The organism is Paraburkholderia sediminicola, from assembly GCF_046027355.1.
In the GTDB taxonomy this organism is placed as follows: Bacteria; Pseudomonadota; Gammaproteobacteria; order Burkholderiales; family Burkholderiaceae; genus Paraburkholderia; species Paraburkholderia sediminicola_B.
The window spans coordinates 57,373-288,058 of record NZ_JAQQEK010000001.1 but is presented as its reverse complement, the minus strand read 5'-3'; the positions used below and the strand labels follow the sequence as shown (position 1 = coordinate 288,058).

The following is a 230,686-nucleotide window of genomic DNA, read 5'->3' as shown; positions in this document are numbered from 1 at the left end:
ATTCGCCCTCCAGCGCCAGCCCGCCCCGCACTCCCGTTCACCACGCCGCCACGGCGCTGAAGTGGCAGGACGCCGTGTGGCTGGCTGCGATCGTCGCGATCGGCATCAATCTGCGCCCGCTGCTCACTTCGATCAGCCCTTTGATGACGACGATCCGCGACGCAACCGGCCTGAGTTTCTACGGCGCGTCGCTGCTGACCAGCCTGCCGGTCGTCGCGATGGGCATCGGCGCATTCGGCGCGGGCGCGCTGACCCGCACGATCGGCGAAACACGCGGTGTCGCGCTTGGTTTGCTGGCCATCGCGCTGGCCTGCGCGGCACGGTGGACGGCATCGAGCGGTGCGGCACTGCTCGCCACCGCGTTGCTCGCGGGCGTGGGCGTCGCGGCAATCCAGGCGCTGCTGCCCGCCGTGATGAAGCAGCGCTTTCATGCGCGCGTGCCGCTCGCGATGGGCGTGTTTTCCGCGTCCATCATGGGCGGCGGCGGGTTGGGCGCGAGTTTGAGTCCGTGGGTGAGTCGCGCGACGCAGTCGTGGCATGCGGGACTCGCGGTGTGGGCGATTCCGGCTTGCATCGCGCTGGTTTGCTGGTGGACATTGAACCGGCAGCCTTCCGGGAGCGGCGCCACGGCAAGGACGGCTCCCGTCAACGCCGTTACCCTTTCGCTGTGGCGCACGCGGCGCGCGTGGACGCTCGGGCTCTTCTTCGGCATCGTCAACGGCGGCTATACGAGTCTTGTCGCATGGTTGCCGGCGTTTTATCAGCAGCGCGGCGTGAGCGTCGCGGCAAGCGGTTCGCTGCTGGCAGGCATGACGGTGTTTCAGGCCACCGCGGCCCTGTTGCTGCCGCTCGCCGCGGCATCGTTTCGGGATCGTCGGCCGTGGCTCACGCTCGGCCTCGCGGCGCAACTGCTCGGTTTGCTCGGCTTGATCGTCTGGCCCGACGCCGCGCCCTTGCTGTGGGTCGGCGTGGCAGGCGCGGGACTGGGCGGCACTTTTTCGCTGACGCTCGTGACCGCCATGGATCATTCGGCCGATCATCGCGTGGCCGGCAAGCTCGTCGGGTTCACTCAGGGTGTCGGCTTCATCGTGGCGGCTATCGCACCGGTCGTGGCCGGCCTCGTGCGCGGCTGGAGCGGAAGCTTCGGCGTCGCGTGGATCATGTTGGCCGGCTGCGTCGTGGCGATGATCGCGGTAAGTTTTCTGTTCTCACCCCGCAGTTACAGCGAGTGGCGTCGATGAAGTAAGCGGCGCCGCCGTGCGCCGCTTCGGTGCATCGGCCTCGTGTGCCCCGCGCAGGTGCAGACGCGGCGGTCCATGCAGCCGCTAAGTCCGTGATTGCTTTCGTTTCACCTTCGCGCGCATCGCCTGGCATAGCCGTTGCTTTATACAAGGCTAGCCGTCGATAAAACCCCACTCCATGCTGCGCGTTCTCCTCGTAACCGACACCGATAAGCCCATCGGCGACCTCCGCGACGCCCTTGCCCGCCTCGGCTACGAGATGCTGGCGGGCACCGCCACGCCGCAAGCGCTGCATCGCGTGGTGCAGTGCGAGCGGCCGGACGTCATCATCATCGATACCGAATCGCCGTCGCGCGACACGCTCGAACAGCTCGCGGTGATGAACGCCACCGCGCCGCGCCCGGTGCTGATGTTCAGCCACGACGCCAACCAGCAGTTGATCCGCGACGCCGTCGGCGCGGGCGTCACGGCCTATCTCGTCGAAGGTCTCGCGACCGAGCGTCTCGCGCCGATCCTCGAAGTCGCGCTCGCGCGTTTCGCTCAGGAATCGCAGTTGCGCGAACGCCTCGCGCAAGTCGAAAACGAACTCGCCGAGCGCAAGTTGATCGATCGCGCCAAACGCATCCTGATGGATCAGCAGAAAATCACCGAACACGCCGCCTACGCCAACCTGCGCAAGCGCGCGATGAACCAGGGCGTCAAACTCGCCGAGGTCGCGCGCGCCATCATCGCGGCGGCTGACTCGCTCAAATGAAGCGCCGTCCATGAACTCTCCTACTTCACTCGCCACCACGTCCACCTCGGGGCAGCTCGAGAAGACCCATTTGCGGCTCGGCTTCGTGGCGCTCTCGGACGCCGCGCCGCTCGTCGCCGCCAAGCTGCTCGAATTCGGCCATGCGCATGGCCTGACGCTGGAGTTGTCGCGTCAGCCGTCATGGGCCGCCGTGCGCGACAAACTGCTGTCGGGCGATCTGGATGCGGCCCACGCGCTCTACGGACTCGTCTACGGCGTGCAACTGGGTCTCGGCGGACCGCAAACGGATATGGCCGTGTTGATGGTGCTCAACCGCAACGGCCAGGCGATCACACTGTCGAACCGCCTCGCCGCTTCGCTCGCCGAACACGGCACGCTGCCCAAGGCGCTGGCGACGCTCGGCCGCAAGCCGGTCTTCGCGCAGACCTTCCCGACCGGCACGCATGCAATGTGGCTGTACTACTGGCTCGCGTCGCAAGGCGTGGATCCGCTGCGCGAGATCGAGAGCGTGGCGATTCCGCCGCCGCAAATGGTCGCGGCGCTCGCCGAAGACAAACTCGACGGCCTGTGTGTCGGCGAGCCCTGGAACGCGCAGGCCGAAGCGCAAGGCGTCGGCAGAACGATCGCTTATACGAGCGACGTGTGGCCCGATCATCCCGACAAAGTGCTGGCGTGCCGGCGCGATTTTGTCAGCGCGAATCCGAATACCGCGCGCGCGCTCGTGCAGACCATGCTCGAAGCGTGCCGCTGGCTCGACGGCGCGGGACATCGCGAGGAAATCGCGCATTGGCTCGCGCGGCCCGAGTATGTCGGCATCGACGAAACGTTGATCGCGGCGCGCCTGGGCGACGAAATTGCCGCTTCCGCACCTGGCGGTCTACCCATGCGCTTCTTCGACAACGGCACGGTCAACTACCCGCAAGCGTTTGAAGGCGCGTGGTTTCTCACGCAGTTCGAACGCTGGGGCATGATCGACGCGCGTGCGGATTATGCGGACATGGCCGCGCGGATCAACCAGACGCAGTTGTATCGCGAGGCGGCCACCGCTGTGAACGTGGCGGTGCCGGAAGAAGGCGCTTCACAGGTTTTGATCGACGGCGAAACGTGGAACAACGGCACGTCACCCACCGCTTACGCACAGCGCTTTCCGATTCGCCGCTGAGTTGCTGAGTTGCTGAGTTGCTCGCCAACGTCACACCGTTTTCAACGGCGGAAACAACACGCTGACGACCAACCCGCCACCGAGCGCATCGGTGAGCGCGACCTGCGCGCCGTGCACGCGCGCGATTTCCCGCACGATCGATAAACCCAGGCCGCTACCCTCGACCGCCTGCGTCGCCTCGCTGCGATAGAAGCGTTCGAACACCGCGTCGCGTTCGCCGGCCGCAACGCCCGGCCCGTTGTCGATCACCTGCAGCAACGCTTGTTCTCCTTCGCGCGCGACCCGCACGGTAATCACCGCGCCGTCGCCGGCATAACGGATGGCGTTGTCGATCAGATTGCCAACCAGCTCCCCAAGCAGATCGATCTGGCCCATCACGTCGACACGCACGTCCTGTTCAAAACCGAGATCGATGCCGCGCGAGCGCGCCACCGGCGACCAGTCGAGCGTCACGCTGCGCGCCACCTTATGCAGGGGCGCCGCGGCATGCTTGACCGTATAGCCACTGTCCGCATCAAGCCGCGACAGCGACAGCAACTGCTGCACGATGCGCACCGCTTGCTGCACAGCGCGATTCAGCCGCCGCAAATGCACCCCTTGCCGGCGATTGCCACCCGCACTTTCCTCCACGACGTCGATATCGCGCAGCGCCAGTTCGGACTCCGCCTGAATCACCGCGAGCGGCGTTTTCAACTGATGCGCGGCGTCGTTAAAAAACCGCCGGCGCGACGACTGCATCAACTGCGTGCGGCCGATGTATTGATTGATCGAATCGACCAGTGGCGCCACTTCGCTCGGCAGACCGACGGTGTCGAGCGGCGTCGGATCGTCCTCGGCACGTGCCGCTACTTTGGCCGACAGGCGGTTCAACGGCCGCAACCCGCGTGCCACGCCCAACCAGACGATGCCGAGCGCGAGCACCACCAACAACCCTTCCTGTTGCAGCGACCCGGTCAGAATCTCGCGCGCCAACGCCTGACGCTGCTCGATCGTTTCGCCGACTCGCACCAGCACCACGCGCGTCTGCGCGCTCGGCACGTCGTGCACGGGCAGCCTGAGCATGGCGATGCGCAGTGGACGGCCGCGAAACACGTCGTCGTAAAACCGCACGCTGTAGGGCTCGCCCGGCACCTTTCCGGGGTCCGGCAAGTCGGGGTAGCCCGTCACGACGCGGCCACTTTCCTCGCGAATCTGATAGTAGATGTTGCCGCCGCCGTTCGATTCGAACATCTCCAGCGCGAGGTACGGCAGATCGACTTCGATCTCGCCGTCGCGCAAACGGATGCCGTCGCGGATCGAGCGCAGTGAAAATTCGAGCGTGCGGTCGAAGGCCGCGTGCGCCGCGTTCATGGCGCGCTGATACGTGAGCCATGCGTCCAATGCAAGCAGCAGAAGCAACGGCAGCAACAACCACAGCGCGATGCGTACGCGCAAATTCGGCCGCGTCATGCGCTTTTTGCTTCCAGCAGATAGCCGAGCCCGCGCAACGTCACGATGCCCACCGAACTGTGTTCGAGTTTCTTGCGCAAGCGGTGCACATAGATTTCGATGGCATCCGCGTTCACCGATTCGTCGAGCCCGAAGATCTTCTCTGACAGCGTGTCCTTGTTGATCGCACGGCCGTTACGCAGGATCAGCACTTCGAGCACCGAACGCTCGCGCGGCGTCAGTGCGAGCGCTTCGCCGTCGAGCGTGAAGCCGCGATCCACGCTGTCGTAAAGCAGCGTGCCGCATTGCGCATGCAACGGCTCCTGGCCATGACTGCGGCGCAAGAGCGCACGCGCGCGCGCTTCGAGTTCGGTGAGCGCGAACGGCTTGGCGAGGTAGTCGTCGGCGCCAAGATCGAGACCGCGCACGCGCTCTTCCACCGAACCGTGCGCGGTCAACATCAGCACCGGCACCGCGTTGCGGCGCGCGCGCAAACGGCGCAGCACTTCGAGGCCGTCGAGCTTCGGCAAGCCGATATCGAGAATCACCAGCGCGTAGTCCTGCGTGCGCAAGACGTGGTCGGCGGACTCGCCGTCGTGCATGCAATCGACGGTGAGTTTCGCGCTGGTCAGCGCGTCGGTCAGCGAGCGGGAAAGAATCGGATTGTCTTCGACGAGCAGCACACGCATAGAACGGAATCCCAGGGAAATCCATGAGGTGAATTCGACCATTGTGACGCATTTCCCTCGAAAACTGAAAGCGTTCAGAAAGCATCAATCTCTTACCATTCGCCTACACAAAACCAACACGAAGTTTTCTGGAGGAAGACGTGCAAAACACTTTGAAGGTTCTCGCAGCCGCTATCGCATTCGCCGCAAATTCAGCGTGGGCGGCCATTCCGGCCGGTTATCCCAGTGATTACCAGGCCACCGTCGACGGCGCGAAAAAGGAAGGCAAGCTGATCGTCTACTCGGTCACGGACACTGCACTGGTGCGCCCGCTCATCAAGGATTTTGAAAGCCTGTACGGCATCAAGGTCGAGTACAACGACATGAACAGCACCGAGCTGTACAACCGCTACATCAGCGAAAACGCGGCCAGCAGCACCAGCGCCGACGTGCTGTGGAGTTCGGCCATGGACCTGCAGGTCAAGCTCGTCAATGACGGCCTGATGGCCACTTACGAATCGCCCGAAGCGAAGCAGTTGCCGCAATGGGCGCAGTACCAGAAGCAGGCTTACGGCACCACCTACGAGCCGCTCGCGATCGTCTACAACAAGCGCCTCGTGCCGGCCGGCGACGTGCCACAAACCCGCGCCGATCTGATCAAACTGCTGCAAACCAAGCCCGATCAGTTCAAAGGCCGGGTCACCACTTACGACATCGAGAAGTCCGGCGTCGGCTTCAACTATCTAACCCAGGACGCGCGCGTCAATCCGCAGGTCACGTGGGATCTGGTCAAGGCCATGGGAGCCACCGGCCCGAAACTGCAGTCGAGCACGGGCGCAATGATGGAACGCATTTCCTCGGGTGAGAACCTGATCGGCTACAACATTCTCGGCTCGTACGCGCTGACCAAGGCGAAGAAAGATCCGTCGATCGGTTATGTCTATCCGAAGGACTACACGCTGGTGGTCAGCCGGCTCGTGACGATTTCGAAGAAGGCGCAAAGCCCGAACGCCGCGAAGCTGTGGGTCGACTACCTGCTCTCGCAACGTGGCCAGACGCTGCTGGCGAATCAGGCGAGCCTGTTCTCGATTCGCGCCGACGTGGAAGGTGAAACGTCGATGGCCGGCCTGACGAAGCAACTCGGCGATTCGCTCAAACCGATCCCGATCGGCGCGGGCCTGCTGGTCTACCTCGACCAGTCGAAGCGCCTCGAATTCCTCAAGCAATGGCAACAGTCGATCAAGCGCTAGCCCTTCGCGTTTGATACGCAAGCGGCCGCACTGACGCGCGCGGCCGCCGGCCCTTCTTTCCATACCTGTCGATATGCGGCCTGCGTGCCGCAGGGGGACACTCATGCTTTCCACTAGCGCAACCGGACGCCGCGCCGCGCCGCCGCACGCGACAGACGACGGCTCCATCGGCGCGCTGCCACGCGGCGGACTGCAGCCGTTCATGGGGTTGCTGCGCTGGCTCGTCATCGCGGTGCTGACCGTGGCGGTGGCGCTGCCGCTCGGCTTCATCCTGTTGCAGAGCGTGCTGAGCGCGCCGTTCTTCGACGCGAAGCGCACGTTCGGCCTCACCGGCTTCGAATTCATTTTCAGCGACCCGGACTTCTGGTCCGCGCTGAAAAATTCCTTTGTCATCGCAGCCGGGATGCTGTTCATCTCGATTCCACTCGGCGGCATTCTCGCGTTCCTGATGGTGCGCACCGACCTGCCCGGCCGCCGCTGGCTCGAACCGCTGCTGCTCACGCCCGTGTTCGTCTCGCCGATGGTGCTCGCCTTCGGCTACGTGGTCGCGGCCGGCCCGGTGGGTTTCTACTCAGTCTGGTGGATGGAACTGTTCGGTACCGCCGAAGCACCGTGGACCGTCTACTCGGTGTTCGCCATCACGGTGATCGTCGGCCTCACGCATGTGCCGCACGTGTACCTGTATTCGTCGGCGGCGCTGCGCAATCTCGGCTCGGACGTCGAAGAAGCGGCGCGTGTCGCCGGCGCGCGGCCGTTTCGCGTCGCGCTCGACGTCAGCCTGCCGATGACGCTGCCCGCGCTGCTGTTCGCCGGCGTGCTGGTGTTCTTCCTCGGCTTCGAAGTCTTCGGCCTGCCGCTCGTGCTCGGCGATCCCGAAGGACACCTCGTGCTGGCCACGTATCTCTACAAGCTCACCAACAAGCTCGGCGTGCCCTCGTATCACCTGATGGCCGCAGTCGCGATGTGCATCGTCGCGATCACGTTCCCGCTCGTGCTGCTGCAACGCCGACTGCTGAAGAGCGCGAACCGCTTCGTCACGGTCAAGGGCAAGGCGGGACGTCAGACCGTCCTGCCGCTCGGCGCGTGGCGCTGGGTCGCGCTTGCGATCGTCGCGCTGTGGCTGCTGCTGACGGTGTTCGTGCCGCTCTCCGGCATCACGTTGCGCGCATTCGTCACCAACTGGGGGCAAGGCGTGCATCTCGCCGAAGTCCTCACGCTTGCCAACTTCACCGAACTGTTCGAGCAGGACAACCTGGTGCGCGCGATTCTGAACACGCTCGGCATCGGCGTGATCGGCGGGGCGCTGGCGGTGGGCTTCTATTCGCTGGTGGCGTTCGCCGGCCATCGCCGCAACGACTGGGCCACGCGTCTGCTCGATTACCTCGTGCTGCTGCCGCGCGCGGTGCCGGGCCTGCTCGCCGGTCTCGCGTTCCTGTGGATCTTCCTCTTCGTACCCGGCCTGAAGGAACTGAAGAACTCCATGTGGAGCATCTGGATCGCGTACACGGTCGTGTGGCTCGCGTACGGCATGCGTCTGATTCAGAGCGCGCTGCTGCAAGTCGGCCCGGAACTCGAAGAAGCGGGACGCAGCGTCGGCGGCACGCGCGCACGCGTCAGCCTCGATGTGACGCTGCCGCTCGTGCGCTTCGGGTTGCTCGCGGCTTGGTTGCTGATCTTCATGATCTTCGAGCGCGAGTATTCCACCGCCGTCTATCTGCTTTCGCCCGGCACGGAAGTGATCGGCGCGCTGCTGGTGTCGCTGTGGGCGACCGGCGCGGTCGATCAGGTCGCCGCGCTTTCTGTCATCAACATCGCGATGGTCGGCGCCGGACTCGGCGTCGCGCTGCGCTTCGGAGTGAAATTGCATGGATAAGCTCTCGGTCGACAACCTCTTTCTCAGCTATGGCGACAACCCGATTCTCAAAGGCGTGTCGTTCGAACTGAATCCCGGTGAAGTGGTCTGCCTGCTAGGCGCGTCGGGCAGCGGCAAGACCACGCTGCTGCGCGCGGTGGCCGGTCTTGAACAGCCGTCGTCGGGCCGTATCGAACTGGACGGCAAGGCGTTTTTCGACGGCGCGAAACACGTCGATCTGCCGGTCGAGCAGCGCTCGCTCGGGCTCGTGTTCCAGTCGTATGCGCTGTGGCCACATCGCACGGTGGCCGATAACGTCGGCTATGGATTGAAGCTGCGGCGCGTCACCGCCGCCGAACAGAAAAAGCGTGTGCAGGCCGCGCTCGACCAGCTCGGCCTCGGCCACCTTGCCGCGCGTTATCCGTATCAGCTTTCCGGCGGCCAGCAACAGCGTGTGGCGATTGCACGCGCGCTCGTCTACAACCCGCCGGTGATTCTGCTCGACGAACCGCTCTCCAATCTCGACGCCAAGCTGCGCGAAGAAGCCCGCGCCTGGCTGCGCGAGCTCATCGTGTCATTGGGCCTCTCGGCGTTGTGCGTGACGCACGACCAGACCGAAGCGATGGCGATGTCCGACCGCATCCTGTTGCTGCGCAACGGCCGCATCGAACAGGAAGGCACGCCCGCCGAACTGTATGGCGCCCCCCGCTCGCTCTACACCGCCGAATTCATGGGCAGCAACAACCGCATCGAGGCGCGCGTGGCTGCGGTCGACGGCGAACGCGTGACGCTCGCCGGCGACGGCTGGCAGCTGCAGGCGCATGCACGCGAAGCGCTCACCGCCGGACAGCATGCGCAAGCCGTGATCCGCCTCGAACGCGTGCAGGTCGCCGACGGTCCCGGCACCAACCGGCTCGAAGCCGAGCTCGTCACGTCGATGTATCTCGGCGACCGCTGGGAATACCTGTTCCATTGCGGCGACCTGCGGCTGCGCGCCTTCGGCCACGTGCCGCGCGCGGCCGGCCGTCACTGGATCGAATTCCCTGCCAACGACTGCTGGGCCTTCGCTCAGGCGAGTTGAAGCACGGCACCGAATCCCCAACCGAAGCAAAAAAGACCAACCATAGGAGACTATTGATGAAGTGGAGCATGAAGAAGGCAACCGTAGGCGTGACTTGCGCCGGGCTCGCCGGGTTTGCAGCGGGCGCGCACGCGCAGTCGAGCGTGACCTTGTACGGCATCGTCGATGCGGGCATCGAATACGTGAACCATGCAAGCAAGGACGGCGGCGCCACGCGCCTCGTCTCGGGCGGCAAGAACACATCGCGCTGGGGATTGCGCGGTGTCGAGGATCTCGGCGGCGGACTGAAGGCGGTGTTCCAGTTGGAAAGCGGCATCAACATCGCCAACGGCCAGTTCGACGACGGCCCCGGCGCGATCTTCGACCGCCGCGCAACCATCGGCCTGAAAAACCGCTTCGGGCAAATCACGCTCGGCCGCAATTTCACGACCACCTACGACTACATGCTGCCGTTCGATCCGATGGGTTATGCGCCGAACTACTCGTGGGCGACGTCATCCACGGCTACAGGCGGACGGAAAGACGGGCTGTTCTCGCGCTCGGCCAATGCGGTGCGTTACGACGGCACCTATGCCGGCTTCAAGTTCGGCGCGATGTACGGCTTCGGCAATGTGCCCGGCAGCATGAAGTCGAGTTCGAAGTACGACTTCGGTCTCGGCTACGAGAACGGTCCGTTCGCGGCGGTCGCGACCTTCGACCGGCAGAACGGCGCGAACGACAGCGTCACGCCCGCCGATACCACCAACTACATTCAGGGCATTCACGCGGGCTTGAGTTACGACTTCGGCGCGGTGAAGGCGATGGCGGGCTATCGGAACTACCGGCGCACGTTCCACACCAGCACGCCGACGCTGCGCAGCGACATGTACTGGATCGGCGGTCAATACGACGTGACGCCGTTCATCTCGCTGCTCGCCGCGGTCTACCATCAGGACATCAAGGACGCGAGCGACGCCGATCCGACGCTGTTCTCGCTGCGCGCGCAGTACGCGCTGTCGAAGCGCACGGTACTGTATATGGCGGGCGGTTATGCGATGGCCAAACACGGCAACGCAGTGAGTCTGTCGCGCGATCTGACCGGCGCGGCGGATACGCAGGCGGGCGTCACTGCGGGTATTCAGCATCGGTTCTGAAGCGTCGGCGAGCCCCATGCGGCTACGGCTCAAAAAACACGAGGCGCGCGAGCAATGCATCGCCCACGCGCCTCGCGTTTCGCGCTTCACCGAAAACACCTCGCCGCGCAATGTAGCGCGGCGAGCGTTACCGGTTAGAAGTTGAAGTTGTCGATATTGCTCGAATCGAACGTAGTCGGCGGTCCGAGGATGATTTCGCCTTGCGGTCCGATGGTGCGTTTGCCGAGCTTGCCGGCGTCGAACGACTCGCCTTCCTTGCCACTGATCGTGCCCGACGACAGCGCAGCCGCGGCATACGCGGCCAGGTAGCCGAGTTGACCCGGATCCCACAACTGGAACGCCTTCACGGTGCCGTTCTTCACGAACGCGCGCATCTGGTTCGGCGTGCCCAGACCAGTGACCGCCACCTTGCCCTTGCTCGACGAGGTCGAGATATAGCGCGCGGCGGCGGCAATGCCGACCGTGGTCGGCGCGACAATCGCCTTCAGGTTCGGATATGCCTGCAACAAGCCCTGCGTTTCGGTGAACGATTTCTGATCATCGTCGTTACCGTAGGCGATCTTCACGAGCTTGATCTTCGAATACTCAGGCTTTTTCAGCTCCTCCTGCATCCACTTGATCCAGGTGTTCTGATTGGTCGCGTTGGGCGTGGCCGACAGCACCGCGAACTCACCCTCACCGCCCATCAGCTTCGCGACCAGTTGAACCTGGCCGCGCCCGATGCCTTCCGCGTTCGCCTGGTTGACGAACAGTTGCCGGCCCTCGGGCGCCGTGTCCGAGTCGAAGGTCACGACCTTGATGCCTTGCGACATCGCTTTCTTCAGATACGGCACGACCGCATTGGCGTCGTTGGCGGCGATCACGATCGCGTCCTGTCGCTGCGTGATCAGCGTGTTGATGTACTGCACCTGCGACGACGCGCCCGCGTCCGACGGTCCCACCGCTTTGCCCACGCCGCCGAATTCCTTGATCGCGGCCATGCCGCCTTCGTCGGCGATCACTTCGTAGGGGTTGTTGATCTGCTTCGGCACGAATGCGATTTTCAGCCCGTTTTTCAGGCCCGCGGCGGACGCGGCGCAACTGATCGCGATCAACGCGACGCAGAGCGCCGCGGTGCCGGTGTGACGTAGAGGTTTGAACATAGAGTGTCTCCTGCCTTGTTGTTGGACGTGGTGTTGTCCGGGTTATCGGTTGTGGACTTTCTCTTTTCAGACACAGGCATTGCCAAGGACGTTACAGGGAAGAAGCGGACTTCGCGATGAAACGCCGGTCGCGCGCCGCGCGCCAGCGGGCAACCAGATTCGGTATCAGCACCGATGCCAGCAGCAGCACGCCGGTGACGATGGTGAGCGTTTCGCTGGACACGTCGTCGAGCGTCAGCGCGTTTTTTAGCGCGCCGATGATCAGCAGCGACAGCAGCACGCCGATCATCGAACCGCGTCCGCCGAAAATACTCACGCCGCCGAACAGCACCGCCGCGATCACCGACAACTCGAAACCTTCGCCGTTGTCGCCGCGCGCGCTGGTAAAGCGCAGGGTATAGACGACGCCCGCCAGCGCGCTCATCGCGCCGGACAGCACGAACAGACGCAAGCGGATCTTCGCCACTTCGATGCCGGAGAACGCCGCGGCGGTCGGATTCGCGCCAATGGCGTAAAGACTGCGGCCGAACGCCGTGGATTGCAGCAGCACGGTGAACAGCACCGCGCCGACGATCACGATGACAAACGGCAACGGGATAAAACTCCCGCCTAGCGTGTCCATGCCGAACGCCGTATAAGCGGGCGGGAAATCCGCCACCGCCTGGTCGCCGAGCAATACGTAGGCGAGGCCGCGAAACAGCGCCAGCGTGCCGATCGTGACCGCGAGCGAAGGCAGATTGAGCTTGACGATCACGAGGCCGTTCAGCAAGCCGGCCAACGCGCCGGCAACCAGCACCAGCACGATCACGAGCGGCATCGGCAAGCCCATGTGCCACAGCACGCCCATCAACGCGCTGGATGCGCCCAGCACCGACGCCACCGACAGGTCGATTTCGGCGGCGACGATGATCAGCGTCATCGGCAGCGCCATCAGCGCGATCTCGGTCAGATCGGCCAGCACGTTGCTCAGATTCGCGCCGGTCAGAAACACCGGCGACAACAAACGTCCGAGCGCGAGCGAGAGAATCAGCACGATCACCAGCAGCACTTCCCATTGCAGCGGCGTTTCGCGTTTGCGCGTGAGCAGCGCGGAATCGGGTTTAGCCATGATCGCGTTTCCTCATCATGCGTTTGGCGACGGAGCGGGCCAGCAAGGTATCGGCGGTGATCGCGGCGACGATCAGCGCGCCTTCGATGGCTTGCTCCCAGAACGGCGACACGTGCAGCACCACCAGCGCGATGCTGATCACACCAAGCACGAGCGCGCCGAGCGTCGCGCCGAGAATCGTGCCGACGCCGCCGGTGATCGCGACGCTGCCCACCACGGCGGCGGCCACGACCTGCAGTTCGATGCCCTTCGCGGTACTCGCATCCACGGTGCCGAAGCGGGCCAGCCACAACGCGCCCGCAAAACCAGCGATCGCACCGGACAGCAGGAACCCCGCCATCACGCGACGCTCGACGTTCACACCGGCCAGACGCGCCGCCTCCGGATTCGAGCCGATCGCGTAGTGTTCGCGGCCGCCGCGAAACTGCTTCAGATACACGGCAAGACCGATAAGCACGACGATAGCGATCAGCGCGAGCGTCGGAATGCCGAGGAACGTGCCGGTGGCAAGACGCGAAAACGCATCGGGCAAGCTGGTGGCGTTGATCTGCCCGCCGTGCACCCACGCGTAGTCCGCGCCGCGAAAAATGTACAGCGTGGATAGCGTCGCGACGAGCGACGGCACGCGCCCTACCGCGACGAGGAGCGCATTGATGCTGCCCGCCACGAGACCGATGGCAAGCCCCGCCCCCAACGCGACGATCACCGGCATATGCGGAAACGCGACATACAGACTGCCGACCGCATACGCGCTGATGCCGACTGTCGATCCGACCGAGAGATCGATATGCCGCATCAGGATTACCACGGTCATGCCGGCTGTCAGCAAGCTGATAATCGACACATTCAGCAACACGTCGCGCAGATTCTGCAGATTCAGAAACTGCGGCTTCGCGAGCCCGGTGCCCACGATCAACAGAACCAGCACGACAAAGAGCGTCGTCTCGCGGCTCTTCGCAATGCTCGCGGCAAAGCCGCCCGGCGAACTCGCCACGCGTTTCGGGACCGGCGCCTGCACCGGCGCGGGATGGGTGGAAGAATGGCGCATCATGCGGCGTGTCCCAGCGGTGAAATCGGTTGGCCGAGCGCGGCGCCCATGATGCGTTCCTCGTCGGCATCGGCGCGCGCTATATCCGCGCTGATACGCCCCTCGTGCATCACCAGCACGCGGTCGGCCATGCCGAGGACTTCCGGCAATTCGCTCGAAATCATCAGCACCGCCATGCCGTCGCGCACCAGTTCGGCGAGCGCGCTATACACCTCGGCCTTGGCGCCGACATCGATGCCGCGCGTGGGTTCGTCGATGATCAGCACTTTCGGCCCGGTGGCCAGCCATTTGCCGAGCACGACCTTCTGCTGATTGCCGCCCGACAACGTGCCAACCGGCGCGTTGGGATCGCCTGCCTTGAGGCGCAGGCGCGTGCCCCATTGATTAGCAAGCTGCGTCTCGCTGCGCGTCGAGATGAGGCCGTGTTTGACGAGCCGTCCCAGCACCGTCATCGAGGCATTGCGCGCGATGCTCAATTCCAGCGCGAGTCCTTGCTGCCGGCGGTCCTCCGGCACCAGCGCGAGTCCGGCGCGCACCGCGGCGGCGGGCCGGCCTGCCGTCAGACGCTCGCCGGCGATCCAGATTTCGCCCGAATCGAGCGGATCGATGCCGAAGATCGCCCGCGCGACTTCGCTGCGTCCCGCGCCGACGAGTCCGGCCAGCGCCACGATCTCGCCCGCGCGCACGTCGAAGGAAATGTCCTTGAACACGCCGATGCGCGTAAGACCGCGCACCGACAGCCGCACTTCGCCGGGCGGCCGGTCGGCCTTGGGATAGAACGTTTCCAGATCGCGGCCGACCATTTTGGTGACGATCGCCTCGGTGTTGAGATCGGCGGTCAAACCGTCGAAGACTTTCGCGCCGTCGCGCATGATCGTGACGCGTTGTGTCAGCGCGAATACTTCGTCAAGACGGTGCGTGATGAACAGAATCGCCACGTCACGCTCGCGCAGCTTGCGCACGATGGCAAAAAGCCGTTCCACTTCGGGCAGCGACAACGCCGCCGTGGGCTCGTCCATGATCAGCACGTTGGCGTTCAGCGACAACGCCTTGGCAATTTCGATCACCTGCTGATCGGCAATCGACAAACCACGCACCAGTTGATCGGCGCGCAGATCGACGCCAAGCGACGCCAGCAAGCCATCCACCTCGCGGCGCATCGCGTCGTACTGAATCCGGCCGATGCGGTCGACCGGCTGCCGCCCCATGAAGATGTTCTCCGCGATCGACAGATCGAAGAACAACGTCGGTTCCTGATAGATGACCGCGAGGCCGGCGTCGCGTGCCTCGGCGGGTGTCGCGAAGCGGCGCGCCTCGCCGTCCACCAACAACTCGCCAGTGTCCGGCTGATGCACGCCCGCGAGAATCTTCACGACCGTCGATTTGCCCGCGCCGTTTTCGCCGAGCAAGGCATGCACCTCGCCCGGCCAGAGCGCGAGGTCGCCGTCGGATAGCGCGCGAACCCGCCCGAACGATTTACTCGCATGCCGTAATTCGAGCCTCGGCACAGCGGATGTGGGTTGCTGCACTGCGTGTCTCCTTCTTGTTCGTGTACCCAGATCTTTCAAATGCGGTAGCAACGTTCCGCGTTACGGCAAAACAGCGCTTCCTTTTCGGCGACACTCGCGCCCTCGACAATCGAAGCATACGCGTGCCACAAATCCGCGTAAGAGCCGAACAGGCGGTCGACCGGAAAGTTCGAGGCGAACATCGCGCGCTCGACGCCGAACGTATCGATCGTTTCGAGCACGTAAGGCCGCAGGCTTTCAACGGTCCACCGATGATCGAACATCGCGAGTCCGCTGATTTTCACGGCGACATTCGGGCAGCCTGCGAGCAAGCGCATGCCTTCGCGCCATGCACGATAACCGGCCACGCTGCTGCGGTCGACGAACATGCCCGCGTGATTGATCACGAACTGCGTGTCGCCATGCGCGCGCGCCAACGCCGCCGCCTCTTCCATCTGCGACGGATACAGTTGCAAGTCGAACGACATGTCGTAGCGGCGCAGCAACGCGAAGTGCTCGCGCCACTGCGGCTCGCGCATGAAATGACGGCCGACGTAATCGAACAGCTTGTTCTCGTGCACGTTCAAAATCTGCCGGATGCCACGCGTATTGGCGAACGACGCATGCGCTTCGAGCAAGGCCGGCGCATTCGGCGCGGACAAATCCACCGCGGCGACGATCGCGTTCGGCATGCCGCGCGATTCCTTTCGATCCGCAATGGACTGCAGCCAGCGCGTTTCTTCGACCGGATCGGCGGGATCGTGATTCGCTTCGACGTGCACGAGTTTCAGCACGTCGATGTCGCCCGCTTCGCCCAACAGATCGTCTAGCAGGTAATCGTGCTTCAGATCGCGCGCGTCCCCCACGAACGACACGCCCGGGTTTTCCAGCCACGGATAGCGATGCGTTTTCAGATCCCACAAATGGATATGCGAATCGACCACCTGCATGCGACATCCTCCGTCCGGTGAAGATCGTTTCGAGGTTTGAGATCCAGTCGGATCGGATCAACTCAGCGAAATCAAATGAAAGACCGGTTCGAGCGGCTGTTGCACCGGCGTGTGATCCGGGGCCGTCTGCATGATGTCGGCCATGTAATCCCACCATTTGCGCATCACGTCGAGTTGCGGCAGTTCGTCCATGGTGTGATGGGTGTTTCGCGTGAGCACGGCGAAAAGATGATCCGAGTCTGGATCGAAGAAAATCCGATAGTCGCGCACACCGGCGTTGTGCAAAGCATCAACCAGCTCAGGCCAGATTTGCGCATGACGTCGTTCGTATTCCTCGCGCATGCCGGGGTTGAGCACCATCCGGAAAGCGATTGTCTCCATTGCGGCCTGTCTCCCGTCGTATCCGGGCGCTTTTCCAGCGAAACGTGGAAGCGTCTGGAACGACTATAATTCCTGCGTCGATAGCATCTCAATCCGTTGTTGGGATTGGGCGATCCACAAACCGAATCGCACCCGCCCCATGAGCCAACACTCAGCAACCGTCGCACTCGTCAACCGGCTCAAGTTCAAGCACCTCGCGCTGCTCGTCGCACTCGACGACGCGCGCAATCTCCATCAGGCCGCCGAGGCCGTCAACGTGGCCCAGCCGAGCGCGAGCCGCATGCTCGGCGATATCGAAGAAGCGTTCGGCTTTCTGCTGTTCGAGCGCAACGCGCGCGGCATGACGCCCACGCCGCTCGGCGTCGTCACGCTGGCTTATGCGCGGCGCGCGCTGGCCGAACTGACCCGTTTCGCCGAAGACCTCGACGTGAAACGCCGCGGCGGTCACGGGCAACTGACGGTCGGCGCGATCATGGGCGCCGCGCCCGATCTGCTCGCCATGGCGGTCGCCGCGCTGAAAACCGAAAGCCCGCTGCTGAACGTGCGCATTCTCGGCGAAACCAGCGACCAGGTCGTGCAATTGCTGCATCGCCGCGAAGTTGACTTGGCGCTCGGGCGCCTCACGAGTCCGTTGCAACATAACGATTTCAGCTTCGAACCGCTCGCGCGCGAGACTTTGCTGCTGGTGGTGCGTTCGGTGCATCCGCTCGCGCAGCGCGCGCGCCTCACCCTGCGTGAGCTGATCGACTGGCCGTGGGTGGCGCAACCCGTCACCAGTCCGGCGCGCGTGCTGTTCGAAGAGGAACTTGCGCGTGCGGGGCTGGCCACGCCTGTGAACCTGACCGAATGCGCGTCGATATTCGCCACGCTGCAATTGCTCGAGAATTACGATGCGGTGGCGATGCTGCCCGAGTCGGTCGTGCGCGATCATTTGCGCGGCAAATTGCTCGTCGCATTGCCGCTCGAAATCGGCAAGTCTCTCTCCGGTTTCGGCATTCTCACGCGCAAGGAAGAACCGCTCGCCGAACCGGCGTTGCGTTTCATCGACCTGTTGCGCGGTTTCTCGCGCAAGCTCAAGCGCGACGACACCTCCGCGGCCGCTGCCGACTCCGTGATCTTGTCTTCGGCTCCCGTGAACTGAAATCGGCATCGCCGCGTTACTGCAGGTTGACGAAGAGACCGCCGTCCACCAGCAACGCCGCGCCCGTCACATAGCGCGCGCGGTCGGAAGCGAGGAACGTCACGCAATCGGCGACATCTTCCGGACGACCCAGTCTGCCCAAAGGAATGCGCTTTTCGAAGTACGCTTTCTTGGCCTCGTCGGCGAGGTCTTCCGCGTTCAGATCGGTTGCGATGGTGCCCGGCATCACCGAGTTGCAGCGAATGCCGTACGGTCCCAGCGCGACCGCGCAGGATTGCATCAGCGAATGCACGCCCGCCTTGGTCGGCGTGTAATGCGTTTGCATGCCGCCGCCCACCAACGCGCTAATCGAACTCGTCGCCACGATCGCGCCGCCCGTGCCTTGCAACTTCATCTGCTGCGCGGCGGCTTGCGTGACGTAGAACGCGCCGTTCAGATTGACGGCCACCGTCGACTCCAGCACTTCCGGCGGCATGTCGAGAAAGGCGTGGAACGGACAGATGCCGGCGTTGCTGGCGAGCACGTCGACTTTTCCAAAAGCTTCGACTGTATGGCGCACCAGTTGCTGACCGGTTTCGCGCGCGGCGACATTGCCCTCGATCGCAATCACGCGCCGCCCCAGCGCCTCGATTTCGCCGACCACTTCCGCGACGGCGGAGCGGCGTCCATACGATGCGTCGCTATCGCCCCAGTAGTTGATCGCCACGTCCGCGCCTTCGGTTGCACACGCAACCGCTATCGCGCGGCCGATGCCACGCGAGCCGCCGGTGACGATCACGACCTTGTCCTTGAGCAGCACGTCATTCTCCTTTTATGTTTCGACCTTGCGACGGGGTTACGCGCAATCACCGCGGATAAGGCCGCACCAACGCACATTCCGGATTCAGCCTCACGCCGAAACCCGGCGTGTCCGGCACCTTCATGCGTCCATTCACCGGCACCGGCTCATCGAGCAGCAGCGGCGTGAACATCGGCACGACCTCGTCGGCCTTGGGCGCCATCATCAGAAACTCGGCGAACGGCGAGTTGTGCCGCGTGACCACGAAGTGATAGCTATACACCGATGAACCGTGCGGCACCACCATCACATTGTGCGCATCGGCGAGCGCGGAGATCTTGATCAATTCGGTGATGCCGCCGCACCAGCCGACATCCGGCTGAATCAGATCGCAGCATTGCATCTCCAGCAGCATGCGAAAGCCCCAGCGCGTCGCTTCGTGTTCGCCGGTCGACACCATCATGCCGCGTGGCACGTTACGGCGCAGTTCGGCGTAGCCCCAGTAGTCGTCGGGCGGCAGGCATTCTTCGATCCATTTGAGGCCGTATTCGTGCGCCGCTTGCGCGAGCCGCGTCGCATACGGTACGTCGAGGCTCATCCAGCAGTCGTACATCAGCCAGAAGTCGTCGCCCACGCGGCTGCGCATGTCCGCGAGCTTTTCCAGGTTCTGCTTGAGGCCCGCCTCGCCTTCGGCCGGACCATGCTGCAACGGCAGCTTGCCGCCGATGAAACCCATCTCCTTCGCAAGATCAGGCCGCGCGCCGGTTGCGTAGAACACGAGTTCGTCGCGCACCGGACCGCCCAATAGCTGGTACACCGGCTCCTTGCGCACTTTCGCGAGCAGATCCCACAACGCGAGATCAACGCCCGAAATCGTATTCAGCACCACGCCTTTGCGGCCGTAGTACAAAGTGGAGAAGTACATCTGATCCCACATCTTCTCGATGTCGGTCACGAGTTGGCCTTCGAGAAAACGCGCCAGATGTTTCTCGACGATGAACGCGCCGATCTCGCCGCCCGTGGTCACCGCGAAACCGACAGTGCCGTCGCTCGCTTCGATCTCCACGACCAGCGTGCCGAGCACATTGATGCCGAACGACTGGCGGCTCTGGCGATACTCGGGATAACGCGCCATCGGCGTGGAGATGTGATCGTCGATCCAGTGTCCGCCGGGTTGGTCGTGATAGTCCGCACCGCCGCCGCGGACGATGAAGGCACGCACGTGCCGGATGGTAGGCATGGCCATGAATGGGGCTCCGTTATGAGTGCGTCGAGCGAGCGCCTAGCGGGCGCGATGCAGTAAGGTTTCGAAAGTCGTGTGCGGCTGGGCGGGATCGCGGCGCAACAGCGTGCCGATCAGCAGCGCGGCGAGCAGACTCGACACGCCCAGCACAACCAGTCCCGCCGACGTCGACGAAAATGCACGTTCCGCCGCGGTGCGCAAGCTCGGCGCAATGAAGCCGCCGAGTCCGCCGAGCGAATTGATCAACGCGATGCCGCCCGCCGCGGCGGCTCCCGTGAGGTAACGCGTGGGAAAGGTCCAGAAGAGCGGCTGCGCCGCGATGAAACCGCTCGCCGCGCAACACAGCGCGAGCAGGCCGAGCAACGGGCTATGCACGAGTCCCGACACACCGATCCCGAGTCCCGCGACAATCAGCAACGCCACCGCCCAACGCCGATGCTCACCAGTGCGATCCGCGCGCAGCGGCACATACCAGGTCACGGCCAATGCGCACAACCACGGCAACGCGGCGACGAGTCCCACACGCAAACCGACCGTCGTGCCAAGGAATGCGGCCACCTGTTGCGGCAAATAGAAGATCACGCCGTACACGCTCATCTGGATCAACAGATAGATCGCCGACAGCAGCAACACGCGACGATCCACCAGCGCCGCGAGAATGCGATGCGGGCCGTGCGCGGACGCAAGCAGCGCGTCGTCGTCGAGAGCCGCGCGCAAGCTGGCACGCTCTTGCGGTTCGAGCCAACGCGCGTCTTCGGGACGATTGTCGAGATACCAGAAGGCCCACACGCCCACCACCGAAGCCAGCGCGCCCTCCACCAGAAAGAGCCATTGCCAGCCGGTCAGGCCAAGTGCACCGTGCAATTCGAGTAGCGAGCCCGACAACGGGCTGCCGAAAATAAACGCCAGCGGCGCGCCGAAATAGAACACGCCCACCGCGCGCGCCCGGAACGATTGCGGAAACCAGTGCGTGAGGTAATAGATCACGCCGGGAAAGAAACCGGCCTCCGCGACGCCGAGCAGAAACCGCAGCGTGTAGAACGCCGTCGGCGTATGAGCGAGGCACATGGCCGCCGATACAAGCCCCCACGTCACCATGATCCGGCACATCCACACGCGCGCGCCGACCCGATGCAACAGAAGATTGCTCGGCACCTCGAACAACGCATAGCCGACGAAAAACACGCCCGCACCGAAGGCAAACGCTGCATTGGACAAACCCGTGTCGTGCTGCAAGGCCTTCTGCGCGAACCCGATATTGGCGCGATCGAGAAACGCCAGCACGTACATCAACAGCAGAAACGGCAGCAGCCGGCGCATTACCTTGCTGTTGATCGCTTCGAGTGAAACGGGCGCATGCGCTTCCATATCGTCTCCTTCACAGAGCGCGCGCGTGGCGGCTCTGCGTTTTCTTGTGTTCCGCTACCGAGGTCAGGCATCGCGTGATGCCGCGGCGCCTCAGTACGTTGCGCGACCGCCTGACAAGTCGAATACCGACCCGGTGCTGAACGCGCAGTCCTCGGACGAGAGCCACAGAATCAGCGACGCCGCTTCTTCCGGCAACAGGAAACGGTTCATGGGAATCTTCGAGAGCATGTAGTCGATGTGTTGCTGCGACATCGAATCGAAGATCTCGGTTTTGGCTGCGGCCGGCGTGACGGCGTTGACGAGAATGTTCTTCGTCGCGAGCTCTTTACCGAGCGATTTGGTCAAGCCGATGAGCCCTGCCTTGGAGGCGCTGTAGTGCGAGGCGTTCGGGTTGCCTTCCTTGCCGGCCACCGACGCGATATTGACGATCCGGCCATAGCCCTGCTTGAGCATTTGCGGCACGACCGCGCGGCAGGTGAGATATGGGCCGATCAGGTTCACGTCGATCACGCGGCGCCAGACGTCGGGCTCCAGTTCCCACGTGGCGCCGTTGCCGCCAGTGATGCCGGCGCAATTGATCAGCACGTCGATCGCGCCGTGATCGGCGACGGTTTGCGCCACGGCCTGCGCGACGGCGGCTTCCTGCGTGAGTTCGACGGTGACGGCCGTGACTTTGCCCAGTTCGCTGAGCTCGCGCTGGCTGCGCGCGAGGCGGTCCGCGTCCACGTCCCATAGCGCGACCGAGGCGCCCGAGTTCAGCGCCCGTTGCGCCACCGCGTAGCCGATGCCACGCGCGCCGCCGGTAATGGCGACTACGCGCCCCTCCAGATCGATTCGATTCATCGCTTTGCTCCTGTGGCAGGCCTGAGCGGCGTGCCTTTGTGTTGTTGTATGCCGGCTGGTTGTGCTGTCAGTGCTGCTGGTGCTGCTTGTGCTGACGGTTCAGCCAATATACGAGCGCTGCGATGCGCTAACAATTCGAGTATTGGAGGGGGTGATAACAAAAGTGGATCGAGGAGCGCGAGGCAAACCCTGGTAGTAAACCGCCCCTCCCCGTCATTGAAACTTCACATATTGACGCGACAATCGCGCCACTGAGAGAGAGCGGGCTGTTGTTGCCCAAAAAAATCGAATGCAAATCCAGCTGAATATACCGGCCAGCAGAGTCAGTTTTCATCGGGGATTCGGTCTGCGTGCGAGTACGACGCCTACAGGCGATGGTTTGCACTCGGCGGACCTGGTCATCGAAGAACCCGGACGCCCTCCGCAAGCGTTCAACTCGCTGGACTTCTTCTACGACCACGAACAGGCAATCAGCTATGCAACCGTTTGGGGGCGTATCTGGGTCGACTCGAAGATGTAGATCGCTTCATCAAGCGTCTGTGCCTCCGTCACCGTTGCCAGGGCGACGCCCTATTCCTGCGGCAGCGCATGCACGCCCACTAGTCCATGCTAGTGCAGCGCAATCGCGCTTAAACCTCGGAAGGACGGGCCAATCCAACCCCTTTTTCTTTATTTTTTTGCACTTGCACAACCGCTCCATCGGGCCGGATACTGATTCGGCCCGCGATGTCTCCGGGTGCATCAGTCTTCGCCCGCCACACGCGGGCTTATTTCGAATGATGGATGCGAACGTCAGGAGGCGCCATGGAAGTCTGCGATGGATGCTCCGACATCGACGGCCTGCCAGTCGATGTGCAACGGCAGGACAACCTCACGCTCATCGGTGTCGCGGAGTGCAACGGCACGCTCGTCCTCGAGCACTATCGCTGCGATAAATGCCGGGCCGTGATCGCCAGACAATTCACGGGCGACTCGGACGAACGGATCTGGAGCGTAATCGAAGCCTCTCAGTAGGCAAGCGACGCCGCCATTCGCCACCTCGGTGCAATTCACGGTGAACGCCTACAATCAGCAAGGCATGCCGCGGCACACACACGCCGCAGCGCTTCCCTGTTGATTCCGGAGGAACCATGAGTCGAACCGAGACTGCATTGATTGTCGGCGCGGGCAAGGGCCTGAGCGCCTCCCTCGCACGCCTGCTTTCGGCGGAGGGCATGCAGGTCGCGCTCGCCGCCCGCGATACCAGCAAACTGACGGACCTGGTCGATGAGACGGGCGCCCTGCCCGTGAGTTGCGACGCCAGTCAAGCGGACCAGGTCACAGCACTCTTTGAACGTGTGGAAAAAGCATTCGGCGTCCCCGATCTCGTGGTCTACAACGCAAGCGGCCGCTATCGCGCGCCAGTTGAAGCCATCGAACCACAGAAGCTCGAAGACGCCTTCAAGGTGACCGCCTTCGGCGGCTTTCTTGTCGCCCAGGCCGCGGCGGTGCGCATGCTGGCGCGCCGCCACGGCACGGTACTGCTGACCGGCGCAACGGCCAGCGTGAAAGGACTGCCCGGCTCGACGCCCTTCGCCATGGGTAAATTCGCGCTACGAGGCATGGCCCAAAGCATGGCGCGCGAGCTTGCGCCGAAGAACATTCACGTTGCGCATTTCGTGATCGACGGCGGCATCGCCAGTAGCGCGAGAGGTCCGGAAGACGGCGACGCGGACGACAAATGGCTGGACCCCGATGCGATTGCAAGGGAATACCTTCACATTCATCGCCAGCATCGCAGCGCGTGGACGTGGGAAGTCGAACTGCGACCGTGGGTCGAGCGGTTCTAGGCTTCGTTGTTCGTCGGAACTATCGAACCAGGAATCCGTAGGTGAGCGGATCCCGTTCATCGACAATCCAGGTCGCGAAGCCGCAGACAAAAGCGTTGCCTTCGACTTCCGGAATGACGGCCTTGAAATCACCCACCGTCGTCTCGCTCAGAACGCGCCCTTTGAACACGGTGCCAATAATGGACTCGTTCACCAGGGTGTCGTCCTTGCCCAGCTTCCCTCGCAAATAAAGCTGCGCGACCCGGCCTCCGGTTCCGGAGCCGGTCGGTGAACGGTCCACCTCACGGTCGGCGAACACACAACAGTTCGCTTGCGTCGAATCCGCATGCCGCGGCGCATTCGCAATGATGGTGCCGTAGATGTGGTTGATCTCGGGGATGTAGGGATGCTCGACAGGAAACGCCTTGTTGGCCGCCTGCTTGACTTCAGCACCGAAGCGGATGAGTTCTTCCACCGACGACTCCCGCACCGCGAGACCATGCGGCTCGCCATCGGTGTAAAAGTAGAACGCGCCGCCGAACGCGATATCGCCCGTCACCGAACCGAACGACGGCGTCTCGACGGTCACGTCCTGCTTCCAGATAAACGACGGCACGTTGACGAAGCGAACGTTGCCGGCGTGCTCGCCATCCCACTTCACGAATGCTTCGATGAACCCGCACGGCGCGTCGATACCCACGCGCGTTTCGGGTATCTCACGCTGAACCCAACCCAGTTCGACCGCCGCCGTCGACAACGCGATGACACCGTGGCCGCAATGGTCGCTATACCCTTCATTGTGAAGGAAGATGATGCCGAAGTCGGCATTGGGGCTGACCGGTTCCGTCAGATACCCGCCGTACATATCGGCATGCCCACGCGGTTCGAACATCAAAGCCCGGCGGATATCGTCGGCGTTTTCCTTCAGCCATGCGCGCCGCTTGACGATCGTGTCGCCGGGCAGACGCGGCAAACCGCTGGTGACAATGCGGAATGCCTCGCCGCCGGTGTGAACTTCAACAGTCTGGATAGTGCGTGAAATTTTCATGTTTGCTTCATGAAGTCAATGGGTCGCTTGCCGTTACTGTCCGTAAGGGGCCGGCAAGCCGTTCTTGATGATGTACACGGTCGTCGGCGCGCCCTTCAGGTCGCCGAACTCGTCGAACGAATAGGTGCCCGCGACGCCCTTATAGTTTTCCTTCGCGAGTTGCGCGGTCAGCTTGGCTTTGTCTGTTGTCGTTCCCGCCTTTACCATCGCGTCGGCTAGCAACTTGACGCCGTCGTAATAGCTCACGGCATAGACCTGCGTATCGATGTTGTAGGCTGCCTTGTACTTTTGCAGGAATTCGCGGCCGGCCGCTGTCTTCTCCAGCGCAATGCCGCCCTGCGCGCAATAGACGATCGATGCCGCGTCGCCCGCGACCTTGCCCATGTCAGCCGAGCAGATGCCGTCGCCGCCGAGCAGCTTCGCCCTGAGTCCGCGTTGGCGCATCTGTTTGGCCATCGGCGCCCCCTGCGACGCGTACCCGCCGAAGAAAATCACGTCGGGATTTTTGGCCTTGATGGTGGTCAGAATACCGAGGAAGTCGGTCGCCGACGAACTGGTGAACTCCTGAGCCACGATCTGAATCCCGTTCGCCTTGGCGACCTTCACGAACTGCTCGGCGACACCTTGACCGTACGCGGTGCGATCGTCGATGACAGCGGCCGTTTTGGCCTTCAACGTCTTCGCGGCGAACTGCCCCATCGTGCCGCCCAGCTGCTCGTCGCTCGCGCCGATCCGGAAGATGTTCTTGAAGCCCTGCTTCGTCAGCGCCGGGTTCGATGCGACCGGCAGCATCGGCACATTTCCAGTGTTGTAGACGCGCGAGGCGGGAATCGCCACGCCCGAGTTATACGGTCCGACCACGGCGACCACGCCGCTGTCCACCAGCTTCTGCGCAACCTGCACGCCGATTTTCGGGTCCGCCTGATCGTCTTGCGAGTCCAGTTTAAAGGTGACCTTCTGACCCGCGACGGTGACGCCCGCCTTGTTCAGCTCGTCGATGGCGAGCCGCGCTCCGTTCTCGTTGTCCTTGCCGTTCGGCGCCTGCGGACCGGTGAGGGGTGCCGAATGACCGATGGTGACGGCAAGCTGGGCACTCGCGGACAAGGTGAAACCAGCGGCCATCAATGCGGCCGCAGTCATTGCAAGACATCGCATACCGGACTCCGATTGGACTTGGGAGCAGTCACCTTATGCTCAATTGGGTTCCAGTTCAATCGAGCGGTACGCCAGGCTCCGGCTCTGCGGATGACCCGCGACATCGCGTACGGGCTCGAAAATCGTCAAAGCCGTAGTAGTTCGTTTTTCATCCACTCGTGGACCGCGTGACTCAATTCCTGCTGCGTCATGTCCTGCGGAGACAACGGCGGTCCGACCACCACGCGAATGTGCCCGCGGCCATCGGGCCAGCCTTTGGTCGGCCAGACCTTGCCCGCGTTCAACACCACGGGCACAGCCGGCACGCCGGTCGCGCACGCCAATCGAACGCCGCCCGACGTCATCCGCAACGGCGCATCGTGCGCCACCCGGGTGCCCTCCGGGAAAATCACGACGACATCGCCCTTGGCCAGCCTCTCCGCGCTTTCCTTCGTCACAGCCTGGTGAGCCTGTCGGGCGGAGCCACGGTTCAGGCTGACCATATCGAGACCACGCAACACCCAGCCGAAGAACGGGATGCGCAGTAGATCTTCCTTGAACACGAAACTGATGCGGCGCGGAAACAGCGCGAGAAACGCGAGGGTTTCCCAAGTGGATTCGTGACGGCAAAGGATGATCGCAGGACCGTCCGGAAGGTTGTCGAGCCCGTCCACCGAACATGAAACGCCGGGTAGCCAACGCATGATGAAAACCAGCGCACGACACCACTGCTTGGCGAGCCAGTATCGCCCAGCGCGTCCGACGAACGGAAAGAGAAGCAGGATGAGAATTGAATACAGCGTGCCGCTACCGAGAAGGTAGACGATAAAAAGCCATTTGGTGAAAGTTGAGCGCATCGGGACCTGAATCGGATGATAAGCGGCGGAAGGATTTCATGGTAACGCGTTGAGACTCCGACGTGAGTGATACGTTCGGTCGCGCGCGCGGAAACGCGCGCCGGACGCTCCCGCTGCTCACTGATGGATTGAATTCGAGTCGCCTTCGCAGCTCTTTATCCCGCATCCGTTTCTGGGAGACGCCCGGCGCACTCAGAACGGCCCACGGCTCGCGAGTCTGGCATATTCGTCATTGAGCGTCCCAATGCGCCGCCGGTATGCATCGAGCAGACACGACTGCTTACCGCCACATGCCTTTCTGGACTTCAGCCACGCCTGCTGCTCGTCCTGCATATTGCCCCGCGCGCCCATGGCAACCAGGCCCGTCAGCATCTGGTAGCGCACGGACATTTCGACGTCCATCTCGCTCAGTTGCCGTGATGCGCAGACAGCCTTTTCGTCCGGCAATCGTGCCCGGCCGCAGTCGAAGCTGGCAGCGAATGCGGAAGCGGAACTGAGCGTGGCCAATGCCAACAGCACCCATTGCAAGTGTCGTTTGATGCCTTGATCGCGTTGTCGATTCATCACTCTTTCGCGTTCGAGTTGAATTATCGTGAGCATGGTCCGAACTGCTGGACCGATACCCAACAATTATTCCGTACACGCCGGGCAAGCCACCGCTTCAGCGGCGACCTTCTGCTCGCTGCGGCCGAAGCTCGCCAGCGCGGCGAGCCCCAGCAACGCGAGGCCGCTACCGAGCAGAAAGTCGGCGGAAATCCCCACATGGTCGACCACCACACCGCCCACCAGCGACCCCAACGCAATTGCCACCTGAATGATGCTCACGAACAGTGCCGAGCCGGCCTCGGGCGAATCCGGCGTGGCGCGCTGAATCCAGATGCTGAAACACAGCGGCAACGCGCCGAAGGAAATGCCCCACGCAAGCACCAACGCCACGACGCCGAGCGTCGAATGCTGCAGCAGCGGCAGCAACACCAGTGCGAACATCAACAGCGAAACCATCGCGCCGACCGACACTTTCAGGTTGCGCGTCACCGTCGATGAAACCGCGAAGTTCGAGAAGAACCCGATAATGCCGAAGCCAAGCAGCAGCCACGTGATGGTCGACATGTCCAGATTCGCGTTGTGCAGCAGGAAAGGCGTGATGTACGTGTACGAGGAAAAATGCGCGCCGAAAACGAGCGCCACCATCAGCATGCTTCGGCGCGGATGCGGCCGGCGCAGCAGTGCCACCAGATCACGCAGACGCAGCGCGGCGGTCGACGGCAAGGACGGCACGAAGAAGAACTGCGCGACCAGCGCGACCGCCACCAGCACGCCGGTCGCCATGAACGACACGCGCCACGATGCGAAGCTCGCGATGAACGTGCCGAGGGGCACGCCGATCACCGTGGCGCACGTCACGCCGGTGAGGATCGTCGCCATGGCGCGCGCCGAATCCTTTGGCTTCACGAGACGTCCCGAGGCCGCCGTGGCCAAGGTCCAGAACCCGCCCAGCGCGGCGCCGAGCAGCGCGCGCCCGAGCAGCATGCAGAGAAAATTCGGCGCAAACGCGGAAATCAGATTCGACGCCAGCAGCAAAGCCGTCAGCAAAAGAAAGACCCGCCGGCGATCCATGCGCCCCGCCACCAGCATCAGACCCGGCGCAGAAATGGCCGCGATGACGCCGGGGACGGTGACCATCAGGCCGGCCGTGCCGGGCAACACGCCCAGATCCGCGGCGACGCGCGGCAACAGTCCGACCGGCAAAAACTCCGTCGTCACGAAAGCGAAAGCGCCGATGGCGACAGCCATGACAGCCAACCAGGAACGCAGGGACGACGACGCGCCATCGTCCAGCGAGGCCGTGCTCGCGGGCAGATTGTCTTCGATCAACATAATATTGTTTGCGAGTCTCTTAACAACGGGTGGGATTGGAGCGGCCGCACCGCGCTAATCCATTCGCAGACCGCCCGGCACGATTAAAAAAGCAGGCCATATTGGCCTGCTTGCCGGAAGTAACGCGATTGCAGTCTGGACAATCAGCGGGTGAAAACCCGAATGGACCACACCATAACATCGTATTAAATCGCTCGCTGACGACTCCGGAAAATTGCAGTCAAGCGTGGGGTTATTGGCATGGATTGCGCGCCTGGCTCCCTGCGCGGGAATGACGCGGCAGGGCGTAGCGAAGCGTGAGCGTCACTTGATGGGTCGTTTCGCCGAGCGCACCGATCATCCGCTACATTCCATGGCGCTCGCATAACGGCGGCTGACGGGAAGCGGTGCTCGCAATCGCGCACCGCATTCCCAAAGACAGATCGGTCATTGACCAAAATAGATTCTGCATTGCGGCCCGGAAGACATGCAGGGCTGGCTTTGCCGGCCTCCCGCTTCCGATTGCCCCGTGGCCACGCCTCCGTAGGACACGTTCCGCACCGGCTGGGCGCCGGGCATGCCCTGTCCCGATTCGCTGAACGACATGTCGGTCGTCGCTTGTGCCGATTCGTTCGCGTTCTGTTGCATCAGCGCGCGGCCCGACATGCCGGCGCCCTGCTGGCCCTCAATGTCCAGCGCGGCCGCTGTTTTCGGCGCCAGTAGGAGCACGGCGCTGGCCAGCGCCATCCATAATCGTAGTTTCATGTCCAGACTCCTTGAATCCGGCGCAGCAGTTCTCGTCCTCCAAAGAATTGATCCGCGAAAAAAAGCCAGGTTGCCCAATGGGCAGACGGACGAGTCGATGCCGATGCCAACTGCCGCGGCGAGTCATCGAACTAAACGAGTAATGAGTTGCCAGACCTGCAACCGATGTCGGACGCGTTCTCGCGGCTGGCCGGAATCAGTCGCCGCAGGCTGGAAGCACGGATTTTGGCTCCGCTGTTTTCTTTATAGCTCGGCCACTCAGGAATTCAATCGCGGAACACCCGGTCCGGTCTGCCGCAGCCGGAGTAGTTCGATAGAAGGGTTTTGCACAAAATCATCCAAACCGGTACGTGCGTTGGCCGCACAGTGCGTTATGATGCTGACATAACGTCAATAATCGGCCCCGCGCGAAGTACCGGCGAGAGACGGAGCGTGGAGATGAAACCGGCCTGCCGCAATCAGTGCATCGTCAATACCGTTTTTTCCCTTGTGGGCATGAGGCTTAGCGTCAGTCGTACGCTGCCTTCCTTGCCGCGCGGCGAAGCGCTTGAATATTCACTGATCGACATCCCTGAATTTGATAGGCGGCCGGGTCGGCTAATTGCTGCGCCGCGATAAATGGTGCGATGTTTTTAAATGCTGCCTTTGGAATTTCCTTCAATCGATAACCACACCGCGGGCCGTCCCCATTTATATGGGTCGATGCTTTCGCGGATTTCCCTTGCAATCTGTAATTGACAGAACGCCAGACGTTTTAGAAGGACGAATATCTTATGGACGAAAGGAAGCGAGATAGCATGATTGCGTATCTCCGCCATCGCATGGAAGAGTTTGGCATCAAACCAGAAGACCTTGCTGCAGTGCTGGCATCCGAGCCGGCCGCGCAAAAGGCTGAACGCTACCGTAGCGCAACTGGAGATAGCTGGGACGGCAAGGGCGAGATGCCCCAGTGGCTGAAACAGGCAATCAGCGCAGGTCAATCCATTGACCACTTTGAATTGTCGGCCACGCCGGCGCCTGCTCCGCAGCCGAAAAAACGCGTGGACTGGCAGAACGACCCGTTCGCCGGAAGTCCGCTCGCACGTTCGAACAACCGATAGACCGCCGCAACATTCACCCGCTAGCGTAAGGAAATCACCCCGCACTTCCTCCTTGGGAAATCGCCTGTTCGGCAGATTCGCAAGCACGCATGTACCCGTGCCACGCACGCATGTGATGCGCTGTCGCGTGCGCTTGACCCGCCTTGCCCCCCTTTGTCATTTACATCCAGACGCCTGTGCCCTCTGTATATCCCGACAAAGCAGCGCAATTGCGCGCGCAGTGACTTTTGCCGGCGTTTCGCCTCAGGCCCGACTGAGATTGAGACTGAGGCAGCGCCTGCGCCAGGTGTTCAAGCGTCACACGTCGTGACGCGCTGCGGCGAGGCGCTCAAAGCGGGGATCGCGGCCGCCGTCGCCGCAGCGCTGGCCGGCGTCGCATATTGCGGGAGTTCGATAAACGCGCTCATCTGCCGCACGATTTGCCAGAACACCTTTTCGAATAGACGCGCGCGCTCGGAGTCGGCGATGTCGTCGGAGAGCGGATCGGCGAAGCTCCAGGCGCACGACGCTGGCTCGCCAGGAAACGCGGGCGCGTGGTGTGCGTCGGCGGATTCGTCCAGCGCGACGACGAGGTCCATGCGCGGCGCCCATTCGCCGGTGAATTCCAGCCAGCTTTTTGGGCTGAGAATGCCGAGGTCCGAGATGCCGGGCCGCAATTGCGCGACCGCGCATGGATGGACTCGCGCGGCCGGTTCCGGCCCCGCGCTGAACGCGTCGAACCGGTGTCCCGCCAGTTCCCGCAACAAAGCTTCGGCAATGATGCTACGTGCTGAATTCTCTCGACAGAGAAACAGCACCTTATATTTTCTGGTCACGCTTACCCCGTACCCGTGTTTTTTTGTTTGATTCTGTGTGCAATTCTGCCGGCTCAGTCTTGCGCCCTCGTGACACTACGATGTTCAAATTTGTTGCGCCACGAGAATTTGTACCAGGGGTCGCTCGCTCGCGGGCAACGGGCATCGGGCAACGGGCGTCGCGCTTGCGCGGAAGTCTACCAGCGCAAGCGTCGAGCTTTCATTCAGCCTTCAGCAGAGGGCAAGCCGGAATCGAGCGCTTCAGACAGAAGCGTCACTCTCGCGCCGGTCGGAGAGGATCCGGTTGGCCGCGTCGCTTCCGTTGGACGCCGCTGCCGGCGAAGTATCGAACATCATGGCCGCGGGCGGCGTGTTGATCGCCTTGACGCCATTGGCAATGCCGGGTGCCGCGACGTACGGAACAAACGCCGCCACCGCAACTACAACGATGAAAGTGAACATGGCCGTCGTGCCTCTCGGGATTGACTGCGTGAAAGTCAAACGAAGCAGGACCGCGTGGCAATGAGCAGGCGTCGCTCTTCACGGCGGCGTTCGAGCGACCACTGTCGCGGACGTGTCATTGATTCTAGAAGTGCAAATTCGAACGCTAAAGGCCACTCTCTATATCAATTCGGTCTACCTCTATCGTCTACCGGCCAGGGCGTCATTCGTCACACGGCTGCCGATTCGGTGGTCTCGCATTGCGGCTCGCCGCCAGGCCATGCGGCGTGTGCGCCCGCCGATTGTGCTGCTGACAGCGACGCACTATTTCCCCCAGACGGATTTATCGCGGCCAGTCCCGCCTTCATACTGAGCTTGAGAGTTTTTGCGCGTACGTCATGCCGACCGGACGAGCGACGCGCCACGCCACACCACGACGGAAATCACGGGATGCTGAACAGAAACGCCATTAGCTCGGGCGCCTACCTCGAAAGTTTTGAGTCGCTGCCCAAGGAAATGCTGTGGACGCAGGCGCAGATCGACGCGTCGCTCGCGCACACCATGCAGCAGCGTCCGGACACCGGCGATGTCTGGGTCTTCGCCTACGGCTCGCTGATGTGGAATCCGATCTCGGACTTCGACAGCCGCCGCATCGCGACCCTGCACGGCTGGCATCGCAGCTTCTGCATCCGCATGATCGCCGGACGCGGCACGCCGCAGCAGCCAGGCCGCATGCTTTCGCTCGAACAAGGCGGCAGCACGCAAGGCGTCGCGTTGCGCCTGTGCGGCGAGACGCTCGAAGAAGAACTGCGCATTCTCTGGATTCGCGAGATGGTGACCGGTGCCTATCGTCCGACGTGGGCGCCGCTCACGCTCGAGGACGGCACCGAACTATTCGCTATCGCCTTCGTGGCGGACCACGGGAATTCACAATACGAAGGCGACGCGCGAGCGCCGCTGATCGCACCGTTGATGGCCGTGGCGACCGGGCTGTTCGGCACGAACGCGGAGTACGTGTTCAAGCTGCAGAGCGCGCTCGCGGACTGCGGCCTGAACGACCCTTATATCGACGAACTCGCCTCGGAACTGACGCGAATCGCCGGCCAGCCGGCGTGATGCGTCAAAACCGCAAGCCGTTGAGAAACTGAAACCACAAACCTTCCAGGACGCCGGCCGGATGGGTCTCGGCAGCGGGTTCTTCCCGGTTGCCCGAATGGGCGCGGCTGGCCTGCGAACCCTGCCTGGCGGTGTCCTGTTTCACTGAGCTTGCCTCGGACCGGGTTGAAGCATCGGACACCTCAGACGCCTCTGCGGCATCGGCCTCCGCCTTCGCCGCTTCGCGGCGCGAGGCCTGCAACGCCGACACGCTGTCCGCGATCTGCGCGGCTCGCCGTGCCTCGCATTGACGCCCAAGCAGCACGCCAAAGAGCACATCGCGATTGTGACCGTCGTCGGCGAAACGCATGGCGAGCGAGACCATCTCCGCATACGCGGCTTCGTCGGCAGCGCGCGCCGCCGCTTCGCGCTCGGCTTGCGCCTTCTGCTGGCGTGCGTGCTGCGCTTCCCAACTACGCATCTGCTCGGCGTAGACCGCGTCGTACACCTTGCGCTGTGCGGCGTCCGAGAGGATCGCGTACGCGTCCTTGATTTCCTGGAAGGTGGCGCGCGCCACTTCTTCAGCGCCGCTATTGCGGTCGGGATGCCACTTCATCGCGGCCTTGCGGTAGGCTCGCTTGATTTCTTCGTCCGTGGCGTGCGTGGGCACGCCGAGGGTGTCATAAAGGGTTGCCATTGCTTGTTCGACCTCGCCGTGATTGGCTTCGCGGACGATCGTAACATGCGGAAAACGGCTTAATCGTGAAGTGGCCCGGTCGCGGGCCTCTCAGTCCGCGGATAAAAAAAGGCCCCGCCACTGGCGTGGCGGGGCCGAGTCCCATGTCAAGGAGGTGTCATGGAGGAGACGATTCGATCATAGCCGCATGTCATCGCGCCCCCAAACAATGCTTCGCCATATGCTTATCCGGCGCGGTCTCAAGTGCATTGCAGCGTACGCGGCATGAGCGCCACGACGCCGACGGTGGGCGCGCCGCGGCGCCGGCAACACGCCGCGCGGTTATATCGTTAGAACAAAAAGTCGCTTCGTGCGGCGCCCGGCGCTGATTAAGATGACACTTCAAAGTCCGGTTCGCCCCGGTCCGCTGCGCGCAGCCCCGCGCCGGCGCATCGTGAGCCGCTACCGAAGGAGCATTTCGTTGACCAGTTTCGATCATCATCGCCGGCCGCTCGTCATCGGCATTGGCGGCACGACACGCGCCGCCTCGTCGACTGAACGCGCGCTCGGCTTCGCGTTGCGCGGCGCCCAAGCGGCCGGCGCGAACACCCGCCTGTTCGGCGGCACTTTCCTGCATAGCCTGCCCCACTACGCCCCGGAACAGGCTCACCGCACGGACGAACAACTCGAGCTGATCGAGGCGGTGCGCCACGCGGACGCGCTGATCATCGCCACGCCCGGCTATCACGGCGGCGTGTCCGGTCTCGTCAAGAACGCGCTCGACACGCTCGAGGAACTACGCGCCGACGAGCGCCCATATCTGGATGGCCGCGCGGTTGGCTGTATCGTCACGGCGTATGGCTGGCAGGCCGCGGGTTCGGTGCTGACGTCGTTGCGCTCGATCGTCCACGCGTTGCGCGGCTGGCCGACCCCGTTCGGCGCCGGCATCAACACGCTGGAAACGCGCTTCGACACCGTCGACACCTGCTCCGACGCAAAGGTCGTCGATCAGCTCGCCACGGTCGGCCAGCAGGCCGCGCAATTCGCGCTGGCGTTCAACGCGCACCGCACGCCGGACGCCGCGCCGCTCGCCGGCAACGCGCTCAAGGAAGCACAACCCGCGCGCCTCCTGCACGCGGTTTAAATCCCCGCTTTACATCCCCTTTCCGCCACAAGACTCACGACTCCGTGGACCCGCCTGGGCGGCCCACGGCGCGGTCGTTCGCGCGAACCGTGCGGCACATAACAGACCCGTGATCCGCAACGCCGGATAGTGTGTTTGAACACAGCGAATATGATCCGATCGGGGCTCCTGTACACCTCCCTCCTGATTTGCTTACGACGAAAGATTGGTTCACCCGCTGCGCAGCGCGGCCTAGGCTTGATCCTGCCCGCTGATTTACCGGCCGCGTGACGCTACGGGTTGCGTCCGACGTGCCGGCCTTTTCGCAACGCATGCGGGGCATAACGACTGCCAAAAAATCATGAACGCACATATTCGCTACAAGGGTTACGAAGTTGCACCGGCCGCACAACAACTGCCCAACGGCCTGTTCGCCGCCAACCTGACCATCGAGAAAACTTCCGCGAATCACGACCAGCATTATTCATTCGACGCGCTCGATTACTTCTTCGACGAAGAGCACGCGCTGGCTTACGCATTCCGCTGGGGACGCATGTGGATCGATAACCACCAGTAAAATCACCGATCGCGTCATTTGCATCATTTTGCGTTGGGAGCGGCGCCGGCCAGCTTGCGCCGCTCGGCATCGGAATTTGAACGGTTGTGCCAGAATAGGCGACACTTCGAGTTCGCCCTCTGTACGCCTGCCATGTCCGACACACTGACAGATGTTGCCGAAGACCGCACCTTACGCCATTGGACATTCCGCGGCCCCGCCCGCGTGAAGATCGGTTCCGAGGCGCACCAGCAGATGTTTTGCCGGATGCTGCTTGAAACCCACAACCCTTATAAGCCCGCCGTGATCGAATGGCCGGCCTTGCCGCCGGATGCACTTGGGCGGCTGTGTTCGCTGCCGATCTGGGATATCGCGGTGCAGACCGAAGGCCGCGCGTCGATCGCCGTCGATACCTATGCCGCGCAGTTGAGCGATCCGCTGCTGCGCGAAGCCATCACCATGGACGGCGACGAAGAAGCGCGTCACAAGCATGTGCTTTCCAAGCTGATCGCCGCGTACGGCATCGAGATCGCGCCCGAGCCAGACTATCCGCCGCCGCGCGACGCCGAACGGGAATGGATGCGCACGGGCTATAGCGAATGCATCGACAGTTTCTTTGCGTTCGGACTATTCCGCTCGGCGCAGCAGTCGGGATTTTTTCCGGAGGCGCTGGTCGAGACTTTCGAGCCGGTGATTCAGGAAGAAGCGCGCCATATTCTGTTTTTCATCAACTGGGTCGCGTTGTATCGGCGCACCATGCCACTTTGGCGCAGACCGTGGCATTCGCTGCGCGTGGCCGCGATCTGGGTGGTGCTGGTCTGGCAGCGCCTCGCGATCGCGCGAGGTATCGACGCTAAAGGCATGGCACACGATTCGAATTTTCTGCCCGCGAGCAGCGGCGTCATTGGCGAAGCCATGAACGCGCGCGACCTGTTCGCGCTCTGCCTCGCGGAAAACGACCGGCGCATGAGCGGTTACGATACGAGACTGCTGCGGCCCAGGCTGGTGCCCACGCTGGCCCGCCTCGCACTGCGCTTCATCAAACCCTCGCGCCGGGAAACCCCATCAGGACAAGGAGACGCCGGCCATGACATGGACCGTCGATGAACAACTCGCGTTGACCGCTACAGAAGCCGTCGCCGCGATCCAGTCCGGCCGGCTGAACGCCGCCGACTACGTGGCCACCTTGCTCGCGCGCGCGGCGGCGCTCTCGAGTCTCAATGCGCTCACCACGCTCGACCTCGACGGTGCGCTCGCCGCCGCGCGGCGCATCGACGCCTTGCCCGTGGCCGACAGGGCCCGCTTGCCGCTCGCCGGTTTGCCTATCGTCGTGAAGGACAACATCAACACGGCGGGCATGCAGACTTCGGCGGGCACACCGGCGCTCGAAGGCTTTGTGCCGAAGACCAATGCGCCCTCGGTGCAGCGCCTCATCGACGCTGGCGCGATCGTGCTCGGCAAGGCGAATATGCACGAACTGGCATTCGGCATCACCAGTACGAACCTCGCCACGCATGCCGGCCCGGTGCGCAATCCCTACGATCCCTCGCTGATTCCGGGTGGCTCGTCGGGCGGCACCGCGGCGGCGATTGCCGCGCGCATCGTACCCGCGGGTCTGGGCACCGACACCGGCGGCTCGACCCGTATTCCGGCCGCGTTGACGGGCACGGCGGGGTTTCGTCCCTCGGTCGGCAACGGCGGCGCCGAACGACGCTATCACGATCCGAACGCCGTGGTGCCGATCAGCCATACGCGCGACACCGTCGGGCCGATGGCGCGCACCGTCGCCGATATCGCGCTGCTCGACGGCGTGATCACCGGCGCCGGTGCATTGCCGGCCGTGGCGTTGAACGGTTTGCGCATCGGCTTGCCCGCGCCGCTCTGGGAAGGACTCGAGCGCCAGGTGGAAGACGTCGCGCGGGCCGCGTTGAAGCAGCTCGAAGCGGCTGGTGTGGTGTTCGTGCCGGTGGCGATGAGCGAGCTGGACGAGCTGAACGGCATGGTGGGCAGCCCGATCGCGATCCATGAGCCGCTCGAGGACGTGCTGACCTGGCTCGTCGCCAACGACGCGCCCGTCAAAACCGTCGTCGAATTGGCGGCGCGCATTGCCAGCCCGGACGTGCGCGCAATCTACGACGGCGTGCTCGGCGATGTCCTCGGCGACCGCTACGAGGCCGCGTTGAATCATTGGCGACCGCGCTTGCAGCAGTACATGGCCGCGACGTTCGCCGATGAGCGCCTCGACGCGCTGCTGTTTCCGACCACGCGCCTCGCCGCCGTGCCGATCGACGACATCAACGGCTCGTCCGTGGTCTCGATCGACGGTTCGGCAGCGATCGACACCATGGACGCCTTTCTACGCAACACCGATCCGGCCAGCACCTCGGGCATTCCGGGGCTCTCGCTGCCGGCGGGCATGACGGCAAGCGGCTTGCCAGTGGGACTCGAACTGGACGGCCCGCTCGGCGAAGACCGACGTCTTCTTGCGATTGGCGTTGTGTTCGAACAGCTGCTTGGCACGTTGCCGGCACCGGTGCTGTGATACGGCGACGACTTTCACAACGCCCCTAAAAAACTCGACTAAAACACCGATGAAAACACCAATGCCCGCTCTCCCGCGGCGGGCCCTCTTGCGCCACGGCGCGCGAATCGCCGCGGCGTTAGCCATCGCGTTGGCCGCCAGCGCATGCGCGCGGCTCACCACCGTCGACTCGAATGCGCTGTGGAAAATCGTCGATCTGCGCTGCGTGCCGTCGCAGCAGGCAACCGGCACGCCGGGCCAATGCACGTTCGTCGATCTGAACAAACGCTACGCTATCCTGAAGGATATTGTCGGACGCTCGCAGCATCTGTTGATTCCGACCGACCGCATCACCGGGATCGAAAGCCCGCTCGTGCTCGCGCCGCATGCGCAGGACTACTGGGTCGACGCCTGGCATGCGCGGACCTACGTCGAGAAGTCGCTCAAGCGCTCGCTGCCCGACAATCAACTCAGCCTCGAAATCAACTCGCAATATCGCCGCACGCAAAACCAGTTGCATATCCATATCGATTGCATGCGCGGCGACATCAGCGAGGCGCTCGCGCGTCACGCGAAGGACTCGCCTGACGAATGGCGCTGGGAGACGCTCGACGGTAATCGCTACCGCATCATGCGCGTGACCTCGCTTGAGGGGGCCGACAACCCGTTTCGCATCGTCGCGCGGGACAATCAGGGCGCTGCGGCGATGGCCGGGCAAACCATCCTCGTGACGGGCGCGGGGCCGTCCGCGGAAAAGGACGGCTGGCTGGTCGTGAACAGCGGGCTCGACGTGAACAACGGCAGCGGTTCGGCCGAAGGTCTTCAGGATCACGCCTGCCGCGTGGCGGATACGCCGTGAGCGCCTGATCGGCAAGGCTGGAAGGCGCACCGGCATCCAGGCTGGCCCGCCTATGCACGTTTGAGCAGATGCATTGCTGAACAAATTGGTTCTGGCAACGCGCGTGGGTCCGTAGGATCGGTCTGAACCTGCATTCCGACCGATCCCGTCCATGGCGATTTATCTCGACGATACACAACGCAACACACTCGCCCGCCTGGCGACAAGCTGGACCTGGCGCACGCAATGGCCGACCTGGGCGCTGATCGTGACGATCTATGGAGGATGGTTCGGCGTGGCGACGCATGCGCGCGAACTCGGCTTGCCGCTCACCGCGCTTCTGCTCGCCGTGCTCGGCACGTGGTACATGTCCTTGCAACATGAACTGCTGCACGGCCACCCCACACGTTCGCCGTTCGTCAACGCATTGCTTGGGTTCGCGCCGCTCGCGGTGTGGTTTCCCTATGGCATCTATCGCGACTCACATCTTCAGCATCACGACGATCCGCATCTGACGCATTCCGAGCGCGACCCCGAGAGCTACTTCGTCAGCGCGCTCGTGTGGCGACGCGCGGGTTGGGCGATTCGCGCACTGCTGACCTTCCGCAATACGTTTATCGGCCGCTTGCTGGTCGGGCCGGCGTTCGCCATTGCCGCAACGGGTATGGATGCGCTGCGTCGAATCAGACGCGGCGATTGGCGCGATGTCCCGGTGTGGCTCGCGCACTTCGCCGCACTCGCCGCGCTCACGGCCTGGCTGCAACATGGGTGCGGGATTCCGGTGTGGATCTTTGTCGTCGGCGCGGGTTATGGAGCGCTGTCGTTGGGTTCGATCCGCTCGTTTCAGGAACATCGCGCGGCGCAGGCACACGAGCATCGCAGCGTTATCAACGAAGCAGCGTGGTTCTGGCGGTTGCTGTTTCTGAACAATAACTACCATCTGGTTCATCACGACTTGCCTCATGTGCCGTGGTTTGCACTTCGGGATGTCTATGAGACGTCCCGCCAGCAATACATAGAGCGCTCAGGGGGCTTTCTGGTAAAAGGTTACAGCGAATGGTTGAACCTTTACGCGTTCTCTCCGGTTGCAAGTCCGGTTTATGGGGATCTATCTGACTTGATCCAGAGTAATCCGCCTGCTCCGGACAGTTTTGCGGGTAAATTGCGCGTGAAATTCATGGTCGTTGTCCGTCGAGGAAAACTCCATGAAGCTGATCTACCCGCTACTGTTGAACGCCAAACCGCAAGGCAAGCCCTATAAGATCCGTGACCGCGACTCCATGTATCTGCGGGTGTCGGTCTCGGGTTCGAAGGTATGGAAATTTGACTACCGGCTGGATGGCAAGGATTGCAGCTACACGCTTGGGCGATTCCCTGACCTGTCTATAAGTGACGCCCGCCAACGTCGCAACGACGCGGCCAGGCCCGTGGCGTCCGGCATCCATCCCAAGGCCCATGAGCAGCAGTTGCAACTGCAGACGATCACACACAACAAGAACTTCAGAGATAACGTTCAACATGTTGTCTGGGTCGTCGCTGACATAGCTGGATTGCTCGTACTCGTGGCAGTCAAATTGCCCCATTGGGCCGATGATTGCCGGTATCCACGCAACACACAAGCACCTCCGCATCGTCCTTGCTGAGACTCAAATAGACATGCCCCACCGAACTGTCGAAATACAGGCTGTCGCCGGGCATCAGTTTGAACGACTTGCTGTTTTCGAAGCGCAATTCCAGTTTGCCGCTCAACAGGAACACGAATTCTTCGCCTGAATGCCGGATGTACTCAGGAAAGTCCGACACGGCGCGCGCGTGAATGTGCGCGCGCATCGGCATCATGCGCTTGCCGGTCAGATTGTTGGCGAGCATGCCGTACTCGTAATTCGGCGTGTCGTAAATCTCCTGCTTGCCGGATGGCGTAAACGACGGTTTCAACGCGCCGGCGGCCTGCTTTCGGCGCCGACCGAAAATGGCATCGAACTCCAGATCGAGCGAGTGCGCAAGCGCCGCGAACTTGTCGTAGGTCAGCGCGATATCGCCGCGCTCGGCCTTCGAGATCGTCGACACCGCAATGCCGGAACGCTCCGACAGTTCCGTCAGCGTCAGTCCGCGCGCCTTGCGTGCCTGTCGCAAATGCCCGCCCACCAGTTTGTGGTCAAGCGCGGGCGGCGCCTCGCGCGTGTCCCCGACTTGATCTTCCACCACGGCTTTGGCCATCTCACTCACTTCCACAGAAAATTTTCTCATATACGAGAATTTATTTTTTCTCGTATATGATAACTCACGTCGATTCCACCCTTCCTGTGGGAACCCTATCGTGTCTACCCTTGCTCTGAGTAAGTCCGGTCTGACGAAAACCCACGTTATCACCGCCACGACGATCGGCACGGCGCTCGAATTCTACGACTTCACGATCTACAGTTTCTTCGCGATCCAGATCGGGCAGTTGTTCTTTCCGGGCGCTTCGCCGGTCAATCAGTTCCTGCTGTCGATCGGCGTATTCGGCGTAGGTTTCGTGGTGCGGCCCCTGGGTGGCATCGTGATCGGCGCTTACGCGGACCGCGCGGGCCGCAAGAAAGCGATGGTCCTCACCATCATGTTGATGGCGCTGAGTTGCGCGATGATCGCTTGTGCGCCGACCTACGCCGTTGCAGGACTCGCCGCGCCGTTGATCGTGCTGAGCGCGCGCCTCATCCAGGGCTTCGCCGCAGGCGGCGAGTTTGGCCCAGGCACCACCCTGCTGGTCGAATATGCGACCGACAACACGCGCGCCTTCTTCGCCAGCTGGAACTTCGCGGCCACTGCCGCCGGTCTCGTGCTCGGCGCGCTCGTGGCCACGCTAATCAACGCCACGCTGCCCAAACAGGCGATCCTCGAATGGGGCTGGCGTATTCCCTTCCTGCTCGGCATCGTCGCCGCTCCGGCCGGCATGCTGATCCGCAAGCGGCTCGAAGAAACGCTCGCCGAGCGCAAGCCCGGCGAAGCGCCGCCGCGCGGCGCGTTGAAAGCGGCGCTGACCACGCATCTGAATCTGACCGTACTCGGCACGTTCGCCGAACTGGGCGGCTCCGTGTCCGTCTACATCACAGCGTTTTTCCTGCCGAGCCACGCGGTGCGCACCTTGCATCTCTCCTCCACCGCTGCTGTCACGTCGGGCATTGTCAGCTCGCTCGTGTTGTTCGCTGCGGCGCCGCTGGCGGGCATGCTCGCGGACCGCTTCAGCCGCAAGCGCGTGCTGATTATTTCGCGCGTCGTGATGCTGCTGCTCGTCTATCCGGCCTTCGCCTTCCTCAGCGCGCATCCGTCAATGACCGCGCTGTGCATCGTATCGGCCGTGCTCGCCGTGTTTGTCGCGGGACAGATCGTGCCGGTGCTCGTGATGATCCCGGAACTCTTTCCAAAGCATGTCCGCGCAACCGGTATTGCGTTGACCTACGTAGTGAGCGCATCGTTCTTTGGCGGCTTCTCGCCGTTCATCGCAAGCTGGCTGGTCGCGCAAACCGGCAACCCGCTCGCGCCGGCCTGGTATGTGGCCACCGCGTGCGCCATCTCGCTGGTGCCGGTAATCTGGCTGAAGGACCGTACGGGCGAAGCGCTCGCCTGATGAATCGAGGATGCAATGAGTCACGACAATGAACTGGTTGGACGCAGCGCCGTTGAGCTGCGCCGGATGATCGGTGCGAAAGAGATTTCGCCGGTCGAACTGCTCGACGCCTGCATTGCGCGTATCGAGGCGATCAATCCCGCAGTCAACGCAGTGACCGCGACGGACTTCCCGGCCGCGCGAGAAGCCGCGAAGCGCGCCGAAAAGCAGGTACTCGACGGCGAAGCGCTCGGCTTGCTGCACGGCTTGCCGGTCGGTGTCAAAGACCTCGAAAATACAGCAGGTCTGCTGACGACTTATGGCTCGCCCATGTCGCGCGGCAACGTTCCCACGCAAGACGTGGTGCTGGTGGAGCGCCTGCGCGCCGCCGGCGCGATCGTCACCGCGAAGACCAACGTGCCGGAGCTCGGCGCGGGCGCCAATACGCGCAATCCGGTATGGGGCGCAACGGGCAATCCATTCAACACCACGCTGAACGCCGGCGGCTCGTCTGGCGGTTCGGCCGCCGCGCTCGCGTGCGACATGCTGCCGGTCTGCACCGGCTCCGATACCGGCGGGTCCTTGCGGATTCCGGCTTCGAAATGCGGCGTGGTGGGCTTTCGACCGACGCCGGGCCTCGTGCCGAATTCGCGCAAACTGGTCGGCTGGACGCCGATCTCGGTGGTCGGGCCGTTGGGCCGCACCGTCGCCGAGGCCTGCCTGCAGCTCGCCGCGACCGCGGGCATCTCCGCGGGCGATCCACTCAGCTTCGCCGTCGATCCGCTGAGCTTCGCGCGGCCCGACGAGATCGACCTCGGCACGCTGCGAGTCGGTTGGACTGAAGACTTCGGCAGTTGCGACGTCGACGACGACATCCGCAAGGTGTTCCGCGAACGCATCGCGCTGATCGCGCCGTCGTTCCGTTCGTGCGAGCAGGTGAACTTCGATCTCGGCGACGTGCACCGCTGCTTCGATGTCATTCGCGCCGAGAGCTTCGTCGCCGGTCTGCACGATGCCTATACGCGCGACCCGAACCAGCTCGGTCCGAACACGCGCGCAAACTACGAACTGGGCGCGAGCATGAGTCTCGCCGACAGCGCCTGGGCACAGGCCGAGCAGACCCGCATCTTCAAACGCTTTCAGAGCGCGTTCGAACAGTACGACGTGATTCTCTCGCCGACCACGCCGGTTTCGCCGTTTCCCTGGCAGCAGTTATACGCGGCGCAGATCAGCGGGCACGAACAGGACAACTACTATCGCTGGCTCGCGCTGACCTACGTCGTCACGCTCACGACGCATCCCGCCGTGTCGCTGCCCTGCGGTGTCGATCATGCGGGCATGCCGTTCGGCTTGCAGATCGTCGGCCCGTTTCATGGCGATCGCAAGACGCTCGCCGTCGCGCACGCCATGGAACAGGTCTTCGATCAATCGCCGGTCTTGCGCCGGCCGCGTCCCGATCTGTCGAAGCTCACGCAGGCTGATCCGTCGCTGAAGTCGATCGTGACGGCACCGCCTCTCTTCAACGAGTCCGGCCCGAATGGTACCGGCATTTCAACGGTCTAAACACATGTCAAACCCAATCAAACGCCTGCGAACGAATGCGCGCATGAGCCAGGTGGTGATCGCCAACGGCGTGGTGCATCTGGCCGGTCAGGTGCCCGACACGGTCAACGCCTCCGTGACGGAACAGACCAACCAAGTCCTCGCGCGTATTGACACACTGCTCGAAGCCGCAGGCGTTGACCGTACGCGGCTGCTGTCGGCGAATATCTGGCTGAGCGATCCGAAGCACTTCGCCGAATTCAACGCGGTGTGGGACGCCTGGGTGCCTGCAGGCCATGCGCCGACCCGCGCCTGCGTCCAGGCGCTGCTGATGAAACCGGGTTGCGATGTCGAAGTCGCGGTGACGGCACTGTCGGCGTAATCGTCAGTCTGTGAGCTCATGAGCATGATGAAATTCGATACCGTCGTACTTGGCGCGGGCATCGTCGGCGTGTGCATCGCCGTCCATCTTCAGAAGCGCGGCCACCGGGTTGCGCTGGTCGACCGCAAGCTGCCTGGCAACGAGACATCGTTTGGCAACGCCGGGCTGATCCAGCGCGAGGGCGTGTATCCGTATGCGTTTCCGCGCGAACTCGGCACGTTGATGCGATACGCGCGCAACCGGTCGCCGGAGGTTCGATATCACGCCAACGCCATGCTCAAGGCCGCACCGTTCCTGTGGCAATACTGGCGCAATTCTCATCCGGTGAAGCATGCGGCGATCGCGAGGTCCTATTCGACGCTGATCGAACATTGCGTGAGCGAGCACCGCGCGTTAGCCACCGATGCCGGCGCGAGCGCATTATTGCGTCCGATCGGCTGGATGAAGGTGTTCCGCACCGAAGCGGTTCGCGACAGTGAAACGCGGCTTGCTGAGCAGTGGCATCGCGAATACGGCGTCGAATTCGAATCGCTCGACGCGGCGAATCTGCAACAGATGGAGCCCCATCTCGACCGCAGCCTGATCGGCGCGTTGCGCTACACGGCATCCGATTCCGTCAGTGACCCGAACGCGCTCGTCACAGCTTACGCAAAATACTTCCAGCGGATTGGCGGGCGTTGTTTCATCGGCGATGCGAATACGTTGCGCGACCATTGGCAGGTGGATACAGCGGCGGGCACCATCGTGGCATCGTCGGCGGTGGTCGCGTTGGGCCCGTGGTCGGATCAACTAAGTTCGCGGCTGGGCTATCGCCTGCCGCTCGGTACCAAGCGCGGGTATCACATGCATTATGGCGCGCAGCCAGGCGCGCGTCTGAATCATCCGGTCCTCGATGTCGAACGCGGTTACCTGCTGGCGCCGATGGCCAAAGGTATCCGATTGACGACAGGCGCCGAAATCGCGCGGCACGACGCACCGAAGACGCCCACCCAGCTTGCCGCCGTCGAGCCCACCGCTCGCACGCTGTTCCCGCTGGCCGGGCGTCTGGACGCCGAACCGTGGATGGGCCGCCGCCCATGTACGCCCGACATGATGCCGATCATCGGAGCAGCAGTTGACCACAAGGATTTGTGGTTCGCGTTTGGTCATGCCCATCACGGGCTGACGCTCGGTCCCGTGACAGGACGGCTGATCGCGGAGATGATGACCGGCGAGGAGACCCTTGTGGATACCCGGCCCTTCAGGGTGGACCGGTTTTAGCGGCCGTCGCTGCGTTGATTTCAGAGGACTCCGGACGGCGTTGTCAGGTCGGGTGACCCGTCGGATAAGATGGCGCGATGAAGAAATCGAAATCGCTCTATCACGGTTACCGTTTCCCGGCTGGTGTCATCAACTGCGCTGTTCGATGGTAATTCCGCTTCCAGTTGAGCCTGCGCGACATCGAGGAACTGCTTTTCGAGCGCGGCGTGATCGTGACCTACGAGACGATCCGATGCTGGTGCGATAAGTTGGCGCAGGCTTTGCTCGTCGGGTGAAAGCGGCGCGTCGCAAGGCAGGCGGCACATGGCACCTTGACGAGATGTTCGTGACGTTGCGGGGCTAGCCTTACCTGCTATGGCGCGCAGTGGACGAGCACGGCACCGAACTCGACATCCTGCTGCAAAAGCGGCGCGATAAGGCCGCGGCCAAGCGCTTCTTCAAGCGTGTGCTGCGCTCGTGCCCAGTGCCCCGCGAGATCATCACCGATCAGCTGCGCAGCTATCCGGCCGCCAAAGCTGAGATTCCAGAGCTGGCGAGCATAAAGCACGTGTTTGTCAAAGCGGCAGCCCGACTGAACAACCGGCAGAAAACAGAGTCACCAGCCGACACGCGAACGCGAGCGGTGCTTGCGCGGATTTCGCGACCCCAAGCGCATCCAGGCGTTTCTCCCGAGCTTCGGACCGATCCGGCAACACTTCGCGCTCAAGCGACATTTGCTGCGCGCGTCTCTCTATCGCAAACAGCTCTTCAGCGTCTTGACGCGTGGCATCGTTTCACCGAAATCACCCAAGGTCGGTCTGCTTTCTGAAAAGCTGTCGGGGTTTCACGTTAGCGCGTCGCACCTCGTCCAACGTGACAATGCCTACGTGGACTCTAACCCAGTTCCCCAAAAAAACGTTCAACCAGATCGGATTTGTCTAGTTGCGTTATCCACCATTCCAAAGCACGCCCTATTTTGTCTTCGCGCCAGGCCACGTAGCAATTTGTGTATTCACGCACGCCCACAACGCGTCGCACCACGAGTTTCCCTTCGCGTATCGGCCCTTCCGCTATGCGATCGGGCAGCATTCCGACAGCGATACCTTCGCACAATGCTTCAACCTTGGCCCCCAGTGTCGGGACGACAATTACGATCTGTCCGTCATGTTTGGCCACGGATTGAGGTTGCAATTGGCGAGAAGTGTCACTTATAACAACACCCCGGTATCTTGCGATCGCCCCGCTATCCAACGGCTCTGGGAAATCGGCGAGTGGATGGTCTGGTGCAACGACGAACACGTGACGGAGCGTGCCGATTGGCCGAGCTGCGATATTGGATGCATGCGGCGGCTCGCCAAATGCGCCCACGGCCAGGTCGGCGCGCTGGGTAACCAGCGCGTCCCATACCCCCCCAAGCACCTCGGTGGAAAGGCGCAACTGGGTAACCATCTCAAGATCGTAGAAGGCACGGACATGCGGCCACAACGATGCGGAAGGCAAGATCGCATCCAGGCATATTCGCAGCTCAGATTCCCAGCCGTCCTGTATCCCCTTCGTTTTGACTTCCAGATGTCGGGCGGCCTGCAGAAGCTGACGCCCTTCATTGACAAGAAAGCGACCAGCCTGCGTGAGTTTTGCTCGTCTGCCGCTGCGATCAAAAAGCTCGACATCCATGTCGCCTTCCAGTTTCTGCACGAGATACGTGAGCGACGAAGGGACGCGATGCAACGACTCGGCAGCTTCAGCGAATGTGCCGCTGCGGTCGATCGCGTCCAAAACCTCAAGAACTTCAAACGAAAGGCTTATCGCCATGGGGGCTCACGTCCTCAAGGTATTGCTAACGATTTACAGCGGCGCTTTCGCACTCTTAAGCATGCATCAGTTCGATCGGGTGCTGTTCAGGACAGAACTGATGCAGTCTTGGCAGCAAATATTCTTGGCTGCAAAGCCTCTGTCCATTGAATCGGCAAGGCCGGCAAAGCTGCGTGAGTCTAAGCCAATTTGCCACCGTTTGGATGCTGTTGCGGGAGTGCCGCTCACGGTACTCGACTGCTTCCATAAAGATCGGGTTCCCGTGCGATTGATGCTTGAAAGACCTTGCAATTCCAAGGTCCTCTTCTTCGCGATCCCCGGTGCCCATGCAAGGGAAATCGGCGATTTGCGACGCAAACGTCGTCTGCGGGCGGTCTAGCGCTTGCCGAGGAAATCAGCGACTGTGATCCGGACGGGCTGATGCGGCCGCGCCCGCATTTTTCTTTCCGCGACCGCAATAATGCGTTCGCGGCCATCTGCAAATGTTTTGAGCATGCGGACTTCGTCGGCACCCGGCGGCAGCCAGAAATGCTCTTCAAGTGCCTCACGTGAGATTACACACTTAGCAAAGCCGGTCCGTTCGGACAACGGGAAGGCAATTTTACTTCCGTCCGGGGACACGGTTGGCGCGAAATCAGAAGCTTCCATTCCATTCCTCGTGATTTCACCGGTGGACTTTTGGGTTGCTGTCGCTCGCTTGCAAATTTACCAGAACACGCGTGGCAGCCAGCTGCGATTGTCACCGCAGACTGCGGACTAAGGTGCGCGCTTGTGGTCACGAGCCCCGGGCTTTTATAGACTTGGCGTTGACGTTTGTGGATTATGAGTTTTTTCTTGACAGTTCATGTCGATCGAATGAAATTCAAAGTAGCGGCGCTCGGACACCGCACTGCCTTGCGCGCCGTGGTGGTATAAGACCGCATTCGAACTCAAGCACTCAGACGAGCGAATGCCGCTCGACCCAAATATCTCACCTCAGGGCAAAATCGCCATTTTGCGCAGATGCCCGGTTCAACGCATCGTAAACCGCAGCGGGCGACGGCCGACGCACGTTGCGAGATTCGGATTCAAGCTGGTTTTCACCACCCCGTGATGGCAGGTAAATAATGTTGCGTTCATATCGCATGGTGATCGTCTCCACTTCGCCTTCGTCGCAAAGCTTCTGCAGCGCATACGCGCGTGTGGATTCGTACAGCCAGTACAGAACGCGCGGCCCCTCCATTTGGACATTCAGAAGAGAGTTCGCGACAAGCGCGTCGATTCCCGCGATCGCACTGCCCAGGGAAAGCGTCGCGTCACATGCAACGGCGCCGAGCGCGTCTAGCGTAAAGAGACGATCGAATACCGCAATGCGCCTGAACAGAGTCCGTTCGCTATGACCGAGCAACGCATGGCTCCAGTCAAAGGTCGCACGCAGGCTCTGGTGGCGCAGCTGGGCAGTACGATATCCGCCGGTGAGAAACGCCATGCGGTCATCCAGACAACGCCGTGCGCCGTCGAGACCAAGGTCAGCAACGCGGGCAGCCGCCAGTTCAATCGCGAGCGGTATGCCATCCAGCCGTCGGCAAATTTCGCCGACAAGCTGAAGCTGCTGGCCGTCGGCGTCCACGGTCACCTGCATGGCGTTTGCACGCTGCAGGAACAGCCTGACCGCGGAATGCGCAAGGATATCGACTTGTGCGGCACTCGCCGGTGGCGTATCGAGCGGATCGACTTTGAATGTATGCTCGGGCGATATGCGCAACCGTTCCCTGCTGGTCACGACGACGCGCACGTGGTTATTTGCAGCGAGCAAGGCATCGACTATCTCCGCCACGTGCGCGATCAGATGTTCAGCATTATCGATAAGTAGCAGCCCGCGCAGATTCGAAAGCGCGCACGCGACGTCTTCCTTTGGGACCCCAGCGTCTCCAGTCGGCCGACCGCAGCCTGTCATAATGGCTTCGAGCATTCCGTCCCGCGTCGTCAGGCCCGATAGGTCGACGAAGTACGCGGGTTCGGCCGAGTCTTGTTCAGTTCGACGAGCGACCTCGAGCGAAAGCCGCGTCTTGCCGATCCCCCCGGTGCCCACGAGCGTTACCAGGCGCGAACTTTCGAGCATCGCGAGAATCCGCTGAACTGCCCTCTCCCGCCCGACCAACGCGATGTTCAACGGCGGTGGCAACCGGTGCGCGTCTCGCATCGACCCGCCCAGCCAGGAAGTGGGGGCCACGTCCGGTTTTCGCACGCAAAGCTGATACCCGCGCCCTGGCACTGTGAGGACAAGATTCCGGTCGGGACCGAGAATTTTGCGCAAGGCCGACAGCTGGACCTGGAGGTTGTTTTCTTCGACGATCGTTTGCGGCCACACCACGCTCAATAACTCGTCTTTGGTGACAAGACGGCCGCCAGCCGAAACAAGCACGGCCAGGATATCGAAGGCACGGGACCCAACGGGTATTGCGACGCCGTCTCGGCGCAGCTCCCGCGTTCCGAGGTCGACCTGAAACCGGCCCAGTTCCATCACGCCGGTAGCGAGGTTTAAAGTGCGATCGAAGGCTGCCATGTGAATGCTCGCGTGGGTCGAGGTGAAACGGAGTCTGTCGATCACAATCGCGCTTGACGTAGGCGAGTGCAGGAGTTGGCGTATGTCGCACCTGCCCAACCGTCACCGTGCGGCCGGGACCGAATATCGCGGCCTGCCGTCGTTGCCGCTCTCCTCGCGAGGATCGCCCGATCAAGTGCACTTACAATGTTGTGCCGAGTGTGCTCGCTTTATCTTTTTCGAAAAACTGGTCCATCAACGAAAGTATTTTGAAAAAAACTCAACAATGAAAGTCACCTTGGACGAGCTTCAGGCCTTTTCAGCCGTCGTAGATACGGGTTCGATGACAACGGCCGCGCGCCATCTAAACCTGACGGTGTCGGCCGTAAGTCGATTGCTGGGGCGCCTTGAGGAAAAGTTGAAAACGACACTGCTGCGCCGAAACACGCGCAAACTCGAGTTGACGGAGGAGGGACGGGTATTTCTTCAGCATGCCCGAGCGATCATCGACTCCGTCGAAAATGCAGAGGAACTGATGGTCGCGCAGCGCGAAATGCCTTCGGGGCGGCTGCGGATCGACGCCGCGGCACCATTCATGCTGCATGTGATCGTGCCACTTGTGCAGGGCTACCGGGAACGCTATCCGCATGTCACCCTGGAGCTCAACACCAACGACCGCATCATTGATCTGCTCGAAAGTCGTACCGATGTAGCGATCAGAATCGCTCGACTCAAGGATTCGACCCTGCACAGCAGGCTCGTAGGAAATAGCCGGATGCGCATTCTCGCGAGTCGCGGCTACCTCGAAAAGCATGGCCAGCCGCGCAACGCGGAAGAGCTGGGCAAGCATGTACTTCTGGGCTTCAATCAGCCAGAGTCGCTCAATGTCTGGCCGCTGTGTGGCGCTGATGGTGAGCCTTATCGTATCGAACCGGCCGCTTATTCCTCGAGCGGCGAGACGCTTCGGCAACTGGCGCTTCAGGGCGTTGGCATAGTCTGTCTATCGGACTTCATGACCGCGCAGGACCGTGAGTCCGGACGGCTCGTCCAGATTCTCACCCGGCAGACGAGCGATGTTCGCCAAACGATCCATGCTGTCTATTACCGCAATACGGCCCTGTCTTCGCGGATCGTTTCCTTCGTTGATTACCTGGTTGACGCCGTAGGTGTTGGTACACAGTCCCGGAACACGGTGTCGTGGGCGCAATGAGAGTAAAGCCAGCTCGAGTGTGCGCTGTTCGAATCGCGGCACGATTCGTACGATTCGTCGGCACCTGCGAATGGTGCGATTTTTCTGTTAGGCCTCTCGCCGTTGCAACAATCGCGAGCGCGGTCGTGCCCTGCAATTTCGGTGATTTGATAAAACGAACGGATCGCCGATTTAGTGACAGCAGAGCAGTTGCACGTCCGCTCACGATAGCTTACAGCCGTACGACACTGCGGCTGATGCAGTCTCCGGCAAGACGCGCCATGCCACCTGCGAAACGACATCGGCGAGCGGCGCGCTAGGCAATTGCCCGGTTGTTACCGGCGCGCCTCGCGGTCTCTACCTCGCGGACGGTGGGATCCGGCGTACCACACAGCGATGGCCCACTAGCAGATGCGACGCGATGACGCTGCGCAGCATCATCAACAGCAGCGTAGACAGCGCTGGTGGTAGAACACACCGCATGAGATCGTTTGGGCCATGCTGCGGGGTTTGCAATCACCGCACTGCAGCCGCTTCGCGCGCCCACGCCTCCAATCACGCCGCCATTCCTGACTTCAGGATAAAAAACTTGTGCCGGTTCACCGGTTTATCGCGTCTCCTCCAAAAACGATACTTCGCCTGAAGCTAGCCCATGGCTAGAAAAATATGGAGTGACGTCGATATGAACAGGAATTTCCCGACCAGGCGGATCGCCATGACGGCTGCGCTTGCCGCCTTGCCGACGGTCGCGCTCTTGCTGATGTCCGGCTGCAAGTCCGGCTGCAAGGCGCCCCCGGCGCCGCCCGCCGTGGTCATAAGCAAAGCCCGTGATGGAAGACGTCAAGGACGTCGACACCCATACCGGCCGTTTCGAAGCGGTCGACTCCGTCGAGATTCGCGCCCGCGTCAGCGGCTACCTCGAAACAATCGCGTTTCGCGACGGCGCAATCGTCAAGAAGAGCGATCTGCTATTCGTCATCGATCCACGTCCGTTCCAGGCATCGGTCACGCAGGCCGAGGGCGCGCTCGACAGAGCCCGCTCGCAACTGAAGCTGAGCCAGCAGGAGTTCGAACGCGCGAGCGTCCTGATCAAGACGGATACGATCGCGCAGAGCCTGTTCGATCAGCGCAGGCAGGCGGTGTAGAGCGCGCAGGCGGAAGTCACGAGCGCCGAGGGCGCGTTGGCGCGAGCGAAGCTGGATTTGTCATTCACGCGTATTAGCGCACCGATGTCGGGCAGAATCAGCCGCAAGCTCGTCAGCGAAGGCAAGTTGGTCAACGGCGGTGACAGCTGGACACGCGGCTGCATCTGTCGAAGGAAGTGCTGAGCGGCTCATGGGACGCACTATTGACTCGTCGCGCGGACCTGATCGTCGGTGCCGCGGGCGATCCAGCGTCCATTCCGCATCTGGTTGCGAACCCGATCGGCTCGCTGCGACATGTCTTCGTGGTGGCGCCGCATCATCCTCTCGCTTCGATCCCGGAACCGCTGACGTTTGATATCGTCGCGCGCCATCGTGTGGTGGCGATCGGCGATACGTCCCGCAAGCTGGCGCCCCGCACGATTGCGATCGGCGCCAATCAGGAAGTGCTGACCGTACCGACGCTCGAAGCCAAGCTCGCCGCACAGATCAAGGGCCTGGCCGCGGGCATCATTCCGGAATGTCTTGCAGCCGAGCCGTTGAGCCAGGGTGAGCTGGTGAGAAAAGAAGTACTCGGCATGCGCGACGTCACGCATTTCTATCTCGCCTGGCGCGACGATGAAACAGGAAAAGCCCTGCGTTGGTGGGTCGACCAGTTGGACCGGCCGGATCTGATCGACGAGGTTGCGCAACAGAGGATGTTGCACGGATGACTCTCGTCTAGCCGCGTTCCCTGAATGCTTCGGCGGCCGGGTCGTCGAACGCGGTTGCCGCAGCAGTCCGCCCGGCAACAGCGTCGTCACAAAAGTCAGGCGGGGTTTCTGCCGGGACGTCCGCCGGCTTGCCTGCTGCGGCCGCGATTTTCAGCAAATGGGTTGCGGCTTTGAAGTCGTCCCAATCGAGACCTTCGGTGAGCGTCGAGCATGCGGATTTCAACAGATCCGCGGCTTCCGCGCTTCGTCCTTGCGCGTGCCAGCACCGGCCGAGGCTGGTCGCGGCGCGCAATTGCAGCGAGCGGCAGCCTTGCATCAGGGATTCTTCGAGCGCCGCGCTCAGGCACGCCTCCCCGTCCCTCGCATCACCGGCGGATGGTGCATAGCCAGCATGCTCCATCAACAGCAGTTCGCCGTGCATGCGCCTGAGTTCGCCGGCATACCAATGGTCGCCGGCTTCGTCACACTGCGCCAGCACACGCACGATGGCGGCGATGCCCTCTTCCCGCTGTCCCGATCGGCCAAGCGCGAGGCTATATTGTCCGGCGAGCATGGCGCGCGGCGCACCGAACTCGAGCGAATCCAGCTCGTTCAACGCCGCGCGGAAAGCATGCAAACGTTCCAGCACCGCCTCGTCCAGCGAGCGCAGATATTCATCGAAGCAGCGGCAACACGCCTGCGACACACTCAGGCCGGCGCGCGCCGACACCTCCTGCAACACTGCGATCGCCTGGGCCGCCTGTTCCCGCTTGCCGGAGAGCAGCGTGAGCGGAACCAGCGCCTCGACCAGCACGTAACATGTGACGACGGCCTGCTCCTGATTGCACGCATCGACCACGCAATCCTCCGCGAGTTTCAGCGCCTGATCGCGGAAACCTTGCAGCCACAGCACGCGCGCGAGCGTGGCGCGGCCGACGATGCGCTGATCGACGGACTGTCCCAGGGGCAACCAGTGCTGCAGGCTATCGCTGTCCTGCAGCAGTTTTTCGAGCGACAACCGTGCCTGCTTCTGATCGCCTGCGTAGTGCGACGCGATTCCCAGCAACCGGTATCCGAGGGTCGCGCCGCTCGTGTCGCCCGTCTCCGAAGCGAGCGATGCAAAGCGCCTCGCGAACGCCAACGCGTTACGCGCCGCGCCGGACGATTGACAGACGTTCCACATGCCCCACAACGCACGGGCTTCAAACGCCGGGTCGCCAAGCGCGATCGCCGACGCGAGAATTTCGGACCAGATACCGATGGTTTCCCGGTTCGGTCCATTGACAAAGATCCGTGCGGCCCCGAGTGCCGCCAGCAGTTGCATACGCACGCGCAAATGCCGGGTCGAGTGCGAATCCTGATGGGTCGCGGCCACGGTATCGAGCACTCGTCGTGCCCATGCGCAACACTCGTCGACCAGCGATAATTCATAGAGAAGAAACACGACCTTCACGGCAAGCGTTTCGCCGAGCGCGGGGTCACCCTTCGGCGATAGAGCCCAACCCAGCGCCGCGCGCAAGTCGTCGAGCAACTCGCGCATGCGGTGATGCCATCGATCAGAGAGAGCGCCCACAGAGTCCGCACCGTTTGACGAATCGCGGTCGAGCAGGCTGGAGAAATACCACGCGTGATTGAGCGTGACGAGGCGCCGCTCGCCGTTATCCTCGAGCTTCTGCATCGCGTACGCACGCGTCGTTTCCAGCAGGCGGTAGCTGGCTATGCCACGCTCCACTCGCGTCACCACCAGCGATTTTTCGACCAGCCCGGATACCGCCGCGATCACATCGGGCTCGCGCAATGCGCCGTCGCCGGCAACAGCGATCGCTGCCTCCATCGTGAAGCTGTTGAAGAAGATGCCAAGCCTGCGCAACGTCGCCCGCTCAGCGTCGTCAAGCAGCGCGTGGCTCCAGTCAAGCGTCGCCTTCAAAGTCTGATGGCGCGGCAATGCGGTGCGATTGCCGCCGCTCAGCATATTGAAGCGGTCGTCCAGATGGTTTGCCAGCGTCTCGATGCCGAGTATCGCCGCACGCGCCGCCGCCAGTTCGATTGCCAGCGGTATGCCGTCGAGCCGGCGACATACCGTACCGGTCAGATACACGCTTCTTTCATCCGATGAAAAACGTGCATCGATTGCGCGCGCGCGTGACAGGAACAACTGCACGGCGCTGCATTGCAGTACGTCCTGGCACTGATCCTCTTGCACGGGCACCTGCAACGGGGCGACCCAATAGAGGCGTTCATCCACGACGCGCAGCGGCTCCCGGCTGGTCGCGAGAACACGTATAGCCGCACTCACGCCCAATAGCGTTTCTGCGAGCTCGGCGGCGGGCCCAAGAACATGTTCGCAATTGTCGAATATGAACAACGCGCACCGCTCGCTGAGTTCCTTGCTGACACGCGCGAGCGTATGCGGTCCGGATGCCGGATTCACGCCGAAGCTGGCCGCGAACATCGCGAGGACGCTGCTCGCATCACTGGCCGAAGCGAGCGATATCAGATAGACACCGTCCGGGAAGCGCGCCTGCACGCCGCGCGCGACCTCGATCGCCAGCCGGGTCTTGCCGATACCACCGGAGCCGATCAGCGTCACGAGACGGACCGAAGCCAGCGCCAGCGCGACGTCTTCCATCGCTTTGTCCCGTCCAATCAGCGCCGACGAATTGGACGGCAGGTTGTTGCAGACGATCCGGTCCTGCATGCAGTCATTGACGTTGTCGAGTTCATCGTCACGATCGGCCATGTTCTCGCTGGAAGGGGCCGTTGAGGGACTCGACTGTACGAGCCGGTAGCCTCGTCCAGACACGGTCTGGATCAGTCCGCGACTTTCCCCTAGCACCTTGCGAAGTGCGGACATATGCACCTGAAGGTTGTTCTCTTCAACGATCGTGTCCGGCCAGACGCGTTTGAGTAGTTCGTTTTTCGATACCAGCGCGCCGTTTGAAGCAATTAGCACTGCGAGCATGTCGAATGCGCGACTTCCAAGCCGCACAGTCTGGCCGTCGAGAAACAACTCCCGACGGGAGAGGTCCACCTGAAGCGGGCCAATGCGAATCATTTTCCTGAGTATCCAAGACGCAGCGGGTATAGGAAAAACTGAGGACTGACCGCTCAGTGTTGCGTTCTCAAAGTCTAGAACAACGGCGAAATGGCATGCGCGGAAAAAACTGAACGTACGGTTCAAAAAATTTGAACTAAGCATGCGCTCGAATCGATCTCGCACGTCCGGCGCCGTTAAGAAGGTTTCATGTTTTGCTAAAGACTTAATGCGCACCAGTCAATAGACTTTGCCGTCGCGATAGAGGTGGCCTCCGCCGATTGCGACATTCAACGGCGCCCGACCGGGACGCCATCATGCGAGCAACGACAGATGATTCACGAGATCGCTTACGCGCTGGTGCCGTTCTTCTTTTCGATGGCAACGGGCTATCTGGCGGGCAAGCTCACTCGGGGCGCCATGCCGTTGTCGTCGATCAACACCATGCTGGTCGACTACGCGCTGCCGTTCGCGCTGTTCCTGTACACAGCGAAGATGCAGCGCTCGAGCCTCGACAGCCACCTCGTGCTGATCCTTCTGCTGGTGGCGGTGATGCTGGTGCCGTACTTCGTGTCGCTCGCGTTGTCGCGTTTTCTTTTCAAGGCAGCACCGTCGAACGCGGCCGTCCGCGCGGTCACCATTGGTATGCCGAACTTTGCCGCGGTCGGTCTTCCACTTTTGCATAGCGTCTACGGTGAAGCGAGCGACTTGACCGTCGCGCTTGCAATCACGACCGCCTCGGTTGTGATGTCGCCGGCCGGGTTGATACTGCTCGAACGTGCAAAGACTCGCGATGGCGACGGCCCGCACTCGAATCTACTGGCAAAGGCGTTGATCACGACGTTCGTGAAGCCGATCGTGATCGCACCGCTTCTCGGCGTGCTGGTTTCGCTTGCGGGTTGGCAGTTGCCGGGGCTCATGGTGCAGTCGCTCAATATCATTGGAAGCACGACAGCGGGTCTGGCGTTGTTTTCGACCGGGTTGATACTGGCGTCACAACCCTTCCGGCTAGATAAGGAAGTATGGGTCGGCGTGGCGCTCAGCAATGTGATTCAACCGCTGATCGCATTTTTGCTGGTCGTGGTGTTCGCGCTGCCAAAGCCGATTTCCGGTCAGGCCATTTTGCTTTCGGCGATTCCATGTGGTTCGTTCGGCATTCTGTTCGGCCTGTCGTACGGCGTACAGGACACCCCATCGGGCACGACGCTGGTCGTCTCGAGCGTATTGTCGATTGTCACGCTGACTGGGACGATCTTCCTGCTCGGCTATCTTTGACTCGCGTTGCCAATGTTTTGCGGCCAGACGCCCTTGTCTGACTCGTCTTCCACTGCCGTCGGATCAAAAAAATCTGATTCTCGGCGGCAATGCGGCAAAACTCCTGAAGATCTAGCGCGAACCGCCCTTCATGCCATGGAGGGCATTCGCGCGATCACGGAAGCCAGAATCATCGCGTTGGCGTTCGCTGGAATCGCGCTGCGCACCCTCGGCTTATAGATGAAATCGTCGCGGTGGATGACCGCCCCGCTCAGCGCACAGCGCCCTTTTTTCCGGGCGCGGCAACTGATCCACACCTGGTCGGCGTAGCGGCAGCGTGTTGCATCCTGCCAGAGAACCGCGACCGACGTGACAGACAAACGCTCGATCACTTCGACCTGTATGTGCGGCGACGGCGCATACGCAGCGATGCCACGCACCGACCGCGTGAGGTACGCTTCACCCGCACCTTGATCGTGAAAGCCGGCCAGAAGCGCTTCGATCACATGATCCCACACGGGAGCACGGCTGCCGTTCATCACCGCAGCCACTTGCTCGCGCGGAGCGCAACACGATTCACGCCGGACTCGCGCGTCTTCCCAAGCAGCCTCAGCGCGTTGCTTCAGTTGGGTTTGGCTATGCATCATGCTTCTCCCGATCAACTGGCCGCGGATGACGCACCGCGACCTAAAACGTCACCCATCATGCGGCCGTAGCCTCAGAGCGTCTGACGGCCAATCAACTCCCAGTCCAGCCCTGCAGGAAATCCACCAGCAGTTCGTTGACCCGTTCCGGCTGCTCCTCCTGGGGCAAATGTCCGCAATGCGAGATCGGTTCGGCACGCAGATTGTTTGCCATGCCTTCCCAGACAGCCTTCATGTCGAACATGCCGCCCACCGCATAGAAGTCTTCACCCCACAGCGCCATAGTCGGGCACGCAATCTTCACGTCCGCGTCGACCAGATCCTGCGCGACGTCCTCCGAATTCGCGCGATAATCCGACATTGCGCCTCGCACTGCGCCAGGCCGCTTGTACGCTTTCACGTACGTATCGAAGTCCGCGCCTTCGATCGTGTGCGGGTTGTAGCACCAGTCGGCGAAGAAGTGATGCAGCCATGCGTCTTCCTTACCCGCGATCAGCGTTTCCGGCAGGTCCGCGACCAGATGGAACAGAAAAAACCAGTACGCACGCGCTGTTTGCGGATTCATATTTTGTGCGACCACCCGCGTCGGCACGTTATCCATCACGACGAGACGATCGACCCGTTCAGGATGATCCTTGGTCAGCCGCGTCGCCACGCGCGCGCCGCGGTCGTGCCCGACGAGGGCGACCTTGCCGATCCCTAGTTCGTCGAGCAGCCTGATGATATCCATCGCCATGTTCCGCTTGTCGTAGCCGGAACCGGGCTTGTCGGTTTCGCCATAGCCCCGCAGGTCCGGCGCGATGACCCGATAGTGCTGGGCCAGCACCGGAATCTGATAACGCCAGGCAAAGCTCGTCTCGGGGAAGCCGTGCAGGAGCACGACGACCGGGCCCTTACCGGCATCGAGGAAATGCTGCCGGATGCCGTTTGCACGCAGCGTGTGGTGAGTGATCACCGTCGCTTCAGTTGCCATTTTTCGTTCCCTGGAAGTGGTGAAAGGTGAAGTTGATGCCGGGGTCATTGACCGGGCGCGGCTTCGTAATTGACCGGCACCCAGTCATAGGTGGTGCCGTTCGCCCTGATGTGTCCCAGTCCCGGAAAAGCGATATGCGCTGCGCCGACGAGATAATGTTTTTTCGCCGCAAGCTCGAATGCGTAGTGGCGCGAGCGCTGCGCCGCGGCCGCGTCGGTGTCGTATTCGACCGATGCCCTCGGGTTCTGCAACTGGATCGACGCCACATGAACGATGTCGCCCCACACCAGCAGATCCTGCGACTCGCTCTCCACGAGAAACCCGGTGTGACCCGGCGTATGACCGGGCAATGCGATCGTGCGAATGCCCGGATCGAGTTCGACATCGCCGCTGAACGGCTTGAACCGGCCGGCCGCGACGTAGGGCGCGACGGATGCGATTGCAGCGTCGAAGAATGTGCTGAGGAAGGCGGGTGCCTTCGACTTGTTGGCCGGATTCAACCAGTAGTCGGCTTCAATCTGGCTTGTCCGTACGACCGCGTTCGGGAACGTCATGGCGCCGTTCGAAATGACGCCACCGACGTGATCCTTGTGCAGATGCGTCAGCAACACCTCATCGACCTGCTCGGGTTGATAGCCCGCCGAGCGCAAGTTCGCGAGCAGTTTTCCGCAACAGTCTCCATAGAGCACGCCTGCGCCGGTGTCGATAAGAATCAGCTTCGAACCGGTGTTGATCAGAAACGCGTTGATCGAGCCTTGAACGGGCGTTTGCAGAAAATCGCGCTGCAGGTCACGCACGATTTCAGCCTTCGGTACATCTTCAACCACGGTATCGATCGGAAACGGGTGCGTGCCGTCGAGCAGCGCTGTCACTTCAAAGCCGCCGAGCATGATCCGGTAAAAACCCGGCCCCTGCGTTTTGACCTGAGGCGCAGCGGCAAGCGCTGTGTCAGACCACACACACGCAAAGATACTCAAGACAACTACACACCATGCGTTGACATGGACTGCCCATTTGCTCTGACTCCGTTTCATCGTTCGTTCCCCGTCATTTGCCGTTTATATGCAAAAAAGCATAGCGTCGACACGTTCCACGCAGTTGCTAATTTTTATTAAACATCGTGAGCCGACGTTGTTGTCAGCTGGCTCAGGTAAGCATGGATCTGGCTCACAACCGCCGCACCGTCTCCCACAGCCGAGGCCACCCGTTTCGCGGATTCCGAGCGCACGTCGCCGACGGCAAACATGCCGGGCACGCTGGTTTCGAGCGGGTATCGCTCGCTTGTATCGGACAGACCCTGCACGCTGCGTGCGAACCCGGTGACGACAAAACCCCTGTTGTCGAGCTCCACGCCACTCGAAGCGAGCCAATCCGTCTTCGGGTCCGCGCCGATGAAGAGGAACAGATGACGCGACGCCACCACTTCGTCCCAATCATCGTCTTCACGGCGAATATGAACATGCGTGAGTCCGGCTTCGTCGCCGTCGAGGGATCGCAATGTGCAACCGGTGCAAAGCGTGACGTTGGGTAACGAGCCGATCCGGTCGATCAGATATTTCGACATGCTTGTGCACAGGTCCTTGCCGCGAATCAGCACGCGGATGCTGCGCGCGAAATTGGCGAGAAATACGACCGCCTGTCCGGCGGAGTTGCCCCCGCCTATCAGCACGATGTCCTGCCCTTTCACGAGCCTGGCTTCGATCGTCGACGCCCAGTAGTACGTGCCACGTCCTTCAAAACGCTCGAAACCCGGCACCGTCGGTCTCCGATAAGCGGCGCCACTGGCGACCACGACCGTCCGGGCACTGATCCGTTGTCCATCAAGAAGCGCCAACAGAAAGATTCCGTCCTGACGGCTCACGTCCTTGACCATACCGGGAATGGCCAGATGGGCGCCGAATTTCAACGCCTGCTGAAATGCCCGGGCGGCGAGTGCCTGGCCCGAAATGCCAGTGGGAAAACCCAGATAGTTTTCGATCCGCGAGCTGGCGCCGGCCTGACCGCCGGGGGCGCGCTGGTCGAAAACGGCGACCGACAAACCTTCCGTGGCCGCATAGACGGACGCAGCGAGCCCGGCCGGTCCGGCGCCGACGATAGCGACGTCATAAATATGCGATTGCTCGAATGTCGGCACCAGTCCGAGGCACGACGCGAGCTGCGCTTCGTCCGGCGCGCGCAGCACGTAACCGTTCGGGCAGAAGACAAGCGGAAAATCGTCGGGGCCGGTCGTCATCCCGCCCAGCAGCGTGATCGCTTCAGGATCGCTACGCGCGTCGATCACCATTGCGGGGTATGCGTTGCGGCGCAGGAACCCCTGAAGCCTGACAAGCCGCGCGTCATCGCCATTGCCGACAATGATCGGCCCCAGTCCTTGCTCGATCAATCCAAGCCGCCGTAGGATCAGCGCGCGCATGATGTGCTCGCCCAACTGAGCATCGGCGACGATCAGTGCCCGCAACCGTTCCGGCTCGAGCACGAGCGTCTCGGCATCCGTCAACGCCACGCCGTCGATTAACGCGGGCTTGCCGGACAGTTGCGCCATTTCGGCCATGAAATGGCCGTCATCATGCTCAGTAACGAGCGTCGATCGCCCGAAACTGTCACGCGAATAGATCCGCACGCGCCCATGCAACAAAACGAACAGACCCAGCGCCACCTGACCTGTTTCGAAGATCAGTTCGCCGGCCTTGAACAACATCGGCTTGGCGAAGCGTCGCAGGCTTCGAATCTCCGCAGCCGAAAGACGGGGGAACATCTGGTGCTGACGATATTCCAGCGAAGAAAACGGAATCTCGAGTTCCGACGGCGTGACGGCGTCGTCAGAAAAATCCGGGGTGCTCATACTTTCGACCTCATCCAAGACGTCAAGCTGATGACGGCACGCGAATACCGTGTCTACCAGCTGAATTTCATTTCAGCGCCAACGTAGTCGGCGTTGCGGGCGCCCAAATCACGCAGCGACGGTCCGACCTGGAAATGCACGGCTTCGAGCGCCGCAGCGAGATTGGCGGTGACCGCCCAGTCGGCGCGAAGCTGCGTATAGAAACCTGTCCAGGAACTGCCGTGCCCCGCCGTTCCCGGCACGACCGCGGCACCTTGCCCATACACGGCGTCCGCAGTGGTCTCGCGCCACTGAAGGCCCACGCCGGCCAACAGTGTCAGCTTGCTGTTTGGCTTGAGGATGAGCGTGGGCTTGATGTGGATCAGGTTCGTGTAGCCGGTATAGCCGGCCAGTGCGAAGTAGTAGCCATTCGGAAATAACGCATTGAATGTACCGATGCGGCCATCTCCTGGATGGCTGTCGCCAGATGCCGCATCCACCTGGATGCCAATACGCGGCGTCCACGGCACTGACGCCAGCGTGTACCCGGCGAGCGAACCCACCGCCCATGCACCGATCGTCTTGCTGCCGACATGGCCCGACTGATACATCGCCTCGACATCCCAGTCAATGTGATCGACATTGCCGGCATAGCGGGCATCGAATACGTCACGGTGCTCGTTGCCGGTCGCGTCGAGAAAATGCGCGTTGTTGCGGTTGTAGCGGGAGTAGTACGCGGACACATCGCCCGGCCCGACATCTTTGCGCTCCACGCGCACGCCACTGAAGGTCAGGTCGCGATTGGAGACATCATCGAAATCTGTGTTGTCACGATACTGAACCGGCTGTGTCGCGTAGGCGATCCAACGCCACGGACCTGTTTCATAGTCGGCCCAGATTGCGTCGAATGCCTGACGCACATTCGGGCCATCACGAACCGAGATGAATCGTTGCAAGTCGAATGCCATCTCCTGCCGCCCAACCCGGAACTTGAAGGTGCCGGGCCCAAGTGGCTCGGTGATAGCCACAAATGCCTGGCGCAAATCGAGCGGATTCTTATCGACAGGCGTAACACTATCCTTGCCGTAGGGGCGCGCGTCCTCAAGTTGCGTAAAGATTTGCACGTGGGGGCCGAGGTGGACGTCAGCGTGAACTTCCAGCCGTTGCAGCAGGTACGTGTCGTCGTGCCCCGAGCCGAGACCGAACAGCGGCGCATCGTTCATTTCCAGCCGCTCGCGCAGGACCATGCCCAGTGAGATATACGCGTCGGGATTGCCGAACAGCGGAATGTACTTCAGCGAATCGAAAGGCCGTTTCGGTACGCACGGATTGGCCAGCGCCGACCAGTTTTCCTGCCAGCGGTTGAACATCACCGCGGGACGCGCGCACGAAGCACTCGCGTCGGCTGCCGGAGCCGACGCAGCGACTGCGCCGCCCGTGGAGGAGGTATCGTCGGCACCGCCGATCGCGGTATCCGCCGCCGCAGCGGGCAGCGCGGCTGCCAGGCCGGTGCTGAGCAGCAAAGCACGAGCGGCCCGCAGCGCCGCGCACCGCCGCGGGTGCCTACGTACCTGCAGCGGCGTCAGTGCGGTCTCTTTACTGGCCATCGTGCACTTCGGCGATGTACCCGCCTGGGAATTCAACCATGCCCGTCTTGCCTGATCCGCTGCTGTACGGCTCATACAGCACGTTCGCGCCAGCCGCTTGTGCGCGCTGGAGCGTCTGGGCTACATCGTCAACGCCATAGCCAGTCGTTTCACGCCCGAACGGGAACGGCAGCTTGCCGTCCGTGACAAACACCACCATCCGGCCAAACCCCGAGTCGATGCGGATCTCCCGGATCGTTTCGCCCGGCCGGCCAATCACGCCCGCGTCCGCGCGCGGATTGTCCGAGACCACCTTGCCATGCGAAAAGTGCAGCCACCGGCGCACGAAGTTGTTTGCTTCATAGCGCGACACGTACACACGGTTGTCCGGCACGCTATGCAACGGTGCGTAGTTAGGCGCCTTCGTGTGCCAATACAATTGCATCGTCAAGCCGCCCGGCCATTGAATAACCGCGTCCTTGCCGATTGGATCATCGAACGAATCGACGAGAACGTCCGCACCCGAAGCTCGCGCAGCCTTCACCGCCTGATCGATATCGGTGACCAGATAGCCGGTTCGTTCATTGCCGAACGGGTACGGAATCGGCGTTTCGAAGCCGAACACCGAAAGCATGCCGACCGGAGTCTGCACATACTGCGACGCAGTCTTGCTCGGCGTGGGCGTGACCGTGAAAACAGCGCGCGGGGACGCTTTGCCACCGACCGTGGCAAGGAAGCTGGTGACGAACGCATCTAGATCGGCCGAGGCGACATACACGTGCGTGGTGTCGTACTGCGGACCAACCGATACGTTGGGCCCTTTCGCGGAGAGCGCGGTTTTTCCGGTCGGCACTTCCGGCGGGCCCGCATCGGCGAAGGCGGACGAAACAGAAGTCAATCCAATCAGTAGCGCGGCGGAGAGAATTGCGACTGGACAGAACCGATGAAGCGACTTGAACATTTGATTATCCATGAGTGTTAGCAATGTTTGAACGACCAACCTCTGTTCGAGGCCATGTCTGGTGTCTGGCGGGTGCCTTCGAAGCGATGTATTCGCGGCAAGCTATCCGCTTAAGTCCGCCATCGCCCTTCTCTTCCAGGCAAGAAACAGCAAAACGGCTACCGGCAATGCAATCGCGAGAAACGAAAAATTGACGTATGCCAGCGCGCCGCCGATCGCGCCGACGGCAAAGCCGCACATTGCCGCCAACGTCGAGTTGAGGCGCCCTCGAACCTGTTGCCCATGCCCGCCAGCGGCGCCCCTATGTATCAGTTCGATCACGTCGAGCACGATCTGCGTCACGTTTCCGGTCATCACCGTGTTCGGCAATCCCGTTACTTGCAGCAACCTGCCACGCGCGTTCTGCACGCCCATCGCCATTGTTCCCAGTACGCCGCACACCAGCACCATCGATGCATTCGGTGCCTCGATTGGTGTCGCGATCAAGCCTGTTACAAGGAAGGAAACGAGCAGCATTGCCTGAAGCAGATACAAGGCGCTCGCAGCGTCCGCCGAATGATTCCGCTCCAGAAACTTGAAAATCACGCTACTCAGCGCGATGCCGACTACAAAAGACGGAAACGCGAGCAGCTTTAGCAGCACACCCTGCCCCACGCCGGCAACTCCCGCGCCGATCAGTACGAAGTTGCCCGTCACATGCGCGGTGAAGAGTCCGAACAACGCAACGAACCCGACGGTGTCAACGTAGCCCGCTATCAGCGCAAGAATCGTGTCTTCGTGTTTATTCACGAACCATCCCCCGAAAGCAAAAGGCACGCGCCGGCGACATCAGCCGCCCTCTTTCGTCGCGCCCGGCGTCATCGGCTTTTGCGCCGCGGTACTCTTCATAGGCCCGGCGACCTCGACCGTCCGCGTCTGCGCGAAAAGCTGCGCCTTGACGACCGGTATGGCGTGCTCACCCAACACCATGCCGAGCAGCCCGGCCAGTGCGATCAGCGGTGGCGCCGGCGACTGCACCTTGAGTAGCCAATAGAGGAGCCCGACTGCGAAGCCGACTCCCAATGAAATGATGTAGCCCATGCTGATTGTCCTTTTGATAACTGCTACTTCGTCGCGCACGCCGTTAGCATCTGCTATTCGTACCCACCGCAAAGGCAGGCGCCAGTACTTCACGTCACCCCAGTTCAATTCGGCCAGTCCGATCCAAGCACCAGGCCGCAGAAATTCAACCTGCGATAGTTCGGGTCCCACCGATCCAGCACATCAGCGTTCACCGTGCCGAACGTCGTCTCCGGACGATGCACCATGCCGCGCGCATAGGCTTCGATCATCTTCTTCTTGAAACCGGATTCGCGGGGATAGGCTTGCACGATTTCGTCGCGCTGTTGTGCAGTGAATTCGTCGAAGCGGGCGCCGCGTACATCCATCTGCACCCCGGCGCAGATCAGCGCGACGAGCGGCGACATATGCTCAGGAATACCCGGCGTCGTATGTAGCGCGATCGCCTCCCATACCTGACCTATCGCGGACTCAGTGGCACCATGTTGGCGCAGGAATTCACGCGCTGCATTCGCGCCATCCACCTCAAACCGGTACGGAGAGCTCCAGTGCTGCACGTTCAAACCAACGTTGTGAAACATCGTGCCGACGTAAAGCAGCTCGGCGTCGAAAGTCAGCTTGCCGCGATACCCAGTCAGCGCGCCGAACAGAAAAGCCCTTAGCGCATGATGGAACATCAACTCACACTCCGTGCCCCGGATCTGATCGGTTGCTGCCCGGGCCATCACACTGTCGGGAATCTCGACTCCCGCAATGATTTTCTTCATGTCACTCCTCCGTGTCAGACATCCCCGTCCGGCAAGCATCAACCCGGGTGCCGGACGGGCATCGCAACCGGGCGACGCCTAAGCCTGTGCGAAGTCCAGGAGATCCTGGTTGAGCCGGTCTTTGTGCGAGAAGTAAAGCGCATGCGGTGCGCCCTCATAGACCAGCAGCTTCGCGTCCTTGATCAGCGCGGCAGCTGCCTTTCCGGTTACGTCGAAGTTCACGACTGCGTCCCCGTCACCGTGCACCACCAACGTGGGTACATCGAATTTCGCAAGGTCCGGCCTGAAGTCGGTCTCGGAGAAAGCTGCCACGCAGTCGTAGGTTCCTTTCAGGCCGCCCTGAAGCCCCAGCGACAAAGTCCAGTCGAGCATCTGCTTCGTTACGTTCGAGCCTTCCTGATCGCTGCCCATGAAGAGCGGGCCGAAGTCGTCGAGGAATTTGGGCCGGTCGTTCAGCAGTCCCGCACGAATGCCGTCGAAGATGGCCGGGTCCATTCCTTCCGGATGATCCTCCCGGCGAATCATCAAAGGCGTCACGGCGCTGAGCAGAATTGCCTTCGCGATGCGCCGCGTGCCGAAGCGGCCGATATAACGTGCCACTTCGCCACCACCCATCGAAAACCCGCCGAGAATCACGTCCCTGAGATCGAGCGCCTCGATCAACTCATTGACGTCGGCGGCAAACGTGTCGTAGTCATATCCCGACCACGGCTGCGCGGAACGTCCAAAGCCGCGGCGATCATAGGCGATGACACGAAAACCGTTGTCGGCGAGAAACTTCATCTGGTATTCCCACATGTCGGCGTTCAACGGCCAACCATGGCTCAGAACAATCGGCTGGCCCGTGCCCCAGTCCTTGTAGTAAAGCTGGGTGCCGTCGGATGTGGTGAAAGTACTCACGTGAGACTCCATGGTCAATGGTGTTGGATCGATTCGGCGGAACGCTTAGCAACTGTTCGAAACAGCGTAGCGAATAAATCAATTAAAGACTTTGTCGGATTCTTAAAAACCCTTAAGAAGCGCCGCGGTCCTGTGTGTCGGCTCAAATCGTGAGTTCATGGAATCGCCGTACGCCGTCGCGAATCCATTGCAGCAAACCGCCTGACGTCTCGTCCACATTCGCCGGCGATTCAAGCAGCATTTTTTCGGTTGCGTGATGTTCCGAAAGCAAACGGCACATCTCCGTGGCCACTTCGGGGCGTCGCGCGAGAATCGGCGTCAATGCGACCTTGTCCAGCCGGAAAACGGTGGCGCGAGTCAGCGCTCGAACGATCACATCCGTCCTGACGCCGGCCAGAATGCCTGACTGTCCTATCGAATCGCCAGGCACCAGCCTCCGCAGTTCGATCTCACCGCCATCCTTCGGTACGCTCACTTTTGCGACGCCTTGCGCGAGAATATGAAGCTCGTGGCCGTTCTCATCGGCCGCGGCGTAAATGGTCTCGGCTACATCGAATTCGTGCTGCGTCAGCTTCGCGTTAAGCTCCAGTACTTCGTCGTCCTCGAGTGTCTTGAAGATCATGACGTTGCGAAGCAATCGGTGCCTCTGATCTGCCGCGTCGGTAGCCGGCTCGGGTACGGACAAGGGATACAACACGACTCCACGCGAGACCAGATGCCGGTACGCGAGATCGAACAGTTCGTTGCGCACATCGGTCTTTTTGCTCAGTGCGTCGACGTAGCAGACGATCTCGTACTCGATCGAGTCGCTCGTGGCACGGCGCACACTCACGAGCGGCTTAGGCTCGCTCAAGACATTTTCTGAGCTGGCGGCAGCGTTGGCGAGCGCCTCCAGCACGATTGCCGGCCGGATCGATGGTTTGACCGGTAGCACCACACTGATACCGTGTGTATGCGCCGGTTTATTCGCGTTGACGATATTGGTGCGCGCCGCCACGCTATTGGGGATCACGACGATGTTGCCCCGCCCGTTCAGCAGACTGGTCGCGCGCCAGTTGCTCTCAATGACTTTCCCTTCGACATCGCCGATCGTGACCCAATCTCCAATGTGAAAGGGCTGAGTAGCGTTCAGGACCACACCGGAAAACACGTCGTTGAGCGTGCTCTGAATCGCAAGGCCCAGCACGACCGCGAGCGCCCCGGAGGTTGCGAGCAGGCCGCGCACAGGCAGTTGCAACACAAAAGCAATAGCTCCGACCGCTGCAGCCAGAAAGACAAGCGCGCCGAGCACATCCTGAAACAGACGCTCCTTGTGCCACGTCTCGGGTAGCACGGCACGATCCAGCATGACGGTCACGAGGCGCGCGCCCTGTAGCCACCACACCACCTCCAGCACTTGCGCGAGCAGATGGCGCAGCGGCTCGGATTCCCAGGGCGCCGCGCGCAGCGGATTCATGCCAGAACTGAACAGCACGTAGGTCGACAAACCAAACAGGAGCGCCCGGAACGCCAGACGCACCTGCTCGCTCGTGCGGTCCATGAAACGCCAGGCGAGGAAATCGAGAACCAGTATGCCTATGCCAAACAACACTCCGTCAGTCAGGGTCGGCATGGTGGTCCTCGCTGGTCTGGTGGCACCAACCTATGGATGTCAGAACGCGAAACAGCTACAACCCAACGCGCCCCAGAAGCCGTTGGAATCGCTGACAGGCACGTTTTTACGCCATGCCCAACCATGCGCATGAGCATGCACGCCGCACAGATTCACACAGCCATCCACGCACGCCACCGCCGTCGGTTTGTAACGGCTATAGCCGCCGAATTCCGCGACCGGCGACCACGACGGGCTGACCGGCAGGTCAGGCGGCGCGAGCGGCGCGAATTCGTCATCGGCATACACGACCTTGCCGCCCACCACCGTCATCGCCGAGGTCAGGAACTTGATGCGGCTCTCGTCGACGGTAAAGTAGTCTTCGCTGAGCACCGCAAAATCCGCGAACTGGCCCGGAACCAGCGCGCCTTTACGGTCATCCTCGTTCGAGAACCATGCGCTGCCCACCGTGTAGCGGCGAAGCGCTTCCATCCGGTCCAGACGGTTCTCGCTGGAATACATCGCGGTGCCGCCGACCGTCTTGCCTGACACCATCCAGTACAGCGAGACGAACGGGTTGAAGCTCGCGACGCGCGTCGCGTCCGTCCCCGCGCCAACGGGCAGCCCGGCATCCAGCATGTGACGAATGGGCGGGGTGCGTTTCACGGCCTCTTCACCATATTGCTGGATGAAGTACTCGCCCTGAAAGGCCATCCGGTGCTGGATCGCAATGCCGCCGCCGAGCGCGCGCACCCGGTCGATATTCTGTTGCGTGATGGTCTCGCAGTGATCGAAGAACCAGCGCAGCCCGTTGAACGGAATGTCGGCGTTCACGCGTTCGAATACATTCAGGAAGCGCTCGATCGATTCGTTGTAGGTCGCATGCAGACGGAACGGCCAGCGGTTTGCCACCAGCAGCCGGACGACGGCTTCCAGTTCCTCTTCGAGCGTGTCCGGCAGATCCGGCCGCGGCTCGAGAAAGTCTTCGAAGTCGGCGGCCGAAAACACCAACATTTCGCCGGCGCCGTTCACGCGCAGGAAATCGTCACCTTCGCCGGGCTTCGTCACCTTCACCCACTTCGCGAAATCCTCGATTTCCTTTTTTGCATTCTGCGTGAACAGGTTGTACGCAATACGCACGGTCAGTTCACTATGCTTCGCCAGATCCATAATGACGGCGTAGTCGTCCGGATAGGCCTGGTAACCGCCGCCTGCGTCGATCGCGCTCGTCACACCGAGCCGGTTCAGCTCACGCATGAAGTGGCGCGTGGAATTGCGCTGATCCTCCAGCGCAAGCTTCGGACCTTTCGCCAGCGTGGCGTACAGGAGCCCGGCGTTCGGACGTGCAATGAGCATGCCCGTCGGATTGCCGCGCTTATCGCGCTGGATCTCGCCGCCCGGAGGATTGGGCGTGTCTTTCGTATAGCCGACCGCGCGCAATGCCGCTGCATTCAGAAGCGCGCTGTCGTACAGATGCAGGATGAACACCGGCGTATCCGGCGCGATCGCGTTGATTTCTTCGAGCGTCGGTCCGCGGCGCTCGGCGAACTGGAATTCGTTCCAGCCGCCCACCACGCGGACCCATTGCGGCGCCGGCGTGCGTGCCACCTGCTTTTTCAGCATGTCCAGTGCGTCCGCCAGCGAGGGCACACCGTCCCAGCGCAACTCCATATTGAAGTTCAACCCGCCGCGGATGATGTGCAGGTGGGAGTCGTTCAGACCGGGAATGACCGTGCGGCCTTTCAGATCGACCTGCCGCGTGTTGTCGTTCACGTGCCGCATCACGGCGTCGCGAGATCCCGACGCGATAATGCGGCCGTTCGCGACGGCGAGCGCATCGGCAAAAGAGCGCTTGTCGTCCTGGGTGGCAATCTTGCCATTAAAGAAGACAACTTCGGCCGGCGTCGGCGCGGAAGTATTGGAAGTCATGGCGATCCTCATAGGGAGCGCTCCGCTTTTCACGCGCGGAGCTATTCATGGGAAACGGGCGCTCGTCGCGACTGTTTACTTCTTTGCGGGCACCGGTGCCAGAACCTCGTGCGTCCCCGCCGCGCGCTGGGGAGCCTTGTGCACCATCGTGTAGGCATAGTCCACGCCCATCCCGTACGCCCCCGAATGCTCTTTGGCAATCGCCATGACTTCGTTGTAGGTCTCTTTGTGCGCCCAATCGCGCTGCCATTCGAGCAGCACCTGTTGCCAGGTCATCGGAACCACGCCGGCCTGAATCATTCGCTGCATTGCATAGTCATGCGCGTCCTTCGAGGTGCCACCCGACGCGTCGGCGACCATATAGATTTCGTACTCACCTTCGGCCATGGCGCATAGCGCGAAAGTGTTGTTGCAAACCTCAGTCCACAGACCTGCCACCACCACCTTTTTTCGGCCGTTCGCAGCAAGCGAGTCCCGAACCTTCTGGTCGTCCCACGAATTCATGGACGAGCGCTCGAGCACTTTGTGCTCCGGAAATACGTCCAGCAACTCCGGGTACGTATAGCCAGAAAAACTTTCGGATTCCACTGTCGTAATAGTGGTGGGAATGTTAAACACCCGCGCTGCCTTCGCGAGTCCTACTACGTTGTTCTTAAGTACCTGACGGTCGATGGACTGCACCCCAAAAGCCATTTGCGGCTGTTGGTCGATGAAGATGATCTGCGAGTTTGCAGGCGTGAGGACTTCAAGTTTCGGATTTGCCATGGCTTTGTACTTCCTAAAAGTTTGGTGAACATGGGAGGACAGGCCGCACTCGCTTGAAGTGCGAGAAAACTGAGGCCCAGTCTAGCCACTGGCTGTTCGCCGAGTCCTTGGCAAAACCCTTAATAGTTCTTAAATAAAACTTTCGGGAAGAGATCCTCGACTGATCGCGACGCGGGCATCTTTATTCCCGGTTCAGAACATTTCATGTTTTTTGCAGGACTTTACGTATCCCGCGTTCCTACAATGCGAGCTGCCGGATTCAGGAACTCACACGTTGTATCTATCGACACGTCAAAGGACTCGCTATGAAAGAAGCAATTACCGCAGCAGCCCATCGCGCGGCCCCGCTTAAAACGCCAACCCGCCTGACCGAAGAGGCGACCCGCGACATTGCCGCCGCTTTGACGACCTTGCTAGCCGACGTGTTCGCGGTGTATCTGAAGACGAAGAACTTCCACTGGCATATGTCGGGGCCGTACTTCCGCGACTATCACCTGCTGCTCGACGAGCAGTCCGAGCAGATCTTCGCAACGACGGACCCGATAGCGGAACGAGCACGCAAACTCGGAGGCAAAACGCTGCACTCCACCGGGCAGATCACAAAGCTGCAGCGGATTCTCGACAACGATGCGGACTTCGTGACGCCCAGCGACATGCTGGCCGAATTGCGCGAGGACAATCTGGCGCTCGCCGGCTACATGCGCGAGACGCATTCGCTGTGCGGCGAGTACAACGATGTCGCGACGGCGAGCCTGCTCGAAAACTGGATCGACGAAGCAGAACAGCGCGTGTGGTTCCTGTTCGAATCGGGACGTCACGCATAACGGTGTGTGATGCGAAGACGCTTGCAAGGCGTGAGCACGCCGTGGCTCAACCTTCCAGCGAAGTGTGAACCCGCGATTCGAGAAACTGAACGAGTGCGCGCACTTTGCTGGAATGGCGGCGATTGGGCAGATACGCTGCGTAGACGACTGCGTCGCCATTATGAGGACTCGCCTCGAAGTTCTGAAACAGGCGCATCAGGCGTCCCGCGCGAATTTCGGCGGCGACCAGCCATTCAGGCAGCAACGCGATGCCACGCCCCGCCAGCACGGCGTCAAGCAGGATGTCGAGACTGTTCGACAGCAGATGGCCGCGCACTTCAACGCGAACCTCGACTCGCTCCTCCACGGTTTCGCGGCGGAAGGTCCAGACCTGGCGTGTTCGATAGCCGCCGCCGTATGCCACGCGAAGGCACTCGTGTGCATCGAGTGCCTGTGGCGTTTGCGGCATGCCGCTGCGTTCGAGGTAGTCATGGCTGGCAACGACATAGCGCGGATTGTCCGCCAGCTTTCTGACAACCAGGTTGGCGTCGCGGTTGGGCAGGCCGATCCGTATCGCAACGTCGATTCTGTCGAGCGCGAGATCGGCGTAGTGATCGGCCACGACGACGTCGAGGAACACGCGAGGATAGTCGGACAGGAAAGCCGCGAGATGCGGAGCGAGCCGCAGCCGGCTGTAGGTGGAGGGCACCGCGATGCGAAGCGCGCCGACGGGCGAAGCGCCGCTGTCGAATACGCTCTCGTCCGCTTCGGCCAGATCGTCCAGCACCTTGCCGACCTGCTCGACGTATGCAATGCCGGCGTCCGTGAGACTGACCTTTCTCGGTGTGCGGGTCAGAAGCGCGGTACCCAGCGCGGCCTCCAACGAATCCATCAGGCGCGTGACCGACGAGGTGGCCACGCCCAGACGCCGGGCAGCCTTTGAAAAGCCGCCAGCGTCGGCCACTTCCAGCAACGTATTCAGGGCGAGGAACTTGTCCATAAACGGCCTTAACGATGGTTTGGTTGCGCTATATGCAACGTTGGATTGCATTTTAGACCCATTCAGCAAACTTCTCGCAACGATTAAGCTGCCTGCGTTACCTAGTGAGAGGTGCAACATGCAAGCCATTCAGGTCGAGGTCAATTACGACTTCATTTGTCCGTGGTGCTGGATCGGCCAACGGAATCTCGTTGCGGCACTCGACGAATCCGGTGTCGGCTCGAGCGTTTCGATCCGCTATGTGCCGTTCGAGTTGAATCCGTCGATGCCAGTCGAAGGCACGGACCGACGCAGCTATCGAACCCGCAAATTCGGCAGCTGGGCGCGTTCGCAAAACATGGACGCGCAGGTCGCGGCCGCGGGTCTGACGGCGGGCGCCCAGTTCAACTACAACCAGGTGCTGCGTACGCCGAACACGCGTCTCGCGCACCGGCTGATGCAGTTCGCCCAGGACCGAAATGAAGCGCAGAAAACTGCCGCGCTTTATCACGGCATCTACGCCGCTTATTTCGCTGAAGGGCGCGACATCGGTTCACTCGACACGCTGGTTACCATCGCCGCCGACCACGCTTTCGACGCGGACCAGGTTCGCGCGTACCTGCAGTCCGCCGCCGGCAATCAGGAAATCGACGCGGCGCGCAACCGCGCAGACAAGCTCGGCGTTCAGGCTGTGCCCACCATCGTGATTGCGGGCGAACTCATCAGCGGTGCACAGCCGCCCGCCATCTTCGCCAATGCGCTGCGTTCGGCTGTGCAGCGGAGCGCAGCATGAGATCACTCCCGAAACCGCGTGCCGTTGTGATCGGCGGCTCGCTCGGCGGACTGTTCTCGGCCACCACATTGCGGGCGGCCGGTTGGGATGTCGACGTGTTCGAGACGTCGGCAAATCAACTCGACAGCCGCGGCGGCGGCATCGTGCTCCAGCCGGATGTTCTGGATGCCCTCCACTTCGCCGGTGTGGTATTGCCCGATCCTCCGGGCGTGGCGTCGGGCGAGCGTATCTATCTGGACCGCGACGACAATCGCGTCGAGCAACTGTTCATGCCGCAAATGCAGACCTCATGGAGCCTGCTGTACCGGGCGATGAGAGATGCGTTGCCTGCCCTATCGCTCCATACGGGCGAGACGTTTGCCGACTTCCGCACGGAGGGCGAGCAGATCGTTGCGCAGTTCGAAAGCGGGCGCAGCGAGCGGGCCGATCTGCTGATCGGCGCCGATGGCATTCGCTCGACACTGAGACGGCGCCTGCTGCCCGAGGTGGTTCCGGTTTACGCGGGTTATGTGGCATGGCGCGGGCTCGTTGCGGAGCCCGATCTGCCGCTCTTCGCGGCGGATACGCTGCGCGACCGTTTTACGTTTCAGCACGGCGATGAGCACTCGGCACTCGCCTATCTGATTCCGGGTGAGAACGACTCGACTGTGGTCGGCGAGCGCCGCTGGAACTGGGTGTGGTACCGCAAATACAGCCGCGAAGAACTCGACAGGCTTCTGATCGACCGTCGCGGCGCCGCGCGCCCATTCTCGTTGCCGCCGGGCACGACCAAAAACGCCGACATCGAGCAGCTTCGAGATGACGCCAAGGCGCTGCTTGCGCCGACGTTTCGCGCGCTCGTCGATGCGACAGAAGAACCGTTCATGCAACCGATCGTCGACCTGCGCGCGCCGCAGATGGTGTTCGGCCGGGTCGTACTACTCGGCGACGCCGCCTCGGTTCCACGGCCGCACACGGCCGGCAGCACCGCGAAGGCCGCCGCCAATGCCCATGCGCTCGCGCTTGCATTGGCGGCGACGTGGCAGGCCGGGGCGACCATCGATTCGGTACTCAAGCGCTGGGAAAACCAGCAGTTGCAACGCGGCAGGCTGATGACCGATCTAGGCATATCGCTCGGCGACCGGGCAATGAACATCGCTCGCTGAGCGAGCATCTGAGCTTACTTACGAATTCACGTCTATCCATTTTCTGATTTCACGGAGTTGTCATGTCAACCCAGGCATCCCCCACTGCTGGCAACGCAAGCGCAGTCAAGCTGACACGCGGCCTGATCGCGCTGTTCGCGTTCTGCTGCGGCGCGATCGTCGCGAATCTCTACTACGCACAACCGATCACCGAACTGATCGCGCCGGACATCCACATGTCCAGCGGCATGGCCAGCCTGATCGTTTCGTTGACGCAGATCGGCTACGCATTCGGGCTGTTCTTTCTCGTACCGCTGGGCGACCTGCTGGAGAACCGCAAGCTGATGATCACCACTGCGCTGGTGTCGATCGCAAGCCTTGGCGCGGCAGCCTTCACTCATCAGCCGGGCTGGTTCCTCGCGATCTCGTTGCTGGTCGGCTTCAGCTCCGTCGCCGTGCAGATTCTGATTCCGCTCGCGGCTCACCTCGCGCCGGACGAGACGCGCGGCAAAGTCGTCGGCACCATCATGAGCGGGCTGTTGCTCGGCATTCTGCTGGCCCGGCCGATTTCCAGCGTGATCGCCGGGCACTTCGGCTGGCGCGCAGTGTTCGGTACCGCGTCCGTCGTCATGGCGATCGTCACGAGCGTGCTCGCGCTGACCATTCCGCGCCGCCAGCCGGACCACAAGGCCACCTATTTCCAGTTGATCGGCTCGCTCGGTCATCTGGTCCGCACCATGCCGGTTCTGCGTCACCGGTCGTTGTATCAGGCGTTGATGTTCGCTTCGTTCAGCCTGTTCTGGACCGCAATCCCGGTCGAGTTAACCCGGCAGTTCGGGCTCTCGCAAACCGCCATCGGCATCTTCGCGCTGGTCGGTGCGATCGGCGCGACCTCCGCACCGGTTGCGGGGCGCCTGGCCGACGCAGGGCATACCGTGCGCGCGACGTTGATCGCGCTCGTCGTGGGCGCGCTCGCCTACACACCGGCCTTGATCCATCCGGCGTGGGGCGTAGTGGGACTCGTCGCGACCGGCATCGTCCTCGATTTTGCCGTGCAGATGAACATGGTGCTGGGACAACGCGAAATCTATGCATTGCATGCCGCGAGCAGAAACCGTCTGAACGCGCTGTATATGACCAGCATCTTTGTAGGCGGCGCCTTCGGCTCGGCGCTGGCCAGCCCGCTCTATGAGCACGGCGGCTGGCCGCTGGTCGCCGGCGTCGCCACCGCCTTCCCGCTCGTCGCACTCGTTCACTATCTGGCGATCGGCCGTCCGCACGCCGCCCGCCAGGCCTAACGCAATAGGTTTATTCAGGAAGCCGGACAGAAACTCTCCGGTTTCACAAAAATTCAGCGTGGCTTCAGGAGTTCTTGTGCCGTCATCGATACGCTGCTCAGTACTGTCACGCTTCTGAACGACGCTCAATCGTTCGCAAAAAGGAACAATCATGTCACCTCTTCTTAGCGCTCACGACCTGCATGGGCTGCGCTTACCGAATCGCGTCGTGATGGCCCCGATGACACGCTCGCGCGCACCGCAGCGCGGCCGCCCGACGGACATGATGGCGCAGTACTATGCGCAGCGCGCGTCGGCGGGACTGATCATCACCGAGGCGACCAATGTCAGTTCGGCGTCGGCCGCCTTCGAGCTCACACCTGGCATCATCACAGCCGAGCAGATCGCCGGCTGGCGCAACATTACGAGTCAGGTGCATGCCGCCGGCGGCCGTATTTTCATGCAACTGTGGCACGGCGGACGGGTTGGTTCGTTCGCGTTGCTCGACGGCGATGCGCCGTTGTCGCCCTCGGGCCTGAACGACGATCTCGAGCAGTTGCAGGTGTGGGCGCAGTTGCAAAACGGCCAGTACACCAAGATCCACGCAACACCCTCGCGCGCGATGTCGACCGACGAAGTGAAGCTCGCCATAGCGGAGTTCAGGCAAGGCGCGGCCAACGCGATCGAAGCCGGATTCGACGGTGTCGAAGTGCACGCGGCAAACGGCTATCTGCCGCATCAATTCCTCTCGTCGACCACCAACAGGCGGGATGACCGATACGGCGGCTCGTTGGCGAACCGCGCCAACTTCCTTCGCGACACGCTCACGGAGATCGGTTCAGTGGTCCCCCTCGATCGCGTCGGCGTCCGCATTTCGCCGTATGCGCACTACAACAATGTGCGCGACGCGGATCCGGACGGCACCTATGACTACGTCGGCAAGATGCTCGGCGAATTCGGCGTCGCCTACCTTCACGCGGCGGATACGAACGGCTGGAGCGGCGCACCGGATTTGCCGCGCATCATCGAACGCATGCGCAAGGTTTTCTCCGGCACCCTGATGCTCAACGGCGGCATCTCCATCGACCAGGCTGATGCATTGATCCGTGATGGCGAAGCCGACCTGGTCGCATTTGCTCGCGCGTATATCGCCAATCCCGATCTGGTCGAACGCATTGCCACCCATGCACCGCTGGCGACGCCGAAGCCCGTCGGCTGGTATGGCGGCGACCACTCCGGCTATATCGACTACCCGTTCCATAGCAGCGGCGCTCAGGCATGACGGAGGCATCCCGTCGGCCGCGCACACAGCGCGGTGTGCAGACTCGATTCAAGACTTCTGTGACAGGTGGGTGAATGACTCGAAAGCCTAAATTGCTGGCGGTGGGAGGCGTAGTCATCCTGGCGGCGCTGATCGTCGCCACGCTGCTGATGTGGAAGCCCGCCATCGCCCCCATACAGCCTCCGCCGGCTTCGTCGTTCGATGCGCGGACGAAGCTCGCCGGCGCGAGAGTCGTGGCGCTGGGCGACTGCATCGTCTGTCATACCGCCAAGGGCGGCAAGCCGTTCGCCGGCGGCTTGCCGCTTGCGACGCCGTTTGGGACGATCTACGCGACCAACATCACGCCCGACGCCGAGACGGGCATCGGCAACTGGTCGCTGGAAGCGTTCACGCGAGCGGTGCGTCACGGCGTCTCCCGCGATGGTCACCTGCTCTATCCCGCGTTTCCTTATATTCACTTCACGCGCATGTCCGATAGCGACATCTCGGCGGCCTACGCGTATCTGATGACGCGTGAGCCGGTCAACGCGAACGCGCCCACGAACGAACTGATCTTCCCGCTCAATTTCCGTCCCTTGCTAGCCTTCTGGAACGTGCTGTTCCTTCACGCCGGCGAGCAGGCCGCGGATGTCTCGAAAGATGCCGAGTGGAATCGCGGAAAGCTGCTGGTCGACGGCCTCGGACACTGCGCTTCATGCCATTCGCCGCTCAATGCGATTGGCGGTGAAAAATCGGGACATGCATTCGACGGCGGCATCGTCGACGGCTGGGAAGCTCCCCCACTGAACGCACTGGGCTCGGCGCCGAAACCGTGGACCAAGGAACAGCTCGTCATGTATCTGCGCAGCGGTCGTGCAAGCGAACACGGTGCCGCGGCCGGTCCCATGCTGCCCGTCACGCGCGACCTCGCCACCGTGCCTGAGGAGGACGTGAACGCGATTGCCGCGTACATCCTGTCAATACAGAAAGCGCAGCCGGCCGTTGCGAATGCGTCTGCCGACGTTGCAGCACATGGCGAACCATCGCCTGCGGCGCAACGCGGCGCATTCCTGTTCGCCGCGTCGTGCGCGCAATGCCACGGCCCCGCCGCGCCGATGCAATCGATCGGCGAGCGCCCCACGCTCGCTTTCAGCACTGCCGTCAATGCCCCGACGCCACGTAACACCGCTCAGATGATCCTGAGCGGTAACGGTTGGCACGGCGAGGACAGCATGAACTATATGCCGGCCTTCAGCGAGGTCTATGACGATCAGCAAATCGCCGATCTGGCGTCCTACATTCGCGCGACCTATTCACAGCGCGGCCCGTGGAACGACGTCGAAGCCACCGTGGCAAAAATCCGAGAGGAGAACAAGGCGCGATGATCAACCTTACCGTCAATGGCGTGCAGCACACGCTGGATATCGATCCGTCGACGCCACTGCTCTATGCGCTGCGCAATGATTTGCACCTGCACGGCGCGAAGTTCGGCTGCGGGCTCGGACAATGTGGCGCATGCACGGTGATCGTGGGCGATCGGGCGGTCTTTTCCTGCCTGATTCCCGTGTCGTCGATAGGCAGCCGCGCTGTTCGCACGATCGAAAGTCTCGGCACGGCCGACCGTCCCGGTCCGCTGCAGAAGTCCTTCATCGAGCACCAGGCCGCACAGTGCGGCTATTGCATCGCCGGCATGATCATGCGCGCGCAGGCGCTGCTCGACCGCAATCCGCAGCCGACCGAGCGCGAACTGCGCGAGCATATGGAGCCGAACCTGTGCCGTTGCGGGACCCATATGCGTATCCTCGCCGCGATCCGCGAAGTCGCGCACCTGCCCGGACCAGGCGCTGCGCCCACGCCGCCTCACGGCGCGGCGAGCCACGGAGGCACGCAATGAGCGTCAAGGAAGACGATATCAACGAAGGACGCCGCCGCTTCATGATGTCCGGCGCGCTCGTGGTGAGCTTCAGTCTGTTCCCCGTCGTCAAGGCCATGGCGCAAGAAGTGATCGCGGACGAAGGCGCCGCCGTGCACGTTGCCAAAGCGACCGAGACGCTCGCGGGCAGCCTGAAGACCAACCCCTTTCTCGACGCGTGGATCAAGATCGACGCAGCGGGCAAAGTCACCGTCTACACCGGCAAGGTCGAACTCGGCACCGGCGTGCGCACCGCGCTGTTGCAGATCGCGGCAGAAGAGCTCGACATGGCGCCCTCGCTGATCACGTTTCTGACCGCCGACACGGGCGCCTCACCGGACGAAGGACTCACGGCGGGAAGTCACACCATCGCCGACAGCGGCAGCGCATTGTTGAACGCCGCAGCCCAGGTGCGGGGGCTGCTGGTCGACGCAGCGGCCAAACGCTTCGGTGTCAGCAGCGGCGTGCTGAAAGCCCACAACGCGATCATCACAGCGCCAGATGGCCGGACGATGACCTATGGCGAAGCGGTCGGCGCCGCCGGTCTGCATCGCATGGCCTCGCCTGAGTCGCCGTTGAAAGACCCCGCAACGTTCGCGGTGATCGGCACGTCATTGCCGCGGCTGGACATTCCCGGCAAGGTGACCGGCGGCCCGAGTTATGTTCAGGACATGTTCATGCCGGACATGCTGCATGCGCGTGTAGTGCTGCCACCGGTTTACGACGCGAAGCTGCTGCGGACCAACACACCCGACATTCTGAAGATGCCGGGTGTGGTCAACGTCATCAGAAACGGCAGCATGCTCGCGGTGGTCGCCAAAGGCGAATGGCAGGCCGTGCAGGCACAACGTGCGCTGGCAGCGGGAAGCCAGTGGAGCGCAGGGCGCGCCCTGCCCGACCCAGCCACTGTGCACCGTGATCTGAAGCAGATCGCCACCGAACACATCGAGATCGCGAACACCCAGGGCGCGGCCGGAACGGCTGCGAAAACGCTGAGCGCAAAGTACACCAAGCGCTATATGTTGCACGGTTCGATCGGCCCTTCCTGCTCGGTCGCGCAATTCAAGGACGGCAACATGACCGTCTGGACTCACTCGCAAGGCGTCTATCCGCTGCGCGATGGCCTGGCGGAAATGCTGTCGCTGCCCAAGGAGAACGTACGCTGCATTCACGTCGAAGGATCGGGATGCTACGGCCACAACGGCGCGGACGACGTAGCCGCACACGCCGCGTTGATCGCCCGCGAAATGGCCGGCCGGCCGGTTCGCGTGCAATGGATGCGCGAACAGGAGCACACGTGGGACCACTTCACGCCCGCCATGATCACCGAAGTGACCGCTTCGCTCGACGCGAGCGGAAACATCGTGGGCTGGAACTATGCGTTGTGGAGCAGCTCGCATAACGAGCGGATCGTGAATGCGGGCCGGCTCGTTCCGGCGACCATGCTGGAGAAACCGTTCGTGTCGGCGCCGTCTGTGCCGATGGTGCAGCCCGAGGGCGGCGGCGACCGCAACGCGATTCCGCTGTACACGTTCCCGAACCTGCATGTGATGAACAACTTCTCGCCGACCATGCCGTTGCATACGTCGGCGATGCGCTCACTCGGCGCGCACATGAACGTCTTCACGATCGAGACATTCATGGATGAGTTGAGCGCCGCTGCCGGCGCCGATCCGGTCGCGTTCCGGCTCAAGCATATGCAGGACCCGCGCGCACGCGCGGTCATTCAGCTCGCCGCTGCAAAATTCGGCTGGCCGCGCGCGCCGCGTAAGCCGAATCACGGCGTCGGCTTCGCCTTCGGTAAATACAAGAACCTGATGGCTTATGTGGCCATGGCCGTTGAGATTTCCGTCGTGCCCGAGACGGGTCAGGTGATTCTCGAACGCGCCGAGGTCGCGGTAGACTCCGGGCAGATCGTCAACCCCGACGGCATCCGCAACCAGATCGAGGGCGGCGTGATTCAATCGGCAAGCTGGACGCTTTACGAAGAGTTGAAGTTCGATACCGAGAGAATCAGAAGCTTCGACTGGAGCAGTTACCCGATCCTCCGCTTCTCCGCCGTTCCGCGCAGTTTGAACGTCCATCTCATCAATCGTCCTGGTGCGCCGTTTCTCGGTGCAGCGGAAGCGTCGATGGGACCGACCGCCGGCGCGCTCGGCAACGCACTATTCGATGCAACCGGAAAACGTCTGCGCGACATGCCTTTGGGTGGTGACAGCTTGCGCCGGCAAATAGACGTATAGAGGATCGACATGGCGTCGCTAACAGCATGAAAATTGCAATCGCGGGCGGTTCAATCGCAGGGCTCGCATGCGCTTTGACGCTGACATGCACGGGTCACGACGTGCATGTCTACGAGCGCTCCGCAGGGCCGCTGCGGGGCCGCGGCGGCGGAGTCGTGGTGTTGCGGCAGATGCTGCGGTTTCTCGAACAGCACGGCCATCGAACCCGCGCGATGCTTGCGGTGCCGACGCACCGACGGCGTTGGATCGATATCGACGGCAATGTGACACGCGACGATCCCGAGCTGCTGCCGTTTTCATCGTGGGACGCCGTCTACCGGTCGCTGTGCAGCATGTTGCCACCCGGTGCGCTTCACTACGGGCGCAACGTAACGAGTGTTGCCGAAGACGCGGACGGCGTCGAAATCCGTTTCGACGACGGCGCGGCGCCGGTTCGCGCAGACATGCTGATCGCCGCCGACGGCACCGGCTCGCGGCTTCGTTCCATGCTGTTTCCCGGTAACGCTTCGTCGTACGCGGGTTACATTGCGTGGCGCGGGGTGGTGAGTGAAAGCGCTTTCAACCGCGTCGATGTCGTGGATCTGATCGAGAACATGACGCTCTACCGTTCAGATGCCGCACTGTTCATGACGTTTCTGATTCCTGCGCTGAACGGCTCGCTCGAGTCCGGCACGCGCCGGTTCAATTGGCTCTGGTACAGAAATGAACCGGACGAGTCATCGATCGGCGCGTTCCTGACCGGACGCGACGGTCACCGGCACCACGTATCAGTCTCGCCCGGCGAGCTGTCGGAGCAGTCGCTTGCGTATCTGCATCGAGCGGCGCTCGATGGGCTGCCGCGCACGTTGTCGCAACTGGTGGCCGCGACGGACACGCCATTCCTGCAAGCCATCTCCGACGCCCTGAGCCCCTCGTTCGCCAAAGGGCGCATCGCGCTGGTGGGCGACGCCGCGTGCACGCTGCGGCCCCACACGGGCTCGGGCACCTCGAAATCCGCCGACGACGCCGTGAGCCTCGCCGAAGCGCTCGCTACGCGTCAAACGGACCTCGTGCAGCGCCTCCACGATTGGGCCACCGCGCGGCGGAGCGCTGTCGAGCCCCTGCTTCAGAAGGGTCCGCGGCTTGCCCAATCGTTCGGGCTCGGCTATCCGTCACAGTGATCGCATTAGCGCCGCCCACGCATCCGGTGGCCGCACGCTTACTGAGCGCCTTCTTCCTCGACGATCACACATGCGCTTCAAGTTAATAAGATTTAAGGATTCTGAAGTTCGAAAAAAACTACCGAATCCGTACGATTGAACCCCGTGATGTCCCGTCACGCATCGTCACGACGACACATCCACCAACATCACAAGACTGGAGAAAAAATGACTAATCAATCGGGAATTCCATCGGCGAATCGTCGGCAGATGCTTGTGGCGGGCGCAGGAGCAGCCGGCGCGGCGATCGCTGCAATGGCCGTACCGACCGTCGCGATGGCCGCTGCGTCCGCCAGCGGCAGTGCACACGCGGGCAATTCATCCAACCCACAGCATGGAGAGCGTCATACGATGAACACGGTAACGACTAAAGACGGTACGCGCATTTTCTTCAAGGATTGGGGCAGCGGCAAGCCGGTCGTCTTCTCGCACGGCTGGCCGCTCGATGCCGACGCGTGGGATCCACAGATGCTGTTCCTGGTGCAGAAAGGCTACCGGGTCATTGCCCACGACCGCCGCGGCCATGGCCGTTCCGACCAGCCGTCTCACGGCAACGACATGGACACCTACGCCGACGATCTGGCTGCGGTGATCAACGCGCTCGACCTGAAGGGCGCCATGCTCGTCGGCCATTCGACGGGCGGCGGCGAGATCGCACACTACATCGGCCGCCACGGCACCTCGCGTGTTGCCAAGGTCGTGCTGATCGGCGCAGTGCCGCCGATCATGGTCAAGACCGAAAGCAATCCGAACGGCCTGCCGATGTCTGTGTTCGACGGCATTCGTGCGAGTGTCGCAAGCAACCGTTCGCAGTTCTATAAGGACCTCGCTGTGCCGTTCTTCGGCTTCAATCGGCCCAACGCGAAAATCTCGCAAGGCACGATCGACGAGTTCTGGCGCGAAGGCATGCTCGGCTCGGTTCAAGGCCAGTACGAATGTATCAAGCAGTTCTCGGAGGTCGACTACACCGCTGATCTAAAGAAAATCGACGTGCCGACGCTGGTCCTTCACGGCGACGACGACCAGATCGTCCCGATCGACCAGGCCGGCCGCATGTCGGCGAAAATCGTGAAGAACGCCACATTGAAGGTCTATGCGGGTGCGCCTCATGGCATGTGCACAACCGAAGCGGACAAGGTCAATGCCGATCTGCTAGAGTTCCTGCAGAGCTAAAGCGCATTAGCGCGCTGCGCTTGCAGCGTTAAACGCGGCACTCCCCGCAGATGCGCGGGGCCTTGGCTGTTTAGCGCAGCCGAGGCCCGCAACCGCGCGATCCTGCTTCCCGATACACATGTCCACGCAAGGTGGACTGCAAGTCGCCTTCCTCGTACCGACGCACTCGCGCCCTCGGACGATCTCCTGCGTCAGTCACGTGTACACCGGACCCCGATACTGCTTTGCACAGCGATCGGCTATTCCCGGCATTTCTGCTTCAAAGCCCCCACGCCCTTGTCGTTTCCCAGTCACGTCATATGTCGAGACCAAAATAGAAACGGTGGCACATTGACGACGCTTTCGTTGAGAAAAATTCAATCCGCAGATTGCGGATCGACTGCTGGCAAGCGATTATGCAGAGGAAACACCTCTTAATATCGGCGCATTTAAAAAAATTTAACCCATATTTTGTATTTTTATAGCCAAATACGCCACAATGATAGGACTCTTACACTCCTTAATTTTCGGTTAAATTACCCTGGAGTAAGACTGCAACGCGACGAGCCGAGGTTACGAATCATGTTTAAAGATACACAAACTTCCACCGCCACAGCAGTACGACCGAAGGACTCGCTAGGATGCCTGTCGAGTCAGCTACACAAGGACCTCGAACTCGACATGGGTGAGTTCAAGTTTCTGCGCAAGTGCACGCGCGACGACAAGACGAGTGCGATCGACATGCCTGCCTCAGATCGCGGCTTTCTTATCGGTGTGTCACTGGAGGCCGGCCATCGCCGGCGCCTTTTTTCTGGGCACAGGTGGACGACACACGACTTCGACACGGGTTCGGTCTATATTCGCGACTTCGCAGAAGACTATAGAGCCGAGTTGCAGGGCGGGTTCGATTTCCTTCTGGTGGAACTCTCACGCGCTTTCATCACGAACACTTGCTACGAGCGATTCGGATCGAACACACCAGGTCTTTCATCGGTGGCCGGCCGCAAAGATCCCATCCTCGCCCACCTCGCGCAGGTATTGGCGCTCACACTCGATAGCCAGAGCGAGGCAAGCCCACTCTTTGTCGAGCAACTGGGCGTCACAATCGGGACGCATTTGCTCGATCGATATGGCAACGCGCCCTCTCGATCGAATCAGAAAAACCGGCGACTTTCCGGATTACATGAAGCTCGAGCCAAAGACATGCTGCTCGCGAAGGCGCAGGAGAATGTTTCGATCGAAGAGATCGCAAACGCATGCAATCTGTCACGCAGCTACTTCATCCGCGCGTTTCGTGAAACCACAGATCGCACACCGCATCAATGGCTGCTCGAGCGTCGTATCGATCGCGCGCGCGACCTGCTCAAACACTCGGACTCATCTCTGTCGGAAATCGCCGTCGCGTGCGGCTTCTCCGATCAAAGCCACTTCACGCGAACCTTTTCGCAAATGGTTGGCACTCCGCCGGGATCGTGGCGTCGGCAGGTACGCCGCTGAGCAATGCGCACTTCGCTTCGATCAAACGTTGGCACGATAGATCGATCAGCGGTCCTGGTGCGTACCGATAGACTTTCATACAAAGCATCGCACTAACAGACAAGACGCGCCCTTTTAGCCAAGGTACCTTTCGATCAGGTCAATGATGACCGTTCGAGCGTGCCGCGGCGTATCCCGTCGTTCTGTATCGGCGAATAGTTCAACAAAGTCGCAGGAGGGCAGTAAGGCAAAGACTCGCAGCGAGGTGCACGCCCATGCGAATGCTCACACGCGTGCTCCGTCAGCACCTCACTTCATTTCCCTATCACGCTCATTGTTCCTGCACCTGAAACTGACATGATCGAACTCGGCCGCTTTCAAATCGATCTGGAGATGCGCACTTTGTGGCAAGGCGGCGAAGTCGTGCGCCTCGGGTCCCGCGCTTTCGACATTCTCGCCGTGGTCACATCAGCGGCCGGACGTCTCGTCACGAAAGACGAGTTGATGAATGCAGTCTGGCCGGAGACCATAGTCGAAGAGAACAACATCCATGTCCACCTTTCTGCGCTGCGAAAAATACTCGGCCCGGACCGGGGTCTGATCCTCACCGTCCCCGGTCGCGGGTATCAGCTTCTACAAGCGCCAAAAAAATCTCCGCCAGAAGGAGACGACTCACATACGTCCTGCGGGCGCCGTCTGCCGTCGCCCAAAACCGACTTCGTGGGGCGCGATAGAGCGGTCAGCGAGATCCGCGCGATGCTGGACCAAACCCATGTGTTGACGCTGGTCGGCGCCGGCGGCATCGGCAAAACCAGTCTCGCGATCGAAGCGGCACGCCATGCCGCGCCGGACTTTCCCGAACCTGTGTGTCTAGTCGAACTGGCCACGTTGAACACACACGAGGCCGTCCTCGCCGCAATTGTCGAAGGGTGCGGGCTGCCCATGTCTGGCCAGCAGCCCGATATTGAGCAGGTCGCGACAGCGCTGGGCAAAAACCGCAGGCTCCTTCTGCTAGATAACGCGGAGCATGTTATCGGCTATGTGGCGGAGACCGTGGAGTCACTGATTGCAGCGAACGCTTTACTGCGTGTGCTCGTCACGAGCAGAGAACCGCTTCGTATCGTGCCCGAGACGGTGTTTCGGGTCGATCCGCTAGATGTTCCACCGCCCCATTCCACCGACGCCGAGATTTTGCAGCGTTCGGCGGTGAATCTGTTTCTGATGCGGGCCAATTCGTTGCAGGGACAAGGGGACGCGGAAAGCCTGGATATCCAGCTCGTCGGCGAGATCTGCCGCCGCCTGGACGGCATCCCACTGGCCATCGAGCTGGCAGCTGCGCGCATCGTCTCGCTCGGCCTGGAAGGCGTGTATCGGCGGCTGGATGACCGCATGGCGATTCTGGCGGGCGGTTATCGGACCGCGCTACCGCGCCATCAAACCTTACGCGAAACGTTCGACTGGAGCTTCGCGCTACTCGACCCAAGCACCAAGTCTCTATTCCGCCGTCTCGCGGTATTCGGTGGCAATTTCACTTTCGAGGCGATGTGCGCGGTCGTGTGCGACGCGGAATTGACGATAGGAAGCGTGATCTGCGGCATCAGTGAACTCGCGGCCAAATCGCTCGTCAATGTCGAGTTCGATGGTCCCGTGGCGAAATATCGCTTGTCCGAATCGACCCGCGCGTATGCGTTGGAGAAACTACAGGCTGAAGGCGAAAAGCAGGAAATCACTTCGCGTAGTGCCCGCTATCTCTCCAGTTGCTTCCAGGCCCGCTCGAACGAGACGATTCTGTGTGGCACAGACAATTCACCGGATCTTCGACAGACGCTCGACGACGCGCGCAGTGCCTTCGATTGGGCGTTTTCACCCGACGGCGATCCGCTTCTCGGCGTCGAACTCGCGTCGAATCTGGTCGGCACGTTGCTCGATTGCGGCATGATTGAAGAGTGCTGCACGCGCGCTGCGCAAGCAGTCGATGCGCTAGAAACCCTTCCCGCCAGATCGGTCGATGTCGCAAGTGAAATGCGCGTGCGCGCCGCCTTGGCGTCGGCACGGCCTTATGTTCGTGGACCCGTCTCGAAGTCGGCCGAACTTTGACGGCATATATTCACGCTCGCGACCGAATGCACCGACTAGGAGCGAGTTCATATGCGTGGACTAAAGCTGCACCCCGCAGAAATCGGCGCCCCCTGCTTGCCGCATACGACAGCTTGCCGGTGGGTCGACGTATAGGGCCCGTGGCGTGCCCTATCGTTCGGGTATGGGTATGCGCGGCACTGTTCGGGCGAGCCGCCGAAGCATCCGGCGGCCCACTAATTACTGGCCGCCGCCTTCTTCCTCAACGATCACACGGTTGTCGACGGCCGCCACATGCGGAACACGTTTGGCAACATCGCCCGCTACCTGAATCTGTGCTGCATCAGGTACCGTCCCTACCAGAGAAACGGTTCCGTTTTTGACGAGCACCGCAATGTTGCTGGCGTTCAACCCTTTGGTCGAATACAGCGCGTGACGAACAGCCTTCGACAATTGCCGGTTCTGCAAACGGATCGACGCCTTCGTCATTCCTGCGGCGGGTTGCGATGCCACGGCGTCATTACTCGATTGTGCAATGGCTGCGTTTGAGACGAGCGCGACGACGGCAGCGCAAGTCGCGACAAGTGCTGAAATTCGCATGATGGTTTCCTGTTGACTGGATTGAATTGAGATCGGCCGCAAAGGCCATGTCAGCGCGGGTGAGCTCGCTCCCGTTGCAACCGCTTCATCTTAATCAGCTCCGCTGCCCCGGGGTTAGTGAAACGTTATTAACACTTGTTAACCGAATGGGCCAAGTAAGACACCGATATTCACAAGCCGAATTAATGACTTTTTAATCAGGCTTAAGGACGAGCAACCCACACAGCCTTAGCATGGTGACGGCGCCGACATGCGCCGAGAGAATGCCTCGATGAACTATCCTGCAGGAGCGGTCCCGCTTTTGCCTCATGCGGCCCTTCGACAACACGCTTTAGTCCGCGTCAATACACGTGTATAGCAAGAAGGCGAACTCCTGGTCGTGCCGGGTGAGTCGGGCATACCGGCAGACGCATGCGTTTGCCATGTCCGGATAACACGTTTGTTTGAAGAACTTGGAGAAACTCATGATTAAAGTTACCGGTGAAATGTCGATCGGCCGTGTATCGCGCTTCGGAACGGCAGGCAATATCAAGGCTTTCGACCCACGCCTCGGCACCGAAATCGAACCGTCCTTCGGCATCGCGACGCTGAACGATGTGGATGAAGCCTGCACGCTCGCGTTACAAGCGTTCGAGTCATATCGGCACACTTCACCCGAAACTCGCGGCGCGTTCCTGATACGCGCGGCCGACAATCTGCTTGCGCTCGGCGATAGACTCTACGAACGCGCAGTAAGTGAAACGGGTTTAACCGTTGAGCGTATCAAGGGCGAGACCGCGCGCACGGCTGCGCAGATGAAAATGTTCGCCGACGTGGTACGCCACGGCCGCTGGCGTCACGCGACGATCGATTCCTCTGATCCCGCGCGTCGGCCTGTGCCTAAAGCCGATCTGCGCATGCAGAAGATACCGCTCGGCCCCGTCGCCGTATTCGGTGCAAGCAATTTTCCGATCCTATATTCGGTGGCGGGCGGCGATACGGCATCGGCGCTCGCGGCGGGCTGCCCCGTCGTCGTCAAGGCACACGGCTCACACCTCGGCACATCAGAACTGGTCGGCAAGGCGATACAGGCTGCCGTCGAGGAATGCAACCTGCACGAAGGCGTGTTCTCACTGCTGATCGGACACGGCAACGCGGTCGGCGAGGCACTTGTGGATCATCCGGCTATTCGGGCTGTTGGCTTCACCGGCTCGGAAAGTGGCGGCATGGCACTCGTCCGCCGTGGTGCGGCGCGTCCGGTGCCAATTCCCGTCTTCGCCGAAATGACAAGTGTGAATCCCAACTTCGTTCTACCAGGCGCATTGCGCACCCGCGCGCCAGACATTGCTGCGCACTTCGTCGAACGTATGACGGCGGGCGTTGGCCAGATGTGCCTGAAGCCAGGCATGATCGTCGCGATTGATGGCGTGGGATTCGAGCAGTTGCGTGGCGCATTGGCGGGAACATTGTCGGCGGTACGTGCGGAAACAATGCTCAGCCGCGGAATTTACGACAACTTCAACCGTGAAGCGAAACGTAGTCGAGAAGGCAAAACGAGTGTCAGCATCGCGAAAGGAACCGCGCCAAAAGGCCGTTTAGAAGGGCAGTCAGAAATCTTCGAAGTTGACGCCGCTGAAGTACTCGCCGCGCCCGAGCTTGCCGGCGAGATGTTCGGTCCAGCGGCCGTCCTCATCCGTTGCGAGAGCGAGGATCAATTGATCGAACTGACAGCCAGTCTGCGCGGCCAACTGACCATGGCGTTGCATATGGAATCAACCGATCTCGACTTGGCCCGACGCCTGATCCCAGTGCTCGAAAGCAAGACAAATCGTATCCTCGCAAACAAATTCTCTAACACGGTCGAGATTGGTTACGCGACGGTACACGGAGGACCGTATCCGGCGACCTCCGACAGTCGCTTTACGTCCGTCGGAGCGACCGCAATCGAACGCTTCTTGCGGCCGATTTGCTATGAAAATCTACCGCCGGAATTGCTACCTCCTGCGCTACAGGACAACAATCCGTTGTCTCTATGGCGCGTGCGCGATGGCGAATTGGAGCGGCGTTAGCGTTCAACTCGCCAAAAAACGGAACGCCCGCTTCAGACGCGCCGCTTCATCGCCCGATATTCACGCGAAGCCATCCGATAAGACGTCTTGAGCGCGCGACCGTGATGCCAATTTGTCATGACGCGCGCCAGTCCACGCGTACGTCAGGCCGATTTCCGCGAAGTCGTCTTATCATTGTCACTTCTCCGGCGCCGCTCGCTGTCCATGGATATCGATCGCCCGTACATCATCGAACCAGTACAGTCCACAGCGCGGATTCGAAACCAACTTGCCGAAAGCGCGGTTTCAGGCCGCGGAGTCCGTCGCGTGACATTGCATGATCAAGAAACCGAACTCCGGCAGAATTCGAACACGAATCTCGGTCGCCTCACCCTCCTGCCTGACACCAATATTATCAAGCTGCCCAGCATCAGCGCCTCCGTCCATTAGCTGGTCGGCGCGATCAAGGAACTGCATGTCAGACTCTTCAGCTTGCTCATCGCGGGCTCTCAAATCGGTCGGGCCGACACTCTAACCGATTCGTTGATCGCTATTTGCACCACAACCCAAAATCGCACGGCTTCACATCATCTCGGGCCGGATGAGTTTCGTACCTTTCCTGAACCGGTTCAAACTGAACGGCGTGATGTCCGAATATGGCGTCTTGTGCAAGACTATTTCCGACACAAGCAGCCCTGCTCCCGGCCCCAGACCAAAACCATGCCCGCTGAACCCGGACGCCACGACCAGGCCGGACAGACCGTCTACCGTTGAAATGACCGGCACCAGATCGGGCGTGGTATCGATCAGTCCCGCCCAGGCCTGCAAAATCCGCACGCCCTTCATTTCGGGAAAGCACTCCGTGAGATTGATCACCGCCTGGGCCACCCATTCTTCGTCGATCGCGGGGTCGAGCACTCGCATGCGTTCGAACGGCGATATCTCATCGAACGCCCAACTGCCCGCCGCCTCGGGGCCGTTGAAGAAACTGCTCCCTATCCGGATCTTCAGTTTCTTCGTCAGTTCGGCGCGATACGTCTGATAGAACTTCAGCGCATAGCGCATGCCTTGCGGTGCCAGTTCCATGCGACCGTACCCCGGAACCGCAACGGTATAGCCACCGTCCAGCCGACGCCGCAGAGCGAAACCCGGACCATTGAACGTCCCGCCCGGCAACTCTGGAACCGGCGACGTTCGCATGGCCGTACCAACGACATTCGCCACAGGCAACTCGATCCCGTGGCGTCGCAACAAGCGGGAACTCCACGCGCCACCGGCGCACACGACCGTGGACGCCCGAATCAGACCACGCTCGGTCCATACACCTGATATACGGCCAGCACTGATATCCAAACCCCGCGCCGCGCAGGTTTGTAACACGTACACGCCGAGTTTTTTTGCCCCTTCGGCAATCGCGGGGGTGGCCATGCTCGGCTCGGCCAACCCGTCGGTCGGCGACCAAAGACCACCGACCCACGGGGCTGTGCTATTCGGAATGCGCGATTTTATTTCCGCTGCCGACAAGATATCGAACGAGTAGCCGATTTCCTTTGCGCGGACGGCCCACTGTTCCCACTTGGCGACATCCGCCTCGCTCGTTGTTCCATAAAGACTGCCTTGACGTCGAAACCCAAGGTCGCGACCAATCTCATCACCGATTTCAGACCAGCGCTTGAGGCTGCGCATCGCCATGACCAACTCGTCATGCCTGCGGTTCTGCTGGCGGACCCAGCCCCAATTGCGCCCCGATTGCTCGGCGCCAATGAACCCCTTTTCAACCAGGGCAACGGATACGCCCTGACGCGCCAATTCGTAGGCTGTGGTTGTCCCGATAATGCCGCCGCCAATGATGACGACATCCACCTCAGCAGGAACAACCGGACTATCTGCGATTTCGTCGACTCGCAACATGTAGGATCTGGAAAAGATGAAACTTCGGTCGTTGGCAAGAACGTCTTGCGGTGTGCGGGCTACTGGCTGATGTCTCGAAGTTACCGGGCCAATTCGAAAGCTTGCAAGACGCCTCACAGGAGGTCCTGGGTTCTCCAAAAGAGCAACGGCTACAAAGCAAATCAGACGTAACCCAGGATAGCTTTGGTCTCGAGGTACTCTTCGAACCCGTATATGCCATATTCGCGACCATTGCCCGAACGTTTGTAACCGCCGAATGGCGCCTGAGGATCCCAGGCCGGATGGTTGATATGGACTTGACCCGACCGGATGCGCGATGCCACAGCGCGTGCACTATCGAGGTCCTGACTCTGGACGTGCGCGCCCAGGCCATACTTCGTGTCGTTCGCGATGACGATGGCATCGTCGACGGTGTCATAAGGCATGATGCTCAAGACAGGACCAAAGATCTCTTCTTGTGCGATTCGCATATCGCTTGTGACGTCGGAGAAAACGGTCGGGCGCACGAAGTAGCCCTCGGTGAGGCCTTCCACACGTCCTGGCCCGCCACATATCAGCCTGGCGCCACCGGCGATGCCTGCCTCGATCAACGCTTGTACGCGGTGAAATTGCGCTTCATTGGCGATCGGTCCAAGAACAGTCTTCTCAGAACGAGGGTCACCCACCACGATGGCATTGACGATGGCTGCAACAAGGGGCTCCACTTCTGCAAGCCGATGGCGCGGGACAATCATCCGGGTGGGGGCGCTACAGGATTGCCCCACATTACGAAAGGCAGACATGACGCCCAGCGGGACCACTCTCGCGAAGTCCGCATCAGGCAACAGGACGTTCGGGGACTTCCCTCCCAATTCCTGGGTCACGCGCTTTACCGAGACTGCCGCCGCCTGCGCCACCAACGCGCCGGCCCGGTTGGAGCCCGTAATCGAAATCATGTCGATATCGTCATGCGTGGCGAGCGCTTCACCCACTTCCGGGCCGCTGCCCTGGATGAGGTTGAAAACCCCGGCGGGGACGCCAGCGTCGTGCACGATCTGCGCAAAGAGTTCGGCGCTCAATGGCGATAACTCACTGGGCTTCAGGATGACCGTGCACCCCGCGCCGAGTGCCGGTCCAACCTTCGCCGTAATCTGGTACAGCGGCCAGTTCCAGGGCGTGATCAAGGCGCACACACCGATCGGCTCACGGACGATGGCTGTATGTCCTTCAACCTTGAGAAAGGGATAGCTCGACGCCAGGTCCCGCGCCACGCGAATATGCTCGGCTGCAAGAGGCACCTGAGAGGCGCGCGCGAACGATATCGCTGCGCCCATTTCCGTCATGATCGCCTGCGCCAGCAGTTCCTTGCGCTCGAGAATGAGGTGGTAGATCTTGTCGAGCATCGCGACACGCGCGGCGACCGGAGTGACGGACCACGCGGAAAACGCCGCTCGTGCTGCCCGCACCGCACGCTCGACATCCTCACTCGCGCCAACCGCGATATCGCCAATTGACTTCCCGACCGCGGGGTTGACGACGGGAACGGTTCGGGAGCGTACCGGTGCCGTCCAGGCACCGTCAATATAGAGACTTTTGGGTATGGCCGCGGTGATACTGTCGTTACTCGAAGCAGTGGAAGTCATTGCATCCCATCCCGTAGACAGAAAAAGCCTTTCATTTACGAACGAACCGGCAGAAATTTTTCTGCCATCTTCACCCAGTAAGTCGCGCCGACCGACAGCAGCGCATCGTTGAAGTCGTAGCTGGCGTTATGGAGCGTACACGGTCCCATCCCGTGCCCCGCATCGCGATGCGCGCCGTCGCCATTGCCGAGAAACGCGTAGCATCCGGGCCTCTCGATCAACATGAACGAGAAATCCTCGCCGGTCATGGTCGGTTCGACCGACGCGTCGACGTTCTGTTTGCCGACCACCTCCTCCATGACGGAAACGGCAAATCGCGTCTGCTCCGCATCATTGACAGTCGGTGGATACTTCCGTTGAAACTCGACAAGCACCTCGCACCCGTGCGCTGCACCGGTCGCGTCTGCAATGGCGTTCATCCGCCGTTCGATCAGATCCAGGGTGTCGACTGTAAACGTGCGCACCGTGCCGCCGAGCCATACCTCGTTCGGAACCACGTTGACGGCGTCGCCACCGTGAATTTGCGTGATCGACAACACGGCTGTGTCGAGCGGCTTCTTGTTGCGCGTGATGATCGCCTGCAATCCGTTCGCAATCTGGACCGCGGCGAAGACCGGATCGCTGCCAATGTGCGGCATCGCGGCGTGCGATCCAACACCTTTCACGGTGATGCGAAATTCGTTGCTGGAGGCCATCAGTGGGCCTGCGCGCACGCCAAAATGTCCTTCCGGCATGCCCGGCCAGTTGTGAATGCCAAACACGGCATCGACCGGAAACTGTTCGAACAAGCCATCGTCGATCATCGCTTTCGCCCCGGCGCCGCCTTCCTCGGCCGGCTGAAAGATGAAGACGATGGTGCCGTCAAAACTCCCGTACGCCGCCAGGTACTTGACCGCGCCGAGCAACATCGCGGTGTGCCCATCGTGCCCGCACGCGTGCATGCACCCGGGGTTCTGCGACCGATGTCCAAACGCGTTGTTTTCAGTAATGGGAAGCGCGTCCATATCGGCGCGCAGCCCAACGCGCCGGGAACTCGTCCCGCGAGTCAGTTCGCCAACGACGCCCGTTTTTCCGAGCCCGCGACAGACCTTCAGACCCCACCGTTCAAGACTGTCGGCAACGAGCTGTGACGTTTTCATTTCCTTGTAACGCAGCTCGGGTTGCGCATGAATCGTTCGTCGCAATGCCTTGATCTCCTCGTGCGACGCTTCGATTTCCGGTATCAGATACATGTCGGCTCTCTCCAATGGACCCTTGGGTCGTCATTGATGCCAAAGTGATGAGCGGTCGTTTGTCGCCTTTCCGTGACCGGCGACCCGCAAGCAACCCTGTCAAGATAGAAAGCCAAAATTGCGCAGTGTTTAATATGTGGTGAATCCATCATTAAACGTGTGTTAACGCACGGGTTACCCCCAATCGCCATGGCAGCAGCGCCCCACGCCTGTTAAGGCACAGCATTCGCACGGACTGCATGGCCAGGCGGCGATCGTTGCCGGTCTCACGCCGGGGACCGTAACAGTGCAAAAGGAATGTCCTATCAACGCGTGGTGCGCGATGTGAAAGTAAGTCATCAAGCTAAATCACTGTTGGAGAACGACCCAATGTCCACTTCGAATCACACAATGCCCATCTTCTACCGAGCGTTCACCCCGGACGATATCGACGCCGCACACGCCCTTTCCATCGCAGTCCGTTGGCCGCACCGCGCAGAGGACTGGCGCTTCGCGCTGGGAGCGGGCGGCGGCTTTGTCGCAATCCTGAACGGCGCAGTGATCGGAACAGCGCTTTACTGGAAATACGGTGCGGACCGTGCTTCGCTTGGGATGGTGATCGTGTCGCCTGAACAGCAGGGATACGGCATCGGGCGCAAGCTCATGGCGTTGCTTCTCGAGCAAACTGCTGAGCGGATCACGCTCCTGCATGCAACGACCGCAGGAAAGCCGCTTTATGAAAAGCTCGGCTTCGAGACATTCGGCGCGACAGAGCAGCACCAGGGCACGGTGTCCGATCTAGCGCAGGCCTCGCTGCCGCCAGGTGAGCAGCTGCGTCCGCTTGACGCCAGCGACATGCCCCGGCTCATCGAGCTCGCGTCACGTGCAAGCGGTCTTGACCGCAGCGCCGTTTTACCGGCCCTTCTGAATGTCGCGCAAGGCATCGGGCTTGAGCGCGACGGCGAATTGCTCGGCTTTTCCATCTTTCGACGCTTCGGCCGGGGTTATGTGATTGGCCCCGTCGTGGCCGTCGAGTCCGACGACCACGACAGCCTGAGTCGCGCGAAGGCGCTGGTTCATCACTGGCTTGCGACTAACGAAGGTGCGTTTGTGAGGATCGACATGCCGACGGAGTGTGGCCTGGGTGGATGGCTGGGAGAACTGGGCATGTCGCGCGTGGATACGGTCGCGAAGATGGTGCGCAACGCACGAACATCACTCGCCGCCGACCCGGGCGTCAAGCAGTTCAGCATCATCAATCAGGCGATGTACTAGCCATCGGCAAGGCGCTCGTCGAGCGTCTTCCGGTTTGATACTGCGCGCGTGACGCACAAGCGTCGCGAAGCTCACCGGCTCCGCGACGCAAGTTCGAATAAAGTTAATCGTGCGACCAAAAGGCCGGGATCTGTCCGGCCACCGACATCGCTCTTGCCGCTGAGCGTAAAGGTGTCTGTCCGCGCCGCATGCGGCTATGCGACGGAACGTGCAACGCAGGTTTCCGCAGTGTTAGCAGTCGCGAAACGACGGATCGAGCAAGGTTCGATGGGCGTACTGGTTGCACCTGTATCAATCAGCTCCGCCACCACGCCGCCGCCGACTCCTCGCCTTAGCTGGAAGCCCGCACCGCAAAAAGCCAAACGCATAGTAGAAGTCATTCACCTTGCCGCCAGGGCCCATGATCGGACGCTCATCGGGCACGTAGCCGTTCATACGACTCACTATAGAAAACCAGAAGTTTGTCGTGTTTAATATCGGGTGAATCCACCGTTAAAGGTTATTTAATGATCGAACTGGACGATATGCGCCTGTTCCGCGCCCTTGGTGTGTCGCGATCACTCGCGGCAGCCGCGAGACTGCTGAACCTGACGCCGCCCGCCGTCACGGTCCGGCTACAGCGGCTGGAGGAACGTTTGGGCGTGCGCCTCGCCGTTCGTGAGGCACGCGGCATCTCGCTGACCGACGAAGGCCAGCGCCTGCTCCAGGAGGCCACGGAACTGCTCGAACGCATCGAAGCCATTCCATCGCGCGTGTCCGGGGAGTCTGGGAGTGTGAGCGGGAATCTGCGGATCGTCGCGCCGCTCGGTTTCGGACGCGTACACATCGCGCCGCTGGTTCGCGATCTTCACCGCGCCCATCCGAACCTTGCGATCTCGCTGATCCTGTCGGACAGTCCGCTCACCGCGGCTGCGGGAGCCGATGTCGTTGTCTCCATCGGCAATATCAAGGCGTCGTCATGGATCGGACACTATCTTGCACCGAATGAGCGCTTCCTGTGCGCCGCTCCCGCCTTCGCGCGCCGCCTGCGCAAGCTGGCGCATCCGTCCGAGCTTGCGAAGTACGACTGCCTCTGTTTGCGCGAGAACGACGAAGACGTGACACGCCTGCGCTTCTTGCAGTCCGACGCCGACGGCAAGAACGCGAGCAAATCCGTCACGATCCGCATGTCGGGCGCGCTCTCTTCAAACGACGGTACCGTCATCAGTGACTGGGCGGTGGACGGCCTGGGCATCATCGAGCGCTCGGAATGGGATGCGGCCCGCCTCGTCGCGGCCGGGAAACTGGTACGCGTGCTGCCCACATGGCGACTTGAACCGGCGCCCGTGATGGCACTGCTGCCTACACGCCACGGAGTATCGAGCCGCCAGCGCCTGTTTCTCGACGCCGCGAAGCACGCGTTCGACCCTGCGCCGTGGCGCCGTTGACCAGCACTTCTTTCAGCTTAACGGGCGACTCACCTTGGGTTAAACACAACAAAGCGTCGGCTTCCTATAGTGACGGGGCTCTGTTGCAAATAGGGTCGGCGAATCGGTTAGAGTTATCGGAGCAAAACGAACTGATGACCGCGATGAGCAAGCTGAAGAGTCTGGAGGAGTTGTTCGGTGGACGCCATTTCGATCGGGAGATCATCATTCTGTGCGTTCGCTGGTATCTGCGCTACAAACTCAGCCTACGCGATCTGGTCGAGATGATGGCCGAACGGGGATTATCGCTGGCTCACACGACGATCCTGCGCTGGGCGAGACGTTATACGCCCGAGTTCGTCAAACGCTGGAACCGCTTTGCTACGCCAGCCGGTCGCTCGTGGCGCGTCGACGAAACCTACATGAAGATTCGCGGTAAATGGGTTTACCTGTACCGGGCGGTGGATCGGGCTGGCCAGACGGTGGACTTCATGCTCAGGGCGAGGCGAGACATGGCCGCGGCCAAAGCCTTTTTCAGCAAGGCTATCAGGCATCAGGGCCAGTCGCCGGAGACCCTCACGCTCGACGGGTACGCTGCCTCGCACCGCGCGGTGCGCGAGATGAAGGCCGATGGTCTGCTGCCTGAAGACACGAAGGTCCGGTCCTCAAAATATCTGAACAACGTGATCGAACAGGATCATCGCCACATCAAGTCCAGAACAAACGTGATGCCTGGATTCAAGCGGTTCAGGAGCGCCGCGACCACGATTGCCGGCATCGAATTGACGCATCGCATTCATAAGGGCCAGTTCGATCTCACGGAGCTCGGCCTCAAGGAGGCCACTGCGCCCGCCGTATGCCATGCGGTCCTGTCCATTCGATAAGTTATCCTTCCCATAGGCAACTTCTCAACCTGCTTTCCTATTTGCACCAGAACCCTATTCGGAAACATCGCAGCCGGTGTCAATGCAACAGGACATCACGCATAGGCTCGCCTAGCTTCCGCGAGGTCGCTTCACACGCGCGCGTAATGCGTCGATCTCGTCGAGCAGATCGAGGACTAGCGCGACGCCGGGAGGGTTGATCTGAAAGTCGTGTGCCAGCCGCTGCGCGGTCCGCACGCGCCGCAGCGCCGCGCCGGTGAAGCGCCACTCCTGCGGCCGCTCGCCCCTAGGCTCAAACACGCCTTCAGACACCCAGAGCGTCAACTCCTCCTCCGATGCCCCGCTCACGCGGCTCAATTCAACCAGGGTGAACTCGACGTTCTCGTCGACAATCTGCCCTTGCAAATAGGTCGTCGTACTCGTCTCTTTCACGATGATCACCGATAGAAGTGCGCGCGAGGATTGAAGTTGAACGTCCGCTGCATCGCAGCGTAAGCGGCCTTCGCAGTGTCGCTATCCGCCGGCGGCAGCACGATGTTCAGAATCACATACAGATCGCCTGGCGGGTTGCCTGGAATGCCCTTGCCTTTGAGCCGCAAGCGCCTGCCGCCGGCAGAATCCGCTGGCACCGTCATCTCGACCGAACCGTCAGGCGTCGGCACGGTAACCTGCGCGCCGAGACCAGCTTCCCACGGTGCCACCGGCAACTCGAGCGAGACGTCGCGCCCGTCCACGCGAAAGCGCGGGTGTTCGCGAAAGACGATTTCCAGGTAGAGGTCGCCGGCAGTTCCGGGCGTGGCGCCTGCGGCTCCCTGCCCGCTCAGCCGCAGGTGCTGGCCCGCGCGAATCCCCTTTGGAATGGATACATCGAGCGTACGCGTTTCTAGCGAAACATGGCCTTGCGCGTCGATCACCGGCATTTGCAGCGAAATCGAGCGCTGGGCGCCGCGATAGGAATCTTCGAGATCGATCAGTACCTTCGCGTGATGATCTTCGCCGCGCACATCGAAAGGCCGCTGCCGCGGATGCGCGCCACGCGCGCCGCCGAACATCTTTTCGAAGAGATCGTGGAAATCGGCTTGTTCGCCGCCCTCGTTGCCCGCCCCGCGGAATTCGAAGCCCTCGTCCCAGTTCGGCGGCGGCTGGAAGTCCTGGCCGTTGCGCCATTCGCTGCCCATGCGGTCGTAGGCTGCGCGCTTCTCCGGGTCCTTGAGCACCTCATAGGCTTCGCCTAGTTCCTTGAAGCGATCTTCGGCGTCAGTGTGCTTGCTGAGGTCCGGGTGGTACTTGCGCGCGAGCTTCCGATACGAACGTTTGACGTCCTCCTGAGACGCTCTGCGCTCGAGACCCAAGGTCTCGTAATAGTCTTTGTATTTCATACTGGCGGCAGACCCATGAGGAACGGATGCGGCAATGCGCACCCTTCGCGTAGCGGTCAAGGCTTGACTTTATACCAATCCGGATAGGCCGGCAAAGTTGCACGTTCGGTACACGGCTTCACTGCGACAGGCCTGTCTCGGATCGGATCAGCATGACTGGGCAAGTCGACATGCGCAGGAACTGCTCGGCGACGCTGCCAAGCACGGGCCTGCCCACGCCATGCCTGCCCTGCGTGCCCATCACGACAAGGTCGCCACCCTGACGTCGCACGCAGCGCTGCAGGCAGCTCGTGATGTCGTCTGCAGTCGTTCCTTCGGGTGCCGGCACAGACGAACCCACCTGACGCGAATGGGCTCAAGCGTTGCCTGAAGCGCCGATTGTTGGGTAGCCCGCGAAATCACGCGATGCGGACTCAGTCAGCCCCGGTCCGTGCGACAGGTAGTGACTAAGCTGCCATCGGGTGGCCGGTCAACTCTTACCTGCAGCCCAATGAGATGCGGGATCTCATTCCGGCTTATCGAAGAAAGGACTTCGAGATTCTGTCTGAAATGCTCCACCCACCCGGTTTCGAAGCCGATGGGGTACACGCCCTGCTCGGACCCTCCGAGGCCAAATGTGAAGGCGACCAGAACAAGGACCGCCGTCGCCCAGTGGAAGAATTGGGCCACGCCTCCATAGCGCGCACGGTGCGCCATTCAGTCTCCCCTAAAAAATCGAGTATGAGGTAGAGGCACCCGTGCATTATTGCAGAGCATCAACAGCAATGACACTTCTCCCTGGATCAACTGTCCGACTGGTCATTGAATAAAAACGAATCAAGTGATCGTCAGCTTTCGGACACCCATATGACGAACCGATTGCGGTCGATCAGCGAGCGCAGCGATGTCGAGCGCTTCGGCCAACGCGCGCTTCGATGCATCACTTCCGTCCACGGCCAATACGATCTTGCGATACATGATCTTATGCCCTAAGAATCGCGCGCCCCGATCACGAGACTGCCGGATCGGGACGCTTCGCGCTTGCCCTTTTATATTCCCGGCATCACCGGGTAAGGTTCCGTATGGTCTTCCACCCGCTTGACTCCGGGAATGCTTTCTGCCGCAACGCGAACGGCCTCGACTGCCTCCACCGAGTGGAAAATGCCCCACAGGTGCACAACGCCATCGTTCACGACAATGTTGCGTCCGGCGAAGGCCCATTTATGGCCGGCCAGTTCACCCATTAGCGTCGCACGGATATCCGCATCCGAGAGGACCGCGTCCGCCACCGGCTCTTCGGGAATGCTGGCCAATGCCTGAACAAGATTGGCACGGCTCACGATACCGACAAGCTGACCCGCTCTTGTCACGGGAACCCGCTTGATACGCCGTGTTTCCAGAATGCCGGCTACTTCGCTTAGAGGCGTGTCTTCGCTCACACAAACAACTTCGACAGCCATCACGTCTCGAACTTTCGGTGCATGCGTCTTGATGTAATCCCTGGCGTCATCCGTCGACGAAAAAAACTCAAGCCACGAAGAACGCCGGTGTACGTCGGTGCCGAGTTCTACCCGGCGCAGCAGATCGCCTTCGCTGATCATGCCTGCGACGTGCCCTTCTGCATCTATAACGGGCGCGCCGCTGATTCCTTTATCGACAAAAATTTTGGCAACTTCGCGCACGGTCATGTCAGGCATGACGGATATCACGTTGCTGGTCATTACATCGGATGCACGCATGGCAAGTCTCCTGAACGGTCTCATTCCTGGTTTCCCCACGAGGCCAGATCGTCGCTACACAGCGCCGGCTAGCAGTGCAATCGCCTGCCATACTGCACAAACGCATCGACACCATACGCACCGGACGTTCGTGGGCGCCAGACGCAAGCGACGTGACAATCGACAAGCGATTTGGCTTCGTGTGTATTCAGGTTATGCGCGGAAGTGATCCTGCCATTTGACATGGATCATTCACGCGACTGGCGCGCGGACCTTGCGCTAGGAGCGTGATTTCCAGGGCCAGGCAGGATAGATCGGCACAGTGCCTTCAACGCTTTCCCGTCCCACTTCGGCTTGACCGCCGTTACGTTCGACATCGGCGGTCCGCCCAGGCTCGTCTGCCAGGGCACTGTCGAGATTGTCAGCCGCTGCATCGGTCGAAGTTTCGTCCTGCGCGCGATCTGAATATGCACACTTTCCGAACCACGGTACCTCAGCCTGCATCGCGGCGACATAGGCCAGCCAACCGTCCGGGTTGTCAGCAAAAAGATTCCGTTGAACCGAAGTCGCGAGGCGCTCCCCATCCAGATCGGCATCAAGCAACGCCTGCGGCCATATGGAGAATGCACGGACAGCCTGCGCGACAAACTCGCGCGAAGTCGTCCGTGGTGAAATGTGCATCAGCAGCGGCTGGCCCGCCAAAAACTCGCTTTCTGCCGCCAGTTCGCGTACGGTCGTGTGGTCCTTGCCGCGCCTCAGCAGAGCGTTCATTACTTCAAGCACGTCTCCAAGGTGGATCAACAGCGCTCGGCGTTCAAATGCGTCAGTCATATACGTGTCCTGCCAAACCTGGCCATCAAATGCCCGTTCTTCACCGTAGAGGTCGGAACGTATGATGGGACTATACCCGCATGCTTCGAAGGCGGGCTTGGGATGGACAGCTTTGCAGGGCTCGTCGGGGTGGGTGCGCTCTGTTCGTCCCGCACGTGTTCTGACCGTGCAACGCAGGTTTGCCGCACGTCATTCACCCGCCTAAAACCGACAGCGTCTTCGACATCTTGAGCTGCACCCAGACCATGCCTTCGCGCAACCCGGCGAGCACCGCTTCACACTCGGTCGGGAAAATACCGCTGTGTGTGAACTCGTGTTTGAAGACGCCCTCCGGCGTGTTGTGGCTAAGCTGAATCGTGCAGTCGAAGCCGCCGGTTGTCTGATGCGTGATCGCCGAGACCGACCAATCGCTGTCGCAGACGTTACCCGAAAGTGCCATGAGTCACTCCTGATCTTTCGGCCGCGCGAAGCCCACGCCGCGCCCGGCCCTTGCGGAAAGTTAGCCAACCGTCAGATTGTCGACGACCGCATGCACGCCCGGCGCCGACCACGCCGCCCCGCGCGCGGCCGACCGCTCGGCAAAGGAGTCGACCTTACCCGTCAGCGTAACCGTGCCTTCATGTACCTTGATAGTGATGTGTTTCGCTTCGCGGTCGGCATGGCGCTGCAGTGCCTCGCTAATCTGAGTGCCGATATCCTGCGCGGCGACGACACCGCCTATACGCATCATGTTCGACACGCCCGTCACACCGCGCATGTGCGAAACGGTCCGCGTAGCGAGGTGGCTGTGATAAGCACAATCCACCTCGCCGCTCAAAGTCACCCAGCCCTTCTCGACCTGAACCTTGACAGCGTCTTCATACAGGCCGAGGTGGCAACGTGATCGTTGCGCTCGGAATGCGACATGGCAACGACCATGCCTGCATCGTGCAAGCGCCGACTGATGGCGGCGCCGAGCCCGCCCATTCCGCCGGTGACAAAAGCAACTCGCTTAGCCGACATGGTGTTCTCCTTGCGCTGAACCGTTGAGTTTCGCAAACGACGGCACCGCGAACGGCGCACGCCCTTCCAGCGCCCCCTTGAGCGCCTGCTCGAGATGCTGCATCCATTCCTGCACAGGTATCGCCGCGGGATTCACGCCGGGGCCTTTCTGCCATTCATCGGTCCACGTCGATTGCCACTTTGCGAGCGCTTCGCGCATTCCGTCGCTGTATGCGCTCTGTTGCCGCATCGCTAAGACCCAACCCTGTTGCCAGAGATTCTTCGTGGTTTCGATGTAATCGCGCAGCGTCGCCCGGCAACTCGCACCGAAATCGTTCCAGTCGCACGCGCTTGGCGCTGCTTCGCGAGTGGCTTTCATTGCGGCGAGGTCGCGTTTGATGCGAAGCATTTCGAACTCACATGCTTGTTGCCGGGCTTCGTGTCCGAAGCACAGCATCCGGAGTGCGAGTTCCAGGTTCGCACGATACGCATCAAACGGCGTGATAAATTCAGGTGCCATGGTGCCCCTCCAGTCGTGTCCAGATGAATTGCATATACATCGCGCGGTTTATCTCGCGGTCGAGTTCGCGGCCGCTGCCCGTTCAATGTACGCGACGCTCCTAGAGACCGATTGATGTGTATCAAGCGTGCGGCGCTCCGCGGCACATGCTGAAAGTGAACGGCCACCACGGCCGCCAGAACAACATTCAGGCACCGGTCCAGGTCTCCCTGATCAGCAACACGGGACACGTCGACTGCCGCACGAAACGCTCCGCGACACTGCCGATCACCATGCGCCGCATACCGCGCCGCCCATGCGTGCCCATCACGACAAGCTCGGCGTCGAGCCGCTCGGCGCAGCGTGCGATGCAACCGGCAATGTCCTCGGCAATGCCTTGCGTCTCGATGATCTCGGAATCACCCTTCACGTCGAACGCCTGCATCTTTGCGCAAGCCTCGTCGAGGAACCTGCGCCCGACCTGCCGCGCCGTGTCGGTCAGCAGATGCGGATCGCAGGCACCCGCATACGTGAACGCGGCGGACTGGTCGAGCACATGGACCGCCGTCAGCTTGCCGCCCGACAGTTTGGCGATCCGGATGGCCTCGCTCACCGCATACTTCGACGCTTCACTGCCGTCCACTGCCACCAGAATATTTGCGTACATGACTCCCTCCTCATGGAGTGTCGGGAAAAACAGGCATAGCGCCGCAACGGACGCAAGCTTGCCTGGCGCAGCGTTTAAACTGGGCGTCGGTCGAGTTTCCGCTCAGCGACATCAAATGCGGCCCGTACCGCTATGTTTGGATCGGCGTTCACGCAATGCTCTATTGGCACGAGCTCTCCGTTCCGCATGATGAGGTCGAGCCACGCGTCGAAAACCGGCCGGCGGATTCCGGCAGCGGGCGCGCTGGCTCCGGCACCTTCTGGCCGTTCACGAATAGCCTCGATCGCCAGGTGACAACCCGCGATAGACCTGCTGAACCGTTCGAGGCGCACCAACTGCATGGCCGCGTCGCCCTCGATCTGCGACGTCCCGGCAAAGCCGAGATAAACGATTTGCATGCCGACACCCATTTCTGTTCTCCCAGACGTGCCGCGATTTCTCTGGTGAGGCCGGCTTCTTTCGCGACTACAGGAAGATCGGCGGTATATCACTCGAGTGACGACCATGGCGTCACGCCCCATGCGACGCTTGCCCCGGCTCCGAGCACGATCAGGACGTCGTAGCGGTTTCGCATGAGGAACCGCCTGGGATTGCGGCTCAGATGCGCCATCCAGGCCAACGAAGCAGCAAACCCGGCCACCATGCACACGTATAGCGCTCGGCCCGTCTGATGAAGCATAGGCGAGTCAACGGCCAGTTCGAGATAAAAGGCGGGAATGGCGAACAGGCTGGCGCCAAACATGATCCACTGCAACCAACGCCATGTGCGCACCGCCTGCGCGTTGTCATGCGGGTCCACACCGCTCAAGCCGGCTACGCGAAAGCCATCGTTCATTTCGCCACCGCATCCAGGGTTACGACGCTGATTTACAACACTGATCCATGACACCACCGCTCCGGCAGCCGGAAAAACGCGGGATAACGCCACTCGCTGCTCAAGCGTATGAGCCCAGCCTCGGCAGGCTTTGATCCGGATCATAAGGTTGCGAGATGTGCCGAAACACCACCCGTAGGCCCCCGCAGCTCATCAACCAGATCGCGCGATGTGAGGACGTTCTGGCGTGCTCTGATGGCCACTGCTTGATCCAACTCAATCGGAACGCCGGCGCGGCGGGTATGTTGGATCACCGACCGGCGTGCGCATCCGGGCACCCCGCTGCATTCGGATGGCGAAGAATATTAGAAGGAATATCAACGTGCAAAACTCTGACCAGACTCCCGGACGGCCCCTCACCGCCGAAGTTGACAGCTCCGATACGGAGGACGCCAAGTTCTACCTCGTCGGCGGCGGCATTGCGTCGTTGGCGGCCGCGGCCTTCCTGATCCGCGATGGACATGTGCGCGGCTGCAACATCACGATTCTGGAAGCGCTCGACAAACCTGGCGGCAGCCTCGACGGCTCGGGCTCGGCGGAAAGCGGCTACGTCGTGCGCGGCGGCCGGATGCTCGAAAGCAAGTATCTGTGTACCTATGATCTGTTCTCGTCGATACCGGCTCTGGACGGCAGCAAAAGTGTGACGCAGGAGATATTCGAGTGGAACGAAACCATCTGCACCTCGTCCAGGTCGCGGCTCGTCAGAAACGGCAAACGCGAAGATACTCCCGCTTACGGGCTGGATGAACATGGCCTGCTGACGCTGGGCCGCCTGTCGATCGAACCAGAAGTCATGCTCGGCAACAGCCGCATTTCCGATCACTTCGATGCGTCTTTCTTCGCAACGAATTTCTGGTTGATGTGGTGTACGACGTTCGCGTTCCAGCCGTGGCATAGCGCGGTCGAGTTCCGGCGCTATCTCCTGCGCTTCGCGCACATGTCCTCCGGATTCAACCAGTTGCACGGCATCATGCGCACGGTCTACAACCAGTACGACTCGATGATCCGGCCGCTGCGCCACTGGCTGGACGAGCATGGCGTTGCGTTCCGGCCGAACACCCAGGTTACCGATCTGCTGTTCGACGAAAGCGGCGCGGAGAACCGCGTCCGCGGCATTGTCTGTGAATCCGCGCATCAGCGCCTCGAGATACCCGTCGCGACGGCAGACAAGGTCATCGTCACGCTCGGATCGATGACCGCCGGCTCCAGCCTGGGCAGCATGGACCACCCCGCGCCTTTGACTACCGTCGACAGCACGGGCGCCTGGCCCTTGTGGAAGACGATCGCGGCGGGCCGGCCCGAATTCGGTCACCCTTCCGTTTTCGCGGATCATATCGACGAGTCGAAGTGGCTGTCGTTCACGGTCACGTTGCGCGACCCGGCGCTGTTCCGGCTGATCCGCGACCTGACCGGCAATGTGCCGGGTGAAGGCGGCCTGATTACCTTTCCCGAGTCGAGTTGGCTTGCGTCCATCGTTTTGCCGCATCAACCGCATTTCCTCGGTCAGCCCGCGGACGTGCAAGTGCTGTGGGGCTACGGCTTGCGGGTCGACCAGCCCGGCGACTTCGTCGGGAAGCCCATGTCGGCATGCACCGGCCGCGAAATTCTGACCGAAATCCTCGGCCATTTGCGGATCGAAGCAGAGGCATCGCGCATTCTCGAACACGCCAATTGCATTCCCTGCCTGATGCCGTTCATCACAAGCCAGTTCATGCCGCGCAGCAAGGGCGACCGGCCGCACGTGAGCCCTGACGGCTGGCAAAATCTTGCGTTCACGGGGCAGTTCTGCGAGCTGCCAGACGATGTCGTCTTCACCGTCGAATACTCCGTTCGTTCAGCGCAGAATGCGGTGTACGCGCTACTCGGGTTCGATCTTGCCGCGCCAGACGTCTACAAAGGCCAGCACGATCCGCGAATCGTGTACAAGGCGTTTTCAGCGTTGCGTGACCGCTAACGCTTGCTATCCTGCTTCCCGCTAGAACCGTGCGGCCCAGGTGCGCCGCTCTCGAAGAAAACCGTGTCAACGACTTTCAGCGAGGTCATGCAGTGGATATCGACAGATCGCCGCAAATCAAAGGCTTTCGTGCGCTTCTTGGGCGTCTGAAGGAGCATCCGCTGGCACGCGTCGGCCCGGGCCTCATCACCGGTGTTGCCGATGACGATCCGAGCGGCATCGCCACCTATTCGCAGGCAGGCGCGCAGTTCGGCCTGAACATGCTTTGGACGATGCCGCTCGCCTTTCCGTTGATGGCAGCCGTCCAGGCCATGTGCGCGAACCTCGGCCGGGTAACCGGCAAAGGGCTTGCCGCCAACATCAAGAGCGCATTTCCGCCGCTCGTGCTTCAGGGCGTCGTGTTGTTGCTGCTCGTCGCCAATGTCCTGAATATCGCTGCCGACGTCGCCGCCATGGGTGAAGTCGCGGAACTCGTGAGCGGTATCGACCGCCATCTGATGACGGCCTGCTTCGTGTTTGGAACACTGCTGTTGCAGGTATTCGTCCCCTACCACCGGTACGTCTTCTTTCTGAAGTGGCTGACCGTCTCGCTGCTCGCCTATGCCGCCGTGCTATTCACGGTTCACGTACCGTGGGGCGAAGTCGCGCTGCGCACGCTGTGGCCGCACCTTACGCTGAACGCCAACGCGGCGGCGGTGATCGTTGGCGTGTTCGGCACGACGATCAGCCCTTACCTCTTTTTCTGGCAGGCGTCCGAAGAAGTCGAAGAGATGCAGGCTAATGGCGGTCGTGTCGCGCTCGTGAATGACGCGGGCGCGGCGCCCACAGAGCTTCGACGCATTCGCTGGGACACCTGGACCGGTATGTTCTATTCGGACGTCACGGCTTTTTTCATCATTCTGGCGACCGCCGTCACGCTGCATGTGGCCGGTGTGACCGACATCACCACCGCAGCGCAAGCCGCGAGCGCGCTGCGGCCGCTTGCCGGCAATTTTGCCTACATCCTTTTTGCGCTGGGCATCCTCGGCGTCGGCCTGATCGGCGTGCCGGTGCTCGCCGGCTCCGGCGCTTATGCGCTCTCCGAGGCGATGGGCTGGCGTGAGGGTCTGGAGCGTAAGGTGCGCGACGCACGCGGCTTCTACGCCATCATCGCCGTCAGCGTGCTGGCGGCACTCGCCATCCAGTATTCGCCGATCAGTCCGATGAAGGCGCTGTTCTGGAGCGCGGTCATCAACGGCGTCGTGGCCGTGCCGCTGATAGTCGTGATTCTGATCCTCGTGTCCAGAAAGTCGGTCATGGGCGCGTTCACCGCGAGCCGGCCGCTCATCATTCTGGGCTCGATCGCTACGCTGGTGATGGGCGCGGCCGCTGTCCTGATGCTGCTGCCGTCATAGACGGTCCGATCGCCTTTGCTTCCAGAGTTATTAGCAGGAGAACATTCTGGTGGCGTTCGTCGCGGAAATACTCGGCGATTGTCAGCGCCGTAAAGGGCACGCGCCAGCACGCTTCGCTGAAGTGGGCTTGCACCTCGGCAAGCACCGGCGCGAGGTCGTCCGACAGGACGAGGAGCGCGTCGCCCACTGGCGGCAGCATGTCATCGGCAAACGTCACGTCGACGACTGCACCACGTACGGCGACCACATACCCGTCGCTTGTGGCCAACGGGGTTGTCGAGAACGAGGTTGCCAGATCAGCCGACATTGTTGGGCGTCCATGCGGCCGATTTCAAATAGTCCAGGATACCGCCGCGGGCACTCGATCAACTGATCTTCATCAAACCTGGGAGAGGTGACGTTCAATCAGGAACAGTCTGTTGGTCATGTCCGCTCAATCCCTGATGAATCAGCACATCCATTCGAGCGTTTTGGCTCTGGCGATGTGTCCTTTGAGCACGTGCGCAAAGACGGCCAATCCAGCGTTTGCGTCTTTGTGCGCCGCAGCGGCTGTCACCTTGCATTCGGCAACTGCCGGCCGGCCCACAAGCTCGCGCATTTGCCTCATGGCCTTATCAGCGCCTCGCCCGCCGAAGCTGCAAAAGAACGCTACCGGTGGAAGCCGCGCACGGTTCTCGACGAGATAGGAGCGAACCGGCGCGGACACCGAACCGGCCCAGACCTGCGTGCCGATCACGACCAGGTCGTACGCCGTGACATCGCGTCCGGCTGGAACGATTTCGACGGGACGCTTCATGATGATGTCGGCCAGCGAGCGCAGATATCCCCCCCCCCTTTGCGATTACTGAAATCGCAAATCTCTTCGAGATCCGCTGCCAGCATTTTCGCAATTGCCTGCGCGAGCAACCGTGTGGTGCCGGCGCGCGAGAAATAGACAACAAGGACTTTCGCTTGGGACATTTCAATCTCCTCACCACAACTGTCGTGCATTCACGTGCGGGAATCGCCACAGCACGATCGACGCCCCCAATACCGCCGCGCGTGGAACGTCTGGCCATCATCAGGAACTGGACCGTCGCTCGGGACGGCGACGGTTTCCGGCGCGTCGTCGTGTCGCCGAAACCGCGACGCATCATGGCGCTTCAACCCATTCACTGGTTGCTCGATCACGATGCCGTGGTGATCGCAGCCGGGGGCGGCGGAATTCCGGTCACGGTCGCAGCGGACGGCCGGACTCGCTGCGGCGTGGAGGCCGTGATCGACAAGGACTTGTGCAGCGCGCTGCTTGCGGCGGACATCGACGCCGATCTGCTGCTGATCGCCACCGACGTGGATGCGGTTTATGCCGATTGGCACACGCCCTGCGAACGTGTGCTGCAAGAGGTGTCGGTGGCCGGACTTCGGTCGATGTCTTTCCCGGCCGGCTCAATGGGACCGAAGGTCGAGGCGGCGTGCGAGTTCGTCTTGCGCACCGGCCGGCCGGCGGTCATCGGCTCGCTCGACCGCATCGAGGCGATGGCAAGCGGCACGGCAGGTACGCGCGTCGTCTGCGCGTGAATACCGTTCGGCGATCGGGTAGCTCGTGATGGGACCGGTGAAGGCGGCGCTCAAGTCGAGCGTCCGCTATCTCGCCACCTATCTGGCCGGGCGTCGCACTCCTGTCCGGATGAAGTATCACGCGCTACCGCGCCGTTGATCTTGATCAACGCCGGCAACTACCCGGCTCCTAGACTCAGATCACGCGTTCATGCGCCACTCACCCACTTCTGGAGCATTGCAATGACCTACAAGACCATCGTCGTTCACCTGGATACAAGTGAGCGCGCGCATCCCAGACTCGAACTCGCCCTGCGGCTCGCCAAGCAGTTCGATGCCCATCTGACCGGCGTGTTTGCCGTGTTCACGCCCGATCCGCGCTCGCTCTACGTCATGGCCGGAACCGCCGAATACTACGGTACGCACGAACAGTTGCGCGCGGAACGCCGTGGCGCGCTCGAACGGCTCTTTCATGCGGAACTGAGCCGTGCGGGAGTTGCCGGCGAGTGGATCGCCGTCGACACCCCGGCTAGCCTCGCCGTACCGCAGCGCGGCCGGTGCGCCGACCTGATCATTGCCAGCCAGGACGACCCGCACGATCCGGAATCGTACGTCGGCGATTTTTTCCCTGAAAACCTGATCATGTCCGCAGGCCGGCCGGTGTTGCTGGTGCCGTACGCCAGCAACGTCACATCACCCGGCGCGCATGTGATGGTCGCCTGGGACGGTAGCCGTGAAGCCACCCGCGCGGTACACGATGCGCTGCCGTTCATGCGCGCGGCGAAGACCACCACGGTCGTCACCGTCAACGGCGAGCGGGGCGAGCCGCGCGCGCGCATTCCGGGCGCGGATATCGCCACGCTCATTGCGCGGCACGGCGTGAACGTCGAGGTCAAGGATATTGAGGTCGGCCGCGATGCCTCGATCGGCGACGCGCTGTTGTCACAGGTATCCGCGATCGGCGCGGATCTGCTCGTGACGGGTGCTTACGGACACGCCCGCTGGCAGGAACTGGTGATGGGCGGAGCGACCCGCACGATCCTTAAATCGATGACCGTGCCGGTACTGATGTCGCATTGATGAACTGGGACGTCGAGTCAGTTCCATTCAGGAGAGTTCACCATGTACCAACAGATTCTGGTTGCCGTCGACGGCAGTGAAACGTCCGCACGCGTCCTGGACGCAGCATTGCAACTCGCGCGCGATGCCGGCGCAAAACTGCAGCCCCTTTTTGTCGTAGACGTCCCGTTGATGTCATACGATGTACCCGGCTACGACCCGTCCTACGTCCGCACGGCGCTCCTCGAGGAAGGCGCGCATGTGATCGAGGACGCAGTCGCGAGCATGAAGCGGGTCGGCGTACAGGGCACGCCGCGCATCGCCGACACCGACCTGGCGGGCGACGACATCGCCCATTGCATACTGCACGCGGCAAGCGATTTCAAGGCCGACCTGGTGGTAATGGGCACGCATGGACGGCGGGGTTTCAAAAGGCTGATGCTCGGCAGTGTCGCCGAACGTTTCCTGCGCATCGCGCAGTGTGCGGTGCTGATGATCTCGGCGCACAGCGCCAAACCTGTGGCAAGCGACGCACAGGTAGCCGAACCGATCAGGGAACCGTCATGACCTGCAAAACCCTGCTGGTGCATCTCGACGACAGCACCCATAGCACCGCGAGGATCGAATTCGCACTTGAACTGGCCGGCCGGCACGACGCGCATCTGATCGGCCTATACGTGGTTTGTCAGGATCTGACGCAGCCGATGTTTCTTCACGGCGAACGCGCACTGGTCGCGATTCGCGAAGCGCAACACGAGGCCAATCTTAAAGACGCGCAAGCGCGCTTTCTGGCGGCGGGCGAACGGGCCGGGCGCAGCGTGGAATGGCGGGCGCCGGGAGGGCCTGCGGTAGAAGCAGCGGTCCTGCACGCGCGCCACGCCGACCTCCTGATCCTCGGTCAGGATGATCCCGACGACCCGTCATCCTATATCGCACGCCACTTTGTCGAGGACGTGCTGATGAGCTCGGGGCGCCCTGCCATTGTGCTGCCCTACGCCGGGACTGTCCGTTCGTTTGCCGAAAACGTGCTGATCGCGTGGGACGGCAGCCGCGAGAGCGCCCGGGCGATGGCCGACGCCTTGCCACTGATCAAACGCGCGAAATTCGTCACCGTGATGACCCTGCAGGGTCACCCGGATAGTGAAGCGCCAGCCGGTATCGACGTCGCCGCCTGGCTTGAACGGCACGACATCCAGGCGGGATTCGCGGCCGCGCCCAAGGTGGCCGGGGTCCCCACGGGCGCGCTGCTGTTGAACATGCTGGCCGATCATCATATCGATCTGCTGGTGATGGGTGCATATGGGCATACGCGCGTGCAGGAACGGCTGCTCGGCGGCGTCACACGGACCATGCTTCAGTCGATGACCGTGCCGGTGCTGATGTCGCACTGATCTGGCAATTCAGGAATTGCGCGAAAAAAGCCCTCGCGCAAGTTAAAGCGCCCGGTTTTCAGGGCGCTTCTTTTTTGGAGCCTCGGCCGCCGGCGCGGCTCCCATCGCGAGGTGGCTGCATACTGGCACGATCCGTGCAAACCGCGCACAATAGGCGACGCATGCGTTGTTCCGGCTGGCCGCAGTTAACGAAAATCACCGTGATGTTTCCCGATCCGCGCCGCGCCTGCGTCGTCAGTCAGCGTGGCGGATTGCCTACCATCCAATGAGGCGCACATGCCCTCTCGCGGTAAAACGCCGTTCGCTAAAAAATCGCCTTTACCCATGCGGGTTGTCCCGCCTGAGCGACGTCCCATGCTTGTCGCGGCAGTCACATTTGCTGTCGTTCTTGTGACTGCGCTTGGTGCATGGCGCTGGGTCGGCGAGCAGTCATTGCGCGCCGCCAACACCCGCTTTGATCAGAATACTGCACATATGACCGCTGATCTGCAGCGCGAGTTCGCCTCCAGCGAATCGCTGCTGCGCGGCGCGCGCGGCTTGCTCTCCGTCGCGTCGGCGGACGATGCCGACGCCTGGCGCCGATATGTCGCGCAACTCGATCTGTACGAAGCGTCGTCGGTGGTGCGCTCACTTGGCTATGCTGAGGTTGACGCCGCCGCTGTCGCCCGCCTGACGGGCGGCACCGCTAACGTTACCGGACCAGCCGCCGCGCCACAACCGGTCGCTCTGGTGGTCCAGATGGCGCCGGCCGCCGTCGATGCGATGCCTGTCGGCTACGACCTGGCTAGCGCTCCCGCGAGCCGGGCGGCGTTGCTGCACGCCATCGATACAGGAGCAAGCGCGCTCGACGCGAACGCAGCGCCGTTCGGCGATGTCGGCTCGAACCCTCACCCTCGTCTTTACGTCTATTTTCCAGTGTATTCGGACGCCGGATTGCCGTCGACACCACAAGCGCGCCGCGCGGGCATCAAGCGGCTGCTGGTAGCGGCGCTGGACACCACCCGCGTGTTCGACAACGCCCTTGCCCGGCAACGGCGCATCGATCTGCAGGTATTCACCGGGACCCCTGCCACACTGCTTTATTCGTCCGCCGCAGCAAACGACGATCTGGTGGAGACGGTGCCTGTCTTCCGTAAAGCTGATACCTTGCACGTCGGCGGTGTACCTATCACGCTGTCGTACACCGCGAGCGGTCGCTATCTGCGAGCCGAGGACGAATTTGCACAAACCACGGTGCTGATCGCAGGCGTTGCGGCAGCGTGCCTCTTCAGTGCCATCGCCTTCCTGATCGTCAGGGGACGCGGCGCCGGATCTGCCGCGACGAGCGAAGCGCGCAGCCAGCTGAACCTGAACGAGGCACGCATGATGGGGATCATCCGGTCGTCGATGGAAGCCATCATCACCGTCGACGAACGGCAGAACATCGTCATCTTCAATCCAATGGCCGAACAGGTTTTTGGATGCACCGCAATGGAAGCGGTCGGCACCTCGCTCTCGCGCTTCATTCCCGAGCGCTTTCGCGCGGGACACGAGCGGCATGTCGAGCAGTTCGGCGTGACCGGCGTTTCCGACCGCCAGATGGGCAAGCAACGTGTGCTGTTCGGCTTGCGGAGCAACGGCGAAGAGTTTCCCATTGAAGCGTCGATCTCGCAGATCCGCGACGGCGATGGCAAGCTGTACACGGTCATGCTGCGCGACATCACTGAACGGGTAAAAGCGGAAAATGCGCAGCGGCAATCGCGCGAGGAACTGCGCGAACTCTCGGCGAATCTGCAGAAAGTTCGCGAGGAAGAAAAAACCCGCATTGCACGCGAGCTGCACGACGACCTTGGGCAGCAATTGACCGCCCTCAAGATGGACATTTCGTCGGTCGAACAGGAGCTCGAAACCACTGCCGAACCGCGCCTGCTGCAGCAACTGCGTGGGATGCGCCGGTTGATCGATGCGACGGTCGCGTCAGTGCGCCGGATAGCTGCCGATTTGCGCCCGGTCATGCTCGACGATCTCGGTCTGATTCCGGCGATTGAATGGCTCGCCAATGACTTTACAAACCGCTACGGCATCGACGTGGAGCGCCGGATCGAAGTCGGCGACACCAGCTTTACGCCGAATGGCGCGACGACGCTATTTCGTATCGTCCAGGAAGCGTTGACCAATGTTGCCCGGCATGCGGAAGCGACGCTCGTCACGCTGACAGTCCGGGTCGAAGGGGCCGCTTGCGTGCTGAAAATCGCGGATAACGGCCAGGGCGCGAACCGCTCGCCCACCTCCGCCGAGAAATCGTTTGGCCTGCTCGGTATCCGCGAACGCGCACACATGCTGGGCGGCACGGTCGACATCCGCACTTCCAATGGCAACGGCTTTGCGCTGACCGTCACCTTTCCGGTCACGGCGGTGCAACAGCAGGAGATGCAAACATGATTCGAGTGCTGATAGCCGACGACCATGCCCTCGTACGCGATGGCCTGCGGCATATCCTGCAAAGCGCAAGCGGCTTCGAGGTGGTCGGCGAGGCCAATGACGGCATCAGCACGATCGCGCTGGTCCGCTCGAGCGCGGCCGACGTGCTCGTACTCGATCTGTCGATGCCGGGCAGAAACGGCGTCGAACTGATCAAGCAGATCAAGGAGGAAAAACCGGCACTGCGGATCCTCGTGCTCACCATGCATGCGGAGCAGCAGTACGCGGTACGCGCTTTCAAGGCGGGCGCATCAGGGTATCTAACCAAGGAAAGTGCCAGCGCCGAACTGGTCGCCGCGGTCACCAAGGTCGCATCCGGAGGCGTCTATGTGAGCCTCGCGATGGCCGAGCGTTTTGCGCAGAGCCTGAACGAGCCTGCTGACACGTTGCCTCATCAGCGTCTGTCCGACCGTGAATTCGATGTGTTCCGCCGCATAGCCGCGGGGCAGACCCTGACCGAAATCGCCACGGAGTTGTGTGTCAGCAGCAAGACGGTGAGTACCTACAAAACGCGAATCCTCGAAAAAATGCAGATGCCGCACGAAGCCGCGCTGGTGCGTTACGCGCTGCGCCATAAGCTGCTCGGAGAAGACGACGAAATCTAGATCCAGAGCGATACACAGGCCGCCGGGTTAAATCCAATCGTCACATCAATTCGCCGGTTCCGCGATAGCCGTCCCGCATTTACCGTGTGTAGGAAATTCCCTACACACCTTCGCGCTCGCCTACCTGAAGTTCGTTCGCCGCCGATTTTAATTTGAGACAGCGCGGCCGATACTTCGAGCCATGAACTCAAGCCCGTCCCTGCAAGCATTGCGCGTTTTCCTCGTGGAAGACACGATCCCGATCAGACGGCGGATGGCGGCGCGCTTCGGCGCAATTGACGGTGTCGAGATTGTCGGCGAAGCCGAGGAATCAGATGCCGCGCTCGCCGGTATCGACGCAACCAGAACCGACGTCGTGGTCGTGGATTTTCGCCTGACCGGCGGCACCGGTATGGAACTGCTGCAGAGCCTCGCGCGCAGCACGTCGACGGTGATCACGATCGTGCTGACGAATCATTCGAGTGCGGCGTTCAGACAGGCGTGCCGCACGGCCGGCGCTCAGTACTTCTTCGACAAGACGAGCGAATTCGATCTTGCATGCAACACGATCAAGCGGATTGCCCACGAGCGCAGCGCACGTGGCCTCAAATACACAGGAGCACATCATGTCTGACGTCGCCGAATATACTGAAATCAAGCCGCTGCAGCGTGTCCCGCTGCCGGCGTCAGGCCATTCCCCGCTCGCGCCGTCAGTACCGGCCCGCCCCGCCGCGCGCTGCTCGACCTGCGCGCTGCGCTCGATCTGCATGCCACAAGGCTTGACGCCGGCCGAACTGGAGCGCATGGAGTCGCTGATGTGCGTTTCGCGCACCATCAAACAGGGTGAATCGCTATACCGCGCCAACGATTCGTTCCAGAGTATCTATGCCGTCCGCGCCGGTTCGTTCAAGACCGTCGTCATGCATCGCGACGGTCGCGAACAGGTCACCGGCTTTCATCTGGCCGGCGATTCACTCGGTCTCGACGGCGTATGTTCAGGCAAGCACAGCTGCGACGCGATCGCCATCGAGGACAGCAACGTCTGCATCATCCCGTTCCATTTGCTCGAAGTCATGTGCCGCGAGGTCAAGGTCGTGCAACAGCACGTCCATCGCATGATGGGTAGCGAGATCGTTCGCGAGGCGGCACTGATGATGCTGCTCGGCACGATGTCCGCCGAGCAGCGGGTCGCCGCATTCCTGCTGAACCTGTCAGGAAGACTCAAGACACGCGGCTACTCGCCGGCCACATTCAATCTGCGCATGACACGGGAGGAGATCGGCAGCTATCTGGGGATGAAACTCGAAACCGTCAGCCGCATGTTTTCGAAATTTCAGAAGGACGGCCTTGTCGATACGCATGGCAAACAGATCAGGATTCTCGACCTCGAAGGCCTCGCGCGCGTGTAGCGCCAGACGGAAGGATACGGCGCACGGCGCGACAGATTCTGTCGGCACGGAGTTTTACCAGCGATCCCTCGAAAGAGGAGGCGTGTTCAGGCGGCGCCGTTAGCCGCCTCTTTTTCCTTCCCGCGCGTCTGGTGATCTAGCTGATCGATAGCACAGCCGCGCCCGTCAGCTTCCCTTCGCGCAGATCGTTGAGCGCCTGATTGGCATCGCCCAGTGCATAGGTCGTGGTTTCGATTTCGAGCCGCGTTTGTGCTGCCACCCTCATGAAAGCGATGCCATCCTCACGCGTAAGATTCGCTACCGACGCCACGCGTCGCTCGCCCCACAGGAACGCATAGGGGAATGACGGAATGTCACTCATGTGAATGCCGCCGCACACGACCACCCCGCCCTTCGCAACCGCCTGCAGCGCGACCGGCACCAGCGCACCCACCGGCGCGAACAGCAAGGCAGCATCCAGTTCGTCCGGCGGCGTTTCATCGCTGTTACCCGCCCATGACGCACCCAGACGCAGCGCCAACTGCTGTGCAGCGGCATCGCCGGGGCGCGTGAACGCATACACCGACCTTCCCTGATGGCGTGCAATCTGCGCGACGATATGCGCGGCCGCGCCGAACCCGTAAATCCCGATGCGCTGTGCGTCGCCCGCCATGCTGAGCGTGCGATAGCCGATCAGCCCCGCGCACAGGAGCGGAGCCGCTTCGATATCGGAATATTGCGCCGGCAGATGAAAACAATAGCGGCTATCGGCGACTGTTCGTTCCGCATAGCCGCCGTCGAGCGTATAGCCAGTGAAGCCCGGATCGTCGCACAGGTTCTCGCGCTCGCTCAAACAATAGCGGCAGTGCCCGCATGTGCGCCCGACCCACGGCACACCGACGCGATCGCCGATCGCAAAGCCCGTGACGTCCGCACCGAGCGCTGCAACCGTACCGACGATTTCATGCCCCGGAATCACCGGCTGTTTTGAATGCACCAGTTCGTGATCGACCAGATGCAGGTCGGTCCGGCAGACACCGCACGCGTGGATGTCGATCAATAATTCGCCGGCAGCGGGTATCGGTTCCGGAACCTGCCTATCCTTCAGCCGCGATTCGCTACCGTCGAACACCATTGCGCGCATTGCGTTCTCCTCGATCGAGCCTCAGAACCGCGCGTAACGCACCGCGAAACATTGGCTTGACATGGGTCAATCGCGAGCGCTGCACCGCCCCTACACTGAACTCAGAACCTGCCCTGGAGTGTCTCTCGTGAATGCCCCGCATCTGCATTATCTCACCACAAGCACACTCTCACTGTTGCTGGCAGCAAGCGGCGCAGCACTTGCCCGGTCCGAACCGACGGCGCTGGTCGATCAACAGCATTGCATGTTCTGCCATACCCGTGATGCGCCTTTGCTCGCGCCTTCGTTTCAGCAGATCGCGGAACGCTATCGCGGCGTGCCAAACGCCAGCGTGATGCTTGAGCACAAGCTGCGGCTCGGCGGCAAGGTCCACTGGGGTGACATGGCCATGCCGCTGCCGGCGGATCGCGGTGGCCCATTGACACCCGAAGATGCTCACACGTTAATCCAGTGGGTTTTAAGTCAATAGCGTCCCAGTTCGTTTGCCCATGTTCGTGGCATGTACGGAGAACCTCATGCGCCTCACCATCCACCTCGACACGTTCGACCGTGTCAATCCAATGGCATTCGCCATCCTGTGGCTCGACAATGAAAGACGCCAATGGTCGCGCGAGGGTCATATGGGGCTCGATTTACCTGAATGGGGCGCCTTGCAAGTCGATTGCGGCAACACGCTTGTCTGCGGGCCGCACGATTCCACACCTTGCTGCGTACTCGAAGGGCTCGATCTGAACACCTCGTCTGGACCATTCGAAGGTGAAACCGGACGCGCACAATGGTGCGCCGACTCTGGCAGATCGCTGACAACGGGCCACTGGCACGTGCAATGTGTCGACAACGAGAACACCGAACCGGAAGACGGTATATTCGCCGCCGGCGACAACCCCCAGGCGTTGTCGACACGGCAAACAGGATGAGTAGCTACTGTGGGAATGACTGCTAATCTGGACGGCGTGCGTCATGCGTACGGACTCTGCTTCGTACGCGCGCCATGGGCCTATTTCACGCGTTTGACGCTCGACCAGCAATGGGGCGACGGCTGGGAACGCGTGCCTTATGAACAGCACGCCGCAGCCCCTTATACCGACAGTCCCGAGCAGATTCTGACCGTCGCTTTCGATGGCCCGCTGTATACGCCCGATCGCGGCTACGACGGCAAGGAACGCAGCGTCAACGAAATCAATCGCGGCGAGGTGCCATGGCTGCGTACGCAAAGTTTTGTCAGCAATGCACCGATTCACATCATGGCGGGCGTCACGCTCGATTCATTTGTGGAGCAGGTCGAACTCGCGGGCGGTCACGTGTTTGCGCCGCTCGGCTGGGGCGCTTTGCGGTTTGAGCCGAGTGAGCGCGCGGCGTCATCAGATACGCCGGCTCCGTCGTGCGGCACGCTCAAAGCCTAAAGCGATCCGAGCCTGCTGAAACTGGCTTCAGCCGATCAGGATCTGCAGCTTGAATGCGAGTCTGAGGATGCCTTTCATGATCACTGGGGTGGGAACGACGAGACCCGTCGTGTGCCTTTCAGCGGCGTGCCAGGAGTCGTCGCCCGCTGTAGGGTTAAGCAGCAGGACTAAACAGGCAACGCCGGCCACAAGCCCGGCCGCGCCGAAACGAATGAAATCCGTGCTATCGAACAGCAGCCCACGGATTAATCCCGCGAGGCCTGCTAACGCGATAAAGACGGCAACCGTCGCAAAGATGATTCTGGATTCTGTCCGGACCATGATTCCTCCCTCGGCTCAATGCACGTCGTTTTAAATCGATGTGGCAGTTCGCGAGCCGTCAATGACACATTCATCATCGATCCAACCGAGGTATTGCGATTGATTTGCATCAAGGTCTGGAAGCGCCGCATCACGTGCACACGATGCAAGCGCCTTGCAACGTTGACGGGTCATCCATCAGCAGAAAGGCGACCCGCACTCGGCGCAACGCATCTGTTGATGTGAATCAAGTGCATCGTCGGGCAAACCGTCATAGTCGTTACACACACCCACGCTGAATCATCACCGGCCCCCGTTCCGTCGTATCTGCCTGGCAGCCGTCGCCGTTCTCGCGCCAGACTCCCAGACGCATCGGTGTGCGCATCATGGCCATCAAGAGCCATCTCAAGTGACCACGCTGTCAATGCGTGGTCGCCGCCATAACCCCTATGAGGAGACTATGCATGTCTACCGTCGAACTTAATCAACTCAACTCCACGGCGCCGCAGATCCCCGCGCTCAAGCATGCAACCATCGACGGCATGGAGGCTTACCATGCGCTCGTGGCCGAGGCCGAACGCGACTATCCCGCGTTCTGGGCGCGTCTTGCGAGAGAGCATCTCGAGTGGCGCCGACCTTTCACGAAAGTGCTGAACGATACCAACGCGCCCTTCTATCAATGGTTTGAAGACGGTGAGCTGAACGCTTCATATAACTGCCTCGATCGCAACCTCACCAACGGCCTTGCCGACAAAACGGCTGTCGTGTTCGAGGCAGACGACGGCAAAGTCACGCACATCACGTATCAGGCGCTCTATCACCGCGTGTGCAGACTCGCCAACGCGCTGCGCGCGCGCGGCGTGAAGAAAGGCGACCGAGTGGTGATCTACATGCCAATGTCGGTGGAAGGCGTCGCCGCCATGCTGGCGTGTGCGCGCATCGGCGCACCGCACTCCGTCGTGTTCGGCGGCTTCTCCGCGAAATCGCTGCATGAACGGATGGTCGATGTCGGCGCGGTGGCGGTGATTACCGCCGACGAACAGGTGCGCGGCGGCAAGACCCTCCCGCTCAAAACCATCGTCGACGAAGCCCTTGCGATGGGTGGCACCGAAGCCGTCAAAACGGTCGCCATCTATCGCCGTACCGGCGGCCGGATTCCCTGGATCGCGGGACGCGACGCATGGCTGCATCAACTCGAACAGGACCAACCCGATACCTGCGAACCGGAATGGGTTAGCGCGGAACACCCGCTGTTCGTGCTGTACACATCAGGGTCGACCGGCGCGCCCAAAGGCGTGCAGCACAGCACCGGCGGCTATCTGCTGTGGGCCGCCGTGACGATGAAATGGACCTTCGACATCAAGCCGGCCGATGTCTTCTGGTGTACCGCCGACATCGGCTGGATCACCGGTCACACGTACATCTGCTATGGCCCTACCGCAGTCGGCGCAACCCAGGTGATCTTCGAAGGCGTCCCCACCTATCCGAATGCGGGCCGCTTCTGGGACATGATCCAGCGCCACAAGGTCAGCATCTTCTACACGGCGCCGACTGCCATCCGGTCTCTGATCAAGAGCGCCGACGCTGACACCACCGTGCATCCGCGCAGCTTCGACCTGAGCAGCCTGCGCATTCTCGGCACGGTCGGCGAACCGATCAACCCAAGCGCATGGAACTGGTATGCCGAACATGTCGGCGGCGGCCGCTGCCCGGTGCTCGACACGTTCTGGCAGACGGAAACGGGCGGCCACATGATCTCGCCGCTGCCGGGCGCCACCCCGCTCGTGCCGGGATCGTGCACGCTGCCGATGCCGGGCATCGACGCGGCGATCGTCGACGAAACCGGCCATGAAGTGGCCAACGGACAAGGCGGCGTGCTCGTCATCCGCAAGCCGTGGCCTTCGATGATCCGCACGATCTGGGGCAATCCTGAGCGCTTTCGCAACGGTTACTACCCCGAGGAACTCGGCGGCAAGCTGTACCTCGCCGGCGACGGCGCGATTCGTGACCGGGACACGGGCTACTTCACGATCACAGGTCGTATCGATGACGTCCTGAACGTGTCCGGACACCGGATGGGCACCATGGAAATCGAGTCAGCATTGGCGGCCAATCCGCTCGTCGCCGAAGCTGCAGTCGTCGGGCGTCCGGATGAAACGTTCGGTGAGGCCATCGTCGCCTTCGTCGTTCTGAAAACGGCGCGGCCAACCGGTGCTGAGGCTAAGCGCATAGCGGACGAATTGCGCGCCTGGGTCGCCAAGGAAATCGGTCCGATCGCGAAACCGAAGGACATCCGGTTCGGCGACGCCATGCCCAAGACGCGCTCCGGCAAGGTCGTGCGCCGATTGTTGCGCTCAGTCGCGAAAGGTGAATCGATTACACAAGACACGTCGACCGTCGAAAATCCTGCCGTGATTTCACAGTTCGCCGATTCGATCTGAACGGTCCTGCGGTCCGGCGGTGCGCCTCTCCGGCGCTCCGGCGTTCAAACGCTCGATCCTGTTGTGGCCGATGCGCGGCGCCTGACTTAAGGACGGCCGCGCAATCGACCTCTACTTCTTTCTGCATGAGGAATTCATCATGAATATCAAAGCCCCTAATCCCGCTGCACTCGGCCTGGCCGGTTTTGCCTTGACGACCTGGCTGCTCAGTATGATCAACGCCGGCTGGTTCAGCGGCACTTCGATGGGCATGGTGCTCGCCGTCGCTTTCGCTTATGGAGGCACCGCGCAGGTGCTAGCTGGACTCATGGAAATACCGCGCGGCAATACGTTTGGCGCGACGGCCTTTCTGAGCTATGGTGCGTTCTGGTGGTCGTTCGCCCTCTTCGTGCTGTTCCTGCACGGTACTGTGCCTGCGGCGTTCATCGGGTGGTATCTGTTCCTGTGGGGCGTGTTCACGCTTTATATGTGGGTCGCCACATGGCGTGCGCCGCGCGCGTTGCAACTGGTGTTTCTATCTTTGTGGGTGACTTTCTTCGTGCTTGCGGCGAGCGAATGGACCGGCCTTGAATGGCTGCACCATGCGGGAGGTTACCTCGGCCTGGTGACGGCACTGCTGGCGTTCTATCTGTCCGCGGCGGAAATCATCAACGAGGCACATGGACGCACGGTGCTGCCGGTGGGAACCGCCGTTCACGAAATCGATGTGACCGTGACCGTCACCGAGGGACTGCGCAGGGCCTGAAACAAGCGGCGGCCGGCGTGCCGCCGCTCACACGGATAAAAATTGGCATGCCGATCAACTATCTTCGAGGATTCACGAAACCTGAGCGCAGCGACGCGGCGAATCTCCGCCTCGGACGATCGCTAGCCTTCGTCGCCGGTGCGGCCAACGCCGGCGGATTCCTCGCTGTGGGGCAATACACATCTCACATGTCAGGCGTGGTGTCGTCACTCGCTGACAACCTCACGCTCGGCGAAATCAATGCAGTCGTTGCGGGATTGAGTTCGCTGTTGTCGTTCCTTTTCGGAGCCGCCACCTCTGCAATTCTGATCAATTGGGGGCGTCGCCGGCAAATGCACAGCCTCTATGCGATGCCGTTGATGCTCGAGGCTACGCTGCTCCTCTGCTTTGGCTTGATCGGCACGCATCTCGAGACCCATCGCGTGCTCTTCGTGCCGGTGACCGTCTGTCTTCTGTGCTATGTGATGGGTCTGCAGAACGCCATGATCACAAAGATCTCAAAGGCGGAGATCCGCACGACGCACGTCACCGGTCTCGTGACCGATATCGGCATCGAGCTCGGCAAGTTCTTTTACTGGAACGTTGGTGACGTCGGAGCAACGACCCGGGGCGCAGTCCGTGCAGATCGCCAGAAACTGCGACTTCTCGGCTCGCTCTTATTGTCGTTCCTCGTAGGCGGCCTGACAGGCGCCATAGGCTTTAAGCACCTGGGGTTTATGGCGACCATTCCCCTTGCTATCGTGCTGCTTACTCTCGCCGCTGTTCCGGTCGTCGACGATATGCTCGCGCAGCGCCGATAGCGTATTTTTTCGCAATGCCGCTATTTCGCGCCGCATTGATCGATAGGGGACGCAGCCCGGTGGCCAGTCACTGGTCAACGCATATTCCCGGTGTGCCCAAGTGAATAACGCCCGGGCTGCGGCCAGACGGTGAGCCCGTGCGGTTCCGCGCCAACCGGAATGGATTTGACCGAGCCGGTCGTCGTATCGATCGCGTACACAACGTCATCGAAGCGACCGGACAGCCACAGCATCGTGCCATCCGCGCTGACATTACCCATGTCGGGACTGCCGCCGCCCGGAATCGGCCAGCTCGCAACGACCTTGCGCGTTGTGAAGTCGATCACCGACACGCTGCCCTTGCCATGTTTCGGTCCGTGCACGAGATTGGAGCCGCGATTGGACACATAGAGCCGGGTGCCGTCGCGGCTCGGGTACAGGCCGTGCGTACCGACGCCGGTCTTGATGAAGCCGACCTTCGTGAAGCTGTCGCCGTCGATCACGTAGACGCCGTCGGCCATCATGTCGGCGACATAGAACACCTTGCCGTCCGGCGCGATGCGGATGTCCTGTGGCATGCCCTTCCGGTCGAGTTCGAGGTAGCCCACGACCTTGCGGTTGACGAGATCGATCTTGGCCAGCTTGCTTACGAGTAAATTGCGCGTGAAATTCATGGTCGTTGTCCGTCGAGGAAAACTCCATGAAGCTGATCTACCCGCTACTGTTGAACGCCAAACCGCAAGGCAAGCCCTATAAGATCCGTGACCGCGACTCCATGTATCCGCGGGTGATCCCTGATGGATTCAGGCGGTTCGGGGTTACTGCACATTCCGGGGACCATCACAGGTGGCTCGCCGTCGACCTCGAGCGTGCGCCCGGTGACCTGCCCAAACATCCACGGCAAACCGTGGCGTACGACTCTCTGGCAATATGCGGCCTTTGTCGAACCGTCTCCATCCAGCGTCGCTAGCGATTGAAGCACCTCGCCATAGATCGTTACTGCGCGCGAAGGTTCTCCCGCCCGATAGATGGCTAGCGCCTCATCTGCGCGAAGGCCGATCGCCATTGGCCCGCCTTCGGCCAATCGATCAGATCGGTCATGCGCGCTGGAACAATCAGCCCGGCTCGCCTGCATCGACTATCAGTCCACCGCAGTGACCCCGTGACCTCTGCGGGCTTTCGACGTAGCGGTTGCATGATGCGAGTCAGGAACTCGGGCCTGCTTGGCAATTCCTCGCGCATCCACCAGACGATGTCCATCGCGCGGTCGAGCACATCCGTCAGCGAAACCGGGAAAACCCCTAGGCGACGCGGTTAAGCCCCCTGCCTAGTTCTGTCACGGTTTCAGCGTTCACGTCGAATGATCATTACTCTTGGGATAACAGACGCGTCCCAAGCGTCATTGAACCGGTGCACCTCGCTCCCTAGACTTGCCTCATGTCCTGAGCGAGAGTCCACATGTCCAGTCAAAGTCAGACCCCATCCCGCTGGGCCACGCGCCGTGCGGAAAAACATCGCCGCCTCGCGCGGGTTGCATCGATCGCGGATGGCATGGTGCTACCCACCGAGCGCATCGTCGATGTCCTGCAGGCGCTCGTCGCCCCGGGCGACCGCGTGGTCGTCGAGGGCAACAACCAGAAACAGGCGGATTTCCTGTCGCGCTCCCTCGCGAAGGTCGATCCGCAAGTCGTCCACGACCTGCATCTCATCATTCCGAGCGTGAGCCGCGCCGAGCATCTCGATCTCTTCGAGCGCGGCATCGCCAGAAAGCTCGACTTTGCGTATGCCGGCGCGCAGAGCCTGCGCATCTCGCAGTTCCTGCAGGACGGCATCCTCGAAATCGGCGCGATCCATACCTACATCGAACTCTATGCGCGGCTCTACGTGGACCTCACGCCGAACGTCGTGCTGTGCGCCGGCTACAAGGCGGATCGCGAGGGCAATCTCTACACGGGCCCGAGCACCGAAGACACGCCGTCGCTCGTCGAAGCCGCCGCGTTTCGCGACGGCATCGTGATCGCGCAGGTCAACGAGATCGTCGACGATCCGAAGGACCTGCCGCGCGTCGATATCCCCGGCTCGTGGATCGATTTCGTGGTGCAGGCCGACAAGCCGTTCTTTATCGAGCCGCTCTTCACGCGCGATCCGCGCCTCATCACGCCGATCCAGGTGCTGATGGCGATGATGGCGATTCGCGGCATCTACGAGAAGCATCAGGTGCAGTCGCTCAATCACGGCATCGGCTTCAACACGGCCGCGATCGAACTGATCCTGCCCACCTACGGCGAGAAGCTCGGTCTCAAGGGCAAGATCTGCCGCCACTGGACGCTCAACCCGCATCCGACGCTGATCCCCGCGATCGAAACCGGCTGGGTCGACAGCGTGCACTGCTTCGGCGGCGAACTCGGCATGGAAGCCTATGTCGCGCAACGGCCCGACATCTTCTTCACCGGCCACGACGGCTCGATGCGCTCCAATCGCACGATGTGCCAGCTCGCGGGGCAATACGCGGTGGACATGTTCATCGGCTCCACGCTGCAGATGGATGGAGAAGGCAACTCGTCGACGGTGACGCACGGGCGGCTCACCGGCTTCGGCGGCGCGCCCAACATGGGCCACGATCCGCACGGCCGGCGCCACGCGACGCCCGCGTGGCTCGATCTGCTGCAGACGGACAGCCCGCTGGAGCGCGGCCGCAAGCTCGTCGTGCAGATGGTCGAGACGTTCCAGGCGGGCGGCCAGCCGACCATCGTCGAATCGATCGATGCCGTCGAGGTCGGCCGCGAATCCGGCATGCCGCTCGCGCCCGTGATGATCTACGGCGACGACGTCACGCACGTGCTGACCGAGGAAGGCATCGCGTATCTCTACAAGGCGCGCTCGCTCGAACATCGCAAGGAGATGATCGCGACCGTCTCGGGCGTCACGCCGATCGGTCTCAAGAGCGACGCAGGCAAACTCGCGGCGCTGCGCCGCGATGGCTTCGTCGCGCTGCCCGAGGACCTCGGCATCCACCGCGGCGAAGCGAGCCGGTCGCTGCTCGCCGCGAAGAGCATGGCGGATATCGTCGACTGGTCGGACGGGCTGTACGAGCCGCCCGCACGCTTTCGGAGCTGGTAATGCGCGAGAACCTCGCTATGAACGCGGCGCGGCCGCTGCGCCACGCGCCGGACCTGGCCGACCGCTTCGGCACGCATGTGGTGCAAGCGCTGATCGACGAAGTCACGCTCGCGCCGAAGCCCGGCCTCGTCGACATGCGCAGCCGCGGCGCGCATCACGATCTCGACTGGAAACTGATGTGCGTCTCGGCGCTCGCGCTGCAGCCGACCTTTGTCGAACTGGCGCGCGCGGGCATCGAAACGCAACCGCTGCTCGCGCTGCGTGAACGCATCGGCGCAATCGGGCGCGACGGCGAAGCGCGGATGCTCGATGCGACCGGCGGCGTGAACACGCATCGCGGCGCGATCTGGGCGCTCGGACTGCTCGTGACCGGCGCGGCGCGCGAACCGTCGGATCTCGCGCCGCAAGCGGTCGCCGCGCGCGCCGGATCGATTGCGGGAGTGCGGGATCGCCACGCGCCTGCGATCACCGGCAACAAGGGCGAGCAGGCGTGCCTCGACTATAACGTCGGCGGCGCGCGCGGACAAGCGCAGGCCGGCTTTCCTCACGTCGTGGACGTCGCGCTGCCGGAACTCGTGCGCTCGCGCCTTCGCGGCGACAGCGAAACGGCCGCGCGCCTGAACGCGCTGCTCGCCGTGATGGCGACACTCGACGATACCTGCGTGCTCGCGCGCGGCGGACCCGGCGCGCTCGCCGAGATGCAGGACGGCGCGCGGCGCGTGCTCGAACAAGGCGGTGCCGCCGCGCTCGCGGGGCGCCGTCAACTGAAGGCATTGGACCGGCGCCTCGTCGAATTGCACGTATCGCCCGGTGGCGCCGCCGACCTGCTCGCCGCAGCCCTCTTTCTCGACCGGCTTGGTAGCGAAGCCCCTCAAACGTCGAACGCATAGGAACACACATGGAAACCATCGTCCTCGAATTCCCGGCGGGGCAGCCCGCACAAGGCCGCGCGCTCGCAGGCGTGGTCGCCTCGGGAGACCTCGAAGTTCTGCTCGAAGCGAACACGGCGTACCGCACCGTCGTGAATGTCACGACTTCCGTCGACGGCAAGGGCCGCCTCTGGCAGGCCGTGCTCGAACGCATCTTCGGCGACGGGTCGCTCCCCGCCGCGAAGCTCGAAATCAACGATTCGGGCGCGACGCCGGGCGTCGTGCAGATGCGCATCGGGCAGGTCTTCGAACAACTGAAATCAACCGGCGGAGCGTGACGATCATGGATACACAGCAACTGCTCGAACGCCAGAGCTTCATCGAACTCGATGCGCGCAGCCGCGCGAAGAAGCTGCTCGATGAAGGCACCTTCAGCGAACTGATCGATCCGTTCCAGCGCATCACGTCGCCGTGGCTCATGCGCCAAGGCATCGTGACGCAGGCCGACGACGGCATGGTGGTCGCGAAGGGAACCATCGACGGGCAGCCAGCCGTCGTGCTTGGCATCGATGGCGGATTCCAGGGCGGCAGCATGGGCGAGGTGTCGGCGGCGAAGATCGCGGGCAGCCTCGAACTCGCCGCCGAGGACAACCGCAAAGGCATCCCGACGCGCGCCGTCATCCTCTTCGAAACGGGCGGCGTGCGCTTACAGGAAGCCAATCTCGGGCTCGCGGCGATCGCGGAAATTCACGCGGGCATCGTCGACTTGCGGCGCTACCAGCCGGTGATCGGCATCACGGCCGGGCCGATCGGCTGCTATGGGGGCATGTCGATCGCGGCGGGACTGTGCAGCTATCTGATCGGCACCCGCGAAGCGCGCCTGGGCCTCAATGGTCCGGCGGTCATCGAACAGGAAGCGGGCATCGCCGAATTCGATTCGCGCGACCGTCCGATGATCTGGAGCTTCACCGGCTGCGAGCAACGGCATCGCACGGGACTCGTCGACGACTACGTCGCCGACGACGCCGACGCGATCCGCGCGGCCGTCATCGAACGCTTTCGCGCGGGGCGGCCCGAGGCATGCCGCAGCGAGCGCGTCGCGGGTTTTCTGACGCGGCTTTCCGAGGTCGATCCGGGCGTGCAGGCCACGCCGGAACAGGCGGCCGCCATCTACGGCAAGGGGTTTCAGTCATGAGCACACAGGAGCTTTCGAAGCGCGGCGCAGTCTGGCTCGACGCGCTCACTTACAGCGCGCCGTTGCAGGCCGGTTATCCGCCTTCGGTGCGGGTCGCGGATGCGCGGTTGGGCGACCATCCCGCGCGCTTCATCGCCGTGGTGCCCGATCCGGACAATCCGTTCCCGCGGGCGCGCGGCGGCGAGGTCGGTCTCGTCGAAGGATGGGAAGTGGCGCGCGCGGTGCGTGAGGTCGTCGATGCGGATAGCAAGCGTGAAGAGAAGCGCGCGATCGTCGCGGTGATTGACGTGGCGAGCCAGGCGTACGGCCGGCGCGAGGAAGCGTACGGCATCCACCAGGCGCTCGCCGCCGCCGCCGATGCCTACGCCAGCGCGCGTCTCGCGGGCCATCCGGTGATCGGGCTGATCGTCGGGCGCGCGATGTCGGGTGCGTTTCTCGCGCACGGCTATCAGGCCAACCGCCTCATCGCACTCGCCGATCCGAAGGTGATGGTCCACGCGATGGGCAAGGAATCGGCGGCGCGGGTCACGCTCCGCTCCGTCGCCGATCTCGAAGCGTTCACGGCGCGCGTCCCGCCGATGGCCTACGACATCGACAACTACGCATCGCTCGGGCTGCTCTGGAAACTCCTGAGCGTAACCAACGCCGATGCGCCGACCAGCGCCGATCAGACCACCGTCGAGAAGGCGCTGCAGGTCGCTTTCGACGACATCCGCAACGACCCGTCGCGCGGTCTGGAAAGTCGGCTCGGCAGCGAGCACCGCGCGGCCTCCGCGACGGTTCGCCGCAAGCTGCGGGAGCAATGGCGGTAGCGCTTCAGTTCTCGCACCGCCTCGTCAGAAGCCAATAAAGGTATTACAGGAGACATGAAATGATCATCTATGGAACTGCACTTCTCGCGTTCTGCCATCTCGCGGGACTCTTTCTCGGCGACCTGCTCGGCGTCGCGATCGGCGTGAAGACGAACGTCGGCGGCGTCGGCATCGCGATGCTGCTGCTGATTTTCCTGAAGCTCTATCTGCAAAAGAAGGGACTGCTGCCGAAGGAAACCGAATTCGGCGTCGGCTTCTGGGGCGCGATGTACATCCCCGTCGTGGTGGCGATGGCCGCCAACCAGAACGTCGTGGCCGCGCTCAAGGGCGGCCCCGTCGCACTGCTTTCGGCAATGGGCGCTGCGGCCGTCTGCGCATGCTGCATCGCCGTTCTTTCCCGCACCGGTCGCGACAGCACGTCGTTCGTGAACGCTCCGCATCTTGAAGAAATCTGAAGCAGGAGTCAGTCATGTTGCAAATTCTCGATAAAAATCTGATTCAGAACGGCCTCGTCACCGCGTTCGCGCTGGTGGGCCTCATCATGTGGGCGTCGTCGCTGATTTCGCGCAAGCTGACCTTCGGGCGCGTGCACGGCTCGGCAATCGCGATCGTGATCGGCCTCGCGCTCGCCTATGTCGGCGGCGCATTCACCGGCGGACAAAAGGGTATCGCCGACCTGCCGCTCTTCACCGGCATCGGCCTGATGGGCGGCGCGATGCTGCGTGATTTCGCCATTGTCGCGACCGCGTTCGAGGTGCAGGCGACCGAGGCGCGCAAGGCGGGAATGATCGGCGTGGTGTCGCTGCTGCTCGGCACCGTGCTGCCGTTCATCGTCGGCGCGAGCATTGCTTACGCGTTCGGCTATACCGACGCCGTCAGCATGACGACCATCGGCGCGGGCGCGGTCACGTATATCGTGGGGCCGGTGACGGGCGCGGCGATCGGCGCGAGCTCGGATGTGATCGCGCTCAGCATCGCGACGGGCCTCATCAAGGCGATCATCGTGATGATCGGCACGCCGCTCGCGGCCGGTTTCATGGGACTGAAGACGCCGCGCTCCGCAATGATCTTCGGCGGCCTGGCGGGCACGGTGAGCGGTGTGAGCGCGGGGCTCGCCGCGACCGATCGTCGGCTCGTGCCTTACGGGGCGCTGATCGCGACGTTCCATACGGGCGTCGGCTGCCTGCTCGGACCTTCGCTGTTGTTCTTTGCGACCAAAGCTTTGATGGGCGCTTGATGCGCCTGGGAGAATCCTCTTGTCTACCGCTCACGAACCGCTTCGCCCGCACGACCTCCTGTGGATCAGTGAGCGGGAGGACCTTCGTTCGACCTCGGCAGTACCTGGATGGGCTTCGCGCGAGTGGCTTTCGCACGCGCCGGTGGTCGTGCGGCGCGAAGCGGTCAGCGAGCAGGGCGTGGTGCCGGTCGGGCTTCGCGGTCGTGCACGCAGTGAGCGGTTCGCCGCTCACGTGGCGCGCGAGCGCATCCGTCTCAGCGTCACGCCCGAGGCGCTCGCTCAAGGCCGCGCCTGGCGGACGAAGCCCGCGCTCGCGCCCCTGCCCTGCGTGCGCGCACTGACTCGCATCGCGCCAGAACTCGACCGGCTTCGGTTGACGTGGGGCATCACCGGCAGCGTCGGCTTTGCGCTTGCGAGCGGCGTGAGCACGCTGCGGCAGGACAGCGACCTCGATCTGCTGCTGCGCGCATCGAAGCCGCTGCCGCGCGACGAAGCCCGTTCGCTTCTCGCGTTGCTGCAAGCGTCGCCCGCGCGCATCGACATGCAGGTCGACACAGGCCACGGCGGGTTCGCGCTCGCGGAGTGGGCCGGCAACGCGGATCGCATTCTGCTGAAGACGGGGCGTGGCCCCTTGCTCGTATCGGATCCCTGGGTTGACGACGCATCATGAGCGTACTGTTCACATTCCCCGGTCAGGGCTCGCAGCGCCCGGGCATGTTGCATGCGCTCCCGTCTCACGCCGAAGCCGCTCGAACACTGCAAGAAGCCAGCGACACGTTGGGCTACGACGCCACATCGCTCGACGATACCGATTCGCTGCGCTCCACCGTCGCGGTGCAACTTTGCGTCTTGATCGCGGGCGTCGCTCAGGCGCGTGTGATGAGCGCCCGCGGCTACGAACCCGACATGGTGGCGGGACTGTCGATCGGCGCGTATCCGGCCGCCGTGATCGCGGGCGCGCTTCAATACGCCGACGCCGTGAAGCTCGTCGAGCTACGCGGCCAGTTGATGGAACGCGCCTACCCGAGCGGCTACGGCATGACTGCGATCATCGGCATGACGCAGCGGGCGCTCGAACGACTGATCGCGCAAGTGAACAACGAGGCCACGCCCGTGTTCCTTGCGAACATTAACGCAGAAACGCAGATGGTCGTTGCAGGAAGCGATGCTGCCATGCACCGCCTTACGACGCTTGCGATCGAACACGGGGCGCAACGCTGCGAGCGTCTCGACGTGGCGGTTCCGTCGCATTGCGCTTTGCTCGACGCCCCCGCGGTGGCGCTCGCCGATGCCTTTGGCCAGATCACCGTGCGCGCGCCTCGTATGGTGTATCTGAGCAGCAACATTGCGCGCCCGCTTTTTGACGGCCCGCGCATCGCGGCCGATCTTGCGGGCAACATGGCGCGGCAGGTGCGCTGGCATGACACTGTGAGGCTTGCGTGGGAACGAGGCGCACGCCTCGCCGTCGAGATGCCGCCGGCCAACGCGCTGACCCGGTTGAGCAGCGCGATTTTCACAGAGGGGATCGCGGTGAGTTGCAGCGAGACGGCACTGCCTGATCTTGGCGCGCTGATCGAGCGGGAACGGATGCGCGAGTGAAGGCTGAAACCTCAGCCAGCCCTTCTCGTGCAAAGACGGCAGACGGCCATCAGCGCCAACAGGTTTGGGTCGCGCTCGCGTGCGTGCAGAAAGCTGACACCGATTGACTGGCGCATCAGATATTGCGGCTTGAGAGGAATGAACTGCACCTTGTCGCCGAACACGCCGCGCACGCGGCCTGGTAATAGCGTATACCCGACCCCGCCGCTCACAAGGTTCATCAGCGAAAAAATATCGCCGACTCTCATGGTCACATTCGGCGTGAAGTCCGCGACGCGAAACGCCTCCATAAAGCCTCGATATGTGACGAACCCCTCGCCGAGGGAAACGAAGGTCTCGTCGCGGCAGTCCCGCAAATCGACCGCCTCCTGGTTCGCGTATGGTGAACCGGCAGGCGCCGCGAAAAAGATGTCGTCTTCGAAAAGAGGAATGGATTCGACTTCGGGCTCGCCGTCCGGCAAGGCCATCAGGGCCGCATCGACGGTGCCCCGTTTCAGCTTGTCGAGCAGTTCGGCATTCGAACCGAGCACGAGTTCGACCTGGAGCGTCGGCCGCCGTACCTTGATGTCGACGACGATGTCCGGCACGGTCCTGATGGTCAGCGAGTACAGCGAGCCGATCTTCAGCCGATCCGACGAATACCCCGCCGCCTCACGGGTCGCGTGAATGCCGGCGGACATCAGAGTGAGCACCTCTTGCGCCACATCGGCGAGCATCTGCGCAGCTTCCGTCGACTTGAGGTTGCGGCCTTCATGCCGGAACAGCGCACATCGTACGCCCTGTTCGAGCGAGTGCAGCGCTCGATGCACGCTGACCGTGCTCACGTTCAGCGCCTCGGCTGCCTTCGACAGGTTTCCGGTCTCCATGAATGCGAGCAGGACTTCCAGCTTGCGAAAGGTGATCTCATCGTCGATTCGGTCGCGCATCTCGATGCAGGGAATGGTCGAAATTAAGGATTATCGGCGCATGAGACCGCTGGACAAGTAGCGATAACCCCGCATTCTTCGCGACAAGCGGGCGACGATCGTTCGATCATCCCGCTCGTCACGAAGAGGCGGAGGTCATTGGCCTCGCGCGAAGACTGTGCAACAGCTTCGTGGGGCGGACAGCATTCTCCTTGCCAGGACGGCGCTAGAACGCCTCGCCCAGTTGGTCGAGGACTGCTGGATTTTCGAGGGTCGAGACGTCCTGTGTGACCTGTTCGCCTTTAGCGAGGGAACGCAGTAGTCGCCGCATGATCTTCCCCGAGCGTGTCTTCGGCAGGTTGTCGCCGAACCGGATGTCTCTGGGTTTGGCGATGGGTCCGATCTGCTCGCCAACCCATCTACGCAGGTCGGCAGCGAGTTGCCGGGCTTCCTCGCCGGATGGGCACTCGCGCTTGAGCACCACGAAGGCGCAGATCGCCTCTCCGGTCACTTCGTCGGCGCGTCCCACCACGGCCGCCTCGGCCACCAGTGGGTGAGCGACCAATGCTGACTCGATTTCCATCGTCCCCATCCGGTGCCCGGAAACATTGAGCACGTCGTCGATGCGACCGGTGATCGTGAAGTAACCGCTGTCCTTGTCGCGGATCGCGCCATCGCCGGCAAGATACACGTCGCCTCCGAGTTCGGCGGGGAAGTAGCTCTGCCTGAAACGGTCGGGATCGCCCCAGATGGTACGAATCATCGATGGCCATGGGCGCTTTATTGCGAGAATACCGCCGCTGCCGTTGGGCAATGCTTGCCCTGTTTCATCGACAACCGCCGCCACGATGCCCGGCAGGGGAAGCGTGCACGAACCCGGCACGAGCGGAGTAGCGCCGGGCAAAGGCGCAATCATGTGGCCGCCCGTTTCGGTCTGCCAGAACGTGTCGACAATCGGACAGCGGTCGCCGCCGATATTGTGATGAAACCACTCCCACGTATCGGGGTTGATTGGTTCGCCAACCGTGCCGAGCAGCCGCAAGCTCGATAAGTCATAGCGACCAGGGTGGATCCGCGCATTTGCTTCGGCGGCCTTGATCAGTGACCGGATAGCCGTGGGCGCGGTGTAGAAAATGCTCACTCTATGGCGCGCAATCATTTCCCAGAAACGACCGGCGTTCGGGTAAGTCGGCACGCCTTCGAACATCACCTGTGTCGCACCCACCGCAAGCGGACCGTAGGCGATATAGGTATGCCCGGTGATCCAGCCGATATCCGCGGTGCACCAGAACACGTCGTCAGGTTTGATGTCGAACGTCCATTGCATCGTGAGCATGGCCCACAGCAGGTACCCGGCCGTGCTGTGTTGCACCCCTTTAGGCCGACCAGTAGAGCCGGAGGTGTACAACACAAAGAGCGGGTGCTCGGCGTCCACGGGTTCGGCCTCGCATGTCTCGGATTGGCCCGCCGAAATCTCGTGCATCCAGCGGTCGCGCTCCTCGATCCAGCCGATCTTGCCGCCCGTTCGCCGATAAACCACCACATGACGTACGGATTCGCAGCCTCCCATGGTGAGCGCTTCATCCACGATGGATTTGAGCGGAAGAGTTTTCCCGGCCCGCATTTGCTCGTCGGCCGTAATCAGCGTAATGGCGCCGAGATCGGTAATACGCTCCTGCAACGCCTTTGCGGAAAAGCCCCCGAACACCACTGAATGGGTCGCTCCGATACGCGCGCAAGCCTGCATCGCCACCACACCTTCGATCGACATCGGCAGATAGATGACGACACGGTCTCCTTTGGCAACTCCAAGGTTCTTGAGCGCGTTCGCGAATCGGCAGACCCTGGCATGCAACTCCCGGTATGTGACGCTGGTAAGTGTCCCGTCATCTGCCTCGAAAAGGATAGCCGACTTGTCGCCGTTCCCGTTTTGCACATTGCGGTCAAGGCAGTTGTATGACGCGTTCAGACGACCGTCACCGAACCATCGATAGAAAGGAGCATTGCTGTCGTCAAGAACCTCGGAAAATGGCTTAGACCAAAAAAGTTCGCTCCGGGCCAGGCGAGCCCAAAATCCCTCGTAATCCTCTTCAGCCTCGGCGCAAAGCGAGTCGTAGGCTTCCATGCTCGCGATCGTCGCCCGCTTTAAAAACGCGGCGGGTACTTCGAAAACGCGACTTTCTCGCTTCATTAATTCGATGTCGGGCATTGTGTCTCCTCCGAATGGCTTCATGAGTAATTCCCCGCACGGCTTCGCCGCATGTCTAGCCACGCGCTTCGATTCGGCTCGCGCGGTTGCTCTTCGTTATTCGTAACGTAACCCGCGCGCCATCAACAGATCAATTAACCTGGATAGCGGATAGTTAGCCTCGGTGAAAATTCAGGTCTTGCGCTTGACCCGGTGTGTTCAGACGCGGGACCCAACTTGAAATCGTAGCTGTCGGCTCCTGCCTCGCAGACGCCGTGACATAGCTACCCGGGAGCATTCTGCAACCCGCACAAGTCTGGTGGGGTGTGGCTGCCCTAGGCTGTATCTTATGGTGTACCTACATGATCCCGCCGCAGACGTAGAAAAACCGGTTGCACGGATGGTGGGATTCTTCGCAAGAACGTGATCTACCGCGCAGTGTGACCACAGGTACTCCCTGATTATTGACAGCACTGACTGACAATTGGCCGTTTGATCAAGTGGTCAGGACAGTTGCGTTGTGCCGCCGTGTGAAAGCCCGATTTGAGGCCACCGGAATGTCATCTGACGATGAGAGGAGTTCATCATGCTGCAGTGGATCGCCAGCTGGGTTGTACGCAACGCGCTTACACCGGAGAAGCAGGCCGAGAAAGCGTTGCGAGAATTGCGTCTGGAACTCTTCCAGGCCGAACAACGCATCCTTGACGCGCAGATGCACGCGGATTACTACCGAGCCCGCCTAGCGTTCTGTGAAGCGGTATTAAAAAGCGGCATCGAGCTAGTAAGCGATCAGCGAAAGGAACCGCAAACGAGCTGGCAGGCACTAAGGACCGCGCACAAACTCACAGCGGCCCAATAGCGCAAACCCTGCGCGGCGGGAGCCGCGACTTTTTAGCTGCCTCTCGCAAGCTAGAGCTTTTCAAGGCGGCTTCGCGCGGGCTTTTTTTTGGGGTATCGCCTGCGTCTCCCACACATTTCTCAAGTTACGGTTACGGTTTAGCGGTTCTTAAGTTTTCCTTCGGCACCATGCGGCAAAGTAGTCGAGCGCTGCAATGCGCGGCTGATTGCAATTCAGCCGCCCCGATAAGCTCGGCAGCAGGTGTGCCCCACATAGAAGTTTGAGAGAGCTGAGGCCACCGGGAAAAGCAGGCGGCGGCGTTATGGCGAATACTCGCGCGGCCTATGTGCCTGAGCTGGCACGAGGTTGTTCAAACACCAGTAGCCCACCATTACTAACGCATACCAGGTGTAGAGCGATGCCCCCGAAAGCCCCCTGTGCGCTGCGAAAAATACCGCCGACTGAGTGCTGCGGCGTGGGCGGCTCAGACGGTTAGTTTCGTTTCTCTACCCAAGTCGTGTCGCCGGATGCGCGCAATGCCGAGGAATAACCAATTAGTCGCGCCGGCGATCGGCAACCGACTTCCTTTACGGCGTTGTTCCGGCGTCGCGGAGCGACGTGATCTCCCGATGCTCCCTCACCGGCCGATTTATCCAACGGGACCTTCATGGTCGGTTCGAAGCTTAACGCGCGCGCTGCGGCGCGGACCCAGCGCCGGATAGGCCCGCCCATGGTGAGCCTGTCCGGCGCCGGCTTGCGGGCTCACATCAGTTGCGCCCCTGAACCGCGATCGACACATACCGGTCCGGTTGCAGGCACGCGATCAGCATGCGAGCATCGCCATCCGGACAGTGCGTTCGCGGCTCGCTCGATCCCACGCCTTTCGCGTGAATGATGCTGCCGTCCAGTCCGTGAGCAACCAGATAGGCCCGCACGGTGTTGGCGCGGGCAAGCGACAACGGTCCGTTGATGGACTCAGGACCGAGCCTGTCGGTATGACCGACGATCGTGATTGCGCTCACCTGCTCATGCTTGCGGATGCGTTCGGCGATCTGGTCAAGTTGGGCCCTTGCGTCCGGCAGCATCGACTCGGGCGCCGACTTGTCGAACGGGAACAGCGCATCGGCTTGCACCGTGAAGTCCTCGATCGTGGTTGCTTCCTCCGCGACGGGGCCTGCTTCGGCCGGCGTGTTACTGCCAACGTCCTGGCCGCATCTGAACAGCAGAACGCGAGGGTCGTTCCGGTTGTCGTCAGCGGCGCGAACCCGATCGATCCTGTCGATCGGCTGCACCGCCTTGTCGCCGCAGATGCGTTGCGCCACCTTCATGCAGGTCGACGCGCTCTCGAGCAGCCCGTGGCACTCGGCCCGGTATGTCCTGACGCCGTTGCTAGCGTCGACCGAATAGGCGTTGAAGGTTGGGCCACTTCCTGCCGTGCATCCGGTCACGGCAAGCACAGCAGTACAGAAAAGGCTTGCGAAAAAGAGTCGGTTCATCAGGTGCTCCATAGACTGTATGTGGCGGAGAATGCAGGACGCGCCGCTGCGGCCCCGCTCTCACGACTTACCATTGCATTGCCGCGCCGACGCCGACCGTCGTGCCACCCGGGCTCATGCCCACGCCGGCTTTCATCTTCACGTTCTCCGTCAGGCGCGCCGTACCGCCGATCGCGACTGCCTGATAACCCCGGAAGCCCGCAGTGCCGATACCGAGCGACAGCGTCTTGTCCTTGTCCACTTCCGGAATCATCGTTAGCGCGGTCGCGGCAGCGATGCCCGAATACGCGTTGCGCGCGGTCGAATTGATTCCGTTCTGCAGTTCATTTACGCGGGCATCGGTGTATGCGTTCGCCTGGGAAAGCGTGGCGTTCAACTGTTCGACGTTGACCGCGTCGGTAGGCGCCGTGCCGGCTGCAACATTGATGACCTGCCGGTTCGATGCGGCAGAGCCGACCGCCACGACATTCGTGCGGCCGCCGTCGTTACTGTCCGCGCCGAGCGCCGTCGACCCGCTGCCCGTCGAGGTTGCGCCGGCTCCCACCGCGGTCGAGCCGGTGCCCGACGCCGTCGAGCCGTTACCCACGGCCGAGCTGTTATTGCCGGAAGCCACGGCCCCCTGCCCGCCCGCCGACGAATTCGATCCGGAGGGCGTGGGCGGCGTCGGCGTGCCGGGCGAGGACGAGAAACTGCCGCCGTTGTTGGTGGTCTGCTGGTTGATCAGCGTCGTCAACCGGCTTGCCACCGCGTCGAGCTGCGAGACATTCACCGCGTCCGTGCCGGCCTTGCCGGCGGCCAGGCCGGTGATCTGCCGATTGCCGATGTTGACCTCGCCCGCCGACGACTGCGGACTGCTCAACCCGTACGCGATGTAATTGCTCAACGCGCCGACCGTCGTTACCGACCCGGCGCCCAGCGCAACACTGTTCGCAAACGACGCGCTCGCGCCAGCGCCCACCGCGAGCCCATCGATCGCACTGCTACGCGAACCCGAGCCGATCGCGATGGCCCCGGCGCTGGCCGCGCTTGCATTCGCACCCTGCGCGATCGACTGCGCGCCACTCGCGATGGCGCCGCTGCCCACCGCAATCGCGTCCGCCTGCGCCGAATTCGCGGCCTGGCCGATCGCGACACCCCCTGGCGCAGTCGCGTCGACAATCGCGCCGTTGCCCACGCCCACGCCGTTGTCGCCGTTGACGACCGTCGTCGGCCCGACGGCGATCGACTCGGCGCCCACCGCCAGCGAGTCCGCCGCCGTCGAGTTCGCATGGAAGTACATCTGGCCGGTCACTGCAAACGACGACAGCGCGCCGGCTAGCTGCCGGATGGTGACCGCGTCGTGCTGCTGCGTGCCGTCGGCGACGTTCGTCAGCTGACGATACGTGTTGCCGCTCGCACTGCCGAACGACACCGCGCCGAGCAGAGTCTGGTCCGCCGTGTTGAACGGGATCGCGTGCGTGCCGTTGGCGATCGAGCCGACGCCTGAAAGCACCACGCGGTCCGACACCGAACCGGCGCCGATCGCGACACCGCCCGCCACCGATGCGCTCGACAGAGCGCCCAGCGCCACCGCGTTGTCAGCCTGTGCGGAAGCGCCATTGCCGCCGGCGAAGCTGCTCGCGCCGGACGCCGTTGCCGCCACGCCCGCCGCCAACGCATTGAGGCCGGTCGCGCCATCGTTGGTGTAGTTGGCGCCCTGGGTGCCGCCGTCGTTGACGCTGTAGTAGTGCTTCTCGTTGGCCGTCACTGTATTGGCCAGGCTATCGACTGCCTGATTGGTGGCGTACAGCTGCGAGCCGTTCACCGCATCGGTACTGTTCCCGTCGACACGGCCCGCCGCGACGTTGGTCAGCGTGCGCTCGTGACCCGCGCTGCCGACACTGACCGTGCTCGTGGGCGCCGTACCGGCGTACGTGTAGGCAGTGCCGTTGATGGTACTGCCCGGGGTCGCCACGGCGGCGGCGGTCGTCGAGCCGCTGCCGAGCGCCACGTCGTTCGCGTTGCTCGCCGTCGCACCCTGGCCCAGAGCAGTGCTGCCCGTGCCGGCAGCGACCGTCCCCACTCCCGCCGCCAGCGCGTTCGTGCCGGTCGCGCCGTCGTTGTTGTAGTTGCCGCCCTGAGTGCCGCCATCGTTGACACTGAAGTAATGCGTCCTGTCGGCGGCGACGGTCGTCGCCAGGTCGTCGATCGCCTGATTGCTCTGGTACAACTGCGAGCCGTTCACGGCATCCGTGCTCGTCGCGCTCACGCTACCCGCCGCCACATTCTGGATCTGGCGCTCCGCGCCTGCCACGCCCACGCTGACCACGCTGGTCGGCGTGGTGCCGGCGAAGCTGTAGACCCTACCGTTGATCGTCGTGCTCAGGGTCGGCGTTGCGGTGCCAGTTTGCGAACCGGCTCCCAGCGCGACACTGTTCGCCGAGGACGCGCTCGCGCCGGCACCCAGCGCCAGCCCATCGATTGCGCTGCTGCGTGCGCCCGAGCCGACCGCGATGGCCCCGGCGTTGGCCGCGCTTGCATTCGCACCCTGCGCGATCGACTGCGCGCCGCTCGCGATGGCGCCGCTGCCCACCGCAATCGCGTCCGCCTGCGCCGAATTTGCCGCCTGGCCGATCGCGACGCCACCAGGCGCCGTCGCGTCGACCGTCGCGCCGTTGCCCACGCCCACACCGTTGTCGCCGTTGACCACCGTCGTCGGCCCGACGGCGATCGACTCGGCGCCCACCGCCAGCGAATCCGCCGCCGTCGAGTTCGCATGGAAGTACATTTGGCCGGTCACTGCAAACGACGACAGCGCGCCGGCTAGTTGCCGGATGGTGACCGCGTCGTGCTGCTGCGTGCCGTCGGCGACGTTCGTCAGTTGGCGATACGTGTTGCCGCTTGCGCTGCCAAACGACACGGCACCGAGCAGGGTCTGGTCCGCCGTGTTGAACGGAATGGCGTGCGTGCCGTTGGCAATCGAGCCGACACCGGAGAGCACCGCACGATCCGACACCGAGCCGGAACCGATCGCGACCCCGCCAGCAACCGATGCGCTCGACAGAGCGCCCAGCGCCACCGCATTGTCGGCCAGCGCGGAAGCGCCATTGCCACCGGCGAAGCTGCTCGCGCCGGACGCCGTTGCCGCCACACCCGCCGCCAACGCATTGAGGCCGGTCGCGCCGTCGTTGTTGTAGTTGCCGCCCTGCGTGCCGCCGTCGTTGACGCTGTAGTAGTGCGTCTTGTCGGCGGCGACGGTCGTCCCCAGACTATCGATCGCCTGGTTGGTCTGGTATAGCTGGGAACCGTTCACTGCATCGGTACTGCTCGCGCTGAGACGACCCGCCGCCACGTTCTGGATCTGACGCTCCGCACCTGTCGCGCCCACGCTCACCACACTCGTCGGATTGGTGCCGGCAAAGCCGTAGACCGTACCGTTGATCGTCGTGCTCGTGGTGGGCGTTGCGGTGCCGGTTTGCGAACCGGAGCCCAGCGCGATGTCGCCCGCGTTGTTGGCAACCGCGTTCGGGCCGATCGCAACGCTATCGCTCCCCACCGCCTGGCTGTCCGGTGCCGTCGAGTTCGCGTGGAAGTACTTGATGCCCGGCGCAGTGCCGCCGCCGGTGACGGCGTCGACGAGATTCTGCACGGACGAATACGTGTTGCCGCCGTAGTTGAGGCTGGTGGTGAGCGCGCCGGTGGTGCTGTTATAAGTGGTGCCGCCGCCAAGGCTCGAGGCCATGGTGTTACCCAGGTTCGTCACTTTTGAACCCACCGCCGTGATCGCGGTATCCGCGGCGAACAGTTGTGAGCCGTTGACGGCATCGGTGCTCGTCCCGCTCACGCGGCCGGCCGCCACGTTGGTGATCTGGCGCGACGCGGTCGCCGTGCCCACGCTGACCACGCCGGCGGGTGTGCCGCCCGCGTAGGTGAATGCGGTCCCGTTGATGGTGTCGCCGGTTGTCGGCACGGCGGCGGAGGTTACCGACGCGCCCTGGCCCAGCGCTACGTTCGAGCCGGTCACCCCGCTGGCGATTGTCGCGCCCTGGCCGAGCACCGTCGAATTGGCCACGCCGTTGTCCGTCGCCTGATTGCCAACCACCAGAGAGGCCGCGCCCGTCGCCGATGCGCCGAATCCGCCGGCCGCCGCGTTCGCACCGGAGGAGACCGGTTGTGTCGACGTCACCGAGCTGTTCGAAACGAACGGGCCGACGGTGCCGGTCGTCAGGCTGTCGACTGCCTGGTTGGTCGCATACAGTTCGCTGCCGTTCACCGCATCCGTGCTGGTTGCGGTCACGCGACCCGCGGCCAGGTTGGTCAGCGTGCGTTCATTGCCCGCTGAGCCCACGCTCACCGTGCTGCCCGGCGTCGTGCCTTCCACCGCGTGCGTGACGCCGCCCACCGTCACGCTGGGCGTGCCAATCGCTGCGGCGGTGGTGCTGCCCGCGCCCAGCGCCACTGCGTTCGCATTGGTGGCCGACGCGCCGGCGCCCAGCGCAATCGCGCCGGCCTGATTTGCCACTGCGGTATCGCCGAGTGCCAGCGCGCTCGCGCCACTCGCGTTGCTCGCGTTACCGAGTGCGACCGCGCCCTGGCCGTTCGCGGTGTTGCCGTTGCCCTGCGCTATCGCGCCGTTGCCCGTCGCCGTGTTGTTCGCGCCGACCGCGGTCGCACCATTGCCGTTCGCGCTATTGGGATCGCCGATCGCGACGGCGCCATTTCCGCTGGCTGTCTGCGCCTGACCCAGCGCCACTGCACCCGTCCCGCTGAGCACCTGGGAGTTGTGTCCGCCGGCTATCGAACCGGCGCTGGCCGCGGCTGCCACCTTGTTGCTGTCGCCGATGGCCACGGTCGACGCTGCGAGGGCTTGCGACGTAAAGCCAACAGCTGTCGCGTTCCCATTGCTCGCAACCGTCTGGCTACCCAACGCGATGGCGCTGCTTCCTGACGCCGTTGCATTGGTACCCATCGCGATGGCATTTGCATTGGTGCCCGTTCCAGCCGAATCGCCTATCGCAATTGACGAGGACCCTGCCGAGCTCGCGCCAGAGCCAATCGCAACCGCGCGAATGCCCGAGGCCGCGGCGCCCCCCACCGCCGCTGGTGCGGATGAACCACCTTCCGCGATGGAATCGGACGCACCCAACGCTATCGCGTTTGCGCCGCTGGCGCTGGAGCCGGCCATCATGCCGAGCGCGTTCACGCCGGTGGCGGCGGACCCCGCTCCCAGCGCCACGGCATTCTGCGCCGAGGCGACCGCGACTGTGCCCGCAGCTAGCGAAGACGGGCCGGTGGACTTGACATCCGTGCCAACGGCAATGGCCCCCGCCGCCGTCGCGCCCGTGCCCGCGGTGGTACGCGCCCCTAGGTACACGGCGTTGAGGCCGCTGGCGATGGACTGAAAGCCAACGGCGACGGCATGCGTCCCGGAGCCGTTGGCGATATAACCCATCGCGACGGCTGCAGCCCCACTCCCCACCGCCTGGAAGCCCAACGCGGTGGCATAGTCTCCGGTCGAGGTCACGTCGGTGCCAATGGCAATGGACGACGTCCCGGTCGAACCAGTGCCCGCGGCAGTGCGCGCTCCCAGATAAATGGCATTGGCGCCGGTGGCACTTGCTCCCGCACCAACGGCTACACCGTTGGTTTGCGAACCTGTGGCACCGCTGCCCAGTGCGACCGCGCCCGACGCGGCAGCGTTAGAGTTCGCACCCAATGCAACGCCGTTGTTTCCTGTCGCCTTCGCCGACGCGCCGGCGGCGGTGGACAGGTTGCCACTGGAAACCGCGTCAACGCCAATACCAATGGCCGCCGATCCGCTAGCGGCGACATCCGTACCGATGCCAATCGCCGACTCTGCCGTCGCGCCGGTACCGGGAGCAGTCCGCGCGCCCAGGTAAATGGCGTTTGTAGCGGCGGCGATGGCTTGAAAGCCGAAGGCCAGGGCATTAAGTCCCGTACTGTTGGCGCCATAACCCACCGCAGTGGCTCCGCCTCCAGAGGCTGTGGACGTAAAACCCACGCACGTCGTGCTGCCGCTATAGAAGTTGTAGGGTGCCGCAGAGCAGCTCACCTGCGCCTGCGCCAGCGCGGTCCATCCGCCCAGGCCCATCAACAACAGTACGGCAACGACACGCGGATTGGAACCGCGCAGCGCCGAAGCACCCCATTCACCGAGCTCACCGCTGCGCCCTTCGCACACGGAGGCAGCCGCCCCCGACTTCCCCTTGCCGCGCGACGTGTCCAATTCCGACGCAGCTACAAAGGCGCCCAGCGCCTTGTTCCAGATAGTCCGATACGCCTTGTTCATGTCGTTTCCCCAATATATGTAATTGACAATGCGAAATTCGTAAGCATGAGTGCGTGCATACATCCAAATTATTAAGGATGCCTATTTATCTGCCTGAAACCTCTCGCTGCGGCGCGTATTGCTTCAGCGTTGGCTACAGCACGTCTCCTGCGCCCTCGATGGATGACGAATCCTTAGCGCGAGCGAACTCCTCCTCCTGACGAAGGAGTTCAGATGGCTAAGTGATCGATGAGGGGCGGCTGGATAACCTGTTTTTCAGCGACCTGACCGTTCAGACAGTCTGCGGGCCGCTGGGTTATGAAGGTCCGAAGGGGCACGGCATAAGGATGGTCATTGCGCGGCAGAGCGCCAATTGCCTACCTGAATGATGTTCTTCTTTCGCCGAGTCGGTGTCCGACTCTGTCCTGCCTGGAATACTCATAGTTACCGCCCCTCAGTAGCCTGTCGCACCGTTCCTCGGCGCATGACATGACAAACAGTCTTTTATGCCCGGCGGTACGCGCCGCTTCTCTTTCTGGCAACACCTTGAGCACTATGTGAGACGATAGCCGTCAAACTATTCGCGTCGAACGCGATTTCGCCGGCCATCAAATCATGTAATGGAAAGAAAGTTAAGTACTCGCGGGGACTTTCTCATAGCTATTTTCATTTGTCTACAGAAAGACTATGCAATGTCGGAGTATTGCGAAATTTAACGATTGGAGCACCCGTATACTGTTACTAATTTGCCTTTGAACTGTCACTCATCCGCCGCAGCATGAGTGTTTGTGTTGCGCCAGAGATAGCAGAAATGGGCTGCCGAGCCTCGCCGAGAACCTCATCGATGAGTGGGATTCAAGGATGGACAACAGGTCCGGATGTCTCGGATAGTCGAAAAGCCCGCCATAGCTTCCTTACAGTTTCTTAAGGAATTCCATTGATTTTTTATCGGCATTTCCCACAAAATCCGCCCCGCACGCCAATGATTTTTTCCGAAACCAATGCAAGGCGGATAACGGAGACTTTCTATTTTCGGTATCACGTAGGGAACGGCAATACATAACAGAGAGTCTGTCACTAGTTTGACCTCAATCGAAGTCACATCGGTTCAATAAGGGATATTCGAAATACAGCTTTCCCGGGCTACGACATAAGTGAACGGCCACACGGTGAAGCAGTAGAGCAGAAACACGACGCCAAACGTTCTGGCTCCGTCGAAGACCCGCGGCCAGGCCAGAACGTGAGAGGCCGTGCGATCTTGTGATCCCTGTATCTCCAGTCTGTACGGGCTCCGAAATGGGTATTGCTGGCGAGCTGTACTCTTCCTATGCGACTGCGGCTCTGAAACGGCAGGTTTCACGGTCGCGCAAAGTAGAAAGACACGCCGCGGTGGTTTGCCAGCACCCGCGGCTCTGTTTCAAAAGTTTCCATCTGAGTCAACGGAAGAGAGCGTTCTGACGATTCTTGCGTGCGCTATCCGGTTGGGGAACGAACCGTCGCGGAGACGTTCGCTCGTCACAGCCTTCTCAGGGCAGAGTTCACGAAAAAATCGGATAGCCGAACGCAGCTTGATCAATCGAGATTCAGTGGATGTCTTCCGTTGTTTAACCGGTTTGATCGCGCCGACCCAATCCGAAGTTCCATCAAACAACACGGAAACGGCACGTCGATGAGCTTATATTGTTGATGATCCTGACAGTTTGCCCCCGCGTTCCATTGGGAGCTGCTGCCGATCCAGTATTTCTGTTCGCCGAGCAGCCGAGCGCAAAAACGCTTACGTGGACGGCTGACGCGTTTCTCGCATAGGTGGTAGCGGGCTTTATGGAAGCGTTTTCTTTTCATGCCACTTCGCACTTTTATTAACATGCTCTTCCTCTGCAAAATTCCCAGGCGCTGCTGCGCCCGCTGCCGCAACACAAACGCGACGGCAGCGGATACACACAACTTACTTACCAGCGATAGCCGACGCCCGCGCCTGCACCCACGGAGCCATGACCCGAAACAGCGGTGGTGATCGAGCCCTTGACTAACCATTTTTGCGTCGCGACCGACAGGCCCACTGCCATGGCCGACTGACCGCCATAGTTGCCCCCGCCAAGCGCAACAACCTTTTCACCCGGAAGGACAGCTTGCGGCAAGTTCGCCATAGCGATTGCACTCGCGGTTCCCGCTGCTGCATCCTTGCGGTTTTGAGACATTTCGCTGCGCACCGAATTGATCGCGCCGTCAAGCTGACGCTTGTTCACAGCGTCAGTGGGAGCCGTACCGTCTGCAACGTTGGTAATCTGACGCTCAGCACCCGGCGCTCCGACCGAAACCGTGTTGTCCCGGTCTGCAACTGAATTTGCACCCAGGGCAACCGAATTGTTCGCGGTGACCTGGGAATTCGCGCCGATCGCAGTTCCGTTCGCGCCGGTGACGTTCGAACCATCGCCGATTGCGGTTCCATTCGAGGCCGTGACTTTGGAATTCGTGCCAATGGAGGTTGCGCGCGCAGCCGTGACAGTCGTGTTGGTGCCGATTGCCGTACCGTCCTGGCCCGAAACATTCGAGCCGTTACCGACGGCGGTTCCGTTCGGCACGGACACGACCGAATTTTTGCCAACTGCCGTACTTGTTGGATCGGTAACCGTGCCATTCGACCCGCTTGTCGAAATCGTGTTGACGGTCGCGGTAACCGTATCGACTTTGGTCGACAGAGCCGAGACTTGCGAAGCAATCGAGAAGAGTTGCGAGCCGTTCACCGCGTCCGTGCTGGTGGCGCTGATTTGCCCCGCGGCGACATTTTGCAGCTGATGTTCCTGACCGACCGCGCCGATACTCACGACGCCGGTCGGCGTCGCGCCTGCGAAGCCACCGAAGGTGACCCCGTTCAGCGTGACGCTACTCACGTTCGTTGCCGCACGTGTGACCGCGCCGGAACCGAGCGCCGTCGATTCTGCGGTCGAAGCTGCGGCTGCGTTACCGATCGCGATTGAATTTGCGCCTGTCGCCTGTGTGAGCGTGCCCAGCGCAATCGCGTTGGCCGATGCGGCATTCGCATTAAATCCAATCGCGACAGAAGTAATTGCTGATGCGGTTGAAGACTGACCAATTGCAATAGCCGATCCCCCGCTCGCCAAGCTTGAGTTGCCGAGCGCCGTCGCGCTGCCGCCGCTTGCCGTCGCTAAGGGACCAACTGCCGTGGCGCTGTTGGTGGTTGCGTTCGACCCGGCCCCTACCGCTACGGAATTCACATTAACTGCCGAGGCATTCTCACCAATAGCGATTGCGTTCTGGGCAGTTGCCTGTGCGCGGGAAACTGCAACGCTACCGATACCAGATGCAACGGAATCGACACCGACTGCTGTAGCGTCACCCGCGTTCGCGCTCGCCTGAAAGCCTAGGGCCGTACCGCCGGCGGCCGAACTGTTAGTGCCGACCGCCGTTGAAAACTCCGCAGTAGTGTGTGCCTGAGCACCAATCGCAGTCGAGTTAAGATTGGCCGCACTCGACGCACCACCGAAAGCCACGGCGTTATTTCCGCTTGCGACCGAATTAGCGCCAACTGCCGTGGCATTCTGGCCGCTTGCAGTTACCGTATCACCCAATGCAGTTGCGGCTCCGCCATTAGCGGTGACATTGATCCCGACCGCCGTATTCTGACTCGTATTGCTCGCGTCACCCGCTACAGCGGGAAACGTCCCGCCTGTACTCGCGGACGGAGCCGTAGCACCCCCTATCGTTGCAGTCGTCCCACCAACCTCGCCGCCGACGGCAAGGTTATCTGCATGTGCATATCCAGCCGAGAGCGTGAGCGCCGTGAGTACGGTGAGTGCAACTTTCGACCTCAGGGGACTACCGCCCTGGCCCATTTCCGCCTGCCCTGCTTCGCCCTGCACGCCGCGCTGCGTCTCCGCTGCCGCGACCAGCGCGCCAAGCCGGCGATTCCAAACCAACCTATATCGGCTCTTGTTCATTGCGTTCCGTTCTCGCTCGTCTGATGGTCAATAAAAGGATTCATATCTGGTCTCCGTCACGCTCTATCTGAGTCTTTAGCTTGCCCATGCCGTCTGGCTTTTCTCGGCGTACCGTTCGATGGCGGCGGTCGCTACAAGGCATCGACCGCCGCAGCCAAGCCACTGATACCCACGGCTACAAATGTTTGAATTGGAAACTTGGTGTAAGGGCGCGAGGAATTATGGGCAGCGTTACTGCCACAATCGTTTTGCCGGAGGGACGAAATGCTTTGCCGGAGGGAATATTCTTTTGATATCCGTGCGGAAACCGCTCGATTTAAATTGAATTAACAATCTGGTACGCTTCGCGGCTTTATGCTGGCGACCGATCCCCGCGAGCCTCAAGCTGCGCAATCAGCCGCCGTTAACCAGGAACGTTACCCGTCAGCTTCTTTCGCCTACACGATGCCGCCCCGAAACACTGCCCTCACGGATGCCCATCTTCTTGTGGTAGACGACCAGCCGGACCAGCTTCGATTGTTGATTGACGTATTGCGCAATGCTGGATGCCGGATCAGCGTCGGATTCGATGGGTCACAGGCGTATCAACGAGCACTGGCGATTTCACCCGACCTGATCCTGATGGACGTACGGATGCCGCGGATGGATGGATTCGCCGCCTGCCGGCTTCTTGCCGCGGACCCCCGCACCTCTGCGATTCCCGTCATATTTCTCACTGTGGCTGGGGACCTCCACGAGCGCCTCAACGGCCTGGAAATCGGCGGCGTGGACTACGTGCTCAAACCATTCGAGGCGGACGAGGTACTTGCACGGATTCGCGTTCACCTCGCCCGGACACGCGGCAATCGGTATACCGAAGATGAGGCATCCGCTCCTGACTTCACGGGCAACAGCATCATTGTTCGCGCGGCCATTCGACATTTGTCGCAGAGGCTGAACGACGCTCCAACGGTCGAACAACTCGCGCGCCTGGTGGGGACCAATGAAAAACGACTGTCGCGTGCGTTTAGGGACAACCTTGGCCGGACAGTATTCGAGTATCTCCGGGACGAGCGCCTGCGGATTGCACAAAAGCTGTTGAGTAGCACGTCATTGAGTATCGCCAGCATCGCCGAAGAAATTGGCTTTTCCAGTGCAGCAAATTTCGCCACGGCGTTTCGTGAGCGATTTGGCATGCCCCCCTCAACCTATCGGGAGGAATATCGCAGCCGGGACCTGGCTGATACCGCGGAACCCACCCTCGAGGCAGGGTAACGACATCATGACTACAGCTCGGTGGCGCCGCTTACTATTGTTATGTCTGAGCTGGTGGGCCACGCACTCTTTTGCCGTCGGTCTCGACGCCACTGGGAAACAGACACAACGGGTTCCCACCTTGGACCAGGTGCAGGTATTCGAAGACGTCTCGGGCAAGATGAAGCTGGACGATATCCTCACACTGTCCGCGGGAGCCACGCCAGGCTTCCGTCCCATGCAGCGGAGTCGATTGACACCAGGTTTCACCCGCTCGGCATGGTGGCTACGCGTGTCGGTGGGCAACGGTGGCTCAACAGCCCTTCCCCTCGTGCTCGTATTCCAGGACGCGCGCCTCCAGAAAGTGGACTTTTACACTGGGCACAGCGGCCACTGGACAGATGCCGGCATCGATCCCGCCCGCTCCGTGTCCCAGTCCTTTTCGTCACGGTATCGGTTGATGGATTTCACGCTCGCTCCCGGTGAACAGCGCCTTTTTCTCATCCGGGCAGCCAGCGATACCGCGCTCACGCTCGAACCGAAACTCTATTCCGCAGCGGCATACGACGCGCTGGAAAAACGCGCAGCGCTCTGGGACGGCGGATTGATTGGCGGCACGCTCGCACTGGCGTGGTGCGCGCTGCTCATCGCCTATTTTTCCCGCAGTGTCTCGTTTCTCGTACTGGCCGCGCTGTGTGCCATGACGGCGCTGTTCGAAGCTGCGGATCGCGGCTATACGAAGCTATATCTGTGGCCTTTCGCAACCGAGTGGAGTGCGAGAAGTGTGACGGTGCTCGGATGTACTGCCGTGCTGTTGTTCATTGTCTTTATCTTGCGCATCTCGCGCAGCGAAAAGGCAAACCTGCCTGCTCGCTACATACTCTCCGGGTTTGCGTTGCTGGAGTGCATCGCAGCGATAGGCGCCGTATTCGGCAATCTGTTCGTGTTCGCGCAAGTCGGCGTGTATGTCAATGCGCTGTTCGGTGTCTTCACGGTGATTATCGCTACACGGCTCGTGCGTCAGTCGACGCCCACCGCGCGGATCATGCTGCTCGTCATGATTTTCTCTCTCTTCAGCTTTGCGTTGCGCATGCTCGAAACGCTCGGCTCCTTGCCGACCGCTCTCGCATGGTTGAAGTCCGACGTTCGTCCGAACCCGATCGTTGCAATCATTGGGTTGGCCACCAACCTTATCGTGCTTGCAGCGTGGATAAACCACGTCGGAAAGCAGCGAATCGCGGCAAGAACCGAACTTGCAGACTGGCAAAGAACCGAACACGATCGACTTCGCGAACAGGTTGCGCAGCGCACATTAGAACTGAACGATGCATTGCTTTACGCTGAGGAGAAAAACCAGCAACTGATCGAAACTTTGGGTTATGTCAGTCATGACCTCCGTGCGCCGCTTGCTACGATCACGGGTTATGCCAGACAGTTGCGGGAACTGGCGGATTCGAAGCAGGTTAGACCGATCCAGGCAATCGAACGCAGCGTGAACTATCAACTCGGCCTGATCGACGAACTGGTCGGGTACGCGAAAACCGAGTTGCAGCCGTTGGACATCGCCCCGATCGCAACCAACCTGCCCGCACTTCTCGATGACATTGCCGAATACGCGCTCGCGCTCTGCGCGCAGCTGAACAACCAGTTCAACTATCAGGCACTGACGTCGTTGCCCCGTCGACTGACGATCGACGGCCGCCGGTTGCAACAGGTATTGCTCAATCTGCTGTCGAACGCATCCAAGTTCACCCGCGACGGCTTCGTCACCATGACGGTGAGCGCGCGCCTGCAGGACGATCAATGGCACATGGGTTTTGAGGTCGCCGACACCGGTATCGGCATCGACATCGAAGCACAGTCGAAACTCTTTACGGCTTTTCGCCAGATACAGGCTGTGAACGGTAGCACGGGCCTTGGCCTTATTATTGCGCAGCGCATTGTCAACACCATGGGCGGCGACTTGCGCGTGTCAAGTGCGCCGCATAGCGGCACCTCGTTTACCTTCGAACTCATCGTTCCATTTGCGGAAGATGAGGATGCATTGCCGTCGAACGTCGTAGAACATTCTTCCGGCGGTTCTGCTCCTATTCGTTCACAACGCAAACACGGGTTCGCCGTTGCCGTTCCTCCAGAGAGCGATCGCCGGGAACTGGCCGTTCTTGCGAAGGATGGACGCCTGACTGACATAGAGCGATGGATAGAAAACATGATCAACGCTCACCCCGCCTGCATCGCGTTTCTGACTGACATCCGGCATTGCCTCGAAGCGTTGGATTTCGCAGGCATCGAGGCTCTTGCTCTCGCACCGCACGAAACATACGACGCCTCGCGTGCCTGCTAACGTGGCTTGGCTGTTTTCAAGCTAATGCAACTTTCGGCCGATATCCTCCAAACACTCGTGCGCAACGCAACGAAGAGAGACACGCCACTGAAGCGTGCGACGCTCACCGGCGAAAAATGACGCGGCGGCCGGACGGCTGTCGCTCTTTGACAAACGGGCCGGCCGAGCAGGCTGCCAGGAAAACGGAGCTGCAGAAAATGGTGTGGACAACGGGCGCGAGGCAGCGTGCGATCACGGTCACAGTGAAGGGGATGTTTTGCGCAGCGGCCGCCGGCCATGCACACGCGCAGGTGACACAACCAGCGAACGATACACACGCGAAGGGCGTCGCGGTACAGGTCGACGGGAAATCCGCCGTCACGCTGCCGGAGGTAAAAGTGAACGACGTGGCGAACGCGGCGTCAGTCGGGCTCGTCGGCAAACGCACCGCGACCGGCACGAAGACCGACACACCGATCACCGAGGTTCCTCAAACGATCAACGTCGTCACTGCGCAGCAGATCGAAATGACCGGCGCGACCGACCTCAACCAGGCTCTGCGCTACGTACCAGGCTTCGCATCGTTTGGATCCGACAGCCGCACAGACCTGTATGCGGTGCTGCGCGGCTTTACTCCCACCTTGTTCATCGACGGATTGCAAGCGCCGAATACAACGCCCATCGCGAGTTGGCGCGTCGACCCGTACATGATCGACAGTATCACTGTGCTACGCGGGCCAACGTCGGCTCTGTATGGGGCAGGCGATCCGGGCGCGATCGTCGACGTGCAAACCAGGCGGGCCGACGGCGAGCGGGTGCGCGAGGTGGACGTGCAGGTCGGCAACTACGCGCGCAAGCAGATAATGTTCGACATCGGCGACAGACTCGACGCCGACGGTCAGTACGCGTATCGCTTCGTTGGCGACGCGCGCGACGGCAACGCGGTGACCGGACCGAATGCGGACCAGCGCGTCGCGCTTGCGCCGTCGTTTCGCTGGCGACCGAATTCTGGTACTTTGCTGACGCTCACGGCGACCTACCTGCAGGACTGGAATGATATTTCGCACAACTTCCTGCCCGCGCAGGGCACCGTATTGCCAAACCCGAATGGGCAGTTGTCGCATGACGTCTACACCGGAGAACCAACATTCAACGACTACCGAAAGAAGCAGTGGTCGGTCGGCTACCAGTTCTCGCACGACCTCAATTCCATCTGGACGTTAAGCCAGAACCTGCGCTGGATGCACCTGTCGCTCAGCGACGCGTCGGTCTTTGGCGGTGGCCTTGCCGAGGGCAGCACGACCGATATCACGCGTTACGCAGGGCTGTTTCAGCCCAACTACAGTCGCTTCGACATCGACAACAACGCGCAGGCACGTTTTGGTACTGGGCAGTTCGAGCATATTGTGCTGCTCGGCTTTCAGTACAACCGGCAGACGACGACCAACAGCGTGTGGCTCGCGCTGGCGCCTGAGCTAAACCTCTACAACCCGGTCTACACGCCGGTCACGACCGCGATCTTCTCGGGCCCCACGTCACTCGGCCGCCAGGACCAATACACAACGATGAACACGTTCGGCGTGTACGCGCAGGACCAGGTCAAATGGAACCGCTGGACCCTGACGCTCGGCGGCCGCGAGGACTGGGTCAACACGCGCCTGGACGACTACGAGGCCCGTACGCAGACGAAACAGGATGTCAGCGCGTTCTCGGGTCGCGTCGGCCTCACGTACCAGGGCGACTACGGGCTGTCACCGTACGTCAGCTATTCAACATCGTTCAATCCGGTCATTGGTGTGGAGATGTTCGGCGGAGGATTGCCCGAGCCGACGCGCGGCAGGCAGATCGAGGCGGGCCTGCGCTGGCAGCCGGCCCGCAAGAACCTGATGTTGAGCGCCGCCGTCTATCAGATCAACCAGACGAACGTCGTGACACCGGCACCGACGAACCTCGATCCGACAGGAACGTCTTCCGTGCAGACTGGAGAGGTGCGTTCGCGCGGCATCGAGCTGAGCGCGGTCGGAAACGTGACGCGCGAACTCTCCATTATCGCGTCGTACATCCATCAGGACGTGAAGAACGTAAAGGCAAACGACGCGTCGCTGAACAACTGGCCGGTCGATATTCCTCGCCCTCGCCAGATGGCGTCGCTGTGGACCGACTGGACATGGCATACAGGAGCGCTTGCCGGCTTCGGGATTGGTGGTGGTATCCGCTACCAGAGCGCGTCCGCGGGTGCGCCGGACAACTCGCTGACGGTCGCAAGCTATACGCTGTACGACGCGGCACTCCACTATCAGATGCGCAACTGGCGTTTCATACTGAACGCGGCAAACCTGTTCGACCGTCACTACATCAGCGGCTGCCAATCGTACTCGGTCTGCGCATTCGGCAACGAGCGAACCGTGCTAGCCAACGCGAAATACACCTGGTAATAAGACGTTCCCGATTTTGGGGTGGCTTCAGCGGACGTTCAAGGTGCTCGCACCCACCGGCGTCTTTGAGCTTCGCTGAGCCGAAAGCAACGACGTGCCGTGGCGGTGGTCGAAAGCTGTTCCAGACCGGCATTGGCGGCCGCTCACGTCAGGTTCAACCAGCATCCGCGAGCAGCAGCACGTCTTCACCGAACGGCTTCTGACAGCGCGGATGGCTCTTGTAGGCTTTGTCACGTTGCCAAGGTGGTCGCGTAGAGTCGGGGAATGAATAATTCCCGATCCGCGATTGCTCTATCACGGCCATCGCTTTCCGGCGGTGGTGATCAGTTGTGCCGTTCGTTGGTACTTTCGATTTCAGTTGAGCTTGCGCGACATTGAAGAGTTGCTGTTCGAGCGTGGCATCGTGGTGAGTTACGAATCCGTGCGCCGCTGGTGCGATAAATTTGGCACAGGGTTCGCGCATCGCGTCAAGGCAGCCCGGGGCAAACCGGGCAGTACCAGGCATCTCGATGAGTTGTTCGTGATGCTGCGCGGTGAACCTTATGTGCTGTGGCGAGCCGTAGACGAGCACGGCGCCGAACTCGATATCCTGCTGCAGAAGCGGCGCGACACGTCCGCAGCCGAACGATTCTTCAAGCGCGTGCTTCGTTCGTGCCCGACGCCGCGCAAGATTGTCACCAACCAGCTGCGCAGCTATCCGGCCGCGAAGTCCCGGATCCCGGAGCTGGCAAATGTCAAACACGTGTTCATCAAAGGCTGCAGCCCACGTGAACAATCGGGCCGAAAATAGCCGTCAGCCTACGCGTGAACGTGAGAGGCGCTTTCGCGGGTTTCGCGACCCCAAGCGCACCCAGGCGTTTCTCGCGAACTTCGGACCGATCCGGCAGCACTTCGCGCTCAAGCGACATTTGCTGCGCGCGTCTCTCTACCGCAAACAACTCACTCAACGTTTTGATGCGTGGCATCGTTTCACCGAGCTTACCCGAAATCCGTCCTGCCTCTAGGGAAAGCTCCGTCCATCCTTGGCGATCCCACAGGCAAGGGGTTCAAAGCACGTCGCCAGCGAGTCTGCGTTAACCGCGACGGCGATCTTCGTTCGTCCATTGGTATCTGGCTTGATTTGATGGAGGATGTCTGCTTCCATCAGCGTGAGAGCCTGGATGTGCCGAAGGACTGCTACGCCCGCAGGTGTCGGTATATTCCCATCGCGCACAAGCAACGACTACCGCAGCGGCGCATCTATAGCAGTCAGCAGGGCGTCTCACCGCGAGAACTTCAGGACTGCGAGAAAAACAATCGCCACAACGATGACGATCACGGCCGGTGCCGCAAACCTCAACGCGGACGATTCGCGCACCGCGTCGTCGCGCTCTGCCCGCCTCGAAAAACCTGCGAGCATGCCATGCAACGCCGACAGGAACACGACCAAAGGCAGCTTCGCGGTCAGCCACGCGGCGCCAAACCAGTGCCCCATCAGCGCGATCGTCGGGCCGGTAATCCACACCAGTGCCAGCGCTGGCGTCGTCACCCGGCGGTCCCAACGGCGCATCACCCGAAGAATCACGAGGTTGTTCGCCGCCGCACAAATCGAAAGGACAAGAAGCCCAGCGACAAATGTTATTACTGACGCAACATGCAGTGCCTTGATTGACAGATAAATCATCGAGCAGTCCGTTTGCGTGCGAGCCACGCCACATTCAGGAAGCCCCCGAAGGGGACGATCGCAGCAACGGTCAGCCGGACGACTTCCAAGCGCTGCCACGAGGTACGGCCGGTGTGAACTGCACGGTCGACGAAATAGACAGGCGATCATTCGGCGGAAGACGTCGCCCCACTGTCGACCTTCATGTGCGAAAGGCTCCGGCGCAGCACGGCCACATTTTTTGGCCCATTCATGATGCTGAACTGATGCTGCGCTTCGAGCCACAGCGGCGCCGCCCGCTCAAAAAGATTCGCGCCCTCGGCGGTGAGTTCGATGATACGGATGCGACCGTCCGTGGGAGACGGTCGCATCTTCACAAAACCATCGCGCTCCAGAAAACCGATCATCTTTCCCATCGCAGTCCGCTCGATGTCGAGCCGTTCGGCGAGAGCATTAACCGAGGCGCTCTGCTGTTCATTCAGGGTCGCCAGGATGAGAAACTGCGTGATGCGAAGGCCGGACGGCTGGAGATACGCGTCGTAAAGACGCGATATCTGACGGGCGGCCTTCCTCACCGTAAAGCAGTTGCATTGATCGACCCCGATGGGTTGGTCTTCCGGCAGCATCTCGTGTCCTCCTCAACGTTGGTTAAATTGCCCGGACGCCTCGCGCGTTCGTCAGGCAAAAGCGCCCCGATACTTCTCGATGAACGCCGGGACAGAAAGCGCCGGCGTCCCGGTGATTTTCTCAACGGCATCGTTAGTACCCTGGAACACCCCTTCGCGATAGTGCTGCGCGACTTCGACGAGGTGCTGCACAACGAACGGAGGGAACTTGTACACCTGCTCCATCTGTTGCTTGAAATCGTCGATCGAAGTCGGGGCGTATTCGATCGTCACGCCGAGCACCTCACTCATGGCCGCAGCGATTTCCGTGTGATTCATCTCGACCGGGCCGTGGAGAGTGTAAGTCTTGCCGCCATGGTCTGCCGGATTCGCCAGAATGTGAGCGATGACCCTGCCCTGGTCGTCCGAGCTGATCGGAGCGTGGCGACCGTTTTCGAACGGAAAATCGATCTTCTTTCTGGCCCAGATTTGCTTTGCAAAATGCGGGTAGACAAGCCAATCGGCAAAGAATGTGGGGCGCAGATGCGTGGTAGGCACACCGGACCAGTCGAAGACCTGCTCGGAAATCCAGTGGTCCTGCGCCGCATGGCTGGTCGACTCGCGCCGCGCTGAAATCTGCGACATGTTGACGATCGCAGCGACGCCGGCCTCCTTCGCGGCCTGTGCGAAATAGGCCGCGGCCCCGAGAATCCCCGGTGCGATCGGGTACAGGAAGTAGGCGGAGCTGACGCCTTCCATCGCTGCGCGGATAGCGTCAATGTCGGTGAAATCCCCGACGGCGATGTCGACACCGCGTGCGCGCAGAGCCGCCGCCCGCTCGTCGTCCGAGCGCACATACGCGCGGACGCGCTTGCCCATCTGCAGCAGTTCGTCGATGGCTGCACCGCCGGTACGGCCGGTTGCGCCGCTTACAAGAATGGTCGATTCGTTCATGACTTTGATCCTCTGAATGGTTAAGAGCATATGCTCGTGTCAGGAAATATAGGAGCATATGCTCGTACATGCAAGTTTTTTTTGCGGATGGCTTCTGTTTGCCTTGAGCGAAACACCTCGCCTCTCGCGGGGTCTGGATGAACGCCGCGCTAAAAAGCTGCCATGCCGCGAACGACGCCGGGCCTCGCACTGATCCTTGCGTACCAGGCGCGAAGCAGAGGGAGCTCGGACCAATCGAGGTCCTGCCTCACAGCAAAGGCACTCGTATAGGCAGCGATGTCTGCGAGCGTAAAGCTATCGCCGGCGATATATGGGGCGTCGATCAGGAATCGTTCGGCCTGAACGAGCGCCTCGATGGAACGACCAGCAAGAAATTGAGCGCCCGGTTCGTTGCCTTGTTGCCTCAGCGCGAAAGCACTGCCGTTTGGCGCAATCACTTCGGTGATGAAATAGAACAGGCGATCGGAAAACAAGACTGCCTCCTGGCCCGGATCGGGCGTTAGCCTCTCCCGCGATCGACTCGCCGCATAGAACATGATCGCGTTCGATTGGGTAACGACGAGGTCTATCCCTGCCTCGCCTTCTTCGACCATGACCGGGACAAGGCCACGCGGATTAAGCGCCCGAAACGCAGCAGTCTTGTGCTCCCCGGCTCTCAAATCCACGCGGCTGGCGGAATACGAAATGCCAGCCTCTTCCAGGGCGATGGCCGCCCTTCGGCTGTTGCCTGTTTGTGCTCCGTAAAGACGGATTGCCATGAGCGCATCTCTCCTTAACCTTCAGGACAGGCCCTGATTCACGCGCGCCCTTCGAACATCATGCGATGCCGTGGACTACCGCCACGAGAGGAGCGCGCAAACCTGTCTGCAACGGCCCACGCAAAGAGCGCACTGGCGAGAGGGCTGCTTCAGGTCTATGGACGCACACAGACGGAGGCGCCGTGCGAACTATGGCAGGCCTTCACTCCGGGCCGCCGAGATGTTGGCCTGCCCGAGCAGCCAGACACCGGTGTTCTTTAAGCACCAGGGAGGAAAGGTCGTATCGCAGCGGCGGAGATGTCTGGCGGCGTCAGGCGGCGATTCGTCGTTGAGCCGCCTATGTAGCGCTCCGCGATCCGCCAACCGTTATCGGTCTCGCGAAGCCGGTCAAGCATTGGCGAATACATCCAGATCATCGGTAGGTAGTCACTCTCGGTCAGTTCGCCGTCGCTCATCTTCGAAGCGTCTTCCGGTACGGCATAGCGCACAAGAAGGTTGTGATATCGGACTGCAACGAGTCCGTTTCCTCTTCATCGACAATGCGGCCCGAGCCGCAACGACTGATTCCCGGAAGCAGATAGGGATAGATCTCAGTGAGGAAGTGGCGGATATTGGATTCACCGCTAACCTTCACCTTTGAAATGTATGACCTTTGCATCCGCCGCAAAGGAATGAACCATCTCTTCGAGATCCCATGTCTCGAACAGCCAGTTGACCCGGTTGACGAAGTCCACCGCACTCGCGCGCCTGTCGGGATCAATCTTGCGAGCAGCGACAACCTTAGGGAAGAAACGCATCTCTACCTCCTGCTCAAGAACAGTTAGCAATGACACGGCACAAAGCGAATACCCGGTCCGCTCGGCCAGTCTTACCGCGATTGAGGAAGCGTTCTCTATCGCGCGTCTGGCTGCCAATTCGTGCTGCACGCCTCGGCGGCAAACGGCCCGCCGATTAGCGCGATGAACCCCTCGGCCGGCAGGCGACGGTCAATTTTGCGGGACACCGTCGTTCGGGGGAGGGGTCTCGAAGTTATGTCTTCAGTTGCTGCACGAATTGGCGAATTACTGCTGCAACCGCAGCTGGATTCTCGAGAGGTGACAGGTGCCCCGTACCGGGCAGCACATGCATTTGGGAGCCCAGGATTCGCGGCAATAGCTCGCCGCGCAATGTCTCTGGCAGGTCCACCTGATCAAGTTCCCCAGCAATGACTACGACGGGTACATTGATGGACAAGACGTCAGCGGTAATGTCTTCGACCATTCCGCCAAGTGGCCATGCAATTTTGGCCTGCGGTGCGCCGCGCAGACTGTCGACGATAACCTGTTCGCGAAGCTCCGGTGACAACCTGTTCGCGGTGAGTACGTTGTCAAGCGCCCAGGTAATCGACTCCCGAGTGTCGTAGACTTTGGCCATCTCGGCTCGCTGGTCAGCGGAAAAGTTCATCGGCGACGGAGGCGATGGAGCCACGAGGACGACACCCTGGAGGCCCGACGGCCGACGCGACGCGAATAGCTGAGCGACCTTTCCGCTCATTGAGTGACCGACGACGACATATCGCTCAAGATTCAGTGCTTCAATTACGTCCCGCACGTCGTTTGCGAGATCGCCGATGCCATAACCCTGCTCGGGCGCGTCCGAATCACCCCAGCCGCGGTGATCCATGGCTACCGACCGATACTGGCCCGCCAGGTCACGGATCACGCCGTCCCAGGTTCGGCTTGACCCGCCGTAGTAGTGCAGAAACAGAAGCGCTGGTTCGCCGTCCCCGCGCTCGTCTACAGAAATTTGCGTTCCTCGAGTTTTGACATGCATTTCGGTTTTCCTGATATGTAGCTCACTTTCGGTGCCGGAGGGCGCCGTGCGAATTGCCGGTGCAAGTCGTTTCGCAAGCGGGAGAGAAGCGCCGAAACCAGCATCGCGCGCAACATGCGCGGCTGCCCTGGCGGAGTGCGCGCTAGCGGTGCGCTACCTCAGCTTTCAAACGGTGCATCATTGATCAGGTCGCACACGTTCGGAATATCGAAACCGTGTACGTGGCGACGGCCGATATCGGCGATTCCGGTGCCGACGGTCGTATGGGGTTTTTTTCTGGCGACTTCAGCCAGCGCTTCGGTAAACGCCGCTTTAAATCCAACTCGGGGATACAGCGCGAGCGTGTCATCGATCAGTGAGGGCGTGACTTCGTCCAGAAACAATCCGAAGACGTCGAGATGGGCGCCCATATAGACCAGCGCGATTTCTGGCTGCTTGCGGTCGGCGAGGCCGCCAGCGGAGTGAAGCGCGATGGCATCCCACACGAGCTGCGTTTTCACTTCCGGGTAGTCGTGGGCCAGCAAAAGGTGGCTGGCCGCGTCGGCACCATCCACCTCAAAGCGTTGGTCGGCAGAAAATTCATCCGTAAGGCCAAGGTCGTGAAGCAGCGATGCGAGATACACCACTTCCCGATCGTATTTAAGACCTCGCTTCCTGCCCAGGAATTCGGCGAACCACCATGTCCGATGCACGTGATGCATCATCGCTCCGGAATGGACGCGCTCGACGAGAGAAGCCGCTTTGGCAGCGATCTCCGAGTCTGGAGCACTCACTCCCCCCACAATCACAGTTTCACGCATTGCCTACCCTCCGGGTCATGCGAACTTACAGAGCGATCCAGTGTAGGCGGTTCGTCGATAGCTCAAATGACAGATCGCGGACGATTTCTGCCACAATCGTTCTCCCTATGCCCGCATACGCAGATCCTCTTTCAATGAGAAAACGGACGAAACCGGTCGCCCCGCCTGCAGACCCAAGACAGAAGCGCGTTGTCATATTGGGTCTGCCACCGGTGGACGCGCTCGACGTCATCGGCGCAGCGGAAGTCTTCGCGTGGGCGAATCAACTGGACGGTAGTGGAACTGCCCCGTACGTGCTCGAGCTGGTTTGCTCAGCTGATGATGTGCACCTGGACAGCGAAACAGGTATTGGCCTCAAAGGACATAGCACGCTCGAGCAGGAGCGTCATGCGAACAAGCCGATCGATACTTTGCTTGTGACTATGGGCTCCAGGACGTTCGAACAGATCGATCAGGCAGCCATAGAGTGGATCCGGACCCGCTCACAGACAGTGCGTCGCGTGTGCTCAATATGTGTTGGCGCGTTCGCCCTCGCTGCCGCAGGCCTACTGGACGGGCGCAGGGCGACGACGCATTGGGGCGTGGCACGGCGCCTGGCGGAGCGCTATCCCAAGGTACAGGTCGACCCGACGCCTATCTGGGTGAAAGACGGCAACGTGTACACGTCGGCCGGTATATCGTCTGGAATCGACCTCGCGCTCTCGCTGGTCAGCGAAGATCTGGGAAGTGACTTCGCCCTGGAAATTGCGAAGAATCTGGTTCTGTTTTTACGTCGTCCGGGCGGACAGGCGCAGTTCAGCTTCGCACTTCAGTCACAGCGCGCGTACAACTCAGGTCTGAGCGAGTTATGCCTCTGGATCGGTGAGCATCTGCATATGGACCTCACAGTCGAGGTCATGGTAGCCAGAGTTTCAACGAGCGTCAGAACGTTGATACGCATGTTTCAACGAGAATTGCAGACCACACCCGCAAGATACGTCGAAACGGTCCGGCTGGAATCCGTTTGCCGTTCGCTTGCGCTTGGCGAGAGATCGATGCAAGACATCTGTCGTCGGAATGGTTACGACAGCGTCGACGTGCTAAGAAAGGCATTTACACGCCGCTTCGGGGTGAGTCCCACAGAGTACGCTCGGCGTTTCAGCAAGAGCGCCGAGCCGACGCAGTACGGTTGAGATTTGCCGCTTATCCTGCACTGGCGATGCAATACCCGCGCGCGCTTCGCCTGCGCAGCTCGTTCCCTCCGCTGCTGAAATCGCACATCCAAGACCGGCATGTGCAAGCACGTAGCCCGCGCTCCCTATTGCCAGCCACGACTGGGTATCTCCCGACTTCGCCCCGATCGCACCAGCTCCGACTGCACCGGCATCGCTGATCACGCTGTATTTAAATGCGTTGCCAAAGCTGCCTCCGTACACGGCAGAGTCAATCCCGGCAGCCACAACCCCGCGTTCGACTATGAGTTGAAGTCCCTCCGCGACCTGGCTTGCAATGACCGTGCCTTGCCCAATGGCTGTGCCAATGACAGTGGTATTTCTCTGAAGCGGCCATTCGCAGCGAGGCGTGACATGCCGTATTCGGGCAGCACATTCGGCACTGGACTATTGCACTTTCTTGTCTTCGCGTTTCGCGTCCGCCATGGCCTCCGGCTCTAACTCTTCCGCGGACCGATTCAGGTGGACGAACAGCCCCCAGGAGGCAAGAAGCAAGGCTGTCGAAGCAATCAGCCCGGCCGCATACCGAAGCTGCGATGGATCCTGGTGCAGCGCCTTGAACGTTGCCACGAGCCCTTCGATGGCAAGCGCGACGACGACAACCACTAAGAATCGCGACATGAAACGTCGTACCCGCGTCGGCGCGCTCACGTCAGCCTCCCGTATGACCTCTTCCTCTACGATGGTCTCGGCGATCTGCAAGGCGACAACGGCCCCAGCCAGCAGCCCCAAAGCTTCAATGATGGATTGCGCGCTTGCCTGGTCCCATTGACTCGCAAATGCAATCGATCCGATGCGAGCAGCAATCGCAATCAACATCAGCGCCGCGCAGGTGAAGAGAACAGCCATCAGCCCATGGACGATCGTAAAGAAGCGCACAAGGAACTTCATTTTTGGGGCTCCCTTGAATTGCAAGTGGGTGATCCATGCCGTGTTCCATCAATTCCTGAAAGGCGCGGCGATGAGGGCTGATTTTAGAGGCGGACCGGATGGGCCTGACAATGGGGCCAAACCCGCGCTTGGCAAATTATCGTTCCGGGGCGCCAGCGCCGCCGCAATCCAGCGACCGGCGCCGAAATCCAGATCCCCGCGGCGAAAACGGTCAAGTTCACGGCGGGCAAGGCGTTCAAGGATGCCGTCAACGGTAAGTAACAGCTAGCGGCCGCCAGCAATCGTTGACTGTCCCGCGCCCCCCGACCGCGAGAACGTCGCGGCCGCGGCTGGCGCGCCGCGAGTAAATAGGTCGCCGGCGGGCGACGTGACAATTCAGATTTTTCCATTTTAATTCACATACTTATGTCAACCATTCGAGTCCTCTCCTGCGCCCCGCGCGACTAGTGGACGCCTGTTACCGTGCAGCGGGACCAGCTCGTACGGGGACTCAGTGCGATACCGAACTGTTCCTCGAAGATCCTCTTCGAATCTGGCCAATGGAGCCTGCTGCCCCCCAGATTAACCGCGCCCCCGGTGGCCCACAACTGACTCGCAGCGCTCGAAATCCTTAATCTGAGCGGCCCAGACCTTCAAGGCGTCGCGACAGACATCGGTAGCGACTTACGGGTAAATTGCGCGTGAAATTCATGGTCGTTGTCCGTCGAGGAAAACTCCATGAAGCTGATCTACCCGCTATTGTTGAACGCCAAACCGCAAGACAAGCGCTATAAGCTCCGTGACCGCGACTCCACGTATCTGCGAGTGTCAAATTTGCCACGACCCGGCGCACTTTCACCGGAGGCGATTCAGGCCGCGCCCCTTTCCTCCTTGAACAGATAGAGCGCCTCCTGTATGGGCCGGTCGGAAAAGGAGAACAAGACGCTATCCTCGTCAGCCTCGTGCTGAACGTGATGCCACGACGGGACGACAAAAATATCTCGCTTGCTCCACTCCACGGTGACTTCGTTTCCGATCCGACTGCGACCCCGCCCTTCGATAGGCACAAAGACCGTAGCGTCGGTTGAACGGTACGCCTCCGTCGAAAACCCCTTGGGCAGCAACTGTGTGAAGGTCGCCATCGTCGCCATCGCATAGTTCCCGTTGCTTGGGTTGACGTATCTCATCTTCAGCCCATGACAGGGATCCCAGGCGTTCGCGCGGCGCATGCGCTCCAGCGCTTCGCGTGTTCGCACATACGGATAGTTAAAGATCGGCGAGGTTCCGCCGGGAGGACGATGGTCTACCGGAAGCAGATTGGCTCCGTAGCGAACGTCACTGTCGCCGACGGGGCGCGTAATCGATTGCTCGTCCTCTCCAAGATGTTCGGCAAACGACGCGTTCACAAACTGCACCACCGGTATGTCCAGACCGTCCAGCCAGAAAATCGGCCTGTCGCTTTCATTGCCATGATCGTGCCACGCCATCGGCGGCGTGATAATGAAATCCCCTTCGTTCATCATTGTGCGTTCGCCATTCACCGATGTATGAGCGCCACCGCCTTCCATCACAAAACGCAGGGCTGTTTGCGCATGACGGTGTGCGGGCGCGATCTCGCCGGGAAGGACCAGCTGCACCCCCGCATACAAATCGGTCGTGATCTTCGATTCACCACGCAGGCCGGGGTTCTCTAGCACCAGCACGCGCCGCTCAGCCTCCTTTGCCGTAATGATGTCACCCGCCTCCATCATGGCCGCGCGGACGTCTGCGAAACGCCAGTGTGCCGGCACGCATTTGCTCCGCGGCTCGGGCGTAATCAGGTCATTCAGCGACGTCCAAAGCGGCGCGAGGTTCTTCTGACCGATCCGTTCGTAAAAAGCCTCACGTTCGGGCGTTTCCAGCACACGCACCTTGTCAGAGTTATCAGGCATCGTTTCCCTCGTTCTTTTCCGTCTCAATCCCGCGTTTATTGAAAATCCTCGCAGGAGCTGTTTCCTTCAACGCCGCGACTGCAATGGCTCCAGCGCAGATTGTCCAAAGCGGCATAGTCACCGCATGCTCGATGCCGAAATGCTTGGCCAGATAGCCTGCATACGCAGGTGCCACGCCACCACCAAAGACTTCGCCAATACCGATGATCATGCCCGATGCCGTGGACATCAGTTGGACCGGCACGGCTTCTGCTGCGACCGGACCAACGGTCAATGTGATCAGGCTATACAGACAACCCATGGCGATCATCAGGCAGATGAACAACGGAACCGGCGACGCCCCGGTCCGCAGGAAAATCCAAAGCGACAGAAATACGCCTGCTGTGGAAAACAGCATGACGGGTTTGCGGCCGACGCGATCTGAAAGCGCCGGCAGCACGAGAGCCCCGATCGCCCCACCAAAGCCTAACGAGGAAAGAACGAAACCCATCTGCTGCATATCCAGATGCAGATAGTCGACAAGATAGTTGGGAAACAACGCGGCAATGACGATCTGGCACGCGAGCCAGCACAGCATGCAAATGATGCCGAGCGGCACATTGCGATAACGAAACACCTCATACCAGCGATGCTGGGCAGCATCGTGTGTCATGGTGTGCTTCGCAATTTCCGTCGGTGACGGCCGGCGTAACACCCGTTGCGCGAGGAACGCCACGATCAGACCCGGAAATGCCACAAGCAGGAAAATCCAAGGCCAACTCATCACCTTGAGAAGTTGCGTCACCACGATCGGGGTGAGACCAAGCCCGAGCAGCGCTGGCATCATTTGCTGAATCCCGACATTGCGTCCGTGCCGGCTCGGTGGCGACGCATCCATCGTTGCAATTATGCTAGCAGGCGTGAAGGCACCCTCAGCTACCCCCATGAATGCCCGGATGGCAATCAGGCTGCCGACCCCCGTCGCGAGTCCGCCAAGACCGGCCAGCAACGAAAATCCGATCATCGCCGGTACGATGACTCTCTTGAAGCCGATCCGGTCTGAGAGATTGCCTGTCAGCAGTGCAGACAAGCCCCATGCGAGCGCCAATGCTCCCGTGATATGCCCAAGGTCCTGATAGTCGAGCTTCAAATCGCGCATCAGTACTGGCATCAACGGCACGATCAGGAAGCGATCTATGCCGACGAGCCCCATGCCGAGGGCCATCAAAGTGACAGCCTTCCATTCATAGCTTTTTGACGACTCAACGTGCGACGGCACTACCGTTGAGGGCGCCAGCGGAGGGGTGATGTTCATTCGAAGTCCTTCTGGTTGGATGGCATCGCACGTTCGAACGCCGGCATTGCAAGCGCCGCATTCGAAATTCGCTGCACGATTGGGAAAGGGGTCACGGCGAGATCGAAATTACGGGCGTTGGTCACTTGAGGAACGCTATCAAGGACTGGTACAACCGATGGACAGCGGATGGCTTTTGCAGCCCGGCAAAGCCTCTCGCGAATTTGGACCCGCTCTTGTGATTTGCGTAAGCGGCTACGCCCGTCGCCGGAAGTTCATCGATCATCCTCGTCTCCTGCTCGATTTGGTGTTGTTACTCACTATCGACGCCGTCGTGATCGCTGTCCAACGATAAAAATCGACTGCATGATCTCGATAAGTGATCACCCGGCAGACGGGTTCAACGTGCATTTTTCAAGTTAATTTTGCAACGCTAAGTATCTTTAAGACCCGTTGGACACAGAGGATTCGAATTGCCCTATCTGGCGTTCAATTTGAGTCGAACCCGCAACGATCTTTCCTGGCAAAACATGATGCGAAATAGTGGTATTCCCTATTACACTACGATCATTGGCTGCGGACACGGGCGTCTGTAGCGCGAAATCAACCCATCAAGGCTGCCTCCATGAAATCCCTTTTCAACACGCTAATCGTCGCCTCAGTTCTGGCTGTTCCGGTTCTGTCCTTTGCTCAGCAATCTTCGCCACCTGTCACGCGTGCTCAGGTGCGGGCAGAACTCGGCCAACTCGAGGCCGCTGGATTCAAGGGTGCTTCCACGGGGCCTTACTACCCCGCGAACCTTCAAGCCGCAGAGGCGCGTGTCGCCCGGCAAAATGTCGCCGGTCAAGCAACATCCGGTAACTATGGTCCGCCGACCAGCGGTTCATCGCAATCCGGCCAGCCGGGAGTTTCGGCAGGCGCACAATAAACGGACCACGACCATTCAAAGTCAGGGCCGTTGTACGCCAAGCAACGGCCGGTTCGCGATTACCGCTCTATCGCATATACGCTGAGCCGATTGTCGACTGAAGAGACTCCAGGCACACTCTTCGCGATCTCTCCAGCGCGATCCACCTGATCACTCTTCGGCACAGAACCAGACAACGTTATCGCGCCGCCCTTCGCGTAGACGAATAACTGCGTCATGTCGATCCCCTTTGCCTTCGCCATTGCAGTTCGCACATTTTTGGCGAGCTTACGATTAGCGGCCCTGATCGATTTTGCGCTCGGTGCGCTGCCCGCAGCCGCCGACGCGACCACCGCACCGCTATTTCCGTCCTGCGCAAATGCCGCCAACGGTGCAACGGCAACTGACAACGCCACCACCAATCCAATCTGTACGATTGCTCTCATTTTGCATTTCACTATGTTAGAGATGTTTGAGACCTGCTTGGATTCACGCAGCAACTCGCGAGTCAATGGCGGTATCTTCTGTCAGGTAGGCACCGCCACAGCAGCACCTTCCCCGACGCAGATCGCCTTTCGATAAGCGGCCGGTCTGACGTCTTTTAGCCTTAGAACGAATGCCGCACGCCAATCTGCACACCGGTCTGGCTACTGTCAGCAGACGCGGTCCGATAGGCAGCAGACGTGCCGTTGTACGAGTCGAAGTTAAGCGCCGAGTGACGCGAATAACCCACTACCACGTACAGATCGGTGCGCTTCGATAGCAGGTAATCGCCGATTGCCATGACCTGCTGGGGGCTGGCCGGCCTTGTCACCTCGCCATTAGCTCCCGTTGCTGTCTGAATGCGGTCGTAGTAGTAGGCAAGGGTCAGTATCTTGTCGACCGCAAACAGGTAGCGCGTGGCCACCCAGAAGTAATCGTCGCGTGCGGCGTACCCGGCGAGCGGATCATTCTTTCCATACCGGTACCCTCCCATGAACTTGAGCGCGGCGGTTGAATAGGTGATACCGATAGCCGCCTTTTCGAACCGCGCATAGTTGCTGCCAATACCCTCTGAGCGATGAAGGTTGTCGTATCCCAAGCTCACGGAGAGCGTGCCGTTATCGAATGAGGCAGCACCGCCGTATCCCGAACCATTCGAGAACTGCCCTGCAAGGTTGCTAAAGGAATAGTGCCCCGTCAGCGTCACCGGTCCGAAAGCGTTTTTGTATTTGACGACATTGCTCTCCCAAAGATTAGAACCGACTTCCGCAACGACCGGTTCGTATGTACCCGACAGATCCGTCGGCGACGACGGGTAAAGTGCATCCACGAGCGACGTGTACTGTCGGCCAAAGCGAAGCGTGCCAGCCTTCGGCGATGTCAGACCGACCCACGCGCTACGACCAAAAAATTCTTGCATCAAAGCGCCGTTAGGAACCAGAAACCCGCTCTCCACCTGGAATTCCGCCTTCAGCCCCCCGCCGAGGTCCTCATTGCCAGTCAAACCCCAACGTGAACCACCCGAACGAGCTCCGTCCGCCATTGACCAGCGATTGCCGGTTGTGCCAGGCTGGCCGGGATTAATTGGCCAATGATTGGTGAACTCGATTGCGGTATCGAGAATGCCATAGAGCGTTACGCTCGATTCGGCATGCCCACAAACCGCAAACGTCCCGGCCACCAGGCCGGCAAACATCTGCCTCTTCATCAAAAGTCCCCTCCGTTTAGAATTGCCATCTCGAAACTCTCTGTATCCCCACCTATTCGTGTTTTTCGTAGCGGGCTTTCTTTCCGTCGCGTGGAAGCTACGGGCAGCCTTGCTTTTCAGACGAAGGCGAACAGCAAAACGTGAATCCAGTCGCAAGTTAATCAATTGATGAAACGGTATATTTTTTACTTAGTATTACTACCCATAAAGATGTCGATTTTTTGTTCACATAAAAGATGGATTATCTGCGCTCCCTTTTTATGACTTCGGAATACCCTGCCACCTGTCATGCAGGCGGATTCTCCTGGACACTGAAAGATGCCGGTAGTTAAGGGCTTCTGATTTTTTTCGCTGATGGTTCAGATCAGAACCGATGCGTCAATCGCAGGAAGGCGTCAGAACTTTGTTGGCTCCACATTTGCGTTTCGCATTGCTGCCAACTATCGAGGTTCCGGTGATCGCTGTCTAACGATTAAAAATAACTACGCGATCTTGATACCTGATCACCGACATCGAAAATTCGGAGAAAGGATCCGATACGTTCTATCAGGCTTGCGGTTCCAGAAGCATCTGGCCGGTAGTCCCGGTTGCGATCTCACGGAAGTTCGCGACCGCCGGATTGTCCGTGCTGGAATTCCATGCGGCGATCAGCTCATAAGGCGTGAGCAGTTCGTCGAGCGGTATGTAGATGACGTCGAGTTGCTGGACGCGAGCAACCCACTGCGGTACCAGCGTAACGCCGAGGCCCGCGCTAACGAGCGCGAGGAGAGTGTGAAGCTGTTCGGCCTCCTGGACGATTCGAGGCGCGAACCCGGCCGAGGCACAGCACGCAACGATGATTTCCAGAATCCGGCTGTTCATTCTGCGCGGAAACAGAACAAACGGCTCGCTCGCCAGCTCGACGATTGAAAGCGTCGGCCGTACGGCAAGCGGATGGCCCTGCGGGATGGCCGCCACCAAAGGGCCTGCGGCAAGTTCTGCAGACTTGAGAGCATGACCGGGCGACGGCGAGGGCATGATCCCTATATCAATGGTTGATGTCCGAATCGCCTCGATCTGCGCGCTTCGATCGAGCGGATGCAGCGTCAATTCGACTTGCGGCCACCTCTGGCGAAAGTCCCGGAGTATCGGCGGCAAAATGGACCACAGTACGTTATCAACAAAGCCGATCGCCAGCCGCCCGACCGTACCATCTGCCGACGCACGCGCGCGACGCATCGCTTCATCTGCACGACGCAGCAGATCACGCGCTTCGGGTAAAAATATCTCGCCGGGGACCGTGAGCCGAACGTTGTGGCGTGAACGCTCCAGCAGCGAAAATCCGAGCTCTTCTTCAAGTAGCTTCACCTGATGGCTCACCGCTGACTGCACGACGTGCATACGCTGTGCGGCCCGGCCAAAATGCAGCTCTTCGGCGACTGCCGTGAAATACCGAAGTCTACGCAGGTCCATGATGAGAGAGCGCCATAAGGTTACGAAAGTCCCGTCGAAGTTCCGCACCTTCAGGCGCTTTCTTCACGAGGTGAACCTTGGCCAATCGACGGCGGTCCGCCAGGCAATTTACGGAAGCCGTGCCTCCGCAGACCGGCCAATCGGGATTATCGGGTCGCGTCGAGCACGAGCTTGCCGCGTGCATGGCCGGTCAGGTTTTTTTGCAAGGCATCGGCGGCACGCGACAGCGGAAAGACCGTCTCGAGTTCGACCATGATCTCACCCGAGTCAAACAGTGCCGCGATTGCGGCCAACTGCTTGCCGTCGGAGCGGGTGGCGAAATGCTTCCCTACCACACCACCCAACCTGGCGTGCTCGGCGTCTGGCGGGCTCACCGGCGACACCAGGACGCCGCCAGGCTTTAGCAACGACCAGGAGCGATCCTGCGTTTCGCCGCCAACCAGATCCAGGACGATGTCCACGGACGATATGCTCTGTTCGAAGCTCTCCCTCCGATAGTCGATGACCTGCATCGCACCAAGCTGTCTGACGTAGTCCAGATTGCCGGACGACGCCGTTCCGATTACCTCCGCGCCGGCGATTCTGGCCAACTGCACCGCCATACTGCCAACGCCACCCGCCGCCCCGTGAATCAGCACGCGCTGACCTGGCTTGATACCAGCGTGCTCGTGCAACGCCTGCCATGCGGTCAACGCTGCCGCTGGCACTCCTGCCGCTTCAAGCAGCGAGAGCTTTTTCGGCACTGAAGCCAGGCGTTCAGCCGAGGCCACCACCTTGGCGGCGTAGCCGCCGACGATACCGATGAAGCCGAAGACTTCGTCCCCCACAGCGAAGTCCGTGACTCCGACGCCCAGCGCCGAAATCTTTCCCGACACTTCGACGCCCGGCGAGTAAGGCAGTGACAGCGGCAGGAAGGCTTTCATCCTGCCCTCCAGGATTTTCCAATCGACCGGGTTGACGCCGCTCGCCGCGACGTCGATCAATACTTCGCCCTCGCCCGGGACGGGATCGGGGATTTCTTCAAGCGTCAAACGCTCGGGCCCGCCGTAGGCGTGGGCACGTATAGCTTTCATGGGTAACTCCTGATTGGACGACCGTACATATACAACCGCCTTGACGTATCAAATGACCGACAGCAGACCGCCATCGACGAGCAAGGCGATGCCGGTGACATAGCTCGACATGTCCGACCCGAGCCACGCAACGGCGTCGCCTATTTCTGACGGCTTCCCGAGACGGCGCAGTGGAGTGCGTTGCCGGAAGCCTTCCGAGGCTGCGGCAATGCCTGGATTCGTGCGCAGCAAATGCGTGTCGATCGTGCCGGGGCAGATCGCGTTGACGCGGATGTCGTCTGGGCCGAGCGCATCCGCCAGGGCCTTGGCCATCAGCACGACGCCCCCCTTGCTCGTGGAGTAAGCGACGGTCATTCCCGCGCCCGCGATGCCTCCCATGCTTGCCATCAGCACAATGCTGCCTGGCTTGCCACGCGCTTTCATCTGCCGCGCCGCGGCTTGGGCGCCGAAAAGCACGCCGTCAAGATTGACCGCCATCAACTTCCGGTAGTCGCTTTCGGCCACCTCGGGACCATCCTCGCGCAGCGTGATGCCGGCGTTGCACACCATCACGTCGACTCCGCCGAACTCTTCCGACGCATCGACCAGCGCGTCGACTTCCGCATGCTGCGTCACGTCGGTGCGCTGAAAGCGTGTGGGCACACCCAGTGCTTCAATCTCGCTGATGGTCGATGTACCGCCCTCGTGCGGAGTCTCCGTGACGTCTGAGACGATCACGGCCTTCGCTCCATGCCGCGCCGCACTAATCGCAATGGCTCGACCAATTCCGCTGGCTGCACCTGTGACCAGTACGACCTTGTCCTTGAGAACGTCGCTCACTTTGGTATCCTTATAAATATGTCAGATTAACTGCATGCACTGGCCCAGCGATCTACCGGTGCGTAGCGGGCATCACGGCATCGCTGCGCAGACGCAGGCTATTGTTCACGCCTTTGTCGCGCCTGCAGGAAAAGCACCGAGTTGCTGCATCAGCGAGAAGAGGTTAGCGACGCCCCAGTGTTCCACGATCTTGCCGCCGCGCACGCGCATCGCGTCGACCGTTTCAAAATGGATCTTTCGTCCGGTGGGCGGCACGCCAAGGAAGGTGCCTTCGTGCGTACCGTGATACGTCTTATAGGTCGTCACCAGATCCCCGTCGGCAACCTGCCAATGGATGTTCGCGTGGAAATCGGGGAACGCGGCACGCAGCACGTGGTAGAGCGCGCGTGCGCCGTCCTTGTCTGGAGTGCAATTCGGCTGCGGCGTATGGTCGACGAAATCATCCGCGAACAATTCCTCGAATACATCGAAGTTGCCGCCGCCTTGTACTTCTTCGGTATTGCGACGAACTACAGCCTTTGCTTCTTCGCTTGCGTTGCTATGGGTCATGTCATGCTCCAGAACAGTTGAAATGCGAGTTTTTCAGTTCACAACTCATACGGATCGGTCACGGCAACTCGAAGCCACCGATGGTCATCCCTCCGTCGACCACCAGCATCTGCCCGATCACGTAACTCGCCGCCGACGAGCAGAGCCAGACCGCCGCGGCAGCCACCTCGGCCGGTTGGGCACCACGTTTCGCCGGGATCGCGGTGCGGGCAAGTTCGGCGAAGGCCGGGTTCCGCACACTGTTCTCGACCACCATCGGCGTCTCGGTCCATCCGGGGGCCAATGCGTTGACGCGAATGCCGTGCCCAGCGTTTTCCATCGCCGCAACGCGGGTCAGACCATGCACGCCATGCTTCGATGCCGCGTAGGCGCTCATCCCACCAGGGCCAGTCAGCGCGGCAACGGACGCTGTATTGCAGATGGCGCCGCCACCGCTTCGCTTCATCAGCGGTAACTGGTACTTCATGCCGAGGAACACGCTGCGAAGATTGACCCTGAGTACCTTGTCAAAGTCGTCCGTGGGGTAATCCTCGATCCTGTAAGTTCCGCCCGTGATCCCGGCATTGTTGAACGCCGCATCAAGTCGACCCGCGTCCCTTTCTATACGTGCGAGGAACGCGCAAACGTCTTCCTCGCTTGCCACGTCGACCCGTGCGATGGCAGCCTTTCCGCCGGCCCTGACGATCAGATCCTCGGTTTCTTTAAGCCCCTGCTCATTGATGTCGGCTGCGTAGACGTATGCGCCGTGGCTGGAGAAGGCAAGTGCGGCATCTCGGCCGATACCGGAGCCGGCGCCCGTCACGAGCACGACTTTTCCGTTGAAATCTTCAGTCATGATGATCCCTCATACGGCGCCTTTAAACAGGCCGATAATTAGCATAGCGATATATTGGTTCGTTTCGCTGGGCGACAATGCCCAGCTCACTCGAAGACTTGCCAGGAAAAGCGTTATCCGAACAGCTTCGCCGCCGTCTTCGCCACCAGCTCACCCTGGTGGCGTGCGCCGGCCAGATCGATCTCGCTCGGCTGACGCGACCCGTCGCCGGAAGCGACAGTGGTTGCGCCATAAGGCGCGCCGCCGACGATCTCGCTCATGTTCATCTGCCCCTGATGGCTATAAGGCAGGCCAACGATGACCATGCCGAGATGCATCAGGTTCGTGATGATCGAAAAAAGCGTGGTTTCCTGCCCACCATGTTGCGTGGCAGTCGACGCGAACGCACCACCAACCTTGCCATTAAGTGCACCACGCATCCATAAACCGCCGGTCTGATCGAGGAACGCTGCCATCTGCGACGACATGCGACCATACCGGGTGCCAGTACCCACAACGATCGCGTCATAGTTCTCGAGGTCGGCGACCGTTGCGACTGAAGCCGCCTGGTCGAGCTTGAAATGCGCGGCCTTGGCAACCTCTTCAGGCACCGTTTCAGGTACACGTTTGACGTCGACCTGCGCGCCTGCGCTGCGGGCGCCTTGCGCGACGGCCTCAGCCATCTGCTCGATATGTCCGTACGTCGAATAGTAGAGAACAAGTACCTTGGCCATCGCAATCTCCATGGGGTGATGAAGCGGGCCGTCATGGCGCCGCAGGGGTGCAACAGTTGTATTGCCACGACGACCCGGGGCCGTCACCAGTGTCGTTACTGTGCGGCACTCGCGACCGGCAGCGCGCGGCGATTATCAAAACTGAATGCGCCTGCGCCATAAGCCACGACCTGGAGCAAGCCGCCGGCCATCGCGACATTCTTGAGAAAGTGGAACATTTGATTCTGGTCGCCGAGCGCGTGGTGGAAGATCAGCGCGGTAATAATCGCATACACTGCCAACAACACCGCAACGAGTCTCGTGCGATAGCCGACGATCAGCAGAACGCTGCCAACCAACTCAAGAACCATCGAGCCGAGATAACCGAGTAGCGGAACCGGCAATCCTAGCGATCCGATGTAGCCGATGGTCGCTCCCGGCGCTGTGAGTTTGCTAAAGCCGCTCACGAGAAAAATGGCGGCAATGAGAATGCGCCCAATCAACGGAAGAGTCTGGTAAGTATTTGCAGAGGTTGAGTTCATGACGAGTTCCTTAAGTTTTAGAAAAATAGGCCAAGGCCAAGAGGACTGCTTGAGTGATTATCGGATACGGCCGCGAAAACGAAGCAGTTCGCCCATTCGTGCGATCTGGGCTTCTCCCGCTTGCAGCGCGGCCTCCGACGTGTGAACCGAGTAGTAGCCGAGCACCAGGTCATGCGGGTGTTTTACTGCGGACGCGAAAATGAATTCGGCTTCGGTGTCTGCGGCGAAGTCGAGAGCGTCTTCGGACTCGTTGAAGACCGCGAGCTCGCTGCGCAGACGTTCACCTGCGACACAAAGCGTGCCTCGGTGCACATGGGTCCAGGCCACCGTATGTCCAACAGGTGGCACATAACGCCATCGCTCGCCCGCCTCGAGCCGTACATACAGATAGTTGATCCCGTCAGGACACGTCACCGGGCTGTGTGTGTTCCCGTAGCTGCCGAGAATTACGCGCGCGGGCCCCACATGCGGGATGGCCTGTGCGGGAAGATATTGGGTTTGCGGCTCGCCATTCTCGACTTCGCGAGGCAATGCCACCCACATCTGATAGCCATGAAAGCGCTCCAGGTCCGCGGGACTGGCGTCGTGCCAGATGCCGTTGCCCGCGTTCATCCATTCGACGCTGCCCGCGGACAACACGCCGGATGCACCCGTTGTATCTTCGTATCGCAGATTGCCAGAGAGCAGGACCGTGATCGTCGCGATACCCGAATGCGGGTGCATTGGAAACAGAGCGTCGCTCGACGGCGTGAAGTCGAAGTAGTCCAGGAACACGAACGGCTTGATCAGCTCGCCTAGTTCGCCGGGACTGACGATGCGCGTGACTGGCCCATGGGGGCGCCCCTGGCTACGCGCCACAATGGCGCGCGGGAGACGCGCCGGCCGGACGGCAGGATTGGCCGCCTCTAATAGATCAGACACCGTCGCCATGACAATTTCCGTTTGGGGATGACATGACCGAAGGTTAGATGCCGGCCGACCCCACGGGAAGCCTATATATTTTAATGGAATCCATCGCCTTGACTTATGGATCCCCTGCGACCGCCATCTTCGCGCGGCGGTTTGGAAATGCTCCTTCGGTTCGCTGTCTGCACGGCTAGTGACGAGGCCTGTTCCTTCAATGTGTCCCATCACAGACTCTCTGAAGCGCCGAAGACGTGCTGCCCGCAGCGTTCCGTACATGCAATGCCTCCACGGATTAGTAGTTCTGTTATCGGCTGCGGATATCAACGCTCCCGAATGGCCTCCGAATGCCCACGAGCTCAAATCACGTCATCACCATTGCGCGGCATACCCCTCGCCAGTACGTGGCGTGTCGACCGTGTCTTCAGTTCTCACCGCTGCCCGCTTGTAGCGGATTCCGGTACGGAATATGGGCAGTGGGACGCCCCATTTATCCTCTAGGCACTACCTCCTCGAACGGCGAAACTGGATTGTTCTTCCTGGTTCACGAGGGTTGTGGCGGAAAGCGTGAGACCAGCAATGACGACATGGCCTCACAAAACGAAATACAGACTGGTCACGATATTGAATCACAGTAACTGGTCAACACCGTCAGCATCAGTTCAAGCCGAACAGGCGATAAGGCTTGTGTCTCTTATTCTTAGACATCACGTCTGGCTCCTCGAGTTGTAGCCATCGTAGTGCCCTCAACACAGAACGGATCGGCCGTACGCGACAAGGGACTGGTTCTGCGTGCCACGCCCTCGCGACTTCATCTTCGGCCTGGCGACCGCTCGCTCACACTCATCGAAATCGCAAGGATCACCCGACAAGCACTGAATTTTCCCGCCGTCCAACTTACCTTCAGCACTATTGCAAACTATCGCTACAGGTGCGGTCGCCGTCCAATGATTAAAAATAACTACACAATCTATGAAGACCATCACCAGCGAGTCGCTTTCGATGCAAACTCCGATGGCGACCTACCCAACGAAGTGGGCCGTCACCCGCGTCTTACCCAGCCCACCTCAACTGAAGCCGGTCGCGGCAATTCGAAACGGGTGGAGTCGGCGGTACTCCTACGCTCGGCGCAACTCTCCATGGCGCATTCGCGCCGTCAATCACGAAGGGAACGAAGTGCGGAATTTTGTCTTCACGATCAGACTCAAGTTAATCCTGGCGTTCGGCACCTGGGCGGCACTGACGTTGACGCTCGGACTTGCGTGCACAGTCGAACTATCGCGCCTCGATGCGAACGTCGTTTCGCACTATCGCCTGCCCCTGACAAGTCTTGCTGTGGTGGCAGCTTTGGGATGCGCCGTCGCGATTTACTGTGGCCTCCATCTGCACCGTGTCGTGTGCGGTGGATTGAACCGCATGGGCATGAAATTCGAGGAGATTGCCACTACCCTTGATCTGTCAAAGCGGTCTTCAAGTCCGCGCATGGACGAATTCGGTCGGTCGGGCGTGTCATTCGACAAGCTGATGCGTCGCGTAGCTGAGGCGGTGTCCGCCGTGCGTTTATCGACTGATTCAGTGTCCACGTCTACACGTGAACTTGCTGCGGGAAACCTTGAGCTTTCATCACGCACGGAAGAACAAGCCGCCTCACTCGAGGAAACCGCGTCCAGCATGACGCAACTGACTGAAACGGTAAAGCAGAACGCGGACAATGCGCGACAGGCGAACGCGCTGGCGACGAGTGCCACAGACATCGCTGTTGCAGGCAACGATATTGTTCAATCCATGGTTGCTACGATTGAGAGAATCAATAGTAGCTCCAACAAGGTTTCCGAAATCACGGGGGTGATTGAAGGGATTGCGTTCCAGACGAACATTCTTGCGCTCAATGCCGCTGTCGAAGCGGCCAGGGCTGGCGAGCAAGGAAGAGGGTTCGCGGTTGTGGCCAGTGAGGTTCGAAGCCTGGCTCAGCGATCTGCATCTGCAGCAAAGGAAATCAAGGACCTGATTGCCTCGTCCGCAGCTACAATTCAGATGGGCTCACAACACGCGATGGAAGTTAGCGTGGCCATGGATGAAATAAAAAATGCCATCAGCCATGTTTCCGAAATTGTCGGCGAAATTGCTGGCGCATCGGAAGAGCAAAGTCGTGGCATAGAACAAATCAACCAGGCAGTCAATCAGATGGACCAGGTGACGCAGCAGAATGCAGCACTAGTCGAGGAAGCAGCCGCAGCCTCTCAATCGCTCGAGGAACAGGCAATCAAACTAAAAGGTGCAGTTTCGTCCTTCAAGCTCGCAATACAATGACAACAGGCCTCTCGTCAGCAATCGAGAATTACGCGCCTGGTGTCCTACGGGACGTACCGGGCCAAGGGCGCGAAGTGGCTGCACGGGTTCATGAATCGTTGACCCGACTCGCTCCAGCCGATCAGAGACAGGTGCCATAGCGACGTCCTTCTGGACACGAAATTAAAGGCTGATGAACCCGCGCTTGAATTCACATGCCCGAGAGTGGGATCCGTCGCCGGAACCGATGGCTCCGCATGCAAGTGACGCGATCGCGTGATGAAGGACTCGCTAGAACCTGAGGCGCCTAGTATGGGCTGGCAGTTAGCCGAACGACCAGCTCACTGACATCGACATCTTCCGGTTGTTCGATCGCGTACAGGGACTGGAAGCGGCGCTGGGCGAAACGCAGTGCCCGTTCGCTGTACTTCGAATATCGGTCGTGGATCGAAAAGCCTGACGTGACCGCGCAGCTCAACAGACTGCAATGCCCTACGCTTATTTTGCACGGCGCTGATGATCAGGGGATTGATCCGGAGCAGGCCCGCAATATGCAGAAAAACATTGCGGGGCAAAACTCTGCCTGATACCTGGTTGTGGCCACGCATGCACAGAGGAAGCGCCTGACAGCGTGAACGCGCTGCTTGTCGAGTTCCTGGATGGAATACAGCCGTGGTAAAGAAGCGTCACGTCGACCGTGAGCGTCAGTCTTCGTTTGAGGTTTGCTTTAGTCGACCGAGAAACCAACGGCCAGCAGGACCTGGCGGTGTATCTCTGCGATAGATCGCATACATTGCGATCGGTGGTGTTCGGGGTTGAAAGTTTTCGATTCGCAGCGGTACCAGTTCGCCTGAAACCAGATCGGGGTGTACCATCGCGGTGGGCATGTGTCCCCAGCCTAGGCCCGCTCGTAAAAACGCGTGCTTTGCGCCGAGATCCGATAATCGCCAGATCTGCGGAGAGAACACTCCAAACGACTTCCCGTCGGTCAGCGGCGTGCGATCAGTCAATACAAGCTGCACATGCTCTTCCAGCTCGCGCGATCGGATCACTCTTTTAAACGATGCCAGAGGATGCTTAGGAGCGGCAACGGTGACCATCGGCACATCGAGCAGCTTCTCGGCGTCAATCGTTTCGGGCACGGCCGGCATGGAACCACTGATACCAAGCCTGCACGCACGCTCCAGCACTCGCTGCACTACCGCACCCAATGCTTCGACATATAACCGCAATGGAGTATGAGGAAACGCGTCGCGGAATTCTCCAACTGCCACCGTGAGCGAGGCCATTGGATACATGACGTCCACCACCACGGAGAGCTCCGGTTCGAGTCCTTCTGCGATTGCTCGCGCCGTCGACTTGAAACCATCCATGCCGCCGACGACGAGACGCGCCTGCGAGAGTAATACGGCACCTTGCTCCGTCAAACGCGGATAGCGACCGCTCCGGTCGAACAATGACACATTGATCTGGCCTTCGAGATTGGCGAGCGTCTGGCTCACCACGGACTGTGTCCTGCGAAGCTTCCGCCCTGCCGCAGAGAAGCTTCCTTCATCAGCGGCAGCGATGAAGGTCCGCAGTTGGTCCATGGATACGCCGTCGAGCATATATCGATTTCCCGAATGGTATTTAACGAGGAATATAGCCTTCCGAGCGTGGTGTCAAGTACTTAGGCGCAGACTCGCTTGCCTCCGTTTCGGTTGAAAATGGCAACTGCCTCGCCCGCGTCGGCCAATGATCCGTATCGTGGACTGCGCGCCAGGGCCGCACTAACCGCAACTGTCGTGACACACGGATCACGATACGTGTGTCACACCGGCCGATGCACGCTCGAGAGGCCAATCAGCTCTTCAATAACGATTCGTTGGCTTGCCAGCGAGCCAGGGATAGCGTTCCGTGTCGGCTCCTGCGTAGTCGGGATCAAGATAGACGAAGCAGCGTTGAATCCTGAAGTCGCGAATTTCGAATACGTCGCACCATCGCCCGGCATGTGTAGTCCCTGCCCGCCACGCCGCGCCACTCTTCAGCTTCCCAGACGAGGTGGCTTCGACCACCACCCGGTCGCCTTGCTGAACAAAATTCGCATATGACATGTCGTGTGAAATTTCGGCGAGGATACTCGTCAGGTCTTCGAGAAATTGGGCAATCTCTCCACGACCATGGGCGACACCCCATTTCGGGAAATAGAATTCGGCCTTCTCGTCGAATAGTTCAAGAATGTCGCCCCCACGATCCACGCGCCTGAAAAACTCTATCGCAACAGCTTTGCGCTGCTCGTCCGTCATCGGTTGAATTTGCATGGCAGTCTCCGGAATGGGTTGCACGTCCAAGTTCCTTGCACGTGAATTGGACAAACTATCGGAGGAGTTGCGATCACTGTCTAATGATAAAAATTGGGCGCTTGATCCACATTCTTGATCGTCAATGTCTCAAGATGCAGCGGACCCACGTTCGCGCATGCTCTCTTCAAGCGGTTACGTGTGAGGGTTGCACTGCACAAAAAAACGCCAGGCAACCCGAAGTGAGGCGCGGTGATCTGACTTCGAGAACACGATGTCAGTATTCATCGTTGGACGCGGATCCAGCGCACAACCATACTTCCTGTCACTTGAGAACCGGGCACAACCGCGATCACTGGACTCTGACAGGCCAACATTACCGTTGCGTTCATGCCCGATCAGATCCGGCGGTACGACAGGAGCCATTGCGCCCTTGTCGCTTTACAACAGCGCCGGCCGACAACCCACCGGGATTTTGTTAATCGGGAGCCTCGAGTCGCGGCGCTCAGACAAACCCTCGGCCCGGGTTCGAAGAATTGCCGGCACAGGATCATCGACTAGCCGTTATTGAAAAAGGAGTTGCCTTCATGCGCATCGAGTTCACTTTACCCGCGCCGGCGGTGCCAATCCAGGGCGGCGACTCCGTCTTTCCGGTTCGGCGCATCTACTGCGTAGGCCGCAACTATGCCGCCCACGCTCGCGAGATGGGCTTCGACCCGAACCGTGAACCGCCGTTTTTCTTCTGCAAGCCGGCAGATGCCATAGTGAACGTGCCGACCGGAACGACCGTCGAAGTTCCGTATCCGTCAAAGACCAGTGAGTACCACCATGAAATCGAACTGGTCGTGGCGATTGGACGCGCAGGCAGTGACATCGCAGTAGAAGATGCGCTGAATTATGTCTTTGGATACGCGGTCGGTCTCGACATGACCCGGCGCGACCTGCAGTTAGCGCTGCGTGACAAGGGGCGACCCTGGGAACTTGGCAAAGCATTTGATCAATCGGCGCCCATCGCGCCGCTCTACAGAGCGAGCGAAATCGGCCACATCGACCGAGGCGCGCTCTGGGTACAGGTCAATGGCGAGGATCGGCAAAGGACAGACCTCAGCAAGCTCATCTGGTCCGTACCGGAAATCATCGCCAACCTGTCCACGTATTTCGAACTGCAGCCTGGCGATCTCATCTATACCGGCACTCCCGAAGGTGTAGGACCCGTCCACCGCGGGGACATCATGGTGGGTGGTATTACCGGCCTGGGAGAGTTGAGCGTGAAGGTGCGCTAATCATGTCTGCAACGGCGCAAGGTCGCCGGCTTTCGCGGGGCGCCTGTCTGAAGCAGCAGCGCAGACCTGCACGTTATCTGAATTCCATCCGCACAACCAGTAGGAGCTAGTCATGAAATATGCCAACCTGGCGGCGCCAGGCCGAGAAATGCCCACGACAGATGCGCTGACGTTGATGCACGTCCCCGCAAAGTTCGACGTAACCCAATGGCCCCGGGAAGTCGAAGCATTTCTCCACAAGACGACCAACCCTCATCACAGGGCCATGTTGAAGAACTACTTCCGCCATTTGCTGCTGGAAGTGGCGGGATACTGGGATCAGATCATCGTTCCCGAACTCACGGTCGATGAGCCCATGTACCGCGTCGGTGACCGGCGGCAGATGCACGTCCTGACGGGCAAGGTAGCCGTTGAGGGTTTCTATCGTGAAGCCGCTGAAACACGCCAGAACGTGATGGGCGCCCGAACCATGAACATGGGAGTCGACGACTACGGCGTCACGACGGAAGCCGTATGGACTCACGTCGTGCCCGGCGTATGCCTGAAAGACCACGGTATCGACGCTGACCCCGCGGCGCACTACCTGATGACGCATCACCTCTTCCAGATCTTTACGTACACGAACGAGCCCAAGCCGAAGCTCATCGCGGAGCGGATCTACGACGACCCGGAGAGCTACACCTATGAAAAACTGGCACCCGCCGACGTCGTGACGCCCGAGATCGCCCGGGAACTCCTCGCCCCATTTCTGGCTCGAGCCACGCTGGACTGACGCTCATTCGGGTCCAGGTTACAAGAGCGACGACGATCTTTAGAACCGCGTGGCCGCACTGCTTCAGTTAACTCGAGCAGGCGATCCACGCAAACGACGCGTTCCATTTCACTGCATCACGTAGTGGACCGCGCCCGTGTTCGGCCTCGCGCTGCGCCTTCGCTCTTCGCGGCCTTGTCGCTGGCGATGTCCTCGAGCACCAGTTCAGTCGTGGCGGCGAAGTGCTGGCGCGGTAGTTCGCACGCGCGGTCAGCGTCACGCGCGAGGATGTGCTCGACGGTATCGATCAAGCGCCGGACGCGATCGCCGGTCTTTATCGTGGAGACAACCTGGGTAAGCGCCTGATCCGACTCAGAACCGCTTGAGCGCTGTAGCTCTTGCAGGTCACCGCTGACAAGTTATCTCCGTCGAACTCGGCGATGCGCGTCCAAAACCAGTCCAGTGGAATAAGTTCGCGTATCTATTAACCCGAACGATGGATTCTATCGAAACATGAGGGCTTCCGCGATCTTCTGCCAGCCTCTAACCTGTAGTTGAACGCGCTCGCAGTAGCGAGCAACGCTTCTATCAGCGATAGGGATGATGTTTTCCGGCATTCACGGCTAAGCGTTTTGAGGACCACCAGCTCGATGTCCTTTGCGATGATGCATGGCATGTAGCCAGCCGAACCTGCAAGCACGAGTCGAATTGAGGCAGCACGGTTCGACGGCTCGCCGGGAACCGTCAATCCGCAGTCTTTGACTCCTCCATCGAGCGGATTGCATGCTCGGATTTCGGGGTTTTTCTCCAATGGCGAGATCCCCATAGTTTCATCAATAGCCCGAAATTATCCTCTCAAACGTTATAGCGGAGACACGGTCGTGCGGAACATCAACGAGGACACGATTACACAGGCAGTCATCGCCGCCATGTCCGATTGCGAGAACGATCGGCTCAGGACGGTGATGACCAGCCTGGTCCAGCATCTCCACGCATTCGCCCGCGAGGTCGCTCTCACGGAGGCCGAATGGTATGCAGGCATCAAGTTTCTGAAAGACACCGGCCACATCACCGACGACAAACGGCACGAATTCATCCTGCTATCCGACGTTCTTGGTTTATCCATGTTGGTGACGGCGCAAAACAATGCGAAACCCGAAGGCTGTACGGAATCCACTGTATTCGGCCCGTTCTTCGTCGACGGTGCTCCGGCGCTCAGGAACGGCTCTGATATTTCCAACGGCGCCAAGGGCACCCCATGCTACGTACGGGGACAGGTGCGAGGTTTGGACGGTGAGGCCGTGCCGGAGGCCGTGATCAATGTCTGGCAATCCGACGAGGAAGGCTTCTACGACGTACAGAGGCCGTCGGAATCGGGACAACACGAACATCGTGCACGCGCCCGATTGCTTAGCGACGCGCATGGCAATTTCAGCTTTCGTTCCATTCTCGCCATGCACTATCCGATTCCGCACGATGGTCCGGTCGGCGCCCTGCTTTGGGCTCTAGGCCGCCACCCATGGCGGCCCGCGCATCTGCATTTCATGATCGAGGCACCGGGATACGAGAGGCTGATCACGCACGTCTTCCGCAAGGATAGTCGATACCTCGACTCGGATGCCGTGTTCGGCGTGCGCTCAAGCCTTATCGCCGATTGGGTGTTCCATGAATCGTCGCCGGGTGCCGACGGAGAAGACGAGGAGTTTTACACGCTCGACTATGACTTCGTCCTGAATCCCAGCGGAGCTGCAAATTGATCGGACACGTTGCAACTCGCCCTGAGCACCTTCGTGTTCAGTTCGAACTCGATGGCATAAGGACGAGTCACCATCGGGTCGACTACCTGTTTGAGTGAGACATGCGAATACCTGATTTCATCTACCGGGCTAACCCCGGTCGTGTCCTGTTCGGCGCTGGCAGCGTGCAGCGCCTCGAAAACGAGGTGCAGGCACTTGGAGCGACTCGCGCGCTGGTCCTATGTTCGCCCGCACAACGCGAGCTAGGTGAGGCAATCGCATTTAAGGCAGGCAATCGCGCGATCGGCGTCTTCAGCGGAGCCGCCATGCACGTGCCGATCCAAGTCGTCACAGAAGCGCAGGCCGTCGCGAGGTCCCTGCACGCAGACTGCGCGATTGTGATTGGCGGCGGTTCTGCGATCGGACTCGGCAAGGCGATCGCGCTTAAATCGGATCTACCCATTATTGCCATTCCGACCACGTATGCGGGAAGCGAGATGACGCCAATCTATGGCATCACCGAAGCCGGAATCAAGAACACTGGAACCAGCCACAGAGTACTACCTCGCGCCGTCATCTACGATCCGGAACTAACGTTATCGTTACCCGTGGCGATGTCTGTTACCAGCGGCATCAATGCCCTCGCCCATGCGGCGGAAGGATTGTACGCGCCCGACGCGAATCCTGTAACGAGCCTTCTGGCCGAAGAGGCCATCGCGGCGCTTGCCAAAGGCATTCCTGCCGTGTGTGCCGACGGAAGCGATGTTCAAGCGCGTCAGCTCATGCTGTACGGCGCGTGGCTGGCGGGAACCGTGCTTGGCTCGGTAGGCATGGCGCTACATCATAAGCTGTGCCACACGCTCGGCGGCAGCTTTGGCCTTCCACATGCTGAGACTCACACCATCGTTCTTCCGCATGCATTGGCATACAACGCGCGCGCCGCACCTGAGGCAATGAATCGCATTGCTAACGCGCTCGGCACGGTAGACGCATCACGTGGTGCTTTTGATCTAGCTCAGACCGGCGGCACTCAACTCGCACTGCGTGACATCGGCATGTCGGAGTCAGATCTCGATCGGGCGGCAAAACTCGCGAGTTCCAGTCCGTACCCGAATCCGCGGCCCGTCGAACAGCGAGCGATTCGTGCGCTGCTTCAGGACGCATTCGAGGGGCGTGCGCCAAAACCGTAACGCACGTCACGGCCCGAAGCCAGAAGGCCAGGGACAGCGGTCACAGGCGTGCTCGACGACCGCTCGATGTCGACGGTTCTCCCACGCCACACAATGGAGAGGAAAGATGGACGCGAAGACAAATGCTCGCAATCTGCGTCAGTGCTTTGGCCGGTTCGCTACAGGTGTAACGGTAGTGACCTACCTGAGCGCCGATGGCGTTCGCGGAGCAACGTTGAACTCGTTCACGTCGGTGTCGCTTGACCCACCCCTGGTCCTGGTCTCGTTGTCGCGCACAACCAGGATCAGCACCGCGATCGATCGACTACCTTTCGCCATCAACGTGCTGCGCGCCGATCAGATGGACGTAGCGATGCATTTTGCCGGCCGCCCTCAGACCGGCAGCGCTATCGCGTGGGATGCCACGAGCGGCGATGATCCGCCGAGCCTGTCTGAGGCGATCGCCGTCTTCAGGTGTAAGCCCTGGCAACGCTATGACGGTGGCGATCACGTGTTGCAGATTGGCGAGGTGACAAGCAGTCTGACGCGCGAGGGTGCCCCGCTGCTATTCAGTGACGGTCGATTTACCAGCACTGGCCTGCCAATGCTCGATGGGCCGATGGTCCTGAGCCTCGATAACCCGCCTCTTCCCAGCTGGATAGGCGCCGCTCACCGACTGCATCAGCATACCGAGGCGGCTTGAATCCGTCGCTTCTACGACACCACGTGGTTTACGATACCTATGGAGGAGACATGAAAATCACTCTTTTCTCGCAAGCCCCCTATCGGGGCCTGCCTGATGATTTCGAGCGACAGCACGAATCCGTTTGCAGTACACCCTACTCGCTCACTACGCGCGACGGCGTTTATTCGTCGATGCGCGACTTCCTTGACGTACTGATGTTCGCCGGGCGCTCGGGTTTTGACGGACTCGCAGTGACCGAGCACAGCCAGTCGGCCTACGACATGGTCCCCAACCCCGATCTCATCGCCAGTGCGTTGGCGTATATGACCGAGGCGGAAGGGCTCGACGTGGCGATCGTCCCGATGGGTCGTTCGCTGGGCAAAGCACGAGAGCCGCTTCGCGTCGCCGAAGAATACGCCATGATTGACGTGATAAGCGGAGGACGCCTCGTTGCCGGTTTTCCGATCGGTCTCTCATACGATGCCGCGATCAACAATGGCGTTCCCCCAATTGAAATCCGACCGCGTTTCGACGAAGGTCTCGAACTGATCCTGCGTGCCTGGAAACAAACCGAACCGTTTGCCTTCAACGGACGGTTCGGTCAGTACCCACAGGTCAACATTTGGCCACGGCCTCTGCAACGCGACGTTCCCGTGTATATCACCGGCACCGGAAATCCGCGCACGATGCAGATGTGCCTGGAGCGGAACATGGCTTTCAACTACCTAAGCTGGTTTGGCGCGAAGCTCACCGGCAAGCGCATTTTTGATCGGTTTTGGGAAACAGCCGACCAGATTGGTGTGCCGCGCAATCCCTATCGCATGGGATTTGTGCAGACTATCGCGGTTGCCGAGACCGATGCGCAGGCCGAAGAGGACTACGCGAAGCATCTCGAATACAGCTTCCGTAAAGGTCTCGGCAGTATCCCGGTCGAAAAGCTTGGGCTGCCAGGCGGCATTGACATTCGTGGCGTCGAAGCGCTGGTCAAAGACCCTGGCGACTTTGGCATGGTGGACCGACTTCGAACGGCAACGTATCGCGAACTCGTCGATGCGGGCTGTGTGATCGCCGGTAGTCCCGCGACCGTACGCGAACAGCTCGCAGAATATCTCAAGCTCTACGGTATTGGAAATCTCCACGCCATGCTGACGTTTGGTTCGCTGCCCAGACATCTTGCGATGAAGAACGTGCAACTCTTCGCAGACGAAGTCGCGCCGTACCTTCGCAACATCTGGGCCGGCAGCGAGCATGTCCACCACTGGTGGCCAGAACGGCTTGGTGGAACTCCGAAGCCCGTCACCGCAGGCGCCTCTGCGACTGTGCACGCCTCGAACGGAGAGACTAAAAAGCCCAACGTCGAGCGCCCGGTTGCAGCTGCCAATCGCTAAAGGAGATCACCCATGCCTGCAGAGATTCATACACAGGGCCCTGCCATCAGCGAAAAAACGTTGCTGGTCTGGAATGGACGCCTCAAGATGCGCGTCAAGGTTGCCGGCAATGGCGCGCCACTACTCTACCTTCACCCGTCGGCTGGGCTCGCGTGGGATCCGTTCCTGTCCTACCTTGCGCAGCGCTATACCGTCTACGCTCCGGAGTTTCCCGGGACCAGCGCTGGCGATCCTTACGCGATCCACGCCATTCACAATCTTTCGGACGTCGTATTGGTCTACGAAGAGCTGGTTCGTTCGCTCGGACTTCACGATCCGGTTATCGTCGGCCAATCGTTTGGCGGGATGCTTGCGGCCGAACTTGCAGCCACGTTTCCTGATCTTTTTTCACGGGTGATCCTTCTGGATCCGATTGGCCTCTGGCGGGAAGACCTGCCGATCATCGACTGGATTTCGGCCCCAGCCGAACGGTTGCCCAGACTCCTGTTCAAGGACCCCGCCAGTCGCGCCGCCCAGTCTTTGCTTGCGCTCCCCGAGGACGCCAACATCGCCGCCTCTGCCATCGCGGCCAGGGTGTGGGCCTTCGGTTGTACCGGCAAGTTTGCGTGGCCGATTCCCGAACGTGGTCTGCGAACTCGACTACACCGGTTGAAGGCGCCGGTACTGCTCGTATGGGGCCGCGACGATGCAATCGTACCGGTTCGCTATACCGAAGAATGGCAGAAGGAAGTCGCCGATATTACGGTGGTGGTAATTGACGATTGCGGCCATATCCCGCAGGTTGAAAAGCTGAATGAGACCATCACGGCAGTGGATGAATTCCTGACGTTTGTCGAAGAGAGTTGATCTACATTGGAATGGCTGCGGCCGATCGGGGTCGGCCGCAGCCATTCCGCTGAGAGGCGGCCGCATTTCGTCTGAGTTTGCCAACGATCGCCGCGGGTGACACGCCACGCCGAATTGGTTCTGACGCGTCACTTCGTGACGCAAGATGCCGAAATCAAGTGCGCCGCGATTGTTGTTCGATGTGCAGGAACGCCCTGATGAAAAGGTATACGGAGATAAGAAGTGGGAACCCGCGACTACATAAGTGAGGCATTTATCGCCGAGGCAACCGGAAATCCCCCGCGTACTTTGCCCAATGAAAGCGCTATGGGCAATGTGTGTTTTTCCGAGCCTTACCCGCGCCACACCTCGACGGCCGTACGAGCCGAACGTCACTCATCCCCCAATCATGACAAGTCATTCGTTCGGGATGCTACTGGAATCGTTGAATTGAGTAACGTGTCGGGGAAATTCCCCTGATGCGCCTCTCCCGCAGGCTTGAAGTGAAAATCATGAAGTCTCTTATCGCATTGATTGCCGGTTTCCTGCTCGCAGTTCAAGCGAGCGCCGCGCCAGCGGCGAACGAACCGAAGCAAATCGCAACGCAATGGTATGAGGCTTTTGCAAGCCATGATGCCGAATTGCTTGAGAAGATTCTGGCGCCGAACTGGATTGACATCCCTTCGCCACCGGCCGTTCCGCATGGTCCCGAGGCCGCAAAAGCGGCAATGGCCATGCTGATAAGCGCATTTCCCGATTTCGACATCAAGATCGAGGATATCGTCCAGGAGGGAAACAAAGTCGTCGTTCGGTCGAACATAACCGGAACACAGCGCCAGGCTTTTGCCGGCCTGCCCGCCACTGGACGATCGATGAAGATACAGGCCGTCGACATCCACGAAATCAACAATGGCAAGATCGTTCGCACCTGGCACACCGAGGACTGGATGACCGGTCTGCGGGAATTGAACCACCTATCTCGATAGACAATCGGGATCACACCGGCAAACGCAATGTCTGCTGCAATCCGTACGCACCGCGCCGGGGATCCATCAGCTCTCGTCTCCAGCCCCACAACTGACTCGCAACGCTCGAAAATGCTTGATCTGAGCGGGCTGGACCTTCAAAGCATCACTACAGGCATCGATAGTGACCTGCGGGTAAATTGCGGGCAAATTCATGGTAGTCCGCCTGGGTTTTGAGGAAACGTTAGTCTGTCGAACTATTGCGATCCCGATGCTTCAATTTGACAACGCCCCCTCACCCATCCTTGCCTATTCCCTTCCGATACAGGCTGGGTGAATTTCAGTCCACTTCCTGAAAGACCGGTGAAAGCTCGCCGCATCAGAGAATCCAATGTGCTCGGCGACCTGATCAACTGGAAGCCTCGTATTTTCCAGAATTCGAAGGCGAGCGACCAGCGAACATCGTTCGCGGACCTGGCCTAGCTCGACTAATCGAAGTGCCGGCAAACTCAAGGGCCGGAGGCTGGTGCCTGGCCTGGCCGCAAAGCGACCACGCTCCCTGCGCGCGCCACGATATGCTAACTTAGGGTGGCCGCGCGTCAATCGCGTCGAACCATTGCTTACTCCAACGCTATAGTTTTTCCACCGTATGCCGTCCCCCACCAACGTGCCACGCCTTCCCCCTTTAAACGCACTGCGGGCATTCGAAGCCGCCGCGCGTCATCTCAACTTCCGTGTCGCCGCAGAGGAAATAGGCGTAACTCAAGGTGCCGTTGCTCAACAGGTGCGTAATCTCGAAGATGTTCTTGGACTTCAGCTGTTCGATCGGCTACCGCGCGGGCTCGCGCTAACTACCGATGGTTCGATTTACTTCTCATCAGTGCAGCGCGCGCTGACGATCATCGCGAACGCAACGGAAGCGCTCGCACACCGGGCATCGAGTTTGACGGTCAGCACGACGCCTTCATTTGCGTCGAAATGGCTCATCCCACGGCTGGCAACATTTACGGACGCTTATCCATCGATCGAAGTACGCGTGATCGCGGATCAGCAACTCTCGACTTTCAAGGGTGATGGTGTCGATATTGCGATCCGCCACGGCAAGCCGCCGTTCGGTAAAGGACTAGCTGCCGATCCGCTCTTTCCGGTCGACATCTATGCTGTCTGCAGCCCTTCATTGGCAGACTCAAGACGACCACTGAGGAAGCCGTCCGATCTGAAGCGCCACGTTTTGCTGCATGATTCACATGACCTATGGCCCGAATTTCTCGAAGCCCTGAACGAGGGGGGACATGTCGATCCGGGAAAAGGTCCTCGATTCAGCCAGTCTTCCCTTGCAATCGATGCTGCGATATCGGGCCAAGGCATCGCTCTGACTAGCGAGCAGCTCGTGGAACGGGATCTCGCTGCAGGCCGCCTGTGCCGCCTTTTCGATTTCGCACTGCATCTCTCGCTGGGCTATTACGTCGTCTATCCCGAGGACCGGCGCGACTCGGAGATTATTCGGGCAATGCGAGACTGGCTGATCACGCAGGCTCAATATGAACTAAAAAACAGCCACAAAGAAGCGATCCCGGCCAGGCAGTAGAAAAACTACTGCTAAGCTAGATAAATGATGATTCGACGGTGGCTGTCTATAAAATTAAAATATCGCTGCACGAAACCAGCCGCCTGAGATCGCCGCCATGCCTTGTCGAATCCGTCAAATCAGCATCGCAAGGACTTGCGCGCGACTCATGTGAATCGTTCCCACGGCATCGTAATTCGCACCGGAAATCCAATCAATGAATGCACCCTATTCGAATCGCCAATGGTTCTACGTAAAACGTCCCGCGGGTCGCGTTGGATCGGAACACTATGAGCTTCGTGAAAGCGAAATCTCGGGACCGTTGGCGGAGAACGAAGTCATCGTTCGCGCACGGTACATCAGCGTGGATCCGTATATTCGCATTCAGCAGCACGAGCGCAACACGTATGACGTGCCTCATCCCCTCGGCATCGTGCAACGCTCCGGTGTAGTGGGAGAAGTGGTCGAGTCGGCCAGCCCATTGTTCGCCAAAGGCGATTGGGTGTCGACTTATTCCGGTTGGCAGTTATATGCGCGGTGCCATCACAGCGAACTTACCAAACTCGACCCGGCCAGCGCACCGGTTTCCACGGCACTTGGTGTACTCGGCATGCCGGGACGTATCGCCTGGTTTGGCCTCACGGAAGCCGGCCGGCCGCGCCCCGGCGATACGCTGGTCGTTTCCGGTGCGGCCGGGGCCGTCGGCTCGCTGGTTGCACAGTTCGGGAAAAGGGCCGGGTGCAAGGTCGTCGGCATTGCCGGCGGTCCAGACAAATGCCGATTCCTGCTCGACGAACTGAAGCTGGATCGCGCGGTCGATTATCGGGAACACAAGACGCACGAAGACTTGTCAAGCGCGCTGCTCGAGGCTACAGGAGGGGTGGACGTTTATTTCGACAATGTCGGAGGCCCGATCACGGATGCGGTCATCCCTCTTATCAAGCGCCGCGCCCGGATCGTGATCTGCGGAGCAATCAGCCAATACGACGGTGGTTTGGACACGCCGGACGTGGGCCCACGATTTCTGCAGCACATGCTCTTTCAGCGCGCCACCATTCAGGGCGTGTTGGCAAGAGACTACATCAGTCGCATGGACGAAATGGTGGCGCAAGTGGCGCCTTGGGTTAAGAGCGGTGACATCGTCTTCAAGGAGACTTTCGTCGATGGATTCGACCAACTGCCTGCTGCGCTGAATAGCCTGTTCGAAGGCGGCAACATCGGCAAGTTGCTCGTGAGGGTTTAATCGCTAGAACAGGCGTCACCATTACGGAGCGCCGACACAATACCGCCGCCATGCATCACATGTCGCAAATCACATGTCGCAATGGGCAGCCCTTGTGCCAACTCATGCCCCCCGCCCGGCCCGCAGTCAGATCGAGGCACGCACCTGAATACGATTGACGACGCCCCCGATAGCATCCATGCACCAGGCGTCCTGTTCCGCCTGCCGGCTTTCGGCTTCGGTCGCCACCCAACCGGCTAGCGTGATCCGGTGGTTTTCCACGTTGATGGTGATCTGCCCGGCGCGCACGCGCGGGTCGGTTTCGAGCACCAGGTGCAGGACTTCGGACATTTCATCGTCGCCGTCCGCTTCGGCGGGCACCAACTCCAGCAGGTTCACCACGTCGCGGCAGCCGCCGACCCACCAGGCAGTCACACTCGCCAGGCGCCTGTGAGACTGGCTGATCACTTGCCCCGTCAAGGTCACCACACCGTCCTTGACCGTAATCTCGATGACGCCGCTGCCGTCGTTGCCTGCTTCGTCCATGGTGCCGCGCAGCACTTCGAGCTGGCCCTTCACGCGTGCACAGATCACACAGTTGCGGAAATCCATCGCTTGAGCCAGCCGTTCACCGATACGTGTGCGCAACTCGCCATCCGCGACCGGCGGGTTGGCGGTAACGCGCAACTGATCGACAAGGCGTTCGCCGTCGCTATGTACCCGGGTCAACTGCATAAGGTGCTTCTTGGATGCGACATCCGGCACCTCGCCTGCCACGATCAAGGCACCGTCGTCGAAACTCATATGAATCGGATGACTGTGAAGCTTCAGGTGTGATTCGCGTTCGAAGGCTGCCAGCACCTGCTTCAGGACCGTATCGCTGCGTTGCATGATCCGCCTCGCGCAAAGGTTGGGGACGCAGCGCGCTTTATGCGGCGCTGCGCAAACCAGGCCAGTCACATTGGCATACCCTGCATACGACGGGCGAAGCGGGTCCGCTCGGCGCGGTCCATCAGATCCAGAAATTGATCCGTGTCCATATGAATCAGTTCTTCATGATCGCCGGCCTCGAAATAAACGTCCGGCTGCAGCGCGAGGCTCTCGTCAAGATAGGTTTGCATGCCATAGGCTGTACAGACCGGCGGGAGCGCTCCCGCGTCGCAATCCTTGAACAACTCCCGCAAATCGGTCTCCTTGGCTAGCAGGAGATGGCGTCCGGTCTTTGCCCAAAGCTCGGACAGCCGCACGGCATAGGTCGATGGCAGCACCGTTGCCACGTAGCCGTGTTCGTCTTCAAAAAGCACGGTCTTGGCGAGGCGATCGCCGGGAATATGCGCGGCCGCCGCGGTTTCGACGCTGGAATGACTGTACGGATGATGCACGATTTCGTACCGCGAGCCCTTGCTGCGCAGGCAGTCCTGGAGCGTGGCTGAGATTGACATGACGCACCTCCGCTGGAAGCAGACAGGAAATTACTTCGCAAGATCCTTTAAGAATAGTTCGCTTTCGCCAGCGCGTGAAAAACATGCGGACGGCAGCGCCGTGACTGCGCGGGCGCCAAGTCACGAAGGTTGACCCGCTCCGGAACCTCCGGGTGCTGTCGCGGGTGCAGTCAGATCATCAGCCGCCGCATGGCTGGCCGGCATGCCGCCTGATTCGTTGATTTCAACCCGCAGACTTCCTTGATTATTCCAATACGCCCAACTGGCGTCGTTGGCGAAGCAATACAGGTAACCCGAGTAGGGAGCCTTGATCTCCACTTCTCTACCGATTCTGAAGTAGAAGGGTCGAGGTGGCACGCCTGTGTTGCCAGATTGCCCTGGATGTGAAATTGCACCGCAGAGTTCGAACCAGTTCGCCTCCTTGACGCGCCTGGACCAGGCAAACAGGTGTTGCATCCAGTTACCCGGCGTTCCTTCTGCGCCGGATGGAGTGCCCCCATTCAACCACGCTTGCCCTTCAGGCACCTGGAACCGGTAGCTCGTCCCCTCCTTCATGAAAATACCTGTCCAATTCCACAACGGGCTGGCGAAAACCCGCACCTGAACCGCCGTCGCAGGGTCTATGTTCGGTCGATAGGGAGCCTGAAAGATTGGCGGACTGGCCTGCCGTTCCAATGTCAGATCCGATATCGATTCAGAACATCTTCGTGAACCCTTCGCCAGATACGGAAAGGATCGAGGGCGAAAGCCGATTCTCCTGTAAAAACCGGTGAGCGAGTTGTGGAGGACGCCATGTATTGCCGATGGCGACAACTGGTCCGCATGTGCTATCTGCTTCAACATGTCCGACTCGAACACCGCACCGCACTGCGCGGCCTCGGAAATCATCCATTTGAGCGTGGCATCGGAAAGTCCGGTCTCTTTGTAGCCGCCCCCGACGTCTGCATGCACGCCAGGGAACCACACTTGCATCACACGTGACAGGTCGCAACCATCCGAGTCCATCCACAAGGTTGGAGAGAAGTTGTTCCGCTGCTCATCGATTGCAAGGGCATGCACCGCGCGCTCAACTTCCGGCGGGAGCCTCGTGTCATGAAATTCGTAGCGTTTTCTGCCGACGCCGAATAAGTCCACAATTCCCGGGATGCCGAGAGCGCCCACCGTCTCCCACACCCCCAGAAAGCGAATGGGCGGAGGCTGGCCATGTTCGATACGGAACCGTTCCTGCCGGCTGACGCTTTCAGGTATTTTTGGGTCGAGCCGGTAGAGGTTCCATGCCTGCCTTACCAGCGCCCAGGTTGCCTCGTGAGGAAGTCCGCAATGGTGAAGCATGCCGACCAGGCTTCGAGCCGTGAACGCGCCACGAGAGAAGCCGATGACAAAGATTTCCGAACCTTCTTCGTAGTGGTCGGACAGCCACTTGTACGCGGTTCGAATGTCGCGGGAGAGGCCGAGTCCTAGCGCACCATCCACGAGGCGACGCACGCGGCCTTCGTTGGCGCCGATGCCGACGTGGTAGTACCGGAGCTGCTCGACGCCATCGTCGCCGTGGTCGCTCAATGCGTTGAAAAAGCGAACGACATTGGTTGGAACGGGCACGCCCTGAAACTGGTCGCTCTCCGAGTTCCATGTGCCGTCACAGCAAACGAAAAGTCTCTTCATGTTTGCGGCCCTGCTCGTCCGGCGCGATTCCGATACGAAAGCATGACACGGTTTGTCTGGAAACGAACGGCGCGCCCCGTTTGCTTTTACGGCGATTCATGCGTGGTCCGGCCTTTCCGCCGGGCCCCGGTTGCCGACACCGATATGATATTGAACCACGTACCGGCTTGCTACGCGCCGGCCAGCCTGCGCGCGAGCGTATCCGCCACCGTTGCGAGGTTCGGCTCAACAACGAGATCGGTATGCGCGCCATCGATGTTCTTCACCAGCAAACCACTCCGCGCGACCCGCTGCCAGGCCGGCAGCGGATCGCCCTGCCCACCCTCCCTGACGGACGCGCGCACATAAACGATCGGGCTGCCGAGATAGCGGCGCGGACGATACGTCGCCATCGCGACGCGCATCGACTCGCGTACCTGCCGCAGTACCGGCGGCAGCCCCTGCGTATCGGCTGCTGGCCTCGCGGCCATCCTGCCGAGCCGCATGCGAATCCGGTCGGCGGCTCCGAACACCCTGTCCTTCAGATAGGCAAGGCGGCCGTGCGCGGAAAGCGCACGGAACGCTCGCACGCGCTTCGCCATGACCTCGCACTGGAAGCCGAACCACGCATGCCACGGCAAATAGCGTTCATCCACGTAGGTATCGAGCAGACACAGCAACTCGATCTTCTCACCCTCCGCGACAAGCTGCTGCGCTATCTCGAACGCGACTAGCCCGCCAAACGAATAGCCGACCAGCGCATACGGACCGCTCGGCTGCACAGCCCGCATCTGCTCGACATAGACGCTCGCCATCTCCTCGACGCGTCGCTGCGGCTCCTGGTCACCATCGAGACCGCGCGCCTGCAGGCCGTACACAGGCCGCTCGCTTTCCAGCGTGCCGGCCAGCGTGAGGCACTCCATCACCGAGCCCGTGATGCTATGAAGCATGAAAACAGGCCGCCCGCGGCCCGCACGCATCGGCACGACGTTGGGATGCGCGCGCTGCACGCTCTCTCCCGCGATGACGGCCGCGAGCCGCGCAATGGTCGGCGCGATGATGAGCGTCGCCAGCGGCAGGGTTCGACCGGTCGCCAGCCTTATTTCGGCGAGCATCTGCGCACCGAGCAGCGAATGGCCGCCGAGTTCAAAGAAGTTGTCGTCGAGACCGACCGGTGAGAAGCTGAAAAGCTGCTCCCAGAGCGCGCATAGATAGACTTCCACCTGCTCGGCCGATTCGCCGGGTTCCGGCAGCTCGCGACGTGTGCGGGCCAGCGCGGGATGCGCGCTGATCTTCTCGACGCATCCGGGGTTCGCCAGCGACGACAGGTTGCGCACCGGCAGGCCGTTCACGGCATCGCGCGCGGCCGCCTCCGATGCCTTGCCGTTATGCGTGACGGGCAGCGCGTCGACTTCGGCGATCACGTCCGGCACGAGCGCTGCCGAACCCTGCAGCATCAGTTCACGCCGCACGCGCGAAGCGAGTGCGGCGGTCATCTTCGCGCCCCGGCGCAACACGAGCAGCAGCACGACGCGCTGGCCTGATCCGCTCGCGTCATAGGCAGTCTGCGCGACGACCATCGATTGATGGATCTCGCCAATGCCGCTGACAATGCGATAGATCTCGCCGGGGCTGACGTTGATGCCGCGCACGTTCAGCACGCCGTCGCTGCGCCCATGCAGGCGCGCCGAGCCCTGGGCCGAAAACTCGATGATGTCGCCGTGCGTCCACACGCCCGGATTCGCCTTGAAATAGGCGGCGTGAAAGCGGGCGCCGTCCGCGTCGCCGAAGAAGCCAAGCGGGCGCGACGGAAACGGATTGACGCAAACCAGTTCGCCGGTCATGGAAGTGAGTGCGCCCTCGTTCCACGCCTGCACGTCGAAGCCGAGACTCTTGCACTGTGCTTCGCCTGCATAAACCGGCAGATTCGGGTTGCCGAGCACGAAGCAGCCGATGATATCGGTGCCGCCGGAAATCGACTGAAGCTGCAGCGGCTTGACGTAGGAGCGCACCCATTCGAACTGCGAGTCGTAGAGCACGGCGCCCGTCGACATCATCGCGCGCAGCGCATCCAGCCCGAACTGCTCGCCGGGTTTCAGGCCCGCGTCCTCGCACATCTTCAGATAGGCGGGACTCGTGCCGAACACGGTCACGCGCTCATCGGCGACCAGCCGCCAAAGTGTGTCGACTTCCGTCACCGGTCCGTCGTACGTGACGATCTCGGCGCCTGAAGCCAACACCGACAACTGCCAGTTCCACATCATCCACGAGCAACTCGTGTGAAAGTACAGCTTGTCACCCGGACCCAGGTCGCTGTGCAACTGATGCTCTTTCAGATGTTCGAGCAATGTGCCGCCGGCGCCATGCACGATGCACTTGGGCTTTCCCGTCGTGCCGGACGAGAACATGATGAAAAGCGGATGATTGAACGGAAAACGCCGCCATTCGAACCGAGCGGCGTCACCTTGCACGATGAGATCGCGCAGCGAATGCCGACGCTGGCTGACCGTGCTCGGCAGCGGCGTTTCATCCAGGCAGATGACGTCGGTGAGCGTCGGCAACGCCGCGGCCACCGCGGCGACGTGCGCAGCGATCGAGCCGGCCGTATCGAACGAGCGCTGGGTCGTGTGCGCAAACAGCATGCGCGGCTCGAGCGGCTCGAAGCGATCGAGGATCGCCTGCACGCCGGTTTCAGGCGCCGCAGTGGATAGCGTCGCGCCGACCGCCGTCACCGCGAGCGCCGTGATGATTGCCTCTGCGTCATTGCGCATCATCGCGACCACGCGGTCGCCCGGACGCAGACCGAGCTCGCTGAGCGAATAGGCAAGGCGCGCGACCCGCTCGCGCAGATCGCCGCGCGTCATCGTTTCGCGGCGGCCGTCGGCATAGCGGGCGGTGAGTGCCGGCGACTCGTCTGGCGCGATCTTTCGCCCAAGAACACTTTGAACGTAATTCAGCTCGACGTTCGGAAAGAAACGCGCGGTCTCGCATTCGTCGCCGACGCAGGCCGGCTCCATGCTGCCACTCCACTCCATTCCGCCGGTCCACTGCAGAAAGCACTGCCAGAACCGGCGGAATTCGCGCGTCGAGTAGGCATGCAGTTCCGGATAGTCCGCGAAACGCTCGCCGGCGGAGTTCTCCAGCGCCGCGCTGAAGCGTGACATGCGTGATTGAGCGACGCGCTCTGGCAAGTTCTGAAATATGGGTTCGCGCGCATACATGCGTATGCTCGCCCCGACGCCCCTCTCGTGATTCATCCGCGCACCCGTATTGGAACAAAGCTTTATTAGTATTTATCTGCCTGCCGGCAGGCGCCGGCGTTCAGTCGCATTCCGACAATGCCTCGCTTGACCATGACCACCGTTCTCTCGCAAACAGGTTACTGCGCGAGGCAACGATGCTATGTGCGACCTCACACAAAATTACATGCGTCGCAATGCAACGACTCGCGGCACGGTCCTTCATGCCAATTCGTTGCGAGCAGGTGAGATTAGATTCGCTCGCCGCTTCGCACTGTGTTATCTAGCGTACCGAACGCCTATGCAAAGAACGCTCCAATCGAGCGGAAACGACCAAACGAGAAAGAGGATCAGGCTTATGCGCTGCACGATACGAACATTGCGCGGTGCGGTTGCAAAAGAGATTGCAACATCCGTTCTTCGCCAGACGGCCGGCTTCGTGTCCCCTACGCGGCCTTTTACGAGGGGAAGAATGTGAAACGATGGATTCCGACGCTTCTGAAAGCGGTTTTAGTTATCTCCATCGTGCTGCCTGATACCACCAGCTATCGTGCGCAAGGCATCGGGGCGTCCGCCCCCTGGATAGGCACCTGGTCCGTTTCGCCATCCATCACGGACGATGACGGCTTCAATAATCAGACCTTGCGGCAGATCGTGCGCACCAGCATCGGCGGAACATCGGCGCGAATCCATCTGTCGAATCTTTTCGGCTCCGAGCCGCTAGTAATCGGTGACGCTCAAATCGCGCGGCGCGCGCAAGGTCAAAACGCGGTGGTCGGCAGCGAGCGCGCCGTCACATTCGACGGTCAGCGGAACGTGACGATTCCCGTGGGCGCTTCGGTCGTCAGCGACCCGATCGCGTTCGAGGTCCCACCGCTTGCCGATGTCGCCATCAGCCTCTATCTGCCCGTGCGGACCCCTCCGCGTTCGACAGGCCACGTCGACGGCCTGCAAGACCTCTATATCGCCGCTGGAGACGTTGTCGCCGACCCGGCCTTTCCCGGCGGCGCCACGATCTCCCCAGGCGGCCAGTCCTACTATTTCTTGACGAATCTCGACGTGCGGAACGAGGCGGCGACGGGCGCGATCGTCACGTTTGGCGCCTCCATAACCGACGGCCTCATGTCGAGCGTCAATGGAAACCGGCGCTGGCCCAATCGCCTCGCAATACGGCTGCAACAGGCCGGCATGACGGTCGGCGTGCTCAACCAGGGCATCAGCGGAAATGACTTCTTCACCAATAACGCCGGACAGGCTGGTCTCCGACGCTTCGATCGCGACGTGCTCCAGCAACCGGGCGCGAAATGGGTAGTCATCTCGGACGATGCGATCAACGATCTGAACACCGATAAACCATCCGCGGCCCCTCGGTTGATCAGCGCATTGCGACAGCTCATTGAGCGCGCGCATCGCGTCGACATCAAGGCGATCTGCTCCACGCTGACGCCGTTTGGCGCGACGGGCAGCATCGAAGCTGCGCGTCAGGACGTGAACGCATTCATCCTGAGTTCGACTAGCGGCTGCGATGCGGTACTCGATCAGGCGAAGGCAGTCAGCGACCCCGCCAATCCCGCTGTTTTACTGCCGGCCTATAACAGCGGCGATAACCTCCATCCGAACGAAGCGGGCTTGCAAGCAATCGCCAACGCATTGGATCTGGATGCGCTCACGGCTGGGTCGCCGATTCGGGCGCCGTAAGCACGCAGTCAGAGGTTGGCTTCGTGCGGGAACCACTTCACCGCAACATGCGAGCCGAGGGCGATGTGACGGTTGTGCAGGCGAACTCATTTACGCAACCATCTTCGACGTCCGTTCAGTTTTCGCGCTCTAGCACCGTTCTTCGAAATCTTCTTTTTATCGGACGTAGAAAACAGGACGTCCATCACCGCCAGCAACGAGAGCACGACAACCGCGACGAAAACAACCGTCCCGATGATGCCCAAAAGAGTCATATGACCTCCGTGAGTCAAGGGCAAGCGCGGATCGATGCAGGCTTTACCAATCCCAGGGTTTGCAATCTAATCACACGTGATTCTGCATGCGGACGTTTTTGGCACATCCGGGTGCACACCCGATTAGCTAGCTCAACCCTGCCTCTCCTATAACGCTCCATTAAGTTGTTAGCAAGACACGCGATACCCGCGCTGTACCCCTGAGCGGCTGGCAGGCAAAAGCGCCTGGAGCAGCTCAGAGGCGACGACGAGTTCTGCACTGTACCTCACATGCCCGCGTCCGTTAAGCCGCAGCAAGAATCCCATTGCTGGGAATATGCCCACGGCGGCGCTCATCGCGCCTGGATCATTGCCCGTTAGCTGTGTTGCTTATTGTCCGCGTATTCCCGCGCAGTTTGATTTGAGTGTGCGCAGCGCCGCAGAAAAGGCGCGCCTTTAGCTCCAACATCGGCATCAAATACATTAAAAGAAGGGAGACCAAAATGGCGGTCGGTAAATATACGGCACCAGGTTGAATCGCCTGGATTGAACGCTCCACAGTCGTTCGCGCCCATCAATCGATTCCAATAAGCAGGCTCGCCATGACCACATTAACCACAATTATTCTAATAGTTTCAGTATGGCTTTTCGTCGTACTCTTCCTTTGCGCGTTGGTTCACAACGGCGCAATACGGGAGCGAGAGGAATACGAAAGGCCGCTCGCAAGCAGGAAGAGGAAGGCTCAAGCACGACGTCCGGTTACCCGCGACGATGCCGATAGCGGTCACGCAGACGCACCCGAGATTCATGGGCCGTCCGGACGAAAGAGAACGCCGTGATATAGAACGATGTGAATTCTGACAGCCCCGGCGTCACGCGGGGCTGTTTGCTTCAATAGCCCCGCATGTAGGATTCGGCGAGTGCCGTCTACGACTCTGCTTGATGACTCGCCACCGCAAAGGCGGTGTACAGTCTGCCGAGATGCAGTATCGCCAGGGCGATTTAACGCGATGCGCCGGATACGGCAGTGAGTCACAATTTACCGCGCGTTTTCATCCCGTCGATGAGGGTCAATCTCCCCGCCCGATTGAACGTGTGCACGCGATCTATGCTTGCGTCCCAGTTTGCTTCTATCCGGCTGGCCGGCGTCTCTTTGTAGGCCGTCTCGTCGATTACGTCGATACGCTGAAACGACAATGCGCGCCCGTATTTACCGCTGCAATCCTGCGCGGGTCGGTACCACTGCCCCTGGTGCTCGAAGATGTTCCCTGCGGGGCGGGCAGTTCTGATATCCGACACGATCGGGTTGCACGGATGAGGATGCCAGTCCTGCGTCAACAGCGAATCGGACCAGAACAGAAACAACTCATCGGACAGCGGTGCGTGCTCGTTTTCCCGCATGCAGGCAAACAGCCAATATTTGCCGTCGTGACGCCAGATCGTCGTGTCGACGGCCATGACGCCATCCATCAGGTTCATGACATGTTCCCATTGATCCGGGAACCGCGTGCACCGATAAAGCTCGATGGCCTTGCTCTCGTTCGTCTCCGGAATCATGTAGAGCTCCCCGTCCTCCTCCAGCATGAAGGGATAAGACAGGTGATAAGGCCGCTCCAGTATCTTCACAGGAGGCAAGATCGGTTGATCGTTTGCATCGAAACGGATAACCGAGAGATGACCCCTGTTCTTCGAGTATTCGAGTTCTTCGATGAAGACCGCATACTCCCCATGCCTTTCGACGACAAACGGGTCTGCCCAGAAGCGGTCCCTGGGAGGTACCAACTGCTTGAACTCGAACAGACGGTCAGGGAGATGACCGTTCTCGCCGAAGTGATAAAGCAGCATCCACTGTTCGAACTTGCGCAGCCCGCTTGCCTTCTTTGCGACGGTTCGCGCCAACAACTGGCCGATGAACTTGCCATAGGCTCCGCTGGTCGGCTCGGCGATTTCTTCCCCGGAATAGAACGCCGGCGGAGTATCAGCCTTCGTATACTTCAGCCTGAAGTTTTCCTCGCCGATCTGCCTGAGCTCGCGCAACCTTCTCGGCGCGAATGAAAGCGTCTTCCAGTAGCAGTGACTGCGATTCCTGTGAATCGACACAGGGTATGTCATCGACCATGATCTTTGCAGCGTGTGCGGCTGGCCGCCCGCACGGGTCTGAAACTGCAAGGCGGACGCCGTCGTTGCCCGGTCGAGAAGAATGTCCCACACGCCGACGGGTCCATCACGTTCGATAACTTCATCACCATGCCGATAAGACCAGATGCCGCAAGAAGCCGTATCGAAGATCTCGCCGCACGGCCGCAGCGAGCCCAGCCGCAGGAATACGGTGATGCCATAGGCGGCGATGTTTGCCAGGTCGCGAGCATCCAGATGATCACCGCATTCCCTGCTCTCCACCTCGACATTCAAGGTCGGGATACCCGGCAGCGTCGCGGCCAGGGGCTCGGTCCTGAACGCGTCATGTCTAACCTTGACGAGCCGCTTGTCGAGCGCCATCCACAGCGACAACAGCCACGGACTGGCCTGCGCAGCGATCTTCCTTTCCGGCCGCCGTTTGTACGCGTATTTGACGACAAGGGCGAGTTCCATGCCCTCCTCGGTGGCAATCAGCCCGAGCATGTGATTCACCCACGCCGGCAACGCAATGTCGTCGACGAGAACCCCAACCTTTATCTTGTTCATCGCTGATTGTCTTCGTGGATCAATATGCAATGTGCCCGTGCGTCATTCCACCGTCACCGATTTCGCGAGATTGCGCGGCTTGTCGACGTCGGTCCCTCGCGTGCATGCCGTGTGATACGCGAGCAATTGCAACGGCAGCACGTGCAGGATCGGCGACAACGCCCCGTAGTACTCGGGCATCTGGATGACGCGCAGCCCTTCCTCGTTTGACAGATTCGCGTCGGCATCGGCGAAGACGTACACCTGGCCCCTGCGGGCGCGAACCTCCTGAATGTTCGACTTCAGTTTCTCCAGCAGACCGTCGTTCGGCGCGGTCACGACGACCGGCATCGAGTCGGTCACGAGCGCAAGCGGTCCGTGCTTCAGTTCGCCGGCGGGATACCCTTCGGCGTGAATGTACGAAATCTCCTTGAGCTTTAGTGCGCCTTCCAGAGCGATTGGGAAGTGCGAGCCGCGGCCGAGGAAGATCGCGCTGTCCGTGCGCGCGATCTCGTGCGCCCACGCAATGATCTGCGGTTCGCGCGCAAGCACGCCCTGCAGCGCCGTGGAGAGGCCCGAGAGCTGCGAACGATAGCTCGCTTCCTGCTGATCATCGACGTACCCGCGTGAGCGGCCGAGCGTCACCGCGAGAACGAACAGCGCCACGAGCTGTGTGGTGAACGCCTTGGTCGATGCGACGCCGATCTCAGGGCCGGCTTGCGTGATGAACGACCAGCGCGACTGTCGCACGATCGCGCTCGTCGCCACGTTGCAGATCGCGAGCGTGTGTTCCTGACCCAGCGATTGCGCATGGATCAGCGCGCCCAGTGTGTCGGCGGTTTCGCCCGATTGCGAAACGGGCACCACGAGCGTGTTCTTGCCCGCGATCGTCTCGCCGTACCGGTATTCACTGGATATCTCGACCTGGGTCGGAATCTTCGCGATCGATTCGAACCACGCCTTGGCGGTCATCGCGGAATAGTGACTCGTGCCGCAGCCGAGCAGCAGGATGCGGTCGATCTCTGCGAACGCATTCGGGTCGGTTGCGCCGAAGAGCGTGGCGTCGAACGCGCTGTTGCGGGGGAACGTTTTGGACACAGCGAGCGGCTGCTCGAAGATTTCCTTTTGCATGAAGTGACGGTACGGCCCGAGCGCTGCCTCGGTGGGCGGGTGGCGCAACGTGCGCGCCTCGCGCACGACCGGCTCGCCGTCGCGGTTCATGATGCGAGTGCCGCTGCGGGAAAGATCGGCGATGTCGCCGTCCTGCAGGAAGACGAACCGGTCGGTTACGTCGGACAGCGCAAGCGGGTCCGACGCAAGAAACGATTCCTTGCCGTTAATCCCGATCACGAGCGGCGAGCCATACCGCGCACCCACCACGCGATCCGGTTCGGCTTTGCAGAAGACCGCGATTGCATAGGCGCCGCGCAGTTCGCTTACAGCGCGACGCACCGCATCCGCCAGATCGCCCTGGTAGCAACTGTGAATCAGGTGAGCGATCACCTCCGTGTCCGTCTGGCTCGCGAATTCATAGCCCGCGCGGCTCAGTTTGATCTTCAGCGCCTCGAAGTTCTCGATGATGCCGTTGTGAACGATCGCGACCTCGTTCTTCGAGAAGATTGGGTGCGCGTTCTGGGTCGCCGGCGCGCCGTGCGTCGCCCATCGCGTGTGCGCGATGCCCGTCCAGCCTTCGAGGCCCATCTCACGGACCTCGGCATCCAGAGAGCGAACCCGCGTCAGACTGCGCACGCGGTGCGGCGCGCCGTCCCGAAGCACTGCCACTCCGCAGGAGTCATAGCCACGGTATTCCAGCCGCCGCAAGCCTTCGAGCAATACCGGAACGACATTGCGTTCCGCGATCCCCGCCACGATTCCACACATATTCCCCTCCGATGGTTTAGCCCGTTTCGCGACTCAACAGTGTTGGAATATCGCGTGGACTTCATAAAGCATGCTGTGATGCGCTAAAGCAGTCCGTTGCTTCGCGCATACTTCTTCTCGATAGGCATCCGAACTAAATCACCCGTTTCCACGCAACGACGGCGCCCGACACCCAGATCAAACCGTTTCCCCAAGCAATTGGTCCGCGCCATGGCTGATGAGTTGCATCATCGCCGCCTTCGCGCCCCCTGCATCTCCACCTTCGATCGCGCGCACGACTTTCCCGTAGTCGGCGACCCGCGTATCGTACGCGAGCGCTTGCATGCCGGAGATCGCCCGCATGGCCCTCAACCCCATCCGCACGATACTGCCCATCTGGCTGAGCAACGCGTCGCCGCTTGCATCGATGATGGCCGCCTGCAACGCGTCTTCGGCGGCTTTCTCCGCGACGCTATCCCCACTCGCACGCTGGAGATTCTGATACATGGCGGTGATAGCAATGCGCTGATGCCGGGTCGCGCGAGTGGCCGCGAACGCAGCCGCTCGGGGGTCGACGACCTTGCGGAACTCGATCAGCCCAAGCAGATACTCCGGATCCGGCGTGGCGCGAAGCCGCCACTCGGCGACTTCATGATCGATGATCAGCCAGTCTTTCGCAGGCGTGATGCGAGTACCCGTCTTGGTCCTGACATCGAGCATCCGGCGCGAAACCAGGATGCTGATCGCTTCGCGCATGATGGCCCGGCTCACGCCATGCTTCTTCGAGAGGATCACCTGCGGAGGAAGCACGTCGCCGTCGTAATCCCCGTTGATGATGCCGGTCACCAGTTGATTGACCACTCGCTTGACGAGCGAGGCTTCGAATCCGTGGTTCATTTTATTTTCTCGTCACACTGTGAAGTGTTATGTGCAAGATCCGCCTTTTCTCGAATCTTCGCCGTGGTGTACAAGGCTTTCCCCCGTGCCTTTGTATATCCACATGGTGCATCGGGTTTGGCTCCCGCAACGTACGTCCTCACACACTGACCGTCTAAAGAGATTCAAATATGGGTTACCCCACTCCCCCCGCCCGAACGTCAGTGGCGCGGCCGCTCCGCCCCACGCGGCGCGACCACCGGGGCGTGCCGCGTGATCATCAGCCAGCGCGGCGTCCTGATGCGCACGATCGACACATAGAGGTGAACGTAAACCAGGACGAATGCGATGGTTGCGCCGGCAAGCGCGATCGGGCTGTCCCAGAAGAACGTGGCCGGAACAATGCCGATCAGGCTCAGCACCCACAGATAAATCGAGGTGCGTGAATTGCGCAGCGCGCGCTGGCGTAGATTGCCCGCGTCGAGCCCCTTTCGCACGACACGCCGATACACGAGCGTATGCAGATGAAGTCCGTCGGGGGCGCCGGCCGGTCGCCCGCGCACGATCCTGCGGCGATAGATGGAAAAGAGCGTCTCGAAGGTCGGATAGATGGCGACGGCCATTGCGTACCACGCCGACACGCCCGGGTTGCGCACGATCAGGAGTATGAGCAGCTCCGCCATGATGAAACCGACGAAATAAGCGCCGCCGTCTCCGAGGAAGACGGAAGGCACCGGAAAGTTCCAGAGCACGAAGCCGCCAATCGCTCCGATCATCGTCAGTGCCATGCTCATGATGAGCCAATCGTTGACGCTGTGTGCGACATAGCCGATCGAGGCGAAGATCAGCATGGTCACAACCGACGCGAGCCCGTTGAAGCCATCGATGATGTTGACCGCGTTCGTCAGCCCGGCGACGCCGAGCATCGTGAAGCCGATGCCGATCGGCACGATGCGCAGCCACTGATCGACGAGGGGCAAGTCCACCCGCGTGAGCGTCGCGTGCATCAGCAGGCAGGCCGCGAGCGCCGAAGCGAGTGCGCACAGGAGCCGCACTCGCGGGCTCACGCGCTTGGTCATGTCCTCGATCACGCCTCCTGCGAACGCCGGCACGGCGCACAAAAGGAGCAGCAGTTGACTCGTCCCCGGGTTGGTCGCCCACAGCGGCTGTATGAGAGGAATGACGGTGGCGGCGCATGCAATCCCAATTCCGCCGATTCTCGGCACCGCGTAGGCGTGGTTCTTCTGGATGCCGCGCAAGTCGTGGTCCATCGTCAGCGACCCGTGCAGACCCGAACTTCGCACGATAAAAAAGATAACCAGGAATGAGACAACAAAGCCAAGCGCAAGATTCAACATCTCGGTCTCCAATATTAACGGAGGAATTTTTATTTTCTTGTCGCTTGAACGTCTTTTTAGGACAAGGTTAGTAATGCACACCGTCTCTTATTTCGAGTCTTTCCTCTGTGGTATTCCCAACACAACCCCGCCACGATCATTTTATGAACCGACAAATCGGTGTAAATGCGGCGTGCCGCAATACGCCGATTCAGTTATTGACGGATCGGGGCGTGTCTATGAAATGACCATTGCTCAGTCTTGCGTCCGGCTCGCAAAGGAGGCGCGCTGCGCATTGGCGAGCGCTCCTTCACGGCTATCGGACATCTGCTCAGAGAAAGTACCTGTACGTGCCCAGCAGATAGTTCTTGATAACGTCGTAAGTCAAAATACCTAAGACAAAAGCGACGGTCCACAGGACCAGCGAGTTCTTGAGACGGATCTCCGGCAGCAGGAAGGCCAGCAGCAGCGGCCCATAGTAGACAATGCGCTGGGTCCCGAACGGATAGACGAAGAAGGAAATGATCAGGAACATGAGCAGGCCAATATGCATGATCGCGATCTTATGGACGACCATTTCGCGCACCGTGTCCTCGATATTTTTTCGACGGAGCAAGAGCACGAGCGCCGGCACGATCAGATACAGGACGAGCGATATCAGGAAGTTCACCGTGAACGCTTCCTGCTGGCTGTATTCTTCGAGCCGGCGGCCACCGAACGTGTTGAAAAGCCACGCTGACGCCAGCGACATCGCGAGCGCCGCGCCTATCACGCCCACGATTGCCACCGCCTTGCTTCGCCTCATGAGCACGTGCGCGAGAATCAGGAACAAGGCCGGATACGCGAATGTGGTGTGAACAATGCTGGCGAGAAGCGCGCCTCGAATGGGCTGCTGCCGGCACATCGCGAAATACATGGCAATCGACAGAGCAAATCCCTGGCGGATCTGGAATAGCCCGACCGTCGCGAGGCCGGTGGGGATCAGCGCCCATAAAAGCAGGCCAAGAAGCGGCCGGCGCGTCCGGCTGAGGGCAAGCGCCATGAGCACGTTTAGCACGACAACCGTCAGCCGCACCGCGGTATCCGGTGAGAAGCCCAGTGAATCGATGCCTAGCACCCAGAGCCGCCAGCCGAGCTCATCCGTGATCGTCTTCACGATGAAGAGCACCGTCGAATGGCTATTGGCCCAGAGATGAACGATCCAAAGCGGATCGGCATCCCTGAAGTACGCAACGTAATTGTCCTGATCGAGCAACTGGCTCCGATCGCCGAAGGCGATCATGCACAGAATGAACGCCGCCAATGCCAGGAATGCAAGCATGGAAGGGCGCATCCATCGGTAGCCGATTGAATGGATCTGGAACTTCGAGTTGAGTTGTTCTGCCACTTTCGTCTCCCTCTTGCCCGTCAGCTTGCCAGCTCTGCGCAAACCGGAGGAGGTGTGTTGATTTTTATGCCGCTCAAGTGTGCTGTCGGTCATCGCCGTTTAGCGGACCGGGCCCGTCGATCGGTGATGCTATTGGGCCATTGGATGGCCTTGAAACTCACATCGCCTTACGCCCCTGCACGCTATCAGGCTTTTGTTCGACATTACGAGCGGAATGGCACACAAGTTTTGAATCGACTCCGGAACGCTGGTCCGTCAATTCGTATCAACAATAAATCGCATCCGCAATTGCCGCGGACAATTGTCCCGGTCTGTGTTCGATGCCGAACGGTAAGGCGACTGCACGATCACTTAGCCTTTCACCAGTCTTACCGTGACTATGGATATCAACTCCGTTAAAACGACGCGACAGAAAAAAGGCGGCCGTCCGCAAGGCATGAATGGTTTTTGTGGAATTGAGTGCCGTCTGCAAATGAAACTTGTTTGCCTAATCGAAAAAGATACGGGTTTACATCAACGAATGCCGCACCGTGCGAACGAAATGAAAATCGTCCATATAATCTCGGGCCTCGGTTTGGGCGGCGCCGAAACGCTGCTGCTGAACCTCGTTTCGGAGTCGCGCAGCGCCGGCGGCACGCACGTCATCATTTCCCTGTCGTCGCTGGATATCATGGCGGAGCGTCTGCGCGCCGCGGGCGCCGAGGTCAGGGTGCTGGGAATGCGGCCCGGTATTCCGAATCCGCTGCTCCTGATTCGACTGGCCAGGTGGATCGTCAAGGCCAACCCCGATGTCGTCCAGACATGGATGTATCACGCGGATATTTTCGGCGGCGTGGCGGCGCTGCTGGCGCGGCTGATGTTTCGGCTCAGAGGGCATCGCCACCGGTTCGTGCTCGTCTGGGGCATCCATCGAACCGAAGTGCCTACGGTCAAGGTCGGGCGCGTTCTGAATACGCTTGCGCGAATCGGCGCAATGACTTCCAATCAGTTGCCGGACTCGGTCGTTTGCTGCGCCAACGCGTCCTACAAGACTCACGCCGAGTACGGTTACGATCGCGCCAGGATGCGCGTGATCCATAACGGCTTCGACGTTCGCAAGTTCGCGCCGGACGCCACCGCAAGGGCTACGCTCCTGAACTCGCTGGGCTTGCCGCCACGCTCGATACTGATTGGCATCGTGGGACGCTCCAATCCCGCCAAGGATTACGATAACTTCCTGCGTGCGGCCGCGCTGCTTCATCAGCGCGTGCCGGAGTGCCATTTCGTCATGGTCGGCAAGGATGTCGATGCCAACAATAAGGCGCTCGGACGCACGATGAACGAACTTGGCTTGACCAGCGTATGCCACTTGCTGGGCGCCCGCAATGACTTGCATCGAATCATGCCGGCGTTCGACATGCTGTGCCTCTCGTCCCGCACAGAAGGCTTGCCGACGGTCGTCGGCGAAGCGATGGCCTGCAGCGTTCCGTGCGTGGTCACGGACGTCGGCGATACCGGCCAGCTCGTCGGCGACACCGGGCTGGTTGTGCCGCCGCGCGATCCCGTCAGTTTGTCGGATGCGCTTGAAGAGATGGCGACGTTGAGTCTTGAGCAGCGTGAGAAACTTGGCAAGCTGGCGCGCGAGCGGATTGTCGAATGCTTTTCTATTACGGTTTGCTGGCAGAAGTATCGGGACATGTACGCGACATTGCTGCGTGCGAAAGGCGTAACGCGTTGAGCGTCACGCTATTGAACGCCGCTACCGGACGATCGTGGGGTTCGTGATATCGATCTTCGGTCCCGCTCGGTCATAGTCGGTGCTGACAAAGGCGTCTCTCCTCGGACGAATCCACGTCGGCGAATTGCTCGTGATATAGCCGGTGACAATGCGGCCTTTCGTCTCCAATCCGGATACGCTGTAGGCCGCTTCCCTGCTGTCTTCATCCTTGTGTCCACTGATCACGACGCTGACGTACTTTTCCTGGCTTCCCGGCAGTGCCTCCAGATAGACGAGAATGCCGAACTGGCAGTGTCGTGTCGTCGGATTGACGATCCGGATGTTTTCGATAACGTCCGTGTTTCCGTTCGGCTCGATGTCGAGTCCGGCGGAAGGAAGCGTACCGGCGATGTTTTCCCACACGGGATGATCGAACAGGATATTCCTGCCGCTGATGATCGACACCCCTTGCCGACGGCAGCCGGAGGCATAGTGATTCATCACCCGGACGTCGCTCGAGTAAGCCAGGCCTTTGCCGAAGCTGTTCGCGATATAGATGCCGTCTCCCCAACAGTTGGTCGTGCTGGGGGAAAGTATCGTCACATCGGTGCTCCCTGCAATGGATATGCCCATGCCCCACTCCCCGCCTGTCACGGTGTTCAGTTCTTTACTGCCGTCGACGCGAGGATTTTCCAGGCGCACGTGCCGCACGTCCCAGATACGGATGACCTCATAGTTTTGCGTGTCATGAGGCAGCAGTTTGAGCGACGCGCCGGGAGCGAAGCGCACGCGGCTGTTACTGCGCATATGCAGCCCTTGCGCATCGATCCTGCATGGGCCCGTGATGACCAGTGTCTTGCCGATTGAACTGTCGACTGCCTTTTGAAGCGCGGCACGGTCATTGGTCTTGCCGTCCGCGCTAACGCCGAACCATCGATCGACGACCTCGTCGCCCGAGGCGCGCTGATTGGTCACGACGTCGGCCACCGCAGCGAGCGGGCGGGTGATCGCACCCACCATGCTGCTGAGGAGAAAGGCATTCACCGCTCTTCGGCTATTTCGCACCGTACACCCCCATAAGAAGTTCAGCCCCTCATGCGGCGCATGGCACGCAATGGGGTAGATGTTAAAAAGCGCATCGCCATCGCGACGCCTGGGACGGGGGCTTCAACGCTCGCGGCCTCTTCAAAGGAGATGAAGCGCGAGCGGTTTTTCTTCACGAAGCCGATGATTCCATCGATCTCCGCCTCGCTTAGCGTATTCACATGCAGGCAGATGGAATACACGCCAAAGCCGAAATGCAGCGGCGTTGCGAACAACTGCGGCACCGCGGTCAGAGCGCCGAATTTGTACGGATAGACGCCGCTTCCGTCCGTCAGGTACTTGAAGTCCAGATCGGCCAGTGCGCGGAGCGTCGCTTCATCGAACGAGTGGGAAGGCGCCATGAATACCGGCTGCCAGACGCCTTGTTCCTGGAGGATCGTCTTTCCCGCCTGCAGCTTGGAAAACTGCTCCTCGTATGAAAGGCCGGCCAGTTCCGATTTGCTGCCAAGACGCAAAAGCCCGGGATGCTGGGTGACGTACTGATGGGTGTATCCGTGCTGCGCGATGCTCCAGCCGCGATCGACCCAGCCGCGGACCGCATCCCAGAACGCGTCTCTCGCCGGCTCGACGACGAGCGTCTGATCGAGGCAGTTCGGCACGACGCCGACGAGCAACGGCAGATCCTGATCCATGGAAAGCTCATCGAAGGGATCGAATCGCGACCAGGCCATTTCCGGGGTGACGTCATCGAAGCGCAGTATGAATTTTGGAGCGACCATAGCCACTCAATCTCCTTCACGATATTTCTTTAAGTCTGTCTCGGAGCAAGCCTCGTGATTACGCATCGATGCGAGACTTGCCCTGCCGTCCGACGGATATCCGCAGGGAAACGCCAGCCGGGTTCAAATCTGCCGCTCGCGCTGACTCGCCATGCCGACTTCGTGAGGCACGGGGTCCAGCAATTCGCTATAGACCCGCAGCGTCTTGCTGATCACGATCGATTCGTCGAATTCGCTCAGGGCTTTTTCCCGCGCCGCCAGACCGAGTTTGCGGCAGAGCCCCCGGTCGTCGTCCAGGCGGCGGATCGCGTCGGCCAGCGCGGCGCTGTCGCGCACGGGAATGAGCAAGCCGTCTTCTCCCGTGCTGCTCACGACCTCACGGCAGCCCGGCGCATCGGTCGTGATCAGCGGCAACGCGCACGCGGCCGCCTCGATCAGCGTCTTGGGCAAGCCTTCGCGGTAGCTCGGAAGCACGACGACGTCCACTTCGGACAGCAGCTTCGGCATATCGCTGACATGCCCGAGCCACGTGAGAAGGCCTTCGTTGACCCACCCTTCGACGAGTTCGCGGGAGACAGAGGCGGGATTGCCGTCGTCGGGGGAGCCGGCAAGAAAAAACCTCACCGAGCGGTTTTCATTTCTCAGGGCCCGGGCCGCCTCGACGTACTCGGCAATTCCTTTGTCCCACAACAGGCGGGCAGCCAGCACGACCCGCAATGGAGCCCGGGTTTGCTCATTGGTCTCCTGCCGGGCGGAGAACCGCGAACAGTTCACTCCGGATCCCTTGATGAGCCGTATCGACCGGTCATCGACAATTCTCGCCCGTTTGAAAACCGCGACGTCGTCCGGATTCTGCAGTATCAGCGCATTTCGCCGGCCATTCAGCGCGGAGCGCATCAACTGGCGCACGATAGGCCGCAGCACGCGGGCTTTCAGATCCCGGCTCGTGAAGACGTAACCCATGCCGGCGACGGCATTGATTCGCGCGGGCACGCCGGCAAGCTTGCTCGCCAGCGATCCGTACACCGCGCTCTTGATCGTGAAACCGTGCACGAGGTCGGGCTTTTCACGCTGAAGAAACCGCACGAGCCACGCGAGCACCCCGAGTTCGCGCAACGGATTGAGGCTTCGACGATTCATCGGCATGGCATGCCAGCTGAACCCCAGTGCTTGCAGCTTCGGCCCGAACTCGCCCGGCGGCGATAGCAACACCACTTCATAGCCGTCTTGCCGCAGCTTCTGCGCCAGCGAGAGGCGGAAGTTGTAGAGATACCAGTCGGTGTTGGCAAAGAGAACAACTTTACGTCCGTTCATGTCCGCTCCTGAATCTCTGAGCTTTTTGTGGATGCGGCAGGTCAAGACCGCAACGATGCTATCGGTTCATTTCAATGCGTTGATTCAACAGGCCTGGCGCGCGCGCCGACCCGCTCGAACAACTCGTCCCAGATCTTTAATACCGCTTTCAGCGAATAGCGCTCCCGTACCGACATGGCGGCCTTCCTGCCCAACTCGGCGCGCAGCGGGTCGTCCGAAATCAGTAGGCGTAACGCGGCAGCCATGGAATGCGCGTCGCCTGGCGGGATGAGCAGCCCGTCCTCGCCGTTTCGCGTCAACTGCCGCGGTCCGCTAGGACAGTCGAATGACACGACAGGCAGTCCAATCGCCATCCCTTCCATCAGCGCCATGGGCAAGCCTTCATGACTCGACGACATCGCAAAGACCTGGCCTCTCGCCAGCTCGCTCCAAGGGGTCAGCGTCCGTCCAGGCAGGAAGATCCGTTGCCCCATGTGCAGTTGCTCGATCTGAGCCTCCAGTGCGGCGCGCTCCGGTCCTTCTCCCCAGATCCACAAGTCCCAATCAGGGCAATCGTCCGCCAGCAGTGAAAAGGCGCGAATCAGCAAATCGAACTGCTTTGTCCTGTTCAGCCGCCCCAGCGAAATGACGCGCTTGCGTGCCGTGGCTTGTTGCCGTTGCTGCACGAACAGTTCATCGGGCAGTGGATTGGGCATCACCGCGATATCCTTCATTCCCGGCACGACTTTTCTGAACGGCGCGACTACGTCGTCGGTCAGCAGGGTCAGGAGATCTGCCTTCGGATAGATAAACCGGCATAGCAGTCGCCATAACAACGATCGGCGATCGGCAAGCGGATTGGTGTGCTCGCTCACGATTATCGGAATGCCGAGCCCTCGTGATGCGAGAATCGTCGCGACATTCACATTCGTCAGAAACGACACGATCACATCCGCCCTGCTCTCGCGCATCAGCGCGCGCAACGCACTCATGCGCTCGATAAAGGCGACGGGCCCCCGGCCTCGCCGCGTCACCAGGTCAGCCAGGTAGACGAACTTCACGCGCTCTGACACGGGGTAATTGCAGGTGCTCCGCCCGGAATACGTGGCGACAAGCGTGACCGAGTCGCCCCGCTCGACCCAGGCATTGACCAGAGTCGCCGCGACACTCTCGGCACCCCCATCCTGCATCGCGCTAATGAACAAAACGATATTCATGGAATGTCAGGTCTCCGCCCGCTTGACGATTGGAAGCAGCGTGGGGTTCACTCCGTCACCCGCACGGAAGGACGATCGATGATTCCCGCAGGTCTCACGCCGGTTTGCGTGAACACGTCACGCCACATCGAGAAGACCCTGGCCACCGAAAACCGGTCGACGACAGCACGCGCGCGCGATGCCATGAGTGCCCGGGTCTCGTCATCGCTCATCAAGGTCGACAACGCATTGGCGAGCTCTTGCGGGTCACCGACCTCACGAACCAGCAGACCGTCATGGCCGTGCGTGATGATGTCTCCGGGACCCGCGTCGCAGTCGAAGCTCACCACCGCGCAGCCGCTGGCCATCGCCTCGACGATCGTCATCGAGAAGCCTTCGAATCGCGAACTCAGCACGTAGAGGTCCGCACGCTCGTACCAGTCAGGCATATTGCCGACCTGGCCCGGCAGCAGCACGCGCTCATTCAATCCCGCGGCCGCGACCTGTTCGACGAGCGAGCGCCGGTCATCGCCATCTCCGAGAATGACGAGATCCCACGCCGGAAAATTGCTCGCGATCCGGTCGAAGGAATCGATCAGAATATCGAAGCCCTTCTGCTCGGCCATGCGCCCCGCCGCAAGCAATACGCGACGCCCGGCGCCGACCACCTGCTGCGGCGGCACGACCGGCTCCACGACAGGAATCGGCAGCGAGATCGAATTCGGAATCACGGTGACGGCCTTGCAATTGCAGTTGTCCTGCAACCACACCTTGCTTTTCTGCGTCAGCGCGACGACTTTGTCCGCGAGGGGGTACGTCCAGCGGCGCAGGCACTCCCAGAGCTTTCCTTCGAAGAGCATCGGCGGATGAATGTGCTCTGTCGCTATCACCTTGCAGGGCAGGCCGAGGCCGGCCAGGATGGCGAGGATCGACGGCCGCGTCTCGATGCCGAGCACGACATCCGGTTTCACCTGTCTGAGCACGCGGCGCAGAGCCAGCATCCGGCGCGCATTCGCGAATATCGCGCCCGCCAAACCGTCGCTGCCCCCCGCGAGGTCGAGGGTAATGCGTTCGACCGAGTCGTGTAGCGCATAGAAGTCGCTTGCCGTGGATGTCAGCGTCACGACACTGACATTCAGGCCTTGCGCGACCCATTCGCTCGACAGGTTCATTGCCACGCGCTCCGCACCGCCGTAATGCAAGGAATGGATGAACAGCAGAATCTTCATAGCGGACCCGTCTTGTTCTTTAATGACCCGTTTGACAACGTGAGAGACAGATAGCATACGAACGAACTGGCGCCCATCACGCCGGTTGCAAGAACGACCCCCGTGATGCCGACCCATCGAATCAGGAAGTAATTCGCGACGGCCTTTACAGCGAAGTTCACGACCGCGATGCCGGCCATTGCTTTAAAGCGACCTTGGCTTGCAAAGAGCTGAACCAGCACCAGTACCGAGAAGTAGAACGGTATCTGAATCAATCCCCAGCGAAACAGGCTGGACACCGCCACGGTGTCCGCAGCGCTAAAGGCGCCGCGCTGAAACAGCAGCTTCACCGCCATCGGCGCGAGAAGCCACGCCACCACCACCACCACGCCGCTGATCGCCAACATGAACAGCGACCACTTTAGCGCGATGCTTCGGGCACGAACGTTGTCTCCTGCACTCAACAGCTCCGATAAAACCGGCAAGGTCGCCCTGCTGATCGCCACGGCGCCAATGCTGACGAGCAGGCCGAGCACGCGGCTGGCATAGCCGAGCGTCGCGATGTTGCCGTCGCCGAGACCCGCCACGAAATACTGGTCCAGCGGCGTAGCCAGACTCATGATGAACTGGCCGATCATGAACACGCCGACCGCGCGGTACATGTACGGCCACTGCGGCGAGCTGAGAGAGAAGCTGAGTCGCGCGCGGATATTGTCGGCACGCCCGGAAAGCACGCCCAATATCACCGCCTGGAGGAGGAAGCCGAGCGTGCTGCCCCAGATCAACGGCGCGGGGGAGCTTGCATCGTGCCAAGCCAGCACGAAGCCCAGCAACACGACCGCCGGCACGCACTCCAGCAGCGTGTTGACATGTTTTTCGCGTGCCTGGAGCCGTGCCGCATAGACACAGATCGTCAGCATGACGACGCCGACCGGCGCCATGCCGAGCATCATCCGGCGCGACATCACGCGGGTCTCTTCCGACAGGTTGCGCGCCATCAGGTCGAGTGCATAGGGCCAGGAGAAATAGAGCATGACCGCGAACACCAGGCCGACGAAAATCGCCATCACGTCGAGTTCGCCGAGAAACTTCGCTTGCTCCTGCCTGGGCCTCCCGCGCAGCTCGACGAAAGCCGGCACGAGCACGACGCTCAGGACAGCGACGAATGTAGCCGGCAGCCAGGTGATCAGCGTGAGCGTGAGCTGATAGGCATCGACGACATTGCTGATGCCGTAGCGATACGCGATCGCCATTTCCTTGAACGCACCCGCCGACTTGCCGATGAGCGCGAACATCGAAACCCAGACCGCACTGCGTGCGATCCGCGAATGATCAGGATGAATCTGCAGCAGACGGCTTCGCCAACCTGCGATCTGAGACATTGACGTTACTGCCTTAAAAAGATCAACGCGTTGCGCATCCGTCATGCCGAAGCACGCCCGTGAGACCGGGCGTCTGAAGACATCACCTTTGCGATACGAACTCGATGTACCAGGGCATCGCTTTGGACAAGCCTTCTACCAGGGGAATCGTGTTCTCATAGCCCAGCAGCCGTTCCGCCTTTTCGACATTCGCCTGTGAATGCCGGACATCGCCGGCGCGAAAAGGCCCGAACACCGGGCGCTTGTCGCAGGAAACACCGTTGTCGGTGAGCACGGACCGCAAGCCGTCGTAGAGCTGGATCAACGTTGTGCGATCGCCGACGGCGACGTTGTACACCTCGTTCCTTGCCGCCTCATCCGCCGTCGCCGCCAGGATGTTCGCCTTCACCACGTTGTCGACAAAGCAGAAGTCCCGGCTGGTTTCGCCGTCGCCATTGATCACGACGTCGTCGCCGGCAATGAGCGCCGCCGTCCATCTGGGAATGACCGCGGCGTAAGCGCCGTCCGGATCCTGGCGCTTACCGAACGCATTGAAGTAACGCAGGCCGATCGTCTTGAAGCCGTAGGCACGAGCAAACACCGATGCGTACAGTTCATTGGCGTACTTCGTGACGGCGTACGGTGAAAGCGGCTGCCCGATCTGGTCTTCGACTTTCGGCAAGCCGGGATGGTCGCCATACGTCGCGCTCGATGCGGCATACGTGAAGCTCGACACTTGCGCGTCGCGCGCGGCCACAAGCATATTGAGGAAGCCGCTGACGTTCACTTCGTGGGTCGCGATCGGGTCGACCACCGAACGCGGCACCGAACCCAGCGCCGCCTCATGCAGCACGTGATCGACGCCATTGACGGCGCTCACGCAATCTTCCAGACGCCGGATATCGCCTTCAATGAATCTGAAGCGCTGCCATTGCTCCGGCGAAACGACGGAGCGTACTTCGTCGAGGTTGCGCTGATAGCCGGTGGAAAAGTTGTCGAGTCCGACCACGGTCTGGTCGAGCTTGAGCAGCGCTTCCAGCAGATTCGAACCGATAAAGCCGGCCACGCCGGTAATCAACCACTTCTGCGGATGCCCGGCGAGTTGCCGCCGTATTGTGTCGTAGCGATCAGGCATCGATGCCTCCGGATAAGATGAGGAGGCCATCACGTCGTGATGGCGTAGCGTGCGATGGGCTCAGGGGTCTGCTAGAGACGCAGATCACTGGCCTCTACAGGCAGCAAGTACTTCAGGTCGTACAGTACATGCCCGGGCTTGCCGAAGACACGAATGGCTTGCGCGCCCAATTCCAGGAACCGGCTGTGCGCGACGGCCAGAATCGTCGCGTCGTAGACGCCGTCGGCGGGATGCTCGATGGGGTCCAGGTTGTGTTCGCGCCGGGCCTCCTCTTTCGAGACCCATGGATCGTAGACATCGACTTCGACGCCGTACTCCCGCAACTCGGCAACGATGTCGACCACCCGGGTGTTGCGCAGATCCGGACAATTTTCCTTGAATGTCAGACCCATGATCAACACGCGGGCACCGGCGACGCCGATCTGCCGCTTGGTCAACGCCTTCACCAGTTGCGACGCAACGTAACCGCCCATGCTGTCGTTCAGGCGCCGGCCGGCGAGGATGATCTCCGGGTGGTATCCAATTGCCTGCGCCTTGTGCGTCAGATAATACGGATCGACGCCGATGCAATGCCCGCCCACCAGACCCGGTCTGAAGGGCAGAAAGTTCCATTTGGTTCCGGCTGCCTGCAAGACCGACTCCGTGTCGATTCCCATCTTGTTGAAGATGATCGACAGCTCGTTGATCAGCGCGATGTTGACGTCGCGCTGCGTGTTCTCGATGACCTTGGCCGCCTCGGCGACGCGAATGCTGCTCGCCTTGTGCGTGCCCGCGACGATGATTTCGCGGTACAGCTCATCGACGAGGTCGGCGGTCTCCGGCGTCGATCCCGATGTGACCTTTCTGATATCGGTCACGCGGTGCGCCTTGTCGCCAGGATTGATCCGCTCGGGACTGTAGCCGACAAAGAAATCCACGTTGAATTTCAGCCCCGACGTCCGCTCGAGAACCGGCACGCATTCCTCTTCCGTCGCACCCGGATAGACGGTCGATTCATAGATCACCACGTCATTCTTTTTCAGCACGCTGCCGATGGTCTCGCTGGCGCCGATCAAGGGCCTGAGGTCAGGACGCTTGTAGTCGTCGATCGGCGTCGGAACGGTTGCGATGTACACGTTGCAGGCATTGAGGTCCTCCACGTCTGACGTGAATTTCATGCCCGTGGCCGCGGCCAGTTCTTCGTCGCTGACTTCGAGCGTGATGTCGCGTCCTTCACGTAACGCCGAGATGCGCACGCCGTTGATGTCAAACCCCACCACCGGACGACGCTTGCTGAATTCCACCGCAAGTGGCAATCCAACATAGCCAAGACCGACCACGGCGAGTTTCAGCTCGTTTAACGAATGCATGATTGTTGCTCCCCTTTATTATGGATACGCGTCTTCTTCAAAACCCCGGGCAAGGTCCAGCAGCACTGGACCCTTGCACGGGGCTACGCGCGCTATTTCATTGCCGAATCGGAGTAGTAGGCGTCGTATGCGTAGCCGCCGTAGCGGCGCGACTGGGCGTAATTGCCGCGACTGACCTTAAATCCGTTCAGCAGAATCCCCTCCACTTTCGAACCCGTTTGCGCCAGACGCTTGACCGATTCCGAGATCTCGCCGGCGCGCGTATCGGCGAAACGCGCGACCATGAATATCGAGTCGGCGACGGGCGCCATGGTCACCGTATCCGACACGGCAAGGATGGCGGGCGCGTCGAGCAGCACAATGTCGTAGCGCTCTGAAGCGGCACGAATGGTTGCCCTGAAATTGCTGCTCAACAACAGTTCGGCCGGGTCGTGCGGATACTCTCCGCACTGCAGGACATCGAGATTCGGCAGCACTTCCTTATGCACGGTGTCTTCGAGCGAACCAGTGCCGGCGATCAGATCGGCAAGTCCCGCAGCGCGTGGCAAGCCGAAGTACTGGTTCAGATGGCCGCGGCGCAAGTCACCGTCCACCAGCAGCACGCGCTTGCCGCCTGAGGCGAGCAAGGTGCCGAGATTGGCTGACAGGAACGACTTGCCGATACCCGGCAACGGCCCCGCGAGCATCACCACGTTGTTGCGATCGCCGTTCATCGCGTATTGCAGCGACGCGCGCATCGTGCGCAGCGCTTCTACCGCCGGGTCCATCGGGTAGCGGAAAGCCAGAGCCAGCTGTTCTTCGCCCCTGGTGGACATTTTCTGCGTCAGTTGGAGTTGCTGATCGCTGACCGGGATCGTCGCGTACACGGTCAGGCCGGTGCGCGATTCCAGCGCTTCCGGATCGGCCTCGCCCTTGAACAGATAATCGCGCAGGAAGGCCAGCCCGACAGCGACGAACAGCCCCAGCACTGCCGCGATCAGCAGCACGAGCGATTTCGCGGGCTTGACCGGCCGCTCCGGCACATCCGCGGTATCCAGCAGCTGCACGGATGCGGACTGACCGGCCTTGACCAGCCGCAGGGTGTCGATGTTGCTACGCAACGCCGCGTACATGTCGGATGTCATGCGCATGTCCCGCATCAGGCGCAGCGCACCTTGCTCCGCCGTCGGCATGGCCTTGACGCGGCTCGCGAGACTCTCGACGTACTTGTTGGTGCTGGCGATCTGCTGGTCTATCGCCACCACACTCGGGTGCTCGGCCGTCAAGTGAGCGGTCAGGTCCTGGCGCTGACGCTTGAGGTCGTAGAGGCGCGAGTCCGCTTCAGTGGCCTGTCGCAGGATGAGACGGCTTTCCTCGTCCGCATCCAGAAGTCCGTGACTGTTGCGATAGGTGTTATAGGCTTCTTCCGCCTGCTCCATCTGGCGCTTCGCTCCCGGCAGCTGCTGCTCGAGGTAGTTCAGCGACTTCTCGGCGTTGGCACCCTTCTGGTTCACGTTCTGGCGCACATACACCGCGCCGATATCGTTGAGGATGTTGGTCACGAGAACCGGGTCGCGGCCTTCCAGAATGACGCCCAGCACATTCGACTTGTTGCCTTGCTCGTCGATCTGGAGGCCCTTTTGCAGCTGTTCGAGGGCCTGCTGACGCGAGTGGCGCGTGAGGTTAAACACGGCGCCGCTCTCGCCGTCGATCTTGCTCACGAGCAGATTGATCGGCCCGTGGCTGCTTTCGAATTGCTCGTCGACGCCGACTCGTCCGGTGACCGGCTGTTCCAGTCCCGGCCCGCGCAACTGATACTGGCCGCCGGACAATGCGGTGACGGTGTACGCGTTGCCTTCCTGTTTCCTCGGCACTTCGAACGTCGCCACGCTGATCGATTCGTCACCCCAGACGAAGCCGCCCCAGCCGAAGAGTCCGGGCGTCATCCGTGTGTCGGTGTGCCGCGCGATCAGCCCGCCGAGCACCGGCAAGCGCTTCGGCTCGGCATCGATGTAGAGCTTGAGGTAATCCACCGTCTGCATGGCGATGGCTTTCGACCTCAGGATCTGCATTTCGCTTTCGGCCGAGGACTTCTCCTGGAACAGCGACGACGCATTGCGCACCAGATCCTTCGAATCCGGCAGCGCGGTTGGCGAATTGTCCTCGACCCTGATCGAGATACTTGCTCGATAGATCGGCGTCGCGCAGAACGCGTACAAGGCGCCCATCAAAATGAACGCCATTGTTATCGCGGCGATCATTACGCGGTGATTAATCAACGTATCGATGATCGATCCAGGATCGAATTCATCATTACGTTCGGATAATCCCTCTAACGCTAGATTTTTGTGTTTCATGGGCACGTCTCGTCACGTAGTTTTATTTGACCGCTTATGCAAGCGGATTCGAACGAGGGAAATGCGCGATTTAGCAGTAATGGTCCTTTTCCCTGACGCCACAATACGGCACCGTGCTGCACCAAGTATGCGCGGTAGTGCACACAATCATCCCGGTGCTTATTCGCTATAAGTGGCTTACCGAACTCTTCGGGAAGTGGAAATCGGATTTTTTTAAATGAGGGAAAACCACAAAATGTCCGACCAGACAGATTCGAGTTTTCACGGTGCTCTGCTGCCGCGCGCAGGCAGAGTCTCCCGGCGTTTTCAGGGAGGTCAGGAAACCGCAGGTCCGCAGCCGGGCGGCAACCAATTTTTGGATTGTGTGATGGACACGTCAGGCGATGCTTCCGAACATCACCTGACAGACAGCGACTATAAGAAGGCTGGTGAGCTTGCCACGTTCTAGACGCGGCTTGCCCTTTCCAGAAGACGATGACGCCTTCGCGGACGAGCTACTGCATCAGGTATTTCACACCGCAGTGCTGCGACGCTGCGCGGCTAGTTCGCGACCGACGCGGCGTATCTCGGCCTCGCCCTGCGCAAGCGCGTCTGAATTCGTATGCACCGAGTAGTGGCCGAGCACCAGTGGATACGGGTGCTTGATAGCGGAGCCGATGACGAACGACGTCGCCTCCTCGGCGTGCAACTCAATGGGCGCCCTGTCGGATTCCTCAAACACGGCGAGCTGCCCTGCCTCGATCGGCTCGGACGCGTTCAGGCGGCCCTTGTCGATCGCCAGCCACGCGACGTTGTGCCCGGCAGGCGGCACATATCGCCAGGTCTCTCCCGCGCTCAGTTGAACGTGGAAGTAGTTGATGCCTTCCGGCGCGCGAATGTCGCTCGCCGCGGATCCGTGGCGGCCGAGGATCACGCGGACCGGCCCATCGCGCTGGACCTGGGCCGGCGAAATGTACTGGCTTTCCGGCGGCGAATTCTCCATCGAAGGCGGTAGCGCGACCCAGAGTTGAAAGAGGCGTACGGTTTCGCCCGGCAATACGTTGCCGTCGTGCCAGACACCATTGCCGGCCTTCATCCATTCGAGGCCGCCGGCTGGAAGCTCGCCATGCTTGCCGGTCGTGTCCGCATAGGAGATGCCGCCACTCAGCACGGTCGTGAGTGTTGCAATGCCCGAGTGCGGGTGGAACCCGAACATCGGCTTGCCGGTCGGCACGACCACGGCGTGATCGAGGAACACAAAAGGCTTGATCCATTCTCCGATATCGGAGGGACTGGCCAGACGAGTAATGCCGCCGTGCGCGCTGCCGCCGGTGCGAAAAGCGATCCGGCGCGGCGCCAGCGTTGTTTCCTGAATCGGGTTGAGTACGGCTGTGTCGATGTTCATGGCTCTGCCTCTAGAAAATAGCGATACCCGTAAGGTAAGAGCTTGCACTCCATCTTAAAAGCCTATATTTTTAGATTTCACCTATCGTCAGGAGCGATGGACATGCTTGACGGCCTTACCCTGGACCAGCTTCGGACCTTCATCGCGGCGGTCGATGAAGGCAGCTTCTCAGCGGCCGGACGCAAGCTCCGGCGTGCGCAATCGGTGGTTAGCCAGACCCTCTCTAATCTCGAAGCACAGCTCGGGGTCAAACTGTTCGATCGCACGGCCCGATACCCGCAGCTCACCGACGCCGGCAAGAGCTTGCTGCTGGACGCCCGTTCCGTGGCTGACACGATCGATGGCTTCAAGGCGCGTGCGCGCGCGATGCGCGAGGGTCTGGAGCCCGAGCTCTCCGTGGCAATGGACGTGATGTACCCCATGGACAGCTTGACGAGCGCGGCGGCTCAATCGCAAAAGGATTATCCGCACACGCCGCTGCGGCTCTATGTCGAGGCGCTGGGTGGTGTGATGAAGCTGGTGCTCGACCGGACTTGCAACATTGGCGTGATCGGCACTCTGCCGATCGTTACGGACGAACTGCAGGTCGAGCTGTTGCGCGAGCTCGAGCTGGTTACCGTCGTGAGCCCTGCTCATCCGCTTGCGAATCGCCGCGGCCTCGTATCGGCGGCCGCCATCAAAAAGCACGTGCAACTCGTCCTCAGCGACCGAACCGCACTGTCCCAAGGAAGCGAATTCGGTGTCCTGTCGCCATCGACGTGGAGGCTCGGCGATCTGGGGGCCAAGCATGCGTTTCTGAAGGCGGGACTGGGCTGGGGCCATATGCCGCTGCACATGGTCAAGGAGGACCTGGAAAGTCGCACCCTGGTGACGATTCGCATTGAAGGCCTGCCGCGCGAAGTCGCGATGCCGATGAAGGTTGTTTACCGCAAGGACGCGCCGCCGGGGCCGGCCGCCCGTGCCTTCATCGCACAACTCGGAAAGTAGGCGAATTACCGCGATTAGGTCTGAACTGGAGCTGCGTAGAGGGAGCGCAAAACAGGGAATCAGCCCGCGTCCACCATCACCAGTTCGGAATCTTCGAGGGCGGAGATCTGCACCGCGGCGACCTGCGTGATCGCCACGCCATCTAGCGTCCCAACGGGCTCGCCATTTACTTCGATGCGTCCCGAGGCCACGACGAGATAGGCGCGACACGCCGGACCCATTTCGTGTCGAACGCTTTCGCCTGCTTTTAGCATCGCGCCAAGCACACGCGCATCGGCGCGAATGGGAAGCGCACCTTCATCGCGGGCGAACCCGCTGGCCAAGGCTACGAAACGCCCTGACCGGTCACTTCTGGGAAACGGCCGGGTATCCCATGCGGGTTCACCACCGGCTTCACGAGGCAGCAGCCAGATCTGGTAAAGCTTGAGCGGAACCCCGCCCTGGTTGAACTCGGCGTGGCGTATGCCGGTGCCGGCGCTCATGACCTGGACATCGCCTGCGTGGATCGTTCCCTCGGAACCCAAGGTGTCTCGATGCCCGAGCAGGCCTTGGCGTACATACGTGATGATCTCCATGTCACGGTGACCGTGCAGGGGGAAACCGCTGCCGACCGCGATCTCGTCGTCGTTCCAGACAATCAGCGGACCCAAGGCGGCGTGCGCGGGATTGCCGTCGGCGCTGACCACGAAATGGTGTTTCGCGCGCAGCCAGCCGCGTTCCGCCCCGTCCAATGATTTCCAACGTCTGTGTGTGAGCATGTTCTCCTCTGTTTCGAGCCACCGCCAATGCGGCGCGCGTCGCCTGTGCGATCGGCCGGATTGAGCGCCGCTGCAGGTGATGAGCGTGGTGTTTCGGGTGAATTCCGCCGTGGTTTCAGCGTCTGGTATGAGGGCCGGCGCCTGCCAGCAGCTTCTCAGTGACAAGCATGCCGAGGGCGATTCGATACCCAGACCGGTGCCGGCCAGGTGGGAATCCCCTGGCCGTCTCGTTCACGCGTAGGCGGTGCGAATTTGAATGACGTTCAGCCAAACAGCTTGTTTGCCGTCCGGGCGATCAGTTCGCCCTGGTGGCGAGCACCGGCGAGCTCGATAGCGCTCGGCTGGCGCTGACCTTGTGCGCCTGCGATGGTCGTGGCGCCATACGGAGAGCCGCCGACAATTTCGTCCAGCGTCATCTGCCCCTGGTGGCTATACGGCAGACCTACGATGGTCATGCCGAAGTGCAGGAGGTTGGTGATAATCGAAAACAGCGTCGCCTCCTGTCCGCCGTGCTGGCTGGCGGTCGAAGTGAAGGCACCGCCGACCTTGCCGTTCAATGCACCGCTCATCCAAAGACCGCCGGCTTGATCCAGAAACGTCGCCATCTGCGACGAGATGCGCCCGAAGCGGGTCGGCGTGCCGACGACGATCGCGTCATAGTTGGCGAGTTCGGCGACCGTCGCAACCGGTGCTTGCTGATCGAGCTTGAAGTGGGCGCCCTTCGCCACTTCCTCCGGCGCGGTCTCAGGCACCCGCTTGACGTCGACCGTCGCGCCCGCCGAGCGCGCACCTTCGGCGACGGCTTCCGCCAGCGCTTCGACATGGCCATACGAGGAATAATATAGAACCAGAACTTTCGACATTTCGACCTCCTTCCTATATCTGCGGTGATGCCACTGTGGGAAATGATGTGCGCCCGACAACACGCACCGTGGTGCTACAAGGGCCGATCCAGGTGAGACGATCCGGACGATCGGGCGGTCGTCTCATCGGAGCCGTCTTCCTAGCTCGCGGTCAGAGGTGAAACGCCCGACGCTGTCCGCCCGGAGCGCGCATCGAGGCTGAACGCGCCGGCACCGAAGTAGGTGATCTGCAGAAGACCACCGGCCATCATCACGTTCTTGAGAAAGTGAATCATCTGGTTCTGATCGGCGAAGTTGTGATGAAAGAACAATGCAGTGACCACGCAGAATACCGCCATTGCCAGCGATACGGCGCGAGCCCTGTAGCCCGACAGCAGCAGCAAGCCGCCGCCCAGTTCGGTCAGCACGGCAACAACGAACGCGAGCGGCGGCACGGGCAGACCCATGGCGGCAATATAACCAACCGTCGCAGCATACGCTCCGAGCTTGCCCAGCCCACTCATGACAAACGGCGCCCCGATCAAGATGCGGCCCAACAACGGAAGAAACTTATAACGATCCATGACAATCTCCTGAGATAAATTGACGACTGCGATGAATGCTACTTCCGCAATGTTGGTGTGCATATCTCCGTGGCGGCAATGTATCGTTGCTTTTGGCAGAACGATAAGAATCAATCAGGGCAGCGCAGTGGACCAGATCACATCTGGACGATCTTTGGCGCTTCGCAGAGGTATGGGGCATGGAAACTATATGGCGGCCAGGCACGAGCCGGCATACAGACGTCGAAGCTCGACCGTCGCATTCGCGCCCGGCCTGCAATTCGGAAGGAGTCCGTCAATGCGCGAACAGCGGTGCGACGTCGATGTAGATACGGTAGTCGTCGATTAGCCTATCGCGTACCCGCCAGATCGTCACGGCCGGCACAGTCAGTGTCGATCCGTCCTTGCGCGTGTAGGTCACTTCGATCCGCGAGATCACTACGTCGTCGAATGCCCGGACTTCAAACAGTTGATGCTTGATGCCGGCAATCAACGCCATGAAGTTCTTCGAATGCTCGGCAACGTTTGCGCGTCCGATGACGGGGTCGTTGTTGGCATAGACAAACGTGCAGTTTTCCGTCAAGAAGCGCGCTAACCGACGCTCGTCCTTCGAATCAACCGCCTCGTACACCTCCGATGCATATTCGAATGCCGCTGTACACGCCTCACTGAACATTTTCAAATGGTGATTGAGTACGACGTCGTAGATAACCGGCATCGCGAGACAGTTACTACCGGCCGGTCAATGACTCAGCGATCCGACGCCGTCGGGCGCCGTTCTGAAAACGTGCGGCGGTGCAAACTGCTTGACTAGCAAAGCGATACAGGAAAGAGCTCCGGCGACGGCGATCGTCGCGAAGACACCTTCAAGCGTAAAGTGCCAGCGTACGAGTTGGGCTACGAGAAACGAGCCTGCAATGCCGCCAAAACGGCCCATGCCAAGCATCCACGCGACGCCGGTGCCACGCCCTTCGGTCGGATAAAAGGCGGCCGCAAGGGCATTTATTGAGGCTTGCGCGGTATTCATCAGCACGCCGGACACAAGCACCATCGGCACGAGTAGACCTACGTGTCCCGCCGTCTCGCCAATACCAAAGAGACTGATCGCAGCGAGCAGGTAGCACGCGGCAATCACGAGATTGGCATTGAAGCGATCCATCAGCACGCCGCACAGCACCGCGCCGACACCGCCGAGCGGGAACAATGCGGAAATCAACGTTGCGCTCTTCTGGCTCAGGCCTGCATCTTTCAGCAGAATTGGCATCCAGTTGATCAACGCGTAAAAAATCAGGAGGCCCATGAAGGCCGCGAGCCAGAGCATCAATGAACCGACGATGTATGAACGCGACAGCACCAGGCCGAGCCCTTTGTCGCCCGTTCCCGGCGCGGTCTCGGTCAGTGCGAACCCGCGCGCATGAATTGTTTCAACGGAGATGCGCGCGAGCGTTGCGCGAATGCGCGCTACGGGCTTGCCGTTTGCAACCATGAAGCGTACCGATTCTGGCATCTTGCCCCATAGCAGGACACCGTGAAGTATCGGCGCGACCCCGCCCAGCATCAGAACACTTCGCCAGCCGGCATGGGGAATCAACCATGCCGCGAGCAATCCGCCCAAAGCCGCGCCGAGTGGAAATCCGCAGCACATCAGACTGGTCACGGTCGCGCGGCGTCGGGTCGGGCAGAACTCGTCCATCATGGTCACCGCATTAGCCATGGCTGCGCCGAGGCCGACGCCCGTGATGAAGCGCAGCACGGTCAGTTGACCAATGTTCGTCGAGAACGCGGACACGAGACAGGCAACACCGAAGAGGAACACGGACGCGATCATCAGGGACCGTCGTCCAACACGGTCGGACAAAGGGCCGGACACGAGCGCGCCGAACGCGAGGCCGAACAGCGCGGCACTCAGGACTGGTGCGAGATCGGGCTTGGCCAGATGCCACTGAGTCAGTAACGACGGCGCGATGAAGCCGATTGCCGCGGTGTCGAAACCATCCAGCACGACAATCACGAAGCACATGAAAAATATGAGCCGTTGAAAGCGGCCGAACGGGTGCTTGTTGATGAAGCCCTGGACGTCGACGACTGAAGCACGTTCCATCGTTTGTCTCCTGTGTCGACCAGAGTTAGCGCTTTAGCGCTTACTCTGGTCCCATGCAAAGCACGTCGATCGGAGTTAGCGCTTTAGCGCTTACTCCGATCCCATGCAGCGCACGTCGACCAGAGTTGGCGCTTTAGCAAAGTCTCATGTCATCCCGCCAACTATAATTCGACGCAAATTCGATTCACATAGAATGATTGCAAATAGAATAACCAAAGTCAATGGGTTCCGCGCGGCAAGCATCGCGAACGCAATCGGCTAGCCGGCCATGAAGCGACGCTGACCGCGCCACACGCAGGCGACAATCATCATTGGAAGCCTTCCAGCACGGTTTTTCCGATGGCCCTTCCCGTCTCAATCCGTTCGTGGGCCTTGCGCAGATTCGCTGCCGTCAAGGGCCCCTCCACGTGCGTGAGCGTCGTCCGCAGCACGCCGGCATCGACCATTGCCGACACTTCTTTCAGCAGACAATGCTGGGCATCCATGTCGGCTGTCTGGAACAGCGACCGGGTAAACATCATTTCCCACGACACAGTGATGCTCTTCGGCTTGAACGGCGCAATGCTGTCGTCGAAGTTGTCAATCAGCGCTATATGACCCTGGGGGTTCAACGCGCGCGAGAGACTGTGAGCACTGCCGGGCGTCGAAGTGATCGCCCCGATATAGTCCACGCCACTAAAGCCGATTGCCTGCAGCGCTTCGTCGATGGGCTTGCTGTGGTCGGCAACGTGCTTCGCGCCCAGCGCGCGCACCCACTCGACACTTTCGGGCCGGGATGCAGTAGCGATGACAGTAAGGCCCGTGAGGCGGTTCGCTAGCTGGATCAACATGGAGCCGACGCCACCTGCTCCGTTCAGGACGAGCAGCGTGCCGCAGGGTGCGCGCAAGCCGCGCGGCACCTTCATGCGGTCGAAGAGCATTTCCCATGCGGTTATCGAAGTGAGCGGCAAGGCCGCCGCCTCGGCGAACGACAATGAGGTCGGCTTGGGCCCGACGATCCGTTCGTCGACGAGATGAAACTCCGAGTTTGTCCCGGGGCGGTCCATCGCGCCCGCATAGAAGACCTCGTCACCCGGGCTGAAGAGCGTGACGTCGCTTCCAACCGCGTCGACAACGCCCGCCGCGTCGTAGCCCAGCACTCTGGGAAGCGGACTCTCCGAAGGATCTTCATACCGACGACGCTTCACATCGACAGGATTCACCGACACGGCCTTGACGGCGACCCGCAAATCGCGCGGGCCAGGCTCCGGCATCGGAAGCTCGAGGTCCGTCAAAACCTCGACGCCCCCCTTCGCTGTATAACCAATCGCCTTCATTACATTCTCCTGTGCCGCCTATGCAGAACTTTCCCGGCTAGCCAATACGGAGTGCAAGTCCGCCCTGCGCGAGTTCAAATCGTGCCATCCAGTTGTTCGAGCGCGTTGGCCGGGAGTGCGAGCGAGCCAGCCGCCAGGTTTTCGCGCAGATGGCCGAGCGACGACGTACCGGGGATCAGCAGGAGGTTGGACGAGCGCTGCAGTAGCCACGCCAGCGCCACCTGCATCGGCGTGGCGTCCAGCGACAACGCCACTTCGGTCAACGTCGCGGACTGCAAAGGCGTGAAGCCGCCCAGCGGGAAGAACGGCACATAGGCGATGCCCTGCTGCGCGAGCGCATCGACTAACGGGCCGTCATGGCGTTGCATCACATTGAACATGTTTTGCACGCAGACGACCGGGGCAATTGACTGGGCTTCCTTGACCTGCGCGGCGGTCACATTGCTAAGACCCAGATGCCGTATCAGGCCCCGCTGCCGCAACTCGGCAAGGACCGTAAACTGCTCGGCGATCGATCCTTCGACCGGACGTCTGTCGTCCATCATGGTGCGCAGATTGACGACATCGAGGACATCGACATGCAGATTGCGCAGGTTGTCGTGCACGGCGGCGGTGAGTGCTGCCGGACTCTGCGCCGGGATCCATGAGGCATCGCTACCGCGCACGGCGCCGACCTTGGTCACGATCGTGAGGTCGTCACGATACGGATGCAGCGCCTCGCGAATGATCTGGTTCGTTACATGGGGACCGTAGTAGTCGCTGGTATCGATATGGTTGACGCCGCTCGCCACCGCCTCACGCAGGACGGCAATCGCCGTGTCGCGATCCTTTGGCGGCCCGAACACGCGAGGGCCGGCGAGTTGCATGGCTCCGTAGCCCATACGGCTCACGTGGCGGTCCCCGAGCATGAACGACCCGGGAGCGTGTGTCTTCGTCATGATGAAATTCCTGTGTTGCACTGGTTTGCTTCTGCCTGCGAGCCGATGGTTGACCCGTCAGGAATGCTATATCCACAACGATATTTCGCCTATGTCCCGAATTGCAAAGCAACATTGCGAGTGGTAGAACGTTAAAGGCCCAACTCAGAGCCACCGATGAACCCAATCACCGACCTCAATGATCTTCGACTCTTCGCGGAAGTCGTCGAGCACGGAAGCTTCACGGCAGCGGCCCGCAGCCTCGGCGTACA

The 230,686-nt window shown here is 61.0% G+C and carries 211 protein-coding genes and 8 pseudogenes (2 of these 219 running past the window's edge); 98 read left to right on the top strand and 121 right to left on the bottom strand.

Features of this window, described 5'->3' with window-relative positions; translation table 11 throughout:
• The 3 genes from PQR42_RS01355 to PQR42_RS01345 all read left to right on the top strand — a co-directional run.
• Nucleotides 1-1,241: the 3' portion of a cyanate transporter gene (locus PQR42_RS01355; protein WP_408384806.1), read on the top strand. 4 nt of this gene lie to the left of the window's left edge; 1,241 of the gene's 1,245 nt are visible here — the last part of the coding sequence; the start codon falls outside the window, past its left edge; its stop codon occupies nt 1,239-1,241.
• Nucleotides 1,242-1,419: 178 nt separating this feature from the next.
• Nucleotides 1,420-1,995, top strand: a complete 576-nt coding sequence (locus PQR42_RS01350; protein ID WP_132377466.1) for an ANTAR domain-containing response regulator — start codon at nt 1,420-1,422, stop codon at nt 1,993-1,995.
• 10 nt (nt 1,996-2,005) lie between these two features.
• Entirely contained in the window at nt 2,006-3,157 is a 1,152-nt protein-coding gene (locus PQR42_RS01345) for a CmpA/NrtA family ABC transporter substrate-binding protein (protein ID WP_408384808.1), read from the top strand.
• A gap of 30 nt (nt 3,158-3,187) precedes the next feature.
• Here PQR42_RS01345 and PQR42_RS01340 read toward each other — a convergent pair whose 3' ends face one another.
• Together PQR42_RS01340 and PQR42_RS01335 are read right to left on the bottom strand one after the other, a co-directional pair.
• Nucleotides 3,188-4,606 (bottom strand): sensor histidine kinase, encoded by a 1,419-nt coding sequence (locus PQR42_RS01340; protein WP_408384810.1) that lies wholly within the window; start codon nt 4,604-4,606, stop codon nt 3,188-3,190.
• The gene (locus PQR42_RS01335; RefSeq protein ID WP_408384811.1) at nt 4,603-5,274 is read right to left on the bottom strand and encodes a response regulator; all 672 of its coding nucleotides are present in this window, start codon (nt 5,272-5,274) and stop codon (nt 4,603-4,605) included. Before PQR42_RS01335 ends, PQR42_RS01340 begins: the two co-directional genes overlap by 4 nt.
• 140 nt (nt 5,275-5,414) lie before the next feature.
• Between PQR42_RS01335 and PQR42_RS01330 the strand changes: the two genes are divergently transcribed.
• The 4 genes from PQR42_RS01330 (at nt 5,415) to PQR42_RS01315 (ending at nt 10,569) form a co-directional block, all read left to right on the top strand.
• Nucleotides 5,415-6,503 (top strand): ABC transporter substrate-binding protein, encoded by a 1,089-nt coding sequence (locus PQR42_RS01330; RefSeq protein ID WP_408384813.1) that lies wholly within the window; start codon nt 5,415-5,417, stop codon nt 6,501-6,503.
• Nucleotides 6,504-6,606: 103 nt separating this feature from the next.
• Nucleotides 6,607-8,376: an ABC transporter permease gene (locus tag PQR42_RS01325; protein WP_408209452.1), complete on the top strand. Its 1,770-nt coding sequence runs from the start codon at nt 6,607-6,609 to the stop codon at nt 8,374-8,376.
• Nucleotides 8,369-9,436: an ABC transporter ATP-binding protein gene (locus PQR42_RS01320; protein WP_408384815.1), complete on the top strand. Its 1,068-nt coding sequence runs from the start codon at nt 8,369-8,371 to the stop codon at nt 9,434-9,436. The genes PQR42_RS01325 and PQR42_RS01320 overlap by 8 nt, the downstream gene beginning before the upstream one ends.
• 56 nt (nt 9,437-9,492) lie before the next feature.
• Nucleotides 9,493-10,569, top strand: a complete 1,077-nt coding sequence (locus PQR42_RS01315; protein ID WP_408209458.1) for a porin — start codon at nt 9,493-9,495, stop codon at nt 10,567-10,569.
• 134 nt (nt 10,570-10,703) lie between these two features.
• Here PQR42_RS01315 and rhaS read toward each other — a convergent pair whose 3' ends face one another.
• The 6 genes from rhaS to rhaM all read right to left on the bottom strand — a co-directional run bounded on the left by rhaS (nt 10,704) and on the right by rhaM (nt 16,706).
• Entirely contained in the window at nt 10,704-11,711 is a 1,008-nt protein-coding gene (rhaS, locus tag PQR42_RS01310) for a rhamnose ABC transporter substrate-binding protein (RefSeq protein WP_408384817.1), read from the bottom strand.
• A gap of 91 nt (nt 11,712-11,802) precedes the next feature.
• The gene (locus PQR42_RS01305) at nt 11,803-12,819 is read right to left on the bottom strand and encodes an ABC transporter permease (RefSeq protein ID WP_408384819.1); all 1,017 of its coding nucleotides are present in this window, start codon (nt 12,817-12,819) and stop codon (nt 11,803-11,805) included.
• Complete coding sequence (locus tag PQR42_RS01300) at nt 12,812-13,870, bottom strand: ABC transporter permease (RefSeq protein ID WP_408384822.1); 1,059 nt, start codon at nt 13,868-13,870, stop codon at nt 12,812-12,814. Before PQR42_RS01300 ends, PQR42_RS01305 begins: the two co-directional genes overlap by 8 nt.
• On the bottom strand, nt 13,867-15,396 hold the full coding sequence (locus PQR42_RS01295) for a sugar ABC transporter ATP-binding protein (RefSeq protein ID WP_408209470.1): 1,530 nt from the start codon (nt 15,394-15,396) through the stop codon (nt 13,867-13,869). Before PQR42_RS01295 ends, PQR42_RS01300 begins: the two co-directional genes overlap by 4 nt.
• A gap of 35 nt (nt 15,397-15,431) precedes the next feature.
• A complete protein-coding gene (locus PQR42_RS01290; protein WP_408209473.1) occupies nt 15,432-16,325 on the bottom strand; it encodes an amidohydrolase family protein in 894 nt (297 codons plus the stop codon).
• Between the two features lie 57 nt (nt 16,326-16,382).
• Nucleotides 16,383-16,706: an L-rhamnose mutarotase gene (gene rhaM, locus PQR42_RS01285; protein WP_408384824.1), complete on the bottom strand. Its 324-nt coding sequence runs from the start codon at nt 16,704-16,706 to the stop codon at nt 16,383-16,385.
• Nucleotides 16,707-16,845: 139 nt separating this feature from the next.
• On the opposite strand from rhaM, the gene PQR42_RS01280 reads away from it, so the two are divergent.
• The gene (locus tag PQR42_RS01280; protein WP_408384827.1) at nt 16,846-17,847 is read left to right on the top strand and encodes a LysR family transcriptional regulator; all 1,002 of its coding nucleotides are present in this window, start codon (nt 16,846-16,848) and stop codon (nt 17,845-17,847) included.
• Nucleotides 17,848-17,863: 16 nt separating this feature from the next.
• Here PQR42_RS01280 and lra1 read toward each other — a convergent pair whose 3' ends face one another.
• From lra1 to PQR42_RS01260, 4 genes are all read right to left on the bottom strand, one after another.
• Nucleotides 17,864-18,646: an L-rhamnose 1-dehydrogenase Lra1 gene (gene lra1 / locus PQR42_RS01275; RefSeq protein WP_408493542.1), complete on the bottom strand. Its 783-nt coding sequence runs from the start codon at nt 18,644-18,646 to the stop codon at nt 17,864-17,866.
• A gap of 46 nt (nt 18,647-18,692) precedes the next feature.
• Nucleotides 18,693-19,871, bottom strand: coding sequence for an L-rhamnonate dehydratase (gene rhmD / locus PQR42_RS01270; RefSeq protein ID WP_012427543.1), 1,179 nt, complete (start codon nt 19,869-19,871; stop codon nt 18,693-18,695).
• Between the two features lie 36 nt (nt 19,872-19,907).
• Nucleotides 19,908-21,236, bottom strand: a complete 1,329-nt coding sequence (locus PQR42_RS01265) for an MFS transporter (protein ID WP_408493541.1) — start codon at nt 21,234-21,236, stop codon at nt 19,908-19,910.
• 90 nt (nt 21,237-21,326) lie between these two features.
• Nucleotides 21,327-22,079 carry an SDR family NAD(P)-dependent oxidoreductase gene (locus tag PQR42_RS01260; RefSeq protein ID WP_132377485.1) on the bottom strand — a complete coding sequence of 251 codons (753 nt, stop codon included), beginning with the start codon at nt 22,077-22,079 and terminating at the stop codon, nt 21,327-21,329.
• A gap of 379 nt (nt 22,080-22,458) precedes the next feature.
• Here PQR42_RS01260 and PQR42_RS01255 point away from each other — a divergent pair, with 379 nt between their 5' ends.
• The 3 genes from PQR42_RS01255 to PQR42_RS01245 all read left to right on the top strand — a co-directional run bounded on the left by PQR42_RS01255 (nt 22,459) and on the right by PQR42_RS01245 (nt 23,908).
• A complete protein-coding gene (locus PQR42_RS01255; protein ID WP_408209489.1) occupies nt 22,459-22,599 on the top strand; it encodes a hypothetical protein in 141 nt (46 codons plus the stop codon).
• A 284-nt stretch (nt 22,600-22,883) separates the two neighbouring features.
• The gene (locus tag PQR42_RS01250) at nt 22,884-23,093 is read left to right on the top strand and encodes a hypothetical protein (protein ID WP_408209492.1); all 210 of its coding nucleotides are present in this window, start codon (nt 22,884-22,886) and stop codon (nt 23,091-23,093) included.
• Nucleotides 23,094-23,209: 116 nt separating this feature from the next.
• Complete coding sequence (locus PQR42_RS01245) at nt 23,210-23,908, top strand: SDR family NAD(P)-dependent oxidoreductase (RefSeq protein WP_408384834.1); 699 nt, start codon at nt 23,210-23,212, stop codon at nt 23,906-23,908.
• Between the two features lie 19 nt (nt 23,909-23,927).
• Here the strand turns inward: PQR42_RS01245 and lhpH are convergent, their stop codons facing one another.
• From lhpH to PQR42_RS01215, 6 genes are all read right to left on the bottom strand, one after another.
• The gene (lhpH, locus tag PQR42_RS01240) at nt 23,928-24,935 is read right to left on the bottom strand and encodes a trans-3-hydroxy-L-proline dehydratase (protein ID WP_408209497.1); all 1,008 of its coding nucleotides are present in this window, start codon (nt 24,933-24,935) and stop codon (nt 23,928-23,930) included.
• 33 nt (nt 24,936-24,968) lie between these two features.
• Nucleotides 24,969-26,090 (bottom strand): branched-chain amino acid ABC transporter substrate-binding protein, encoded by a 1,122-nt coding sequence (locus PQR42_RS01235; RefSeq protein WP_408209500.1) that lies wholly within the window; start codon nt 26,088-26,090, stop codon nt 24,969-24,971.
• A 125-nt stretch (nt 26,091-26,215) separates the two neighbouring features.
• Nucleotides 26,216-26,926: a lysophospholipid acyltransferase family protein gene (locus tag PQR42_RS01230; RefSeq protein ID WP_408384836.1), complete on the bottom strand. Its 711-nt coding sequence runs from the start codon at nt 26,924-26,926 to the stop codon at nt 26,216-26,218.
• A 192-nt stretch (nt 26,927-27,118) separates the two neighbouring features.
• Nucleotides 27,119-27,526, bottom strand: a complete 408-nt coding sequence (locus PQR42_RS01225; RefSeq protein ID WP_408493540.1) for a lysozyme inhibitor LprI family protein — start codon at nt 27,524-27,526, stop codon at nt 27,119-27,121.
• Nucleotides 27,527-27,556: 30 nt separating this feature from the next.
• The gene (locus PQR42_RS01220; protein ID WP_408209507.1) at nt 27,557-28,804 is read right to left on the bottom strand and encodes an MFS transporter; all 1,248 of its coding nucleotides are present in this window, start codon (nt 28,802-28,804) and stop codon (nt 27,557-27,559) included.
• Nucleotides 28,805-29,230: 426 nt separating this feature from the next.
• The gene (locus PQR42_RS01215; protein WP_408209509.1) at nt 29,231-29,548 is read right to left on the bottom strand and encodes a hypothetical protein; all 318 of its coding nucleotides are present in this window, start codon (nt 29,546-29,548) and stop codon (nt 29,231-29,233) included.
• Between the two features lie 773 nt (nt 29,549-30,321).
• On the opposite strand from PQR42_RS01215, the gene PQR42_RS01210 reads away from it, so the two are divergent.
• A complete protein-coding gene (locus PQR42_RS01210) occupies nt 30,322-30,648 on the top strand; it encodes an H-NS family nucleoid-associated regulatory protein (protein ID WP_408209512.1) in 327 nt (108 codons plus the stop codon).
• A 290-nt stretch (nt 30,649-30,938) separates the two neighbouring features.
• On the opposite strand, the gene PQR42_RS01205 is transcribed toward PQR42_RS01210, so the two are convergent.
• Both PQR42_RS01205 and PQR42_RS01200 read right to left on the bottom strand, forming a co-directional pair.
• The gene (locus tag PQR42_RS01205; protein ID WP_408384840.1) at nt 30,939-31,463 is read right to left on the bottom strand and encodes an arsenate reductase/protein-tyrosine-phosphatase family protein; all 525 of its coding nucleotides are present in this window, start codon (nt 31,461-31,463) and stop codon (nt 30,939-30,941) included.
• A gap of 240 nt (nt 31,464-31,703) precedes the next feature.
• Entirely contained in the window at nt 31,704-31,904 is a 201-nt protein-coding gene (locus tag PQR42_RS01200; RefSeq protein WP_408384842.1) for a hypothetical protein, read from the bottom strand.
• 429 nt (nt 31,905-32,333) lie between these two features.
• Here PQR42_RS01200 and PQR42_RS01195 point away from each other — a divergent pair, with 429 nt between their 5' ends.
• Nucleotides 32,334-32,999, top strand: a complete 666-nt coding sequence (locus tag PQR42_RS01195) for a gamma-glutamylcyclotransferase (protein WP_408384844.1) — start codon at nt 32,334-32,336, stop codon at nt 32,997-32,999.
• A gap of 4 nt (nt 33,000-33,003) precedes the next feature.
• On the opposite strand, the gene PQR42_RS01190 is transcribed toward PQR42_RS01195, so the two are convergent.
• Nucleotides 33,004-33,675: a J domain-containing protein gene (locus tag PQR42_RS01190; protein WP_408209524.1), complete on the bottom strand. Its 672-nt coding sequence runs from the start codon at nt 33,673-33,675 to the stop codon at nt 33,004-33,006.
• A gap of 460 nt (nt 33,676-34,135) precedes the next feature.
• Here PQR42_RS01190 and PQR42_RS01185 point away from each other — a divergent pair, with 460 nt between their 5' ends.
• The 7 genes from PQR42_RS01185 to PQR42_RS01155 all read left to right on the top strand — a co-directional run bounded on the left by PQR42_RS01185 (nt 34,136) and on the right by PQR42_RS01155 (nt 40,335).
• Nucleotides 34,136-34,798: an NADPH-dependent FMN reductase gene (locus tag PQR42_RS01185; RefSeq protein WP_408209527.1), complete on the top strand. Its 663-nt coding sequence runs from the start codon at nt 34,136-34,138 to the stop codon at nt 34,796-34,798.
• 340 nt (nt 34,799-35,138) lie between these two features.
• Entirely contained in the window at nt 35,139-35,354 is a 216-nt protein-coding gene (locus PQR42_RS01180) for a DUF6566 family protein (protein ID WP_012427561.1), read from the top strand.
• Nucleotides 35,355-35,486: 132 nt separating this feature from the next.
• The gene (locus PQR42_RS01175; protein ID WP_408384847.1) at nt 35,487-36,440 is read left to right on the top strand and encodes a ferritin-like domain-containing protein; all 954 of its coding nucleotides are present in this window, start codon (nt 35,487-35,489) and stop codon (nt 36,438-36,440) included.
• Nucleotides 36,421-37,875, top strand: coding sequence for an indoleacetamide hydrolase (iaaH, locus tag PQR42_RS01170; RefSeq protein WP_408384849.1), 1,455 nt, complete (start codon nt 36,421-36,423; stop codon nt 37,873-37,875). Before PQR42_RS01175 ends, iaaH begins: the two co-directional genes overlap by 20 nt.
• A gap of 49 nt (nt 37,876-37,924) precedes the next feature.
• Nucleotides 37,925-38,713, top strand: coding sequence for a CDP-diacylglycerol diphosphatase (locus tag PQR42_RS01165; RefSeq protein WP_408384851.1), 789 nt, complete (start codon nt 37,925-37,927; stop codon nt 38,711-38,713).
• Between the two features lie 151 nt (nt 38,714-38,864).
• Nucleotides 38,865-39,953, top strand: a complete 1,089-nt coding sequence (locus PQR42_RS01160) for a fatty acid desaturase (RefSeq protein ID WP_408384853.1) — start codon at nt 38,865-38,867, stop codon at nt 39,951-39,953.
• A complete protein-coding gene (locus PQR42_RS01155) occupies nt 39,898-40,335 on the top strand; it encodes an Arm DNA-binding domain-containing protein (protein ID WP_408384855.1) in 438 nt (145 codons plus the stop codon). Before PQR42_RS01160 ends, PQR42_RS01155 begins: the two co-directional genes overlap by 56 nt.
• Here PQR42_RS01155 and PQR42_RS01150 read toward each other — a convergent pair.
• Nucleotides 40,262-40,909: a helix-turn-helix domain-containing protein gene (locus PQR42_RS01150; protein ID WP_408209542.1), complete on the bottom strand. Its 648-nt coding sequence runs from the start codon at nt 40,907-40,909 to the stop codon at nt 40,262-40,264. The genes PQR42_RS01155 and PQR42_RS01150 overlap by 74 nt on opposite strands.
• A 100-nt stretch (nt 40,910-41,009) precedes the next feature.
• Between PQR42_RS01150 and PQR42_RS01145 the strand changes: the two genes are divergently transcribed.
• The 5 genes and pseudogenes from PQR42_RS01145 to PQR42_RS01125 all read left to right on the top strand — a co-directional run bounded on the left by PQR42_RS01145 (nt 41,010) and on the right by PQR42_RS01125 (nt 46,267).
• A complete protein-coding gene (locus PQR42_RS01145; protein ID WP_408384857.1) occupies nt 41,010-42,296 on the top strand; it encodes an MFS transporter in 1,287 nt (428 codons plus the stop codon).
• A gap of 15 nt (nt 42,297-42,311) precedes the next feature.
• Entirely contained in the window at nt 42,312-43,838 is a 1,527-nt protein-coding gene (locus tag PQR42_RS01140; protein WP_408441650.1) for an amidase, read from the top strand.
• Between the two features lie 4 nt (nt 43,839-43,842).
• Entirely contained in the window at nt 43,843-44,199 is a 357-nt protein-coding gene (locus PQR42_RS01135; protein ID WP_408384860.1) for a RidA family protein, read from the top strand.
• Nucleotides 44,200-44,226: 27 nt separating this feature from the next.
• Nucleotides 44,227-45,459 (top strand): NAD(P)/FAD-dependent oxidoreductase, encoded by a 1,233-nt coding sequence (locus PQR42_RS01130; protein WP_408209807.1) that lies wholly within the window; start codon nt 44,227-44,229, stop codon nt 45,457-45,459.
• A 77-nt stretch (nt 45,460-45,536) separates the two neighbouring features.
• Nucleotides 45,537-46,267 (top strand): annotated as a pseudogene (locus PQR42_RS01125) (IS6 family transposase).
• Nucleotides 46,268-46,332: 65 nt separating this feature from the next.
• Here PQR42_RS01125 and PQR42_RS01120 read toward each other — a convergent pair.
• The gene (locus PQR42_RS01120; RefSeq protein ID WP_408209553.1) at nt 46,333-47,250 is read right to left on the bottom strand and encodes a LysR family transcriptional regulator; all 918 of its coding nucleotides are present in this window, start codon (nt 47,248-47,250) and stop codon (nt 46,333-46,335) included.
• A 61-nt stretch (nt 47,251-47,311) separates the two neighbouring features.
• Here PQR42_RS01120 and PQR42_RS01115 point away from each other — a divergent pair, with 61 nt between their 5' ends.
• Entirely contained in the window at nt 47,312-47,629 is a 318-nt protein-coding gene (locus PQR42_RS01115) for a hypothetical protein (protein WP_408384862.1), read from the top strand.
• Here the strand turns inward: PQR42_RS01115 and PQR42_RS01110 are convergent.
• Both PQR42_RS01110 and PQR42_RS01105 read right to left on the bottom strand, forming a co-directional pair.
• Nucleotides 47,626-47,898, bottom strand: coding sequence for a DUF1488 family protein (locus PQR42_RS01110; RefSeq protein WP_408384864.1), 273 nt, complete (start codon nt 47,896-47,898; stop codon nt 47,626-47,628). The two genes, PQR42_RS01115 and PQR42_RS01110, sit on opposite strands and share 4 nt — an antisense overlap.
• 322 nt (nt 47,899-48,220) lie before the next feature.
• The gene (locus tag PQR42_RS01105; protein ID WP_408384865.1) at nt 48,221-49,795 is read right to left on the bottom strand and encodes an ATP-binding protein; all 1,575 of its coding nucleotides are present in this window, start codon (nt 49,793-49,795) and stop codon (nt 48,221-48,223) included.
• 265 nt (nt 49,796-50,060) lie between these two features.
• On the opposite strand from PQR42_RS01105, the gene PQR42_RS01100 reads away from it, so the two are divergent.
• Nucleotides 50,061-50,984, top strand: a complete 924-nt coding sequence (locus PQR42_RS01100; RefSeq protein ID WP_408385160.1) for a LysR substrate-binding domain-containing protein — start codon at nt 50,061-50,063, stop codon at nt 50,982-50,984.
• A gap of 624 nt (nt 50,985-51,608) precedes the next feature.
• On the opposite strand, the gene PQR42_RS01095 is transcribed toward PQR42_RS01100, so the two are convergent.
• Entirely contained in the window at nt 51,609-51,779 is a 171-nt protein-coding gene (locus PQR42_RS01095) for a hypothetical protein (protein WP_408209564.1), read from the bottom strand.
• 14 nt (nt 51,780-51,793) lie between these two features.
• Between PQR42_RS01095 and PQR42_RS01090 the strand changes: the two genes are divergently transcribed.
• Nucleotides 51,794-52,108, top strand: coding sequence for an efflux RND transporter periplasmic adaptor subunit (locus PQR42_RS01090; RefSeq protein WP_408209567.1), 315 nt, complete (start codon nt 51,794-51,796; stop codon nt 52,106-52,108).
• A 143-nt stretch (nt 52,109-52,251) separates the two neighbouring features.
• Nucleotides 52,252-52,818, top strand: a pseudogene (locus PQR42_RS01085) (LysR substrate-binding domain-containing protein); the annotation flags it as partial.
• Between the two features lie 7 nt (nt 52,819-52,825).
• Here PQR42_RS01085 and PQR42_RS01080 read toward each other — a convergent pair.
• Nucleotides 52,826-55,852, bottom strand: a complete 3,027-nt coding sequence (locus PQR42_RS01080; protein ID WP_408384867.1) for an ATP-binding protein — start codon at nt 55,850-55,852, stop codon at nt 52,826-52,828.
• Nucleotides 55,853-56,164: 312 nt separating this feature from the next.
• Here PQR42_RS01080 and PQR42_RS01075 point away from each other — a divergent pair, with 312 nt between their 5' ends.
• Nucleotides 56,165-57,106, top strand: coding sequence for an AEC family transporter (locus tag PQR42_RS01075; protein WP_408384870.1), 942 nt, complete (start codon nt 56,165-56,167; stop codon nt 57,104-57,106).
• Nucleotides 57,107-57,234: 128 nt separating this feature from the next.
• On the opposite strand, the gene PQR42_RS01070 is transcribed toward PQR42_RS01075, so the two are convergent.
• The 13 genes from PQR42_RS01070 to PQR42_RS01010 all read right to left on the bottom strand — a co-directional run bounded on the left by PQR42_RS01070 (nt 57,235) and on the right by PQR42_RS01010 (nt 71,081).
• Nucleotides 57,235-57,636, bottom strand: a complete 402-nt coding sequence (locus tag PQR42_RS01070; RefSeq protein WP_408384872.1) for a DUF3331 domain-containing protein — start codon at nt 57,634-57,636, stop codon at nt 57,235-57,237.
• 187 nt (nt 57,637-57,823) lie between these two features.
• Nucleotides 57,824-58,702, bottom strand: a complete 879-nt coding sequence (locus tag PQR42_RS01065) for an alpha/beta fold hydrolase (RefSeq protein WP_408209579.1) — start codon at nt 58,700-58,702, stop codon at nt 57,824-57,826.
• A 44-nt stretch (nt 58,703-58,746) separates the two neighbouring features.
• Complete coding sequence (locus tag PQR42_RS01060; RefSeq protein ID WP_408493539.1) at nt 58,747-59,736, bottom strand: MBL fold metallo-hydrolase; 990 nt, start codon at nt 59,734-59,736, stop codon at nt 58,747-58,749.
• A gap of 77 nt (nt 59,737-59,813) precedes the next feature.
• Entirely contained in the window at nt 59,814-61,544 is a 1,731-nt protein-coding gene (locus PQR42_RS01055; RefSeq protein WP_408384876.1) for an FAD-dependent oxidoreductase, read from the bottom strand.
• 53 nt (nt 61,545-61,597) lie between these two features.
• The gene (locus PQR42_RS01050; RefSeq protein WP_408384878.1) at nt 61,598-63,130 is read right to left on the bottom strand and encodes an alginate export family protein; all 1,533 of its coding nucleotides are present in this window, start codon (nt 63,128-63,130) and stop codon (nt 61,598-61,600) included.
• Entirely contained in the window at nt 63,120-64,070 is a 951-nt protein-coding gene (locus tag PQR42_RS01045) for a VOC family protein (RefSeq protein WP_408493538.1), read from the bottom strand. The genes PQR42_RS01050 and PQR42_RS01045 overlap by 11 nt, the downstream gene beginning before the upstream one ends.
• A gap of 102 nt (nt 64,071-64,172) precedes the next feature.
• Nucleotides 64,173-64,859, bottom strand: coding sequence for a YoaK family protein (locus PQR42_RS01040; protein ID WP_408209593.1), 687 nt, complete (start codon nt 64,857-64,859; stop codon nt 64,173-64,175).
• A gap of 39 nt (nt 64,860-64,898) precedes the next feature.
• Nucleotides 64,899-65,150 carry a DUF1427 family protein gene (locus PQR42_RS01035; RefSeq protein WP_408384880.1) on the bottom strand — a complete coding sequence of 84 codons (252 nt, stop codon included), beginning with the start codon at nt 65,148-65,150 and terminating at the stop codon, nt 64,899-64,901.
• Nucleotides 65,151-65,254: 104 nt separating this feature from the next.
• Nucleotides 65,255-65,896 carry an HD domain-containing protein gene (locus PQR42_RS01030; RefSeq protein WP_408385162.1) on the bottom strand — a complete coding sequence of 214 codons (642 nt, stop codon included), beginning with the start codon at nt 65,894-65,896 and terminating at the stop codon, nt 65,255-65,257.
• Between the two features lie 78 nt (nt 65,897-65,974).
• Nucleotides 65,975-66,796 carry an alpha/beta fold hydrolase gene (locus PQR42_RS01025; RefSeq protein WP_408384882.1) on the bottom strand — a complete coding sequence of 274 codons (822 nt, stop codon included), beginning with the start codon at nt 66,794-66,796 and terminating at the stop codon, nt 65,975-65,977.
• A gap of 142 nt (nt 66,797-66,938) precedes the next feature.
• Nucleotides 66,939-68,408 carry a mechanosensitive ion channel domain-containing protein gene (locus PQR42_RS01020; protein ID WP_408384885.1) on the bottom strand — a complete coding sequence of 490 codons (1,470 nt, stop codon included), beginning with the start codon at nt 68,406-68,408 and terminating at the stop codon, nt 66,939-66,941.
• Nucleotides 68,409-68,447: 39 nt separating this feature from the next.
• Nucleotides 68,448-70,316 (bottom strand): amidohydrolase, encoded by a 1,869-nt coding sequence (locus PQR42_RS01015; protein ID WP_408209607.1) that lies wholly within the window; start codon nt 70,314-70,316, stop codon nt 68,448-68,450.
• A gap of 75 nt (nt 70,317-70,391) precedes the next feature.
• The gene (locus PQR42_RS01010) at nt 70,392-71,081 is read right to left on the bottom strand and encodes a hydrolase (RefSeq protein ID WP_408209609.1); all 690 of its coding nucleotides are present in this window, start codon (nt 71,079-71,081) and stop codon (nt 70,392-70,394) included.
• 305 nt (nt 71,082-71,386) lie between these two features.
• On the opposite strand from PQR42_RS01010, the gene PQR42_RS01005 reads away from it, so the two are divergent.
• On the top strand, nt 71,387-71,905 hold the full coding sequence (locus PQR42_RS01005; protein ID WP_408209610.1) for a Dps family protein: 519 nt from the start codon (nt 71,387-71,389) through the stop codon (nt 71,903-71,905).
• 46 nt (nt 71,906-71,951) lie between these two features.
• On the opposite strand, the gene PQR42_RS01000 is transcribed toward PQR42_RS01005, so the two are convergent.
• A complete protein-coding gene (locus PQR42_RS01000) occupies nt 71,952-72,884 on the bottom strand; it encodes a LysR family transcriptional regulator (RefSeq protein WP_408209613.1) in 933 nt (310 codons plus the stop codon).
• Nucleotides 72,885-73,002: 118 nt separating this feature from the next.
• Between PQR42_RS01000 and PQR42_RS00995 the strand changes: the two genes are divergently transcribed.
• From PQR42_RS00995 to PQR42_RS00945, 11 genes are all read left to right on the top strand, one after another.
• Nucleotides 73,003-73,656, top strand: a complete 654-nt coding sequence (locus PQR42_RS00995) for a DsbA family oxidoreductase (RefSeq protein WP_408384887.1) — start codon at nt 73,003-73,005, stop codon at nt 73,654-73,656.
• On the top strand, nt 73,653-74,801 hold the full coding sequence (locus tag PQR42_RS00990) for an FAD binding domain-containing protein (protein ID WP_408493537.1): 1,149 nt from the start codon (nt 73,653-73,655) through the stop codon (nt 74,799-74,801). The genes PQR42_RS00995 and PQR42_RS00990 overlap by 4 nt, the downstream gene beginning before the upstream one ends.
• Before the next feature lie 62 nt (nt 74,802-74,863).
• Nucleotides 74,864-76,078 carry an MFS transporter gene (locus tag PQR42_RS00985; RefSeq protein ID WP_408384891.1) on the top strand — a complete coding sequence of 405 codons (1,215 nt, stop codon included), beginning with the start codon at nt 74,864-74,866 and terminating at the stop codon, nt 76,076-76,078.
• 151 nt (nt 76,079-76,229) lie between these two features.
• Nucleotides 76,230-77,339 (top strand): alkene reductase, encoded by a 1,110-nt coding sequence (locus tag PQR42_RS00980; RefSeq protein ID WP_408384893.1) that lies wholly within the window; start codon nt 76,230-76,232, stop codon nt 77,337-77,339.
• 74 nt (nt 77,340-77,413) lie between these two features.
• Entirely contained in the window at nt 77,414-78,703 is a 1,290-nt protein-coding gene (locus PQR42_RS00975) for a c-type cytochrome (protein WP_408384895.1), read from the top strand.
• Entirely contained in the window at nt 78,700-79,212 is a 513-nt protein-coding gene (locus tag PQR42_RS00970; protein WP_408384897.1) for a (2Fe-2S)-binding protein, read from the top strand. The genes PQR42_RS00975 and PQR42_RS00970 overlap by 4 nt, the downstream gene beginning before the upstream one ends.
• Nucleotides 79,209-81,473, top strand: a complete 2,265-nt coding sequence (locus tag PQR42_RS00965) for a xanthine dehydrogenase family protein molybdopterin-binding subunit (protein WP_408384899.1) — start codon at nt 79,209-79,211, stop codon at nt 81,471-81,473. Before PQR42_RS00970 ends, PQR42_RS00965 begins: the two co-directional genes overlap by 4 nt.
• Nucleotides 81,474-81,499: 26 nt before the next feature.
• On the top strand, nt 81,500-82,633 hold the full coding sequence (locus PQR42_RS00960) for an FAD binding domain-containing protein (RefSeq protein ID WP_408384901.1): 1,134 nt from the start codon (nt 81,500-81,502) through the stop codon (nt 82,631-82,633).
• A 390-nt stretch (nt 82,634-83,023) separates the two neighbouring features.
• Nucleotides 83,024-83,845 (top strand): alpha/beta fold hydrolase, encoded by an 822-nt coding sequence (locus PQR42_RS00955; protein WP_054042100.1) that lies wholly within the window; start codon nt 83,024-83,026, stop codon nt 83,843-83,845.
• Nucleotides 83,846-84,406: 561 nt separating this feature from the next.
• Nucleotides 84,407-85,321: a helix-turn-helix domain-containing protein gene (locus tag PQR42_RS00950; protein ID WP_408385163.1), complete on the top strand. Its 915-nt coding sequence runs from the start codon at nt 84,407-84,409 to the stop codon at nt 85,319-85,321.
• 336 nt (nt 85,322-85,657) lie between these two features.
• Nucleotides 85,658-87,397, top strand: a complete 1,740-nt coding sequence (locus tag PQR42_RS00945; RefSeq protein WP_408384903.1) for an ATP-binding protein — start codon at nt 85,658-85,660, stop codon at nt 87,395-87,397.
• Between the two features lie 219 nt (nt 87,398-87,616).
• Here the strand turns inward: PQR42_RS00945 and PQR42_RS00940 are convergent, their stop codons facing one another.
• Entirely contained in the window at nt 87,617-88,018 is a 402-nt protein-coding gene (locus PQR42_RS00940) for a BON domain-containing protein (RefSeq protein ID WP_408209642.1), read from the bottom strand.
• Between the two features lie 425 nt (nt 88,019-88,443).
• Here PQR42_RS00940 and PQR42_RS00935 point away from each other — a divergent pair, with 425 nt between their 5' ends.
• On the top strand, nt 88,444-90,024 hold the full coding sequence (locus PQR42_RS00935; protein ID WP_408209814.1) for an aldehyde dehydrogenase (NADP(+)): 1,581 nt from the start codon (nt 88,444-88,446) through the stop codon (nt 90,022-90,024).
• A gap of 117 nt (nt 90,025-90,141) precedes the next feature.
• Entirely contained in the window at nt 90,142-90,453 is a 312-nt protein-coding gene (locus PQR42_RS00930) for a hypothetical protein (protein ID WP_408385187.1), read from the top strand.
• 132 nt (nt 90,454-90,585) lie between these two features.
• Here the strand turns inward: PQR42_RS00930 and PQR42_RS00925 are convergent, their stop codons facing one another.
• From PQR42_RS00925 to PQR42_RS00915, 3 genes are all read right to left on the bottom strand, one after another.
• On the bottom strand, nt 90,586-91,914 hold the full coding sequence (locus PQR42_RS00925; RefSeq protein ID WP_408384906.1) for an NAD(P)/FAD-dependent oxidoreductase: 1,329 nt from the start codon (nt 91,912-91,914) through the stop codon (nt 90,586-90,588).
• A 161-nt stretch (nt 91,915-92,075) separates the two neighbouring features.
• Complete coding sequence (locus tag PQR42_RS00920; protein WP_408384908.1) at nt 92,076-93,536, bottom strand: aldehyde dehydrogenase family protein; 1,461 nt, start codon at nt 93,534-93,536, stop codon at nt 92,076-92,078.
• A gap of 35 nt (nt 93,537-93,571) precedes the next feature.
• Nucleotides 93,572-94,768, bottom strand: coding sequence for a M20 aminoacylase family protein (locus tag PQR42_RS00915; protein WP_408384910.1), 1,197 nt, complete (start codon nt 94,766-94,768; stop codon nt 93,572-93,574).
• Nucleotides 94,769-95,137: 369 nt separating this feature from the next.
• On the opposite strand from PQR42_RS00915, the gene PQR42_RS00910 reads away from it, so the two are divergent.
• The 3 genes from PQR42_RS00910 (at nt 95,138) to PQR42_RS00900 (ending at nt 98,312) form a co-directional block, all read left to right on the top strand.
• Nucleotides 95,138-96,022, top strand: coding sequence for a GNAT family N-acetyltransferase (locus tag PQR42_RS00910; protein WP_408385166.1), 885 nt, complete (start codon nt 95,138-95,140; stop codon nt 96,020-96,022).
• 506 nt (nt 96,023-96,528) lie between these two features.
• Entirely contained in the window at nt 96,529-97,449 is a 921-nt protein-coding gene (locus PQR42_RS00905) for a LysR substrate-binding domain-containing protein (protein ID WP_408384912.1), read from the top strand.
• A gap of 152 nt (nt 97,450-97,601) precedes the next feature.
• Nucleotides 97,602-98,312: an IS6 family transposase gene (locus PQR42_RS00900; RefSeq protein WP_408493563.1), complete on the top strand. Its 711-nt coding sequence runs from the start codon at nt 97,602-97,604 to the stop codon at nt 98,310-98,312.
• A gap of 111 nt (nt 98,313-98,423) precedes the next feature.
• Here the strand turns inward: PQR42_RS00900 and PQR42_RS00895 are convergent, their stop codons facing one another.
• From PQR42_RS00895 to PQR42_RS00835, 13 genes and pseudogenes are all read right to left on the bottom strand, one after another.
• Nucleotides 98,424-98,753 (bottom strand): chaperone modulator CbpM, encoded by a 330-nt coding sequence (locus PQR42_RS00895; protein ID WP_408384914.1) that lies wholly within the window; start codon nt 98,751-98,753, stop codon nt 98,424-98,426.
• Nucleotides 98,750-99,691, bottom strand: coding sequence for a DnaJ C-terminal domain-containing protein (locus tag PQR42_RS00890; protein WP_408384916.1), 942 nt, complete (start codon nt 99,689-99,691; stop codon nt 98,750-98,752). The genes PQR42_RS00895 and PQR42_RS00890 overlap by 4 nt, the downstream gene beginning before the upstream one ends.
• A gap of 118 nt (nt 99,692-99,809) precedes the next feature.
• Complete coding sequence (locus tag PQR42_RS00885) at nt 99,810-99,962, bottom strand: universal stress protein (protein ID WP_408493536.1); 153 nt, start codon at nt 99,960-99,962, stop codon at nt 99,810-99,812.
• A 545-nt stretch (nt 99,963-100,507) separates the two neighbouring features.
• Entirely contained in the window at nt 100,508-100,648 is a 141-nt protein-coding gene (locus PQR42_RS00880) for a universal stress protein (protein WP_408384921.1), read from the bottom strand.
• Nucleotides 100,649-100,719: 71 nt separating this feature from the next.
• Nucleotides 100,720-101,409: a CBS domain-containing protein gene (locus PQR42_RS00875; RefSeq protein ID WP_408384923.1), complete on the bottom strand. Its 690-nt coding sequence runs from the start codon at nt 101,407-101,409 to the stop codon at nt 100,720-100,722.
• Between the two features lie 258 nt (nt 101,410-101,667).
• A complete protein-coding gene (locus PQR42_RS00870) occupies nt 101,668-102,219 on the bottom strand; it encodes a hypothetical protein (protein WP_408384926.1) in 552 nt (183 codons plus the stop codon).
• Between the two features lie 193 nt (nt 102,220-102,412).
• A complete protein-coding gene (locus PQR42_RS00865; RefSeq protein WP_408384928.1) occupies nt 102,413-102,658 on the bottom strand; it encodes a UDP-glucose 4-epimerase in 246 nt (81 codons plus the stop codon).
• A gap of 60 nt (nt 102,659-102,718) precedes the next feature.
• A pseudogene (locus tag PQR42_RS00860) lies at nt 102,719-103,099 on the bottom strand (BON domain-containing protein); the annotation flags it as partial.
• Nucleotides 103,090-103,221 (bottom strand): annotated as a pseudogene (locus tag PQR42_RS00855) (beta-ketoacyl-ACP reductase); the annotation flags it as partial. The pseudogenes PQR42_RS00855 and PQR42_RS00860, both read right to left, overlap by 10 nt.
• A complete protein-coding gene (locus PQR42_RS00850) occupies nt 103,211-103,720 on the bottom strand; it encodes a hypothetical protein (protein ID WP_408384930.1) in 510 nt (169 codons plus the stop codon). The pseudogene PQR42_RS00855 and the gene PQR42_RS00850, both read right to left, overlap by 11 nt.
• Before the next feature lie 187 nt (nt 103,721-103,907).
• The gene (locus PQR42_RS00845) at nt 103,908-104,366 is read right to left on the bottom strand and encodes a universal stress protein (protein WP_408209677.1); all 459 of its coding nucleotides are present in this window, start codon (nt 104,364-104,366) and stop codon (nt 103,908-103,910) included.
• A 74-nt stretch (nt 104,367-104,440) separates the two neighbouring features.
• The gene (locus PQR42_RS00840) at nt 104,441-104,776 is read right to left on the bottom strand and encodes a hypothetical protein (protein ID WP_408209680.1); all 336 of its coding nucleotides are present in this window, start codon (nt 104,774-104,776) and stop codon (nt 104,441-104,443) included.
• A gap of 77 nt (nt 104,777-104,853) precedes the next feature.
• The gene (locus PQR42_RS00835) at nt 104,854-105,345 is read right to left on the bottom strand and encodes a hypothetical protein (protein WP_408384933.1); all 492 of its coding nucleotides are present in this window, start codon (nt 105,343-105,345) and stop codon (nt 104,854-104,856) included.
• A 217-nt stretch (nt 105,346-105,562) separates the two neighbouring features.
• On the opposite strand from PQR42_RS00835, the gene PQR42_RS00830 reads away from it, so the two are divergent.
• On the top strand, nt 105,563-107,194 hold the full coding sequence (locus tag PQR42_RS00830) for an oleate hydratase (RefSeq protein WP_408384935.1): 1,632 nt from the start codon (nt 105,563-105,565) through the stop codon (nt 107,192-107,194).
• Between the two features lie 92 nt (nt 107,195-107,286).
• Nucleotides 107,287-108,588 (top strand): NRAMP family divalent metal transporter, encoded by a 1,302-nt coding sequence (locus PQR42_RS00825; RefSeq protein WP_408209688.1) that lies wholly within the window; start codon nt 107,287-107,289, stop codon nt 108,586-108,588.
• 28 nt (nt 108,589-108,616) lie between these two features.
• Here PQR42_RS00825 and PQR42_RS00820 read toward each other — a convergent pair.
• From PQR42_RS00820 to PQR42_RS00810, 3 genes and pseudogenes are all read right to left on the bottom strand, one after another.
• Nucleotides 108,617-108,895 (bottom strand): annotated as a pseudogene (locus PQR42_RS00820) (hypothetical protein); the annotation flags it as partial.
• Between the two features lie 141 nt (nt 108,896-109,036).
• Nucleotides 109,037-109,384 carry a flavodoxin family protein gene (locus tag PQR42_RS00815; protein WP_408384937.1) on the bottom strand — a complete coding sequence of 116 codons (348 nt, stop codon included), beginning with the start codon at nt 109,382-109,384 and terminating at the stop codon, nt 109,037-109,039.
• Nucleotides 109,381-109,548 (bottom strand): hypothetical protein, encoded by a 168-nt coding sequence (locus PQR42_RS00810; protein ID WP_408384939.1) that lies wholly within the window; start codon nt 109,546-109,548, stop codon nt 109,381-109,383. Before PQR42_RS00810 ends, PQR42_RS00815 begins: the two co-directional genes overlap by 4 nt.
• Nucleotides 109,549-109,572: 24 nt before the next feature.
• On the opposite strand from PQR42_RS00810, the gene PQR42_RS00805 reads away from it, so the two are divergent.
• The 8 genes from PQR42_RS00805 (at nt 109,573) to PQR42_RS00770 (ending at nt 117,027) form a co-directional block, all read left to right on the top strand.
• Nucleotides 109,573-110,145, top strand: a complete 573-nt coding sequence (locus tag PQR42_RS00805) for an amino acid kinase family protein (protein ID WP_408493562.1) — start codon at nt 109,573-109,575, stop codon at nt 110,143-110,145.
• A gap of 222 nt (nt 110,146-110,367) precedes the next feature.
• On the top strand, nt 110,368-111,204 hold the full coding sequence (locus PQR42_RS00800; RefSeq protein ID WP_408209692.1) for a universal stress protein: 837 nt from the start codon (nt 110,368-110,370) through the stop codon (nt 111,202-111,204).
• 42 nt (nt 111,205-111,246) lie between these two features.
• Nucleotides 111,247-111,750 carry a universal stress protein gene (locus PQR42_RS00795; protein ID WP_408384943.1) on the top strand — a complete coding sequence of 168 codons (504 nt, stop codon included), beginning with the start codon at nt 111,247-111,249 and terminating at the stop codon, nt 111,748-111,750.
• Nucleotides 111,747-112,574, top strand: a complete 828-nt coding sequence (locus tag PQR42_RS00790; protein WP_408384945.1) for a universal stress protein — start codon at nt 111,747-111,749, stop codon at nt 112,572-112,574. Before PQR42_RS00795 ends, PQR42_RS00790 begins: the two co-directional genes overlap by 4 nt.
• A 474-nt stretch (nt 112,575-113,048) precedes the next feature.
• Nucleotides 113,049-114,995 (top strand): sensor histidine kinase, encoded by a 1,947-nt coding sequence (locus PQR42_RS00785; protein WP_408493535.1) that lies wholly within the window; start codon nt 113,049-113,051, stop codon nt 114,993-114,995.
• Nucleotides 114,992-115,639 carry a response regulator gene (locus tag PQR42_RS00780; RefSeq protein ID WP_408384949.1) on the top strand — a complete coding sequence of 216 codons (648 nt, stop codon included), beginning with the start codon at nt 114,992-114,994 and terminating at the stop codon, nt 115,637-115,639. Before PQR42_RS00785 ends, PQR42_RS00780 begins: the two co-directional genes overlap by 4 nt.
• Nucleotides 115,640-115,820: 181 nt before the next feature.
• Entirely contained in the window at nt 115,821-116,252 is a 432-nt protein-coding gene (locus PQR42_RS00775) for a response regulator (RefSeq protein ID WP_408384951.1), read from the top strand.
• Complete coding sequence (locus PQR42_RS00770) at nt 116,245-117,027, top strand: helix-turn-helix domain-containing protein (protein WP_408209704.1); 783 nt, start codon at nt 116,245-116,247, stop codon at nt 117,025-117,027. The genes PQR42_RS00775 and PQR42_RS00770 overlap by 8 nt, the downstream gene beginning before the upstream one ends.
• Nucleotides 117,028-117,163: 136 nt before the next feature.
• Here PQR42_RS00770 and PQR42_RS00765 read toward each other — a convergent pair whose 3' ends face one another.
• Entirely contained in the window at nt 117,164-118,150 is a 987-nt protein-coding gene (locus PQR42_RS00765; RefSeq protein ID WP_408384954.1) for a zinc-dependent alcohol dehydrogenase family protein, read from the bottom strand.
• Between the two features lie 175 nt (nt 118,151-118,325).
• On the opposite strand from PQR42_RS00765, the gene PQR42_RS00760 reads away from it, so the two are divergent.
• From PQR42_RS00760 to PQR42_RS00750, 3 genes are read left to right on the top strand one after another with little or no spacing between them, the layout of a single operon-like run.
• Nucleotides 118,326-118,619 carry a c-type cytochrome gene (locus tag PQR42_RS00760; RefSeq protein WP_408385169.1) on the top strand — a complete coding sequence of 98 codons (294 nt, stop codon included), beginning with the start codon at nt 118,326-118,328 and terminating at the stop codon, nt 118,617-118,619.
• A 46-nt stretch (nt 118,620-118,665) separates the two neighbouring features.
• On the top strand, nt 118,666-119,067 hold the full coding sequence (locus PQR42_RS00755) for a DUF3564 domain-containing protein (RefSeq protein WP_408384956.1): 402 nt from the start codon (nt 118,666-118,668) through the stop codon (nt 119,065-119,067).
• A gap of 9 nt (nt 119,068-119,076) precedes the next feature.
• Nucleotides 119,077-119,553 carry a hypothetical protein gene (locus PQR42_RS00750; protein ID WP_408209709.1) on the top strand — a complete coding sequence of 159 codons (477 nt, stop codon included), beginning with the start codon at nt 119,077-119,079 and terminating at the stop codon, nt 119,551-119,553.
• A 27-nt stretch (nt 119,554-119,580) separates the two neighbouring features.
• Here PQR42_RS00750 and PQR42_RS00745 read toward each other — a convergent pair whose 3' ends face one another.
• Complete coding sequence (locus PQR42_RS00745; RefSeq protein WP_408384958.1) at nt 119,581-119,874, bottom strand: DUF2964 family protein; 294 nt, start codon at nt 119,872-119,874, stop codon at nt 119,581-119,583.
• Between the two features lie 443 nt (nt 119,875-120,317).
• On the opposite strand from PQR42_RS00745, the gene acs (PQR42_RS00740) reads away from it, so the two are divergent.
• From acs (PQR42_RS00740) to PQR42_RS00730, 3 genes are all read left to right on the top strand, one after another.
• Nucleotides 120,318-122,294: an acetate--CoA ligase gene (gene acs, locus PQR42_RS00740; RefSeq protein WP_408384960.1), complete on the top strand. Its 1,977-nt coding sequence runs from the start codon at nt 120,318-120,320 to the stop codon at nt 122,292-122,294.
• A 139-nt stretch (nt 122,295-122,433) separates the two neighbouring features.
• Entirely contained in the window at nt 122,434-123,039 is a 606-nt protein-coding gene (locus tag PQR42_RS00735; RefSeq protein ID WP_408209716.1) for an acetate uptake transporter, read from the top strand.
• A gap of 47 nt (nt 123,040-123,086) precedes the next feature.
• On the top strand, nt 123,087-123,839 hold the full coding sequence (locus tag PQR42_RS00730) for a YoaK family protein (protein WP_408209719.1): 753 nt from the start codon (nt 123,087-123,089) through the stop codon (nt 123,837-123,839).
• A gap of 74 nt (nt 123,840-123,913) precedes the next feature.
• Here the strand turns inward: PQR42_RS00730 and PQR42_RS00725 are convergent.
• Nucleotides 123,914-124,462, bottom strand: a pseudogene (locus tag PQR42_RS00725) (YncE family protein); the annotation flags it as partial.
• A gap of 56 nt (nt 124,463-124,518) precedes the next feature.
• On the opposite strand from PQR42_RS00725, the gene PQR42_RS00720 reads away from it, so the two are divergent.
• From PQR42_RS00720 to mdcH, 10 genes are all read left to right on the top strand, one after another.
• Complete coding sequence (locus PQR42_RS00720) at nt 124,519-124,788, top strand: hypothetical protein (protein ID WP_408209722.1); 270 nt, start codon at nt 124,519-124,521, stop codon at nt 124,786-124,788.
• A gap of 488 nt (nt 124,789-125,276) precedes the next feature.
• The gene (gene mdcA, locus PQR42_RS00715; RefSeq protein ID WP_408493534.1) at nt 125,277-126,938 is read left to right on the top strand and encodes a malonate decarboxylase subunit alpha; all 1,662 of its coding nucleotides are present in this window, start codon (nt 125,277-125,279) and stop codon (nt 126,936-126,938) included.
• Nucleotides 126,938-127,828 carry a triphosphoribosyl-dephospho-CoA synthase gene (locus PQR42_RS00710; RefSeq protein ID WP_408384967.1) on the top strand — a complete coding sequence of 297 codons (891 nt, stop codon included), beginning with the start codon at nt 126,938-126,940 and terminating at the stop codon, nt 127,826-127,828. The genes mdcA and PQR42_RS00710 overlap by 1 nt, the downstream gene beginning before the upstream one ends.
• An 8-nt stretch (nt 127,829-127,836) precedes the next feature.
• A complete protein-coding gene (locus PQR42_RS00705) occupies nt 127,837-128,145 on the top strand; it encodes a malonate decarboxylase subunit delta (protein ID WP_408384969.1) in 309 nt (102 codons plus the stop codon).
• Nucleotides 128,146-128,150: 5 nt separating this feature from the next.
• Nucleotides 128,151-129,002 carry a biotin-independent malonate decarboxylase subunit beta gene (locus PQR42_RS00700; protein WP_408209734.1) on the top strand — a complete coding sequence of 284 codons (852 nt, stop codon included), beginning with the start codon at nt 128,151-128,153 and terminating at the stop codon, nt 129,000-129,002.
• Nucleotides 128,999-129,814, top strand: a complete 816-nt coding sequence (mdcE, locus tag PQR42_RS00695; RefSeq protein WP_408384971.1) for a biotin-independent malonate decarboxylase subunit gamma — start codon at nt 128,999-129,001, stop codon at nt 129,812-129,814. The genes PQR42_RS00700 and mdcE overlap by 4 nt, the downstream gene beginning before the upstream one ends.
• Before the next feature lie 59 nt (nt 129,815-129,873).
• Entirely contained in the window at nt 129,874-130,269 is a 396-nt protein-coding gene (gene madL / locus PQR42_RS00690; RefSeq protein WP_149675622.1) for a malonate transporter subunit MadL, read from the top strand.
• Between the two features lie 14 nt (nt 130,270-130,283).
• The gene (gene madM, locus PQR42_RS00685; RefSeq protein ID WP_149675623.1) at nt 130,284-131,051 is read left to right on the top strand and encodes a malonate transporter subunit MadM; all 768 of its coding nucleotides are present in this window, start codon (nt 130,284-130,286) and stop codon (nt 131,049-131,051) included.
• Nucleotides 131,052-131,070: 19 nt separating this feature from the next.
• Nucleotides 131,071-131,721, top strand: a complete 651-nt coding sequence (locus PQR42_RS00680; RefSeq protein WP_408384973.1) for a malonate decarboxylase holo-ACP synthase — start codon at nt 131,071-131,073, stop codon at nt 131,719-131,721.
• Entirely contained in the window at nt 131,718-132,650 is a 933-nt protein-coding gene (gene mdcH, locus PQR42_RS00675) for a malonate decarboxylase subunit epsilon (protein ID WP_408384975.1), read from the top strand. The genes PQR42_RS00680 and mdcH overlap by 4 nt, the downstream gene beginning before the upstream one ends.
• Nucleotides 132,651-132,661: 11 nt before the next feature.
• Here the strand turns inward: mdcH and PQR42_RS00670 are convergent, their stop codons facing one another.
• Together PQR42_RS00670 and acs (PQR42_RS00665) are read right to left on the bottom strand one after the other, a co-directional pair.
• Complete coding sequence (locus PQR42_RS00670; RefSeq protein WP_408209747.1) at nt 132,662-133,576, bottom strand: LysR family transcriptional regulator; 915 nt, start codon at nt 133,574-133,576, stop codon at nt 132,662-132,664.
• A 205-nt stretch (nt 133,577-133,781) separates the two neighbouring features.
• Nucleotides 133,782-135,764 (bottom strand): acetate--CoA ligase, encoded by a 1,983-nt coding sequence (gene acs / locus PQR42_RS00665; protein WP_408384976.1) that lies wholly within the window; start codon nt 135,762-135,764, stop codon nt 133,782-133,784.
• 565 nt (nt 135,765-136,329) lie between these two features.
• Between acs (PQR42_RS00665) and PQR42_RS00660 the strand changes: the two genes are divergently transcribed.
• Nucleotides 136,330-136,602, top strand: a complete 273-nt coding sequence (locus PQR42_RS00660) for a hypothetical protein (RefSeq protein WP_408209753.1) — start codon at nt 136,330-136,332, stop codon at nt 136,600-136,602.
• A gap of 746 nt (nt 136,603-137,348) precedes the next feature.
• Here PQR42_RS00660 and PQR42_RS00655 read toward each other — a convergent pair.
• The 3 genes from PQR42_RS00655 to PQR42_RS00645 all read right to left on the bottom strand — a co-directional run bounded on the left by PQR42_RS00655 (nt 137,349) and on the right by PQR42_RS00645 (nt 148,304).
• Complete coding sequence (locus PQR42_RS00655; protein ID WP_408209755.1) at nt 137,349-138,077, bottom strand: OmpA family protein; 729 nt, start codon at nt 138,075-138,077, stop codon at nt 137,349-137,351.
• 67 nt (nt 138,078-138,144) lie between these two features.
• Entirely contained in the window at nt 138,145-144,366 is a 6,222-nt protein-coding gene (locus PQR42_RS00650) for an ESPR-type extended signal peptide-containing protein (RefSeq protein WP_408384978.1), read from the bottom strand.
• Nucleotides 144,367-146,294: 1,928 nt separating this feature from the next.
• On the bottom strand, nt 146,295-148,304 hold the full coding sequence (locus tag PQR42_RS00645; RefSeq protein ID WP_408209761.1) for a YadA-like family protein: 2,010 nt from the start codon (nt 148,302-148,304) through the stop codon (nt 146,295-146,297).
• Nucleotides 148,305-148,748: 444 nt separating this feature from the next.
• Here PQR42_RS00645 and PQR42_RS00640 point away from each other — a divergent pair, with 444 nt between their 5' ends.
• The 4 genes and pseudogenes from PQR42_RS00640 (at nt 148,749) to PQR42_RS00625 (ending at nt 155,299) form a co-directional block, all read left to right on the top strand.
• Complete coding sequence (locus PQR42_RS00640) at nt 148,749-149,558, top strand: response regulator (protein ID WP_408493561.1); 810 nt, start codon at nt 148,749-148,751, stop codon at nt 149,556-149,558.
• 130 nt (nt 149,559-149,688) lie between these two features.
• Nucleotides 149,689-151,881, top strand: a complete 2,193-nt coding sequence (locus PQR42_RS00635) for a sensor histidine kinase (protein WP_408493560.1) — start codon at nt 149,689-149,691, stop codon at nt 151,879-151,881.
• Nucleotides 151,882-152,078: 197 nt separating this feature from the next.
• Entirely contained in the window at nt 152,079-154,295 is a 2,217-nt protein-coding gene (locus PQR42_RS00630; protein WP_408384980.1) for a TonB-dependent siderophore receptor, read from the top strand.
• A gap of 271 nt (nt 154,296-154,566) precedes the next feature.
• A pseudogene (locus tag PQR42_RS00625) lies at nt 154,567-155,299 on the top strand (IS6 family transposase).
• Nucleotides 155,300-155,556: 257 nt separating this feature from the next.
• Here the strand turns inward: PQR42_RS00625 and PQR42_RS00620 are convergent.
• The 7 genes from PQR42_RS00620 to PQR42_RS00590 form a co-directional block, all read right to left on the bottom strand.
• Entirely contained in the window at nt 155,557-155,958 is a 402-nt protein-coding gene (locus PQR42_RS00620) for a CopD family protein (protein ID WP_408384982.1), read from the bottom strand.
• 146 nt (nt 155,959-156,104) lie between these two features.
• On the bottom strand, nt 156,105-156,563 hold the full coding sequence (locus tag PQR42_RS00615) for a MarR family winged helix-turn-helix transcriptional regulator (protein WP_408384984.1): 459 nt from the start codon (nt 156,561-156,563) through the stop codon (nt 156,105-156,107).
• Nucleotides 156,564-156,614: 51 nt separating this feature from the next.
• On the bottom strand, nt 156,615-157,496 hold the full coding sequence (locus PQR42_RS00610; protein WP_408384987.1) for an NmrA family NAD(P)-binding protein: 882 nt from the start codon (nt 157,494-157,496) through the stop codon (nt 156,615-156,617).
• Nucleotides 157,497-157,645: 149 nt separating this feature from the next.
• A complete protein-coding gene (locus tag PQR42_RS00605; protein ID WP_408384989.1) occupies nt 157,646-158,254 on the bottom strand; it encodes a glutathione S-transferase family protein in 609 nt (202 codons plus the stop codon).
• Between the two features lie 623 nt (nt 158,255-158,877).
• Nucleotides 158,878-159,051 carry a hypothetical protein gene (locus tag PQR42_RS00600; protein WP_408384991.1) on the bottom strand — a complete coding sequence of 58 codons (174 nt, stop codon included), beginning with the start codon at nt 159,049-159,051 and terminating at the stop codon, nt 158,878-158,880.
• 232 nt (nt 159,052-159,283) lie between these two features.
• Nucleotides 159,284-160,066: an alpha/beta fold hydrolase gene (locus tag PQR42_RS00595; RefSeq protein WP_408384994.1), complete on the bottom strand. Its 783-nt coding sequence runs from the start codon at nt 160,064-160,066 to the stop codon at nt 159,284-159,286.
• A 158-nt stretch (nt 160,067-160,224) separates the two neighbouring features.
• Nucleotides 160,225-160,866, bottom strand: a complete 642-nt coding sequence (locus tag PQR42_RS00590; protein WP_408493533.1) for an HD domain-containing protein — start codon at nt 160,864-160,866, stop codon at nt 160,225-160,227.
• 212 nt (nt 160,867-161,078) lie between these two features.
• Here PQR42_RS00590 and PQR42_RS00585 point away from each other — a divergent pair, with 212 nt between their 5' ends.
• Nucleotides 161,079-162,038 (top strand): GlxA family transcriptional regulator, encoded by a 960-nt coding sequence (locus PQR42_RS00585; protein WP_408384999.1) that lies wholly within the window; start codon nt 161,079-161,081, stop codon nt 162,036-162,038.
• Here PQR42_RS00585 and PQR42_RS00580 read toward each other — a convergent pair.
• A complete protein-coding gene (locus PQR42_RS00580) occupies nt 161,946-162,356 on the bottom strand; it encodes a DUF637 domain-containing protein (protein ID WP_408493559.1) in 411 nt (136 codons plus the stop codon). The genes PQR42_RS00585 and PQR42_RS00580 overlap by 93 nt on opposite strands.
• Nucleotides 162,357-162,464: 108 nt before the next feature.
• Nucleotides 162,465-162,968, bottom strand: coding sequence for a hypothetical protein (locus PQR42_RS00575; protein WP_408209786.1), 504 nt, complete (start codon nt 162,966-162,968; stop codon nt 162,465-162,467).
• A gap of 162 nt (nt 162,969-163,130) precedes the next feature.
• On the opposite strand from PQR42_RS00575, the pseudogene PQR42_RS00570 reads away from it, so the two are divergent.
• Nucleotides 163,131-163,229: pseudogene (locus tag PQR42_RS00570) on the top strand (HU family DNA-binding protein); the annotation flags it as partial.
• A 587-nt stretch (nt 163,230-163,816) separates the two neighbouring features.
• On the opposite strand, the gene gtdA reads toward PQR42_RS00570, so the two are convergent.
• Together gtdA and PQR42_RS00560 are read right to left on the bottom strand one after the other, a co-directional pair.
• Nucleotides 163,817-164,878: a gentisate 1,2-dioxygenase gene (gene gtdA / locus PQR42_RS00565; RefSeq protein WP_408385002.1), complete on the bottom strand. Its 1,062-nt coding sequence runs from the start codon at nt 164,876-164,878 to the stop codon at nt 163,817-163,819.
• Nucleotides 164,871-166,172, bottom strand: a complete 1,302-nt coding sequence (locus tag PQR42_RS00560; protein ID WP_408385004.1) for an MFS transporter — start codon at nt 166,170-166,172, stop codon at nt 164,871-164,873. The genes gtdA and PQR42_RS00560 overlap by 8 nt, the downstream gene beginning before the upstream one ends.
• 604 nt (nt 166,173-166,776) lie before the next feature.
• On the opposite strand from PQR42_RS00560, the gene PQR42_RS00555 reads away from it, so the two are divergent.
• Nucleotides 166,777-167,079: a DUF4148 domain-containing protein gene (locus PQR42_RS00555; protein WP_408385007.1), complete on the top strand. Its 303-nt coding sequence runs from the start codon at nt 166,777-166,779 to the stop codon at nt 167,077-167,079.
• A gap of 59 nt (nt 167,080-167,138) precedes the next feature.
• Here PQR42_RS00555 and PQR42_RS00550 read toward each other — a convergent pair whose 3' ends face one another.
• A complete protein-coding gene (locus PQR42_RS00550) occupies nt 167,139-167,297 on the bottom strand; it encodes a BON domain-containing protein (RefSeq protein ID WP_408493558.1) in 159 nt (52 codons plus the stop codon).
• On the opposite strand from PQR42_RS00550, the gene PQR42_RS00545 reads away from it, so the two are divergent.
• Nucleotides 167,296-167,640 carry a hypothetical protein gene (locus PQR42_RS00545; RefSeq protein WP_408385190.1) on the top strand — a complete coding sequence of 115 codons (345 nt, stop codon included), beginning with the start codon at nt 167,296-167,298 and terminating at the stop codon, nt 167,638-167,640. The genes PQR42_RS00550 and PQR42_RS00545 overlap by 2 nt on opposite strands.
• A 25-nt stretch (nt 167,641-167,665) precedes the next feature.
• Here the strand turns inward: PQR42_RS00545 and PQR42_RS00540 are convergent, their stop codons facing one another.
• The 9 genes from PQR42_RS00540 to PQR42_RS00500 all read right to left on the bottom strand — a co-directional run bounded on the left by PQR42_RS00540 (nt 167,666) and on the right by PQR42_RS00500 (nt 175,640).
• Nucleotides 167,666-168,748 (bottom strand): porin, encoded by a 1,083-nt coding sequence (locus PQR42_RS00540; protein ID WP_408385009.1) that lies wholly within the window; start codon nt 168,746-168,748, stop codon nt 167,666-167,668.
• 546 nt (nt 168,749-169,294) lie between these two features.
• Complete coding sequence (locus tag PQR42_RS00535) at nt 169,295-170,200, bottom strand: LysR family transcriptional regulator (protein ID WP_408385011.1); 906 nt, start codon at nt 170,198-170,200, stop codon at nt 169,295-169,297.
• A 146-nt stretch (nt 170,201-170,346) separates the two neighbouring features.
• Nucleotides 170,347-171,273, bottom strand: a complete 927-nt coding sequence (locus PQR42_RS00530) for an NADP-dependent oxidoreductase (RefSeq protein ID WP_408385012.1) — start codon at nt 171,271-171,273, stop codon at nt 170,347-170,349.
• Nucleotides 171,274-171,321: 48 nt separating this feature from the next.
• The gene (locus tag PQR42_RS00525) at nt 171,322-172,092 is read right to left on the bottom strand and encodes an SDR family oxidoreductase (protein WP_408385014.1); all 771 of its coding nucleotides are present in this window, start codon (nt 172,090-172,092) and stop codon (nt 171,322-171,324) included.
• Nucleotides 172,093-172,197: 105 nt separating this feature from the next.
• Nucleotides 172,198-172,641 carry an ester cyclase gene (locus tag PQR42_RS00520; protein WP_408385017.1) on the bottom strand — a complete coding sequence of 148 codons (444 nt, stop codon included), beginning with the start codon at nt 172,639-172,641 and terminating at the stop codon, nt 172,198-172,200.
• Nucleotides 172,642-172,699: 58 nt separating this feature from the next.
• Nucleotides 172,700-173,476, bottom strand: a complete 777-nt coding sequence (locus tag PQR42_RS00515; protein WP_408385019.1) for an SDR family NAD(P)-dependent oxidoreductase — start codon at nt 173,474-173,476, stop codon at nt 172,700-172,702.
• 113 nt (nt 173,477-173,589) lie between these two features.
• Entirely contained in the window at nt 173,590-174,189 is a 600-nt protein-coding gene (gene wrbA / locus PQR42_RS00510) for an NAD(P)H:quinone oxidoreductase (protein ID WP_408385021.1), read from the bottom strand.
• 95 nt (nt 174,190-174,284) lie between these two features.
• Nucleotides 174,285-174,710: a DoxX family protein gene (locus PQR42_RS00505; RefSeq protein ID WP_408385022.1), complete on the bottom strand. Its 426-nt coding sequence runs from the start codon at nt 174,708-174,710 to the stop codon at nt 174,285-174,287.
• 57 nt (nt 174,711-174,767) lie between these two features.
• Entirely contained in the window at nt 174,768-175,640 is an 873-nt protein-coding gene (locus PQR42_RS00500) for a pirin family protein (RefSeq protein ID WP_408385025.1), read from the bottom strand.
• Between the two features lie 945 nt (nt 175,641-176,585).
• Between PQR42_RS00500 and PQR42_RS00495 the strand changes: the two genes are divergently transcribed.
• Nucleotides 176,586-177,923, top strand: coding sequence for a methyl-accepting chemotaxis protein (locus PQR42_RS00495; RefSeq protein ID WP_408385028.1), 1,338 nt, complete (start codon nt 176,586-176,588; stop codon nt 177,921-177,923).
• A gap of 683 nt (nt 177,924-178,606) precedes the next feature.
• Here PQR42_RS00495 and PQR42_RS00490 read toward each other — a convergent pair.
• Nucleotides 178,607-179,509 (bottom strand): LysR family transcriptional regulator, encoded by a 903-nt coding sequence (locus PQR42_RS00490; protein ID WP_408385030.1) that lies wholly within the window; start codon nt 179,507-179,509, stop codon nt 178,607-178,609.
• A gap of 243 nt (nt 179,510-179,752) precedes the next feature.
• Entirely contained in the window at nt 179,753-180,202 is a 450-nt protein-coding gene (locus tag PQR42_RS00485) for a nuclear transport factor 2 family protein (RefSeq protein ID WP_408385032.1), read from the bottom strand.
• 566 nt (nt 180,203-180,768) lie between these two features.
• Here PQR42_RS00485 and PQR42_RS00480 point away from each other — a divergent pair.
• Both PQR42_RS00480 and PQR42_RS00475 read left to right on the top strand, forming a co-directional pair.
• On the top strand, nt 180,769-181,464 hold the full coding sequence (locus PQR42_RS00480; RefSeq protein WP_408385035.1) for a fumarylacetoacetate hydrolase family protein: 696 nt from the start codon (nt 180,769-180,771) through the stop codon (nt 181,462-181,464).
• 112 nt (nt 181,465-181,576) lie between these two features.
• Nucleotides 181,577-182,236, top strand: coding sequence for a hypothetical protein (locus PQR42_RS00475; RefSeq protein WP_408385037.1), 660 nt, complete (start codon nt 181,577-181,579; stop codon nt 182,234-182,236).
• 116 nt (nt 182,237-182,352) lie between these two features.
• On the opposite strand, the gene PQR42_RS00470 is transcribed toward PQR42_RS00475, so the two are convergent.
• Complete coding sequence (locus PQR42_RS00470; protein WP_408385038.1) at nt 182,353-182,526, bottom strand: hypothetical protein; 174 nt, start codon at nt 182,524-182,526, stop codon at nt 182,353-182,355.
• Nucleotides 182,527-183,096: 570 nt separating this feature from the next.
• Between PQR42_RS00470 and PQR42_RS00465 the strand changes: the two genes are divergently transcribed.
• The 6 genes from PQR42_RS00465 to PQR42_RS00440 all read left to right on the top strand — a co-directional run bounded on the left by PQR42_RS00465 (nt 183,097) and on the right by PQR42_RS00440 (nt 189,004).
• Nucleotides 183,097-183,972 carry an intradiol ring-cleavage dioxygenase gene (locus PQR42_RS00465; protein ID WP_408385040.1) on the top strand — a complete coding sequence of 292 codons (876 nt, stop codon included), beginning with the start codon at nt 183,097-183,099 and terminating at the stop codon, nt 183,970-183,972.
• 101 nt (nt 183,973-184,073) lie between these two features.
• Complete coding sequence (locus PQR42_RS00460) at nt 184,074-185,141, top strand: maleylacetate reductase (RefSeq protein ID WP_408385042.1); 1,068 nt, start codon at nt 184,074-184,076, stop codon at nt 185,139-185,141.
• A 106-nt stretch (nt 185,142-185,247) separates the two neighbouring features.
• Nucleotides 185,248-185,823: a flavin reductase family protein gene (locus tag PQR42_RS00455; RefSeq protein WP_408385044.1), complete on the top strand. Its 576-nt coding sequence runs from the start codon at nt 185,248-185,250 to the stop codon at nt 185,821-185,823.
• Between the two features lie 50 nt (nt 185,824-185,873).
• Nucleotides 185,874-187,193 (top strand): LLM class flavin-dependent oxidoreductase, encoded by a 1,320-nt coding sequence (locus PQR42_RS00450; protein ID WP_408385046.1) that lies wholly within the window; start codon nt 185,874-185,876, stop codon nt 187,191-187,193.
• Between the two features lie 12 nt (nt 187,194-187,205).
• Entirely contained in the window at nt 187,206-188,039 is an 834-nt protein-coding gene (locus tag PQR42_RS00445) for an alpha/beta fold hydrolase (protein WP_408385049.1), read from the top strand.
• A gap of 458 nt (nt 188,040-188,497) precedes the next feature.
• Nucleotides 188,498-189,004, top strand: coding sequence for an ester cyclase (locus tag PQR42_RS00440; protein ID WP_408493532.1), 507 nt, complete (start codon nt 188,498-188,500; stop codon nt 189,002-189,004).
• Between the two features lie 288 nt (nt 189,005-189,292).
• Here PQR42_RS00440 and PQR42_RS00435 read toward each other — a convergent pair whose 3' ends face one another.
• Nucleotides 189,293-189,646 (bottom strand): helix-turn-helix domain-containing protein, encoded by a 354-nt coding sequence (locus PQR42_RS00435; RefSeq protein ID WP_408385180.1) that lies wholly within the window; start codon nt 189,644-189,646, stop codon nt 189,293-189,295.
• Between PQR42_RS00435 and gcvA the strand changes: the two genes are divergently transcribed.
• Nucleotides 189,633-190,571: a transcriptional regulator GcvA gene (gene gcvA / locus PQR42_RS00430; protein ID WP_408385053.1), complete on the top strand. Its 939-nt coding sequence runs from the start codon at nt 189,633-189,635 to the stop codon at nt 190,569-190,571. The genes PQR42_RS00435 and gcvA overlap by 14 nt on opposite strands.
• Nucleotides 190,572-190,767: 196 nt before the next feature.
• Complete coding sequence (locus PQR42_RS00425; RefSeq protein ID WP_408385054.1) at nt 190,768-191,793, top strand: NADP-dependent oxidoreductase; 1,026 nt, start codon at nt 190,768-190,770, stop codon at nt 191,791-191,793.
• Nucleotides 191,794-191,919: 126 nt separating this feature from the next.
• Here the strand turns inward: PQR42_RS00425 and PQR42_RS00420 are convergent, their stop codons facing one another.
• From PQR42_RS00420 to PQR42_RS00405, 4 genes are all read right to left on the bottom strand, one after another.
• A complete protein-coding gene (locus PQR42_RS00420) occupies nt 191,920-192,576 on the bottom strand; it encodes a BON domain-containing protein (protein WP_408385056.1) in 657 nt (218 codons plus the stop codon).
• A gap of 152 nt (nt 192,577-192,728) precedes the next feature.
• The gene (locus PQR42_RS00415) at nt 192,729-193,214 is read right to left on the bottom strand and encodes an aminoacyl-tRNA deacylase (RefSeq protein WP_408209798.1); all 486 of its coding nucleotides are present in this window, start codon (nt 193,212-193,214) and stop codon (nt 192,729-192,731) included.
• 120 nt (nt 193,215-193,334) lie between these two features.
• On the bottom strand, nt 193,335-194,876 hold the full coding sequence (locus PQR42_RS00410; RefSeq protein WP_408385058.1) for a T6SS phospholipase effector Tle1-like catalytic domain-containing protein: 1,542 nt from the start codon (nt 194,874-194,876) through the stop codon (nt 193,335-193,337).
• A gap of 170 nt (nt 194,877-195,046) precedes the next feature.
• Nucleotides 195,047-198,112: an acetoacetate--CoA ligase gene (locus PQR42_RS00405; protein ID WP_408385060.1), complete on the bottom strand. Its 3,066-nt coding sequence runs from the start codon at nt 198,110-198,112 to the stop codon at nt 195,047-195,049.
• Nucleotides 198,113-198,568: 456 nt separating this feature from the next.
• Here PQR42_RS00405 and PQR42_RS00400 point away from each other — a divergent pair, with 456 nt between their 5' ends.
• On the top strand, nt 198,569-199,792 hold the full coding sequence (locus PQR42_RS00400) for a GDSL-type esterase/lipase family protein (protein WP_408385063.1): 1,224 nt from the start codon (nt 198,569-198,571) through the stop codon (nt 199,790-199,792).
• Nucleotides 199,793-199,878: 86 nt separating this feature from the next.
• On the opposite strand, the gene PQR42_RS00395 is transcribed toward PQR42_RS00400, so the two are convergent.
• The 6 genes from PQR42_RS00395 to PQR42_RS00370 form a co-directional block, all read right to left on the bottom strand.
• Entirely contained in the window at nt 199,879-200,046 is a 168-nt protein-coding gene (locus tag PQR42_RS00395; protein ID WP_408385065.1) for a hypothetical protein, read from the bottom strand.
• Between the two features lie 1,011 nt (nt 200,047-201,057).
• A complete protein-coding gene (locus tag PQR42_RS00390; protein WP_408385068.1) occupies nt 201,058-202,710 on the bottom strand; it encodes a glucosamine inositolphosphorylceramide transferase family protein in 1,653 nt (550 codons plus the stop codon).
• Nucleotides 202,711-202,752: 42 nt separating this feature from the next.
• A complete protein-coding gene (glmS, locus tag PQR42_RS00385; RefSeq protein WP_408217668.1) occupies nt 202,753-204,570 on the bottom strand; it encodes a glutamine--fructose-6-phosphate transaminase (isomerizing) in 1,818 nt (605 codons plus the stop codon).
• Nucleotides 204,571-204,747: 177 nt separating this feature from the next.
• On the bottom strand, nt 204,748-205,446 hold the full coding sequence (locus PQR42_RS00380; RefSeq protein WP_408385070.1) for a FadR/GntR family transcriptional regulator: 699 nt from the start codon (nt 205,444-205,446) through the stop codon (nt 204,748-204,750).
• A gap of 200 nt (nt 205,447-205,646) precedes the next feature.
• Nucleotides 205,647-206,783, bottom strand: coding sequence for an MraY family glycosyltransferase (locus PQR42_RS00375; protein WP_408217691.1), 1,137 nt, complete (start codon nt 206,781-206,783; stop codon nt 205,647-205,649).
• 310 nt (nt 206,784-207,093) lie between these two features.
• A complete protein-coding gene (locus PQR42_RS00370) occupies nt 207,094-208,242 on the bottom strand; it encodes an EpsG family protein (protein WP_408385071.1) in 1,149 nt (382 codons plus the stop codon).
• 448 nt (nt 208,243-208,690) lie between these two features.
• Between PQR42_RS00370 and PQR42_RS00365 the strand changes: the two genes are divergently transcribed.
• Nucleotides 208,691-209,866 (top strand): glycosyltransferase, encoded by a 1,176-nt coding sequence (locus PQR42_RS00365; RefSeq protein WP_408385073.1) that lies wholly within the window; start codon nt 208,691-208,693, stop codon nt 209,864-209,866.
• 21 nt (nt 209,867-209,887) lie between these two features.
• On the opposite strand, the gene PQR42_RS00360 is transcribed toward PQR42_RS00365, so the two are convergent.
• The 9 genes from PQR42_RS00360 to PQR42_RS00320 form a co-directional block, all read right to left on the bottom strand.
• A complete protein-coding gene (locus PQR42_RS00360; RefSeq protein WP_408385075.1) occupies nt 209,888-210,865 on the bottom strand; it encodes a hypothetical protein in 978 nt (325 codons plus the stop codon).
• 65 nt (nt 210,866-210,930) lie between these two features.
• Entirely contained in the window at nt 210,931-211,668 is a 738-nt protein-coding gene (locus PQR42_RS00355) for a DUF2334 domain-containing protein (RefSeq protein ID WP_408385183.1), read from the bottom strand.
• A 123-nt stretch (nt 211,669-211,791) separates the two neighbouring features.
• Nucleotides 211,792-212,982 carry a glycosyltransferase family 4 protein gene (locus PQR42_RS00350; protein WP_408385077.1) on the bottom strand — a complete coding sequence of 397 codons (1,191 nt, stop codon included), beginning with the start codon at nt 212,980-212,982 and terminating at the stop codon, nt 211,792-211,794.
• A 71-nt stretch (nt 212,983-213,053) separates the two neighbouring features.
• Nucleotides 213,054-214,178 (bottom strand): glycosyltransferase family 4 protein, encoded by a 1,125-nt coding sequence (locus tag PQR42_RS00345; RefSeq protein WP_408385080.1) that lies wholly within the window; start codon nt 214,176-214,178, stop codon nt 213,054-213,056.
• Between the two features lie 47 nt (nt 214,179-214,225).
• The gene (locus tag PQR42_RS00340) at nt 214,226-215,386 is read right to left on the bottom strand and encodes a glycosyltransferase family 4 protein (protein ID WP_408385082.1); all 1,161 of its coding nucleotides are present in this window, start codon (nt 215,384-215,386) and stop codon (nt 214,226-214,228) included.
• A complete protein-coding gene (gene murJ, locus PQR42_RS00335; protein ID WP_408493531.1) occupies nt 215,383-216,747 on the bottom strand; it encodes a murein biosynthesis integral membrane protein MurJ in 1,365 nt (454 codons plus the stop codon). Before murJ ends, PQR42_RS00340 begins: the two co-directional genes overlap by 4 nt.
• A gap of 82 nt (nt 216,748-216,829) precedes the next feature.
• Nucleotides 216,830-217,861: an SDR family oxidoreductase gene (locus tag PQR42_RS00330; RefSeq protein ID WP_408385086.1), complete on the bottom strand. Its 1,032-nt coding sequence runs from the start codon at nt 217,859-217,861 to the stop codon at nt 216,830-216,832.
• Between the two features lie 71 nt (nt 217,862-217,932).
• A complete protein-coding gene (tviB, locus tag PQR42_RS00325) occupies nt 217,933-219,210 on the bottom strand; it encodes a Vi polysaccharide biosynthesis UDP-N-acetylglucosamine C-6 dehydrogenase TviB (RefSeq protein ID WP_408217639.1) in 1,278 nt (425 codons plus the stop codon).
• Nucleotides 219,211-219,302: 92 nt separating this feature from the next.
• A complete protein-coding gene (locus tag PQR42_RS00320) occupies nt 219,303-221,546 on the bottom strand; it encodes a polysaccharide biosynthesis tyrosine autokinase (protein WP_408217636.1) in 2,244 nt (747 codons plus the stop codon).
• 235 nt (nt 221,547-221,781) lie between these two features.
• Here PQR42_RS00320 and PQR42_RS00315 point away from each other — a divergent pair, with 235 nt between their 5' ends.
• Complete coding sequence (locus tag PQR42_RS00315; RefSeq protein ID WP_408217633.1) at nt 221,782-221,994, top strand: hypothetical protein; 213 nt, start codon at nt 221,782-221,784, stop codon at nt 221,992-221,994.
• Between the two features lie 63 nt (nt 221,995-222,057).
• Here PQR42_RS00315 and PQR42_RS00310 read toward each other — a convergent pair whose 3' ends face one another.
• Nucleotides 222,058-222,930 carry a pirin family protein gene (locus PQR42_RS00310; RefSeq protein WP_408385088.1) on the bottom strand — a complete coding sequence of 291 codons (873 nt, stop codon included), beginning with the start codon at nt 222,928-222,930 and terminating at the stop codon, nt 222,058-222,060.
• 102 nt (nt 222,931-223,032) lie between these two features.
• On the opposite strand from PQR42_RS00310, the gene PQR42_RS00305 reads away from it, so the two are divergent.
• On the top strand, nt 223,033-223,917 hold the full coding sequence (locus tag PQR42_RS00305; protein WP_408217628.1) for a LysR family transcriptional regulator: 885 nt from the start codon (nt 223,033-223,035) through the stop codon (nt 223,915-223,917).
• A gap of 59 nt (nt 223,918-223,976) precedes the next feature.
• On the opposite strand, the gene PQR42_RS00300 is transcribed toward PQR42_RS00305, so the two are convergent.
• From PQR42_RS00300 to PQR42_RS00270, 7 genes are all read right to left on the bottom strand, one after another.
• The gene (locus tag PQR42_RS00300) at nt 223,977-224,675 is read right to left on the bottom strand and encodes a pirin family protein (protein WP_408385184.1); all 699 of its coding nucleotides are present in this window, start codon (nt 224,673-224,675) and stop codon (nt 223,977-223,979) included.
• Between the two features lie 263 nt (nt 224,676-224,938).
• A complete protein-coding gene (gene wrbA, locus PQR42_RS00295) occupies nt 224,939-225,538 on the bottom strand; it encodes an NAD(P)H:quinone oxidoreductase (RefSeq protein WP_408385091.1) in 600 nt (199 codons plus the stop codon).
• A gap of 140 nt (nt 225,539-225,678) precedes the next feature.
• On the bottom strand, nt 225,679-226,101 hold the full coding sequence (locus PQR42_RS00290; RefSeq protein ID WP_408385186.1) for a DoxX family protein: 423 nt from the start codon (nt 226,099-226,101) through the stop codon (nt 225,679-225,681).
• Nucleotides 226,102-226,375: 274 nt separating this feature from the next.
• Nucleotides 226,376-226,756 (bottom strand): nuclear transport factor 2 family protein, encoded by a 381-nt coding sequence (locus PQR42_RS00285; RefSeq protein ID WP_408493557.1) that lies wholly within the window; start codon nt 226,754-226,756, stop codon nt 226,376-226,378.
• 66 nt (nt 226,757-226,822) lie between these two features.
• Nucleotides 226,823-228,181 (bottom strand): MFS transporter, encoded by a 1,359-nt coding sequence (locus PQR42_RS00280; RefSeq protein WP_408385096.1) that lies wholly within the window; start codon nt 228,179-228,181, stop codon nt 226,823-226,825.
• 308 nt (nt 228,182-228,489) lie between these two features.
• Nucleotides 228,490-229,497, bottom strand: coding sequence for a zinc-binding alcohol dehydrogenase family protein (locus PQR42_RS00275; protein ID WP_408385098.1), 1,008 nt, complete (start codon nt 229,495-229,497; stop codon nt 228,490-228,492).
• Between the two features lie 74 nt (nt 229,498-229,571).
• Nucleotides 229,572-230,435 carry an aldo/keto reductase family oxidoreductase gene (locus PQR42_RS00270; RefSeq protein ID WP_408385099.1) on the bottom strand — a complete coding sequence of 288 codons (864 nt, stop codon included), beginning with the start codon at nt 230,433-230,435 and terminating at the stop codon, nt 229,572-229,574.
• A 156-nt stretch (nt 230,436-230,591) separates the two neighbouring features.
• Between PQR42_RS00270 and PQR42_RS00265 the strand changes: the two genes are divergently transcribed.
• On the top strand, nt 230,592-230,686 hold the beginning of the coding sequence (locus PQR42_RS00265; RefSeq protein WP_408385101.1) for a LysR substrate-binding domain-containing protein. Its footprint extends 820 nt past the window's final position; 95 of the gene's 915 nt are visible here — the first part of the coding sequence; the start codon lies at nt 230,592-230,594; its stop codon lies beyond the right edge, outside the window.

Bases quoted from the DNA above. Each gene is read 5' to 3' on its own strand.
- PQR42_RS01160 (WP_408384853.1), top strand. From the start codon at position 38,865: ATGGCGATTTATCTCGACGATACACAACGCAACACACTCGCCCGCCTG.
- PQR42_RS00550 (WP_408493558.1), bottom strand. From the start codon at position 167,297: ATGACGCAGTTATTCGTCTACGCGAAGGGCGGCGCGATAACGTTGTCT.
- PQR42_RS00440 (WP_408493532.1), top strand. From the start codon at position 188,498: ATGCGCCTCTCCCGCAGGCTTGAAGTGAAAATCATGAAGTCTCTTATC.
- PQR42_RS01090 (WP_408209567.1), top strand. From the start codon at position 51,794: ATGGAAGACGTCAAGGACGTCGACACCCATACCGGCCGTTTCGAAGCG.
- PQR42_RS01165 (WP_408384851.1), top strand. From the start codon at position 37,925: ATGAAAACACCAATGCCCGCTCTCCCGCGGCGGGCCCTCTTGCGCCAC.
- PQR42_RS00835 (WP_408384933.1), bottom strand. From the start codon at position 105,345: ATGATCCGGATCAAAGCCTGCCGAGGCTGGGCTCATACGCTTGAGCAG.
- PQR42_RS00765 (WP_408384954.1), bottom strand. From the start codon at position 118,150: ATGCGCGCAATGGTGTTCGACGGTAGCGAATCGCGGCTGAAGGATAGG.
- PQR42_RS00460 (WP_408385042.1), top strand. From the start codon at position 184,074: ATGCGAATACCTGATTTCATCTACCGGGCTAACCCCGGTCGTGTCCTG.
- PQR42_RS00850 (WP_408384930.1), bottom strand. From the start codon at position 103,720: ATGGCACCTGAATTTATCACGCCGTTTGATGCGTATCGTGCGAACCTG.
- wrbA (WP_408385021.1), bottom strand. From the start codon at position 174,189: ATGGCCAAGGTACTTGTTCTCTACTATTCGACGTACGGACATATCGAG.
- PQR42_RS01210 (WP_408209512.1), top strand. From the start codon at position 30,322: ATGGACGAAAGGAAGCGAGATAGCATGATTGCGTATCTCCGCCATCGC.
- PQR42_RS01060 (WP_408493539.1), bottom strand. From the start codon at position 59,736: ATGAAACGGAGTCAGAGCAAATGGGCAGTCCATGTCAACGCATGGTGT.
- PQR42_RS00610 (WP_408384987.1), bottom strand. From the start codon at position 157,496: ATGAACGAATCGACCATTCTTGTAAGCGGCGCAACCGGCCGTACCGGC.
- PQR42_RS01095 (WP_408209564.1), bottom strand. From the start codon at position 51,779: ATGACCACGGCGGGCGGCGCCGGGGGCGCCTTGCAGCCGGACTTGCAG.
- PQR42_RS00980 (WP_408384893.1), top strand. From the start codon at position 76,230: ATGTCACCTCTTCTTAGCGCTCACGACCTGCATGGGCTGCGCTTACCG.
- PQR42_RS00670 (WP_408209747.1), bottom strand. From the start codon at position 133,576: ATGCGCGACCGAATCGACGATGAGATCACCTTTCGCAAGCTGGAAGTC.
- PQR42_RS00305 (WP_408217628.1), top strand. From the start codon at position 223,033: ATGCTTGACGGCCTTACCCTGGACCAGCTTCGGACCTTCATCGCGGCG.
- PQR42_RS01105 (WP_408384865.1), bottom strand. From the start codon at position 49,795: ATGGCAGCCTTCGATCGCACTTTAAACCTCGCTACCGGCGTGATGGAA.
- PQR42_RS00425 (WP_408385054.1), top strand. From the start codon at position 190,768: ATGAATGCACCCTATTCGAATCGCCAATGGTTCTACGTAAAACGTCCC.
- PQR42_RS01290 (WP_408209473.1), bottom strand. From the start codon at position 16,325: ATGCAGGTGGTCGATTCGCATATCCATTTGTGGGATCTGAAAACGCAT.
- PQR42_RS01305 (WP_408384819.1), bottom strand. From the start codon at position 12,819: ATGGCTAAACCCGATTCCGCGCTGCTCACGCGCAAACGCGAAACGCCG.
- PQR42_RS00515 (WP_408385019.1), bottom strand. From the start codon at position 173,476: ATGACTGAAGATTTCAACGGAAAAGTCGTGCTCGTGACGGGCGCCGGC.
- PQR42_RS00845 (WP_408209677.1), bottom strand. From the start codon at position 104,366: ATGTACGCAAATATTCTGGTGGCAGTGGACGGCAGTGAAGCGTCGAAG.
- PQR42_RS01155 (WP_408384855.1), top strand. From the start codon at position 39,898: ATGAAGCTGATCTACCCGCTACTGTTGAACGCCAAACCGCAAGGCAAG.
- PQR42_RS01220 (WP_408209507.1), bottom strand. From the start codon at position 28,804: ATGTTGATCGAAGACAATCTGCCCGCGAGCACGGCCTCGCTGGACGAT.
- PQR42_RS00365 (WP_408385073.1), top strand. From the start codon at position 208,691: ATGAAAATCGTCCATATAATCTCGGGCCTCGGTTTGGGCGGCGCCGAA.
- PQR42_RS01010 (WP_408209609.1), bottom strand. From the start codon at position 71,081: ATGGCAAATCCGAAACTTGAAGTCCTCACGCCTGCAAACTCGCAGATC.
- PQR42_RS00330 (WP_408385086.1), bottom strand. From the start codon at position 217,861: ATGCCTGATCGCTACGACACAATACGGCGGCAACTCGCCGGGCATCCG.
- PQR42_RS00410 (WP_408385058.1), bottom strand. From the start codon at position 194,876: ATGAAGAGACTTTTCGTTTGCTGTGACGGCACATGGAACTCGGAGAGC.
- PQR42_RS00490 (WP_408385030.1), bottom strand. From the start codon at position 179,509: ATGCTCGACGGCGTATCCATGGACCAACTGCGGACCTTCATCGCTGCC.
- PQR42_RS00945 (WP_408384903.1), top strand. From the start codon at position 85,658: ATGATCGAACTCGGCCGCTTTCAAATCGATCTGGAGATGCGCACTTTG.
- PQR42_RS00970 (WP_408384897.1), top strand. From the start codon at position 78,700: ATGATCAACCTTACCGTCAATGGCGTGCAGCACACGCTGGATATCGAT.
- wrbA (WP_408385091.1), bottom strand. From the start codon at position 225,538: ATGTCGAAAGTTCTGGTTCTATATTATTCCTCGTATGGCCATGTCGAA.
- PQR42_RS00495 (WP_408385028.1), top strand. From the start codon at position 176,586: ATGAAGACCATCACCAGCGAGTCGCTTTCGATGCAAACTCCGATGGCG.
- PQR42_RS01200 (WP_408384842.1), bottom strand. From the start codon at position 31,904: ATGTTCACTTTCATCGTTGTAGTTGCGGTGGCGGCGTTTGTTCCGTAC.
- PQR42_RS01225 (WP_408493540.1), bottom strand. From the start codon at position 27,526: ATGCTCACGATAATTCAACTCGAACGCGAAAGAGTGATGAATCGACAA.
- PQR42_RS00770 (WP_408209704.1), top strand. From the start codon at position 116,245: ATGTCTGACGTCGCCGAATATACTGAAATCAAGCCGCTGCAGCGTGTC.
- PQR42_RS00880 (WP_408384921.1), bottom strand. From the start codon at position 100,648: ATGTATCGCAAGATCGTATTGGCCGTGGACGGAAGTGATGCATCGAAG.
- PQR42_RS00995 (WP_408384887.1), top strand. From the start codon at position 73,003: ATGCAAGCCATTCAGGTCGAGGTCAATTACGACTTCATTTGTCCGTGG.
- PQR42_RS01230 (WP_408384836.1), bottom strand. From the start codon at position 26,926: ATGCGCTCAACTTTCACCAAATGGCTTTTTATCGTCTACCTTCTCGGT.
- PQR42_RS00420 (WP_408385056.1), bottom strand. From the start codon at position 192,576: ATGAGTTTCGACGACGGTGCCTTGATCGTGGCAGGCGAGGTGCCGGAT.
- murJ (WP_408493531.1), bottom strand. From the start codon at position 216,747: ATGTCTCAGATCGCAGGTTGGCGAAGCCGTCTGCTGCAGATTCATCCT.
- PQR42_RS00615 (WP_408384984.1), bottom strand. From the start codon at position 156,563: ATGCTGCCGGAAGACCAACCCATCGGGGTCGATCAATGCAACTGCTTT.
- PQR42_RS00975 (WP_408384895.1), top strand. From the start codon at position 77,414: ATGACTCGAAAGCCTAAATTGCTGGCGGTGGGAGGCGTAGTCATCCTG.
- PQR42_RS01140 (WP_408441650.1), top strand. From the start codon at position 42,312: ATGAGTCACGACAATGAACTGGTTGGACGCAGCGCCGTTGAGCTGCGC.
- acs (WP_408384976.1), bottom strand. From the start codon at position 135,764: ATGCCCGACATCGAATTAATGAAGCGAGAAAGTCGCGTTTTCGAAGTA.
- PQR42_RS00340 (WP_408385082.1), bottom strand. From the start codon at position 215,386: ATGAAGATTCTGCTGTTCATCCATTCCTTGCATTACGGCGGTGCGGAG.
- PQR42_RS00950 (WP_408385163.1), top strand. From the start codon at position 84,407: ATGTTTAAAGATACACAAACTTCCACCGCCACAGCAGTACGACCGAAG.
- PQR42_RS01130 (WP_408209807.1), top strand. From the start codon at position 44,227: ATGAAATTCGATACCGTCGTACTTGGCGCGGGCATCGTCGGCGTGTGC.
- PQR42_RS00590 (WP_408493533.1), bottom strand. From the start codon at position 160,866: ATGCGTGAAACTGTGATTGTGGGGGGAGTGAGTGCTCCAGACTCGGAG.
- PQR42_RS00315 (WP_408217633.1), top strand. From the start codon at position 221,782: ATGTCCGACCAGACAGATTCGAGTTTTCACGGTGCTCTGCTGCCGCGC.
- PQR42_RS01015 (WP_408209607.1), bottom strand. From the start codon at position 70,316: ATGACTTCCAATACTTCCGCGCCGACGCCGGCCGAAGTTGTCTTCTTT.
- PQR42_RS00655 (WP_408209755.1), bottom strand. From the start codon at position 138,077: ATGAACCGACTCTTTTTCGCAAGCCTTTTCTGTACTGCTGTGCTTGCC.
- PQR42_RS01265 (WP_408493541.1), bottom strand. From the start codon at position 21,236: ATGGAAGCGCATGCGCCCGTTTCACTCGAAGCGATCAACAGCAAGGTA.
- PQR42_RS00415 (WP_408209798.1), bottom strand. From the start codon at position 193,214: ATGTCAATCTCAGCCACGCTCCAGGACTGCCTGCGCAGCAAGGGCTCG.
- tviB (WP_408217639.1), bottom strand. From the start codon at position 219,210: ATGCATTCGTTAAACGAGCTGAAACTCGCCGTGGTCGGTCTTGGCTAT.
- PQR42_RS00540 (WP_408385009.1), bottom strand. From the start codon at position 168,748: ATGAAGAGGCAGATGTTTGCCGGCCTGGTGGCCGGGACGTTTGCGGTT.
- PQR42_RS00640 (WP_408493561.1), top strand. From the start codon at position 148,749: ATGCCGCCCCGAAACACTGCCCTCACGGATGCCCATCTTCTTGTGGTA.
- PQR42_RS00955 (WP_054042100.1), top strand. From the start codon at position 83,024: ATGAACACGGTAACGACTAAAGACGGTACGCGCATTTTCTTCAAGGAT.
- PQR42_RS00360 (WP_408385075.1), bottom strand. From the start codon at position 210,865: ATGGTGGGTGCGATCACCCGCCCGCTCGCTGCGGTGGCCGACGTCGTG.
- acs (WP_408384960.1), top strand. From the start codon at position 120,318: ATGTCTACCGTCGAACTTAATCAACTCAACTCCACGGCGCCGCAGATC.
- PQR42_RS01350 (WP_132377466.1), top strand. From the start codon at position 1,420: ATGCTGCGCGTTCTCCTCGTAACCGACACCGATAAGCCCATCGGCGAC.
- PQR42_RS00705 (WP_408384969.1), top strand. From the start codon at position 127,837: ATGGAAACCATCGTCCTCGAATTCCCGGCGGGGCAGCCCGCACAAGGC.
- PQR42_RS01235 (WP_408209500.1), bottom strand. From the start codon at position 26,090: ATGCGATGTCTTGCAATGACTGCGGCCGCATTGATGGCCGCTGGTTTC.
- madL (WP_149675622.1), top strand. From the start codon at position 129,874: ATGATCATCTATGGAACTGCACTTCTCGCGTTCTGCCATCTCGCGGGA.
- PQR42_RS00755 (WP_408384956.1), top strand. From the start codon at position 118,666: ATGCGCCTCACCATCCACCTCGACACGTTCGACCGTGTCAATCCAATG.
- PQR42_RS00720 (WP_408209722.1), top strand. From the start codon at position 124,519: ATGAAGCTGATCTACCCGCTACTGTTGAACGCCAAACCGCAAGGCAAG.
- PQR42_RS00800 (WP_408209692.1), top strand. From the start codon at position 110,368: ATGACCTACAAGACCATCGTCGTTCACCTGGATACAAGTGAGCGCGCG.
- iaaH (WP_408384849.1), top strand. From the start codon at position 36,421: ATGACATGGACCGTCGATGAACAACTCGCGTTGACCGCTACAGAAGCC.
- PQR42_RS00390 (WP_408385068.1), bottom strand. From the start codon at position 202,710: ATGAACAAGATAAAGGTTGGGGTTCTCGTCGACGACATTGCGTTGCCG.
- PQR42_RS00355 (WP_408385183.1), bottom strand. From the start codon at position 211,668: ATGGTCGCTCCAAAATTCATACTGCGCTTCGATGACGTCACCCCGGAA.
- PQR42_RS00275 (WP_408385098.1), bottom strand. From the start codon at position 229,497: ATGAAGGCGATTGGTTATACAGCGAAGGGGGGCGTCGAGGTTTTGACG.
- PQR42_RS00840 (WP_408209680.1), bottom strand. From the start codon at position 104,776: ATGGGTGTCGGCATGCAAATCGTTTATCTCGGCTTTGCCGGGACGTCG.
- PQR42_RS00645 (WP_408209761.1), bottom strand. From the start codon at position 148,304: ATGAACAAGAGCCGATATAGGTTGGTTTGGAATCGCCGGCTTGGCGCG.
- PQR42_RS00405 (WP_408385060.1), bottom strand. From the start codon at position 198,112: ATGAATCACGAGAGGGGCGTCGGGGCGAGCATACGCATGTATGCGCGC.
- PQR42_RS01300 (WP_408384822.1), bottom strand. From the start codon at position 13,870: ATGATGCGCCATTCTTCCACCCATCCCGCGCCGGTGCAGGCGCCGGTC.
- PQR42_RS00320 (WP_408217636.1), bottom strand. From the start codon at position 221,546: ATGAAACACAAAAATCTAGCGTTAGAGGGATTATCCGAACGTAATGAT.
- mdcH (WP_408384975.1), top strand. From the start codon at position 131,718: ATGAGCGTACTGTTCACATTCCCCGGTCAGGGCTCGCAGCGCCCGGGC.
- PQR42_RS00790 (WP_408384945.1), top strand. From the start codon at position 111,747: ATGACCTGCAAAACCCTGCTGGTGCATCTCGACGACAGCACCCATAGC.
- PQR42_RS00310 (WP_408385088.1), bottom strand. From the start codon at position 222,930: ATGAACATCGACACAGCCGTACTCAACCCGATTCAGGAAACAACGCTG.
- PQR42_RS01080 (WP_408384867.1), bottom strand. From the start codon at position 55,852: ATGATTCGCATTGGCCCGCTTCAGGTGGACCTCTCCCGTCGGGAGTTG.
- gtdA (WP_408385002.1), bottom strand. From the start codon at position 164,878: ATGCCTGATAACTCTGACAAGGTGCGTGTGCTGGAAACGCCCGAACGT.
- PQR42_RS00915 (WP_408384910.1), bottom strand. From the start codon at position 94,768: ATGTATCTGATACCGGAAATCGAAGCGTCGCACGAGGAGATCAAGGCA.
- PQR42_RS00660 (WP_408209753.1), top strand. From the start codon at position 136,330: ATGCTGCAGTGGATCGCCAGCTGGGTTGTACGCAACGCGCTTACACCG.
- PQR42_RS01120 (WP_408209553.1), bottom strand. From the start codon at position 47,250: ATGGCGATAAGCCTTTCGTTTGAAGTTCTTGAGGTTTTGGACGCGATC.
- PQR42_RS00375 (WP_408217691.1), bottom strand. From the start codon at position 206,783: ATGTTGAATCTTGCGCTTGGCTTTGTTGTCTCATTCCTGGTTATCTTT.
- PQR42_RS00620 (WP_408384982.1), bottom strand. From the start codon at position 155,958: ATGATTTATCTGTCAATCAAGGCACTGCATGTTGCGTCAGTAATAACA.
- PQR42_RS01245 (WP_408384834.1), top strand. From the start codon at position 23,210: ATGAGTCGAACCGAGACTGCATTGATTGTCGGCGCGGGCAAGGGCCTG.
- PQR42_RS00475 (WP_408385037.1), top strand. From the start codon at position 181,577: ATGAAATATGCCAACCTGGCGGCGCCAGGCCGAGAAATGCCCACGACA.
- PQR42_RS00960 (WP_408384901.1), top strand. From the start codon at position 81,500: ATGAAAATTGCAATCGCGGGCGGTTCAATCGCAGGGCTCGCATGCGCT.
- PQR42_RS01345 (WP_408384808.1), top strand. From the start codon at position 2,006: ATGAACTCTCCTACTTCACTCGCCACCACGTCCACCTCGGGGCAGCTC.
- PQR42_RS00500 (WP_408385025.1), bottom strand. From the start codon at position 175,640: ATGGCGACGGTGTCTGATCTATTAGAGGCGGCCAATCCTGCCGTCCGG.
- PQR42_RS01050 (WP_408384878.1), bottom strand. From the start codon at position 63,130: ATGGCCAGTAAAGAGACCGCACTGACGCCGCTGCAGGTACGTAGGCAC.
- PQR42_RS01030 (WP_408385162.1), bottom strand. From the start codon at position 65,896: ATGAAGAAAATCATTGCGGGAGTCGAGATTCCCGACAGTGTGATGGCC.
- PQR42_RS01065 (WP_408209579.1), bottom strand. From the start codon at position 58,702: ATGGCAACTGAAGCGACGGTGATCACTCACCACACGCTGCGTGCAAAC.
- PQR42_RS01250 (WP_408209492.1), top strand. From the start codon at position 22,884: ATGGAAGTCTGCGATGGATGCTCCGACATCGACGGCCTGCCAGTCGAT.
- PQR42_RS01035 (WP_408384880.1), bottom strand. From the start codon at position 65,150: ATGGGCTACATCATTTCATTGGGAGTCGGCTTCGCAGTCGGGCTCCTC.
- PQR42_RS00560 (WP_408385004.1), bottom strand. From the start codon at position 166,172: ATGAACATCACCCCTCCGCTGGCGCCCTCAACGGTAGTGCCGTCGCAC.
- PQR42_RS00370 (WP_408385071.1), bottom strand. From the start codon at position 208,242: ATGACCGACAGCACACTTGAGCGGCATAAAAATCAACACACCTCCTCC.
- PQR42_RS00445 (WP_408385049.1), top strand. From the start codon at position 187,206: ATGCCTGCAGAGATTCATACACAGGGCCCTGCCATCAGCGAAAAAACG.
- PQR42_RS00815 (WP_408384937.1), bottom strand. From the start codon at position 109,384: ATGAAGCGTCCCGTCGAAATCGTTCCAGCCGGACGCGATGTCACGGCG.
- PQR42_RS00930 (WP_408385187.1), top strand. From the start codon at position 90,142: ATGACGCGCGCCAGTCCACGCGTACGTCAGGCCGATTTCCGCGAAGTC.
- PQR42_RS00480 (WP_408385035.1), top strand. From the start codon at position 180,769: ATGCGCATCGAGTTCACTTTACCCGCGCCGGCGGTGCCAATCCAGGGC.
- PQR42_RS00280 (WP_408385096.1), bottom strand. From the start codon at position 228,181: ATGGAACGTGCTTCAGTCGTCGACGTCCAGGGCTTCATCAACAAGCAC.
- PQR42_RS00450 (WP_408385046.1), top strand. From the start codon at position 185,874: ATGAAAATCACTCTTTTCTCGCAAGCCCCCTATCGGGGCCTGCCTGAT.
- PQR42_RS00710 (WP_408384967.1), top strand. From the start codon at position 126,938: ATGCGCGAGAACCTCGCTATGAACGCGGCGCGGCCGCTGCGCCACGCG.
- glmS (WP_408217668.1), bottom strand. From the start codon at position 204,570: ATGTGTGGAATCGTGGCGGGGATCGCGGAACGCAATGTCGTTCCGGTA.
- PQR42_RS00520 (WP_408385017.1), bottom strand. From the start codon at position 172,641: ATGACCCATAGCAACGCAAGCGAAGAAGCAAAGGCTGTAGTTCGTCGC.
- PQR42_RS01260 (WP_132377485.1), bottom strand. From the start codon at position 22,079: ATGAATCGAATCGATCTGGAGGGGCGCGTAGTCGCCATTACCGGCGGC.
- PQR42_RS00810 (WP_408384939.1), bottom strand. From the start codon at position 109,548: ATGTCCCAAGCGAAAGTCCTTGTTGTCTATTTCTCGCGCGCCGGCACC.
- PQR42_RS01215 (WP_408209509.1), bottom strand. From the start codon at position 29,548: ATGAAACTACGATTATGGATGGCGCTGGCCAGCGCCGTGCTCCTACTG.
- PQR42_RS01280 (WP_408384827.1), top strand. From the start codon at position 16,846: ATGAGCCAACACTCAGCAACCGTCGCACTCGTCAACCGGCTCAAGTTC.
- PQR42_RS00870 (WP_408384926.1), bottom strand. From the start codon at position 102,219: ATGACTGACGCATTTGAACGCCGAGCGCTGTTGATCCACCTTGGAGAC.
- PQR42_RS00575 (WP_408209786.1), bottom strand. From the start codon at position 162,968: ATGAAGTTCCTTGTGCGCTTCTTTACGATCGTCCATGGGCTGATGGCT.
- gcvA (WP_408385053.1), top strand. From the start codon at position 189,633: ATGCCGTCCCCCACCAACGTGCCACGCCTTCCCCCTTTAAACGCACTG.
- PQR42_RS00700 (WP_408209734.1), top strand. From the start codon at position 128,151: ATGGATACACAGCAACTGCTCGAACGCCAGAGCTTCATCGAACTCGAT.
- PQR42_RS00545 (WP_408385190.1), top strand. From the start codon at position 167,296: ATGTCGATCCCCTTTGCCTTCGCCATTGCAGTTCGCACATTTTTGGCG.
- PQR42_RS00780 (WP_408384949.1), top strand. From the start codon at position 114,992: ATGATTCGAGTGCTGATAGCCGACGACCATGCCCTCGTACGCGATGGC.
- PQR42_RS01320 (WP_408384815.1), top strand. From the start codon at position 8,369: ATGGATAAGCTCTCGGTCGACAACCTCTTTCTCAGCTATGGCGACAAC.
- PQR42_RS01340 (WP_408384810.1), bottom strand. From the start codon at position 4,606: ATGACGCGGCCGAATTTGCGCGTACGCATCGCGCTGTGGTTGTTGCTG.
- PQR42_RS00605 (WP_408384989.1), bottom strand. From the start codon at position 158,254: ATGGCAATCCGTCTTTACGGAGCACAAACAGGCAACAGCCGAAGGGCG.
- PQR42_RS01315 (WP_408209458.1), top strand. From the start codon at position 9,493: ATGAAGTGGAGCATGAAGAAGGCAACCGTAGGCGTGACTTGCGCCGGG.
- PQR42_RS01335 (WP_408384811.1), bottom strand. From the start codon at position 5,274: ATGCGTGTGCTGCTCGTCGAAGACAATCCGATTCTTTCCCGCTCGCTG.
- PQR42_RS00630 (WP_408384980.1), top strand. From the start codon at position 152,079: ATGGTGTGGACAACGGGCGCGAGGCAGCGTGCGATCACGGTCACAGTG.
- PQR42_RS00290 (WP_408385186.1), bottom strand. From the start codon at position 226,101: ATGGATCGTTATAAGTTTCTTCCGTTGTTGGGCCGCATCTTGATCGGG.
- PQR42_RS00530 (WP_408385012.1), bottom strand. From the start codon at position 171,273: ATGAAAGCTATACGTGCCCACGCCTACGGCGGGCCCGAGCGTTTGACG.
- PQR42_RS00785 (WP_408493535.1), top strand. From the start codon at position 113,049: ATGACCGCTGATCTGCAGCGCGAGTTCGCCTCCAGCGAATCGCTGCTG.
- PQR42_RS01175 (WP_408384847.1), top strand. From the start codon at position 35,487: ATGTCCGACACACTGACAGATGTTGCCGAAGACCGCACCTTACGCCAT.
- PQR42_RS01190 (WP_408209524.1), bottom strand. From the start codon at position 33,675: ATGGCAACCCTTTATGACACCCTCGGCGTGCCCACGCACGCCACGGAC.
- PQR42_RS00730 (WP_408209719.1), top strand. From the start codon at position 123,087: ATGCCGATCAACTATCTTCGAGGATTCACGAAACCTGAGCGCAGCGAC.
- rhaS (WP_408384817.1), bottom strand. From the start codon at position 11,711: ATGTTCAAACCTCTACGTCACACCGGCACCGCGGCGCTCTGCGTCGCG.
- PQR42_RS00775 (WP_408384951.1), top strand. From the start codon at position 115,821: ATGAACTCAAGCCCGTCCCTGCAAGCATTGCGCGTTTTCCTCGTGGAA.
- rhaM (WP_408384824.1), bottom strand. From the start codon at position 16,706: ATGGAGACAATCGCTTTCCGGATGGTGCTCAACCCCGGCATGCGCGAG.
- PQR42_RS00925 (WP_408384906.1), bottom strand. From the start codon at position 91,914: ATGTTGCGAGTCGACGAAATCGCAGATAGTCCGGTTGTTCCTGCTGAG.
- PQR42_RS00485 (WP_408385032.1), bottom strand. From the start codon at position 180,202: ATGCAAATTCAACCGATGACGGACGAGCAGCGCAAAGCTGTTGCGATA.
- PQR42_RS00600 (WP_408384991.1), bottom strand. From the start codon at position 159,051: ATGCGTTTCTTCCCTAAGGTTGTCGCTGCTCGCAAGATTGATCCCGAC.
- PQR42_RS00535 (WP_408385011.1), bottom strand. From the start codon at position 170,200: ATGGACCTGCGTAGACTTCGGTATTTCACGGCAGTCGCCGAAGAGCTG.
- PQR42_RS01180 (WP_012427561.1), top strand. From the start codon at position 35,139: ATGAACGCACATATTCGCTACAAGGGTTACGAAGTTGCACCGGCCGCA.
- PQR42_RS00650 (WP_408384978.1), bottom strand. From the start codon at position 144,366: ATGAACAAGGCGTATCGGACTATCTGGAACAAGGCGCTGGGCGCCTTT.
- PQR42_RS00380 (WP_408385070.1), bottom strand. From the start codon at position 205,446: ATGAACCACGGATTCGAAGCCTCGCTCGTCAAGCGAGTGGTCAATCAA.
- PQR42_RS01000 (WP_408209613.1), bottom strand. From the start codon at position 72,884: ATGGACAAGTTCCTCGCCCTGAATACGTTGCTGGAAGTGGCCGACGCT.
- PQR42_RS00910 (WP_408385166.1), top strand. From the start codon at position 95,138: ATGTCCACTTCGAATCACACAATGCCCATCTTCTACCGAGCGTTCACC.
- PQR42_RS00745 (WP_408384958.1), bottom strand. From the start codon at position 119,874: ATGGTCCGGACAGAATCCAGAATCATCTTTGCGACGGTTGCCGTCTTT.
- PQR42_RS00985 (WP_408384891.1), top strand. From the start codon at position 74,864: ATGTCAACCCAGGCATCCCCCACTGCTGGCAACGCAAGCGCAGTCAAG.
- PQR42_RS01045 (WP_408493538.1), bottom strand. From the start codon at position 64,070: ATGTTCAAGTCGCTTCATCGGTTCTGTCCAGTCGCAATTCTCTCCGCC.
- PQR42_RS01055 (WP_408384876.1), bottom strand. From the start codon at position 61,544: ATGAGCACCCCGGATTTTTCTGACGACGCCGTCACGCCGTCGGAACTC.
- PQR42_RS00990 (WP_408493537.1), top strand. From the start codon at position 73,653: ATGAGATCACTCCCGAAACCGCGTGCCGTTGTGATCGGCGGCTCGCTC.
- PQR42_RS00595 (WP_408384994.1), bottom strand. From the start codon at position 160,066: ATGCATGTCAAAACTCGAGGAACGCAAATTTCTGTAGACGAGCGCGGG.
- PQR42_RS00285 (WP_408493557.1), bottom strand. From the start codon at position 226,756: ATGTTCAGTGAGGCGTGTACAGCGGCATTCGAATATGCATCGGAGGTG.
- PQR42_RS01075 (WP_408384870.1), top strand. From the start codon at position 56,165: ATGATTCACGAGATCGCTTACGCGCTGGTGCCGTTCTTCTTTTCGATG.
- lhpH (WP_408209497.1), bottom strand. From the start codon at position 24,935: ATGAAAATTTCACGCACTATCCAGACTGTTGAAGTTCACACCGGCGGC.
- PQR42_RS01110 (WP_408384864.1), bottom strand. From the start codon at position 47,898: ATGGAAGCTTCTGATTTCGCGCCAACCGTGTCCCCGGACGGAAGTAAA.
- PQR42_RS00270 (WP_408385099.1), bottom strand. From the start codon at position 230,435: ATGACGAAGACACACGCTCCCGGGTCGTTCATGCTCGGGGACCGCCAC.
- PQR42_RS00455 (WP_408385044.1), top strand. From the start codon at position 185,248: ATGGACGCGAAGACAAATGCTCGCAATCTGCGTCAGTGCTTTGGCCGG.
- PQR42_RS01195 (WP_408384844.1), top strand. From the start codon at position 32,334: ATGCTGAACAGAAACGCCATTAGCTCGGGCGCCTACCTCGAAAGTTTT.
- PQR42_RS01115 (WP_408384862.1), top strand. From the start codon at position 47,312: ATGCATCAGTTCGATCGGGTGCTGTTCAGGACAGAACTGATGCAGTCT.
- mdcE (WP_408384971.1), top strand. From the start codon at position 128,999: ATGAGCACACAGGAGCTTTCGAAGCGCGGCGCAGTCTGGCTCGACGCG.
- PQR42_RS01135 (WP_408384860.1), top strand. From the start codon at position 43,843: ATGTCAAACCCAATCAAACGCCTGCGAACGAATGCGCGCATGAGCCAG.
- PQR42_RS00345 (WP_408385080.1), bottom strand. From the start codon at position 214,178: ATGAATATCGTTTTGTTCATTAGCGCGATGCAGGATGGGGGTGCCGAG.
- PQR42_RS01325 (WP_408209452.1), top strand. From the start codon at position 6,607: ATGCTTTCCACTAGCGCAACCGGACGCCGCGCCGCGCCGCCGCACGCG.
- PQR42_RS00555 (WP_408385007.1), top strand. From the start codon at position 166,777: ATGAAATCCCTTTTCAACACGCTAATCGTCGCCTCAGTTCTGGCTGTT.
- PQR42_RS00395 (WP_408385065.1), bottom strand. From the start codon at position 200,046: ATGACTCTTTTGGGCATCATCGGGACGGTTGTTTTCGTCGCGGTTGTC.
- PQR42_RS01100 (WP_408385160.1), top strand. From the start codon at position 50,061: ATGAAAGTCACCTTGGACGAGCTTCAGGCCTTTTCAGCCGTCGTAGAT.
- PQR42_RS00965 (WP_408384899.1), top strand. From the start codon at position 79,209: ATGAGCGTCAAGGAAGACGATATCAACGAAGGACGCCGCCGCTTCATG.
- PQR42_RS00300 (WP_408385184.1), bottom strand. From the start codon at position 224,675: ATGCTCACACACAGACGTTGGAAATCATTGGACGGGGCGGAACGCGGC.
- PQR42_RS00865 (WP_408384928.1), bottom strand. From the start codon at position 102,658: ATGGCACTTTCGGGTAACGTCTGCGACAGCGATTGGTCGGTCTCGGCG.
- mdcA (WP_408493534.1), top strand. From the start codon at position 125,277: ATGTCCAGTCAAAGTCAGACCCCATCCCGCTGGGCCACGCGCCGTGCG.
- PQR42_RS00735 (WP_408209716.1), top strand. From the start codon at position 122,434: ATGAATATCAAAGCCCCTAATCCCGCTGCACTCGGCCTGGCCGGTTTT.
- rhmD (WP_012427543.1), bottom strand. From the start codon at position 19,871: ATGGCCATGCCTACCATCCGGCACGTGCGTGCCTTCATCGTCCGCGGC.
- PQR42_RS00920 (WP_408384908.1), bottom strand. From the start codon at position 93,536: ATGACTTCCACTGCTTCGAGTAACGACAGTATCACCGCGGCCATACCC.
- PQR42_RS00350 (WP_408385077.1), bottom strand. From the start codon at position 212,982: ATGAACGGACGTAAAGTTGTTCTCTTTGCCAACACCGACTGGTATCTC.
- PQR42_RS01150 (WP_408209542.1), bottom strand. From the start codon at position 40,909: ATGGCCAAAGCCGTGGTGGAAGATCAAGTCGGGGACACGCGCGAGGCG.
- madM (WP_149675623.1), top strand. From the start codon at position 130,284: ATGTTGCAAATTCTCGATAAAAATCTGATTCAGAACGGCCTCGTCACC.
- PQR42_RS01005 (WP_408209610.1), top strand. From the start codon at position 71,387: ATGAAAGAAGCAATTACCGCAGCAGCCCATCGCGCGGCCCCGCTTAAA.
- PQR42_RS00890 (WP_408384916.1), bottom strand. From the start codon at position 99,691: ATGAAATACAAAGACTATTACGAGACCTTGGGTCTCGAGCGCAGAGCG.
- PQR42_RS00875 (WP_408384923.1), bottom strand. From the start codon at position 101,409: ATGCGTGCATCCGATGTAATGACCAGCAACGTGATATCCGTCATGCCT.
- PQR42_RS00905 (WP_408384912.1), top strand. From the start codon at position 96,529: ATGATCGAACTGGACGATATGCGCCTGTTCCGCGCCCTTGGTGTGTCG.
- PQR42_RS00795 (WP_408384943.1), top strand. From the start codon at position 111,247: ATGTACCAACAGATTCTGGTTGCCGTCGACGGCAGTGAAACGTCCGCA.
- PQR42_RS00505 (WP_408385022.1), bottom strand. From the start codon at position 174,710: ATGAACTCAACCTCTGCAAATACTTACCAGACTCTTCCGTTGATTGGG.
- PQR42_RS01020 (WP_408384885.1), bottom strand. From the start codon at position 68,408: ATGCCGACCCTGACTGACGGAGTGTTGTTTGGCATAGGCATACTGGTT.